This is a genomic window from Micromonospora sp. NPDC006766 (assembly GCF_040636055.1).
Classification (GTDB): domain Bacteria; phylum Actinomycetota; class Actinomycetes; order Mycobacteriales; family Micromonosporaceae; genus Micromonospora.
Genome location: NZ_JBEYIX010000001.1, coordinates 266,952 through 492,367 on the forward strand (window position 1 = coordinate 266,952; position 225,416 = coordinate 492,367).

The 225,416-nt window shown below is 71.3% G+C and carries 217 protein-coding genes, 1 tRNA gene, 4 pseudogenes and 1 riboswitch (2 of these 223 cut by a window edge); of the genes and pseudogenes, 79 read left to right on the top strand and 143 right to left on the bottom strand.

The features are described from left to right. The 10 genes from eccB to ABZ671_RS01930 form a co-directional block, all read left to right on the top strand. A protein-coding gene (gene eccB / locus ABZ671_RS01885) for a type VII secretion protein EccB (protein WP_357849596.1) crosses the window boundary here: on the top strand, positions 1 to 1,150 show its 3' portion. Its footprint begins 317 nt before the window's first position; 1,150 of the gene's 1,467 nt are visible here — the last part of the coding sequence; its start codon lies beyond the left edge, outside the window; its stop codon occupies positions 1,148 to 1,150. A 110-nt stretch (positions 1,151 to 1,260) separates the two neighbouring features. Further along, a complete protein-coding gene (locus tag ABZ671_RS01890; protein WP_357849599.1) occupies positions 1,261 to 1,635 on the top strand; it encodes a hypothetical protein in 375 nt (124 codons plus the stop codon). Next, positions 1,619 to 2,899 (top strand): WXG100 family type VII secretion target, encoded by a 1,281-nt coding sequence (locus tag ABZ671_RS01895; RefSeq protein WP_357849602.1) that lies wholly within the window; start codon positions 1,619 to 1,621, stop codon positions 2,897 to 2,899. Before ABZ671_RS01890 ends, ABZ671_RS01895 begins: the two co-directional genes overlap by 17 nt. 111 nt (positions 2,900 to 3,010) lie before the next feature. Then, positions 3,011 to 3,535, top strand: coding sequence for a PadR family transcriptional regulator (locus ABZ671_RS01900; RefSeq protein WP_357849605.1), 525 nt, complete (start codon positions 3,011 to 3,013; stop codon positions 3,533 to 3,535). Then, positions 3,532 to 4,215, top strand: coding sequence for an ABC transporter ATP-binding protein (locus ABZ671_RS01905; protein WP_357849608.1), 684 nt, complete (start codon positions 3,532 to 3,534; stop codon positions 4,213 to 4,215). Before ABZ671_RS01900 ends, ABZ671_RS01905 begins: the two co-directional genes overlap by 4 nt. Continuing rightward, on the top strand, positions 4,212 to 6,542 hold the full coding sequence (locus tag ABZ671_RS01910) for an FtsX-like permease family protein (protein WP_357849610.1): 2,331 nt from the start codon (positions 4,212 to 4,214) through the stop codon (positions 6,540 to 6,542). Before ABZ671_RS01905 ends, ABZ671_RS01910 begins: the two co-directional genes overlap by 4 nt. 149 nt (positions 6,543 to 6,691) lie before the next feature. After that, a complete protein-coding gene (locus ABZ671_RS01915; RefSeq protein ID WP_357849613.1) occupies positions 6,692 to 7,081 on the top strand; it encodes a hypothetical protein in 390 nt (129 codons plus the stop codon). A 149-nt stretch (positions 7,082 to 7,230) separates the two neighbouring features. Further along, positions 7,231 to 8,055, top strand: a complete 825-nt coding sequence (locus ABZ671_RS01920) for a hypothetical protein (protein WP_357849615.1) — start codon at positions 7,231 to 7,233, stop codon at positions 8,053 to 8,055. A gap of 299 nt (positions 8,056 to 8,354) precedes the next feature. Beyond that, on the top strand, positions 8,355 to 8,993 hold the full coding sequence (locus ABZ671_RS01925) for a C39 family peptidase (RefSeq protein WP_357849618.1): 639 nt from the start codon (positions 8,355 to 8,357) through the stop codon (positions 8,991 to 8,993). Between the two features lie 76 nt (positions 8,994 to 9,069). After that, entirely contained in the window at positions 9,070 to 9,732 is a 663-nt protein-coding gene (locus ABZ671_RS01930; protein WP_357849621.1) for an HAD family hydrolase, read from the top strand. A 28-nt stretch (positions 9,733 to 9,760) separates the two neighbouring features. Here ABZ671_RS01930 and ABZ671_RS01935 read toward each other — a convergent pair whose 3' ends face one another. Further along, complete coding sequence (locus ABZ671_RS01935) at positions 9,761 to 10,018, bottom strand: Lrp/AsnC ligand binding domain-containing protein (protein WP_357849624.1); 258 nt, start codon at positions 10,016 to 10,018, stop codon at positions 9,761 to 9,763. On the opposite strand from ABZ671_RS01935, the pseudogene ABZ671_RS01940 reads away from it, so the two are divergent. After that, positions 9,996 to 10,097, top strand: a pseudogene (locus ABZ671_RS01940) (SMP-30/gluconolactonase/LRE family protein); the annotation flags it as partial. The gene ABZ671_RS01935 and the pseudogene ABZ671_RS01940 overlap by 23 nt on opposite strands. 94 nt (positions 10,098 to 10,191) lie before the next feature. On the opposite strand, the gene ABZ671_RS01945 reads toward ABZ671_RS01940, so the two are convergent. Both ABZ671_RS01945 and ABZ671_RS01950 read right to left on the bottom strand, forming a co-directional pair. Continuing rightward, positions 10,192 to 10,374, bottom strand: coding sequence for an antitoxin (locus ABZ671_RS01945; protein WP_357849627.1), 183 nt, complete (start codon positions 10,372 to 10,374; stop codon positions 10,192 to 10,194). 75 nt (positions 10,375 to 10,449) lie between these two features. Continuing rightward, entirely contained in the window at positions 10,450 to 11,109 is a 660-nt protein-coding gene (locus tag ABZ671_RS01950; RefSeq protein ID WP_357849630.1) for a dienelactone hydrolase family protein, read from the bottom strand. Between the two features lie 118 nt (positions 11,110 to 11,227). On the opposite strand from ABZ671_RS01950, the gene ABZ671_RS01955 reads away from it, so the two are divergent. Further along, on the top strand, positions 11,228 to 11,407 hold the full coding sequence (locus ABZ671_RS01955) for a hypothetical protein (RefSeq protein ID WP_357849633.1): 180 nt from the start codon (positions 11,228 to 11,230) through the stop codon (positions 11,405 to 11,407). Between the two features lie 89 nt (positions 11,408 to 11,496). On the opposite strand, the gene ABZ671_RS01960 is transcribed toward ABZ671_RS01955, so the two are convergent. The 9 genes from ABZ671_RS01960 to ABZ671_RS02000 form a co-directional block, all read right to left on the bottom strand. Continuing rightward, positions 11,497 to 13,869 (bottom strand): glycosyl hydrolase family 65 protein, encoded by a 2,373-nt coding sequence (locus ABZ671_RS01960; RefSeq protein WP_357849634.1) that lies wholly within the window; start codon positions 13,867 to 13,869, stop codon positions 11,497 to 11,499. Continuing rightward, positions 13,866 to 14,615 carry a beta-phosphoglucomutase family hydrolase gene (locus ABZ671_RS01965; RefSeq protein WP_357849637.1) on the bottom strand — a complete coding sequence of 250 codons (750 nt, stop codon included), beginning with the start codon at positions 14,613 to 14,615 and terminating at the stop codon, positions 13,866 to 13,868. The genes ABZ671_RS01960 and ABZ671_RS01965 overlap by 4 nt, the downstream gene beginning before the upstream one ends. Positions 14,616 to 14,663: 48 nt before the next feature. Beyond that, positions 14,664 to 15,002 carry a DUF4442 domain-containing protein gene (locus ABZ671_RS01970; RefSeq protein ID WP_357849640.1) on the bottom strand — a complete coding sequence of 113 codons (339 nt, stop codon included), beginning with the start codon at positions 15,000 to 15,002 and terminating at the stop codon, positions 14,664 to 14,666. Positions 15,003 to 15,111: 109 nt separating this feature from the next. Further along, a complete protein-coding gene (locus ABZ671_RS01975; RefSeq protein WP_357849643.1) occupies positions 15,112 to 16,422 on the bottom strand; it encodes an ABC transporter ATP-binding protein in 1,311 nt (436 codons plus the stop codon). A gap of 84 nt (positions 16,423 to 16,506) precedes the next feature. After that, positions 16,507 to 18,696 carry a bifunctional glycosyltransferase family 2 protein/CDP-glycerol:glycerophosphate glycerophosphotransferase gene (locus tag ABZ671_RS01980; RefSeq protein WP_357849646.1) on the bottom strand — a complete coding sequence of 730 codons (2,190 nt, stop codon included), beginning with the start codon at positions 18,694 to 18,696 and terminating at the stop codon, positions 16,507 to 16,509. Between the two features lie 16 nt (positions 18,697 to 18,712). Beyond that, positions 18,713 to 20,734, bottom strand: coding sequence for a DUF5941 domain-containing protein (locus tag ABZ671_RS01985; protein ID WP_357849648.1), 2,022 nt, complete (start codon positions 20,732 to 20,734; stop codon positions 18,713 to 18,715). After that, a complete protein-coding gene (locus tag ABZ671_RS01990; RefSeq protein WP_357849650.1) occupies positions 20,731 to 21,471 on the bottom strand; it encodes an ABC transporter ATP-binding protein in 741 nt (246 codons plus the stop codon). Before ABZ671_RS01990 ends, ABZ671_RS01985 begins: the two co-directional genes overlap by 4 nt. Continuing rightward, positions 21,472 to 22,299 (bottom strand): ABC transporter permease, encoded by an 828-nt coding sequence (locus ABZ671_RS01995; RefSeq protein WP_357849653.1) that lies wholly within the window; start codon positions 22,297 to 22,299, stop codon positions 21,472 to 21,474. A gap of 64 nt (positions 22,300 to 22,363) precedes the next feature. Continuing rightward, entirely contained in the window at positions 22,364 to 23,734 is a 1,371-nt protein-coding gene (locus ABZ671_RS02000) for an L-serine ammonia-lyase (RefSeq protein WP_357849656.1), read from the bottom strand. Between the two features lie 331 nt (positions 23,735 to 24,065). Here ABZ671_RS02000 and ABZ671_RS02005 point away from each other — a divergent pair, with 331 nt between their 5' ends. Next, positions 24,066 to 24,260 carry a PspC domain-containing protein gene (locus ABZ671_RS02005; protein WP_357849659.1) on the top strand — a complete coding sequence of 65 codons (195 nt, stop codon included), beginning with the start codon at positions 24,066 to 24,068 and terminating at the stop codon, positions 24,258 to 24,260. A gap of 104 nt (positions 24,261 to 24,364) precedes the next feature. Here ABZ671_RS02005 and ABZ671_RS02010 read toward each other — a convergent pair whose 3' ends face one another. From ABZ671_RS02010 to pdxH, 7 genes are all read right to left on the bottom strand, one after another. After that, positions 24,365 to 25,066: a DUF4230 domain-containing protein gene (locus ABZ671_RS02010; RefSeq protein WP_357849663.1), complete on the bottom strand. Its 702-nt coding sequence runs from the start codon at positions 25,064 to 25,066 to the stop codon at positions 24,365 to 24,367. Positions 25,067 to 25,167: 101 nt separating this feature from the next. Next, positions 25,168 to 26,328, bottom strand: coding sequence for an acyl-CoA dehydrogenase family protein (locus ABZ671_RS02015; protein WP_357849666.1), 1,161 nt, complete (start codon positions 26,326 to 26,328; stop codon positions 25,168 to 25,170). Positions 26,329 to 26,361: 33 nt separating this feature from the next. Further along, complete coding sequence (locus tag ABZ671_RS02020) at positions 26,362 to 26,667, bottom strand: type II toxin-antitoxin system VapB family antitoxin (protein ID WP_109965561.1); 306 nt, start codon at positions 26,665 to 26,667, stop codon at positions 26,362 to 26,364. A 180-nt stretch (positions 26,668 to 26,847) separates the two neighbouring features. Continuing rightward, on the bottom strand, positions 26,848 to 27,450 hold the full coding sequence (locus ABZ671_RS02025) for a nitroreductase family protein (protein ID WP_357849671.1): 603 nt from the start codon (positions 27,448 to 27,450) through the stop codon (positions 26,848 to 26,850). A 2-nt stretch (positions 27,451 to 27,452) separates the two neighbouring features. Continuing rightward, on the bottom strand, positions 27,453 to 28,373 hold the full coding sequence (locus ABZ671_RS02030) for an aldose 1-epimerase family protein (protein ID WP_357849674.1): 921 nt from the start codon (positions 28,371 to 28,373) through the stop codon (positions 27,453 to 27,455). An 87-nt stretch (positions 28,374 to 28,460) separates the two neighbouring features. Further along, positions 28,461 to 29,762 (bottom strand): MFS transporter, encoded by a 1,302-nt coding sequence (locus tag ABZ671_RS02035; protein WP_357849677.1) that lies wholly within the window; start codon positions 29,760 to 29,762, stop codon positions 28,461 to 28,463. Then, positions 29,759 to 30,448 carry a pyridoxamine 5'-phosphate oxidase gene (gene pdxH, locus ABZ671_RS02040; protein WP_357849680.1) on the bottom strand — a complete coding sequence of 230 codons (690 nt, stop codon included), beginning with the start codon at positions 30,446 to 30,448 and terminating at the stop codon, positions 29,759 to 29,761. Before pdxH ends, ABZ671_RS02035 begins: the two co-directional genes overlap by 4 nt. 211 nt (positions 30,449 to 30,659) lie before the next feature. Here pdxH and ABZ671_RS02045 point away from each other — a divergent pair, with 211 nt between their 5' ends. The 4 genes from ABZ671_RS02045 to ABZ671_RS02060 all read left to right on the top strand — a co-directional run bounded on the left by ABZ671_RS02045 (position 30,660) and on the right by ABZ671_RS02060 (position 35,532). After that, on the top strand, positions 30,660 to 31,766 hold the full coding sequence (locus tag ABZ671_RS02045) for a citrate synthase 2 (protein WP_357849683.1): 1,107 nt from the start codon (positions 30,660 to 30,662) through the stop codon (positions 31,764 to 31,766). 325 nt (positions 31,767 to 32,091) lie between these two features. Continuing rightward, on the top strand, positions 32,092 to 33,219 hold the full coding sequence (serC, locus tag ABZ671_RS02050) for a phosphoserine transaminase (protein WP_357849686.1): 1,128 nt from the start codon (positions 32,092 to 32,094) through the stop codon (positions 33,217 to 33,219). A gap of 188 nt (positions 33,220 to 33,407) precedes the next feature. Next, positions 33,408 to 34,493 carry a septation protein SepH gene (sepH, locus tag ABZ671_RS02055; RefSeq protein WP_357849689.1) on the top strand — a complete coding sequence of 362 codons (1,086 nt, stop codon included), beginning with the start codon at positions 33,408 to 33,410 and terminating at the stop codon, positions 34,491 to 34,493. Positions 34,494 to 34,545: 52 nt separating this feature from the next. Beyond that, a complete protein-coding gene (locus ABZ671_RS02060; RefSeq protein WP_357849693.1) occupies positions 34,546 to 35,532 on the top strand; it encodes an aldo/keto reductase in 987 nt (328 codons plus the stop codon). Between the two features lie 11 nt (positions 35,533 to 35,543). Here ABZ671_RS02060 and thpR read toward each other — a convergent pair whose 3' ends face one another. The 4 genes from thpR to ABZ671_RS02080 all read right to left on the bottom strand — a co-directional run bounded on the left by thpR (position 35,544) and on the right by ABZ671_RS02080 (position 38,579). After that, positions 35,544 to 36,122 (bottom strand): RNA 2',3'-cyclic phosphodiesterase, encoded by a 579-nt coding sequence (thpR, locus tag ABZ671_RS02065; protein ID WP_357849696.1) that lies wholly within the window; start codon positions 36,120 to 36,122, stop codon positions 35,544 to 35,546. A 13-nt stretch (positions 36,123 to 36,135) separates the two neighbouring features. Continuing rightward, entirely contained in the window at positions 36,136 to 36,645 is a 510-nt protein-coding gene (locus ABZ671_RS02070; RefSeq protein WP_357849699.1) for a hypothetical protein, read from the bottom strand. A 124-nt stretch (positions 36,646 to 36,769) separates the two neighbouring features. Then, positions 36,770 to 38,056, bottom strand: coding sequence for an MFS transporter (locus tag ABZ671_RS02075; RefSeq protein ID WP_357849702.1), 1,287 nt, complete (start codon positions 38,054 to 38,056; stop codon positions 36,770 to 36,772). Positions 38,057 to 38,129: 73 nt separating this feature from the next. Beyond that, positions 38,130 to 38,579 carry a MarR family transcriptional regulator gene (locus tag ABZ671_RS02080; RefSeq protein WP_357849705.1) on the bottom strand — a complete coding sequence of 150 codons (450 nt, stop codon included), beginning with the start codon at positions 38,577 to 38,579 and terminating at the stop codon, positions 38,130 to 38,132. Positions 38,580 to 38,731: 152 nt separating this feature from the next. On the opposite strand from ABZ671_RS02080, the gene ABZ671_RS02085 reads away from it, so the two are divergent. After that, positions 38,732 to 38,992: a DUF2530 domain-containing protein gene (locus ABZ671_RS02085; protein ID WP_357849708.1), complete on the top strand. Its 261-nt coding sequence runs from the start codon at positions 38,732 to 38,734 to the stop codon at positions 38,990 to 38,992. 3 nt (positions 38,993 to 38,995) lie between these two features. Here ABZ671_RS02085 and ABZ671_RS02090 read toward each other — a convergent pair whose 3' ends face one another. Further along, positions 38,996 to 39,835: a DUF3027 domain-containing protein gene (locus ABZ671_RS02090; protein WP_357849711.1), complete on the bottom strand. Its 840-nt coding sequence runs from the start codon at positions 39,833 to 39,835 to the stop codon at positions 38,996 to 38,998. Between the two features lie 86 nt (positions 39,836 to 39,921). Between ABZ671_RS02090 and ABZ671_RS02095 the strand changes: the two genes are divergently transcribed. Both ABZ671_RS02095 and ABZ671_RS02100 read left to right on the top strand, forming a co-directional pair. After that, entirely contained in the window at positions 39,922 to 41,523 is a 1,602-nt protein-coding gene (locus ABZ671_RS02095) for an MFS transporter (RefSeq protein WP_357849714.1), read from the top strand. Beyond that, positions 41,520 to 42,170 (top strand): futalosine hydrolase, encoded by a 651-nt coding sequence (locus ABZ671_RS02100; protein ID WP_357849717.1) that lies wholly within the window; start codon positions 41,520 to 41,522, stop codon positions 42,168 to 42,170. Before ABZ671_RS02095 ends, ABZ671_RS02100 begins: the two co-directional genes overlap by 4 nt. On the opposite strand, the gene ABZ671_RS02105 is transcribed toward ABZ671_RS02100, so the two are convergent. Beyond that, positions 42,142 to 43,032 (bottom strand): GNAT family N-acetyltransferase, encoded by an 891-nt coding sequence (locus ABZ671_RS02105; RefSeq protein ID WP_357849720.1) that lies wholly within the window; start codon positions 43,030 to 43,032, stop codon positions 42,142 to 42,144. The two genes, ABZ671_RS02100 and ABZ671_RS02105, sit on opposite strands and share 29 nt — an antisense overlap. Before the next feature lie 306 nt (positions 43,033 to 43,338). Between ABZ671_RS02105 and ABZ671_RS02110 the strand changes: the two genes are divergently transcribed. Continuing rightward, positions 43,339 to 44,169, top strand: a complete 831-nt coding sequence (locus ABZ671_RS02110) for a 1,4-dihydroxy-6-naphthoate synthase (protein WP_357849723.1) — start codon at positions 43,339 to 43,341, stop codon at positions 44,167 to 44,169. Here the strand turns inward: ABZ671_RS02110 and ABZ671_RS02115 are convergent. Both ABZ671_RS02115 and ABZ671_RS02120 read right to left on the bottom strand, forming a co-directional pair. Beyond that, complete coding sequence (locus tag ABZ671_RS02115; protein WP_357849726.1) at positions 44,130 to 44,516, bottom strand: cold shock domain-containing protein; 387 nt, start codon at positions 44,514 to 44,516, stop codon at positions 44,130 to 44,132. The two genes, ABZ671_RS02110 and ABZ671_RS02115, sit on opposite strands and share 40 nt — an antisense overlap. 27 nt (positions 44,517 to 44,543) lie before the next feature. Next, positions 44,544 to 45,167 (bottom strand): HAD hydrolase-like protein, encoded by a 624-nt coding sequence (locus ABZ671_RS02120; protein ID WP_357849729.1) that lies wholly within the window; start codon positions 45,165 to 45,167, stop codon positions 44,544 to 44,546. A 76-nt stretch (positions 45,168 to 45,243) separates the two neighbouring features. Between ABZ671_RS02120 and ABZ671_RS02125 the strand changes: the two genes are divergently transcribed. Beyond that, on the top strand, positions 45,244 to 47,712 hold the full coding sequence (locus ABZ671_RS02125) for a helicase-associated domain-containing protein (protein ID WP_357849732.1): 2,469 nt from the start codon (positions 45,244 to 45,246) through the stop codon (positions 47,710 to 47,712). A 48-nt stretch (positions 47,713 to 47,760) separates the two neighbouring features. On the opposite strand, the gene ABZ671_RS02130 is transcribed toward ABZ671_RS02125, so the two are convergent. Next, positions 47,761 to 48,576 carry a L,D-transpeptidase family protein gene (locus tag ABZ671_RS02130; protein WP_357849735.1) on the bottom strand — a complete coding sequence of 272 codons (816 nt, stop codon included), beginning with the start codon at positions 48,574 to 48,576 and terminating at the stop codon, positions 47,761 to 47,763. Between the two features lie 174 nt (positions 48,577 to 48,750). Here ABZ671_RS02130 and ABZ671_RS02135 point away from each other — a divergent pair, with 174 nt between their 5' ends. Further along, positions 48,751 to 50,430 (top strand): DNA repair helicase XPB, encoded by a 1,680-nt coding sequence (locus ABZ671_RS02135; RefSeq protein WP_357849738.1) that lies wholly within the window; start codon positions 48,751 to 48,753, stop codon positions 50,428 to 50,430. Between the two features lie 340 nt (positions 50,431 to 50,770). Then, positions 50,771 to 50,920, top strand: a complete 150-nt coding sequence (locus ABZ671_RS02140) for a hypothetical protein (protein ID WP_357849741.1) — start codon at positions 50,771 to 50,773, stop codon at positions 50,918 to 50,920. Positions 50,921 to 50,947: 27 nt separating this feature from the next. Here the strand turns inward: ABZ671_RS02140 and ABZ671_RS02145 are convergent, their stop codons facing one another. Together ABZ671_RS02145 and ABZ671_RS02150 are read right to left on the bottom strand one after the other, a co-directional pair. After that, positions 50,948 to 51,346 (bottom strand): pyridoxamine 5'-phosphate oxidase family protein, encoded by a 399-nt coding sequence (locus tag ABZ671_RS02145; RefSeq protein ID WP_357849744.1) that lies wholly within the window; start codon positions 51,344 to 51,346, stop codon positions 50,948 to 50,950. A 23-nt stretch (positions 51,347 to 51,369) separates the two neighbouring features. Continuing rightward, positions 51,370 to 52,260 carry an RNA polymerase sigma-70 factor gene (locus ABZ671_RS02150; RefSeq protein ID WP_357849747.1) on the bottom strand — a complete coding sequence of 297 codons (891 nt, stop codon included), beginning with the start codon at positions 52,258 to 52,260 and terminating at the stop codon, positions 51,370 to 51,372. Between the two features lie 180 nt (positions 52,261 to 52,440). On the opposite strand from ABZ671_RS02150, the gene ABZ671_RS02155 reads away from it, so the two are divergent. Continuing rightward, positions 52,441 to 52,929 carry a carboxymuconolactone decarboxylase family protein gene (locus ABZ671_RS02155; protein ID WP_357849750.1) on the top strand — a complete coding sequence of 163 codons (489 nt, stop codon included), beginning with the start codon at positions 52,441 to 52,443 and terminating at the stop codon, positions 52,927 to 52,929. A gap of 119 nt (positions 52,930 to 53,048) precedes the next feature. Here ABZ671_RS02155 and ABZ671_RS02160 read toward each other — a convergent pair whose 3' ends face one another. The 4 genes from ABZ671_RS02160 to ABZ671_RS02175 form a co-directional block, all read right to left on the bottom strand. Next, entirely contained in the window at positions 53,049 to 53,396 is a 348-nt protein-coding gene (locus tag ABZ671_RS02160) for a PaeR7I family type II restriction endonuclease (protein WP_357849753.1), read from the bottom strand. Positions 53,397 to 53,410: 14 nt separating this feature from the next. Beyond that, complete coding sequence (locus ABZ671_RS02165; RefSeq protein ID WP_357849756.1) at positions 53,411 to 53,632, bottom strand: hypothetical protein; 222 nt, start codon at positions 53,630 to 53,632, stop codon at positions 53,411 to 53,413. Beyond that, complete coding sequence (locus ABZ671_RS02170) at positions 53,598 to 55,277, bottom strand: Eco57I restriction-modification methylase domain-containing protein (RefSeq protein WP_357849759.1); 1,680 nt, start codon at positions 55,275 to 55,277, stop codon at positions 53,598 to 53,600. Before ABZ671_RS02170 ends, ABZ671_RS02165 begins: the two co-directional genes overlap by 35 nt. A 198-nt stretch (positions 55,278 to 55,475) precedes the next feature. Beyond that, complete coding sequence (locus tag ABZ671_RS02175; protein WP_357850584.1) at positions 55,476 to 55,676, bottom strand: winged helix-turn-helix domain-containing protein; 201 nt, start codon at positions 55,674 to 55,676, stop codon at positions 55,476 to 55,478. 387 nt (positions 55,677 to 56,063) lie between these two features. On the opposite strand from ABZ671_RS02175, the gene ABZ671_RS02180 reads away from it, so the two are divergent. Together ABZ671_RS02180 and ABZ671_RS02185 are read left to right on the top strand one after the other, a co-directional pair. Beyond that, positions 56,064 to 56,330 (top strand): DivIVA domain-containing protein, encoded by a 267-nt coding sequence (locus ABZ671_RS02180; protein ID WP_357850587.1) that lies wholly within the window; start codon positions 56,064 to 56,066, stop codon positions 56,328 to 56,330. Continuing rightward, complete coding sequence (locus ABZ671_RS02185; RefSeq protein ID WP_357849762.1) at positions 56,327 to 56,599, top strand: hypothetical protein; 273 nt, start codon at positions 56,327 to 56,329, stop codon at positions 56,597 to 56,599. Before ABZ671_RS02180 ends, ABZ671_RS02185 begins: the two co-directional genes overlap by 4 nt. Before the next feature lie 178 nt (positions 56,600 to 56,777). On the opposite strand, the gene ABZ671_RS02190 is transcribed toward ABZ671_RS02185, so the two are convergent. From ABZ671_RS02190 to ABZ671_RS02210, 5 genes are read right to left on the bottom strand one after another with little or no spacing between them, the layout of a single operon-like run. After that, positions 56,778 to 57,629 carry a GNAT family N-acetyltransferase gene (locus ABZ671_RS02190; protein WP_357849765.1) on the bottom strand — a complete coding sequence of 284 codons (852 nt, stop codon included), beginning with the start codon at positions 57,627 to 57,629 and terminating at the stop codon, positions 56,778 to 56,780. Positions 57,630 to 57,642: 13 nt separating this feature from the next. Then, positions 57,643 to 58,296 carry a hypothetical protein gene (locus ABZ671_RS02195; protein ID WP_357849768.1) on the bottom strand — a complete coding sequence of 218 codons (654 nt, stop codon included), beginning with the start codon at positions 58,294 to 58,296 and terminating at the stop codon, positions 57,643 to 57,645. Between the two features lie 2 nt (positions 58,297 to 58,298). Continuing rightward, positions 58,299 to 58,697 (bottom strand): YbaB/EbfC family nucleoid-associated protein, encoded by a 399-nt coding sequence (locus ABZ671_RS02200; protein WP_357849771.1) that lies wholly within the window; start codon positions 58,695 to 58,697, stop codon positions 58,299 to 58,301. Between the two features lie 20 nt (positions 58,698 to 58,717). Then, positions 58,718 to 59,761: a hypothetical protein gene (locus ABZ671_RS02205; protein WP_357849774.1), complete on the bottom strand. Its 1,044-nt coding sequence runs from the start codon at positions 59,759 to 59,761 to the stop codon at positions 58,718 to 58,720. A 19-nt stretch (positions 59,762 to 59,780) separates the two neighbouring features. Further along, positions 59,781 to 60,536, bottom strand: a complete 756-nt coding sequence (locus tag ABZ671_RS02210) for a TIGR03089 family protein (protein ID WP_357849777.1) — start codon at positions 60,534 to 60,536, stop codon at positions 59,781 to 59,783. 107 nt (positions 60,537 to 60,643) lie between these two features. Between ABZ671_RS02210 and ABZ671_RS02215 the strand changes: the two genes are divergently transcribed. Further along, a complete protein-coding gene (locus ABZ671_RS02215) occupies positions 60,644 to 60,853 on the top strand; it encodes a hypothetical protein (RefSeq protein WP_357849780.1) in 210 nt (69 codons plus the stop codon). A gap of 4 nt (positions 60,854 to 60,857) precedes the next feature. On the opposite strand, the gene ABZ671_RS02220 is transcribed toward ABZ671_RS02215, so the two are convergent. After that, positions 60,858 to 61,571 (bottom strand): ATP-binding cassette domain-containing protein, encoded by a 714-nt coding sequence (locus ABZ671_RS02220; RefSeq protein ID WP_357849783.1) that lies wholly within the window; start codon positions 61,569 to 61,571, stop codon positions 60,858 to 60,860. 40 nt (positions 61,572 to 61,611) lie between these two features. Beyond that, complete coding sequence (locus ABZ671_RS02225) at positions 61,612 to 63,558, bottom strand: hypothetical protein (RefSeq protein ID WP_357849786.1); 1,947 nt, start codon at positions 63,556 to 63,558, stop codon at positions 61,612 to 61,614. Between the two features lie 217 nt (positions 63,559 to 63,775). On the opposite strand from ABZ671_RS02225, the gene ABZ671_RS02230 reads away from it, so the two are divergent. Both ABZ671_RS02230 and ABZ671_RS02235 read left to right on the top strand, forming a co-directional pair. Then, positions 63,776 to 64,633, top strand: a complete 858-nt coding sequence (locus ABZ671_RS02230; protein WP_357849789.1) for a histidine kinase — start codon at positions 63,776 to 63,778, stop codon at positions 64,631 to 64,633. Then, a complete protein-coding gene (locus ABZ671_RS02235) occupies positions 64,633 to 65,343 on the top strand; it encodes a response regulator transcription factor (protein WP_357850589.1) in 711 nt (236 codons plus the stop codon). Before ABZ671_RS02230 ends, ABZ671_RS02235 begins: the two co-directional genes overlap by 1 nt. 190 nt (positions 65,344 to 65,533) lie before the next feature. Here ABZ671_RS02235 and ABZ671_RS02240 read toward each other — a convergent pair whose 3' ends face one another. The 3 genes from ABZ671_RS02240 to ligD (ABZ671_RS02250) all read right to left on the bottom strand — a co-directional run bounded on the left by ABZ671_RS02240 (position 65,534) and on the right by ligD (ABZ671_RS02250) (position 69,846). Further along, complete coding sequence (locus tag ABZ671_RS02240) at positions 65,534 to 67,861, bottom strand: hypothetical protein (protein WP_357849792.1); 2,328 nt, start codon at positions 67,859 to 67,861, stop codon at positions 65,534 to 65,536. Between the two features lie 142 nt (positions 67,862 to 68,003). Beyond that, positions 68,004 to 68,915: a non-homologous end-joining DNA ligase gene (ligD, locus tag ABZ671_RS02245; RefSeq protein WP_357849795.1), complete on the bottom strand. Its 912-nt coding sequence runs from the start codon at positions 68,913 to 68,915 to the stop codon at positions 68,004 to 68,006. Beyond that, positions 68,905 to 69,846 (bottom strand): non-homologous end-joining DNA ligase, encoded by a 942-nt coding sequence (gene ligD / locus ABZ671_RS02250; protein ID WP_357849798.1) that lies wholly within the window; start codon positions 69,844 to 69,846, stop codon positions 68,905 to 68,907. Before ligD (ABZ671_RS02250) ends, ligD (ABZ671_RS02245) begins: the two co-directional genes overlap by 11 nt. An 85-nt stretch (positions 69,847 to 69,931) precedes the next feature. Here ligD (ABZ671_RS02250) and ABZ671_RS02255 point away from each other — a divergent pair, with 85 nt between their 5' ends. From ABZ671_RS02255 to ABZ671_RS02285, 7 genes and pseudogenes are all read left to right on the top strand, one after another. Further along, on the top strand, positions 69,932 to 70,966 hold the full coding sequence (locus ABZ671_RS02255) for a Ku protein (protein WP_357849801.1): 1,035 nt from the start codon (positions 69,932 to 69,934) through the stop codon (positions 70,964 to 70,966). A gap of 145 nt (positions 70,967 to 71,111) precedes the next feature. Further along, positions 71,112 to 71,759: an FKBP-type peptidyl-prolyl cis-trans isomerase gene (locus ABZ671_RS02260; RefSeq protein ID WP_357849804.1), complete on the top strand. Its 648-nt coding sequence runs from the start codon at positions 71,112 to 71,114 to the stop codon at positions 71,757 to 71,759. A gap of 139 nt (positions 71,760 to 71,898) precedes the next feature. Further along, positions 71,899 to 72,756 carry a hypothetical protein gene (locus ABZ671_RS02265; protein WP_357850593.1) on the top strand — a complete coding sequence of 286 codons (858 nt, stop codon included), beginning with the start codon at positions 71,899 to 71,901 and terminating at the stop codon, positions 72,754 to 72,756. Between the two features lie 32 nt (positions 72,757 to 72,788). Continuing rightward, positions 72,789 to 73,441: pseudogene (locus tag ABZ671_RS02270) on the top strand (HAD family phosphatase). Positions 73,442 to 73,531: 90 nt separating this feature from the next. Further along, positions 73,532 to 74,284, top strand: a complete 753-nt coding sequence (locus tag ABZ671_RS02275) for a MerR family transcriptional regulator (RefSeq protein ID WP_357849807.1) — start codon at positions 73,532 to 73,534, stop codon at positions 74,282 to 74,284. Positions 74,285 to 74,485: 201 nt separating this feature from the next. After that, on the top strand, positions 74,486 to 75,499 hold the full coding sequence (locus ABZ671_RS02280; RefSeq protein ID WP_357849810.1) for an NADPH:quinone reductase: 1,014 nt from the start codon (positions 74,486 to 74,488) through the stop codon (positions 75,497 to 75,499). 213 nt (positions 75,500 to 75,712) lie between these two features. After that, positions 75,713 to 76,204, top strand: a complete 492-nt coding sequence (locus tag ABZ671_RS02285) for an NUDIX domain-containing protein (protein ID WP_357849812.1) — start codon at positions 75,713 to 75,715, stop codon at positions 76,202 to 76,204. Between the two features lie 6 nt (positions 76,205 to 76,210). Here ABZ671_RS02285 and ABZ671_RS02290 read toward each other — a convergent pair whose 3' ends face one another. Beyond that, positions 76,211 to 77,860 (bottom strand): MDR family MFS transporter, encoded by a 1,650-nt coding sequence (locus ABZ671_RS02290; RefSeq protein WP_357849815.1) that lies wholly within the window; start codon positions 77,858 to 77,860, stop codon positions 76,211 to 76,213. A 110-nt stretch (positions 77,861 to 77,970) separates the two neighbouring features. Here ABZ671_RS02290 and rfaE2 point away from each other — a divergent pair, with 110 nt between their 5' ends. After that, entirely contained in the window at positions 77,971 to 79,779 is a 1,809-nt protein-coding gene (gene rfaE2, locus ABZ671_RS02295; protein WP_357849817.1) for a D-glycero-beta-D-manno-heptose 1-phosphate adenylyltransferase, read from the top strand. Beyond that, the gene (locus ABZ671_RS02300; RefSeq protein ID WP_357849820.1) at positions 79,776 to 80,630 is read left to right on the top strand and encodes a glycosyltransferase family A protein; all 855 of its coding nucleotides are present in this window, start codon (positions 79,776 to 79,778) and stop codon (positions 80,628 to 80,630) included. The genes rfaE2 and ABZ671_RS02300 overlap by 4 nt, the downstream gene beginning before the upstream one ends. On the opposite strand, the gene ABZ671_RS02305 is transcribed toward ABZ671_RS02300, so the two are convergent. Genes ABZ671_RS02305 through ABZ671_RS02315 form a run of 3 tightly spaced genes read right to left on the bottom strand, consistent with a single transcriptional unit; the run spans position 80,623 to position 82,763 of the window. Then, positions 80,623 to 81,726 (bottom strand): glycosyltransferase family 9 protein, encoded by a 1,104-nt coding sequence (locus ABZ671_RS02305; protein ID WP_357849823.1) that lies wholly within the window; start codon positions 81,724 to 81,726, stop codon positions 80,623 to 80,625. The genes ABZ671_RS02300 and ABZ671_RS02305 overlap by 8 nt on opposite strands. A gap of 6 nt (positions 81,727 to 81,732) precedes the next feature. Then, positions 81,733 to 82,260, bottom strand: coding sequence for an Hsp20/alpha crystallin family protein (locus ABZ671_RS02310; RefSeq protein ID WP_357849825.1), 528 nt, complete (start codon positions 82,258 to 82,260; stop codon positions 81,733 to 81,735). Then, positions 82,257 to 82,763: a DUF2231 domain-containing protein gene (locus ABZ671_RS02315; RefSeq protein WP_357849828.1), complete on the bottom strand. Its 507-nt coding sequence runs from the start codon at positions 82,761 to 82,763 to the stop codon at positions 82,257 to 82,259. The genes ABZ671_RS02310 and ABZ671_RS02315 overlap by 4 nt, the downstream gene beginning before the upstream one ends. A 164-nt stretch (positions 82,764 to 82,927) precedes the next feature. Here ABZ671_RS02315 and ABZ671_RS02320 point away from each other — a divergent pair, with 164 nt between their 5' ends. Next, positions 82,928 to 83,545 (top strand): pyridoxamine 5'-phosphate oxidase family protein, encoded by a 618-nt coding sequence (locus tag ABZ671_RS02320; RefSeq protein ID WP_357850596.1) that lies wholly within the window; start codon positions 82,928 to 82,930, stop codon positions 83,543 to 83,545. Here ABZ671_RS02320 and ABZ671_RS02325 read toward each other — a convergent pair. Together ABZ671_RS02325 and ABZ671_RS02330 are read right to left on the bottom strand one after the other, a co-directional pair. Then, the gene (locus tag ABZ671_RS02325) at positions 83,536 to 83,793 is read right to left on the bottom strand and encodes a hypothetical protein (RefSeq protein ID WP_357849831.1); all 258 of its coding nucleotides are present in this window, start codon (positions 83,791 to 83,793) and stop codon (positions 83,536 to 83,538) included. The two genes, ABZ671_RS02320 and ABZ671_RS02325, sit on opposite strands and share 10 nt — an antisense overlap. Before the next feature lie 117 nt (positions 83,794 to 83,910). Next, positions 83,911 to 87,783, bottom strand: a complete 3,873-nt coding sequence (locus ABZ671_RS02330; RefSeq protein WP_357849834.1) for a S8 family serine peptidase — start codon at positions 87,781 to 87,783, stop codon at positions 83,911 to 83,913. 87 nt (positions 87,784 to 87,870) lie between these two features. Here ABZ671_RS02330 and ABZ671_RS02335 point away from each other — a divergent pair, with 87 nt between their 5' ends. Together ABZ671_RS02335 and ABZ671_RS02340 are read left to right on the top strand one after the other, a co-directional pair. Continuing rightward, positions 87,871 to 89,076: an acyltransferase gene (locus ABZ671_RS02335; RefSeq protein WP_357849837.1), complete on the top strand. Its 1,206-nt coding sequence runs from the start codon at positions 87,871 to 87,873 to the stop codon at positions 89,074 to 89,076. A gap of 759 nt (positions 89,077 to 89,835) precedes the next feature. Beyond that, positions 89,836 to 90,432: a DUF6346 domain-containing protein gene (locus ABZ671_RS02340; RefSeq protein WP_357849840.1), complete on the top strand. Its 597-nt coding sequence runs from the start codon at positions 89,836 to 89,838 to the stop codon at positions 90,430 to 90,432. A gap of 452 nt (positions 90,433 to 90,884) precedes the next feature. Here ABZ671_RS02340 and ABZ671_RS02345 read toward each other — a convergent pair whose 3' ends face one another. Further along, positions 90,885 to 91,334: a hypothetical protein gene (locus ABZ671_RS02345; RefSeq protein ID WP_357849843.1), complete on the bottom strand. Its 450-nt coding sequence runs from the start codon at positions 91,332 to 91,334 to the stop codon at positions 90,885 to 90,887. A gap of 27 nt (positions 91,335 to 91,361) precedes the next feature. On the opposite strand from ABZ671_RS02345, the gene ABZ671_RS02350 reads away from it, so the two are divergent. The 3 genes from ABZ671_RS02350 to ABZ671_RS02360 are packed head-to-tail and all read left to right on the top strand — an operon-like array spanning position 91,362 to position 92,655. Continuing rightward, entirely contained in the window at positions 91,362 to 91,523 is a 162-nt protein-coding gene (locus ABZ671_RS02350) for a helix-turn-helix domain-containing protein (protein ID WP_357850599.1), read from the top strand. Positions 91,524 to 91,568: 45 nt separating this feature from the next. Further along, positions 91,569 to 92,333: a hypothetical protein gene (locus tag ABZ671_RS02355; protein ID WP_357849845.1), complete on the top strand. Its 765-nt coding sequence runs from the start codon at positions 91,569 to 91,571 to the stop codon at positions 92,331 to 92,333. After that, positions 92,299 to 92,655, top strand: coding sequence for a tyrosine-type recombinase/integrase (locus ABZ671_RS02360; RefSeq protein WP_357849848.1), 357 nt, complete (start codon positions 92,299 to 92,301; stop codon positions 92,653 to 92,655). The genes ABZ671_RS02355 and ABZ671_RS02360 overlap by 35 nt, the downstream gene beginning before the upstream one ends. A 17-nt stretch (positions 92,656 to 92,672) precedes the next feature. Here ABZ671_RS02360 and ABZ671_RS02365 read toward each other — a convergent pair. Further along, positions 92,673 to 92,746, bottom strand: a tRNA-Thr gene (locus ABZ671_RS02365). 167 nt (positions 92,747 to 92,913) lie between these two features. Between ABZ671_RS02365 and ABZ671_RS02370 the strand changes: the two genes are divergently transcribed. Then, positions 92,914 to 94,617, top strand: coding sequence for a metallophosphoesterase (locus ABZ671_RS02370; protein ID WP_357850602.1), 1,704 nt, complete (start codon positions 92,914 to 92,916; stop codon positions 94,615 to 94,617). 120 nt (positions 94,618 to 94,737) lie between these two features. On the opposite strand, the gene ricT is transcribed toward ABZ671_RS02370, so the two are convergent. The 6 genes from ricT to tmk all read right to left on the bottom strand — a co-directional run bounded on the left by ricT (position 94,738) and on the right by tmk (position 100,729). Then, positions 94,738 to 95,577, bottom strand: coding sequence for a regulatory iron-sulfur-containing complex subunit RicT (ricT, locus tag ABZ671_RS02375; RefSeq protein WP_357849851.1), 840 nt, complete (start codon positions 95,575 to 95,577; stop codon positions 94,738 to 94,740). A 276-nt stretch (positions 95,578 to 95,853) separates the two neighbouring features. Continuing rightward, positions 95,854 to 96,516, bottom strand: a complete 663-nt coding sequence (locus tag ABZ671_RS02380; RefSeq protein WP_357849854.1) for a hypothetical protein — start codon at positions 96,514 to 96,516, stop codon at positions 95,854 to 95,856. Further along, positions 96,516 to 96,821 carry a hypothetical protein gene (locus tag ABZ671_RS02385; RefSeq protein WP_357849857.1) on the bottom strand — a complete coding sequence of 102 codons (306 nt, stop codon included), beginning with the start codon at positions 96,819 to 96,821 and terminating at the stop codon, positions 96,516 to 96,518. The genes ABZ671_RS02380 and ABZ671_RS02385 overlap by 1 nt, the downstream gene beginning before the upstream one ends. A gap of 1 nt (position 96,822) precedes the next feature. Continuing rightward, positions 96,823 to 97,152, bottom strand: coding sequence for a YbaB/EbfC family nucleoid-associated protein (locus ABZ671_RS02390; protein WP_357849860.1), 330 nt, complete (start codon positions 97,150 to 97,152; stop codon positions 96,823 to 96,825). 122 nt (positions 97,153 to 97,274) lie between these two features. After that, a complete protein-coding gene (locus tag ABZ671_RS02395) occupies positions 97,275 to 98,510 on the bottom strand; it encodes a DNA polymerase III subunit delta' (RefSeq protein ID WP_357849863.1) in 1,236 nt (411 codons plus the stop codon). Continuing rightward, a complete protein-coding gene (gene tmk / locus ABZ671_RS02400) occupies positions 98,510 to 100,729 on the bottom strand; it encodes a dTMP kinase (RefSeq protein WP_357849866.1) in 2,220 nt (739 codons plus the stop codon). The genes ABZ671_RS02395 and tmk overlap by 1 nt, the downstream gene beginning before the upstream one ends. 148 nt (positions 100,730 to 100,877) lie before the next feature. On the opposite strand from tmk, the gene ABZ671_RS02405 reads away from it, so the two are divergent. Continuing rightward, positions 100,878 to 102,080 (top strand): amino acid deaminase/aldolase, encoded by a 1,203-nt coding sequence (locus ABZ671_RS02405; protein WP_357849869.1) that lies wholly within the window; start codon positions 100,878 to 100,880, stop codon positions 102,078 to 102,080. Between the two features lie 55 nt (positions 102,081 to 102,135). Here ABZ671_RS02405 and ABZ671_RS02410 read toward each other — a convergent pair whose 3' ends face one another. Further along, a complete protein-coding gene (locus tag ABZ671_RS02410; protein ID WP_357850605.1) occupies positions 102,136 to 102,708 on the bottom strand; it encodes a TetR family transcriptional regulator in 573 nt (190 codons plus the stop codon). 224 nt (positions 102,709 to 102,932) lie between these two features. Here ABZ671_RS02410 and ABZ671_RS02415 point away from each other — a divergent pair, with 224 nt between their 5' ends. Next, positions 102,933 to 104,240 (top strand): D-arabinono-1,4-lactone oxidase, encoded by a 1,308-nt coding sequence (locus ABZ671_RS02415; protein WP_357849872.1) that lies wholly within the window; start codon positions 102,933 to 102,935, stop codon positions 104,238 to 104,240. A 78-nt stretch (positions 104,241 to 104,318) separates the two neighbouring features. Here ABZ671_RS02415 and ABZ671_RS02420 read toward each other — a convergent pair whose 3' ends face one another. From ABZ671_RS02420 to ABZ671_RS02450, 7 genes are all read right to left on the bottom strand, one after another. After that, positions 104,319 to 105,038: a DUF559 domain-containing protein gene (locus tag ABZ671_RS02420; RefSeq protein ID WP_357849875.1), complete on the bottom strand. Its 720-nt coding sequence runs from the start codon at positions 105,036 to 105,038 to the stop codon at positions 104,319 to 104,321. Positions 105,039 to 105,094: 56 nt separating this feature from the next. Next, positions 105,095 to 107,872, bottom strand: a complete 2,778-nt coding sequence (gene topA, locus ABZ671_RS02425) for a type I DNA topoisomerase (protein WP_357849878.1) — start codon at positions 107,870 to 107,872, stop codon at positions 105,095 to 105,097. A gap of 367 nt (positions 107,873 to 108,239) precedes the next feature. Beyond that, entirely contained in the window at positions 108,240 to 108,845 is a 606-nt protein-coding gene (locus tag ABZ671_RS02430) for a hypothetical protein (RefSeq protein ID WP_357849881.1), read from the bottom strand. Continuing rightward, a complete protein-coding gene (locus ABZ671_RS02435; RefSeq protein ID WP_357849884.1) occupies positions 108,836 to 109,375 on the bottom strand; it encodes a hypothetical protein in 540 nt (179 codons plus the stop codon). The genes ABZ671_RS02430 and ABZ671_RS02435 overlap by 10 nt, the downstream gene beginning before the upstream one ends. A 100-nt stretch (positions 109,376 to 109,475) precedes the next feature. Further along, positions 109,476 to 111,863: a sodium-translocating pyrophosphatase gene (locus ABZ671_RS02440; RefSeq protein WP_357849886.1), complete on the bottom strand. Its 2,388-nt coding sequence runs from the start codon at positions 111,861 to 111,863 to the stop codon at positions 109,476 to 109,478. A gap of 320 nt (positions 111,864 to 112,183) precedes the next feature. Then, on the bottom strand, positions 112,184 to 112,618 hold the full coding sequence (locus ABZ671_RS02445; protein ID WP_357849889.1) for an ATP-binding protein: 435 nt from the start codon (positions 112,616 to 112,618) through the stop codon (positions 112,184 to 112,186). Beyond that, the gene (locus ABZ671_RS02450) at positions 112,618 to 112,974 is read right to left on the bottom strand and encodes an STAS domain-containing protein (RefSeq protein WP_357849892.1); all 357 of its coding nucleotides are present in this window, start codon (positions 112,972 to 112,974) and stop codon (positions 112,618 to 112,620) included. The genes ABZ671_RS02445 and ABZ671_RS02450 overlap by 1 nt, the downstream gene beginning before the upstream one ends. 135 nt (positions 112,975 to 113,109) lie before the next feature. Here ABZ671_RS02450 and ABZ671_RS02455 point away from each other — a divergent pair, with 135 nt between their 5' ends. From ABZ671_RS02455 to ABZ671_RS02470, 4 genes are all read left to right on the top strand, one after another. Then, complete coding sequence (locus tag ABZ671_RS02455) at positions 113,110 to 115,563, top strand: DEAD/DEAH box helicase (protein ID WP_357849895.1); 2,454 nt, start codon at positions 113,110 to 113,112, stop codon at positions 115,561 to 115,563. Continuing rightward, entirely contained in the window at positions 115,547 to 116,002 is a 456-nt protein-coding gene (locus ABZ671_RS02460) for a nitroreductase family deazaflavin-dependent oxidoreductase (protein WP_357849898.1), read from the top strand. Before ABZ671_RS02455 ends, ABZ671_RS02460 begins: the two co-directional genes overlap by 17 nt. Before the next feature lie 106 nt (positions 116,003 to 116,108). Further along, positions 116,109 to 116,687: a hypothetical protein gene (locus ABZ671_RS02465; protein ID WP_357849901.1), complete on the top strand. Its 579-nt coding sequence runs from the start codon at positions 116,109 to 116,111 to the stop codon at positions 116,685 to 116,687. An 806-nt stretch (positions 116,688 to 117,493) separates the two neighbouring features. After that, positions 117,494 to 117,907 (top strand): GntR family transcriptional regulator, encoded by a 414-nt coding sequence (locus ABZ671_RS02470; RefSeq protein WP_357849904.1) that lies wholly within the window; start codon positions 117,494 to 117,496, stop codon positions 117,905 to 117,907. Positions 117,908 to 118,001: 94 nt separating this feature from the next. Here ABZ671_RS02470 and ABZ671_RS02475 read toward each other — a convergent pair whose 3' ends face one another. From ABZ671_RS02475 to ssd, 7 genes are all read right to left on the bottom strand, one after another. Next, positions 118,002 to 118,376 carry an Rv3654c family TadE-like protein gene (locus ABZ671_RS02475; RefSeq protein ID WP_357849907.1) on the bottom strand — a complete coding sequence of 125 codons (375 nt, stop codon included), beginning with the start codon at positions 118,374 to 118,376 and terminating at the stop codon, positions 118,002 to 118,004. Continuing rightward, positions 118,367 to 118,684, bottom strand: a complete 318-nt coding sequence (locus tag ABZ671_RS02480; protein ID WP_357850608.1) for a TadE family type IV pilus minor pilin — start codon at positions 118,682 to 118,684, stop codon at positions 118,367 to 118,369. The genes ABZ671_RS02475 and ABZ671_RS02480 overlap by 10 nt, the downstream gene beginning before the upstream one ends. 110 nt (positions 118,685 to 118,794) lie before the next feature. Beyond that, a complete protein-coding gene (locus tag ABZ671_RS02485; RefSeq protein WP_076470820.1) occupies positions 118,795 to 118,962 on the bottom strand; it encodes a DUF4244 domain-containing protein in 168 nt (55 codons plus the stop codon). A 22-nt stretch (positions 118,963 to 118,984) separates the two neighbouring features. Then, a complete protein-coding gene (locus ABZ671_RS02490) occupies positions 118,985 to 119,722 on the bottom strand; it encodes a type II secretion system F family protein (protein ID WP_357849910.1) in 738 nt (245 codons plus the stop codon). Next, entirely contained in the window at positions 119,722 to 120,744 is a 1,023-nt protein-coding gene (locus tag ABZ671_RS02495) for a hypothetical protein (protein WP_357849913.1), read from the bottom strand. Before ABZ671_RS02495 ends, ABZ671_RS02490 begins: the two co-directional genes overlap by 1 nt. Beyond that, positions 120,741 to 121,949 (bottom strand): TadA family conjugal transfer-associated ATPase, encoded by a 1,209-nt coding sequence (locus tag ABZ671_RS02500; RefSeq protein ID WP_357849916.1) that lies wholly within the window; start codon positions 121,947 to 121,949, stop codon positions 120,741 to 120,743. The genes ABZ671_RS02495 and ABZ671_RS02500 overlap by 4 nt, the downstream gene beginning before the upstream one ends. Then, a complete protein-coding gene (ssd, locus tag ABZ671_RS02505) occupies positions 121,946 to 123,049 on the bottom strand; it encodes a septum site-determining protein Ssd (RefSeq protein ID WP_357849919.1) in 1,104 nt (367 codons plus the stop codon). The genes ABZ671_RS02500 and ssd overlap by 4 nt, the downstream gene beginning before the upstream one ends. Before the next feature lie 153 nt (positions 123,050 to 123,202). On the opposite strand from ssd, the gene ABZ671_RS02510 reads away from it, so the two are divergent. After that, positions 123,203 to 123,643: a VOC family protein gene (locus tag ABZ671_RS02510; RefSeq protein WP_357849922.1), complete on the top strand. Its 441-nt coding sequence runs from the start codon at positions 123,203 to 123,205 to the stop codon at positions 123,641 to 123,643. A gap of 406 nt (positions 123,644 to 124,049) precedes the next feature. Further along, on the top strand, positions 124,050 to 124,859 hold the full coding sequence (locus ABZ671_RS02515; protein WP_357849925.1) for an HAD-IB family hydrolase: 810 nt from the start codon (positions 124,050 to 124,052) through the stop codon (positions 124,857 to 124,859). A gap of 28 nt (positions 124,860 to 124,887) precedes the next feature. Here ABZ671_RS02515 and ABZ671_RS02520 read toward each other — a convergent pair whose 3' ends face one another. After that, positions 124,888 to 125,634, bottom strand: coding sequence for an oxidoreductase (locus ABZ671_RS02520; protein WP_357849928.1), 747 nt, complete (start codon positions 125,632 to 125,634; stop codon positions 124,888 to 124,890). A 217-nt stretch (positions 125,635 to 125,851) separates the two neighbouring features. Between ABZ671_RS02520 and acs the strand changes: the two genes are divergently transcribed. Together acs and ABZ671_RS02530 are read left to right on the top strand one after the other, a co-directional pair. After that, entirely contained in the window at positions 125,852 to 127,840 is a 1,989-nt protein-coding gene (gene acs / locus ABZ671_RS02525; protein ID WP_357849931.1) for an acetate--CoA ligase, read from the top strand. Positions 127,841 to 127,973: 133 nt separating this feature from the next. Continuing rightward, on the top strand, positions 127,974 to 128,906 hold the full coding sequence (locus ABZ671_RS02530) for an alpha/beta hydrolase (protein ID WP_357849934.1): 933 nt from the start codon (positions 127,974 to 127,976) through the stop codon (positions 128,904 to 128,906). 2 nt (positions 128,907 to 128,908) lie between these two features. On the opposite strand, the gene ABZ671_RS02535 is transcribed toward ABZ671_RS02530, so the two are convergent. Both ABZ671_RS02535 and ABZ671_RS02540 read right to left on the bottom strand, forming a co-directional pair. Next, positions 128,909 to 129,274: a hypothetical protein gene (locus ABZ671_RS02535; RefSeq protein ID WP_357849937.1), complete on the bottom strand. Its 366-nt coding sequence runs from the start codon at positions 129,272 to 129,274 to the stop codon at positions 128,909 to 128,911. After that, entirely contained in the window at positions 129,271 to 131,703 is a 2,433-nt protein-coding gene (locus tag ABZ671_RS02540; protein ID WP_357849940.1) for an SseB family protein, read from the bottom strand. Before ABZ671_RS02540 ends, ABZ671_RS02535 begins: the two co-directional genes overlap by 4 nt. 153 nt (positions 131,704 to 131,856) lie before the next feature. Between ABZ671_RS02540 and mycP the strand changes: the two genes are divergently transcribed. Next, complete coding sequence (gene mycP / locus ABZ671_RS02545) at positions 131,857 to 133,065, top strand: type VII secretion-associated serine protease mycosin (RefSeq protein WP_357849942.1); 1,209 nt, start codon at positions 131,857 to 131,859, stop codon at positions 133,063 to 133,065. 70 nt (positions 133,066 to 133,135) lie between these two features. Here the strand turns inward: mycP and ABZ671_RS02550 are convergent, their stop codons facing one another. Together ABZ671_RS02550 and ABZ671_RS02555 are read right to left on the bottom strand one after the other, a co-directional pair. Beyond that, positions 133,136 to 133,429: a WXG100 family type VII secretion target gene (locus ABZ671_RS02550; protein ID WP_357849945.1), complete on the bottom strand. Its 294-nt coding sequence runs from the start codon at positions 133,427 to 133,429 to the stop codon at positions 133,136 to 133,138. 22 nt (positions 133,430 to 133,451) lie between these two features. After that, the gene (locus tag ABZ671_RS02555; RefSeq protein WP_357849948.1) at positions 133,452 to 133,769 is read right to left on the bottom strand and encodes a WXG100 family type VII secretion target; all 318 of its coding nucleotides are present in this window, start codon (positions 133,767 to 133,769) and stop codon (positions 133,452 to 133,454) included. Between the two features lie 231 nt (positions 133,770 to 134,000). Here ABZ671_RS02555 and eccE point away from each other — a divergent pair, with 231 nt between their 5' ends. The 4 genes and pseudogenes from eccE to rarD all read left to right on the top strand — a co-directional run bounded on the left by eccE (position 134,001) and on the right by rarD (position 137,747). Beyond that, positions 134,001 to 135,797: a type VII secretion protein EccE gene (eccE, locus tag ABZ671_RS02560; RefSeq protein ID WP_357849951.1), complete on the top strand. Its 1,797-nt coding sequence runs from the start codon at positions 134,001 to 134,003 to the stop codon at positions 135,795 to 135,797. A 65-nt stretch (positions 135,798 to 135,862) separates the two neighbouring features. Then, entirely contained in the window at positions 135,863 to 136,249 is a 387-nt protein-coding gene (locus tag ABZ671_RS02565; RefSeq protein WP_357849954.1) for a phage holin family protein, read from the top strand. Between the two features lie 90 nt (positions 136,250 to 136,339). Then, positions 136,340 to 136,827: pseudogene (locus ABZ671_RS02570) on the top strand (GNAT family N-acetyltransferase). After that, positions 136,824 to 137,747, top strand: coding sequence for an EamA family transporter RarD (gene rarD / locus ABZ671_RS02575; protein ID WP_357849958.1), 924 nt, complete (start codon positions 136,824 to 136,826; stop codon positions 137,745 to 137,747). Before ABZ671_RS02570 ends, rarD begins: the two are co-directional and overlap by 4 nt. Before the next feature lie 14 nt (positions 137,748 to 137,761). On the opposite strand, the gene ABZ671_RS02580 is transcribed toward rarD, so the two are convergent. Continuing rightward, positions 137,762 to 138,544: a helix-turn-helix domain-containing protein gene (locus ABZ671_RS02580; protein ID WP_357849961.1), complete on the bottom strand. Its 783-nt coding sequence runs from the start codon at positions 138,542 to 138,544 to the stop codon at positions 137,762 to 137,764. A 154-nt stretch (positions 138,545 to 138,698) separates the two neighbouring features. Between ABZ671_RS02580 and ABZ671_RS02585 the strand changes: the two genes are divergently transcribed. Then, a complete protein-coding gene (locus ABZ671_RS02585) occupies positions 138,699 to 139,889 on the top strand; it encodes an MFS transporter (RefSeq protein WP_357849965.1) in 1,191 nt (396 codons plus the stop codon). An 88-nt stretch (positions 139,890 to 139,977) separates the two neighbouring features. On the opposite strand, the gene ABZ671_RS02590 is transcribed toward ABZ671_RS02585, so the two are convergent. The 25 genes and pseudogenes from ABZ671_RS02590 to paaA all read right to left on the bottom strand — a co-directional run bounded on the left by ABZ671_RS02590 (position 139,978) and on the right by paaA (position 166,700). After that, positions 139,978 to 141,060: a polyprenyl synthetase family protein gene (locus ABZ671_RS02590; RefSeq protein ID WP_357849968.1), complete on the bottom strand. Its 1,083-nt coding sequence runs from the start codon at positions 141,058 to 141,060 to the stop codon at positions 139,978 to 139,980. 88 nt (positions 141,061 to 141,148) lie between these two features. After that, a complete protein-coding gene (gene nuoN / locus ABZ671_RS02595; protein WP_357849971.1) occupies positions 141,149 to 142,702 on the bottom strand; it encodes an NADH-quinone oxidoreductase subunit NuoN in 1,554 nt (517 codons plus the stop codon). Beyond that, the gene (locus tag ABZ671_RS02600; RefSeq protein WP_357849974.1) at positions 142,699 to 144,231 is read right to left on the bottom strand and encodes an NADH-quinone oxidoreductase subunit M; all 1,533 of its coding nucleotides are present in this window, start codon (positions 144,229 to 144,231) and stop codon (positions 142,699 to 142,701) included. The genes nuoN and ABZ671_RS02600 overlap by 4 nt, the downstream gene beginning before the upstream one ends. Positions 144,232 to 144,295: 64 nt before the next feature. After that, entirely contained in the window at positions 144,296 to 146,239 is a 1,944-nt protein-coding gene (nuoL, locus tag ABZ671_RS02605; protein ID WP_357850611.1) for an NADH-quinone oxidoreductase subunit L, read from the bottom strand. 26 nt (positions 146,240 to 146,265) lie between these two features. Continuing rightward, entirely contained in the window at positions 146,266 to 146,565 is a 300-nt protein-coding gene (gene nuoK / locus ABZ671_RS02610) for an NADH-quinone oxidoreductase subunit NuoK (RefSeq protein ID WP_073834091.1), read from the bottom strand. Continuing rightward, positions 146,562 to 147,332 carry an NADH-quinone oxidoreductase subunit J gene (locus ABZ671_RS02615; protein ID WP_357849976.1) on the bottom strand — a complete coding sequence of 257 codons (771 nt, stop codon included), beginning with the start codon at positions 147,330 to 147,332 and terminating at the stop codon, positions 146,562 to 146,564. Before ABZ671_RS02615 ends, nuoK begins: the two co-directional genes overlap by 4 nt. After that, a complete protein-coding gene (gene nuoI / locus ABZ671_RS02620; protein ID WP_357849979.1) occupies positions 147,329 to 147,904 on the bottom strand; it encodes an NADH-quinone oxidoreductase subunit NuoI in 576 nt (191 codons plus the stop codon). The genes ABZ671_RS02615 and nuoI overlap by 4 nt, the downstream gene beginning before the upstream one ends. A 1-nt stretch (position 147,905) precedes the next feature. Beyond that, on the bottom strand, positions 147,906 to 149,264 hold the full coding sequence (gene nuoH, locus ABZ671_RS02625) for an NADH-quinone oxidoreductase subunit NuoH (RefSeq protein ID WP_357849982.1): 1,359 nt from the start codon (positions 149,262 to 149,264) through the stop codon (positions 147,906 to 147,908). Further along, the gene (locus ABZ671_RS02630; protein WP_357849985.1) at positions 149,261 to 151,738 is read right to left on the bottom strand and encodes an NADH-quinone oxidoreductase subunit G; all 2,478 of its coding nucleotides are present in this window, start codon (positions 151,736 to 151,738) and stop codon (positions 149,261 to 149,263) included. The genes nuoH and ABZ671_RS02630 overlap by 4 nt, the downstream gene beginning before the upstream one ends. After that, positions 151,738 to 153,054: an NADH-quinone oxidoreductase subunit NuoF gene (gene nuoF, locus ABZ671_RS02635; protein ID WP_357849988.1), complete on the bottom strand. Its 1,317-nt coding sequence runs from the start codon at positions 153,052 to 153,054 to the stop codon at positions 151,738 to 151,740. Before nuoF ends, ABZ671_RS02630 begins: the two co-directional genes overlap by 1 nt. 8 nt (positions 153,055 to 153,062) lie before the next feature. Next, a pseudogene (nuoE, locus tag ABZ671_RS02640) lies at positions 153,063 to 153,752 on the bottom strand (NADH-quinone oxidoreductase subunit NuoE); the annotation flags it as partial. Then, positions 153,749 to 155,077 carry an NADH-quinone oxidoreductase subunit D gene (locus tag ABZ671_RS02645; protein WP_357849991.1) on the bottom strand — a complete coding sequence of 443 codons (1,329 nt, stop codon included), beginning with the start codon at positions 155,075 to 155,077 and terminating at the stop codon, positions 153,749 to 153,751. The gene ABZ671_RS02645 and the pseudogene nuoE, both read right to left, overlap by 4 nt. Continuing rightward, positions 155,074 to 155,811, bottom strand: a complete 738-nt coding sequence (locus ABZ671_RS02650; protein ID WP_357849994.1) for an NADH-quinone oxidoreductase subunit C — start codon at positions 155,809 to 155,811, stop codon at positions 155,074 to 155,076. The genes ABZ671_RS02645 and ABZ671_RS02650 overlap by 4 nt, the downstream gene beginning before the upstream one ends. Next, positions 155,808 to 156,485, bottom strand: coding sequence for an NADH-quinone oxidoreductase subunit B family protein (locus tag ABZ671_RS02655; protein WP_357849997.1), 678 nt, complete (start codon positions 156,483 to 156,485; stop codon positions 155,808 to 155,810). Before ABZ671_RS02655 ends, ABZ671_RS02650 begins: the two co-directional genes overlap by 4 nt. 14 nt (positions 156,486 to 156,499) lie before the next feature. After that, positions 156,500 to 156,868: an NADH-quinone oxidoreductase subunit A gene (locus ABZ671_RS02660; protein WP_357850000.1), complete on the bottom strand. Its 369-nt coding sequence runs from the start codon at positions 156,866 to 156,868 to the stop codon at positions 156,500 to 156,502. 133 nt (positions 156,869 to 157,001) lie between these two features. Further along, positions 157,002 to 158,276: a geranylgeranyl reductase family protein gene (locus ABZ671_RS02665; protein ID WP_357850003.1), complete on the bottom strand. Its 1,275-nt coding sequence runs from the start codon at positions 158,274 to 158,276 to the stop codon at positions 157,002 to 157,004. 134 nt (positions 158,277 to 158,410) lie between these two features. Next, complete coding sequence (locus ABZ671_RS02670; protein ID WP_357850006.1) at positions 158,411 to 158,629, bottom strand: hypothetical protein; 219 nt, start codon at positions 158,627 to 158,629, stop codon at positions 158,411 to 158,413. A 90-nt stretch (positions 158,630 to 158,719) separates the two neighbouring features. Continuing rightward, positions 158,720 to 159,430 (bottom strand): demethylmenaquinone methyltransferase, encoded by a 711-nt coding sequence (locus ABZ671_RS02675; RefSeq protein WP_357850009.1) that lies wholly within the window; start codon positions 159,428 to 159,430, stop codon positions 158,720 to 158,722. Between the two features lie 156 nt (positions 159,431 to 159,586). Further along, complete coding sequence (locus tag ABZ671_RS02680) at positions 159,587 to 160,807, bottom strand: hypothetical protein (protein ID WP_357850012.1); 1,221 nt, start codon at positions 160,805 to 160,807, stop codon at positions 159,587 to 159,589. Positions 160,808 to 161,042: 235 nt separating this feature from the next. Continuing rightward, positions 161,043 to 162,233 (bottom strand): cyclic dehypoxanthinyl futalosine synthase, encoded by a 1,191-nt coding sequence (gene mqnC, locus ABZ671_RS02685; protein WP_357850015.1) that lies wholly within the window; start codon positions 162,231 to 162,233, stop codon positions 161,043 to 161,045. A gap of 811 nt (positions 162,234 to 163,044) precedes the next feature. Further along, complete coding sequence (gene paaE, locus ABZ671_RS02690; protein ID WP_357850018.1) at positions 163,045 to 164,154, bottom strand: 1,2-phenylacetyl-CoA epoxidase subunit PaaE; 1,110 nt, start codon at positions 164,152 to 164,154, stop codon at positions 163,045 to 163,047. After that, on the bottom strand, positions 164,151 to 164,627 hold the full coding sequence (gene paaD / locus ABZ671_RS02695) for a 1,2-phenylacetyl-CoA epoxidase subunit PaaD (RefSeq protein ID WP_357850021.1): 477 nt from the start codon (positions 164,625 to 164,627) through the stop codon (positions 164,151 to 164,153). Before paaD ends, paaE begins: the two co-directional genes overlap by 4 nt. Continuing rightward, complete coding sequence (paaC, locus tag ABZ671_RS02700; protein ID WP_357850024.1) at positions 164,624 to 165,349, bottom strand: 1,2-phenylacetyl-CoA epoxidase subunit PaaC; 726 nt, start codon at positions 165,347 to 165,349, stop codon at positions 164,624 to 164,626. Before paaC ends, paaD begins: the two co-directional genes overlap by 4 nt. Then, entirely contained in the window at positions 165,346 to 165,633 is a 288-nt protein-coding gene (paaB, locus tag ABZ671_RS02705; RefSeq protein WP_357850027.1) for a 1,2-phenylacetyl-CoA epoxidase subunit PaaB, read from the bottom strand. Before paaB ends, paaC begins: the two co-directional genes overlap by 4 nt. Then, positions 165,630 to 166,700, bottom strand: a complete 1,071-nt coding sequence (paaA, locus tag ABZ671_RS02710) for a 1,2-phenylacetyl-CoA epoxidase subunit PaaA (RefSeq protein ID WP_357850030.1) — start codon at positions 166,698 to 166,700, stop codon at positions 165,630 to 165,632. Before paaA ends, paaB begins: the two co-directional genes overlap by 4 nt. 365 nt (positions 166,701 to 167,065) lie before the next feature. On the opposite strand from paaA, the gene ABZ671_RS02715 reads away from it, so the two are divergent. Both ABZ671_RS02715 and ABZ671_RS02720 read left to right on the top strand, forming a co-directional pair. After that, positions 167,066 to 168,031: a hypothetical protein gene (locus tag ABZ671_RS02715; RefSeq protein ID WP_357850033.1), complete on the top strand. Its 966-nt coding sequence runs from the start codon at positions 167,066 to 167,068 to the stop codon at positions 168,029 to 168,031. Beyond that, entirely contained in the window at positions 168,031 to 168,960 is a 930-nt protein-coding gene (locus tag ABZ671_RS02720) for a hypothetical protein (protein ID WP_357850036.1), read from the top strand. The genes ABZ671_RS02715 and ABZ671_RS02720 overlap by 1 nt, the downstream gene beginning before the upstream one ends. 8 nt (positions 168,961 to 168,968) lie before the next feature. Here the strand turns inward: ABZ671_RS02720 and ABZ671_RS02725 are convergent, their stop codons facing one another. From ABZ671_RS02725 to ABZ671_RS02735, 3 genes are read right to left on the bottom strand one after another with little or no spacing between them, the layout of a single operon-like run. Further along, positions 168,969 to 169,820 carry a menaquinone biosynthesis protein gene (locus ABZ671_RS02725; protein WP_357850039.1) on the bottom strand — a complete coding sequence of 284 codons (852 nt, stop codon included), beginning with the start codon at positions 169,818 to 169,820 and terminating at the stop codon, positions 168,969 to 168,971. Between the two features lie 33 nt (positions 169,821 to 169,853). After that, positions 169,854 to 171,146, bottom strand: coding sequence for an MFS transporter (locus ABZ671_RS02730; protein ID WP_357850042.1), 1,293 nt, complete (start codon positions 171,144 to 171,146; stop codon positions 169,854 to 169,856). 45 nt (positions 171,147 to 171,191) lie between these two features. After that, on the bottom strand, positions 171,192 to 171,773 hold the full coding sequence (locus ABZ671_RS02735; protein ID WP_357850045.1) for a winged helix-turn-helix domain-containing protein: 582 nt from the start codon (positions 171,771 to 171,773) through the stop codon (positions 171,192 to 171,194). A 182-nt stretch (positions 171,774 to 171,955) separates the two neighbouring features. On the opposite strand from ABZ671_RS02735, the gene ABZ671_RS02740 reads away from it, so the two are divergent. The 3 genes from ABZ671_RS02740 (at position 171,956) to ABZ671_RS02750 (ending at position 175,272) form a co-directional block, all read left to right on the top strand. Continuing rightward, entirely contained in the window at positions 171,956 to 173,995 is a 2,040-nt protein-coding gene (locus ABZ671_RS02740; RefSeq protein ID WP_357850048.1) for an AAA family ATPase, read from the top strand. Positions 173,996 to 174,170: 175 nt separating this feature from the next. After that, positions 174,171 to 174,398: a hypothetical protein gene (locus ABZ671_RS02745; protein ID WP_357850051.1), complete on the top strand. Its 228-nt coding sequence runs from the start codon at positions 174,171 to 174,173 to the stop codon at positions 174,396 to 174,398. Positions 174,399 to 174,492: 94 nt separating this feature from the next. Continuing rightward, positions 174,493 to 175,272 carry a VOC family protein gene (locus ABZ671_RS02750; RefSeq protein ID WP_357850054.1) on the top strand — a complete coding sequence of 260 codons (780 nt, stop codon included), beginning with the start codon at positions 174,493 to 174,495 and terminating at the stop codon, positions 175,270 to 175,272. A gap of 37 nt (positions 175,273 to 175,309) precedes the next feature. Here the strand turns inward: ABZ671_RS02750 and ABZ671_RS02755 are convergent, their stop codons facing one another. The 3 genes from ABZ671_RS02755 to ABZ671_RS02765 form a co-directional block, all read right to left on the bottom strand. Further along, positions 175,310 to 176,098 (bottom strand): ABC transporter ATP-binding protein, encoded by a 789-nt coding sequence (locus ABZ671_RS02755; RefSeq protein ID WP_357850057.1) that lies wholly within the window; start codon positions 176,096 to 176,098, stop codon positions 175,310 to 175,312. Further along, positions 176,095 to 177,126, bottom strand: coding sequence for an iron ABC transporter permease (locus ABZ671_RS02760; protein ID WP_357850614.1), 1,032 nt, complete (start codon positions 177,124 to 177,126; stop codon positions 176,095 to 176,097). The genes ABZ671_RS02755 and ABZ671_RS02760 overlap by 4 nt, the downstream gene beginning before the upstream one ends. 109 nt (positions 177,127 to 177,235) lie before the next feature. Next, on the bottom strand, positions 177,236 to 178,171 hold the full coding sequence (locus tag ABZ671_RS02765; protein ID WP_357850060.1) for an ABC transporter substrate-binding protein: 936 nt from the start codon (positions 178,169 to 178,171) through the stop codon (positions 177,236 to 177,238). 113 nt (positions 178,172 to 178,284) lie between these two features. After that, positions 178,285 to 178,378, bottom strand: a riboswitch (cobalamin riboswitch). A 147-nt stretch (positions 178,379 to 178,525) separates the two neighbouring features. Between ABZ671_RS02765 and ABZ671_RS02770 the strand changes: the two genes are divergently transcribed. Continuing rightward, positions 178,526 to 178,834 (top strand): hypothetical protein, encoded by a 309-nt coding sequence (locus ABZ671_RS02770; protein WP_357850063.1) that lies wholly within the window; start codon positions 178,526 to 178,528, stop codon positions 178,832 to 178,834. Between the two features lie 175 nt (positions 178,835 to 179,009). Next, positions 179,010 to 180,350: a peptidase C39 family protein gene (locus tag ABZ671_RS02775; RefSeq protein ID WP_357850066.1), complete on the top strand. Its 1,341-nt coding sequence runs from the start codon at positions 179,010 to 179,012 to the stop codon at positions 180,348 to 180,350. 58 nt (positions 180,351 to 180,408) lie between these two features. Here ABZ671_RS02775 and ABZ671_RS02780 read toward each other — a convergent pair whose 3' ends face one another. From ABZ671_RS02780 to mqnE, 17 genes are all read right to left on the bottom strand, one after another. Then, positions 180,409 to 180,897, bottom strand: a complete 489-nt coding sequence (locus ABZ671_RS02780; protein ID WP_357850069.1) for a hypothetical protein — start codon at positions 180,895 to 180,897, stop codon at positions 180,409 to 180,411. 75 nt (positions 180,898 to 180,972) lie between these two features. Beyond that, a complete protein-coding gene (locus tag ABZ671_RS02785) occupies positions 180,973 to 181,251 on the bottom strand; it encodes a DUF4229 domain-containing protein (protein WP_357850072.1) in 279 nt (92 codons plus the stop codon). 39 nt (positions 181,252 to 181,290) lie between these two features. Next, a complete protein-coding gene (locus ABZ671_RS02790) occupies positions 181,291 to 181,713 on the bottom strand; it encodes a hypothetical protein (RefSeq protein ID WP_357850075.1) in 423 nt (140 codons plus the stop codon). Between the two features lie 102 nt (positions 181,714 to 181,815). Next, complete coding sequence (locus tag ABZ671_RS02795; RefSeq protein ID WP_357850078.1) at positions 181,816 to 182,193, bottom strand: hypothetical protein; 378 nt, start codon at positions 182,191 to 182,193, stop codon at positions 181,816 to 181,818. A 53-nt stretch (positions 182,194 to 182,246) separates the two neighbouring features. Beyond that, positions 182,247 to 183,347 carry a DUF916 domain-containing protein gene (locus tag ABZ671_RS02800; protein WP_357850081.1) on the bottom strand — a complete coding sequence of 367 codons (1,101 nt, stop codon included), beginning with the start codon at positions 183,345 to 183,347 and terminating at the stop codon, positions 182,247 to 182,249. Between the two features lie 115 nt (positions 183,348 to 183,462). Next, positions 183,463 to 184,659, bottom strand: a complete 1,197-nt coding sequence (locus ABZ671_RS02805) for an Ig-like domain repeat protein (RefSeq protein ID WP_357850084.1) — start codon at positions 184,657 to 184,659, stop codon at positions 183,463 to 183,465. A gap of 142 nt (positions 184,660 to 184,801) precedes the next feature. Continuing rightward, positions 184,802 to 185,569 carry a phosphate ABC transporter ATP-binding protein PstB gene (gene pstB / locus ABZ671_RS02810; RefSeq protein ID WP_357850617.1) on the bottom strand — a complete coding sequence of 256 codons (768 nt, stop codon included), beginning with the start codon at positions 185,567 to 185,569 and terminating at the stop codon, positions 184,802 to 184,804. Positions 185,570 to 185,738: 169 nt separating this feature from the next. Continuing rightward, a complete protein-coding gene (locus ABZ671_RS02815) occupies positions 185,739 to 186,626 on the bottom strand; it encodes a class E sortase (protein ID WP_357850087.1) in 888 nt (295 codons plus the stop codon). Between the two features lie 139 nt (positions 186,627 to 186,765). Then, positions 186,766 to 188,622 (bottom strand): Ig-like domain-containing protein, encoded by a 1,857-nt coding sequence (locus ABZ671_RS02820; protein ID WP_357850090.1) that lies wholly within the window; start codon positions 188,620 to 188,622, stop codon positions 186,766 to 186,768. Between the two features lie 3 nt (positions 188,623 to 188,625). Next, positions 188,626 to 189,468: a hypothetical protein gene (locus tag ABZ671_RS02825; protein ID WP_357850093.1), complete on the bottom strand. Its 843-nt coding sequence runs from the start codon at positions 189,466 to 189,468 to the stop codon at positions 188,626 to 188,628. Positions 189,469 to 189,583: 115 nt separating this feature from the next. Next, a complete protein-coding gene (locus ABZ671_RS02830; protein ID WP_357850096.1) occupies positions 189,584 to 190,720 on the bottom strand; it encodes a substrate-binding domain-containing protein in 1,137 nt (378 codons plus the stop codon). A 198-nt stretch (positions 190,721 to 190,918) separates the two neighbouring features. Further along, a complete protein-coding gene (locus ABZ671_RS02835) occupies positions 190,919 to 193,507 on the bottom strand; it encodes a hypothetical protein (protein ID WP_357850099.1) in 2,589 nt (862 codons plus the stop codon). Then, the gene (pstS, locus tag ABZ671_RS02840) at positions 193,504 to 195,168 is read right to left on the bottom strand and encodes a phosphate ABC transporter substrate-binding protein PstS (protein WP_357850102.1); all 1,665 of its coding nucleotides are present in this window, start codon (positions 195,166 to 195,168) and stop codon (positions 193,504 to 193,506) included. The genes ABZ671_RS02835 and pstS overlap by 4 nt, the downstream gene beginning before the upstream one ends. Positions 195,169 to 195,217: 49 nt before the next feature. Then, positions 195,218 to 196,540 carry a phosphate ABC transporter permease PstA gene (gene pstA / locus ABZ671_RS02845; protein ID WP_357850105.1) on the bottom strand — a complete coding sequence of 441 codons (1,323 nt, stop codon included), beginning with the start codon at positions 196,538 to 196,540 and terminating at the stop codon, positions 195,218 to 195,220. A 4-nt stretch (positions 196,541 to 196,544) separates the two neighbouring features. Next, entirely contained in the window at positions 196,545 to 197,576 is a 1,032-nt protein-coding gene (pstC, locus tag ABZ671_RS02850; RefSeq protein WP_357850108.1) for a phosphate ABC transporter permease subunit PstC, read from the bottom strand. A 321-nt stretch (positions 197,577 to 197,897) separates the two neighbouring features. Continuing rightward, the gene (locus ABZ671_RS02855; protein WP_357850111.1) at positions 197,898 to 198,458 is read right to left on the bottom strand and encodes a hypothetical protein; all 561 of its coding nucleotides are present in this window, start codon (positions 198,456 to 198,458) and stop codon (positions 197,898 to 197,900) included. Between the two features lie 310 nt (positions 198,459 to 198,768). Then, positions 198,769 to 199,938, bottom strand: coding sequence for an aminofutalosine synthase MqnE (gene mqnE, locus ABZ671_RS02860; protein ID WP_357850114.1), 1,170 nt, complete (start codon positions 199,936 to 199,938; stop codon positions 198,769 to 198,771). Positions 199,939 to 200,181: 243 nt separating this feature from the next. Between mqnE and ABZ671_RS02865 the strand changes: the two genes are divergently transcribed. The 4 genes from ABZ671_RS02865 (at position 200,182) to ABZ671_RS02880 (ending at position 205,772) form a co-directional block, all read left to right on the top strand. Further along, positions 200,182 to 201,714: an NlpC/P60 family protein gene (locus ABZ671_RS02865; RefSeq protein ID WP_357850117.1), complete on the top strand. Its 1,533-nt coding sequence runs from the start codon at positions 200,182 to 200,184 to the stop codon at positions 201,712 to 201,714. Positions 201,715 to 201,826: 112 nt separating this feature from the next. Continuing rightward, entirely contained in the window at positions 201,827 to 203,224 is a 1,398-nt protein-coding gene (locus ABZ671_RS02870; protein ID WP_357850120.1) for a hypothetical protein, read from the top strand. Positions 203,225 to 203,417: 193 nt separating this feature from the next. Beyond that, positions 203,418 to 205,019 (top strand): DEAD/DEAH box helicase, encoded by a 1,602-nt coding sequence (locus tag ABZ671_RS02875; RefSeq protein ID WP_357850123.1) that lies wholly within the window; start codon positions 203,418 to 203,420, stop codon positions 205,017 to 205,019. A 132-nt stretch (positions 205,020 to 205,151) separates the two neighbouring features. Then, a complete protein-coding gene (locus ABZ671_RS02880; RefSeq protein ID WP_357850620.1) occupies positions 205,152 to 205,772 on the top strand; it encodes a putative glycolipid-binding domain-containing protein in 621 nt (206 codons plus the stop codon). A gap of 93 nt (positions 205,773 to 205,865) precedes the next feature. Here the strand turns inward: ABZ671_RS02880 and ABZ671_RS02885 are convergent, their stop codons facing one another. Beyond that, positions 205,866 to 206,957 (bottom strand): PLP-dependent cysteine synthase family protein, encoded by a 1,092-nt coding sequence (locus ABZ671_RS02885; protein WP_357850126.1) that lies wholly within the window; start codon positions 206,955 to 206,957, stop codon positions 205,866 to 205,868. 51 nt (positions 206,958 to 207,008) lie between these two features. Further along, positions 207,009 to 207,467, bottom strand: coding sequence for an Lrp/AsnC family transcriptional regulator (locus tag ABZ671_RS02890; RefSeq protein WP_357850129.1), 459 nt, complete (start codon positions 207,465 to 207,467; stop codon positions 207,009 to 207,011). 267 nt (positions 207,468 to 207,734) lie between these two features. Here ABZ671_RS02890 and ABZ671_RS02895 point away from each other — a divergent pair, with 267 nt between their 5' ends. Further along, positions 207,735 to 208,001, top strand: coding sequence for a BldC family transcriptional regulator (locus tag ABZ671_RS02895; protein ID WP_357850132.1), 267 nt, complete (start codon positions 207,735 to 207,737; stop codon positions 207,999 to 208,001). 24 nt (positions 208,002 to 208,025) lie between these two features. Here the strand turns inward: ABZ671_RS02895 and ABZ671_RS02900 are convergent, their stop codons facing one another. From ABZ671_RS02900 to ABZ671_RS02910, 3 genes are all read right to left on the bottom strand, one after another. After that, a complete protein-coding gene (locus ABZ671_RS02900) occupies positions 208,026 to 208,670 on the bottom strand; it encodes a UbiX family flavin prenyltransferase (RefSeq protein WP_357850135.1) in 645 nt (214 codons plus the stop codon). A gap of 122 nt (positions 208,671 to 208,792) precedes the next feature. Continuing rightward, positions 208,793 to 209,707: a menaquinone biosynthesis prenyltransferase MqnP gene (gene mqnP, locus ABZ671_RS02905; protein ID WP_357850138.1), complete on the bottom strand. Its 915-nt coding sequence runs from the start codon at positions 209,705 to 209,707 to the stop codon at positions 208,793 to 208,795. Then, complete coding sequence (locus ABZ671_RS02910) at positions 209,707 to 211,167, bottom strand: menaquinone biosynthesis decarboxylase (RefSeq protein ID WP_357850141.1); 1,461 nt, start codon at positions 211,165 to 211,167, stop codon at positions 209,707 to 209,709. The genes mqnP and ABZ671_RS02910 overlap by 1 nt, the downstream gene beginning before the upstream one ends. A gap of 157 nt (positions 211,168 to 211,324) precedes the next feature. Between ABZ671_RS02910 and ABZ671_RS02915 the strand changes: the two genes are divergently transcribed. Then, complete coding sequence (locus tag ABZ671_RS02915; protein ID WP_357850144.1) at positions 211,325 to 212,140, top strand: alpha/beta hydrolase; 816 nt, start codon at positions 211,325 to 211,327, stop codon at positions 212,138 to 212,140. Positions 212,141 to 212,240: 100 nt separating this feature from the next. Next, entirely contained in the window at positions 212,241 to 213,113 is an 873-nt protein-coding gene (locus ABZ671_RS02920; RefSeq protein WP_357850148.1) for an alpha/beta hydrolase, read from the top strand. An 82-nt stretch (positions 213,114 to 213,195) separates the two neighbouring features. On the opposite strand, the gene ABZ671_RS02925 is transcribed toward ABZ671_RS02920, so the two are convergent. Beyond that, on the bottom strand, positions 213,196 to 213,756 hold the full coding sequence (locus ABZ671_RS02925; protein WP_357850151.1) for a carboxymuconolactone decarboxylase family protein: 561 nt from the start codon (positions 213,754 to 213,756) through the stop codon (positions 213,196 to 213,198). A gap of 63 nt (positions 213,757 to 213,819) precedes the next feature. On the opposite strand from ABZ671_RS02925, the gene ABZ671_RS02930 reads away from it, so the two are divergent. Then, positions 213,820 to 214,290: a MarR family transcriptional regulator gene (locus tag ABZ671_RS02930; RefSeq protein ID WP_357850154.1), complete on the top strand. Its 471-nt coding sequence runs from the start codon at positions 213,820 to 213,822 to the stop codon at positions 214,288 to 214,290. Positions 214,291 to 214,568: 278 nt separating this feature from the next. Here the strand turns inward: ABZ671_RS02930 and ccsB are convergent, their stop codons facing one another. From ccsB to hemL, 6 genes are read right to left on the bottom strand one after another with little or no spacing between them, the layout of a single operon-like run. Beyond that, positions 214,569 to 215,567 carry a c-type cytochrome biogenesis protein CcsB gene (ccsB, locus tag ABZ671_RS02935; RefSeq protein WP_357850157.1) on the bottom strand — a complete coding sequence of 333 codons (999 nt, stop codon included), beginning with the start codon at positions 215,565 to 215,567 and terminating at the stop codon, positions 214,569 to 214,571. Beyond that, a complete protein-coding gene (locus tag ABZ671_RS02940; RefSeq protein ID WP_357850160.1) occupies positions 215,567 to 217,189 on the bottom strand; it encodes a cytochrome c biogenesis protein ResB in 1,623 nt (540 codons plus the stop codon). The genes ccsB and ABZ671_RS02940 overlap by 1 nt, the downstream gene beginning before the upstream one ends. After that, on the bottom strand, positions 217,189 to 218,046 hold the full coding sequence (locus ABZ671_RS02945) for a cytochrome c biogenesis protein CcdA (RefSeq protein WP_357850163.1): 858 nt from the start codon (positions 218,044 to 218,046) through the stop codon (positions 217,189 to 217,191). The genes ABZ671_RS02940 and ABZ671_RS02945 overlap by 1 nt, the downstream gene beginning before the upstream one ends. Further along, positions 218,046 to 218,621 carry a TlpA disulfide reductase family protein gene (locus tag ABZ671_RS02950; RefSeq protein ID WP_357850166.1) on the bottom strand — a complete coding sequence of 192 codons (576 nt, stop codon included), beginning with the start codon at positions 218,619 to 218,621 and terminating at the stop codon, positions 218,046 to 218,048. The genes ABZ671_RS02945 and ABZ671_RS02950 overlap by 1 nt, the downstream gene beginning before the upstream one ends. Beyond that, complete coding sequence (locus tag ABZ671_RS02955; protein ID WP_357850169.1) at positions 218,621 to 219,268, bottom strand: histidine phosphatase family protein; 648 nt, start codon at positions 219,266 to 219,268, stop codon at positions 218,621 to 218,623. The genes ABZ671_RS02950 and ABZ671_RS02955 overlap by 1 nt, the downstream gene beginning before the upstream one ends. 2 nt (positions 219,269 to 219,270) lie before the next feature. After that, positions 219,271 to 220,608, bottom strand: a complete 1,338-nt coding sequence (gene hemL / locus ABZ671_RS02960; RefSeq protein ID WP_357850173.1) for a glutamate-1-semialdehyde 2,1-aminomutase — start codon at positions 220,606 to 220,608, stop codon at positions 219,271 to 219,273. Between the two features lie 158 nt (positions 220,609 to 220,766). Between hemL and ABZ671_RS02965 the strand changes: the two genes are divergently transcribed. Then, complete coding sequence (locus ABZ671_RS02965) at positions 220,767 to 221,099, top strand: STAS domain-containing protein (protein ID WP_357850176.1); 333 nt, start codon at positions 220,767 to 220,769, stop codon at positions 221,097 to 221,099. A gap of 68 nt (positions 221,100 to 221,167) precedes the next feature. On the opposite strand, the gene ABZ671_RS02970 is transcribed toward ABZ671_RS02965, so the two are convergent. Beyond that, complete coding sequence (locus tag ABZ671_RS02970; RefSeq protein WP_357850179.1) at positions 221,168 to 222,760, bottom strand: ABC transporter permease; 1,593 nt, start codon at positions 222,758 to 222,760, stop codon at positions 221,168 to 221,170. Continuing rightward, the gene (locus ABZ671_RS02975; RefSeq protein WP_357850182.1) at positions 222,757 to 223,659 is read right to left on the bottom strand and encodes an ABC transporter ATP-binding protein; all 903 of its coding nucleotides are present in this window, start codon (positions 223,657 to 223,659) and stop codon (positions 222,757 to 222,759) included. The genes ABZ671_RS02970 and ABZ671_RS02975 overlap by 4 nt, the downstream gene beginning before the upstream one ends. Positions 223,660 to 223,753: 94 nt before the next feature. On the opposite strand from ABZ671_RS02975, the gene ABZ671_RS02980 reads away from it, so the two are divergent. After that, positions 223,754 to 224,260, top strand: a complete 507-nt coding sequence (locus ABZ671_RS02980; protein WP_357850185.1) for a MarR family transcriptional regulator — start codon at positions 223,754 to 223,756, stop codon at positions 224,258 to 224,260. A 4-nt stretch (positions 224,261 to 224,264) separates the two neighbouring features. On the opposite strand, the gene ABZ671_RS02985 is transcribed toward ABZ671_RS02980, so the two are convergent. Together ABZ671_RS02985 and ABZ671_RS02990 are read right to left on the bottom strand one after the other, a co-directional pair. Continuing rightward, complete coding sequence (locus ABZ671_RS02985) at positions 224,265 to 224,822, bottom strand: response regulator (protein ID WP_357850188.1); 558 nt, start codon at positions 224,820 to 224,822, stop codon at positions 224,265 to 224,267. After that, positions 224,819 to 225,416 carry part of the coding region annotated (locus tag ABZ671_RS02990; protein ID WP_357850191.1) for an ATP-binding protein on the bottom strand (this coding region is incomplete at its 5' end). 1,950 nt of the annotated region lie beyond the right edge of the window, so 598 of the 2,548 annotated nt are shown. The genes ABZ671_RS02990 and ABZ671_RS02985, both read right to left, overlap by 4 nt.

The following is a 225,416-nucleotide window of genomic DNA, read 5'->3' on the forward strand; positions in this document are numbered from 1 at the left end:
CGCGCCGACCGTCCGGACCGTGTCGCAGGCGTCCATCAAGGAGCGTCCGCGAGGCCGGGCGGTGGGCATCGTCGGCGCTCCCGACGACCTGCCGGACAGCAGGTCGCTGGTCGGGTTGCCCTGGTCGGTCTGCGACGTGCCCGACCCGGCCGACCCGCGGCGATCCACCACCCGGCTGGTGATCGACCGGCCGTTGCCGGGCGGCACCCCCCTCACCGACCAGGCGGTCCTGGTGCGGACGAACGACGCGCGATACCTGCTCACGGGCGGTGCCCGGCTGCAGGTGGTCGGCGACGAGCAGGCGCTGGTGGCATTGAAGATGGCCGGAGCGACCACCCTCACCGTGGGGCAACAGCTGCTCAACGCGGTGCCGGTCGGGCCACCGCTGCGCAGGCCGACCATCGACGGCGACGGTGAATCCCGCGATGTGGCGGTGGGGGGCCGCCCCGCGAAGGTCGGCCAGGTCTACCGGGCCGTCGGCACCTACTACGTGCTGACCAGGAAGGGGCTGGTGCCGGTCAAGGAGATGACCGCGTTGCTGTTGCTCGGCAGCGGCGGCCAGGTCACCGACATCACGCCGGACCAGGCCGGCCAGCTCTACGTCGACCAGCGGCTGGATGCCGAGGGGCTGCCGGACAAGCTGCCCGCCCTGCACGAGGTGCGACCGGGCCGGACGGTGCTCTGCGTCACGTACCGGTCGGGCGGGCCGGGTCAGCCGCTGATCACCACGCTGGAGGTCTTCGACCAGCCGCCGGCTGAGCTGACCGTCTCGCCCGGCGTGGCCGCTCGGCAGGGCCCAAGGGACGCCGTACGCACCACCGAGAGCGTGTTGCTGCCCGGCGGCAAGGGCGTGCTGGTGCAGGCGACAGCCGGTGAGAGCGGCACCGCGGCGGCTGGCAGCACGGTCTACCTGATCACCGCACAGGGGGTCCGCTACCCGCTCGGCACCGCCACCGGCGACGCGAAGACCGCGCTCGGGTACGGCGACGTGGAGCCACTGGCGGTGCCCGCCTCGTTGCTGGCGCTGGTGCCGACCGGACCGACGCTGGAGCGGCGGGACGCGATGACCCAGTTCGATCCGGGTGCCGAGTCGCCTGGGGCGACACCCGCACGGGACGACACGCTGGCGACGCAAGCTCAGGACGATTGACCCGCTGCTGTCCGATGTGGGGCTCGGCGTCTGGCGGGTCGCCCTGGGCTGCCCGGGTCGACTAACCTGGGTGTGGCCATCGGTTGTCGACAATGACCACGGGGATCTCCATGACCGGGCGCACGACAGTAGACGTACTCTCCCTGAAGGACTTCCACCAGCGGCTCAAGCTCCGGCTGGGCGAGGCCGAGTCGGTGTTGAAGAAGCTCAACACCGAGATGCAGCACCATCCGCCCGCGCTGGGCACCTTCACCGACGCGACCGGCAACATCCGTCGCTACTCGGAGACGTACACGAGCTACGTCAACCACGCGGAGCGGCTACGCCGGGCGATCGCGGCCGTCGAGGAGGCCACTCGCAAGATCATGACCAACTACCGGACCGCCGAGGCGCGCAACGCCGCCGCCGCGGCCGACATCATCGCCGCGCTCTCCGGGCTGACCAAGGTGATGAAGCCGGCGAAGGGAGATGATCCGCGTGTCTGAGTACACCCGGCGCTACGAACATGTCAGCCACAGGGAGTTGTACCAGGGTGTCACCGCGGGCGACCCGACGCAGATCGATGGGCTCGCCGCGCAGTGGAGCTCGCTGAAGGACACCCTCGAGAGCCTCGGCCGGGACCTGGCCGACGACCTGGACGCGTTGGCCAAGACCTGGACGGGCGACGCCGCGCGGAAGTTCCACCAGCGGGTGAGTCTGGCGGTCGAATATTCCGGCAACCTCGCCCACGGTGTGGCCGGCCTCCGGCAGGCGCTCGACATGATGGCCACCGAGCTGCGCACCGCCCAGTCGAAGGCGGAGAGCCCGGAGGAGACCGACGACAACGACAAGCTGGTCTCCGGTGCCACCAAGGGCTTCCTGATCGGTGGGGTTGCCGGCGCGGTGATCGGCGGGATCGTCGGTCACGAGCAGGACAAGGCCGAGCAGGACAAGGCGCACCAGCGGATGGTGCGGGTCGTCGCCGACCTGGCCGAGGGTTACGACCTGTCCGCCTACGGGCGGGTCGTCGTCCCCGAGCCGCCCGACGACGACCTGCCGGGCCACACCGACCCGTCCAGCCCGATACTGCGCCACGGCCCAACGGTGGATACGCCCTCGTCCGGGCCGACCTCCAACACCTTTGTGCAGCCCCTGGGGCACACCGCGACCACCTCGGTCGTGCAGCACACCGCCCCGAACGGCGGCACGGTGGACGGCGGCGCTCCGGGAAGCCCGGGCACGGGCAACCCCGGCGCCATCGGCACCATCGGCAGCCCGGGCACCATCGGTGTCGGCGGCCTGGTCGACCCGGCCGGCACCTCCCTCGCCGGCGCCGGCCCGGTGACGGTCGGCGGGCCGGCGACCACCGGCCTCGCCGGCACCGGCGGCGGCGCCACCTCGACCGCGCCGACCGGCGGCGGGGGCCTCTACGGAGCACCGGGGGTGGTCGGCACCGGGTCGCTGGCCGGTGCGGGCACGGCGGCCGGCGGCCCGGCGGGCAGGGCGGCCGGCTTGGAAAACCGTTCGGCGGCCGGCACCGGGCGACTCGCCGCCGGGCGGGGTGCCGTGGTGGAGTCGGAAGGCCGGTCCAACAACGGCGGCCGCGGCACGACCGGGCGCTCCGCGATGGCCGGGCGCAACGGCGTGCTGGGCGGGCGCCGCGAGCACGGCGAGGACGAGTCGGAGGAGCGGCTCACCTGGCTGACCGAGGACGAGATGGTCTGGGGCGACGGCCGGTCGGCGCCGCCGCCGGTGCTCGGCACCGACTGACCGCACGCTGACCGACGGCGCGGCGACCCCTCACCGAAGGGGTGCCGCGCCGTTCGCATTCGCACAGCCAGGTATACCTAGTGCGTATACCTGATGTGTATAGTCACGCCCATGTCGATCGGACACACCTTCCTCGGGCTGCTGGAATCCAGCCCCCGACACGGATACGACCTGAAACGGGCGTACGACGAACGCTTCGGGCACACCCGGCCGCTGCACTTCGGCCAGGTCTACTCGACCCTGTCCCGGCTGCTCCGCAACGGCCTGGTCGAGGTGGACTCGGTCGAGCCCGGCGAAGGACCCGAGCGCAAGCGGTACGCGATCACCGAGGCGGGGGTGACCGACGTCCAGCACTGGCTGTCCCAGCCCGAGAAGCCGGAGCCCTACCTGCAGAGCATCCTCTACACCAAGGTGGTGCTCGCGCTGCTCACCGACCGCCCCGCCGCCGACCTGCTGGACACCCAACGGGCCGAGCACCTGCGGCTGATGCGCGAGCTGACCCGGCGCAAAACCCACGGTGACCTCGCCGACCAGCTCATCTGCGACCACGCGCTCTTCCACCTCGAGGCGGACCTGCGCTGGCTGGAGCTGACCACGGCACGCCTCGACGAGCTGGCCAAGGAGGTCCGGGGATGACCGGCGACGCCCTCCTGATCGCGGAGGACCTGCACAAGTCCTTCGGCCCGACCCCGGCCCTCGCCGGCGCCTCGGTCTCCGTACGCGCCGGTGAGGTGGTGGCGCTGATGGGCCCGTCCGGGTCGGGCAAGTCCACCCTGCTGCACTGCCTGGCCGGCATCCTCCGCCCCGACCAGGGCCGGGTGCACTACCGGGGCACCGAGCTGACCTCGCTCTCCGATGCGGCCCGCAGCGCCCTGCGCCGCCGGGAGTTCGGCTTCGTGTTCCAGTTCGGGCAGCTCGTACCGGAGCTGACCTGCCTGGAGAACGTCGCGCTGCCGCTGCGGCTGGAGCGGGTCCCCCGCCGCGAGGCGGAACGGCGGGCCACCGAGTGGCTGGACCGGCTGGAGGTGACCGACGTCGCCGGCAAGCGGCCGGGCGAGATCTCCGGCGGCCAGGGCCAGCGGGCCGCAGTGGCCCGCGCACTGGTCACCGGCCCCCGGGTGGTGTTCGCCGACGAACCCACCGGCGCCCTGGACTCGCTCAACGGCGAGCGGGTGATGCGCCTGCTCGCCGCCGCGGCCCGGGAGGCCGGGGCGGCCGTCCTGCTGGTGACCCACGAGGCGCGGGTGGCGGCGTACTCCGATCGGGAGGTGGTGGTCCGCGACGGCCGGGCCCGCAGCCTGGAGCAGGTGGCGTGACCACCGTGGAGATGCGACGGCCCGGCGGCCGGCTGCGGGCCGGGCTGGGCGACCTGCTGATGGGTGCCCGGATGGCCTTCACCGGCGGGCGGGAGGGCTGGACCCGGACGGTGCTGACCGCGCTCGGCGTGGGCGTCGGCGTCGCGATGCTGCTGCTCGCCGCAGCGGTGCCCAGCGCGATCGACGCTCGGTCCGGCCGGACCGCGGCCCGGTCTGACACGGGTAACCGGCAAGAGCTGTCGGCGGCGCCGAACACGCTGTTGATCACCTCGGTCGACACCGTCTTCCGGGGGCGCTTCGTGCGGGGGCGCATCGTCCACCCGGAGGGCCCTGACGCTCCGATGCCACCCGGGCTTGCCGCCTTTCCCCGTGACGGCGAGACGGTCGTCTCACCGGCGCTGCGCGCGCTGCTCGACTCGCCGGACGGGCCGCTGCTCGCACCCCGCCTGGGCGGAGCCCGGGTCACCGGCACGATCGACCCCGAGGGCCTGTCCGGCCCCCACGAGCTGGCCTTCTTTCTGGGTCGCGACACCATGCCAACCGAGGACGTGACCCGCCTGGACCGCTTCGGCAACCCCGACGCCGGCGAGGCACTCAGCCCGCTGCTGTTGGTGCTCATCGTGGTGGTCTTCGTGGTGCTGCTGCTGCCGATCGTGGTGTTCCTCGGGGCGGCCGTCCGCTTCGGCGGCGAGCAGCGCGACCGTCGGCTCGCCGCGCTCCGGCTGCTCGGTGCCGACACCGGCATGGTCCGCCGAATCGCCGCCGGGGAAGCGGGCACCGCCGCCCTGATCGGGCTCGCCGTCGGTGCGCTGCTCTTCCTCGCCGGTCGCCAACTGGCGACGCTGATCTCGCTCTACGACATCAGCGTGTTCCCTGGCGACCTGCGCCCGGTGCCGTGGCTGGCGGCGCTGGTGGCGCTGGCCGTGCCGCTGCTCGCTACAGGGGTGGCGCTGCTGGCCCTGCGCGGGGTGCTCGTCACACCGCTGGGCGTCAGCCGCCGGGCCACCCCGGTACGGCGTCGGCTCTGGTGGCGGATCCTGCTGCCCGCCGCCGGGCTCGCGCTGCTGCAGCCGCTCACCGACGTGCGGGCCGTCCGTTCCGACCTCGCCCAGGCCCAGGTCGCGGCCGGCGCGGTGCTGCTGCTCGTCGGCGCGGTCACCCTGCTGCCCTGGCTGGTCGACCTGCTGGTACGCCCGCTGCGCGGCGGCCCGCCACCCTGGCAGCTCGCGATCCGGCGCCTTCAGCTCGACAGCGCCGCCTCGACCCGGCTGGTCAGCGGGGTGGCCGTCGCCGTGGCCGGCACCATCGGGCTGCAGATGCTGGTGGCCGGGGTGCAGGACGAGTTCCGGGAGAGTACCGGCCAGGACCCAACCCGGGCCCAGGCTTCCGCCTGGCTGCCCAACCCGCCGGAGCCCGGAAAGGCCCTGGCGCAGCTCGCGGCGATCCCCGGAGTGACGCGCAGCATCAGCACCTTGAATCTGACCGCGGACTTCCCCACCAAACCCGCTGGCGCGGGTCGGGCGGATGCCAGCGGCATCGAGATGCTGGTCGGTGACTGCGCGACGCTGGCCGAGTACGGCGACCTCGGTTCCTGCACCGACGGCGATGTCTTTCTGCTCTGGCCGGACGACCCCATCTCCGGCACCGCTCCCGGCGCGCTGCTGAGCCTCGGCGACAGCACCATGACCTGGCGGGTGCCGGCGAACACCCGGACCGTGCCGGCACGCGACGACCCGATGGGGGGCCGCCACAGCGCACTGTTGGTCACCCCCGGGGCGATGCCGTCCCTGCCCCGATCCGGGGTCTCGGCCCACGCGCTGCTCAGCCTGGACCCGCAGGACCCGGACGCGGTGGAACGGGTCGCCGCCTACGTCGCTGGGCTGGACCTGTTCGCTTCGGTGAACGCACTGACCGGAGTCCGGGAAAACAAGCAATTCGCCAACGTCCGACGCGGGCTGGTCGCCGGCGCGGTGGGCACCCTGCTGCTGATCGGGGTGAGCATGCTGGTCGGCGTCCTGGAGCAGCTCCGGGAACGCCGCCGGCTGCTCGCCGCGCTGGTCGCCGTCGGTACGCCCCGCAGCGCGCTCGGCTGGTCGGTGCTGGGGCAGACCGGGGTGCCGGTGCTGGCCGGGCTGGTGCTCGCCACCGGCATCGGGGTGGCGATGGGCGTGGCCCTGCTCAAGATGGTGGGCGCGCCGGTGGTGGTGAGCTGGCCGGTGGTGGCGCTCGGCGTCGGGCTCGGCGCCGCGGTGGTGCTGCTGGTGACGCTGGCGAGCCTGCCGGTCCTCTGGCGGCTGACCCGTCCGGACGGGTTGCGATTCGAGTGACCTCGACGGTCCACCCGGTGGTTCGGGGCACCGGGTGGACCATCGACTCGCGTCGGCAGTGGTCTGTCCACAGCGCAGGGTGTGGCGGGTCACGCCCCCGACACGCCGGTCGAGCTGCGCGAGACGGATCCGCCGGATAGGTTGGAGCGGTGCTGCCCGTAGCGTTCACCCCGCCCCTCTGGGCGACGACGCTGCGCACTGTGCGGGACCTGATGCGGGTGGCGGTGGCCGCCCTGGTGCTCGTCGTCGGGCTCAACGGGCTGGCCACCGCACCGGCCACCGCACCCGCTCCCGTCGAGGCGACCGTCTTCAGTGCGAGCACGGCAACCGGCGCATCGGCCGTCGAGGTCCGGGTGGCCGCGCCAGACGGGCAGGCCACGGCCGGGCAGTCGCGCCGGGTGCCCGCAGTGCCGGCTCCCGGCGTACCGTCGCGGCACCTCGACCACGACGTGGCGCCGCCGCCCGCGGGCGCCGTCGTCGTGCCGGCCGCCGATCCCGACCGCGAGTCGATCGCCCGCCGCGGCCCGCCGCGCGCCTGAGCGTGCCGGCCGCCCACGCGGCCTTCGCTGCATCCATCGCCGTCCCATCGGGTACTACCCCCACGGCACTGTCGCGTCGACGGCGATCCGCCGCCCGTCCACCGGGCCCAGAGCTTGAGTTCCGACCGTTCCACCACGAGGTGTTGGTGATGCAGACCGTTTTCTCCACCGTCCTGCCCGACGTTCCGCAGGCCGCCGGGATCTGGCTGACCCTGCTCGCCGTGGCGGCGATCGTCATCGCCGCCCTGATCGTCCGCCCGGCTCTGTTCCGCTCGGTGTTCGGCGATCGGATCAGCGAGGCGGCCATGCCAACCAGCCTCGAGCTGGCCGAGGAGGCCCGCGAGCGGGCCCGGTACGCGCAGGAGGTCGACGTGGCGGCGACCCGCGCGGCAGCCACCGCCGATCGGCGGCGCACCGAGTGGCTGGCGGCCCAGGAGGAGGTCGAGGAGGCGTGGCGGGCGTACGAGGCGGCCGAGGAGGACGTCCGCCGGCTGGCTGTCGCCGCCGCGCTGCCCCTGCCGCGTACCGCCCAGACCCCCGCCGAGTATGCGGACCGGGAGCGTTGGCTGCACCGGGCGGCGCTGGACGCGCAGCGGCGCAAGGAGATCACGGTGGAGCAGCTCAACGACATTCTCGGCCACCGGGGCTGGGACCCGCGCCGGCACCCGGTGGAGCAGGAGCTGCTGCTGCGCCGGCTGGTCCGGGACAACCTGCGCGCCCGGCAGCGAGCCGCCCAGGACCGGGAGCAGGCCGCCTGGCAGGCCGCCGAGCTGGCCGCCGCCGCCGCGCGGAGCCTGCGCGACGAGGCGTACGCGGCGACCTGTCCCGCGCCCGAGTCGCAGTCGTCGCTGTCCATCGTGGGTCTCACCGCGCCGGAGGCAACTCGGGAGCTGCCGACCACGGGCCGGCCTGCCGAGATCACCCGCGAACTTCCGCCAGCCGGCCGGGGCCGGGCTGCCGTGCCGGTCTACTGACCCGCCGGCCCGGTTCGCGGAACCGGGTCGGCGTTGGGCGGATCAGCCAGCCCGGCCGCTGGCTGATCCGTTCACGTCATCAAGTTCGTAGCGCCCCAGTCACAAACGTCTTGCGCCGGCACGTTGCCCACAGCTCGCGCGGGCCGGGCGGTATGTCCGGTTCGGCGGTGAGCAGGGCCACCGGGACGGCGGAAATCGGGGCCCATCGCCGCTCGTTGCACTTCCGGTACGAGAACAGCGAGCGCCACTTTTGGTGCTGCGTCTCCCCGGAGGCGTCAACCCCCGAATGGAGCCTCGACATGAACTCGATTTTCCGTAAGAGCATGCTGTCCGCCGCCGGTCTCGTCATGTCCGGTGGCGTCATCGCCGGTCCCGTCGTGGCCGCGCACGCCGACTCGGCGGACGCCCCGTCGGCCACCACAGCGGCCGCTGGCAACGGCGACCAGAGCGCCGACTACCAGTACCAGGCTCAGCCCAACGCCTACTACTGCGGCCCGGCCTCGACCCGGATCGCGCTGTCGGCCGAGGGTAAGCAGGTCAGCCAGGACCAGCTGGCCAGCGAGCTGGGCACCACGGTGAACGGCACCGACTCCGCCTTCGACATCACCCGGGTGCTCAACGATCACACCGGTGGCCGGTACAAGACCACCGAGCTCTCGGACGACGTGGCCAACCAGGCCCAGATCGATCAGCTGCGGAACGACGTCAAGACTGCGGTCGACCAGGGTCGCCCGGTCGTGGCCAACGTCCTGGGCACCGCGCTGGATGTGGACGGGGTCGCGCACAGCTACACGGGTCACTACCTGACGGTGGTCGAGTACAAGGACGGCGGCAACACCGTGCTGATCGCCGACCCGGCCAGCCCCGGCGAGCCGACGTACTGGATGAACGTGACCGAGCTGGCCAACTGGATCGCCAGCCGCGGTTACAGCTCCTGACCCAGCGATAATCGAGGGCCGGTCTCCCCGAACGGGAGGCCGGCCCTCGCCGTGTTCGACGCGTAGCATGGCCGCCGTGCCGCGACCGGTGATCTTCGACCTCTTCCACACGCTCATCGACGGGGCGGACTCCGAACGGGACCGGGTGGTCGGGGAGATGGCCCTGATGGTGGGGGTGGAGCCGGCGGCGCTGGTCGACGCGTACCACGCCACCTGGCGGGACCGGATGCTGCGCTGGGACGTCGCGGAGACCGTACTCGTCCTCGCCGGACGGCTCGGCGGGACACCGACCGAGGAGCAGGTGGCCCGGGCTGCCGCGCACCGCCGGGAGCTGGCCACCCGACTACTGGGCCGTGTCGCGCCGGAAACCCTCGCGGTGCTCGACGCGCTGCGCGCCGACGGCCACCCGCTCGGCCTGATCAGCAACGCCACCGCCGAGACCGCCGAGGCGTGGCCGGCCGGCCCGCTGGCCCGCCGCTTCGACGCCGCCGTGTTCTCCTGCGAGGTCGGCGTGGCCAAGCCCGACCCGGCGATCTACCGGGCGGCGGCCGAGCGGCTGGGTGTTGACGCGAGCGACTGCGTCTTCGTCGGGGACGGCGCGGACGGCGAGCTGGCTGGCGCGCGGGCGGCCGGCCTGACGGTGATCCGGACCACCGAGCACCGCGACAGCGATCCCGACTGGACCGGGCCGGCGCTCGCCTCCCTCGGCGAGCTGCCCGCCCTGCTCGGCAGGGCGTAGCCGCCCAGTGAATCAGGCGGCCGGCGGATCAGGCGGCCGGCGGGTGCGGATCGAGCGGGCGCTCGAAGAAGCTCTCCAGCACCACCACGGTCTGCGTGCCCGTGACGCCCTCGACCTCGAACAGCCGGCGCAGGCTGGCCTGCAACTGCTCGGGCGTACCGACCCGGATCTTGACCAGCAGCGATGCGGGGCCGGCGATCACGTGCGCCTCCTCCACCTCGGGCAGGGCGCGAGTCCCAGCCTGCGCCGGTTTCAGGTACTTCACCTTCGGCGGCCCGAAGCGCAACCACCTCTACATCTGCGCCTCCAGCTCGCTGTACAGCCTGCGGGTGAACGTCAACGGGGTCCGCTACCCGGGTTGGTGATCAATCCCCGGGGTGATCCGCCGGGCCAGCGACCGGAGACCCGAACACGCCACCCCGGGCCGTCCGCACGGGACGACCCGGGGTGGCGGCGCGGTCAGCGGTTGCGGTTGCCCTGGTCGATCCGCTGCTGCGCCACCTGCTCGCCCTTCTGGACCTGCTTGTCGTAGCGGTCGCCGGTGCGTTGGTCGACCTCCTGGCCGGCCTTCTGGACACCCTGGTCGGCCTGCTTGGGATGCTGTTCGGCGAACTGCTCGGCCTTCTTCATGTAGTCACTCATGCCCGATCTCCCTTCCTCACGCCTTCGCCTTCCCCGTCAGGCCGAGCACAAACGACTCCATGATCGACACGAGGGTCAGGCCGGGTGGGGAATGCAGAGGTGGGTGACGAACCAGGTGCCGGCCTGGTCGGCCACCTGGTCGAGCGTGCCGGGCTCCTCGAAAAGGTGGGTGGCGCCGGGGACGATCCGCAGCTCGGCAACCTCGCCCAGCTCGGCCCGCGCCTGCTCGTTGAGCACGATCACCTCCTCGTCGAGGCCGCCGACCAGCAGCAACGTCGGCGCGCGCACCTTCGACAGGGCATTGCCGGCCAGGTCCGGCCGCCCGCCCCGGGAAACCACCGCGGCCACCCGGTCCGGCCTGGTGGCCGCCGCCACCAGGGCCGCTGCGGCACCGGTGCTGGCGCCGAAGAGGCCGATCGGCAGTCGGCCCAGCGTCGGCTCGTCGCCCATCCAGTCGACGATGCCGGCCAGCCGCTCGGCGAGCAGCCCGATGTCGAAGCGCAGCTCGGCGGTCTGAGCGTCGAGCACGTCCTCGTCGGGAGTGAGCAGGTCGACCAGCACGGTCGCCAGCGACCGGGCGTTGAGCTGGCTCGCGACGGCCACGTTGCGCGGGCTGTGCCGCGAGCTGCCGCTGCCGTGCGCGAAGAGCACCACGCCGGTCGGACCGGACGGCATGAACACGTCGGCGGCCAGCCCACCCTCGGCCACCGGAATCGTCACCTCGCGCGTATCCATGCCCCCGCTTACCCCACCCCACCTCCCCCAACCGCCGTTTGCCACCGGGACGATCGGGAAGGCGCGGGGTGACCCACGGACCGGCGCAGCCGCGCCCCGACGGATCGCGAGGATCGTCATGGCCCAGCAGCAGAACAGATCCCGCCAGCAGGACGCCCAGCAAAAACGCCGCGAACAGGACGCCGAGCGCTCCCGGAACTGGGCCGACGAAGCGGCGCAGGCACGGACCGCCGACGACCCGCGGGCGATGGCGCCCCGGGACGCCGAGGGCCGGCCGTCCAACGGCCGCCAGTTCTGACGTACGCACCTGCGGCCCGGCCCTGTCCACCGGGGCCGGGCCTGCCCAGCAGGGCCGGGGCCGACTGAGCCCGGTGTGGGGCAGCCGGCTTATTTGGTGTTGTCCGGCAGGTGCATGAGGGGTGCCCGGCCCGGCGGCTGCTCCGGCTGCGGCCCGCACGGTTCGGCCGGCGGCACCGGCATGGTGACCGGCTGATCGCAGGTGATCCGGATCGGCTCGCCATGATGGCGCAGCTCCAGCACGGTGTCCGGCCCGCCGTGCCGCAACGAGTACGTGGTCTGGTGCGGCCGGACGTCGACCCGCAGGTGCAGGGAACGCCACTGGAGCGAAAACTCCAGGCGGCTCAGCCGGCTGGACAGGCGCGGCGAGAAGGAGAGGATGCCCTCGTGGTCGCGCAGGCCGCCGAAGCCGGCGACCAGGGCGATCCAGGCTCCCGCCAGCGAGGCCATGTGTACGCCGTCGCGGGTGTTCTCGTTCAGGTCGTGCAGGTCCATCAGCGCGGCCTCGCGCAGATAGCGGTGCGCCAGCTCGGGGTGTCCGACCTCGGCCGCCATCACCGCCTGGGTGCACGCGGAGAGCGAGGAGTCCCGGACGGTCCGCCGCTCGTAGTAGAGGAAGTTCCGCATCTTCTGCGGGCCGGCGAACGCGTCTCCCCGCCAGTGCATCGCCAGCACCAGGTCGGCCTGCTTGACGACCTGCTTCCGATAGAGGTCGAAGTACGGGTAGTGCAACAGCAGCGGGTACTTCTCGGGCGGGGTGTGCTCGAAGTCCCACTCCTGCAACCGGGTGAACCCCTCCACCTGCTGGTGCACGCCGATTTCGTCGTCGTACGGGATATGCATGGCACGCGCGGCGTCCCGCCAGGCGGCCGCCTCCTCCTCGGTCACCCCGAGTTCGTACGCCTGGTCCCGCAGGCGCATCGCGCACTCGGCGGCGGTCAGCAGGTTCCGCTGTGCCATCAGGTTGGTGTATATGTTGTCGTTCTTGACCGCGGTGTACTCGTCGGGGCCGGTCACCCCGTCGATGTGGAACTGCCCGTTCCGGTCGTGGTGGCCCAGGGAGTGCCAGAGCCGGGCGGTCTCCACCAGCAGCTCCAGGCCGATCTCCCGCTCCAGCGTCTCGTCCTCGGTGGCGAGCAGATAGCGCCGCAGCGCGTCGGCGATGTCGGCGGCGATGTGGAACGCGGCGGTGCCCGCCGGCCAGTACGCCGACGACTCCGGGCCCTCAATGGTCCGCCAGGGAAAGGCGGCACCCCGCAGGTTCAACGTCCGGGCCCGTTCGTGTGCCTGCGGCAGGGTCGAGTGACGCCAGTAGAGCGCGTCGCGTACCGCGCCGGGCTGGGTGTAGGTGAGCACGGGCAGCACGAACATCTCGGTGTCCCAGAACGCGTGCCCGTCGTACCCCGGGCCGGTGAGCCCCTTCGCGGAGATCGGCCGGCGTTCGGCCCGGGCGCCGGCCTGGAGCACGTGGAACAGCCCGAAGCGGACAGCCTGCTGCACCTCCGGATCGCCCTCCACCCGGACGTCGGAGGCGTCCCAGAAGTCGTCCAGGTATTCCCGCTGTGCCCGGCGCAGGCCGTCCCAGCCGTCCAGGCGGGCGGCGGCGAGGGCCGCGCCGACCTGGTCGCGCAGCGCCGGCAGCGACCGCCGGCTGGACCAGCCGTACGTCAGGTACTTGATCACCCGCAGCGTCTGGCCCGGCTTGAGCACGCCGCCGATCGTGGTCCGGACCCAGTCCTCGTACCCCTCGGAGGAGATCGTGGTGCGCTCCGGGCCGTGTATCTCGTGCGCCATCGCGGCGGCGACCCGCAGCCCGCTCACCTTGGTCCGGTGGATCAGCAGGCCGCCGTCGGTGGTGGTCAGTTCCTCCTCAGCCTGCAGGGGCGACTCCAGAACGGCCGCGACCCGTGGGTCGCGGCTCTGCGGCGGCAGGGTCTCGTTGGCCACCAACTCGGACTGGAGGATCAACCGCATCGGCCCGCCGACCGGCTCGACCTCGTAGTTGATCACGGCGACCGTACGCTGGGTGAATGACACCAGCCGGGTGCTGCGGACCTTGACCTCCCGCCCGGCCGGCGAACGCCAGTGCAGCTCCCGGTGCAGGGTGCCGGCCCGCAGGTCGAGAATCCGCTCGTGGAACAGGAGCTCGCCGTACCGGACGTCGAGCGGTTCGTCGTCGACGAGCAGCCGGATCAGCTTGCCGTTGGTGACGTTGACGATGGTCTGGCCGGACTCGGGGAAGCCGAAGCCGGCCTCCGCGTACGGCAGGGGCCGCAGCTCGTAGAAGGAGTTGAGGTAGGTGCCGGGCAGTCCGTGCGGCTCCCCCTCGTCCAGGTTGCCGCGCAGCCCGACGTGGCCGTTGGACAGGGCGAAGACCGACTCGGACTGGGCCAGCACGTCCATGTCGAGCCGGGTCTCGCGGATATGCCAGGGTTCGACGGGGTACGCCCGTTCCCGGATCATCGGACCGGCTCCGTCATCAGCTCGGCCAGGTCGGTCACGACCACGTCGGCACCGTTCGCGCGCAGGTCGTCGGCCTGGCCGACCCGGTCGACGCCCACCACGTACCCGAAGCCGCCGGCCTTCCCGGCGGCAACGCCGGAGAGCGCGTCCTCGAAGACAGCGGCCTGCTCCGGCGCCACCCCGAGCAGTTGCGCGCCGGCGAGGAAGGTGTCCGGCTGCGGCTTGCCCCGCAGCCCCCGCTCGCGGGCGAACAGCCCGTCCACCCGGGCCTCCAGCAGCCGGTCCAGCCCGGCCGCCTCGACCACGGCCTGGCAGTTGGCGCTGGCCGAGACGACCGCTCGGCGGAGCCCGGCGCGGGCCGTCGCCTCCAGGTAGCGCACCGAGCCCTCGTACACCTCGACCCCGTCCTCGCGTAGCCGCTTGAGCAGGACCACGTTCTTGCGGTTGCCCACTCCGTTGATCGTGTCCGCCTCCGGCGGATCGTCCGGCGTGCCCTCGGGCAGGCTGATCCCACGGGAGGCCAGGAAGGAGCGCACCCCGTCGGCGCGCGGTTTTCCGTCCACGTACCGGTTGTAGTCCGGGCCGGGGTCGAACGGGCGGAACGGCTCGCCGGTGGCCGCCGCACGATCTTTCAGGAACGCGTTGAACGTCTCGGTCCAGGCGGCGTTGTGCACCTTGGCGGTCTGCGTCAGCACACCGTCCAGATCGAAGAGACAGGCGGTCACGTGATCAGGTAGACCCAGCACCGTATGAATCTATCCACCGGATCGTCCGGGGAAACCCGATTCTGCGCGTCAACGGTTCGGCCGGAGCGTCCAGGTCACCGTCATGACCGAGGTGGTGGTGCCGTCCTCCGTGCCGATCTCCACCTCGACCGGGAACTCCGGGCGCTGCCCGGCGTCCAGCTCGGCGAGCACCACCGCCCCGGAGGCGGTCTCCCCGAGGGTGAACATGGCCCCGGCGTGCGGCCCACCGACGTGGTTGCGGTGCTCCGGGTTGTCGGGGAGCCGGACGACGGCCCGCACCCCGCCCTCGGCCTCGGGCGCGACCTCGACGAATTCGATATCGAGCGTACGGGCGAACGGCACGGCCGCCAGCAGACCGACCGCCACCTGGCGAGAGTCGACGGACACACCCGCACGCTACTCGTCGGTAACTACCCGGGCAAGGGCGCGGCCGTAGCGTGTTAATAAGGGGCCCCTCCTCTACCGGAGACGTCAGTAGGGGGCCCCTCCTTATATCTCAGCGCCAGCCGACGTCGATGCGGTCGCCGCGCTCGTCGAAGAAGTGCAGGGCCTCCATGCGTACCTGGACGGCCAGCGGGTGCCCCGCCGTGACCGCCGGGTACGGGGCGAGCCGGACGGCCAGCTCCGCCGGGCGGCGGTGGTGCCGGCCGGGGTCGGGAAGCACGCTGGTCCGGTTTCCGCCACCGCTGGGGACCGCCGCGGCGGCCGGGGCGTCCCCGGCCCGCCCGGTGAGCCGCTGCATGACCTGACCGAACCGGCGCAGCCCGCGCTGGCCGGGCATAGCGTTCTCCACCGGGCTGCTCATCTCGTCGACCACGATCGCGGTGGCGCCGATGTCCAGGAAGGCCAGCGACTCGTGGCCGTGGTGCTCCAGGTAGCGGATCCGCCCGTGGAGCAGGTGACCGGGGCTCTCCGGGGCGACCGGGGTAAGCGCCTCGGCCCGCATCCCGACCACGATCCGCTCGCCGTGATAGTGCGAGACGGCCCGGGCACGAATGTCGCTCCAGGGCAGGTAGAGCGTCTGCTCGCCGAGGTTGAGCGCGACGTACCGGTCGAGGTGAACAAAGACCGACGCCTCCAGCAGGTTCATCCGGGGGCTGCCGAGGAACGCGGCGACGTAGAGGGTGGCCGGCCGGCCGTACACCTGGGTGGGGGTGCCGACGTCCTGCAGGACGCCCTTGCGCATGATGGCGACCCGGTCCGCCATGGTCAGCGCCTCGGCCTGGTCATGCGTGACGTAGATGGTGGTGACGCCCAGCTCGCGGGTCAACCCGGAGATCTCGGCCCGCAGCTCGGCGCGGAGGCCGCTGTCCAGGTTGGAGAGGGGCTCGTCCATCAGGAACAGCCCCGGTCGGCGTACGATCGCCCGGCCCATCGCGACCCGCTGCCGCTGCCCGCCGGAGAGCTGACTGGGCTTGCGGCCGAGCACGTCGCCGATGCCGAGCGCGCCCGCCACATCCTGGATCCGCTCCCCGCGCGCGTCCGGCTCGATCCCGGCCAGCCGCAGCGGAAAGCCGATGTTGTCGCCGACGGACATGTGCGGATAGAGGGCGAAGTCCTGGAAGACCATGGCGATCCGCCGGTCCCGGGGTGGCAGGTCGTTGGCGACCTCGCCGTCGAGCATGACCGCACCCGTGGTCGGGTCCTCCAGCCCGGCGACCATCCGCAACACGGTGGACTTGCCGCAGCCCGAGGGGCCGAGCAACACCATGAATTCGCCGTCATTGACGTCCAGATTGATGGTGTCGACCGCGATTGTTCCGTCCTGGAACACCTTGGTGACATCCTTGAGCGCGACGGTGGCCACCGTCACCTCCCCTGATTGGCCGAAACCCGGAGATGACTGTGACGAGTGTCATCGAATTAGCACATCGGGTAAACGTGCCATGTTTCAGACCGGCTCGTCGATGAAGATCCGGCGTACCACCCGCTCGGCGGCGTGACCGTCGTCGAGCGCGCAGAACCGGGCCCGGAATCGCTGCCGGGCCTGCTCGGCCGGCTCGGCCCCGAATGCGCCGGACCGGAACACGTCGAGCAGGGCGGAGAAGTCGAGGGCCACCGCGCCCGGCGGCTCCGCCAGCAGGTCGAAGTAGACGCCGCGGGTGACCCGGTACGCGTCCCAGTCCGGGGCGTAGACGACGATCGGCCGGTCCAGGACGGCATAGTCGAACATGGTCGAGGAATAGTCGGTGACCAGCACGTCCGCGGCGAGGTAGAGCTTCTCCACCGACTCGTGGGCGCTCACGTCCAGCACCCCGTCGCTGGTCGCGCCGCGGGGCCGCCGGTCCCGGTCGTGGAAGTAGTGGCTGCGCACCAGCACCCGCCCGGACGGGCCGAGCACCTCGCGCATCCGGTCCGGGTCGAACGGCGGCCGCCAGCCGGGCAGGTGCTCCCGATGCGTCGGCGCGTACAACACGACCGTCGCATCGGGGTCGATGCCCAACTCCGCCCGAGCCTGGCGACATTGCGCCGGGGTGGCCAGCGCCAGCCGGTCGTTGCGCGGGTAGCCGACCTCCAGACTGGTGAACCCGGCCGGGTACGCCCGCTCCCACATCTGCGTCGAGAAGCTGTTCGAGGTGACGCTGTAGTCCCACCGGTCCATCCGGCGCAGCAGCGCGGCGAAATCCATCCCCACCGCGCCGAGCGGGTACCGCTGCTGGTCCAGCCCCATCACCTTGACCGGGGTGCCGTGGTGGGTCTGGATGTGCACCGACCCCGCGCGCTTGCGGACGTGGTCCGGGAAGTTGACGTTGTTGATCAGCCAGCGGGCCCGGGCCAGCACCCGGTAGTAGTCCCGGGTGCCGGCGATCACGTACTCGACGCCGGGCGGCAGGCTGGCGACCCGGTCACGCCGGACGATCCACACACCGCGTACCTGAGGCGCCAGCCGCCGGGCGGCGGCGTAGATCGCGGCCGGGTTGCAGGCGTACCCCCGGTACCAGTACGCGGCGTAGACGGCGAGGTTCTCATCGAGCGGCCGGCGCAGCTCGGCCCGGTAGTACTCGCCCAGCACGCCGTCCCGCGCCCCCCGGGCGGCCCGTCGGGCCACCGGCAGCACCCGCCGCCGGACCCGGCGGACCGAGCGCCGGGCGTGCTCCTCGGCTCGGTGGGCCGCGCGGAGCGCGCTGAACGTCCGCCAGCGCCCGGCGGCCACCAGCCGGTGCTTCACGCCGTCCAGCCCGGGTGGCACCGGGTAATCCTCGGGCGGTAGGAGGCGAACGTAGTCCTCGTGCACCCGGGCGAAGAACGCGGGCCGCAGTTCGGGGGCGATCCGTGCGCCGTTGCCGAGCACGGTCAGGTAGTGCCAGATCATCCGCTCGAAGATCGCGGGGCGGAGCGCGGCCACCTCCGGTCCCCACCGGTCCATCAGCTCGAAGACCCGGTGCCACTGGGCGAACACCTCGAAGTGCCGGTCCCCCTGGGTACGGGTGATCGCCCCGGTCCGGCGTTGCCGGTAGTTCAGGCAGATCCGGTCCAGTACGCCGATCCGCTCGGCGGCCAGCAGCACCGGGTAGCTGAACGAGACGTCCTCGTACCAGCCGGGCGCGAAACGCAGCTCCCGCTCGGCCAGGAACTCTCGCCGGACCACCCGGTTCCAGGCGGTGTGCAGCAGCCGGACGGTCTCCGGCCGGTCCCGCAGCTGGAACGTCACCGCGCCGGGTGGCGCCGGGAACACCTCGGACATGGCGCTGCGAACGCCCACGTTGTCCCAGTACGCCCGGATATGGTCGACGATCAGCGCGTCCGGCCGGGTGGCCCGGAGCCGGTCCGCCACGTGCGGCAGGCAGCCGGGGACCAGCCAGTCGTCGCCGTCGACGAACCAGACGTACTCGCCGACGGCCCGGTCCAGCCCGACGTTGCGGGCCGGACCGAGCCCGACGTTCTCGGCGAGCCGGACCGGGCGGACCCGGGGGTCGCGGTCCGCGTACTCGGTCAGGATCTCGCCGCTGCCGTCCGGGGAGGCGTCGTCGACCCCGATCACCTCCAGGTCGCCGTACGGCTGGCCGAGGATCGAGTCGAGACATTCCCGCAGGTAGCCCTGCACCCGGAAGGCCGGTACGACGAAGCTGATCAGGGTCATCCCGGCCGGCCCTCCGTCAGCCCGGCGAGCGGCCACCCCCATCCACCGGGACCGGCGCCCGTCGGGCGCGGGCCGGCAGGACCACCCAGGCGAGGACCACGCTCGCGACAAAAACCACGAGAAGGTACGCGCCGATTGTAATCAGCCCAATACTCGTGATTCCGGTTTTCGATGCTGCGGCCAGCACGATCGAGCGCACATCCCAGCCAGCCGTCGCCACGTGCAGCGGCGGGGCCGCCTGCCGCTTCTCCAGCCGGGCGGTCAGGTCGTAGTGGTGCAGGGTGAGCACGAAGACGTACCCGAAGATCAGCCAGGCCGGCGCGCGGCCCGCCACCCCGACGGCGATGGCGAAGAGGTACTCTCCGGCCCGCAGCGCGGCCGGCACCAGCCAGTCCAGCGGCCCGGTGTGCGGTGCCCGCGCGCCGAGCGCGCCGACCAGCAGCACCAACGCACCCAGCGGCACCGCCCAGCCCGGCAGCCGCTGGCCGGCGTGCACGGTGGCCAGCGCCCAGATCAGCAGCGTCGCCGCGCTGACCGCGCCGAACACCGCGAGCGCCAGCGGGCCGGGCCGGCGGACCGCCGGCACCGCCCGGGCCCACGGCCCGTCGTCGCGGTGCAGCGTGACGTCGACCGTGGCCATCACCGGCACCCGCATCCAGCGCGCCCGAAGCGTCCGCAGCGCCCCGGTGTACGCGAACGCCAACGTGCCCCAGGCCAGCACCGCGCAGAGCGCGACCAACGGACCGAAGAGCGCGGCGGTCAGCGCGATCAGCGCCCACCGCTCGCCGATCGGGAAGACCACCGTCCGCTTCAGCCAGTACGACACCGAGCCGGTGTCCGCCTGCACCTTGGTCGAGGCGGCGTTCAGCTTCCCGCCGATGCCCCCGGCCTGCTCGGTCGCCCGGCCGGGCCGGCGGGCCGCCTCGTCGTGCAGCGCGCCGTACCAGGTGTCGGTCATGTGCCGCACGGTCTGCAGGGTCATCGCGGCGATGGCCAGGGCCCAGCCGTAACGGAAGCCGGCGTGCGTGGCGCCGTAGCCGAGGCCGGCGTAGACGACGTATTCCTTGGCCCGGTCGGCCATGGTGTCCAGCCAGCCGCCCCAGGCACTGAATTGCCGGGTGTAGCGGGCCAGCTGCCCGTCCACGCAGTCGAGCACGAAGCCCAGGTAGAGCAGGATCGCCCCGGCGACCAGCGCGGGCCGCCCGCCGACGCCGAAGAGCAGCGCGGCGGCCACCGCGAAGGCCACCGAGATCATGGTCACCGCGGTCGGGCTGAGCCGCAGCCGGGCGGCGGCCTTCGTCACGTACGGGGACCAGGTGCTGACGAAGAACGTGGTGAAGAAGTCGTCCCGCTCCTTCACCGACAGCCGCAGCTCGGCCCGGTCCTCGTCGACCGCGGCCACCGCCGCCTCGGCCCGGTCCGCCTCGGCGGGCGTGTTGACCCGATGCGCCACGAGCAGGCGTACCCGGTGGGCGAAGCACCGCGTGCCGCCCGCCGCGAGCTCGGCGAAGAGCTGATCCACCGCGCCCGCTGCCCGGGCCTGCCCAGTGGGCATCGGCTCGCCCGGCACGGCGGCCTGCCCGCCCGGCGCGATGGCCGGCGTGGCGGCCCTGGCCGCCGCCTCGGCCGCGACGGCGAGGGCCGGCAGGTCGGCCGAGCCGACCCGCAGCACGCCGCCGAACACCCCGGTCGCACCCTCGGCAGCGCCGACGGCCACCACCTGGCCGCGCTCCTCGCGGACCGGCACCTGCCCGGGCGCCGGCGGGTCGGTGAGCACCAGGGCCACCGTCGGCCCCACCGGGCTGGTTGCCAGGTGCCGGAGTACGGCGGTGTGCGCCACCAGATCGGCCCCGCTGACCAGCACCGGGCCGGTGGCGCCGGCCACCAGGGCGGCCAGGTCGGGCAGGTCGACGGCCACCCGCACGTCGCTCGCCCCGGCCCGCTGCCACTGCCCGACGAGCCGGTCGACCAGGCTTTTCCCGGCACCGGTGGTCAGGCCCGCGGCCGCATCGGCGGCGAGCACGATCGCGAGCGTCACCGCGGCGCGGCGCTGGCGTACGCCTGCAGCGCCTCGTCGATCGTGCCGTCCACGGTCAGCCGCCCGGCGTCGAGGTAGAGCCCCCGACGGCAGAACCGGGCGAGGTCCTTTTCGTTGTGTGAAACCAGCACGAGTGTGCGCCCTTCCGCGAGAAGTCGCTCGATGGTCGCATAGCACTTCGCACGGAACTCCGCGTCCCCGACGGCGGTCACCTCGTCCACCAGGAGCAGGGGGTGCGGCAGGTGAGCGATGACCGCGAAGCCGAGCCGCACCTTCATCCCCGAGGAGTAGTGCCGGACCGAGGTGTCGATGGAGCGTTCGACCTGTTCACCGGCGAAGGAGACGATCTCGTCGAAGTGCCGCCGCAGGTACGCCGTCGACAGCCCGTGCAGCCCGCCCACCAGGTAGAGGTTCTCCCGGCCGGTCAGGTCGTTGGAGAAGCCGGCGGAGAGTTCCAGCAGCGGGGCCACTGCCCCGCGTACCCGGATCCGGCCCTCGTCGGGGATCAACACCCCGGCGATCAGCCGCAGCAGGGTGCTCTTGCCGGTGCCGTTGCGGCCGATCACCCCGACCGTCTCCCCCGGCTCGATCCGGAAGGACACGTCCCGCAGCGGCCAGAACTGCCCGGCGGGGTTGTTCCGCCCGCCCCGGTGGATCAGCAGCTCCCGCAGCCGGAGCTGGCGGCGCCGGTTGCGGACGAACCGGATGCCGAGCCGATCCGCCTCGACGATCGCCATTCAGAGTTCCTTGAGCACGGCCGGTTCGAGCCGGCGGAACGACCACCAGCCGGCCGCCAGCACCAGCAGACTGCCCAGCAGGGTGATGGTGAGCAGCCGGGCGTCGGGGAACTCGTCCGGGTACCAGATCGAATGTTGCAGCTGGAAGATGCCGACCAGGGGATTGAACTCGTAGCCGAGCTTGACCCAGGCCGGCATGCCGGAGTCCCGTACCAGACTGAGCGGATAGATGATCGGGGTGGCATAGAAGAGCAACCGGATGATCAGCCGCATGAAGCGCTCGATGTCCCGCATCAGCACGTTGAACGCCGACAGCAGCAGCGCGGCCCCGATCAGCAGGATGAACTGCACCGCCACGGCCAGCGGCAGGGCGAGCAACGTCCAGCCGAGGTGGATCTTGCCGTGCGCCGCGTAGATCGCCGCCACGCCGGCCAGCACGGGCAGGCCGGCGGCGTACTCGGCGAAGCGGCCGGTGACCCGGCCGATCGGAAAGACCTGCCGGGGCACGTTCATCGTGGTGATCAGCCGGGCCTGCCCGGTCAGCGCGTTCGTCGCCTCGTTGAGGGCGGAGCTGGCCCACATCCAGGCGAAGATCCCGGTGATCAGGAACAGCGGGTACGACCCGGCCGCCTCGCCCAGGTGCCGGCGGGTGGCCCCGGAATAGAGCACCCCGAACACGAACCAGTAGATCAGGCCCATGCCGAGCGGCTCGATGAGCGACCAGAGGTATCCCAGCACCGACTGCTGGTACTTCACCGCGAGGTCCCGCTTGACCAGGATGCGCAGCGAGTTGCGGGCCGACCAGAGCGCGGCGACTCCTGTCGTCACCGTCCCATCCTCGCCCGGGCCACCCGCCCTCGACGCCGGTGCGCCCCAGGTCACCCCATCGGGGTCAGCACTCGATGACGTTCACCGCGAGGCCGCCCCGCGCCGTCTCCTTGTACTTCACCTTCATGTCGGCGCCGGTCTCCCGCATGGTCTTGATGACCTTGTCCAGCGACACCGCGTGCACCCCGTCGCCGCGCAGCGCCAGCCGGGCGGCCGTGATCGCCTTAATGCTGGCCACCGCGTTGCGCTCGATGCACGGAATCTGCACCAGGCCACCCACCGGGTCGCAGGTGAGGCCGAGGTTGTGCTCCATGCCGATCTCGGCCGCGTTCTCCACCTGGGCCGGAGTGCCGCCCAGCGCCTCGGCGAGCCCGGCGGCGGCCATCGAGCAGGCCGAACCGACCTCGCCCTGGCAGCCGACCTCGGCCCCGGAGATCGAGGCGTTCTCCTTGAACAGCACCCCGATCGCGCCGGCCGCGAGCAGGAAACGGACCACGCCCTCGTCCGACGCGCCGGGCACGAACCGGGTGTAGTAGTGCAGCACGGCCGGAATGATCCCGGCGGCCCCGTTGGTCGGGGCGGTGACCACCCGGCCGCCGGCCGCGTTCTCCTCGTTGACCGCGAGGGCGAACAGGGTGACCCAGTCCATGGCGCGCAACGGGTCGGTGGAGTCGGTCTCCGCCTCCAGGCTGCGGCGCAGCTCGGCCGCCCGGCGGCGCACCTTCAACCCGCCGGGGAGTACGCCGTCGCGCTCGCAGCCGCGCTCCACGCATTCCCGCATCACCCGCCAGATCTCCAACAACCCGGCCCGGACGTCCGCCTCGCTGCGCCAGGACCGCTCGTTGGCGAGCATCACCTCGCTGATCGAGAGGCCGTTGCCGGCGGTGACCGCCAGCAGCTCCGCGCCGGTCAGGAACGGATACCGAACCCGGGTGCTGTCCGGCTTGATCCGGTCCGCCCCGGCCGCCGCCTCGTCGACCACGAACCCTCCGCCCACGGAGTAGTACGTGCGGGCCCTGAGCTGATTCCCGCCCTCGTCGAAGGCCGAGAACAGCATCCCGTTCGGGTGGTACGGCAGCGAGCGGCGCCGGTGCAGCACCAGGTCCCGGTCCGGGTCGAAGTCGATCTCCTGCGTGCCGAGCAGGCTGAGCCGTCGCTCGGCCCGGATCCGCGCCACCCGCGGCCCGACGGTGTCCGTGTCGACCGTCTCCGGCGCCTCGCCCTCCAGCCCGAGCAGCACCGCGCGGTCGCTGCCGTGCCCGTGACCCGTCGCGCCGAGCGAGCCGAACAGCTCGGCCTGCACCCGGGCGATGTCGGCGAGCAGCCCGTCCGCCTTGAGCCCGGCCACGTAGGTGCGAGCAGCCCGCATCGGCCCCACCGTGTGTGAGCTGGACGGCCCGATGCCGACGCTGAAAAGGTCGAAAACACTGATCATGGCTGCACTTTCCTCGCCGTCGGTCCCGTTGTGCGGGTCCGGCCCGGGATGTGCCGCTCCCGGTCCGGGGCGGCGGGCGGCACCCGGGGTGCGGGCGCCCGATCGGCGAGCCTACCCGCCCAGGTCAGCCCCCGTCCGCACCCCCGCGCCCCGCACCGGGATGGCACTCGATCCCGGATCGAGCACGATCTTGCCGGGGTGGAGCCCGGCGGGGGTATGCACCTACGGGGGAGGCGAGGGTGACTTTCCGCCTTTGGGTTGAGGGCGCGGCACGCAGCCGTTCCTATCGTGGAGTCAGCGCGGCGGATCGCCGCAGAGTGGGAGTACGACGATGAATCGCAAGCTGGTCCGGCCCCGCCAGGGGCGCATGGTCGCCGGTGTCTGCGCCGGCCTGGGGCAGCGGTTCGGCATGTCGGCCAACCTGATCCGGCTGCTGTTCCTGCTGTCCCTGCTGCTGCCCGGCACCCAGGTGATCTTCTATCTGATCCTCTGGATCCTGATCCCCAACGAGGATCGCGTCTACTGACCCCCACCTGACCCGCGCCGGCGTCCGCCGGCAGCAACTTCGGGGAAAGCGCTGCCTCCACGACGGCTGAGGCAGCAACTTCCCCGAACCTGCCGTCTCGCCCGTCAGGGGGCGGTGTAGGTGACGGTCACCTTCTCGTAGCCTAGGGAGCGGAGTAGACCCGCCAGCATTTTTCGGGTGTTCTCCTCGGCCCGGGCGGTGAGCCCGCTGTCCCGGGCGGCGGCGGTGATCCGGTCCTCAGCCAGCCGGTAGACCTGCTGCTGCCGGTTCGGGTCGCCGGCCACCAGGTCGTTGAGCCGGTTGAACAGGCCGCGCTCCTGGGCGAAGACGTAGCTCTTCTCCAGGTCGAGGCTGGTCTCGCCGAGCTGCGGGGCGGGCAGCTTGATCTCCACCGACTTCTTGTCGGCCGACTCCACCACCGCCCCGTCGGCGATCTTCGAGAAGTCGACGTACGCCTCGACCCGGCCGGCTCCGACGAAGAGCGTCCGCTCGTTGAGCAGGAAGTCCGGCACGTACCGCCGATCGTTCTGCAGGTCGACCACCACCTGGAAGTCGCCCTCGGCCGCGACGTAGCGGCTGAGGTCGCGGACCGACTTGAGCAGCGGCGGCTGGCTTCGGTCGGTCTGTTGCTCGGCGAACGGGTTGTGAAAGCTCGGCAGGATCCCGCTCGCCTGCACACCGAGCAGCACCACCACAACCAGCGCGGCCGCGCCGAGCACCCAGAGCAGCCCACGGACCGGGCCGCTCGTCGGCGCTGGGGCAACCGGCTCTCCGGCGGGCTCGTTGATGTGACCCTCGTCGATCATCGCCCTCACCGTCCTCGTCAGACACGTGCGCCTGAGAACGACGGTAAGGCCCGCGTACGACAACCGCTCGGCGAGCCGCTGAGACTGAGAGAAACCGCAGGTCAGGCGAAGGCGGAGAGCCCGGTGAGGCGCTGCCCGATGACCAACTGGTGAATCTCCGAAGTGCCCTCGTAGGTCAGCACGCTCTCCAAGTTGTTGGCGTGCCGCATGATCGGATATTCGCCGGAGACGCCGTTGGCGCCGAGGATCGTCCGGCACTGCCGGGCGATCGCCAACGCCTCGCGTACGTTGTTCAGCTTGCCCACGCTGACCTGCTCGGGCCGCAGCCTGCCGGCCTCGGCGAGCCGGCCCAGCTGCAGCGCCAGCAGCAGCCCCTTGTTCCACTCGACGGCCATGTCGGCGAGCTTGGCCTGGGTGAGCTGGAAGCCCGCGAGCGGCCGGCCGAACTGGGTCCGGGTGGTCGCGTAGGACAGGGCGGTCTCGAGGCAGTCCCGGGCGGCGCCGAGCGCACCCCAGACGATGCCGTGCCGGGCCTCGGTGAGGCAGCTCAGCGGTGCCTTCAGCCCGACCGCCTCGGGCAGCCGGGCCGCCGCCGGCAGCCGGACGTCGTCGAGGGTGATCTCCCCGGTGAGGGAGGCACGGAGGGACATCTTCCGGCGGATTTCCCGCGCGCCCACCCCAGGGGTGTCCATGGGCACGAGAAAACCTCGCACCCCTTCGTCGGTGCGGGCCCAGATCACCCCGGCGTCGGCGATCGGCGCGTTGGTGATCCACATCTTGCTGCCGTTGAGCACCCAGTCGTCGCCGTCGCGGCGGGCCCGGGTGGCCATCGAGGCCGGGTCGGAGCCGTGGTCCGGCTCGGTCAGCCCGAAGCAGCCGATCGCCTCGCCGGCCGCCATCGCGGGCAGCCAGCGCTGCTTCTGCTCCTCGCTGCCGTAGCGCCAGATGGCGTACATGGCCAGCGAACCCTGCACCGACACCAGCGAGCGGATGCCCGAGTCGCCGGCCTCCAACTCCAGGCAGGCCAACCCGTACGCGACCGCCGACGCGCCGGCGCAGCCGTATCCGGTCAGGTGCATGCCGAGCAGGCCGAGCTTGCCGAACTCGCGGGCCAGCTCGCGGGCCGGCACCTGGCCGTCCTCGTACCAGCCGGCGACGTGCGGGCGTACCCGGTCGTCGACGAGCTGGCGCACGACGGCGCGGATCTGCCGCTCCTCCTCGCTCAGCGACGCGTCGATGTCCAGCAGGTCGAGAGGACTCATGCGGCCAACCTTAATGATCCCTCAGGCCGGACGTCACTCGGCCGGGCCGCTGAGCACCAGCACCCGGGCGTGGATCTGATTGCGCTGCTGGAGCGCCGCACGCAGCGCCCGGTGCAGGCCGTCCTCCAGATAGAGGCCGCCGTTCCACTGCACCACGTGCGGGAACAGGTCGCCGTAGAAGGTCGAGTCCTCGGCGAGGAGCTTGTCCAGCGCCAACTCCCGCTTGGTGGTGATGAGCTGGTCCAGCCGCAGCGGGCGCGGCGGGATCTCGGCCCACTGCTTGAGTGTGAGGTTGTGCTCCGGGTAGGGACGCCCGTCCCGGACCGCTCTGAAGATCACGGCGCGCTCCCCTCCCCCTGGCCCCGTCCTCCTCGACGCCCGGCCAGGTCACGGCGGGGCGCCACGCGGAACGGCTGATGATGTCCGTGCCAGCCTATCCACACCCGCCACATTGCGTTTTACTCCCACATGTCGCTTTCGTCACTACCGATAGCCGCACTCGCCGGGACAAATCCGCCCTCAGCTCCAACTGCCGCGCCGGACCACCTCGTCGATCGACCGCCGCCCGCGGCGCAACGAGGGTGACCGGTGATCGGGCGCCCGGTAGCCGACGGTGACGGCGCCGATCGGGTGATAATCCTCGGGCACGTTGAACGCCTCCCGGTACGCCCCGATCCGCTGCGGCGGAATGCCGAAGAAGCACGCGCCCAGCCCCTCGTCCACGGCGGTGAGCAGCATCAGCAGGGCGGCGAAGCCGGTGTCCACGTACCAGTAGGGCACCGGCCAGCGGTCCTCGGAACGATCCGCCCAGCCCTTGTCCGGCTCCGCGTACCGGTCGAGATACGCGGCACGGTTGGCGTGCGGCACCACGATCAGCGGGGCGCGCCGCATCCCGGCCAGCCAGCGGTCCCGGCCGCCCTCGCCCGGGGTGGCCGCGGCCCAGAACCGCTCCCGGTCCGCCGGCTCCTCCAGCACCAGGAAACCCCAGCCCTGGGCGAAACCCGCCGAGGGTGCCCGGATCGCGTGCTCCAACAGCCGGTCCACCACCTCCGGCGGCACCGGCCGGCCCGGGTCGTAGTTGCGTACCATCCGGCGGCGCCGGACAACCTCGGCGAACTCCATGCTCACCCTCCAGGTCGGATGCCCCAGGCGCCCCGCCAGGTCTCGCCGGGGGCCAGCACGATCAAGTCCTTGCGGGAGCGGAACGCGTCCGCCGGGCAGGTCATCGGCTCGACCGCGACCGAACGGCGGTGACGCTCGCCGGTGAGGGTGTCCCCGGTGTAGACCTGCCACCAGCCGAACTCGCCGTCCGCCCAGACGTGTACCGCGGCCGAACCGTCCAGCGCGGCGAGGGTCACCGTCGACCGGCCGTCGGCGTCCCGTTCGACGTCACCGAAGGCCAGGTCGAGCACCGCGTCGCCGATCGGGCGGGGCTCGGTGTAGTCGTACTCGGTGCCGGCGACCTTGGTCACAGCCACCGGGAGCAGCCGGCCGTCCAGCAACATCCGGGTCCGCCCCGGCACCCGCAGCGTCAACTCGCCCACGCCGGCCTTCGGCAGCCGCAGATAGGGGTGGACCGAGAAGCCGAACGGCACCGCCTCATCGGCCAGGTTGGTCGCCTCGTGCTCGGCGCGCAGCCCGTCCGCACCCACGCTCCACCGGGTACGCAGCCGCAGCGCCCACGGATAACCCGGACTCGGCGGCAGGTCGTACCCGATCGTGACGCTCTCGGCCGAGCGCTCGATCAGGTGCCAGGACACCCAGTTGACCAGGCCGTGGAGGGCGTTGTGCCGGGCCGGCTCGCTCAGGTCGAGCTGCAGCGACCGGTCGCCGAAGGTGTACGCGCCGTCCCGGATCCGGTTCGGCCACGGGGCCAGCACCTGCCCGGCCGAGCCGGGGCAGAGCTCGTCCACCTCGTACCCGTCGAGATAGTCCACCGCGTCGTGCCGGTACGTCCGCAGCCCGCCACCCACCTCGACGACGACCGCCTCGTGTCCGTCGGCGGCGATGCTCCACTGTGCTCCCGACGGCGACCCATTCCCCATGCCCAAGAACCCTAGTCGATGCAAGGAAGGGCACCCTGTTAACGCCTGCGGTAGAGGAAGGGCCCCCGGTTAACCGTCAGAGTCGGCTCAACCCCCGGAGTCGGTGTGCGGCGTGACAACGCGATAGCGCAGCAGCGCCGGGAAGGCCACCACCAGCAGCACGGCGAGAACGGCCGCGACGAGGCCACCGCTCACCCAGGCGACGCCGGCGCCGAAGCCGGCGGCCATCGTGCCGGCCCGCAGGTCGCCCAGGCGCGGGCCACCGGCGACCACCACCGTGTTGACCCCCTGGAGTCGGCCGCGCATCCGATCCGGCGCGTAGACCAGCAGCATCGACTGCCGCAGCACCGAGCTGACCAGGTCGGCCGCGCCGGCCAGGCCGAGCAGCAGCACCACCAGCCAGAGCTGGCGCGCCAGCCCGGCCAACGCGATCGCGACGCCCCAGCCCACCACGGCCAGCACCAGCGCCAACCCCTGCCGCCGCAGCCGGCCGATCCAGCCGGAGGTCAGGCCACCCACCATCGCGCCGATGGCGATGGCGCTGTAGAGCCAGCCGACCGCCGAGCCGCCGCCGAGCCGGCCCTGGGCCAGCTCGGGGAAGAGCGCCCGGGGCATCGCCAGGATCATCGCGATCAGGTCGATGGCGAACGACAGCAGCAGCACCGGCGTGGTGGCCAGGTAGCGGAAGCCGTCCACGATGCTGGCCAGCCCCGCCTTGCGCGCGGCACCGTCGCTGTCCGGATCCGGCTCGGGCGGCATCGCCGGCAGGCGCAGCGTGGCCCAGAGCGACACGGCGAACAGCAGCGCGTCCACGGCGTACGCGATCGGCAGCCCGACCTCGGGCCGCCAGCCGGCGAAGATCAGACCGGCCGTGAGGGGCCCGAAGACCGCGGTCGCGGTGAACGTGGTGAAGTTCAGCGTGCTGGCCGCCGGCACCAGTTCGTCCGGCACCAACCGCGGCAGGATCGCGCTGCGGGCCGGCGAGGTGACCGCGAACGCGGTCGACTGCACCGCCACCAGGGCGAGCAGCAGCACCGGGCTGTCCACCTTGAGCAACGCCTGGACCAGCAGCGCCAGGGTCGACACCCAGAGCAGGCCACCCCCGCCGAGCAGCACCAGGCGGCGATCCCGGGCGTCGGCCACCGCGCCGCCCCAGAGCCCGAACAGCAGCAGCGGCAGGAATCCGGCCACGCCGAGCAGCCCGACCCAGAACGAGCCGCCGGTCAGGGCGAACATCTGCACCGGTACGGCGACCGCGGTGAACTGGAATCCGAACATCGCCACGCCGTTGCCGAGCCACACCCGCCGGTACGCGGGCACGGCCAGCGGGCGCAGGTCGATCGCCCAGCGGCGCGATCCGCGCGACCGGGCCTCCTGCACCCCGGTCACGGGGCCAGCCGCTCGGTGACCCAGGCGCCGCCGTCGGTGCGCCGGAACCGCAGCCGGTCGTGCAGCCGGCTGGCCCGGCCCTGCCAGAACTCCACCGTCTCGGGGAGCACCCGGAACCCACCCCAGTGCGGAGGCGCGGGGACCGGCTCGACGGCGGCGAAGCGCTCGGCCGCCGCCCGGTACGCCGCGTCCAGCGCGGCCCGGTCCGGAACGACCCGGGACTGGGTGCTGGCCCAGGCGCCGAGCTGGGAGCCGCGCGGCCGGGTGGCGAAGTACGCCTCGGTCTCAGCCCGGCCGACCTCCGCCACCCGGCCGGTGACCACCACCTGACGTTGCATCGGGAACCAGGGGAAGACCAGGCTGGCCCACGGGTTGGACCTCAGCTCGGCGCCCTTACGCGAGTCGTGGTTGGTGTAGAAGACGAAGCCCTCCGGGTCGTACCCCTTGAGCAGCACCGTCCGGCCGCTCGGGCGGCCGTCGGCGTCGGCCGTGCCCACCACCATCGCGTTCGGCTCCGGAAGCGGGTACGCCACCGCGTCGGCGAACCAGCGGGCGAACTGGGTGTGCCAGTCCGGCGCGAGCTCCGACTCGGAAAGCCCCTGGTCGGCTGCGTACTCGTTACGCATTGCGGCCGGCGCTGGTGTGTCGCCCGTCACTCTTTTGTCCCTTTCCTCGCACGACCGCATCCCCCCGATGCTGGCCAGGCCCTACCGCCCAGTCTGGCCGAGGCGGTGGGCTTGCCCATCGGCGGGGATGAGGCGCGTAGCACAGTCGCAGTGGGTCGCGCACTCCGTTACTCAGCAGGCAAGATGGCACGAACACATCCCTGAGGGTCGCCTGGGAAGCGGGGCCGGATGAGCCCGCGCGGGCGCACCGAGCCGGAAGCCAGGAGACGAGATGGCCGACTTCAAACCGGGCCTGGAAGGCGTCGTAGCCTTCGAGACCGAGATCGCCGAACCGGACCGCGAGGGTGGCTCGCTGCGCTATCGCGGCGTGGACATCGAGGATCTGATCGGCCAGGTCTCCTTTGGCAACGTCTGGGCGCTGCTGGTCGACGGACGTTTCGGCCCCGGCCTGCCGCCGGCCGAGCCGTTCCCGGTGCCGGTGCACTCCGGCGACATCCGCGTCGACGTGCAGTCCGCGGTCGCCATGCTCGCCCCGTACTGGGGGCTCGACCAGCTGCTCGACATCTCCGACGAGCAGGCCCGTGAGGACCTCGCCCGGGTGTCGGTCACCGCGCTCTCCTTCGTCGCCCAGTCGGCCCGGGGCCTGGGCCTGCCGGCCGTGCCGCAGAAGGAGATCGACAAGGCGGAGACGGTCGTCGAGCGGTTCATGAAGCGCTGGCGGGGCGAGCCCGACCCCCGGCACGTCAAGGCCGTCGACGCCTACTTCATCTCGGCCGCCGAGCACGGCCTGAACGCCTCCACCTTCACCGCGCGGATCGTCGCCTCCACCGGCGCCGACGCCGCCGCCTGCATCTCCTCCGGCATCGGCGCGCTCTCCGGCCCGCTGCACGGCGGCGCGCCGTCGCGGGTGCTCAGCATGCTGGAGGCCGTCGAGCGCAGCGGCGACGCCGAGGGGTACGTCAAGGGCGTGCTCGACCGGGGCGAGCGGCTGATGGGCTTCGGCCACCGGGTCTACCGGGCCGAGGACCCGCGCGCCCGGGTGCTCCGGCGCACCGCCAAGGAGTTGGGCGCGCCGCGCTTCGAGGTCGCCGAGGCGCTGGAGAAGGCTGCCCTGGCCGAGCTGCAGGCCCGCCGCCCGGACCGGGTGCTCGCCACCAACGTCGAGTTCTGGTCGGCCGTGGTGCTGGACTTCGCCGAGGTGCCGGCGCACATGTTCACCTCGATGTTCACCTGCGCCCGGATGGGTGGTTGGTCCGCGCACATCCTGGAGCAGAAGAAGCTGAACCGGCTGGTCCGCCCGTCGGCTCGCTACGTGGGCCACCGCCCGCGCAAGCCGCAGGAGGTCGAGGGCTGGGACGCCATCCCGCACGGCGTCTGACCCACACCGTCCCGAGGCGTCCTCGTGTTCACCGATATGCCGCTGAGTCACTTTCCTGCCTCAGCGGCATATTTCTTTTGCGGGCACCGTCACCCGGATGGCGGCACGCCGGGGCAGCACACCGGCACCGGCAATTGTGGCCGACGCCTCACCCCACAGGCCGGGACCAGCCGCCGGGGCAGGTGGCCCGGGTGCGAGGATGAAGGCCGGCAGAGCCGCCGGACCGGGCTTCGGATCCCGGCTTTCCGCGCCCGTGCGCGGCCGCCGTCGATCCGTGCCCGTCAAGAGGGCCCGTCCTCGCCCACTCGGAAGGATCGAGACAACCGTGGCTGACGCACCGACCATCCGGATTCCCGACGACATCAAGCCCGCCGACGGGCGCTTCGGCTGCGGGCCGTCCAAGGTCCGTCCGGCGGCGGTCTCCGCCCTCGCCGACGTCGCCACGAGCTACCTGGGCACCTCGCACCGGCAGAAGACCGTCCGCGACCAGGTGGCCCGGCTGCGCCGCGGCATCGCCGAGTTTTATTCCCTCCCCGAGGGCTACGAAGTGGTCCTCGGCAACGGCGGCACCACCGCCTTCTGGGAGGTCGCCACCTTCGGCCTGATCCGCGACCGGGCCCAGTTCGCCAGCTTCGGCGAGTTCGGTGCGAAGTTCGCCAAGTCGGTCAAGGACGCGCCGTTCCTCGGCGAGCCGACCATCCGCAAGTCCGAGCCGGGGAGCGCGCCGACGCTGGTCGCCGAGGCCGGCGTGGACGTTTACGCCACCCCGCACAACGAGACCTCCACCGGCGTGGCCGTGCCGGTCGGCCGGGTGCCGGGCGCCGATGAGGGCTCCTTGCTGCTGGTCGACGCCACCTCCGGCGCCGGCGGCCTGGAGGTGAACGTCGGCGAGACCGACGTCTACTACTTCGCCCCGCAGAAGTGCTTCGGCTCCGACGGTGGCCTCTGGCTGGCCCTGATGTCGCCGGCCGCGCTCGCCCGGGCCACCGAGATCAAGGAGTCCGGTCGCTACGTTCCGGCCTTCCTCGACCTGGTCACCGCGATCGACAACTCGCGGCTGGAGCAGACGTACAACACCCCCGCGCTGGCCACCATCTTCCTGGCCGCCGAGCAGACCGACTGGATGAACGCCCAGGGCGGCCTGGCCTGGGCGGCCAAGCGCACCGCCGAGAGCGCCGGCATCGTGTACGGCTGGGCCGAGCGGGCCGAGTTCGCTACCCCGTTCGTGACCGACACGACGCTCCGTTCCAACGTGGTCGCGACGATCGACTTCGCCGACGGGGTGGACGGTTCGGCGATCGCGAAGGCGCTACGCGCCAACGGCATCGTGGACACCGAGCCCTATCGGAAGCTGGGCCGCAACCAGCTGCGCATCGCGCTGTTCCCGGCGGTCGAGCCGGCCGACGTGGAGGCGCTCACCGCGTCCATCGACTACGTGGTCGAGCGACTCTGATCGCTCGGTGACGGTGGGTGGTCGTCGGGCCCCCGACAACCACCCACCGTGATCATCGTCGCAGCTCAGTCGCGACATGCCGGGTGTCGCATCCCCCACCTTGGGGTAGATGGGCGTACGGTGGTGCGAGACGCCCGGGTGGCCGGCTCGTGGCGTGACGGCCAGCGAAGCGGGACGGAGGCAAGCCCATGCGCCCAGTACGCTTCGTCGCCCTCTCCGAGGACGGCCAGGCTCTGGTGCTCACAGACGAGGTCGGGCGCCTGCTCGCGCTGCCGATCGACGAACGCGTCGCCACGGCGTTGCACCCCGAGCCCGGCGCGGCCCCTCTCGCGGTGGTGCCATCCACCCCTGACCTGGCAGCGTCCCTGTCGCCTCGGGACATTCAGGCCCGGATCCGGGCCGGCGAGTCCGCTGAGGACGTCGCTCGGATCGCCGGCGTTCCGGTCGACCGCGTCCTGCGCTACGCGGGTCCGGTGCTTCAGGAGCGGGCCATGCTCGCGCAGCACGCCCGGCGGAGCCGGCTCAAAGGCGCCGAGAAGCCGACACCGCTGGCCGAGGTGGTCAACGGCCGGCTGGCCCAGCACGGGATCGACACCGAAAAGATCTCCTGGGACGCATACCGGCGGGAGGACGGCACCTGGCGGATCATCGCCACTTGGCCGTCGGGCAAGGCCACCGCGCAGGCGGTGTGGGACCTCGACAAGACCCGGCAGCATGTCGTCCCCCACGACGACATGGCGCAATACCTTTGCGCCGAGCGGCCCACGCCCATCCTCGGTCAGGAGCCCGCGCCGGAGCGGGGCGGGCACGCGCTGCCCGGCCCGTCGCGCGGCGAGCCGAATCGGGGCGGGCACGGCCTGCCGACGCCCGCCGAGCACCCCCGCCCGGGGCGGGATCCGATTCGCGCCGGCCGCGACGCGCTGCTCGCCTCGCTGGACCGGCCGCTCGGCTCGACGGGCTCGGGCCGCGGGCTCGACACCCGTTCCCCGGCCGCCCTGGCCGGGCCGGAGGCACCACGCCAGCGCCCGGTCGCCGGTGGCGCGGCGGCGCTGCTCGGCGGCGGCCCGGGTTCGGCGTTCGACGACGACTCGGACGCGCCGAAGGAGGTCCCGGCCGTACCATCGCTGGCCGTGCTCCGGCCGCGTCGCACCGGCGCGGCGGCGGCCGCGGGTGGCACGGAGTCCGCGGAGGCCGGCGGCAAGCCACGTAAGCGGCTGCCGAGCTGGGACGATGTCCTTTTCGGCAGCGGCCCGGCGGTCCGGGAGTCGTCCTGATCCACCCTCGTATTGCACGGCACTCCAGGGCCGCGCGTGCCAGAGTGGACCCATGGAGTACACGAATCTCGGGCGCACCGGTCTCTCGGTGAGCCGCTTCTGCCTCGGCACGATGAACTTCGGCCCGCAAACCGACGAGCCGGGCAGCTTCGCCATCATGGACCGAGCCCTCGAGCACGGCATCAACTTCTTCGACACCGCGAACGTCTACGGCTGGAAGCTGGGTGAGGGCGTCACCGAGCAGATCGTCGGTCGCTGGTTCGCCCAGGGCGGTGGACGCCGCGACAAGGTCGTCCTGGCCACCAAGGTGTACGGCAAGATGGGCGAGTGGCCCAACGAGCAGGGCCTGAGCGCCCGGCACATCATCCGGGCCTGCGAGGACTCGCTGCGCCGGCTCCAGACCGACACCATCGACCTGTACCAGATGCACCACATCTCGCGGACCACACCGTGGGAGGAGATCTGGCAGGCCATGGAGACCCTGGTCGCCCAGGGAAAGGTCATCTACGTCGGATCGTCCAACTTCGCCGGTTGGCACATCGCGCAGGCGCAGGCCGCAGCGGGCCGCCGCAACTTCCTCGGCCTCGTCTCCGAACAGTGCATCTACAACTTGATGACCCGGTACGTCGAGTTGGAGGTGGTTCCGGCCGCGCAGCACTACGGGCTGGGCATCATCCCGTGGTCGCCGTTGCACGGCGGGCTGCTCTCCGGAGTGCTACGCAAGATGGCCGAGGGCGGCGCGGCGCGCGGTGCCAGTGGCCGGTCGGCCGACGCGCTCGCCGCGCACCGGCCCACCATCGAAGCGTACGAGAAGCTCTGCGCCGACCTGGGTCATGACCCGGCCTCGGTGGCGCTGGCCTGGCTGCTCTCCCGGCCCGGCGTGACCGCCCCGATCGTCGGCCCGCGCACCGTCGATCAACTCGACCACAGCCTCGACGCGCTGCAGGTGGACCTCGACGAGGCCACCCTCGCCCGGCTCGACGAGTTGTTCCCACCCCTCGGCAACGGCGGCCCCGGCCCCGAAGCCTGGGCCTGGTAACGCGGGCTGGGTCAGATCGGCCAGGCGGCGAGGCGGTCGTAGGTGGGACGGGGGCCGGGGTGGCTGCGGACCAGCACCAGCTCCTCCGCCGGCCACTCCGGGCCGCGATAGTCGTGCAGGGTCTCGCGGTCGGCGATCACGTCGGCGCGGTCGATCCGATCACCGGGGCGGGCGATGGTCAGATGAGCCCGGAACGGTTTCTCATCGTGTGGCAGCCGGGCCCGCCGCAGCGCGAACCGGATCAGTCGGGCCAGCGTGGCCAGCCCGTGGAGGTCGCCCTGGACGTCCACCCAGAGCACGGTGAACCGGCCGCGTCCGAAACTGCCCCCACCCCCGAGACGGAGGCAGAGCGAGCTGTCCCGGCCGCCCCGGAACGTCTCGGCGGCCAGGCCGAGCGCGCTCTCCACGTCAACCAGCTGGGTTTCCTCCACGTCGCCGAGGAAGGCCAGGGTGAGGTGGGCGTTGCCCGGGTCGGCCAGCCGGACATTGGTGCCGGCGGCGGTAGCGGCGCCGACCCGTAGCCGGGCCACCTGGGCGGTGAGGTCGTCGACCGCCGGCCGGGGTGGGTAGACCGCGACGAAGAGCCGCACCGGTGCCGCCGGGTCAGCGGTGCCGCTGGTGGTGACCGGGGCGGGCCGCGGGCAGGGCGAGCCCGGCGGCGTGCACCAGACCCTCCACCCGGACCCGCTCGATCTCCCGGTCCACGCCGTCCAGCTCGGTCAGGTGCTCGGTGATCCCCAGTGCCCGGCAGGCGGCGCGCAGCCGCTCGTCGTACGCGTCGATGACCGCGCCATGCCACACCACCGAGCGGTCGACGGCGGCGAGCCGATGGCCGCCGAGCCGCCGCAGATCGATGGCGAGCTGTTCGAGTGGTCGCCGATCGGCCCGGTCCAGCTCGGTCAGATCGATGTCGCGGGTGAGCGCGTCGGCCTCGATGGCTCGGTCCAGCCAGGCGATGGTTCCCCGTTCCCGGCGTTGCTCGCGCCACTCGGCCCATCCGCAGGCCACCCGGTCGAGGATCTCGTCGGCGCAGAAGAGCAGCGCGAAGAGGGCCGGCAGGCAGCAGACGGCGAGGATCGCCAGCACCAGCATCAGCCCCCGCCCCACCTCCACGCATCGACGCTAAGCCCCGTCGTCACGGCCCGCCACCGGAATGCCGATATCCGGCTTGAATGAATACGCGTTAAAAGGGGGCCCTGCCATGCACCAGGCGTTAACAGGGGCCCCTCCTTGCACTTCACTCGCTGGGGAGCGACACCACGTAGAAGCGGGGCATGGGCAGCATCCGCAGCCGCAGCCGGGCGCCCGAGCGACGCAGCTGCCAGGTGAGCGCGAGGAGCGCGGCGGCCAGCGAGATCAGGCCACCGACCCAGATGCTCGCTCCGGCGCCGAAGGTTTCGGCCACCCAGCCGATGATCGGCGCGCCGACCGGGTTGGTGCCGAGGAAGACCAGCACCCAGAGCGCCATCACCCGGCCCCGGAACGCGGCGTCCACGCTGAGCTGGACCCGCTGGTTGGCGGCCTGGGCGAAGAAGACCATGAAGAACCCGGTCGGCAGCAGCAGCGCCACCACCAGCCAGTACGCCGGGGCGAGCCCGACCAGGGTGCCGAAGCTGGCGCAACCGACCGCCGCGCCGAGCACCAGCCAGACCGACGGGCGGCTGCGCCGCCCAGTGCCGGCCAGGGCGCCGACCAGCGCGCCGACCGCGAGGGCGGTGCTGAACAGGCCAAATGAGGCGGCCCCGGTGTGGAACACCGTCTTGGCCAGCGCCGCGAGGGTGAGCTGGAAGTTGAACAGGCTCATCCCGATCACCGACATCAGCGCCATCGGCAGCAGGAGATCGGGGCGGCGCCAGACGTACCGCAGGCCGTCCACCACCCGGGCCTGGTCGCGCTCGCCGGCCGGCGGCAGGTCCTTGCGGTGCAGCTCCGAGGTACGCATCCGGACCACGTTGACCAGCGGGGCGATCGAGCTGAGCGCGCTGAACACGAAGACCGGCCCGACGTCGAAGGCGGCGATGGCGAGGCCTGCGGCGGCGGGGCCGATTATCCGGGCCGAGTTGAAGGTGGCCGCGTTGAGCGAGAGCGCGTTCGGCAGCAACGGCACGCCGACCAGTTCGGAGACGAACGCCTGCCGGACCGGAGTCTCCACCGCGTTGGCGACGCCGAGCAGGGCGGCGAACGCGAAGACATGCCAGAGCTGCACCAGCCCGGTGATCACGAGCATGCTCATCACCAGCGCCAACACGGTCCAGAACGCGTTGGCGATGAAGAGCAGCATGCGCTTGTCGTACCGGTCGGCGAGGCGGCCGGAGAGCAGGGTCAGCAGCAGGACGGGAGTGAACTGCAACGCGGTGACCACGCCGAGCGCGGTGGCGGAGTTGTCGCTGAGCTGGAGGACGAGCCAGTCCTGGGCGATGAACATCATCCAGACGCCGACCAACTTGATCAGCTGTCCGGTGGCGAAGAGCCGGTAGTTACGAACTTGTAGGGACTGGAACATCGTGCTCAGCTTTGCCTGCACTCTCTATGCGCCTCCTCGCGTCGTACACGTTTCATCCACGCCGGACGGGGCGGACTGCACGACGCGTCGTGGCTCAGGCGCGGGCGATCCCCTGGAGGATGTCGGCGGCCCGCTGCAGCGTGTCGCGTTCCTCCGCGGTGAGCGCGGTCAGTCTGTTGGCCAGCCACTCGTTGCGGGCCCGCTCGAACTGCTCGAGCACGGCTCGCCCACCCTCGGTCGCCGCCAGGATGACCTGGCGACCGTCGGTCGGGTGAGGGGTGCGCTGCACGAGGCCGCGCTCCTCCAACTTCGCGACGATCTTGGTCATCGTCGGCGGCTGCACCCGCTCGACGTCGGCCAGTTCCCGGGGCGTCAGCGCGCCGGCCAGATTGAGACTGGTCAGCGCCGAGACCTGGGTGACCGTCAGATCGCCCACCGGGCGGGCCTGCCGGACCCGCCGGTTGAGCCGGGTGATCGCATCACGCAACTGGGGGGCCAGTTGCGCCGGTGGCACGCGTTTCGCCGTCACCGTCCGCTCCGTCACACTCGTTAGCTTAACTAATGAGCCTGGCTAACGACGTGCGATATGACCAGACTCACCAGAAGATCGACTTCCCCGCCGCGCGGGAAGTACAGGATGAATGCCGTCCTCGATCACCGGCAAGCCGGGCACAAGAGGTCGCGTACGCTGTGCCCGTGCCTCAGGAGCAACCGCCGCGGCCCGAGCCGCTCGACCCGCCGATGGTGCCGTTCGCCGTTGCCGGGCTGATCGCCTGGGCGGTGGCCGGTCTGGTGCTGCTGATCTTCTTTCGCGGTTGGCTCACCGAACACGGGCACCAGAACTGGCTCTGGACCTGCCTGGCCGGTTTCCTGTGGGGCTTTCCCGGTCTCGCGGTGATGATGCGGCACGACGCCAACCGGCGTCGCCGGCGAGCGGCCGCCGCCCGCCGGGGCTGACCGTCAGGGGTGGCCGTACGGCTCCGCCGGCTCGGCCGCCTCGACCGAGCCCGGGGCACGGCTCACCGACATCGTCTCGACCGCGCTGTCGTCGTAGACCGCGGGCAGCTCGTCGGTCGGGGTCTCGGCCGTCTCGGCGAGGGTCTCCGAGTGCGCGCCGCAGCCATGGTCGGCACTCACCACCCGGCCGTCGTCGGGCGCATAGAAGTTGCCGCAGGCGCCGAAGGCCTGCCGCAGCGCCCCGGCGAGGGGCAGGTAGAAGCCGCAGGTGCCGCAGCGGGCGGCGGCCGGCGCGGCCACCGAGATCGGGGCCTCCGGCCCGTGATCGCCGTCGTACCAGCGCTGGGCGGCTTCCGTGCGACCCTCCCGGGACAGCACCCGGGGCCGGCCCAGGCCCAGCTCCCACGCGGTCTCCTCGACCGCCGGGTCATCGGAGAGCAGATAGCCCGGGGCGAGCCGCTCGTCGTCCGCCGGGGTGGGTAGCAGATCGCCCGGGCCCAGGTCACCCGGCTTGAGCCGCTCCTGCCAGGGCAGCCAGCCGGGGGCGAGCAGCGCGTCCGCGCCGGGCAGCAGGACCGTCTCGCAGATCGTGACCTTCCGGCTGCGCGGCACCCGGGTCACCGTGACGGCCCAGCGCCAACCCCGGTAGCCGGCCAGCTGACACTCAAAGTAGTGGGTGACGAGGCGGTCACCCTCGACGACGGCCTGGAGGTGCTCGCCGACATCGGCGGGGTCCACCTCGGTGATGGCGGCGCGGGCCACCTCGACGGCGGCAGCACACACCTGGTCGAGCCGGGGAGCGCGGGCGGAGGCGGGCCTGGTCACGTACCCATTGTTCCCCATGCCCATGCTCACCTGTCAGGCACTCCCCGGAGTCGTTCTCCCGAGTGGTGCGGCACTTCTGGATCAGATGGGCGAGGATGGACCTCATGCCGCCGTCCTCCCGCTCCGGCCGGTCCGCCCTCGGGCGGGCAGTCGGCACGGGCATCCGTGCCACCCGCCTGCTACTACGCGGCACGCTGCGCGGCGGCCGGTGGATGACCCGACGGGCCGGATCGGCTCGGGCGCAGAGCGCCGGCAACGAGGTGGGCATGGTCCGCCTCTTCGACCTGCACGCCCTCTCCTGCGCCGGGGACACCCTCATCGCCATCGGCCTGGCCGGGACGATCTTCTTCGACGTACCGCTGGGTGAGGCCCGGAACAAGGTCGCGCTCTACCTACTGGTGACCATGGTGCCCTTCGCCATGCTCGCCCCGGTGGTCGGGCCGCTGCTGGACCATTTCCGGCACGGCCGCCGATACGCGCTGGCGACCACCATGCTCGGCCGGGCTTTCCTCGCCTGGCTGATCTCCGACTACATCGGCAGCTTCGGGCTCTATCCGGCGGCGTTCGGCGTGCTCGCTCTCTCCCGGGCCTACGGGGTGGCCCGTTCGGCGGCGGTGCCCCGGCTGCTGCCGGAGGGCCTGGGCCTGTCCCAGGTCGGCGCGCGGGCGAGTGTCTACGGCACGGTCGCCGGTGGGCTGGTCGCCCCGCTCGGGTTGGCCGCTTTCTGGTTCGGGCCGCAGTGGCCGCTCCGGGTGGCGTCGCTGATCTTCCTGATCGGCATGGTGATCTCGTTGCGCCTGCCGCCGAAGGCGGATTCCGAGCCGCCGGAACGGGTGCCGCGCCCGCTGCAGGCGCTGCGCCGCCGGGCGGGAGAACGACCGCTGGGCCGGGGCCGTCCCGCCGGCCGACTGGTGATCGCCACCCTGATCGGCGCGGCGGCGCTGCGCGGGGTGTACGGCTTCCTGCTGCTCTTCCTGGCCTTCGCGATCAAGGCCGGTGGCCTGACCACCGACGTCTTCGGCCGGGACCTGGGTGCTCAGGGCGCGCTGGGCCTGGTCGGCGGCGCGCTGGCGGTGGGCAGCTTCCTGGCCACCGCGGTTGGCACCCGGCTGCGGATCCACCGGCCGGCCGCGATCCAGTCCAGCGGCATGATCGTCGTGGCCGGGGTGGCGGTACTGGCCGCGTGGAAGTTCTCGCTGCCCATGGTGGCGTTGTTCTGCCTGGTCGCGGCCCTGTTCAGCGGGATCGCCAAGCTCGCGGTCGACGCGTCGATCCAGGAGCGGATCCCGGAGCGACTCCGCGCCAGCTCCTTCGCCCACTCGGAGACCGCGCTCATGCTCGCCTTCGTGGCCGGCGGCGCGCTCGGGCTCGTCCCCTTCACCGGCCGGATCGGAGTCGCCGTCGCCGCCGGCGTCACGGTGCTGGTCGCCGCACGCGGCCTGCTGGTGGCCGGCCGGCTGCGCGGCGAACGCCTGATCGGCCGCCCCCTCGGCGACGACGAGCTTGCCGGCGAGCAGCCGGAGGCGTTCGCCGAGCCGACTCCCACCTCGCCGGCACCGTCGTCGGAGGGTACGCCCAGCGTCGAGCCCGACGACGACATGTTCCCGCCGCCGGGCTTCCACATCTACCGTCCCTCCTCCTCACCGGTCGGTGGGCCCGGCGGGGCCGACGAGGAGAACCGGCAGCCACGGGGGCCAGTCGCGTGAGTGGGCTGCTGGTGGTGACCGCCGTACCGGCCGAGGCGGACGCGATCCGGGCCGGTCTGACCGACCCCACGGTCGCCGTCACCCCGGTCGGGGTCGGCCCCGCCGCCGCCGGAGCCGCCACCGCCCGGCTGCTGGCGCTCGCCGAGGCGGCCGGTCGGCCGTACCGGAGGGTGGTCAGCGCGGGCATCGCCGGCGGTTTCGTCGGTCGAGTGGCGGTCGGCGGCACCGTGCTGGCAACCCGCAGCGTGGCGGCAGACCTGGGCGCCGAGTCGCCGGAGGGATTCCTTCCGGTGGAGGAGCTGGGCATGCCGGCGGAACTGCTGGGCCTCGGCAGCGTCGTACCCGCCGACCCGGGGCTGCTGCACACCCTGCGTACCGCCCTGCCGGAGGCCACCGTCGGCGCGGTGCTCACGGTCAACACGGTGACCGGCACCGCCGCGAGCACCACAGCCCTCGCCGAACGGCACCCGGACGCGGTGGCCGAGGCCATGGAGGGGTACGGCGTGGCCGTGGCCGCCGCGCAGGCCGGCCTGCCCTTCGCCGAGCTGCGCACGGTGTCCAACCCGATCGGGCCCCGGAACCGGGAGTCCTGGCGGATGCGGGAGGCGTTCGCCGCCCTCACCGTGGCGGCGGCCGCCCTGCGCTGACCGAGCGCCACCGCGTCGCGCTGGCCGTGAGGTTTAACTTGAGCGCGGCAGGCCGGCTCGCCTCCAGCTGGAACCCGCAGGCGAGCAGAAAGCTGGTGCCGGGCTCCTGAGTCAGGGCCTGGACGACTCCGAGACCGGCCACCCGCAGCTCGTTGACGAGTGCCTCCACCAGCCGGCGGCCGATGCCCAGCCCTCGGTACCAGGCGGCGACGAGCACGCCGTCGATCACGATCTCCCGCTTCTCTGGGCACTCCTCCCCGCCCCAGAGGAGATGCGGGCTCTGTTCGTGGGCGCGGAGTTCCCCGACCAGGTCGCCATCCGGTAGTTCCGCGACGAACCGCCATGACGTCGCGGCCAACGCCCCGGTCACCCGCCGGACAGTCACCGAGGCACGCACCCATTCCGCCTCGCGCCGCCGATCCCGATACTCGCGATTCACCTCATACGTCGCGGGTGGCAGCGGCAGCGGCCACTTCTCCGGCGGCAGGTTGTACCACTCCGCCCACCACGCTCCGGGCCAGTCCTTCGGCTCGCGCACCTCCCACACATCGAGGTGGGCCGGATACCGGCGCCCGGCCTGGTCACGCAGCTCATCGTGCGGGACCGGCGCCGGCAGCCGGTGCGCTTCGTCGGCCGGCCCGGCGTCGAACCGCACCTGGCCGCCGGCGGCCCGGACCAGCCGCTCCACGGTCCGGTACCGAGGGTCGACGGCCCGTCCGGACTCGATCCGCGCGACCGTGGCCTGCGGAACTCCCGCCCGGGCCGCCAGCTCGCGCTGGCTCAGGTCGGCTTGCCGCCGCAGCCGCCTAAGCAGGTCGCCCAGGTCCGCCCACCGCTCAGTTGAAGAGTTCGGCTCACCCACAGCTGGGATGCTCTCCAGCTTCCCACCGCCTTTTCAACACGACGGGCCCACCTGTGGATAACCCTGTGGACATCGACTCCACGGCCGGAAAAGGTGTGGACAGCGAGGCGCTTTGGAGCTGAGTCGCTGGTGATATCGCGCCCCCGGCCCGGCCTCTGCCCCGGCGAGTCGTCTGCGCTATCAGCTCCAAAGGCAACAGCGAGTCTTGTTCCCGGCGGTACGAGCCCACGCAGCACGAGCCTGCGCCAACCCAGCGGCGGGACCGGGGTGTCGGGTGGTCCGCGACCCGGGGTTACCGTGGGGGACGTGGCGCTCTCCCTGGCGATCTCCCCCTGTCCCAACGACACCTTCGTCTTCGACGCCCTGGTGCACGGCCGGGTGCCGGGCGCGCCGCCGGTCGAGGTGACCTACGCCGACGTGGACGTCACCAACACGGCTGCCGAGCGCGGGGCGTTCGACCTGGTGAAGGTGAGCTACGCGGCGCTGCCCTGGCTGCTCGACGACTACCACCTGCTGCCCTGCGGCGGCGCGCTGGGCCGGGGCTGCGGTCCGCTGGTGCTCACCCGCGGCGACCGGGCCGACCTGTCCGGCGCGACCGTGGCGGTGCCGGGCGAGCGGACCACGGCGTACCTGCTCTTCCGGCTCTGGTCGGCGGAACGGCCGCCGGCGCGGATCGAGGTGGTGCCGTTCCACGAGATCATGCCGGGCGTCGCCGCCGGGCGGTACGACGCCGGGCTGGTGATCCACGAGGCCCGGTTCACCTACCCCCGGCACGGGCTGACCGCGCTGGTCGACCTCGGCGAGTGGTGGGAGGGCGACACCGGCCTGCCGATCCCGCTCGGCGCGATCCTGGCCCGCAAGGGCTCCGTCGACCCGGTCGAGGCCGCCGCGTGGGTCCGCGAGTCGGTCCGCCAGGCGTGGGCCGACCCGGAGGCCAGCCGGGAGTACGTCCTGGCCCACGCGCAAGAGATGGAGCCCGACGTGGTGGACCGGCACATCGCCCTCTACGTCAACGATTTCACCGCCGACCTTGGTGAGGCCGGCTTCGCCGCCGTCGAGGTGCTGCTGGGCCGGGCCGCCGACGCCGGGCTCGTCCCTCAGACCTCCAGCTCGCTCGCCACCGCGTGGACCAGCTGAGCGATCTTCTGCGCGGTCTTGCGATCGGGGAAGCGGCCCCCGCGCAGGGCCGGCTGGACCTTCGCCTCCAGCACCTTGATCATGTCTTCGACCATGCCGTGCAGCTCCTCGGCCGGTCGGCGGCGCAGCTCCGCCACGGACGGCGGCGCCTCCAGCAACTTCACGCCCATCGCCTGAGCGCCGCGCCGGCTGTCGACCACACTGAAATCGACCCGCTGGCCGCCCTTCAGGTCGGTGACACCCGCCGGCAGCGCGCCCTTGGGCAGGAACACGTCGCCACCCTCGTCGCTGGTGACGAATCCGTATCCCTTGGCCGCGTCATACCACTTCACTCGACCCGTCGGCACTTGAAACCCCTGCTTCGCTCGATACCGCTACCCCCTCAAGGCTAGCCGGATGATCCGGTCCAGCGCCGCTGGGAATCGGGTGAGATCATCCAACACCGTGTGCGCCCCGGCGTCCCGCAGTTCGTCCGGCGGGCAGGGCCCGGTCGCCACTCCCACGCCCGGGATTCCCGCCGCTTTCGCGGCCACCATGTCCGCGAGGTGATCCCCCACATAGAGGGTGGCGCCGTGCTCCCGCAGCGCGGTCGCCTTCTGCTCGGCGAAGAGGTCCCCGGCCAGCTCGTCAACGGCCAGCCCGAGATGGTCCAGGTGCAGCTTCGCCAGCCGGCCGAGCTTCGAGGTCACCACCATGACCCGGCCGCCACGCGCGTGCACCGCCTCGATCGCGGCCTCCGCGCCGGGCATCGGCAGGCTCGGGGTGATCGCGTACGCCGGGTAGAGCTCGCGGTAGGTGACCACCGCCTCCTCCACCTGCTCGGGCGGGAACCAGTGGGCGATTTCCGTGCGCAGCGGCGGGCCGAGCCGCGACACCGCCGCGTCCGCGTCGACGGGCACGCCGGTCAGCGCGGTCAGCGCCCGGTACGCGGCGGCGATGCCGGGACGCGAGTCGACCAGAGTCATGTCGAGGTCGAAGCCGACCATCAGTGAAGGCATGCCGAGAACGTACCCAGAACCGAGCCGGACGTCCGAGGGGCGCGACCACCCCTGACCGGGCTAGCGTGGTACGACGATGACCACCTCACTCGCCGACCACCTGCGGACCCTTCCCGACGAGTCCCTGGCCGCCCTCCTGCGGCTGCGGCCGGACCTCGTCGTGCCGGTGCCGGCCGACATCTCCGCCCTGGCCATCCGGGCCCAGTCGCGGGTCTCCGTGGCCCGGGCGCTCGACGGACTGGACCAGTTCACCCTGCAAGTCCTGGACGCCGCCCGGCTCACCCGGGACCCGGAGGGCGGCGGCACCGCCACCGAGGCGATCCTGGCGCTGGCCACCGCCGGCCCGCACCCGCCCGCCCCGACCGCCATCCGGCGCGCCGTGGACAAGCTCCGCGCGCTCTTCCTGCTCTACGGCCCCGAACACGACCTGCACGTGGTGGACGGGGTCGACGAGGTCTCCCCGTACCCGGCGGGGCTGGGCCGACCGGCGGCGGAGCTGGACCCACGGACGGCGGCGCTCTGCGCGGACCCGGCGAAGCTGCGGCGGACGCTGCTGGCCGCACCCCCCTCGGCCCGGGCGATCCTGGACCGGCTCGCCGCCGGGCCGCCCGTCGGCACGGTGCCCCCGGGCGCGCTCGACGCCCCCGCCACCGGCGCGGAGGACGAACTGCCCCCGGACCTGACCAACGGCGGCGCACCGACCGGCTCGCCGATCCGCTGGCTGGTGGATCACCGGCTGCTCGTGCCGATCTCCAGCGGCCGGGGCGGCGCCGTCGAACTGCCCCGCGAGGTGGCGCTGCTGCTACGCCGGGACAGCGGGCCGCTCGGCCCGCTGCGGACCGACCCGCCCGTGGTGGCGAGCCTGCCCCGGGAGCCGAAGGCCGTCGACTCCGCCGGGGCCGGACAGACCATGGAGGTGGTACGCCACACCGAAGCGCTGCTGGAGAGCCTCGCCACCGAGCCGGCCCCGGTGCTGCGATCCGGCGGCGTCGGCGTCCGCGACCTGCGCCGGCTCGCCCGCGGGATCGGGCTGGACGAGCCGACCACCGCGCTGCTGTTCGAGGTGGCGTACGCGGCCGGGCTGCTCGGCGAGCTGGAGCTGACCGGTGTGGCCACCACCCGGTACGGCGGCGACCAACAGATCCTGCCCACCGGCGGGTACGAGGTGTGGCGGGCCAGCTCGCTCGCCCAGCGCTGGGAGCAGCTGGCCCGGGCCTGGCTGGCCATGACCCGACAGGTGGGCCTGGTCGGCCAGCGCGACGACCGGGACCGGCCGATCTCGGTGCTGTCCGCCGAGGCGGAACGGGCCGGCGCCCCGACCGCCCGACGCGGTGTGCTCGCCGTCTTGGCCGACCTGGCCCCGGCGACCGCCCCGACCCCGGACGAGGTGCTGGCGCTGCTGGACTGGCGGGCGCCCCGACGGGCCCGGGGCCGGGAGGCCGCGCACCGCGAGGTGCTGGCCGAGGCGGCCCAGCTCGGGGTGACCGGGCTCGGCGCGCTCACCTCGTACGGGCGGCTGCTGCTGGTCGACGTGACCGAGGCCGACGAGCGGGCCGACGACCCGCTCGGGCTGCTCTCCGACGCCGAGTCGGGCGAGCCGTCGACCGCCGTACGCGCGTTGGACGCGCTGCTGCCCGCCCCGGTCGACCATTTCCTGCTGCAGGCCGACCTGACCGTGGTGGTGCCCGGCCCGCCCGACCCGGCGCTCGCCGGCGAGCTGGAGGTGGTGGCCGAACACGAGTCGGCGGGCGGGGCGAGCGTGCACCGGGTCACCACGGCCAGCGTCCGGCGGGCCCTGGACGCCGGCTACTCGGCCGACGACCTGCACGCGCTGTTCCGCCGCCGCTCGCGTACGCCGGTGCCGCAGGGGTTGGCCTACCTGGTGGACGACGTGGCCCGCAAGCACGGCGGGCTGCGGGTCGGCGGGGCCGGCGGGTACGTGCGCAGCGACGACGAGGCGCTGCTCAGCGAGGTGCTGGCCGACAAGCGACTGGAGTCGATGGCGTTCCGCCGGCTGGCTCCGACGGTGCTGGTCACCCCGTACCAGGTGGGGCGGATGCTGTCCGCGCTGCGCGACGCCGGGTACGCGCCGGTGCCGGAGGACGCCAGCGGCTCGGCGGTGCTGTCCCGGCCGAAGACCCGACGGGCCCCGGTCCGGGTGCCGGTCACCTCCCGCGGCCTGGACCCGCTCGCCACACCCAGGCTGCCCATGCCCCGGCTGCTCGGGGTGGTGGAGCAGATCCGACGCGGAGACGCGGCGGCGCGGGCGGCCCGGCGCGCCCCGGCGGTGGTCCGGGGTGGCGTGGCGCGCACGGGTCCGGTGCCCGCGCACACGCACAGCGACGCGCTCGCCGTGCTCCAGCAGGCGGTCCGCGACAAGGCGCTGGTCTGGGTGGGCTACGTCGACGCGCACGGGGCGACCGCGTCCCGGCTGGTCCGCCCGGTGTCGATCGGGGCGGGCTACCTGCGTGCCGAGGACGAACGGACGGAGATGCTGCACACCTTCGCGCTGGCCCGGATCACCGCTGCAGTGTTGGAGGACTGACTCGGCCCCGGGCCGCAGGCCCGGGGCCGAGTCAGTCGCCGGGGCGACTCAGGTGCCGGCGCGGTGACCGAAGACGACCACCCGGGTGCCGACCTTGCCCAGCTTCCAGAGCTGAACCGCGTCCTGGTGCAGCAGGTTGATGCAGCCGTGCGAGCCGATCGACTTGTTGTGCAGGTAGGTGGTGGTCTCGTGGAAGCCGATCCCACCGTTGAACTGCTGCCAGTACGGCAGCCACACCTTGTACGGGGTGGACCAGGCCTTCTTGTTCCGCCAGCCGACCCGGTAGGTGCCGGTCGGGGTGGCGTACCCGGCCATGCCGGTGCGGGTGACCGTCGGGCGCATGACGACCTTGCCGCCCTTCATCGCCCAGACCGTCTGCCGGGTCAGGTCGATGCAGAAGGTCAGCGCGGAGCCGGCCTTGCAGCGGCGTACATCGGTGGTGGCCAGCCGCTTGGCCACGTCGTACGTGGTGGGGCCGGCGCGGCCATTGGTGGGGCTGATCCCGTACCGGCGCTGGAACTTCTTGATCGCGGCGCAGTCGGCGGCGGACTGCTTACCGTCCTCGGTCAGCTTGCCGAACCCGCCCAACTTGTTCAAATACTTCTCCACGGCCCGCTGGTGCTCGCCCAGCGGGCAGCCGGTGGCGCTTGACTTCGACACGGCGGCGGTCGTCGTGGACTGGGTCGACTGACGCGGTGTGAGTGCGTGCGCGTTCGCCCCCGATGCTGTCTCCGTCATGGCGACGGGCATCGGGGCGGCCGCCCCGGCGCTGTCACCCTGCGGATCGAGCGCACACGCACCCACGCCGACCAGCACGACCGCCGCTAACGCGACGACCCGAGCCGTGACCCGGACATGCTTCATGGACCCTCCCCCTGGAAAGGTGTTCCCTTTCTAGACGTGTGAGGCGGATGTCTCGTTGCCTGTCCGGCGTGACATTTTTCGGACACCTTTCCGCGTGCAAGACTGGATGGTCCGCCTTCGGCAGGTCAGCCGGCATGCGGGCGAGGAGAATCCGGCAAGGGAGAGGGCGCTGGCATGGGCGGTGGACCACTGATCGTGCAGTCGGACAAAACCCTGCTGCTGGAGATCGACCACCCCGACGCGCAAGCATGCCGGATGGCCATCGCGCCCTTCGCCGAGCTGGAGCGCTCCCCCGAGCACGTGCACACCTACCGGCTCACCCCGCTGGGTTTGTGGAACGCCCGGGCGGCCGGCCACGACGCCGAGGGCGTGGTGGACTCGCTGATCAAATACTCGCGCTACCCGGTGCCGCACGCGCTGCTGGTCGACGTGGCCGAGACCATGGACCGGTACGGCCGGCTCCAGCTCGCCAACGACCCGGCGCACGGCCTGGTGCTGCGCGCCCTGGACCGGGTTGTGCTGATCGAGGTCGCCAAGAGCAAGAAGCTCGCCGGGATGCTCGGCGCGAAGCTCGACGACGACACCATCGCGGTGCACCCGTCCGAGCGGGGCCGGCTCAAGCAGGCGCTGCTCAAGCTGGGCTGGCCGGCCGAGGACCTGGCCGGTTACGTCGACGGCGAGGCGCACCCGATCGAGCTGGCCGAGGCCGGCAAGGACGGCGTGAAGCCGTGGACGCTCCGGTCGTACCAGCGGGAGGCCGTGGAGGCGTTCTGGGCCGGCGGGTCGGGCGTGGTGGTGCTCCCCTGCGGTGCCGGCAAGACCCTCGTCGGCGCGGCGGCCATGGCCGAGGCGAAGGCGACCACGCTGATCCTGGTGACGAACACGGTCGCCGGCCGGCAGTGGAAACGGGAGCTGATCGCCCGCACCTCGCTGACCGAGGAGGAGATCGGCGAATACTCGGGTGAGCGCAAGGAGATCCGGCCGGTCACCATCGCCACGTACCAGGTGCTCACCTCGCGGCGCGCCGGCGCGTTCACCCACCTGGATCTGTTCAACGCCCGCGACTGGGGCCTGGTCGTCTACGACGAGGTGCACCTGCTGCCCGCGCCGATCTTCCGGTTCACCGCGGACCTCCAGGCCCGCCGCCGGCTGGGGCTGACCGCGACCCTGGTACGCGAGGACGGCCGCGAGGGAGACGTGTTCAGCCTGATCGGCCCGAAGCGGTACGACGCGCCCTGGAAGGACATCGAGTCGCAGGGCTGGATCGCCCCGGCTCAGTGCACCGAGGTACGGGTCACCCTCACCGACGCCGAGCGGATGACGTACGCGACGGCCGAGGCCGAGGAGCGCTACCGGATGGCCGCGACCGCCCGCACCAAGCTGCCCGTGGTGCGCGCCCTGGTCGAGCGGCACCCGAACGAGCAGGTGCTGGTCATCGGCGGCTACATCGACCAACTCCACCAGCTCGGCGAGTATCTGGACGCGCCGATCGTGCAGGGCTCGACCACCAACAAGGAGCGCGAGCGCCTCTTCGACGCGTTCCGTTCCGGCTCGCTGCGGACGCTGGTGATCTCGAAGGTCGGCAACTTCTCCATCGACCTGCCCGAGGCGGCCGTGGCGATCCAGGTCTCCGGCACGTTCGGCTCCCGCCAGGAGGAGGCCCAGCGCCTCGGCCGGGTGCTGCGCCCGAAGTCCGACGGCCGGCAGGCGCACTTCTACACGGTCGTCTCCCGGGACACCATCGACACCGAGTACGCCGCCCACCGGCAGCGCTTCCTCGCCGAACAGGGGTACGCGTACACCATCGTGGACGCCGACGACGTCCTCGGCCCGACGCTGCCCTCCTTCGACTGACCCCTTCGAGCTTGATCAACTCCGTGTGCGGCATGTCGTGGTCTCCGGGCCACCCCGACACCCCACGTGCCGCACACGGAGTCGATCGTGAGGCGCGCGCGCCTCGGGGCGACGGCGGTCGAAGGGGCGAACTGGCCCCGCGGCGGCACCTGCTCGCCCTGCTCCGCCATGTCCGCGATCACTTCACGCACAAGCTCATGGAGCCCCTGCAGAGCCGCAATCTGCGAGGAGGCCAGCCACGAGAGGGATGGAAACTCGGCGCAGGCGGCGACGAACTGGGGCGTCGCTGATGAGGTACACCGCCAGATGCGTACGCTCGGGCGCTTGGTGGGCGATCAGCGTGCCGGAGATCAAGGGCGTCTTCTCTCAGGCTCGCCGTCTCGACCAGGTCGAAGGGATGGCACGTGAAGCCATCGCCCTCATGCTCGACGTCGACCCGCACAGCTTCGATGTCGACGTGCAGCCCGACCTGCCGCAAGAGCGTGACTGACCGGCGCCGGTCAGGCGGCTCGTGCACTTACTGTGCTCGCCCGGCGAGAAGCCATCGTGCGACGGGGACCTGGATCAGGACGCGGGCGCCCTCGGCCGTGACCAGCGCGGTGATGTCCCACCCGTCGTACTTGCCCTTGAACATCTCCACGATGTCGGCCGGGAAATCGTCGCGGTGGATCGTGGCCGAGCCCTCGGCCACGACCGGAGCGACGCCACCCTCCAGGGCAAGCGACACCCGGGGGTCTCGCGCCAGGTTGCGTACCTTCTTGTTCCGGGCAGAACTGCCCACCCACCAGGCCATCTCGTGGAACACGAACCAGACCGGGGTGACGTGCGGGCTGCCGTCCGGCCGTAGCGTGCAGAGCCACACGTGCCACTCGTGACGTAACCGCTGGAGAACCTCCTGGTCGAGCTTTTCCGGCACGACGCCCTCCTTTCTTCCGGCCCTCAGCGGCGCAGGACGGTTTCCCGCTCCATGTGCGACAGCTTCTCGGGATTGCGTACGGCGTAGATCCCGGTGATCAGGCCGTCGTCGATACGCAGGGCCAGGACGCTGTCGAGCTCGCCGTCGAGGTGGACAATCAGCGCCGGGTGACCGTTGACCTGCGCCGGCCGCAGCGACGAGATGCCGGCGACCCTGCCCCACCCGCCGGCCAGCAAGCGTGCCACCTTGTCGGCCCCCACGATGGGGCGCGGGACGGCCTGCTTGACTCCGCCGCCGTCGCCGAGCAGGACCACATCCGGCGCGAGAATGTCGAGCAGGCTCTGCAGCTCGCCCGTCTCGACCGCCCGCTGGAACGCGTCGAGCGCACCCCGGGTCTCGGCCGCTGAGACGACCTGCCGGGGTCGCCGCGCTGCGACGTGGGCCCGTGCCCGGTGCGCGATCTGGCGTACGGCGGCTTCGCTCTTGTCGACGGCTTCGGCGATCTCGTCGTACCCGAGGTCGAACACCTCGCGCAGCACGAACACCGCCCGCTCGGTCGGCGCGAGCGTCTCCAGCACCAGCAGCATCGCCATCGAGACGCTGTCGGCCAACGCGACGTCCTCCGCCACGTCGGGCGTAGTCAGCAGCGGCTCGGGCAACCACGGGCCGACGTACGACTCCTTGCGCCGGCCGAGGGTACGCAGCCGGGCGAGTGCCTGGCGGGTGGTGATCCGGACCAGGTAGGCGCGCTGATCCCGTACCGTGCCGAGGTCGACCCCGGCCCACCGCAGCCAGGTCTCCTGCAGGACGTCCTCCGCATCGGCGGCCGAGCCGAGCATCTCGTAGGCGACCGTGAACAGCAGGTTGCGGTGGGCGACGAACGTCTCGGTGGCCTGGTCCGGCGTACCCATCATGGGTGGCTCCTGTTCGCTCGACTGCGTCACCCACCAGATGCCGGGCACCGCTGCTCTGTGACACCGGGACGTCGCCTTGGCCGCTGACTGTGTCGGGCGTCACCTGGCCGTGCTGTCACAGGGGCCTGATCGCCGGCATCTCTTGTTCGTCAACGCCACACCACGAGTGAGGACGAAACGATGGACACCCGGTTCAACATGTTCGACAACGAGATCGCCGTCAAGTTCTTCAAGCGGTTCGCCAACGCCGGCATGGTGATCCAGCAGTCGCCGCTGCCGAAGTCCACCCAGGAGCTGGTGTCGCTGCGGGCCAGCCAGGTCAACGGTTGCGGTTGGTGCATCGACATGCACACCAAGGAGGCCGAGGCGGCTGGCGAAACCTCCGTCCGGCTCCACCTGGTCGCCGCCTGGCGCGAGTCCACCGTCTTCACCGAGGCCGAGCAGGCCGCGCTGGCGCTCGCCGAGGAGGGCACCCGGCTCGCCGACGCCCACCAGGGCGTGTCCGACGAGACCTGGGCCCAGGTACGCAAGCACTACGACGACGACCAGATCGCCGCGTTGATCTCCCTGGTCGCCCTGATCAACGCCGCTAACCGGCTCGCCGTGATCGTGCACCAGCGGGGAGGTTCCTACCAGCCCGGCATGTTCGCCGCCGCGTTCGACCACTGACTCACCGACAAAGCCGGCCCGGCCCAGGATCAGCCGATCCCGGGCCGGGTCCAGGCGCGGCCCGGGTGTCCCTCGCGCTTCCTACAGACTTGATGTCGTAAACGATTCGGCCGTCGGACTCAGTTGAGCCCTGGGCGTAGGACACCGACCTGCTCGATGTGGGCGGCGATGGCGCCGACGAAGGCGGCGAACCCGATCTCGGGGTCGGGCTGCCGAATCGGCGCTTCAGGCTCCCGGGACGAAGTGACAAGGCAGGTGGCGTCGTACAGGCCCGCGCTCATCAGGCGCTTGCAGAGGATCGCGTACCGGTCGAGGTATGACGTGTCGACGAAGACCGGGTCGACCGGCAACGTGCCGCTCCGGGTCCTGCCCTTGCGGGTCGAGCCGGCCGCCTCTTCCAGCAGAAGCACGTAGCCGAGCCACGGTCGAAGCGGGCCGAGCAGACCATGCTCGTACGCCCGCCGCACGTCGACGGCGCTCCCTATCGCCTCTTCGTGGATTTGCAACGCACGGCGTCGGGCGGAAAGCCGGCGTCGCGGAAAACGTTTGCCAGCAACTCGGTCAGCGCGTCGAGATGCGCCCCGCCCGTGACCGCGCCTCGGCCACCGGTGTCCGCCTTGCCGGACAGCAGCTTCTTCGCGGCCTGCGACTCTCGAACCGCCCAGGAGTTACGAACCGCCTCCTCGAACGCCCACTGATCCATCGAGCACATCCCCCGAGTCCTCAATCCCGTACACGCGCAGCGCAACCTCCGTCGCCGCGCGCGTATCCCGCTTGGCGAACGCGGCGGCGAGCGCAGCACGGTCGGCGGCCGAGATGGTCTCGGGCCTTGGGACACGGATCCGACGCAGATACTGGGCTTGGAACCGAAGGGTGCCGCCACGCATCCTAACCGCGTAAGCCTCCACAAAGGCCTGTGCGACACGGGAGAGCAACAGTCCGCCCAGGACTCGCAAATCCCAGGCGTCGGAGACGATGTAGTACAGGTTGTGATGCGGGTAGAAGCCACCCTCGTCCAGGACGGGATGAATGGTGGTCTTCATGTCCGGGAGGAGCAGCTTCGGGCGGGCAATCAGGGAGTGGTCGACCTTGTCGATCGTCTTGTACCAGTGCGCGGGCCGTTTGCCGGCGACGTGCCGGCGCTTCAGGGTGGCGGCGTGCCGCTGGTAATACGCCCGCAGGCGCGGCAGGGCGTCCAGGTCCACGAGTTGCCCGTCGGCATCCCAGGGGTTGACAAGATAGTGGCCGGACCACGACAGCGTGCCCGACGTCGTGTCGCGGACCATCGACAGCGGCAGCAGCCGTCGCGGCTCGACGTCCGCGTCCGTGGTGATGAAGACGCCGTCGGCACCCGTCGCCACACCGATGCCGACCCGGGTGCCGGTCGCCGGGTCCTCCAGGGGGGAGAAGCGGTCGTTCAACGCCTCGATCAGGGCGAGCCGGGCCGGGGAGCCGGACGGCCAGGAGTCCCCGCCGTCGAACCAGTGGGGTAGGCGGGCGATCTCGTAGCGGTCGTCCGCCCGGGGTGAGGACTCCGGGTTGGCGATCCATTCCACCAACTCGAGAGCGTCCGCAGGTCCGAAAGACCGTCGGGTGTCCGCTACGGCGACGGCCGCCTGCGGGGCGCGGCGCAGCACGGTGACCGCCGGGTAGGCCGCGACCTGCTCCTCGAACGCGTCCACGTCGTGCATGGTGACGGCGACGTCAACGCTGTAACCAGTGGCGATGAGTTCCCGCAGATGCCGGCCGTACTGGTTGCGCATCCAGCGGTCGGCACAGATGTACGCGAGTACGCCGCCCGGTTTCAGCGAGCGCAAACCACGCTCATAGAAGCCGACGTAGAGATCGGAACGGCCGGTCATGGTGGGACACGCGGCGCGGTAGGCGAGCATGCGATCCGCCGGCACATCTTCCAGCCGTACGTATGGCGGGTTGCCCACGACGAAGTCCACGCCCCCGGCGACCTGCATCTCGAGGAGGTAGTCGCCCTGCCGCACCCACGCCGCCGCCACCTCGCCCGCCTCTGCGAGCGACCAGCCTTCATCGACCAGCACCTGCCGTATCAGCCGGCGGCTGGCCGCCACGTTGGGTGCCAGCAGGTCGAAGGCGCGCAGTGCGCGCTTCGCGTCCAGCAGGGGGCGGTCGTGCTTCCGGCACGAGGCGCTGACGCGGGCCGCCATCGAGGCCAGGAAGGCACCGCCGCCACAGGCCGGTTCGACCGCCACCAACGCGGCGAGATCTCGGTCGGGGGTGTAGCCAGCCAGGTCAAGGATCAGATCGACGACCCAACGGCGAGTGAAGACCTCGCCGTGCATGAGCTGTCGCGCCTGACCTGCCACCGCGTCCATCCGACGAGCATAGGACAGACGGCTGGTCGCCAAGCCGGCCAGGAAAGCGCGACACGGCGCCGGAGCGGCGTCAGCGCATCCTCGTCAGGCGCGGATATGCAGACACCATCGCCGGGAGCGATCGAGCCGGGAGTGACTGTCCCTCGCACTCGCTACAGACCTGATGTCGTAAACGACTCAGCCCAGCCGTCACCGCCCTCAGGACTCGGCGACGAAGACGCCGCGGCCTGGGCGGCCGACCAGCACGCCCTGCTCCCGCAGCTTCGCCACCGCCCGGCTGATCGTGGACTGCGAGACGTCATACGCGTCTGCCAGCGCCCGCCCGGAGGGCAGCTGCGAGCCGGGCGGGTACGTCCCGTCTTTGATCTTGCTCATCAGATCGTCGAGCAGCTCGTCCATTGTGGGTGGAATAGGCACGTCAGGCCCCTTGCAGTCGGTTGGCCCGCCCAGTATCGATCAACCGCTCCGGCACAGGCAACGCACGTAGCACGGGTGACACAGGTGAATCACTGACTCAGAGACATGCTTGACATAGGTGACTCGGTGGCAATACCGTCACTCCTGGTGATGCGGTGCTGCTGCGGTCGGTTGGCGCCTCTCGTACCGGTCTCGCATCGCCGTCGAGACCTCACCCTCCGCGCTCCCCCGGCGCGGGCCCTGCTGCCGTACCCGAGCCAAGGCCGCAGGGCGGGGCGGTCTCCGTCGACCGCAACCGGCGGAGGCCGCCCCTTCCAGCACGATGCGATCCGACGAAGGGCGGTCCCCGTGCGCAACCTGATCCGTCGGCTGGCGGGCCGACGCGAGGAACAACGTCCGCCGGAAGCAGGCCAGCACAAACTCCCTCTGCGGCCCTGGCAGATCCGCGAGCGGCATTTCAACGTACGCCGGAAGGGCCTCGACCCGGTCGAGATCCGCGCCTTCCTGCACCGGGTGGCCGACGAGCTCACCGTCGCGCAGACCGCCCTGGTCGCAGTGCGGGAGGAGAACGTACGCATCAAGGATGCCCTGCGCACGTGGCAGAGCGCCCAGGCGGCGAAACGGCACTACCGATGACCGAACGTTGGGTGATCCACCTGCCGGTCAGCGTGCCCGACCTGCACCGCGCCCGGATCTTCGCCCGTACCGCCGCCCGGTTGTTGGCCCAGCTCAGCGCCCGGATCGAGCCGGGCGGGGTGACCGTGTCGACCGAGGACCAGCAGTGCGTACGCCATTGGGTTTTCTGTGATCGGCCGTTGCCCGACGGCGGCGGGCGGTGTGCGCTGCCGGTCGACCACAGCTCGCCCTGCGCGCGGCGCGCACCGTGGCTCAACCGCCGCCGGTGACGACGACCCGTCGCAGGCGCCCGGGAAGCCTGAGTCGTTTACGTCATCAGGTCCAAAGGCAGAGTGGAGCGGACCTCGGCCCGCTCCCGGCACCCGCGGCGGCGATGTGCGCGGTCAACGACAGCGCGCCCAGCCGGCCGGCGGTCGTCCTACGCCACGGCGCTGCCGGCGGTGGCCGTCACGGGCGGCGGCGGCGCAGATAGCGGGCGCGGCGGCCGGCGTCGCGGAACCCGAGCCGCCGGTACAGGTCGGCGGCCGGGTTGTTGTCGTTCACGCAGAGCCACGCCTCCCGCGCACCATCGTCGGCCAGCGCCCGCAGCGCGCACCCCACCAGGTACGCCCCGACCCGCCGGCCCCGCCAGTCCGGTACGACGCCCACCTGGTCGATCCAGTTGTCGATGATGTTGACGAAGCCGACCGCCGTGCCGTCGGGGCCGCGTGCGAGCAGCGACAGGTCCGGCCGGTATTCGTCGTCCTCGCGCAGGTCGCCCAGCCATTCCTCGGCGGTGGGCGCGGCGAAGCCGGGCCGGTCGGCGAAGGACGCGCTGTACGTCTCGAACAGTTCGGTATCGAGCGTCACCGGCTCGGTCTTCACCCCGTCGGGGCGGGCGACGTCCGGGAGAGCGTCGAGGTCGTGCCGCAGCACCCACTCGGTGAAGGTCCGCTCGAAGCCGCGCGCCGTGAAGAGGGCGTCCGCGCCCGCGTTCCAGGACTCGGTGGTCAGCAGCAGGTCGGCGTCGCCGGCCTGCGCCTCCGCCCAGCTCAGCAGTCGGCCGCCGAGGCCCCGCCCACGCCAGGCCGGATGCACCAGGCCGGTGCTGGTGGCCGGCACCCGCCCGGTGCCAACCCCCACGGCCGCGACCAAGCCGCCGTCGTGCCAGGCACCGAGGGTACGCGTCTGGAGCAGCCGCGCCCGCAGCAGCGGAGGACGGGCGAACAGCGGCAGCCCACCGTCCACGGCCAGGCACGCCTCGGCCAGTTCGGTCAGCTCCGCGAGGTGCTCCTCGCCGAACTCTTTCCAGATCAGCACGTCCGTTCACTCCTCAGGATCGCGGGGCACCTGCGGCGTCGAGCGCCTCCAGCAGCGTCCGCAAGCGGCGCTCACGGCGGAACCGTCCCTCGAAGAGGCCGATCTGCCAGGCGGCCGGGCTGTGTACGCGGCTGCGCCAGTGTTCGGCCAGCTTGCGGGTGTCCTCGTGCGCGGTCAGCGCCTCCGCTACCGCAGGCGGCAGTTCGAGCACGAGGATCGGGCTACCGGGCCTGTCGCGCTCCACGCGGACGCCCCTGAGCGCACCGGCCGGCAGCCGCACGTCCCACCAGTCCGGGTCCTCAGGGTCGGCGCCGGCCAGTTCGTCGGCCCACACGCCGCGCAGCCGGCCGCGGATCTCCCCGTCGGCGATGGAGAGCATCGGGTATCCGGCGCCGTAGCCGTACCAGGTGCCGGCGCCGATGCTGACCAACAGGTAGATCAGGGGGATGGCCAGCGCCACGGCAGGCGCGGCGACGACCGGTATCCACAACGTCGGCTGACCCATCGGCGCGGTCGCGAGCAGAAGCAGAGCCACGACGACGGCCAGCCCGAAAATCCCCGCAAGGGTCACCGGGCGCATTCGGTAGCCGGCTCTGATCGGCCGCAGCGTAGCGAGCACGCGCAGCATCGGCCGGCGCATGCGCAACTCCGGTGCCTGGATACTCATGGCTAGCCGAGGTTGACGCGCAGCTGTTCGAGCTTGTCCCGCTGCGCGTCGACGAGCCGCTGATACTGGGCGACCTGTTCCCGGGCCTGGCGGACGGCGTCAGTGCCGTACGCATCGGCGCCCTGGGTCAGCTGCGCGACCACATCGGCCAGGTTGGCGCTGGCCGCGTCGGCGGCCCGGCCGACGGCGGCGAGGATGGCCTCTCGCAGCTCATAGGTCTGCATCCGCCGGGTCTCCGCGGCCAACTCGATGTCGACAAGGCGGCCGCTCGCGCCGCACGTCGCCCGCACCAGGCCCGCGTCGTCGGCCCCCTCACCGGTGAGGTTCTGCATGCTGGCGGCGAACCGGTTCGCCTGCTCAGCCATGCCCTCGATGAGGCGTCGTACGTCTGGGTCGGTCACGAAGACTCCTTCCCGTGGGGTCAGGCGAAGTTCTCGCCGACATGGAACTCGGTCAGGTCGGGCGTGCCCTTGACACCGTCGTCCGGCAGCGCCATCAGCTTCAGGAAATCCTTGGCGAGCCCGTTGATGACCGCCAGGACCAGCCCGCCCAGCGAGGCCACCGCCGCAATGATGGTGGTGACGGAGCCGGCCACGACCGCCCCGGTTGCCTCGATGATCGGCTCGAGCACGACGGCGGCGCCGGGCACGAGCTCGGCGGCGCGCATGGCGATCAGCCAGATCAGGAACGGCGCGGTCATCGCACCCAGGGCCAGCCACAGGCCGCTGAGGGCGATCTCCAGGGAGTGCAGGGCCTCGCCCAGGGTGTGGATGTACGCGCCGAGTTCGTCCAGGTGGGCCTTGAGCTTGGTGGCCATGATGACGAAACTGTCCTTGCCCTGGCCCTTCCAGGTGCCGGTGGCCGCCGAGCAGATCTTGTCGAAGTTCGCGTTGAGGGCCTTCTGCAGCTGGTCGCCATGGCGGATCAGATCGGCACCGGCCTGGGCGATGCCGACCGGGTTGGCCACGAACAGCACGGCGCCGGCCACGCCGATGATGAACGTCGGGCACAGCGCCGCGCAGGCCGACATGCTGCCGAGGATCGCGCCGATCTCCACCAGTGTGATCGAGGCGGCTGCGGTGGCGAGCACCCCCGGATCCTGAGCCAGCTGGGCCACGCCCGTCCTGCCGTAGGCGTCGGCGAAGCCGCTCACCGACGCCGGCGTGCCACCGAACCCGCTGACGTGCAGGTCCTCCGCGCGCTCGTACTGATCCGCGACGACGCCGAGTTTCGCGCCGATCTGCCGGCACACGTCCGCCGCGCCTTGCACGTCCTTGACCAGAAACTCGACGCGCTGGATGTAGATTGCCTCGGCCGGCGACAGCGCGATGCCGAACCCGGGCGGCTCGACGACCGCGTCGCGGGCGATCTCGTCCGCCTTGTGCGCGTAGTCATCCGCGACAGTGGTGCCGAGGGTTCGCCCGTGCAGGCGAACGTCGTCCGGGTCCACAGCGAAGTCACCCATGCCGCCCTTCCTCTCCTTCTCAAAGCACGCGGGTGGGCTGCTCGGCGGCGATGCGGGCGTCCCGGCGGGCGGGGGCCAGGTTCGCGCAGATCACCACGGACGCGCCGGCGGCGAGCGGGGCGAGGAGCCACTTCAGCGGCTGCTCGTGCTCGGCCGCGTCGACCAGGAGCCGGTCACCGGCCCGCAGGTCGAGCTGTTCGGCGATTTCCGTCGCGAGTCGCCGCCAGGCGCCGTAGCTGGTGCCGTCGGGGCTGGCCGGGTCCCATGGGCGGACGGCGGTGTAGTCGGGCGGGGTGTCGGTGTGCCGCAGCACCTCGCTGGACCAGTCGAGCCAGCCGACGGGCACGTCGGCCAGCGGCCCGGGACCGGTGCCGACGAGATAGCGGTGCACCCCTTCGGGCACGTCCTCCAGCCAGTCGTCGAGGCGTTCCGGGGTCACGAACACCGCGTCGTACGGCCGGTCGCCGCCCGGTTCGAGGACCGGCAGCCCGGCGGTGGCCCGCGGCCGGAACGACACCGCCATGCCGACAGACCAGGCGCCGATCAACACCGCGGCGGTACGCCAGTGCGGCGGCAGCAGCACCGCGACCCGGCTGCCGGGGCCCAGCCCGCACCCGTCCCGCAGCAGGCTCGCGCTGCGCGCCGCCCAGCGGCCGAGCTCCGGCGCGGTCAGCTCGACCCGTTCGCCGGTCGCCTCGTCGTAGTAGGTGAGCAGCGGGGACCCGCCCTCGCTCAGGGCGTCGGCCGCTAGGGCGACGGGTGTGCGGTCAGCCATCGGGAAACTCCTCCCTGCCGGTCAGCCCACCCTAACGACCCGCCCGCCGCCGATCGACAGCCCGCTGACGGTGAAACAGTGGGGACCGTGCCGGACAGGTAGAGGTTGTGACGAAGTTGAAGCCGGATCGAGAGTTGCGCTTCCGGGCGCTGTACGCCGAGGCCTACCTCGACGTGCTGCGCTTCGCCCAGCGCCGCGTGCACCCCAGCCAGGCCGAGGACGTCGTCGCCGACGCCTTCCTGGTGGCGTCGCCAGCCGGGCATAGGTGTCATCGTTTGCGCTGGTGGGCCAGTATCACATTGCCTTGGCACCGGTGACTTCCTACCGCTGGCTTGAGTAGTACGCGGGCGCGAGGAGGCGCCCGATGGCTACCTCGCGCACGCCTGCCGAGGCGGACACGTTGGCCAGGTCGTGGGTCTTGTCGCAGGCGGTGGCGAGTCGTTCATCGTGAGTGGCAATGATGACCGTGGTGCCGTTATCGGCGAGCTGTCGCAACAGTGCGGTGACACTTTCTCGGTTGCCCGCGTCGAGAGAGGCTGTCGGCTCGTCGGCGTAGAGGACGTCGGCGCGCTTGTAGATCGCTCGGGCGATCGCCAGGCGTTGTTTCTCGCCCCCGGAGAGGTGGGCAGCGAGTTCCGCGCTGCGGCCGGTCAGGCCTGTGCGTTCCAAGGCAATGCCGAGGCGTCGCTGGTCGGCGGGCAGACGCCGGCCAAGAACGCTCATCTGCATGGTGACGTTGAACCCGACGGTCTCGTCGTCGATCACGCCGTAGTCCTGCTGGACGAAGGCGGCGTGGTGGCGCCAGAACTTCCGCCGTGCCGAATCCTTCCAGCCGGTGGTCTCGACACCGTCGATGCGCACCTGTCCGCAGGTGGGCTGCTGGAGCAGGCCGAGGCACTGCAACAGGGTGGTCTTCCCGCACCCGCTCGGGCCGATGAGGGCAGTCATCTGCCCGCTTTCACAGGTGACTGCGACGTTGTCGAACACGGTGTGAGAGCCGATGCAGACTCCCACTCCTCGGGTTTCGATAAGCATGTGCGTATCGCCTTTCTGTCGGTGGCTGGATGCGAGTGGGCTAGACGGTCCTGTTGATAACGACGGAGAACGTCCATCTGCGCGCAGCGAAGTGGCACATCGCGGAGATCGCCAGTCCCAGGACGCCAGCGGCGATGATCAGAGGCGTTCCGGGCAAGTCACGCCACAGCGTGAGCGTCACGATGGCTGCCACGAGCGCCAGTCCTACCGCGACTTCGGGGGCCAGCCGGTTGGCGAGGATGCGCACCGCCGAGGTGCCGGCCAGGCGCAGCTGGTAGTCCCGACGGATGTTCAATACGGCTGAGATGACGCTACCGACCGCAGCGCAGATCGTCATCGCAGCCAACAGCGCGGCCAGGGAGATGCTGTGCAGCCATGCGAAGTAGGCCAAGAATTCAGCGCGAAGCAGCCCGTCTTCGGCCAGGTACTGCACCCGCACCGCGCCGGTGAGCCCTTCATCGGCCACCAACTGCTGGGTTGGCTCGAGGCCGGTGAAGGTCAGGTTCGACGAGGTGGCGGAGGAGGCAAGGAAGTCTTCGTTGAACATCCTCAGTTCGGGCACGACCGCCAGGAAAACCCGGTCGAAGAAGATCAGCTGTCCACTGCCGCTTTCGGCCACCGGCAGCGCCAGCTCACCGTCGAAGCGGTAGTAGCTCACCGCCTCGACGAGCTCGCTGGGGTCGGCGCTGGGCTCGCGTTGCCAGATCTGAAGGCTCGGCAGAAGGAAGCTCCGCACCGCCTCGGGCAGATCACCGACGGAGATTGCGGTGAGTTCAGCGTCGTCGGTCTCGACCAGGTCCAACCACCGCTGGGTGACCAAGGCCAGGCCGCCGTAGCTCTGGCGTCCCTGCCCGCCGAGGTCGAGGTAGTCCGCTGACCACGCGTGCGACAGGCTCACCGCGCCGTCCTGCTCGGCCCGCAGCGCCACGGCGGTGACCGGGCCCTTGATCTCGTTGAACTCGCCGTCGGTGGCGCCTAGTTGGAAGGTCAAGCCGACCTGGTCTGCCAGCAGGCGCCACTGAGCCTGCTCGTCAGCGGCCGCGGTAGCCGCACGCATCGCACCGTAGGCCGGGGCCACCGTGGAGATGACCAGAACGAACGTCAGTGCCTTCAACGCGGTGGCCACAGGCCGGTAGCGACGCACGGCCGGCTCACGTCGGGCCAGCGCTGCCGTCTTCGGCCAGGAGACCACCGACAGCACCACGACCGCCGCTAGGGTGGCGAAGACCACCAGCAGCTGTAGCAGCGCCAGGGTGGTCAGGAAATACGGCAGGAACCGGGACCCGTGAGCGAACCCGACATAGGCAGCAGAAGCCGCGTGGACCGCGAGCGCCGACAGAGTGATCGGCGCCATCAGTCCGATGATGTCTTCGACCACGATCCGGCTCGGTGCCGCCCCGGCCAGTACCCGAAGCGCACGTTGACGGGCACGGGAGGCTAGCCAGTAGACCGCTACGGCCACGAGCAAGACCACCGTGGCAATGAAGCAGGCGGCGAACGCCCCTTCGATAGCGATCATCCGCACCGTCGCGCCGTACCCGTCCGAGTTCCAGAACTGGCCTACCTGCCGCTGTGTCAACCACTCCTGCAGATGGACACGCCCTGCCTCGTCACCAGTGATCAGGTAGTGGCCATCGGCGAGCGAATGCTGCAAAGCCTCCGGTCCACGCACCTGCGCGTCTGGCAGGTCCCCGAAACGCACGAGGCGCGCCGGCAGCGTTCTGTGCTCGCCCACCACGGTGAGCACCTGGCCGGACTGATCGGCCCCCAGGTCACCTGTCACCTTGACCAGCCCCAGGTTCAGGTCGTCGCTCAATCGGCTCAGCTCGGCCAAGGCCTCCTGGTCACTCAGTCCCGACTCGCTGAACTCCAGCGTCACCGCCGCCGATGCGCCCGATTCCAGCGGCAACGAGCGGTCCCGAAGGTCGGTGAACACCGCCGCGAGTACTCCCATCAGCGCGAACACGACCACAGCAACGCCGGCCACGACTCGGCTGTGTAGTGACCTCAATTTGCTCTGCCGTCCCTTCGTCCGGGTTCGTTGAGTCGGCCGGCTCCTGGCCCGTCTCAACCTCTGCGTACATTCAACGTGGCTTCGTTGTGCCCGCCATCGGACCGTGGCCCGGCATTTTCTCTGACGTAGGCCTGAGGTCTGTCAGACCTGAGACCGATGCCGTTACTGGTGGCCTGGGTATCATTGGAGGATGAATGAGCGCCGCGTGTGCCGGGCACGCATATTGCCGGTCGTGGTCGCTGTGATCCTCGTCGTGATGGCGGTGTCTTTTGTCTTCGGTCTCACCGCCCGTAATTCGGCAATGGTTGCTCTAGGTGGCGCTATCGCAGTCATCATCTGGGCTCTACTCGAACTCCGTAGGGAAAGGGCGCACCATGAAGCCGATCTCGCCAGGTGGGAGGCTTCTCAAACAGTGTTGGCCGAACGCGTGCGGATTGCCCGAGAACTGCACGACATCGTGTCCCATGGACTAGGGATGATCACGGTTAGGGCAGCAACCGCTAGGCACCTACATTCCCAACGATCGGATGAAGATCCAAGAGCGGCGGAACGGTCGCTCCTGGAAGCTCTTGACGACGTAGAGGAGGTCAGCAGGCAAGCAACTGTAGAATTGCGCCGCATGCTCCAAGCTCTACGCAATCCCGATGAAATAGCCCCGCGGCACCCCACTGAGAACTTGGAGTCCTTGCCCGCGATCATCGCTGATGCGGAATCTTCCGGACTCGATATCGACCTAGATCACCCTGACCTGGGAGTCGTATCACTTGGTACGCAGGTGGTAGCCTGCGCAGTCATACGCGAGGGCCTGTCCAACGTCATCAGGCATGCTGGCCCCACCCGCGCTCAGGTGTCCCTCTCCCGTGAGAACGATACGGTAATAGTGATAGTCGACGATGAAGGACCCGGTACGGGATGGTCCAGCCAACCCGGAGCCGGTCACGGTCTCATGGGCCTGCGCGAGCGGGTCAAGAGCGTCGGTGGAACGCTTGAAGTTAGGCCCCACGGTTCCGGCTACCGCCTCTGGGCCACGATCCCCAGTGGTGCATGATGACCCTTTCCGCTGATGTAGCCAAGGTGGTTTTGGTCGATGACCACCTCCTTCTGCGCCAAAGTCTCGCTTCCCTCGTCGACGCAGATCCACATCTCGCTGTAGTGGGCCAAGCTAGCGATGGAATCGAAGCAATCGACACCATTAGCGCCAGTCGACCTGACGTGGTCCTCATGGACGTCCGGATGCCACGACTCGATGGAATCGAGGCAACCAGGCGCCTCTGTCGAAACACAAACCTTTCCCACACCCGGGTACTTGTGCTGAGCATGTTCGAGCTCGACGAGTATGTCTACCAGGCAATACGGGCCGGAGCCAGTGGATTTCTCCTCAAAGACACGCGTCCTAACGAACTGCTCGACGCCATCAAGCGCACCCACGCCGGAGAATCCCTCTTCGCCCCCACAATTTTGACTCGACTTATTGAGCACTATATAAGCATCGCACCACAAAGTGCCGACCAGGAGGCCGCCGGTCGATTGGTGGCGAATCTGACAAGCCGCGAGACCCAGATTCTTGAACTGATAGGACGAGGGTTGTCAAATGAGGAGATATCTCAACATCTCACCATTTCGATCAAGACTGTGAAGACCCACGTCTCGCATCTACTGAGCAAACTTTCTGCACGAGACCGTACGCACCTCGTCATCGCCGCCTACAACGCCGGTCTCGTCAGGCCACTACACCGGAACCGCGAAGTCTCCGACTGAGAATGCCGGTATCGGGTAGACGGCGCGGACCTCACCCGCCGTCCGCCACAGATCCGGACGTAAGCCTTCCGACATGAACTCCCACGACAGCGGAAGTCGCGCGCTGCTCGTCTGGCTGAGCTGAGCACCTCGCCTGCGGTGTACGGCCTGGTCGCCGGCCGTTTGCCCGCCGCGCCGGCGGAGACGCGGGCTAGTTCCGGAACTTGAAGTACTCCCAGTAGCTGTAGGTGGCCAAGTTCGCGGTGCTGCCGCCGAACTTGGCCCGCACCCGGTACGGGACGCCGACCGTCCGCTTTCCGGTATAGGTGTACTTGCCCACGCTGGCGGAGTTCAGCTTCAGGCACTTGCTGGTCGACACCGTGCGCCACTTGCCGGACTTGTACGCCTGCACCGTGTAGTACATGCACGTGCCCTTGTTGTTCGGCGTGACCCAGCTCTTCGTCACCGGGTTGGCTTTCCTCTGGAAGACCCGATATTTGCCCGACCTTTTCACGGCCGGGGAGACCAGCGCCACGTCCACCTTCGCCGGCGTCGTGACCACCTGGGTGGCCGTGGCGGGTGCGTACCGGTGATCCCCGGCGAAGGTCGCGGTGAAGGTGGTCCTTTTGTGGATCAGGTGGGTGGCCGTCAGGTTGCCGGACGAATTCACCGTGCCGCACTTGAGTGTCATCCGGCCCTCGCCATAGGACTGGGCGTACAGGCAGACCTGCCGGTTGGTGTACGTGGTGCCCAGGAAGGCGGTCACGGTCACGGGTGGCGCCCAGTTCTTGGGGTCCGCCTTCGTCGTGAGGCGCAGGGTGGCGGGGTCGTGGGAAATCCGCACGGTGGCCGATCGGCTCGACCCGTCGACAAAGGTGTCGCCCGCGAAGGTCACGGTGTAGGTGTTACTGCCGCCGACCAGCGGCGTGTCGGTGAAGGAGAACTCCCCGGTTGCGGTGGTCGTGACCGCGGGCAGCGTACGGCTGCCCGTGTCGTCCTTCCGCATCACGTGGAGAGTCCACGGCGGCGATCCGGGCGCTCCGCTGAACGTCAACGTGCCGCTGATGGTGAGCTTCGCGGCACGGGCGCCCGTTGAGGGCGTGGAGAGGGTGAGCGCCGACGTGGCACCGGTCATCCAGACCGTGGCCGATCGGCTGGCGGGCGCATGCGTCCCACTGCCCGGGTAGGTGACCGTGTAGGTGTTGTTGCCGCTGTGGGTCGGCGTGTCGGTCAGGGAGTAGCGGCCGTTGGCCTCGGTGGTCACGTCCGACAGGGCATGGGTGCCCGAGGCGTCGCGCCGCGACACGTGCAGCGTCTGCGGGGACGACAACCCGTCGCTCGGGAACGTCAGCCACCCGCTCAGCGCCAGGGTCCTGCTCTGGCCGGTAGCCGGTGCGTACAGCTCGACCGAGGATTCCCTCCGGGTGAAGTCCGGCAGCAAAAGCAGGATCGGGTTCCGCCCAGAGCGGTCGGTGACGACGGCGTAGAGCATGTTGTTGCCGGCGCCGACCGCGAGACCGTGGCGGTGCAGTCGGACGGCGGACCGAAGCTCGTAGGTGCGTACCGAGGTCCCGTCCGTCCGCCTGACCCCGATCGTCGAGGCACTGTCGACCGCGCCGGCACCGAGGACGACAAAGGCGCCGTCTCGGGACGTTGTCACGGCCACCGGTGACCGGTCACTGTGGTAACGGCCTGCTGGCGAGAGATCCGCCGTCCAGTACGCCAGGTGGTAGCTCGCGAACACGTCGGAGTCGCCGGGCTGCCTGACATTGGAGCAGGCCAAGATCAGTTTGCGACCGTCGGGCGTCAGTGCCGCGTTCTGGAGGCCGAGGCACTCCTGCCACGATTCATCGGATTCCACCTTTGCCGGGGCCCCGGACGAAACATCGAACAAGGTCAACCTGGTCGGGCCGCCGGTCGACTTGATGCCGGACTGGTCGACCGCGAGCAGGAGGTCCGGGTTACCCGAAGTGCTGCGGAGTAGCGGCGGGGCGGTGTAGCCGTCGTCGAGCGGCAGGTTCAGGGCGATGACCGGCGTCGGTCCGCTCACGTCGAGCGAACCCAGCTTGAAGCCGGGGGCCGTGCACCCGTACCCGAAATAGATCTTTCCCCCGGCCCGCGCCAGTCGGGTCGGGCAGGTGCCGGCGCCGATACTGTGCCGACGCGTCTCGGTCAGCGTCTTGGTGTCGAGAGCGGCGATGGCGTCCGCGTCGGCCAGAGCCACGTAGAGCGTCGAGCCGTCCGGGCTGAGCAGCATACCGCTGGCACCCGGCAGCCCCGGAATCGTCCGCTGCGAGCCGCCGGACAGGTCCGTCAACCGCAACCCCGACCGACCCCGCCCGAGGCTGAAGAACAACCGCCCGTGGGCCGAGTCGACGACCATCTCATCGAACGCCTCGATGCCGAGTCCGACCTCGTTCTCGTAAACGGGCGGCTCGGGAGCCGGCGGTATCGCCACGCCGGCTCCCGGCGACGACACCACGACGAACGCGGCGCCGAGCACCGCGACCATGAGGCGTGCGATCAGCTTCCGCCGCACGTCCCACCTCCCACCCGTACGGTCAAGAATCGACACGCGTGCCCGATTCTGGACAAGCCTAGAGATCAGGTTGGGGCAAGCCAAGACCGTTTGTTAACAGGGGGCCTCGCCGCTACCGGAGGCGTTAATAAGGTGCCCTTCCTTACCCGGGCAACTCCGGGCCGCCGTCGAGGAGTGGGGCGAGTAGGTCACCCGACTTCTCCACCCGCTTGAGCACCTCACTCGCGGTGTACGGCTTGGTCGCCGGCCGTTTGCCCGCCGCACCGGCGGAGACCTCGTCCCAGGTCAGTGGCGTCGACACCGCCGGCACCGTCTGGGCGCGCAGGGAGTACGGCGCGACCGTGGTCTTGGCCGCGTTGTTCTGGCTCCAGTCGATGAAGACCTTGCCGGGGCGCAGGTTCTTCGCCATCTTCGACACGATCAGCTTGGGGTGCGCCTGCTCCAAGTCCTGGGCGATCCGCTTGGCGTACGCCGACACGTCATCGGAGGACTGCTTGCCGGCGATCGGGCAGCAGAGCTGCATGCCCTTCTTGCCGGACGTCTTCGGATACGAGGAGATCCCGTCGAGAGCGAGCCGGTCCCGCATCAGCAGGGCCACCTGGTGGCACTGCTTCAATCCGGCCGGGGTGCCCGGGTCCAGGTCGACCACCATCATGTCCGGATGTTCGCCGATCTTCCACTGCGGCGTGTGCAGTTCCAGGGCGGCGAGGTTGGCCAGCCATACCAGGGTGGGCAGGTCGTCGGCGACCACGTAGTCGATGGTCTCCCGCCCCTTGGTCGATCCGGGGGCGGGCAGGGTCTCGGTGCGTACCCAGTCGGGGGTGGCGGCGGGGGCGTTCTTCTCGAAGAACGAGCTGCTCTCGACGCCGTTCGGGAAGCGGATCCGGGTGAGTGCGCGACCTTGCAGGTGCGGCAGCAGCACCGGGGCGATCCGGGTGTAGTAGTCGATCACCTCGCCCTTGGTGAACCCGGCTTTCGGATAGAGGATCTTGTCCAGGTTCGACAGTTCCAGCGCACGTCCCTCGACGTCCACCTTCAACCGGTCAGCTGGCATCCTCGACCTCCTCGGGCGGCTTGTCAGGGCGCAGGCGCAGGATTCGGGGGAAGCGCAGCCGCCCGTCTGGGGTGCGCTGGCCGTACTTGATCTCCACCACGATCCGGGGGGTCACCCAGATCGCACCGCGGGCATCCTCACGCGGCACGTCCCCGGCGAACGGCGACGCGGCGGTGCGCAGCGGTTCCAGCTCGCGCAGCAGCTCGCGTTCGAGGGCCGCGCCGATGCCGCCGCCGACCCGGCCCCGGAAGGTGAGCCGCCCGTCGGGCCGGGGCACCCCGACCAGCAGGCCGCCGATCTTGCGCGCGCCGGGCCGCCAGCCGCCGACCACGAAGTCGCCGGTCACCTCCAGCTTGATCTTCAGCCAGTCCGGCGAGCGGACGCCGGGCCGGTAGGCAGAGTCGATCCGCTTGGCCATCACCCCCTCGAGGCCGTGTTCGCCGGCGGCCTCGTAGGTGGCCGGGCCGTCGGCGAAGGCGGGCGGCACCGCCCACCGGGCGGCTCCGAGCCCGAGCGATTCCAGCGCCGCGCGCCGCTCCCGGTAGGGGCGGCCGGTCAGGTCCTCGCCGCCCAACCGCAACAGGTCGAAGATCATGTACGTGACGGGGATGCTGGCCGCCAGGCGGGCCGCCTTGGTGGGGTTCCGCACGTGCATCCGCTCGGCGAGGGCGGTGAACGACGGCTGCCCGGCCTCGTTGAAGAGGACCACCTCACCGTCGAGCAGCGCGTCATCGACCTGCTCGGCCAGGGTGATCAGTTCGGGGTACGCGGTGGTGATCTCCGCGCCGGAGCGGGCGTACAGGTGCTTGTCGCCGTGGGAGATGTCGGCGAGCGCCCGAACCCCGTCCCACTTGAACTCGTACGCCCAGCCGCCATCGGCCGGGAGCTGCCCGGTCATCGCGAGCATCGGCTTCAACGGCGCGCCGGGCACATTCAGACTGTAGTTGGGCACGGAAGCGCGTGCATCCCGTTCGATCGTTTGCGATTCTGGTCAGAACCAGCGAGAGGAGCGCGGAATGCGGGCCATCTGGAAAGGAGCGGTGTCGTTCGGCCTGGTGTCGATCGGGGTGAAGGTCTACTCGGCCACCGAGGAGAAGGACATCCGCTTCCACCAGGTGCACCGCGACGACGGCGGCCGCATCCGCTACAAGCGCACCTGCTCCGTCTGCGGCGAGGAGGTCACCTACGACGACATCGCCAAGGGGTACGACATCGGCGGCGGCGAGATGGTCATCCTCACCGACGACGACTTCGCCGACCTGCCGCTGACCACCTCGAAGGCGATCGACGTGCTGGAGTTCGTCCCCGCCGAGCAGGTCGACCCGATCCTCTACAACAAGGCCTACTTCCTGGAGCCGGAGGGCACGGCCACCAAGCCGTACGTGCTGCTGCGCGACGCGCTTGCCGACTCGGAGCGGGTGGCGATCGTCAAGGTGGCCCTGCGTCAGCGGGAGCAACTGGCCACTCTGCGAGTACGCGAGGGCGTGCTGCTGCTCAACACCATGCTCTGGCCGGACGAGGTGCGTACCCCGGCCTTCGGTTTCCTGGACGAGGACCTGAAGGTCCGCCCCCCGGAGCTGGCCATGGCCAGCTCACTGATCGACTCGATGGCCGGGCAGTTCGAGCCGGACGCCTTCACCGACGATTACCGGGCGGCGTTGCAGGAGGTCATCGACGCGAAGATCGAGGGACGCGAGGTGGTCCAGCCGGAGGAGGAAGAGGCCGCGCCGGCCGCTGCGGTGGACCTCATGGCCGCGCTGAAGGCCTCGGTGGAGCGGGCCCGGGTCGCCCGGGGCGAGGCGCCGACGGCGGAGGGTGCGGCCGAGCCGACCCCGATCACCTCGGCGCGGTCGGCGCAGCAGGCGGCCAAGGCGGCGAAGACCGCGAAGGCGACCAAGGCGCCGGCGAAGAAGGCAGCCGAGAAGAAGGCCCCGGCGAAGAAGGCCGAGCCGATTAAGAAGCCGACGAAGAAGGCCGCGGAGAAGAAGGCGGCCAAGGCCCCCGCCAAGAAACCGGCCGAGAAGAAGGCCGCCCCCCGCAAGACGGCCTAACCGCCTCCGCAGGCGTTAAAAGGGGGCCCTTCCTTTCGCTTCGGCCGGCCGTAGGAGCGCTGCGGGCGTCTGGGCGGGTACCGTGTGCGCTGGTCTCGACAGCGGCCACCGAGCCGCCACCCACCCACCCAGCAGGGGAGTCGACGTGAGCGAGCGTGTGCAGGAGCAGTCGGCGGGCCAGAGCCCGGGCACCAAGGCGGAGCGGCGGCTGGCCGCCCAGCTGGCGGCGAAGAAGGCCGCCGAGGCGAGACGCCGCCGGCAGTCGATGCTGGGTGCGTTCGTCGGTGTCCTGGCGGTGGCCGCGCTGATCGGTGGCATCGTCTGGTTGAACAAGGGCGACGACACGAAGTCCACCGCCGGTTCGGCGGCGAGCCCCACCGCCCCGGCCGACTCGGGCACCGCTCCCGAAGCGCAGCTTCCCGCGGACCTCGACCCGGCGCTGAAGACGAAGCCGGAGGTCGGCGCGGGCCAGGGCGAGCTGAAGGAGCTGACCGTCACCACGCTGATCAAGGGCACCGGACCGAAGGTCCAGGCCGGCCAGGCGATCACCACCAACTACGTGGGCGTGCTCTACAAGGACGGCGAGCAGTTCGACTCCTCCTGGGACCGGGGCGAGCCGGCCACCTTCCCGATCGGCGTCGGGCAGGTCATCCAGGGCTGGGACCAGGGCCTGGTCGGCGTGTCGGTGGGTAGCCGGGTGCAGCTCGACATCCCGGCGAACCTGGCGTACGGCGACACCGGCAGGGTTTCCGGGCCGCTGCGGTTCGTTGTTGACGTGCTCGGCGCGCAGTAGGTCACAACAGGCTTCCTTCCGGTCACCCTCCGGCAGTAGGTTCGGGATCATCGCGGGCGGGTCACCCGTCCGCGATGACCTGCCGGACGACGCGGAGGTGCACGTGGCGGCGCTGGACGACCCTGGGCTGGCTCGGGCGATGTGGCGGCACTTCGAGCCGGTCCACGCGGTGACCTATTTCCACCCGCGGGCCCGGGCCGCGTACGAGGCGGTTGGGCTGCGCGGCTACTGGCGGGGCTACTTCGCCGGTCGGGCCGCCCCGCTCGGGTCGGTCGACGCGCCGACGGTGGTCGCCGCGTTCTTCGGCTTCGCGCCGAGCATGGTGGCCCGGGTCCTGCCCTCGGTGTGGCGGCTGGCCGCTCCGGAGGAGGCGCTGCGGGCCCGGCTCACCGGCGCCGTGCAGGCGCTCGCCGAGTTGACCTACGAGCTGCCCGAGGCGCACCTGGTCGAGGCGGCGGAGCTGCTGGAGGCGGCGGCCGGGCAGATCGAGACGGCCGGGCGGGTGCTCGGTGCGGCCAACGCCGCACTGTCTCGGGGGGAATACCCGCTGGCCCGGCTCTGGCAGGCCGCCACGACGCTGCGGGAGCATCGAGGCGACGGGCACGTCGCGGCGCTGGTCACCACCGGGCTGGACCCGGTCGAGGTGCTGGCCTGGCGGTGCCGGGTCGACCAGTCCCGGGAGTTTCACCGGATGGCGCGCGGCTGGACCGACGAGGAGTGGGTGGCCGCCGAGGGGCGGCTGATCGAGGGCGGCTGGCTGACCGCCGACCGGACGCCGACCGAGCAGGGCACGGCGACGTTCCGGGCGGTCGAGGAGGCCACCGACCGGGCCGCCCTCGGCCCGTGGCGGGCGCTGGGCGCGGAGCGTACGGCGCGGCTGGACGAGCTGCTTGAACCGATCTCCGGCCGATGTCGCACGATCATCCCGCCACAGGCCCCGATCGGGCTGCCCGCCCAGCGCGCCGCCTCCGAGGGCGCGCCGGCATCGGCCCGCTGACGTCCGCCCGGGCAGTCGGGCAGGATGGGTACGTGGTGGACGCGGTGCTCTTTGACCTGGACGGCGTGATCGTGGACTCCGAGCCGGTGTGGGAGGAGGTCCGGCGGGCGTACGTGGCCGCGCACGGCGGCACCTGGCAACCGGACAGCCAGCGCCGGCTGATGGGGATGAGCACCGGTGAGTGGGCCGCCTACCTGAGCGGCGAGCTGGACGTCGACCGCACCGCCGAGCAGGTCGCCACCGAGGTGGTCGCCGAGATGACCCGACGGTACGCGGCACACGTACAGCTGATCGACGACGCCGACGCGGTGGTGCGGCGGATGGCCGCGCGGTGGCCGCTGGGGCTGGCCAGTTCCTCCCCCACCCGGCTGATCGCGGCGGCGCTGGACGCGACGGGCCTGGCCGACTGCTTTGGCGCGACGCTGTCGACGGAGGAGACGGCGCGGGGCAAGCCCGCGCCGGACGTCTGGCTTCAGGTGGCGCAGCGGCTCGGCGTGGATCCGACCCGGTGTGTGGCGATCGAGGACTCCTCGAACGGGGTTCGCTCGGCGGCCGCCGCCGGGATGCGGGTGGTGGGGTGCCGCACGGGTCGTACCCGCTGGACCCCGACACCGAGGCGCTGGCGGCGGTGCTGCTGCCCTCGATCGACGCGCTCAGTCTCGAGGTGGTCGAGCGGCTCGGCTGACGCCGCCGCACGGCTTGCTCCTGACGCGGCGTCAGGTCATAGCGTCGCCTTCGTCGCCGCAGGTTGCGGCGATGCGAGAGGGAGTGGGACGTGGCGTCCACCTGGCGGATCGGCGAGCTGTGCCGGCAAACCGGGCTCACCGTGCGGACCTTGCACCACTGGGACCACGTGGGGCTGCTGCGGCCGTCCGCGCGCACGTTCGCCGGGCATCGGCTCTACGACGAGAGCGACGTGGATCGGTTGTACCGGATCGTCGCGCTGCGCGAACTGGGCCTACCGCTGGAGACCATCGGCGTGCTGCTGGACGGCCACGATGGCGGCGGCGGCCCGGAGCTGGCCGAGCTGCTCGGCGAGCACCTGGCGCACGTGGAGCGGCAGCTGGCCGCGCTGGGCGGCCTGCGTGACCGGTTGGTCGCGCTGGTGCCCGCCGTACGCGCCGCCGGGGGTGCCACGCCCGTCGACCTGCTCGCGCTGATCGAGGAGGTGACCAGGGTGGACGACACCATCCGGAACTACTTCAGCGAGGAGCAGCTCGCCGCGTTGGGCCAACGGCGGGAGCAGCTCGGTGAGGCGGCGATCCGCGACGTACAGGACGAGTGGCCCCGGCTGATCGCCCAGGTCCAGGCGGAGCTGGTGGCCGGAACCGACCCGGCGGACCCGCGGGTACGGGCCCTCGCGGCGCGCTGGATGAAGCTGCTGGAGGCGTTCCACGGCGGGGACCCGGGACTGCGGGACTCGCTCTACCGGATGCAGGCGGAGAACAGCGCGGAGATCGCCCGGGAGCACGGTGGCCCGACGCCGGAGCTGATCGAGTACGTGAAGCGGTCGGTGGCGGCGGGCTGAGCATCCCCGCAGGCGGGCCGACCGAACCGGAACCGGCCGGCCCGCCGTCCCACCCCTGCATCGCCGGCATGTCCCTGATCACACCTCTTCATCCCCCTACCGCCTCGTTATACGTTTTCTCGAACGCGCCGGATCGGCATGACCGGGGAATGGCCGGGTAGCGCAGCCGGTGGCGCACGTGTCGGCGGTGAAGGGACGGCGATGAGGGCGATCGTTTACGAACGCAACGGGGACGCCTCGGTGCTCCAGCAGGTCGAGCGTCCGATCCCGGAGCCGGGCCCGGGCGAGGTGCTGGTGCGGATGGCCGTCTCGGGAGTGAACCCCACCGACTGGAAGGCGCGGCGCCAGTGGCCGCTCCCGGTCGGCTGGCAGATCCCCGGGCAGGACGGCGCCGGGGTGATCGAGGCGGTCGGCGAGGGCGTCGACCAGATCCTGATCGGCGCGCGGGTGTGGCTCTGGGAGGCCGCCTGGCAACGCCCCTGGGGCACCGCCGCCGAGTACACGGTGGTGCCGGTCCGACATGCGGTCCGCCTCGGCTCGGCCTCCTTCGACCTGGGCGCCTGCCTGGGCATCCCGTTCCTGACGGCGCACCGCTGCCTGACCGCCGGCGAGTTCATGCCGGACAAGCTGCACGCGGGCGCGCTGAGCGACCACGTGGTGCTGGTGCAGGGCGGGGCGGGCGCGGTGGGCAACGCGGCGATCCAGCTCGCCCGTTGGGCCGACGCCTGCGTGATCGCCACGGTCAGCAGCCCGGAGAAGGCGCAGCTCGCGGCGGCGGCCGGGGCCAGCATCGTGATCAACTACCGGGAGCAGGACGTGGCCCAGGAGGTCCGCAAGATCGCGCCCGACGGGGTGCACACGATCGTCGAGGTCTCGGCGGCCCGCAACGCCGCGACCGACGTGCAGGTCCTGCGCAACGGCGGCGCGGTCTGCGTGTACGCCGACGACGGCGGCGACGAGGTCACCCTGCCGATCCGGTCGCTGATGGTGCCGAACGCCCGCTGGCAGTTCGTGCTGGTCTACACCGAGCCGAAGGCGGCCAAGGCGCAGGCGGTGACCGACGTGGCGGCGGCGGTGGCCCAGGGTGCGATCCGGGTGGGTGAGGAGGCGGGGCTGCCGCTGCACCACCATCCGTTGTCGGCGGCCCGGGCGGCGCACGAGGCGGTGGAGAACGCAGTGGTCGGCAAGGTGTTGATCACCACGAGCGAGACCTGACCCGGCGAAACGGATTTTCCCGACATCAGGACAGAGGCGAATAACTTTCGCAAGAATGATTGTGCGGGTCGCCCGCATGGACGGCGGCCCCGGCGCGGTGCGAACGCCGGGGCCGCCCTCCGGGTGTTTGAGTATCCCAGAAAGTGGTGCCGATCACACCACAGAGCTCCGGAACAGTCGACCCCGGCCAGGGAAGCTGCGTAGATTGTCCGGATGAGCATCTCATGGGCCGACTCATACGTGGGACAGCTACGCGCTCTGGCCGGTGACCGCACCCTGATGTTCGTCGGAGCCCGCGCCGTGGTCCGGGACAATGCCGCCCGGGTGCTGCTGATTCAGCGCTCCGACAACGGCCAGTGGGCGATGCCGGCCGGTGCCATGGAGCTGGGCGAGTCGATCGCCGACTGCGCCGTGCGGGAGGTACGCGAGGAGACCGGCCTGCGCGCCCTGCGGGTCAGCGCGTTCGCCCTCTACACCGGCCCCGATCGCACCAACACCAACATGTACGGCCACACCTACCAGATCTTCACCACCGCGTTCCGGGTCGACGAGTGGGACGGGGACCTGCTCCGGATGACCGACGAGACGACCGACGCCGGCTTCTTCTACCCGGAGAAACTGCCCACGCCGCTCTCCACCAGCGTCCTCGAGACCCTCGCCGACCTGGCCGTCTTCGAGCAGACCAACCGCCTCATCCTCAAGTAGCCCAGATCAGAGCATCGTCTGCGACTTCGACTCCATGTCCGCGGCGGCCTCCTCCTTCGACTCCTTCGTCAGCGGCTTGCCACCAGCAGCGGCGGCCTTCCCGCCGAGCGGGTCCGCGCCGCCGGTCGCGCCGTGCGGGCCGGCACCCCGCAGTTGGTGGTTTGGCAGGGCCAGGGTGACCAGCACCGCCAGGATCGCGATCAGCCCGGTGGTCAGGAAGACCAGGTGCAGCGACTCGACGAACGCGGCCTGGATCGCGGCCCGGACCGGGCCGGGCAGGGCGAGGATGGTCGCCGGCTCGTTGATCGAGATCTTGGTGCCGCCACGGGCCGCCACCGCCGCCTGCTCCGCCGGCGGAAGCTGCGCGATCGCGGCCGGCAACCGGCTGGCGAGCTGGCCGGTGAGCTGCGACGACAACACCGCGCCGAGGATCGCCACGCCGAACGAGCCGCCCAGCGAACGGAAGAACGTCGCCGACGAGGTGCCGGCCCCCAGGTCGCGCGGATCCACCGAGTTCTGCACCGCCAGGATCAGCGACTGCATGCACAGGCCCAGCCCGACGCCGATCACCACCATGTAGCCGAAGGCCGCCCAGATCGAGGTGGCCACCTGGAGCTGCCGGAAGAGCAGCATGCCGGCGACCAGCACCGCCGAGCCGGCCACCGGGAACCACTTGTAGCGTCCGATCCGGCTCATCGCCCGACCGGTCAACACCGAGGTGACGATGATGCCGGCCATCATCGGCAGCATCAGCAGACCGCTACGGGTCGGCGAGGCGCCCTTGACGATCTGCAGGTAGAGCGGGATGAAGATGATCGACCCGAACATCACCAGACCGAGCACGAAGCCCGCCGAGTTGGCCAACGCGAACGTGCCGCTGCGGAACAGCCGCAGCGGCAGGATCGGCTCGCTCACCCGGGCCTCCTGGAGCACGAAGAGCACGCCCAGCACCGCCCCGGCGACGAACAGGCCGATGATCACCCCGGACCCCCAGGCGTACCGGTTGCCGCCCCAGCTCAGCGCCAACAGCAGGGCGCTCACCCCGGCAACCAGCAGCGCCGCCCCCAGCCAGTCGATGGCGTGCTGCCGCCGCTGGAACGGGATCAACCGCATGACGTGGTAGCAGACCACGATGGCCAGGATCCCCAGCGGAATGTTGATGTAGAAGATCCAGCGCCAGTTGGTCTGCGCGAAGTAGCCACCGACCAGCGGTCCGGCCACCGAGGAGAGGCCGAAGACCGCGCCGAAGAGCCCCTGGTAGCGGCCCCGCTCCCGGGGGCTGACCACGTCCGAGATGATGGTGAACGCCAACGTCATCAGGCCACCGGCACCCAACCCCTGCACGCCCCGGGTGAGGATCAGCTGGGTCATGTTCTGCGACAGGCCGGCCAGCAGCGAGCCGACCAGGAACGTGCCGATGGAGAAGAGAAAGACCGGGCGACGCCCGCGCAGGTCGGCCATCTTGCCGTACAGCGGCGTCGAGGCGGTGGAGGCGAGCAGGTACGCCGTGACCACCCACGAGTAGTGGTTGATCCCGCCCAACTGGCCGACGATCGTCGGTAGCGCCGTACCGACGATGGTCTGGTCCAACGCCGCCAGCAGCATCCCGGTCATCAGACCGAACATCAGCAGGCGAATCTGACGGCGGTGCAGCACGGGACGACCGTGGGCCAGGGCAGTCATCACGCCCGCTTTCCCACCACCCGCAGAACATGCCTCACCGGTGTGCAGGTTTGGTCGGACCGGCTCCGGGGACCCGGCGGAACATGGCAGGAGCAGCAGCGGAGGAACGCCGGCTCGCCACTGTCGTGGAGAGCTGGCAGGGGCGTCCCGTGCTGGTCGTCGGCGACGCCATGCTGGACGAGTGGCGGTTCGCGGAATCCGAGCGGCTCTGTCGCGAGGCCCCCGCCCCGGTCCTCACCCTGCGCCGGCGCATCTCGGCGGCCGGGGGTGCGGCGAACACCGCGGTCAACGTGTCCGCCCTCGGCGGGCGGGCCGTGCTGGTGTCCCCGGTCGGGGCCGACGCGGCCGGTGACGAACTGCACGACTGTCTCGACCGGGCCGGCGTCTGGGACCGTACGGTCAACCAGCCCGGCCGGCCGACCCCGGTGAAGCGGCGGATGCTGGCCGGCAACCAGATCCTGCTCCGCGAGGACTCCGGCGAGCCGGACGAGGCGCTCGACGACGACGGGGTGGCCCGCCTGCTCACCGCGCTGCACTGCGCGACCGAGGAGCTGCGGGCCGCCGCCGATGGGCAGCCGCTCACCCTGGTCGTCTGCGACTACGGCCTGGGCGCGCTGCCGAGGGCGCTCCGCGCCTGGCTGGTCGCCAACCGGGACCGCTACGCCACCGTGGCCCTCGACGCGCACGACCTGGCCGACTGGCGCGGCCTCAACCCGACCGTGGTGACGCCGAGCTTTGCCGAGGCGACCCGGCTGCTGGCCCGCGCGGCGGCCGGCTTCGGCAGCGGCGGCCGTACCCCGGCAGCCGCCGGTGACGTGCACCTGGACCCGCTGGCCGAGCCGACCGACGGTCCCTCCGAACTGGTCGTCGGCGCGGCGCCCGGCGGTGCCGGGGGGCGCTCCGCCGACGGTTTCGGCGCGGTCACCGGGCCGTCCGGCGAGCCGACCCCCGGCGAGGATCGGGTCGCGCTGACCGGGGACGGGCTCAGCGTCACCGGCACCGGCGTCACCGTGAACGCGGGAGCCGGCGAGGGGGTCGACCGGGCGGTGCTGGCCGAATCGCGCCTGGCCGAACTGCACGCGCACACCGGCGCGGACGTCGTGGCGGTGACCCTGGACACCGAGGGCGCGGTGGTCGGCGGGCCCGACGGCGAGCGCCGGCGCAGCCACAGCACCCCGGTCCCGGCCAGCCACGCGGTCGGCGCGGGGGACGCCTACCTGGCGGCGATGACACTGGCGCTGGCGGCCGAGGCGAGCCTGCCGACCGCCGCCCAACTCGCCCAGCTCGCCGCCACCATCACCGTCTCCGACACCGGCACCTGCGTATGCCGACGGGAGGACCTGCTCGACGCGCTGGGCGCCGGTACCGCGGACCTCGGCCACTCGACGCTGGTCGACGCGGAGGAACTGGCCGCGCTCGTCGCCGAGCACCGCCGGACGGGCCGGTCGATCGTCTTCACCAACGGCTGCTTCGACGTGCTGCACCCGGGGCACGTCCGCTACCTGACCCAGGCCCGCGCGCTCGGCGACCTGCTGATCGTGGCGGTCAACTCCGACGACAGCGTGCGCCGGCTCAAGGGGCCGGACCGGCCGGTCAACCCGGTCGAGGACCGGATCGCCCTGCTCGCCGCCATGGCGTGCGTCGACCACGTGGTGGTCTTCGAGGCGGACTCCCCGGCGAAGCTGATCGAGGCGGTGCGCCCCGACGTGTACGTCAAGGGCGGCGACTACCCGCCGGAGATGGTGCCCGAGGCGCCGCTGGTACGCCGGCTCGGCGGGCAGGTCCGCACCCTCGGGTACGTGCCGGACCGGTCCACCTCGGCGATCATCGACCGGATCCGGGCGCAGTCGGTCACGCCCACCGTCGGCCCAGGGACGGGCCGGCCGACGTGAACCGGCCGCTCGACCTCGGCACACCGGAACGGTTCCGCCGGGCCCGGCAGCTCGACGTGCTGATCCCCACCCGCAACCGGCCCGCCGAACTGGCGGTCACCCTCTCCGGACTGGCCGCCCAGGAGGGCGTTCCCGAGTTCGGGGTGGTGGTCAGCGACCAGTCCGACGGCGAGCCGGCGTACGCGCACCCGGCGGCGGCCACCATGGTCCGGGCGCTGCGCCACCGGGGCCACCCGGTGCTGCTGACCCGGCGGCTGCCCCGGCGCGGGCTGGCCGAGCACCGGGCGTACCTGCTGGACCAGTCGACGGCCCGGTACGTGCTCTGCCTCGACGACGACGTCTGGCTGGAACCGGGCAGCCTGGCCCGGCTGGTCACCGCGATCCGGGAGCTGGGCTGCGGGTTCGTCGGCAACGCGGTGCACGGCCTCTCCTACGCCGACGACATCCGCCCGGAGACGCACGTCCACTACGAGGAGTGGCACGGCCGGCCCGTGCCCGAGCGGGTCCGCCCCGGCACCCCCGAGTGGGACCGGGCCACCATCCACCCGGCGGCGAACCTGCTGCACGTCACCGAGAAGCTGCGGCTGCCGGCGGGCGCGTGGCGGGCGTACAAGGTTTCCTGGATCGGCGGGTGCGTGCTCTACGACCGGGCCAAGCTGGTCGACTCCGGCGGCTTCGAATTCTGGCGCCAGTTGCCGGAACGGCACCAGGGCGAGGACGTCGCCGCGCAGCTCACGGTGCTGGCGCGGTACGGCGGCGCGGGGGTGCTGCCCAGCGGCGCCTACCACCTGGAGTCGCCCACCACGGTCACCGAGCGGGAGGTGGAGGCGTGGGAGGTCGTCCTCAGCTGAGCAGCTCGCGAGCGGCCTCGACGACCTCGACCACCGGCACGTCGGCAACGAACGAGTCCCGGTGCGGGCAGTCGCCGTCGCCCGGGCGGTGCGGGTAGATGCCGGGCGTGCAGTCGACGCCGCAGACCGGGCAGTGGGTGGTCCAGGAGGCGATCGGGCGGTGCCGGGCGCGCATCGGGGTCGCCCCGTTGATCAGGTTGCCGATCCAGTAGACGCCCACCGTCGGCGTACCGACCGCACCGGCCAGGTGCAGCGGACCGCTGTCGTTGGACACCACCAGCGCACAGTCGGCGTAGCAGGCGGCCAGCCCGCCGAGGCTGAGCGTGCCGACCTGCGGGCGGACCGGGACGCCGGCCGCCGCGACCACCGCGTCGACGGTCTCCCGCTCGGCGGGGGTGCCGGTGACCAGCACCTCGTACCCGTCGCCGGTCAGCGCCCGGGCGACCTCGCCGAAACGCTCCGGGGGCCAGCGCCGCCGGGTGTCGGTGGCCCCCGGGTGCAGCGCCACCCGGGGGCGCGTCGGCTCGCCCAGCACCTCCCGGGCCTCGGCCCGATCGGCCTTGGTCACCCCGAGAGCCGGGACGATCGTGGTGGCCGGCGCCCCGACCAGGGCCACCACCTCCAGGTAGCGGACCACCTCGGGCTGGTAGTAGACGTACCGGATCCAGCGGTCCAGCGGCGGCGCGTCCTCGGCCCGCAGCCCGGCGGTGACCCGGGCGCCCAGGCCGGCGACCACCGGGTTGGAGTTGGCTCCGCCGCCGTGCAGCTGCACCGCCAGGTCGAAGCGTTCCTCCCGGGCGTCGGCCAGAAATTCGTCCATCGTGGAGACCGGCTCGTCCGACCCGGCGTCGCGGATGCCGGGCGCGGGCGGCACCACCAGCACCCGATCCACCGGGCCGGGGCGGTCGCGCCAGAGCTGCGCGTGCCACGGCGCGCCGAGCAGCACGATCTCCGCCCCCGGGTACGCGGCCCGCAGCGCCTCCAGCGCGGGCAGGATGAAGATGAAGTCGCCGAGCGCGTTCGCCCGCAGCACGGCGATCCGCTCGACGTCGGGCACCTGCTCGCCGACCGGGCCGAGCACCGACGGGGTGGCCATGCGACCCTACGGCCGGTCGATCTCGTCGACCGTGATGTCCGGGTGGTGCATTTCCCGGTCGGCGGCCCGGTCGGCCAGGGGCCGCGTACCCCCGGTGCTGGTGCGGGGGCCGGTGCGGCCGACGGTGATGGTGCGCGGCGTGGGCCGGGCCGCCCGGGGCAGCCGCACCCGCAGCAGTCCGTGGTCCATCACCGCGTCTATCCGATCCGGGTCCACCCGGGACGGCAGGTCCACCCGATACTCGAAGCCGCGCGTCTCGAAGCCGCCCGGGATGCCCTGGTCGGCGTTCACCTCCGCCTCCGAGCGGGCCCGTACGCACAGCTCCCGGTCGTCCAGCTCGACGGCCACCTCCTCCGGCGCCACGCCGGGCAGCCGGACGACCACCTCCCAGCCGTCGGCGGCCTCGCCCAGTTCGACCTCCGGTGGGCCGGGCCGGCCACCGACCAGCCGTCTCAGCTCGGTCCGCAGGGAGTGGAGCTCACCCATCGGGTCCCAGCCCTGGTGCCGGCCGCGCCAGCCCCTCTGTTCCGTCATCGCGTGTCTCCGATCCGCTGGGTCGCCGAACGAGATCGCAGTGAACTGGGAGCGTTCAGGTCGGCCTCCGGGTCTACGCCCACGCCCAGCCGATCCACCAGCTCGCCGCCGAGCCAGGCGCTGATCCCGAGGATCGCCAGGGCGACCACCTCGATGGCGATCAGGGCTCCCCCGGCGGCCCGGGAGTGGGCGTTCAGCCGGACCACCCAGACCGCGGCGAAGAGCAGGATCACCGCGAGGTTGGCGGCCGCGTGGGTGAGCCCCACCCGCTTGGCCCGGGTGCCGGACGGAAGGGCGAACAGGTCGACCGACCCGGCCGCCGCGGCCAGCAGGCCGCCGATCAGACCAGCGGCGATGTTCCAGTACGCGGCCTCGGCCAGGTAGTTCGGCCCGCCCGCGGCGTCGACCACGTCGAAGATCACCGAAATGGTCAGGAGCGCCACCGGGAACATCACCAGCATCGGGTGCAAGGGGTGTCCCAGCACCTTCAGTCGGCTTTCCATCCGGCCTCCATCGGTCGCGTCCCGAGCGCGTTGCGGGTTGGCCGTACCCGCCGCCTTCGGGGGTAAACCTCGCGTTCGGCGCGCTCGCCTACGCTGACGATCGCGGAAGCCGGCCGGTTGTGGGCCGGATTCCCCAGCAACGTCAACGGATGGGGGAGGTCCACGTGACGATGGAGATCACCAGCGTGGAGGAACTGCGCGAGCTGCTCGGTACGCCGACGCAGCGGTCACTCGACAAGGAGCGCACCGTGCTGCACGCGCGGGACCGGGAGTGGCTGGCCGCGTCGCCGTTCTGCCTGGTCGCCACGGCCGGCGCGGACGGCAGCTGCGACGTGTCCCCGAAGGGCGACCCGCCCGGCTTCACGCTGGTTCTGGACGAGGCGACCATCGCCATCCCCGAGCGGCCGGGCAACCGGCGGGCCGACGGCTACCGCAACATCCTGGCCAACCCGCACGTCGGGCTGATCTATCTGATCCCCGGCCGGACCGACACGCTGCGCATCAACGGCCGGGCCCGGCTGGTCCGGGACGCCCCGTACTTCGCCGACATGGTGGTCCAGGGACACCGGCCGGTGCTGGCCGTCGAGGTGACCATCGAGCAGATCTTCTACCACTGCGCGAAGGCGTTCCTCCGCTCCGAGCTGTGGCAGCCGGAGACCTGGCAGCCGGACGTCCTGCCCAGCCGAGCCAAGCTGATCAAGGAGGTGCAGAACCCGGCGGAAAGCCTCGCCGAGCTCGAACGCCACTACGGCCCGGAGTACGCGCAGACCATCTACTCCTGACCGCGACTGCGGGCGAAGGGGTTCCGCCCGGAGGCGGCCAGGTAGAGCGGGAAGAACACCACCCAGAGGATCAGGCAGCCGAGGAACCACGCCTGCGGCGTCTCGATTCGGAGCGACCCGACCGAGACGGAGACGGGGCTCCCGCGCCTCATCCGCTCCCTGGCGTCGGTGTAGACCCACGCGTCGAGGGCGATCACGACGAGCAGGACGAAGATCGGCACCAGCGCGCCGGGCGGTATCGCGGTCATGTGTTGCGGCCCCTCCGATCGGCTCGGTCACCGAATGACGCGGCCATCCTAGCCCCGGAGACGACGGTTCCCCCGTCGCGGCCGCGACGGGGGAACCGATCGGAGGTGCCGACGGAATCAGGTAACTTTGAACTTCTGCTTCGGGCTGTACCCGGCGGCGTGGTCGGTGTCGGCCGGCTTGTAGACCCGGTAGGTGAAGGTGCCCTTGCTGGTCGGCTTGATGGAGAACGAGTAGGTGCTCGACGAGGTGAGCTTCTTACTCGTGATGTTCTTCCACGAACCGTTGACCAGGCGCTGGAGGTAGACCGTCTGCCCCGCATGCTTGGGCGAGACCGAGCCGGAGAGGGTCACGGTGCCGCCGAGGCGGAACGAGGTCTTCGAAAGTTTCCCGGCCACCAGGGTCGCCACGGTCACAGTCCGCAGACTGCTGGTGCTCCCCAGATAGGTGGTGGAGCCCGCGTACCGCCACTCGTAGCTGACGCCCTTGGCGGGCTTGTGGGGGTAGCTGAGCGCTCCACCGGCGCCGCTGGTCACGGTGGCGATCAACGTGTACGACGAGCTGCCCTTGTACTTGCCGTACAGCTGGACCGACTGGCCGGTCAGGCCGGCCCCGGTGTCCTTGCGGGTCAGCTTGCCGGTCACCGTCACCGTGCCGCCGTGGGTCAGCGCGGTGACGTTGCTGCTGATGGTCGCCCCGCTGCCGAGCAACTGGACCGGCGAGCCCGAGCTGTACTTACCGGACCGGTCCCGCACCCACGCCTGGAAGGTGTAGGTGGTGCCGGCGACCAGGCCGGTCGCCGTGGCCGAGCTGCCGGTGCCCGCGTACACCCCGATCCCGCTGCTCGGCGAGGACGGCGCGGTGGTGCCGGCGGCGGCCCGGACGATGACCTGATCCAGGTCGGTGATGTTCGGCAGGGTCCAGCTCAGCGTGGCCCCCTGGAGCGCGCCCACCGCCTTGAGGTCGCCGACCGCCGGCGGCGGAAGGTCCTCCGTACGGAAGGTGAAGCTGAACTTCTCCGCCTGGACGGCGCCCGAGCTGTCCTTGAGCCCGCCCACGGTGATCCGGTACGGGGTGTTGTCCTGCAGCGGCGCGGTCGGAGTCAGGGTCACCTTGTTGCCGCTGACCGAGGCGGTGGCGGCCACAGCCGCCCCGGTGCGGCCGTTGATCAGGCGAACAGTGGACGAGTTCACCGAGGCCGGGTTCACGTCCCGTGCGAAGGTCGCGGTCGGCTTCGCCGCGACCGGCACGTTGGTGGAGAAGTCGGCCGGCGACACGTCCCGCACCCAGTACTGCTCGCCCCCACGGCTCGCGCCGTTATACAGCACGACCAGGCCTCGGCTGGGGTCGGCGGCGATGACCGCGTCGACCTTGTTGTCGCCGTTGATGTCGCCCAGGGCAAGGCCCTGAGGGTGATAGTGCGAGGGGGACGGGATCCCCGAGACCCGGGGCGCACCGAGCGAGCCGTCCGCCTGCTGCGGCAGCACACTGAGCGTGCCCCAGCCGCCGTGCGCCGTCACCACGTCGGTCCTGCCGTCGCCGTCGACGTCAGTGGCCCGGATCGGCTCCGGGAAATCGACGACGGGCACCAACCGCGGGGCGTCCAGCTCGCCGCTGGCGTTCTGCGTGAAGACGGCGACCTGAGAGTTCGGTTGGTTGCCGCCGATGCTGGCGATCACGTCGTCCTTGCCGTCGCCGTTGACGTCGGCGACCTCGATGCTGTTGACGCCGTGAGTGGAGCCGGTGGGGTGGTCAATGTGGTCCCAGCCGGAGTCGGTGCGGTGCCAGACCCGGACCGACGAGCCGGACACGCCCACCACCTCGGGCCAGCCGTCACCGTCGACGTCACCGACCGCGAGCACGCCGCCGTCACTGATCACCGACGAGACGGTGAAGGTGTGGTCCGCCTCCTGGGTCAGCACCTTGATCCCCTCGGTGGTCGCGACCACCAGGTCGGTGCGGCCGTCGACGTCCATGTCGGCTGCGGTGACAAACCAACTGCCGGCCGTGCTCGGGAGCGGGCCGGTGGACTCCAGCAGGCCCGCCGCGGTCTGTCGGAAGACCTCCACCCCGGCCGAGGTGGCGAGGGCGACGTCCAGCCTTTCGTCGCCGTTGGCGTCGAGCAGGGTCAGGCCGGCTCTGTCTCCGTACCGGAGCCTGGTGGCGTACTTGACCGGGGTGCCGAGGGTGCCGTCAGGCTGCTGCGGGAAGACGACGAGCGTGTAGTCGTTGGCCGGGTCGAAGTAGAAACTGGTCGTCAGGAGCACGTCGTTGCGGCCGTCACCCGTCACGTCGCCGATGGCCACGGCCTCCGGCCACGAGCCGACCTTTCTCGTCTGGAACGGCGCGAACAGCGGCGCCGGGGCAGCCGGAGCACCGGTCATTGACAGGGTGTAGGGGCGGGTGTCGGCGGAACCGTTGTGGTTGCGCACCGAGACGTAGTACGTGCCGGCATCGATCTTGGCGGAGACCACTTCGGCCTCGCCCACGTCGGCGACGTCGGACTCGCCGACCAGGCGCAGGTCGCCGTCGTAGACGGCGAGGACCGGGTCGAGGTTCTGGTACCGGTCGGGGTCGAACCGGGCCGGCGTCACCCGTACGTCGACGGCCTTGCGGCCGTCGGTGCTGAACTTGTACCAGTCGACGTCGCCCTCGGCACCGATGGTGCCGGTGATCGACGTGCTGAACGCGGTGGCCCGGGCCGGCACGTCGTTCGGCTCGTTCGCGCCCAACGAGGGAGCCGGGAACTCCGCCCCCCAGGTGCCGCCCACCGAGGCGTACGCGTCGAGGACCCCGTAGCCGTAGTACGGGTCGATGCCGCGTGGCCCGGCATCCCGGGCGTTCTGACGGATCCTGGAGACGACCTGCGCCGGAGTCAGCGACGGGTACATCGTCCGGACCAGCGCGGCCGTACCGGAGACGATCGGGGCGGCGAAGGAGGTGCCGTCGCCGACGTAGTAGTCCGAGCCGGGCCAGGTGGAGACGATGTCGGTGCCGGGGGCGGCGACGTCGACCCAGTCGCCGTACGAGCTGAAGTCGGCGAGCCGGCCGGCGGCGTCGGTCGCGGCGACCGCCATGACCTCGGAGTACGCCGCCGGATACTGCGCCTGGCCGTCGCCTTCGTTGCCGGCGGCGGCCACCACCACCGCGCCCTTGCCGGTGGCATAGGAGACCGCGTCGTGCAGGGCCCTGTTGTCGGCCGGACCGCCGAGCGACATGTTGATGATCGTGGCACCGTGGTCAGCGGCCCAGATGACGCCCCTGGCGACGTCCGAGTCGTACCCCGAACCGTTGGCACCGAGCACCTTGACCGGCATGACACGAGCGGTCCAGGCGGCACCCGCCACGCCGATGCCGTTGTTGGTGTTGGCCGCCGCGATGCCCGCCACCATCGTGCCGTGGCCGTTGTCGTCCGCCGGCGCGGCACCCGGCTTGATCGCGTTGTACCCAGCCACGGTCCGGCCCTTGAGATCCGGGTGATTGACGTCCACACCGGAGTCGACCACCGCGATGATCTGGCTGGTGGAGCCCTTGGTGCGATCCCACGCCTGGGGCAGCCGGACAGTGCTCAGGTAGGACTGGTAGGCGTACAGCGGGTCGATCGGCGTGACGCTGGCCGTGCGCTTGTAGTCGAGGCTGACCCCGGCGACCGCCGGATCGTCGCGCAGGCTGCGCATCAGGTCGCTGGCCGAGGCGTCGCCGTGCAGCTTGACCCAGCGGGTCCCGCTGACGGCGGAGGTGGCGCGAACGCCACGCCGGGACAGGACCTGGTCCTTTGCCGACTTCGAGGCGTCGGGCTTGAAGCGGACCAGGACGGCGTGCGGGTCGAAGTCGCGTTCCTGCAGGTCACGCGGGCGTTCTGGCCGCGGCAACCGCTTGGCGCTGAACTCATGGTCGGACGGCTGGGCGGCCTGGGCCGGGTGCACGCTGGGAACCAGCGCCCCGGCGACGGCAAGGACGAGCGCAGCCACCGCCGAGCGGCGGAGTGACACGGAATCTCCCCGTTGGGTCGAGCCGATGAGAGCACCGCAGCCAGGAGAAGGGATTGCGGGCGAACGAAGTGTGCCGGAGGAGAGCCGGTGACGCCACCGCCGAACGGTCGAAGCCCGTCGAGCCCCCTGGCCACGCCCCGATGGTGGATCGCAGCCCTGATGATCTTCTGCCTGCACATCCAGAGCGAAAGCAACTTCTTCATCGCCGACAGCCGCGCACAGCAGGCGTTGAACTCGCTCCTGGCCGCCGGTCGGTCCGGGGTGTCGTTCTTCTACATCCTGTCGGGCTTCGTTCTGGCCTGGTCCGTGCGACCGACGGACACCGCCAGCCGATTCTGGTGGCGCCGCTTCTCCAAGATCTACCCGAACCACTTCGCCACATTCCTGATCGCCTGCCTCCTCCTGTCCTGGCGGGGCATGGAGGTCATCGACTTCGAGCGGATGTTCTACAACCTGACGCTGCTGCACTCCTGGCCACCCGAGCAGGGCGACATCTGGTACTCGTTCAACGCTCCGTCGTGGTCGCTGAGCTGCGAGGCGTTCTTCTACCTGTGCTTCCCGCTCCTCTACGCGGGGCTGCGGCGACTGCGACCGGCCGCCTGGTGGGCCATCACGGGAGCGTCAATCCTGTTCGTCGCAGTTCTGCCCTTCGGCATCAAGGTGTTCGACGAGCCGTTCGGCTGGTCCGAGCATTTCGTCGTGTACCACCTGCCGCCGGTGCGGATGGTCGAGTTCCTGCTCGGCATGTGCCTTGCGCTGCTGGTGCGGAGCGGCTGGTGGCGTGGTCCTGGCATGACGGTCAGCATCGTGGTGATTCTCGGCGGGATGGCCGTGGCGGCGTTCCTGACGGAGGAGTACGGGCTGGCCCGGGACGCGGCTTGCACGGTGGTGGGTTACTCGCTTCTGCTGCCGGCGTGTGCTCTGGCGGATGTGCGGGGGTCACGGTCGATTTGGCGAGCGCGGCGGCTGGTGTACCTGGGTGAGGTGTCGTTCGCGTTCTACATGGTTCACGAGATCTGCCTGTACGCGGTGCGGCACACGTTCGGCGATGATCACCCTCATCGGCCGTCGGTGGCCGCCGGGGTGCTGGTTCTGGCTACGTTCTGCTTCGCGCTGGTCGCGGCGATGGTGCTGCATCACGTTGTGGAGTTGCCAATGATGCGGCTGCTGACCGGCCGCCGCCGCAGGGCTTCCGATGGTGGTGCATCAACGGGCGGCGACGGGGCGGGGCAGTCGGGCGGGGGCCGGGTGGTTCCGGCGGCGCCTGAGCCGGTGACGGCCGCGGCGATTTAAGGGCGCGCCACCTGTTCCGCCCCAGCGCTGATCTTCGCGGCAACGAGAAGGGCCCAGTGATCTTGACGTTTCGCCTGCTCACAGGGCCTTTATCGTGCTGGAGCCGCCTGACGGAATCGAACCGTCGACCTACGCATTGCGAGATCAAGTTGGCCACCTGCGCCTACCTCGCGACTTGGCCGATGACCTGCGGAAAAGACTCTCGGCATCTCTCACCAACCGTGGTCAGGGGTCGACCTCTTGAGGACTGAATGAGGACTGAGGCGGGGAGGGCTGACTCATGCACGGAACGGCGGGAGCGCCGGGCTCCCCGTGCTCGATCTCGTACTGGCACTCACTGCAGGGCGCAGGCGGGATGTGCTCGCGCCAGTCATGGCCGCAGTCCGGGCAGTCGCCGTGTCCCCGGAGGCGCGATCGCTTCCACATGCGGTCATTGTCGGCCAACGCGGTCTGCCTGGCCCACTGCGGCCCCGTTTGGCCTCCCGTGACACCACCTTGTGGCCCACGGATGGCCCGGCGGCAGACGTCAGGCGAGAGCAGTGACCGACGGGTTATGAGATCAAGTTGTCCACCCCCCAATCCCCTAGGCAGACACGGTTCTAGCAGCGGAGAGGCCTCCCGGCACTTCACAGCACCCCCGCCGTCCGTCGCCTTCTTGCGGACTGGATGCGCACCGCTGGGATTCATTGACAGCCCTTCTACGATGACGGCCCGACGATCGAGCCCGAACACTTGACGGGCCCGCTACGGGGAGTGCATGTGAGCGACGCCAAGCAGTACTTCCACGAGAAATTGCAGCGGGAACAGAGCGCCGCCTATCTACGACGTGGGCCGATCTGGGGGCGGCTGCGCGAGCTGTTGACGGGGATCGCCGTGCTTGCCGCGATGATCGTGGTCAACCTGCTCCTCACCACCCTCGCAGCGTTCTATCCGGGAACCGGCGTCGTGAAGCCTTCTCCCCGGGAGCAGCCGGCAACAGCGACGGTGCGGCAGTGCGAACAGGCTGGGCCAGTCAGCAGTAATGGCTTCGGCTACTGGTGGGAGTGCGACGTAACGGTCCGGATGAGAGACGGCCGCGCCGTCGAAACGGCGGTAGGTCACTCAGTCGTCACGCCCGATGACCGGGGAAGGCCGGTCGAGTTCCGTGAAGCATGCTTCGGTGCCAATAATACCGAGTGCCACTACGGTCGACCCACCTGGCTGCTGTGGGGCATCGCCGTGTCAGTGGTCGGCATGGTGAGAGTTACGGCCACAATCCTTGCATTGATGGCTGCCGGCGTTTCCCTGCTCCGGGCGATCCTCGGAGTTCCCCGGTATTTCGCCTGGATCAACCGGCGGAAGTCAAATTCCGGGTAGAGCGGATCTCCTCGTCGGGCAGTCGCCAGACCGTCCAGCCTCCCCGGACGGGGACAAGATGGAGCGCCCTACCGGACGACCTTGGCCCCGTCCGGGGAGGCTGGTAGCCCTTGTGGTGTCCGGCGAGGTGATCCGCGGCGGCATCTCTGAGGAGGGCCGGGGTTCGGGGCAGCGCCCCGAGGTCTTCAAAGTCCTGGTCGTCCCCAAGCGTGGCCGGCCGGCCCGGCCGATGCCGGCCGGAGGTCGCCAGCAGGCCGGGGCCGGGCCGGCGCGGCCCGCTTGCGGGCCGCCTTGATCTGATAGAGCGCAATTCGGCAACGTTATCCGGTGACCTGCTGTCCTCCGTCGACTGATGCGCGACCGTCGCCCGCCAACTGATCTGCGACACCTCAGCGCGCTGGTCGCGGCCAGACGAGCGCGACCAACGCCACTTGCGACGCGCCAATGAGCGGTCAGCCCAAACAGCGGACTTGGACCGCGACATGCACCCACTGGGCGCCACCAGTGTCCCAGTCAATGACGGTCAACTCGGCACGGTGATGGTCCATGGAAACCGCGTCGCCGCTCTCCCCACCTAGACAGGTCGGATAGGTGCTATCTGAGCGAATCGTCCCTGCGGCGTCCTGCCAATGGTCTGTAAGCACGGAGTAGATCGTGTCCCCGTCGTTCGACTTGCGCACGACGCCATCCGTCTCGAACGCGATCAGTCGCGTCTCCTTGTTCGACCACGTGACCGTCCCCGTCAACACCACTGCGGTCGCCGAATGCCGCTCACGCGACAACCCGATCCAATAGCCACCGAGCCCGGCGATGACTGCGGCGATGACTGCGAGCGCTATCGACACCCGCGCACGCCGAGTCTTGGCCACCCCGGCAAGACGTTCTTGTCCCATGATCGACATAGAAGCAGGGTGGCAGCAAGGAGTGCCCTGCGCCATCACCCAACGGGGCATCCTCGTCTCTCGCTACCAGCACTCTACCGGTGGCGATACCGCCGAATCGGGCCGCGTGCGTCTCGGGTCGGTCGGCATCTGCGTTACGACCCGGCGGACGTGCGGTCCTGGTTCGCGAAGCAGGCGGGTAGCCGGTGAGCGTCGAGAAGCGACCCAATCGGAAGTGGCGGGCTCGGGTCCGGGATGCGTCCGGGAAGGAGATCGCTCGGCACTTCGACCGGAAGTCGGGCGGAGCGGTGGGAGGCGTCGGCCAAGGCGGCAATCTCTCGGGGCGACTGGATCGACCCGGCTCGGGCGCGGGTGACCGTTGGTGCCTGGGCGGCGCAGTGGATGAGGGCTCAGGTGCAGCTCAAGCCGTCGACTCGGGCACGGTATGAGCTGGCGCTACGGCGGCAGATTCTCCCGACCTGGGAGGACATCCCGCTTTCGGCAGTCTCGTACGCGGAGGTAGCGGCCTGGGTGCAGCGGCTCACTGCGTCCGGCCTCGCCCCGGCAACTGTCCGATACGCGCACCGGGTGCTGTCGCTGGTCCTGGCCCATGCCGTGCGGGATGGCCGCATGTCCCGGAACCCGGCAGTTGGCATCCGGCTGCCTCGCGTGGTCAAGGAAGAGCCGGTGTTCCTCGACCACGACCAGGTGGCGAGGCTTGCGGATGCCTGCGGGCGCTACGGACTGCTGGTGCGGTTCCTGGCCTACACGGGTCTGCGGTGGGGTGAGGCGTCGGCGCTGCGGGTGTCGCGGCTGGATCTGCTGCGGCGTCGGGTGACAGTGGCGGTCGCGTTCGCGGAGGTCGGCGGGGAGCTGGTCGAGGGGACGCCGAAGAATCACCAGCGCCGCCGGTCGGTGCCGATCCCGCGTTTCCTCGTCGACGAGATGGCCGCGCACGTCGCGGGAGAAGGGCCGGGACGAGCTGGTGTTCACCGCGCCGAACGGTGGGCCGCTGCGTAACACCAACTTCCGGTCGCGGATCTTCGCGCCGGCGGCGGCGTCGGTCGGGCTGGCCGGGCTGACTCCGCACGACCTGCGGCACACTGCGGCGAGCCTGGCCGTGGCCGCTGGTGCCAACGTCAAGGCGGTGCAGCGGATGCTCGGGCACGCCACGGCATCGATGACGCTGGACGTGTACGCGGGCCTGTTCGGTGACGACCTGGACGCCGTTGCCAACCGGCTGGACGAGGCGGTCGCCGCGCGGCATGCGGACTATTTGCGGACCGGCACGGTCGGCGGCAGCGTGGTCGACCTCGGAAAACGGCGAAGCCCAGGCCGTTGACCTGGGCTTCTTCACCGAGCCGCCTGACGGAATCGAACCGTCGACCTACGCATTACGAGTGCGTCGCTCTAGCCGACTGAGCTAAGGCGGCAACGATCGCCAAGTGTACGCCACACCCCGCCTGGAGCCGAACGGGATCCCCCGCCTCACCAGACCGGACATCGAGGCCGAGTTCGGTCGTTTGCCGGACAGCGCTCACATTCGGGCCCGGCTACCGTGCGAGGGGTGAGCGACGAGCACGCACCGCCACCGCAGCCGATCCCCGAGGCGCACCCCGGCGAGCGGGCCGGCCGCCGGCCGCGCAGCCTGGACCCGTTGGAGCTGGGTTTCACCCCGCGCAAGCCGGTGCCCTGGCTGGCGCCGCTGCTGCTGATCAGCACCGGCCTGCGTACCCTGCTGGCGATGCTGTTCGGGGCGTACCTGGACAAGCGGGAGTTGCAGAACGCGTTCGGCGACGGGACGTTCCGGCAGGTCGGGCCGGACGGCGGCCTCTGGCTGGATTACGTGGCCGACCTGGGCGACGGCTTCGACGCGACGTACTCGGTGGCCTACCTGCTCGCCCAGCCGGAGCTGACGGTCGACGGGCACCGGCTGCCCCGGGCGCAGACCCTGGTGATGGGGGGCGACGAGGTCTATCCGTCGGCGGCCTTCGAGGCGTACGAGGACCGGTGCAAAGGGCCGTACCAGGCCGCGCTGCCGGTGGCGCCGCCTGAGCGGCCGACGATCTTCGCGGTGCCCGGCAACCACGACTGGTACGACGGCCTGACCGCCTTCCTGCGGCTGTTCGTCCGCTCCCGGGACCGGAACTTCGCCGGCTGGAGCACCGGCCAGTCCCGGTCGTACTTCGCGGTGGAGCTGCCCGCCGGCTGGTGGCTGCTCGCCCTCGACGACCAGTCCGGGTCGTACGTGGACGACCCGCAGCTCGCCTACTTCGACGAGGTTGCCCGGAAACTCACCCCACGGTCGAAGGTGATCCTGGCGGTGCCGGAGCCGACCTGGGTCAAGGCCGCCGACCATCCGACGGCGTACGACTCGCTCGACTACTTCATCCGTACGATCATCGCCCCCACGGGGGCGCAGGTGCGGCTGCTGCTCTCCGGCGACCTGCACCACTACGCCCGCTACGCCGGCCCGGAGCGGCAGCTCATCACCTGCGGGGGCGGCGGGGCCTACCTCTACCCCACGCACACCCTCCCGGAGCGATTGGAGGTGCCGCCACGCGACACGCTGTCCCGCCGGGCCAGTCGCACCCGCGAGTACGACCTAACGGCCCGTTTCCCGGACAAGGCCCGCTCGCGGCGCTACGGCTGGGGGATCTTCGCCCGGTTGCCGTTCCGCAACCCGGGGTTCACCACTCTGCTGGGCATCCTGCACACGCTGCTGATGCTGGCCATGGCCGGGGTGACGGCGGGCCGGGTGGGTGCCACCGAACAACGGCTGTTGAGCGTGCCACTGGTGATCATGTTCCTGGTGACCATGCTGAGCGCGGTGTTCTTCGCGAACCCGCCCAGCGCCGGCGGGAAGCGGCACACCCGGCACTGGATCCTCGGCGTATCGCACGGGCTGGCCCATGTCGCACTGGCCGCCGCGGGCACCTGGCTCTGGCTGAAGCTGCCCTTCTACGACTGGCCGTGGCCGTTGCCACTGGCCGTGGCCGCCGTGGTGTACGGGCCGGTGATCGGCCTGGTCTCCAGCCAACTGGTGGCGCTCTACCTGCTGGTGGCCGGGACGTTCGGGGTGAACGTCAACGAACTCTTCGCCGCCCAGGGAATCGAGGACTCGAAGTCCTTCCTGAGGATGCGCATCGACCCCGACGGCACCCTGACGATCTACCCGATCGCCCTGAACAAGGTCTCCCACACCTGGCAGCTCAACCCCGACGAGTCCCCCACCGCCTCCTGGCTAACCCCGCAGACTCCCCTACACCCCCACCTAGCCGAGCCCCCCATCACCCTCCACTGACCACTCACCCCCACCCCCCGGGCGTCGTTGGTCATGAGGTTGGCTGCGCCCGAAGAGATTCACTTCGCGGCTAACGTCATGATCGACGGGAGCAGTGCGGGCGGGGGTGGGAGGGCGGGGTCAGGGGGTGTAGTGCTGGTCGTGGGCTTGGCGAGGGGCGCAGACGGAGGCGCGGCTGCACGAGCAGCGGGAGCCGTCGGCGTCCAGGCGGACGGTGACCGAATCCCGGGGAACGCTGTGGCCGACGACCTTGCCCTCTCCCTCTGCGGTGGAGACTCGGGTGCCGATCGCCGGGGCGGACTCCTGGAACCGCTGGTACAGCGGATGTTCAAACTTCAGGCAGCACATCAGCCGGCCACACGCGCCGGAGATGCGCAGCGGGTTGAGCGGCAGGTCCTGGTCCTTGGCCATCCGGATGGTCACCGGCTCGAAGTCGGTCAGGAAGGTGGCGCAGCACAGGTCCCGGCCGCAGGAGCCGATCCCACCCTGCACCCGCGCCGAGTCGCGGGCGGAAAGCTGCCGCAGCTCGACCCGGCAGTGCAGGGTGGCCCCCAGGTCGCGCACGAGCGAGCGGAAGTCGACCCGGTGCGGCGCGGTGAAGTAGATCGTGGTGCGGTCGCTGCCGGACTCCGGCGTGCCGAAGACGTGATCAACGGCCACCACCTTCATCGGCAGCCCGTGCTCACGGATGAGCCGCTTGGCGGCGACCTTCGCGTCGGCCTTGCGCCGGCGTAGCTGCTCGTCGCGGCGCAGGTCGTCCTCCTGAGCCAGCCCGGCCAGCCGGGGAAAACCCGCCGTGTCCTCCGTCACCCACTGTGCGGCCCAGACGCACTCGGCCACCTCGGGTCCTTCGTCGGTGGGCACCAGCACCTTGTCGCCCACCTGCGGGCGCAGCTCGCCCGGGTCGAGGTAGTAGAGGCGCCCATACCGGTTGAAACTGACCGCACAGAGCATGCCCATGCCACCACACTACGACCCCGGGGCGGTTCCGGCCGGGCCACCCGTCGCCGTCCGGCCACCCGGCGCAGTGATCCATGGTTGTCGACTCGACCGAGTCGCCCCCATCCCCTGGTGTCGATGGTCCTCGCCCGGACGGTTGAATCATGCGCCAGCCGGACGACAAACGACGCCGGACCGCGTTGAGTGGAGGCAGACCTGCGGGGGGTGCAGGGGATGACCACGGCGTCGCCGGCTGAGCAGTTGCCGGCGACGCCGTGGCGTACGCGCCGGCGAAGCTCAGCCGATGCGCATGGTCGAGTTGGCGGTCCGGACGCCGGTCGTCCGCTCCCGCCACGCCGTCTCCGCCAGGCTCGGTGCCCACTGGCGCAGCAGCGTCTCCGCGCCGTCGTACGCCACGCCGAGCACGCTGAGCACCCGGGTGCCGATCTCCGCCGCCGCGAGCGCCCCGGCCCGCCCGTCACCGGACGCAGCGGTGGTGGTGTGCACGGTGACCGCCTCGGCCGAGCGCAGCACGTCGGCCAGCGCTCGGGCCAGGGCGAGCCGGCTCCCCTCCACCCAGTCGGCCAGCGCGTCGGCGTAACCGGCGGTCGACTCCAGGCGCCCGACCAGGCTCTCCGGCCCCTCGTCGAGGTGGCGGAGCAGAGCGGTGCGGGCCTCGTCGTACGCCGACGCGGCCGGCCCGGACCAGGCGACCGGATCGGCGAGCACGGCGCAGGCGTCGTCGTATCCCCGGACCAGCCGACGCACGGCGTGGCCGGCATCGACCAGGGGCGCCGGGTGCAGGTCGAGGAACTCCCGCACGGCCGCGCCGGGCAGCACCTGCATGCGGCGCAGCAGCGGCCAGAGCCGGTGCCCCTCGGGCGCGCCGGCGGCGAGCAGGGTGTCGACCCGGGCGAGCAGGTCGAGGCCGGGCTCGGCGAGGCGGTCCAGGGCGTCCATCAGGCCTCCCTGGCGAACCGGTGGCGGGCGGCGTCGTCGGTGGCTGCGTACCGGTCGGCGGCGTCGCGCAGGGCGGATGCTGCGGCGGCCAGCCGGGTGGCCGCGGCGTGGGCCTCCCGTGCCCGGTCGCCGGTGGCGCTGGTCCACTGCCGGTGCAGGGCGCGGCCGATCTCGCCGGGGCGGCCGTCGGCTTGCGCGCCGAAGGCCGGGTGCGGCGGATCGGTGGCGGTCACCGTGCGGGAGAGGGTGGCGAGGGTGGCGCTGGCCTCGTCGAGGCGGGTGGCCAGGGCGCGCAGCGTCTCCATGTCAGGCTCCCGCCAGCGGCCGGTAGGCCGCGAAGGTCTCGTTGTGCAGCTTCTCGCGGGCCCACTGTGCGGCGTCGGCGGCGGCGGTGACCGCGGCCTGCACCGAACTGGCGACGTCCCGGGGGTTGCGCTGGTGCAGGGGGGCGAGGAAGCGGACGTCGGTGATCCGCCCACCGGCGGTCACCACCACCTCGACGAGCCCGTCGGGCGAGCGGACGGTGACCTCGACCGTCGCGACCGCCTCGTCGAACTCGGCCTGCAGGGTCTCGATGCGCCGGTAGCGCCGCACCGCCTCCTCGATCCAGGCCTCGTCGATCTCCCCGCGCGGCATCGGCGAACTCCTCCCCGGCTGATCATCACTGAGCGTGCCGCCACCGTCACCGCGGCACCCCGGACCGTACCGCACGTCAATCGGACCTGTCGATGCCCTGTGGACAACGCCGAACGGGGCGCTTAGCCCTTCCAGAGGGCCAGCATCATCGCCTCCACCGCGATCCGGGGTTTGACGTTCGCCTCGATCGCCACCCGGCACTCCAGCACGGCCTCCAGCCGGCGCAGCGCCCCCTCGGCGGACCACCGCTGCCCGCCGGCCTCGGCCAGGGCCGCGGTGTCGGTGTGCACCGGGGCGACCGGTGCCCGCAGCGCGCTGGTCAGCGCGTCCCGATAGAAGCCGGCGAGGTCGACCAGTGCCCGGTCGAGGGCGTCGCGCTGGGCCCGGGTGGCCCGCGATTTCTGCCGCTTCTCCAGGTCCTTGAGCTGGCCGGCGGCGCCGCGCATCGCCGCGGCCGCGCCCCTGCCGGTGCCGCCCGCGCCGAGCGCCGTCTGCAGCGCCGCCCGTTCCGCCTCGTCCAGTTCGGCGACCGACGCTGCGGCCTCCGCCTCGGCCGCCTCGATCAGCGCGGCGGCGGCGTCGAACGCCGCGCCCACCCCGGTCAGCCGACGCGGCACGGCGAGCACCGCGTCGCGGCGCTGCCGGGCCTCCGGGTCGCGGGCCAGCCGCCGCGCCCGGCCCACATGCCCCTGAGCGGCCGCCGCGGCCCACCCGGCCACGTCGGGCGCGATGCCGTCCCGGTGTACGAGCACCTCGGCGACGGCCTCGGCCGACGGCTGCCGCAGCGGCACGATCCGGCACCGCGACCGGATGGTCACTGAGATGTCGTCCGGGTGGGTGGACGGGGCGCAGAGCAGGAAGACCGTACGCGGCGACGGCTCCTCGATCGCCTTGAGCAGCGCGTTTCCGGCCCTTTCGCCGAGCCGGTCGGCATCCTCGATGATGACGACCTGCCAACGCCCGCCGGACGGGGTGCTCGCCGCCCGGAGCACCAGGGCGCGCATCTCCTTGACGGGAATGGAAAGCCCCTCGGGCACCACCAGCCGGACGTCGGCGTGGGTGCCGGCCATCGTGGTGTGACAGCCGGGGCACGCGCCGCAGCCGGTGCCGTGCCCGCACTGCAACGCGGCGGCGAAGGCCCGCGCGGCCACGGACCGGCCGGAGCCCGGCGGCCCGGTGAAGATCCAGGCGTGGGTCATCCCCGCCCCAGGGCCGCCCGCCGCCTCCGGCCCATCCGGCTCGACGGTCACCCCGGGCGTCGACTCGACACGAAGCAGAGCGGCCGCCGAGGCTGCGGCGCGGCGCAGCGTCACGACGGCCTCGTCCTGCCCGACCAGGTCGGCGAAGACGTCCGCCATCAGGTGGGGCGCTCCATGGCCACCAGCTCCGCCTCGGATAACTCGGGCTGGACCGTGGTGTCCGGGCCGTGGGCCGGGCGTGGGTGCACGATGCCGGCCGGGTTGACCAGGAACTCGTCCACCCGCCGGGCGACCGCCGCGGCGATCTCCTCGGCCGGCCGGGAGGCGTCGAGCACCAGGTAGCGCTTGGGGTCGGCAGCGGCCAGGTCAAGGAAGGCGTAGCGGACCCGCTCATGGAACGTGATCGACTCGGCCTCCAGCCGGTCGGCGCCCCGGCTGCGGGACTCGACCCGGGACAGGCCGGTGCGCGGGTCGACGTCGAGGAGCACCACCAGGTCGGGCTTGAGCCCACCGGTGGCCCACGAGGAGAGCCAGGAGACCTCCTCCGCCGGCAGCGTACGACCGGCCCCCTGGTAGGCCAGGGACGAGTCGACGTACCGGTCGCTGATCACCACCGCGCCCCGGGCCAGTGCCGGCCGGACGACGGTGGCCACGTGGTGCGCCCGGTCGGCGGCGTAGAGCAGCGCCTCGGCGCGCGGCGACGGGGCCTCGGCGCCCTTGGTCTCCAGCACCAGCGCGCGGATCCGCTCGCCGACGGCGGTGGCTCCGGGCTCGCGGGTGACCACGACGTCGCGCCCCTGGCCGCGCAGCCGGTCGGCGAGCGCGGCAAGTTGGGTGGACTTGCCGGCGCCCTCGCCGCCCTCGAAGACCACGAAGAGGCCGTTGGAGACGAACGGCTCGGCCGGCATCAGCGGGCGGCCCCGGATCGAGCCCCACAGGTCGGCGAGGACCGGCACACCCTTCTTGTCGTCCATCTGGCGGAACGCGCTGATCCCGGCGAAGATGCCGGCGACGCCCGCGGCGAGCAGCAGCAGCCGGGTCGACGAGACCGAGATGCCCAGGTCGGCGATGGGCAGCTGGCGAGAGCCGCCGACCCCGACCAGGATGCTGCTCAGCGCGATGGCCAGGATCAGCACCAGCCGGGTGCCGATCTGCACGACCGCGAAGACCCGGCCGCGTACCTCGTCGGCGACCTCGCCGCCGAGCAGGGTGGTGCCCGCCAGGAAGGCCATGCCGGCGCCCGCGCCGACCAGGACCGCGCCGACAATCGCCATGGACAGGTGGATCGCGAAGGCGAGCACCAGCACCGAGGCGCTGGCCAGCACGATGCTCATGCCGAACCAGCGCCGCCGGGACATGTCCCGCACGATCATCGGGCCGGCCCCGATGCCGATCGCCAGCCCGATGAAGATCGCGCCGAAGAGCAGGAAGAAGGCGGCGTCACCGGCGCCGAGCGAGGCGGCGAAGAACTTGGCCGTGCCGACCACGATGCCGCCGCCGGCGAACGCGCCGAAGATGCCGAGCACCAGACCGCGGACCAGCGGAGTCTGGCCGATGAACCGCCAGCCGTCGACGAACTGGCGCATCATGCTCTGCTCGGTGGGCTCGCGCTCGCCGGTCCGGGCCTGGCTGATCTCCCTGATCCCGAAGACGACGACCAGGGCGGTGGCAAGCCGGGAGAACGAGTTGAGCCAGAGGGCGAGCTGCGCCGGCTCGGCCCACGACAGGTTGCCCCCGACCAGCCCGCGCACGCCGCGGTCGAGCACCGCGGCGACGATCGCGGCGGCGATCGGGGTGATGCCGTACGTGGTGATGAGGGTGAGCTGGTTGGCGGTCTCGAGCCGGGCGCGCGGGATCAGATTGGGGACCGCGGCCTCCTTGGCCGGGATCCACATCAGGGTGACCGTCTCGATCAGGAAGGTCGCGACCGCCGCCCAGGCGACCACCAGCCCGCCGCTGGCGCCGGTGAGCGCGTACAGCGGGATGGAGGCGAAGAGGCCGAAGCGCAGGATGTCGCAGATGACCATCGTCCAGCGCCGGTCGAAGCGGTCGGCGAAGACGCCGGCCACCGGGCCGAGCACAAGCGCCGGAAGCAGCCGGATCGCGATCACCGTGCCGAAGGCCGCGCCCTTGGCGGTGTCGCCCTCGACCTGGGCGGCGGCGAAGACGGAGGTGGCGAGCAGGCCGAGCCAGTCACCGAAGGAGGCGACGCCGAGCACGATCCACAGCCGGCGGAACGGCCGGATGCGCAGCACCGAGCGGATGGCGGCGGCTCCGGACCGGTCGGCCTGAGCCGCCGACGACGACACGCCGGACGACTCGCCGTTGTTCTGGCTTTCGATGGCCGTACCTCCACGTGCCGGCCCAGAGCTGGGCATCCCCGGTGGAACACTCTAGTCGCGGCGAGAACCGCCTCCGGAGCGACATTCGCCTGCTCGCCGAGCCTAGGCCGCCGGCGCCACCGGCCGCAGCCCGGACAGACGCGAGGGTATTTCGCATCGACGCCCAGACAGTTAGCGTGCAGACGTGGACCGTGACAAACTTCGCGATCGCCTCGATCGGGCAACCATCCACCTGGACCCGCCGTACGCCGTGGTCGATCTCACCGCCTTGGACGCCAACGCGGACGCGCTGGTCAGCCGCGCCGCCGGCAAGCCGCTCCGGGTCGCCAGCAAGTCGGTCCGCGCCCGAGACCTGCTCCGCCGGGTGCTGGCCCGCCCCGGCTGGCGCGGCGTGATGGCGTTCACCCTGCCCGAGGCGATTTGGCTGGCCCGTACCGGCGTCAGCGACGACGTGCTGGTCGCGTATCCCACCGCCGACCGGGGGGCGCTCGCCGAGCTGGCCACCGACCCGACGCTCGCCGCCGCGGTGACGCTGATGGTCGACGACCCCGGCCAACTCGACCTGGTCGACGAGGTGTGCCCGCCCGGGCGCCGGCCGCCGCTCCGGGTCTGCCTCGACCTGGACGCCTCCTGGCGACCGCTGGGCGGACGGGTGCACATGGGCGTCCGCCGCTCCCCGGTGCACAGCGCTCGGGCGGCCGGCGCGTTCGCCGCCACCGTCGCCGGCCGGCCGGGCTTCCGGCTGGTCGGCCTGATGTCGTACGAGGCGCAGATCGCCGGGCTCGGCGACGCGCCGCCCGGGCAGGCGGTGCGCGGCGCGGCGATCCGGGTCGTCCAGCGCGGGTCGTACCGGGAACTGCTTACTCGGCGGGCGGCGGCGGTCGCCGCAGTACGCGAGCACGCCGACCTGGAGATCGTCAACGGCGGCGGCACCGGCAGCGTGGCCGCCACCAGCGCCGATCCCACGGTCACCGAGATCACCGCGGGTTCGGGCCTGTACGGGCCGACGCTGTTCGACGCGTACCGGGCCTGGCACCCCACCCCGGCGGCGTTCTTCGCCTGCGCGGTGGTCCGCCGGCCGGCACCCGGGCTGGCCACCGTACTCGGGGGCGGTTGGATCGCCTCGGGCGCGGCCGGCGAGAGCCGGCTACCGCGGCCGTGGCTGCCGGCGGGCCTCAAGCTGGTCGGGTCCGAGGGCGCCGGCGAGGTGCAGACCCCGGTCGCGGGGGCGGTCGCGACGACCCTGCGAGTGGGTGACCGCGTCTGGTTTCGCCACGCCAAGGCCGGCGAACTCTGCGAACGGGTCAACGAACTGCACCTGATCGACGGCGACGAGGTGGTCGCGACCGTGCCCACCTATCGGGGCGAGGGCCGTGCGTTCCTCTAGAGAAGGATGACGGCGGGCCCCGGCGTACCTCGGAAACCCGCCGCGGCTCGTCGGCTCAGGCCTGCTGGGGCTCGGTCCGGGCGTCGACCTGCCGGTGCAGATATTCCCGGATCAGCGCCTTCGCCTCCGCCAACACCCGCTCGTCGCCCTCCGGCCGACGCCGGAACGCCAGCTTGATCAGGGCGTCGGCGGACTCCACCGCGATCTCCAGATGGAACCGGAGGTCGGGTACGTCGGCCAGGCCGAACCGTTCGGTGAGCACCCGGGCGAGCTGATCGGCGATCACACCGTTGTTGTCGCGCTGCTCGTCGAGCAGGTGCAGGTCGACCACGTCGCCGAAGTGGAGGGTACGGAACCCCGGGACATTACGGTGCATCGTGATGTACTCGTCGATCGCCGCGTCGACGCCGTCCCACCAGTGGGTCAGGTCGTCGGAGCCGAACCGCTCGTCGAGTCGCTGGAGGTAGGACTCCATGGTGCGCAGGGTCAGCGCCTGCACGATCGCCCGCTTGTCCGGAAAGAACTGGTAGACCGACCCGATCGCCACCTCGGCACGCTCGGCGAGCAGAGTCGTGGTCAGCCCCTCGTACCCCACCTCGTCGACGAGCTCGGCGCAGGCGTCCAACATCCGCTGGACCCGTGCGACACTTCGACCCTGCACCGGAACCCGGCGCAGCGGCCCGGTCGTGGCGGCTGGTGTGGACACTCGGCGCCACCCCCCTTCGACGAAGAACCTACTTGCACGTCACCATGCGGTGACTACAGATACAACGAGCGGACCCCGATTGCGGTATTTACCAGCCACAACGTTCCTGATATGAAGTCAGTTCATATTCATGTCGAGGAGCATAAATGGCCGGCACGCTAGCCGCCTGGTGCAACTGGGCCGGCAACCAGCGCAGCACCGCCCTGCTCGTGGCGCGCCCCCGGACCGTCGACGACATCGTCGAAGCGGTCCGGGCCGCCGCCAACGCCGGCACGACGATCCGGGCGGTCGGCAGCGGACACTCGTTCACCGGGGCGGCCCTCACCGACGGGCACCGGCTCGACCTGTCCGGCCTGGCCACCGGCGTCACCGTGGACACCGTCCGCCGACTGGTCACCGTGCCGGCCGGAATGACCCTGCACACCCTCAACCAACTGCTCGCCACCCACGGACTGGCCCTGCCCAACCTCGGCGACATCGACGCTCAGACCGTGGCCGGGGCGCTCTCCACCGGCACCCACGGCACCGGCGCGAAACTCGGCTGCCTGTCCACCTTCGTGACCGCGCTGACCCTGGTCACCGGCGCCGGAGACGTGCTGCACTGCTCCGCCGACGCGCACCGCGACGTCTTCGCCGCGGCCCGGGTCGGGATCGGGGCGGTCGGGGTGCTGGTCGAGGTCACCCTGCGCTGCGTCGACGCCTTCGTGCTCCGCGCGCACGAGCGGCCGGCGGCGCTCTCCGCCGTGCTGTCCGACCTGCCCGGGCTCGTCGAGCGGCACGACCACGTCGAGTTCTACTGGTTCCCGTACACCGCCCGGGTGCAGGTCAAGACCAACGACCGGGTGCCCGCCGACGATCGGCCGCTGCCCCGCTGGCGTGGCTGGCTGGACGACGAGTTCCTGGCCAACACCGTCTTCGCCGGGGCCTGCCGGCTGGGCCGGGCCGTGCCGGCGCTCGTACCGGGGATCAGCGCGGTCTCCGCCCGGGCACTCACCGAACGTATCTACACCGGCCGCTCCGACCGGGTCTTCTGCACCCCGCGCCGGGTCCGCTTCGTGGAAATGGAGTACGCCCTTCCCCGGGCCGCGCTGGCGGAGGCGCTGGCCGCGCTGCGCCGCATCGTCGACCGGCTACCGGTCAAGGTGCTCTTCCCGGTCGAGGTGCGGTTCAGCGCCGCCGACGACATCTGGCTCTCCCACGGATACGGGCGGGACTCGGCCTACCTCGCCATCCACCAGTACGTCGGCATGCCCTTCGAGCCCTACTTCCGAGCCTTCGAGAAGGTGGCCACGGAGCTGGGCGGTCGGCCGCACTGGGGCAAACTGCACTACCGGGACGCGGCGTCACTCGCCCCCGCGTACCCGAAGTTCAGCGACTTCCTCACCATCCGCAACCGCCTAGACCCCACTCGGGTCTTCACCAACCCCTACCTCCGCCAGGTCCTCGGCGACTGACCGCAACCGCTGCTGGATCTTGGAAGGAAACGGCCCCTGTGGGGGCGCAATGCTTCCAAGATCTCGGCCGGTCATCGGTCAGCCGGGCCAGCCAGCTGCGCGGAGCGCGGCGCGTAGTTGGGCGAGGACCTCGTCCGGGTGGGCGCGCAGCGCCCAGGTCGGGAAGCGTAGGACTCGATCGCCCTCGACCCAGAGGTCGTTCTGTCGCTTCATGTCCGCCCAGGCATGGGCCGGGTCCAGGTGCTGGCCGCCGTCGATCTCCACGTGCACCTGCCACTCCTCGAAGTAGGCGTCGAGATAGCGGTGCCGCCCGGCCGAATCCTGGCGGACTTTCTGCCGAATTGGTTCGGGCAGTCCGGCACGACGGACCAGGCGCATGAAGTCGAGCTCACCACAGGAGTGTGCGCCGCCGGCCGCGTCCGTGGCGGTGGCCAGGATCAACCTGCGCCGCCGGAGGCGTGGCATCCGGTCGACAACCTCGTGCAGGTCGTGGCCACCGACCAACCGCTGCTGAAATGCCGCTGCGACGATGGCTCGCGCCTGCTCGTCGCTGGACGCCCACTGCGCGGCGTCGACGATCGAACGGGCGGCCACCGTCCGCGGTGGTTGCGCCACGGCGACCACGTCCCGATCCGACAGTTGAGTGGTCCGGTGGGCCAGCACGCCCTGCGGCAGCGGGGCGCGCCGGCAGGAAGCCGGCAGCAGCAGATGCACGACGCGATCGGAGAACCCGCGCAGCCCACCCGACTGCGCGGCGGTCAGTCCACCGAGGATCGCGGCCGGTCCTGCGGCGAGCACGAAGGTTTCGACCCCTCTAGGGGCCCTTTCCTTCCAAGATCTTCCAGAATCCGCCGCTACTCGGGGGAGGTGGGGGCCTTCTTGGGGGTGGTCTTTTTGGCGGGGGTTTTCTTTGCCGCTGTTTTCTTGGCGGTTGCTGCCTTTTTGGCGGGGGTGGCCTTTTTGGCGGCTGCCTTCTTCTTCGGGGCGGGGCCCTTCGCTCGCTTCTCGGCGAGCATCTCGGACGCTTCCTCCAGGGTCAGCGCCTCCGGCGTCTGCCCGCGCCGCAGCGACGCGTTGGTCTCCCCGTCGGTGACGTACGGCCCGAACCGGCCGTCCTTGATGACCAGCGGCTTCTCGGTCAACGGGTCGGCACCCATCTCCCGCAGCGGCGGCGCGGCGGCCCGGCGTTGGCGGGTCTTCGGGGCGGCCAGCAGCGCGAGCGCCTCGTCCAGGGTGACGTTGAACATCTTCTCTTCCGAGTCCAGCGAACGGAACTCGTCACCGCGCTTGACGTACGGACCGTAGCGGCCGTTGTTGGCGAACACCTCGGCGCCGTCCGGCGCCACGCCCACCAGCCGGGGCAGGCTGAGCAGCTTCAACGCGTCATCGAAGGTCAGCGAGTCCGGTGACTGCGAGCGCAACAGCGAGGACTTGCGCTCCCCGCTGGCCACGTACGGGCCGAACCGGCCCGACTTGAGCACGATCGGCTCGCCGGTGGCCGGGTCGTCACCGAGCTTCCGCTCGCCCCCGCCGCCGAGGAACAACTCGTGCACCTTGTCCGGCGTCAGCTCGTCCGGCGCCAGCCCCTCGGGGATCGGCGCCCGGTCGCCCTGGGTGCCGCCCTCCTCGCCCTCCGCGGCGGGAACCGGCTGCTCGCCCGGCAGCGCCCGCTGCAGGTACGGCCCGTACCGGCCGACCCGCACCACGATCTCGCGCCCCTCGTCGTCGGTGAAGAGCGGGATCGAGTTGATACTGCGCGCGTCGATGTCGCTGAGGTTCTCAGTGACCAGCTTCTTGAGCCCGCCGGCGTGCGCGATCGCCTGGTCGCCGGTGCCGTTGGCGCTGCCGAAGTAGAACGAGGTGAGGAAGTCCACCGCCGCGTGGTCGCCGCCGGCGATCTCGTCCAGCTCGTTCTCCATGCTGGCGGTGAAGTCGTAGTCGATCAGGCGCGGGTAGTGCCGTTCCATCAGCCCGATCACCGCGAACGCCAGGAACGACGGGATCATCGCCTGGCCGCGCTTGACGACGTAGCCACGATCTTGAATGGTCTGCATGATCGACGCGTACGTCGACGGGCGGCCGATGCCCAGTTCCTCAAGGGCCTTGACCAGCGACGCCTCGGTGTAGCGGGCGGGCGGCTGGGTGTGGTGGCCCTGCGCGGCCAACTCCTCGGCGGTCAGCGGCTGGTCCTTGACCAGGGTGGGCAGCCGCCGCTCGGCGTCCTCGGCCTCGGCGTTCTCGTCGTCGCTCGACTCGACGTACGCGCGCAGGAAGCCCGGGTCGGTGATGGTCTTGCCGGTCGCGCCGAAGTCGGCCTCCTCCTGGGCGGAGGAGACCGCCCGGATGCGCACCGAGACGCTGGAGCCGACCGCGTCGGTCATCTGCGAGGCGATGGTGCGCCGCCAGATCAGCTCGTAGAGCTTGAACTCCTCGGCCGGCAACTCCTTGGCCACGTCGCCCGGGGTGCGGAAATTGTCCCCCGCCGGGCGGATCGCCTCGTGTGCCTCCTGCGCGTTCTTCACCTTGCCGGTGTAGCGGCGCGGCTCCGGCGGCACGCTGCGCTCGCCGTACAGCTCGACGATCTGCCGGCGGGCCGCCGCGATGGCGGTCTCCGACAGGTTCACCGAGTCGGTACGCATATAGGTGATGTAGCCGTTCTCGTACAGCCGCTGCGCGGTGCGCATCGTCTGCTGCGACGAGAACCGCAGCTTGCGGGCCGCCTCCTGCTGGAGCGTGGAGGTGATGAACGGCGCGTACGGGCGGCGGCGGTAGGGCTTCTCCTCGACCCGGGTGACCGTGAACGGGCGGCCCTCCAGCCGGGCGGCCAAGCCTCTGGCCCCGCCCTCATCGAGGTGCACCACCCCCGCGCCGGGCTTCACCCGGCCGGTGGTCGGCTCGAAGTCCTTGCCGGTGGCGATCCGGTCGCCGTTCAGCGCGATCAGCGTGGCGTTGAAGCCGCGCGGCCCCTCGCCCGCGTTCGCCACCGCGAGGGTGGCCAGGATGTCCCAGTATTCAGCGGTGCGGAAGGCCATTCGCTGCCGCTCACGCTCGACCACGATCCGGGTCGCCACGGACTGCACCCGGCCCGCCGAGAGCTTCGGCATGACCTTCTTCCACAGCACCGGGGAGACCTCGTAGCCGTAGAGCCGGTCGAGGATGCGCCGGGCCTCCTGGGCATCGACCAGGTCCCGGTCGATCTCCCGGGGGTTGGCCACCGCGGCCTGGATGGCGGGCTTGGTGATCTCGTGGAAAACCATCCGCTTGACTGGCACCTTGGGCTTGAGCGTCTCCACCAGGTGCCAGGCGATCGCCTCGCCCTCGCGGTCCTCGTCCGTCGCCAGGAGGATCTCGTCGACCTCCTTGGCCAGCTTGGTCAGCTTGCTGATCTGCTGCTTGCGGTCCGGCGAGACCACGTAGAGCGCGTGGAAGCCGTTGTCGACGTCGACGCCGAGCCGCGCCCACGGCTCGCCCTTGTACTTGGCCGGCACGTCGGCCGCGTTGCGGGGCAGGTCTCGGACGTGACCGAAGCTGGCTTCCACGACGTATCCCGGGCCCAGATAGCCCGAGATCGTCTTGGCCTTCGCCGGTGACTCGACGATGACCAGACGGGTGGTTCCAGCGTTGCTCGGCACGGTTCTCTCCGACCTCACTCCTGCGTCCGGCCCGTGCCCGGGCCGTCTCACCTACTGCCCGTTTCGGGCAGTGTTGCACCAGCCGGACCACCGGCGGTCCGGACGTCCAACGTAACGCGCCGTCCACGCTCCGGGTTCCGCGGGCGGCAAACGGTCCGGTTCGGCGGACCGTCGTCCGGCCGGCGGCGGCACCCGCCGGACGGCGTCACCGTACACCGTGGGTAGGGCGTCGGGCGGGTCACTGTGACGATCACGCACGCTCGGGCGGGCTGACAGCGCTCCGTTCCTGGGCAAACCGGCGGTAAGGTGTCTGAGATCGGACAGCCGTCGAGGTTGCGACGTCATCCGGCCCCCGGCCACCGCGCCGTCATCCGGCCCCCGGCCACTCGGCCGTCGGTGCGGCCCTGGGGCGATCACCCACCAGCTCGGCCAGCCGGGCCACCCGCCGCCCGGTGATCCGGTACGCGGGCCCGCCCGCGTCCGGCTCCACGAACGCCGCCGGCAGCCCCACCGCGGCGAGCGCGGCCCGTACCCGCGACCTGCACTCCTCGTCGGCGGGGCCGAGGCCGAGCTGGACGCCGGCCGGATCGACCACCCCGGCGGCGGCCAGCCAGAGCCGCAGCCGGCGCCCGTCGAGGTGGAAGCCGACCGGGGCTCGTTTCGCCGTGCCGCTCAGCCAGGCGGTGGCGAGCGGCGCCAGCGTGGCGGCGTACGCGGTACGGACCAGGTGCCGGCCGTCCCCGGTCGGCTCCCAGGTCGCCGCCATCCCCCGCGCGCCCAGCTCGGCCACCAGCACATGCACCCGCCAGGCGGCCCCCACCACCACGGCGAGTCGGGCCGTGCCACCCATCCGGACCACCTCCGCCGGCCCGGCGAGCAGGCCGGCCAGGTCCGCCAGCGACGGGTCCGCCGCCTCGGTGGAGAACAGCGAGGGCTGGCGAACCGGGTACGAAGATGGCGGCGTCAGCGACACTCCGGGACCTCGTCGAAGGCCTCTTTGAGCTCTGGCGAGTTGAGCTTGCTGGTGTCCAGCGCGCTCGCGTCGTAGTCCTTGTTGAGGATGTCCACCGCGACCCGCACCCCGTCGTAGAAGGGGTCGGCCTGTGCGGTGTCCAGCCCGCCGATGGCCTCCCGGGCTCGCCCGTACGCGTCCCGCATCTTGCTCAGCGAGGCGTGGAACCCGGCGGAGATCTCCGCGCCGTGCTCGGTCTCCGGCACGCCGGCCTGCTCGACCTTGCGCCGGGCGGTCTCGCTGGCTTCCTCGGCACCGGCGAAGAGCCGGACCAGGTTCTCCTTGGCCTGCGCCGGGGTGGTCTGCGCGGTCATCTGCTGCTGGGTGCTGCTGGTCAGCTTGTTGATCTCGGCGCGCCACGGGGTGAGCGCCTGGCAGACCGACGCGGCCCAGGCCCGGGGGCTGGGCCCGCCGCACCCGGCGACGACGAGGCTGAGCGTGGCCAGGACCACCGTGAGCTTTCCGGCGAGGGCCGCCCGGCGGGTACGCATGCGTTGCAGCGTACGACCTTCCGGTTTCGGGTCGGGACCACCGGACGGCCCGGTTCCCGGCCGGCAGGTGCACCGACCGGGAACCGTCACCCGCCTCAGCTCAGGCGCCGACCGGTGCCACCCGCTCCTCCGGGCTGCCGGCACCGGTGTCGTCGCCGTCGCCGGAGTCGCCCATGGCGATGCCCTTGCGCTTGCTGAACACCACGGCCGCCACGATCACCAGCGCGGCCACCACGGCGACCGTGATCCGCAGGGCGTTGTTCTTGTCCTCGCCCACGCTCCAGGCCACCACGGCCGGCGCGATCAGCAGCGAGACCAGGTTCATCACCTTGAGCAGCGGGTTGATCGCCGGGCCGGCGGTGTCCTTGAACGGGTCGCCGACGGTGTCACCGATGACGGTCGCGGAGTGCGACTCGGAGCCCTTGCCCCCGTACGCGCCGTCCTCCACCAGCTTCTTGGCGTTGTCCCAGGCGCCGCCGGAGTTGGCCAGGAAGACCGCCATCAGCGTGCCCGCCCCGATCGCACCGGCCAGGTACGACGCCAGCGCGCCCGGGCCGAGGCCGAACCCGACGGCGATCGGCGCCATGATGGCCAGCAGGCCGGGGGTCATCAGCTCGCGCTGGGCGTCCCGGGTGCAGATGTCGACGACCTTGCCGTACTCGGGGCGCTGGGTGCGGTCCATGATGCCGGGCAGCTCACGGAACTGCCGGCGTACCTCCATCACCACCGCACCGGCCGAGCGGGAGACCGCGTTGATGGCCAGGCCGGAGAAGAGGAAGACCACCGCCGCGCCGACGATCAGGCCGACCAGGTTGCGCGGGTTGGAGACGTTGAGCAGGTCGGTGATCGCCGCCTCGACGTTCTCCACCTTCGCGTCGCCGAACGCGGTCTTCAGCGTGTCGGTGTACGAGCCGAACAGCGCGGTCGCGGCCAGCACGGCGGTGGCGATCGCGATGCCCTTGGTGATCGCCTTGGTGGTGTTACCGACCGCGTCCAGCTCGGTCAGCGTCCGCGCGCCGTGCTCGTCGATGTCGCCGGACATCTCGGCCACGCCCTGGGCGTTGTCGGAGATCGGGCCGAAGGTGTCCATCGCGACGATCACGCCGACGGTGGTGAGCAGGCCGGTGCCGGCCAGCGCGACCGCGAACAGCGACAGGGTGATGGAGCTGCCGCCGAGCAGGAACGCGCCGAAGACGCCGGCGCCGATCAGCAGCGCCGAGTAGACCGCCGACTCCAGGCCGACGCCGATGCCGGCGAGAACGACGGTGGCCGGGCCGGTCTGCGAGCTCTTGCCGATGTCCTGCACCGGGCGCCGGTCGGTCTCGGTGAAGTAGCCGGTGAGCGCCTGGATCGCGGCGGCCAGCACGATGCCGATCACCACCGCGCCGATGGCCAGCCCACGGGGGCCGAACGGCGGCTCGCCGTCGGTGACGCTGAGCGTCTCGCGCCAGTTGTCGCCGAGCAGGTCCGCCCAGGTCGGCTTCAGGTAGACGAACGCGGCGATCGCCACCAGCACCGCGGAGACCAGGGCGGACAGGTAGAACGCCCGGTTGATCGCGGTCAGCCCGTTGCGGTCGGAGGCGCGCAGCCGGGTGATGAAGACGCCGACGATCGCCACCAGCACGCCGATCGTGGAGATGATCAGCGGCAGGACCAGACCGTCGTTGCCGAACGCGGCGCGGCCGAGGATCAACGCGGCGACCAGGGTGACCGCGTACGACTCGAAGAGGTCGGCGGCCATGCCGGCGCAGTCACCGACGTTGTCGCCCACGTTGTCGGCGATGGTGGCCGCGTTGCGCGGGTCGTCCTCCGGGATGCCCTGCTCGACCTTGCCGACCAGGTCGGCACCGACGTCGGCCGCCTTGGTGAAGATGCCGCCGCCGACCCGCATGAACATGGCCAGCAGCGCGGCGCCGAAGCCGAAGCCCTCCAGCACGGTCGGGGCGTCACCCTTGTAGAGGATGACGACCAGCGCGGCGCCGAAGAGACCGAGGCCGACGGTGAGGAAGCCGACCACGCCACCGGTCCGGAAGGCGATCTTCATGGCGCCCTCGCGCCCGCCTTCCCGCTCTCGGGCCGCCGCGGCGACCCGCAGGTTGGCGCGGGTGGCCAGCCACATGCCGGCGCCGCCGATGAACGCGCTGAACCCGGCGCCCACCACGAAGAACGCCGAGCGGCCGATCTTCACCAGGGTCTGGTTGCCGTCGGTGTCGTGCACCGGCAGCAGGAACAGCAGCACGACGGCGATGACCACGAAGATCGCCAGGGTGCGGAACTGCCGGAGCAGGTACGCCGAGGCGCCCTCCTGCACGGCCCCGGAGATCTCCTGCATGTTCTTGGTGCCCGTACCGGCTGCCAGCACCGCCTTGGTCAAGGTGGCGGCGAAGACGAGCGCCACCAGCGCGATGACCGCGGCGATGACGACGTACGTCAGGTTGGCTCCGGTAAGGGACAGCGTGCCGCCGTCGGCGGCCAAGGTCCCGGACATCTATGTCCTCCTGTACCGAACACTCGCGTCAAATCCGTGGAGACGCACGGACCGACGCCTGGATGCGGACTCGCAAGCGCGCGCCAACCCACCCCGGCGGACCAGCGATGAACACCCATTCCCGCTGGCTGCGGGACGGATCACTTGCTGACAACCCGGGTACTGTAGCCCTACAGCGTGTTGCGGGTCACACCCAGGGGGCACCCTCATTCGATGATCTTCGTCGCTGTGTTATGCGAAAATTTTTGATATATGGCCCGGGCAGCACGACGAGGCCGCGCCCCCTGATCGGGAACGCGGCCTCGCGACGAAAATTCAGGTCAGCGGCCTACCGGCCACACCATCCGCACCTCGGTGCCGAAGCCCTCCTCGACCGGGCGCACCTGCAGGTCCTCGACGAATCCGGCGAGCAGGGCGAAGCCGACGCCGGTGGTCAGCGCGTCCTCGCTGAGCGACTCCTTGGCCAGCTCGTCGGGAGGCAGGGCGGCGAGACCGATGCCCGCCTCGATCGGAGCGCGGTCCACCACCCGCACCGCGTACGCCCCGTTGTCGGACATCTCCACCAAAACTGGGTCGGGCAACCCGTACTGCCGGTGCAGGGCGACCGCCCGGGTGCACGCCTCACCGATCGCCAGGCGCACCTCGTCGAGCAGGTCCTCGCGTACGCCGGCCCGCCGGGCCACCGCGACGCCGACCAGGCGGGCGGTGCGGACGTGCACCGGCGCCGGCGAGAAAGAGAGCTTGACCGTCGCCATCAGGCGCCGGCGCCGGTCGGGTCGGCGCTGACCGCCGCGTCGACCGTGGGAAGCAGCGGAAAGACCTGATCCAGGGCGGTGATCCGGAAGATCTTGAGCAGCGGCTCCTTGTCGCAGACCAGGGCGAAGGAGCCACCGAGCGAGCGGAGCCGCTTCAAAGCGCCCACCAGCACGCCGAGACCGGTCGAGTCGAGGAAATCCACCCGACCCAGGTCGACCACGACCCGACGGGCACCAGCGTCGATCAGTTCGAGGAGCCGTTCCCGCAGGCGTGGCGCGGTGTACACGTCCACCTCACCGCCGACCTCAAGCACCGTGTGCTCCCCCACGGCGCGGGTCGCCAGCGACAGCTCCATCGTCCCTCCTCGGTAAACTCCCCTGGGCATCTAACCATCTTTGCCGGAACACCCCATCGTCACCGGCCGACGCTTCTCCTTACCCAGGTCCCCCGCGTTTCATCTCCCCGATCGCTATTCCCGAAGGTGCAGGACGTGACCTCCAACGGCTTCAGCTCGGCGCATCTGCCGCCGGCCGAGCTGCTGCGTCGGCTGCGCGCCCGGCACGCGGGTGACCCGGTCACCCACGTCGAGCGGGTGCCGGCCCGCGCCGGCGAGCCGGCACCGTGGCCGACCTGGGCACCGGAGGAACTACGGGCCGCGTTCGCCCGGCGCGGGGTGGTCGCCCCGTGGCGGCACCAGGCCGAGGCCGCCGAGCTGGCGTACGCCGGGCAGCACGTGGTGGTGGCCACCGGGACGGCGTCCGGCAAGTCCCTGGCGTACCAGCTGCCGGCGCTGGCCACGCTGCTCGCCGACCCGCGCGCCACCGTGCTCTACCTGGCCCCGACCAAGGCGCTCGCCGCCGACCAGTTGCGCGCCGTCGCCGACCTGGATCTCGACGGGGTACGCCCGGCCTGCTACGACGGCGACACCCCGCGCACCGAGCGGGAGTGGATCCGCCGACACTCCCGGTTCGTGCTGACCAACCCGGACATGCTGCACCACGGCATCCTGCCCGGGCACGCCCACTGGTCCGGGTTCCTGCGCCGACTCGCGTACGTGGTGATCGACGAATGTCACACCTACCGGGGGGTGTTCGGCTCGCACGTGGCGCACGTGCTGCGCCGGCTGCGCCGGCAGTGCGCCCGCTTCGGTCGTACCCCGGTGTTCCTGCTGGCGTCGGCCACGTCGGGCGACCCGGCGACGGCGGCGGGGCGGCTCACCGGCCTGCCGGTCGCGGCCGTCACCGAGGACACCTCGCCGCGCGGTGGGGTGACCTTCGCGCTCTGGGAGCCACCGCTACTGCCCCCCTCCTCGGCGGCCGAGGAGGCTGACCTCGCGCCGGTCCGCCGGTCGGCGCTGCGGGAGACCGCCGACCTGCTCGCCGACAGCGTCGTCGCGGGCGTCCGCACGCTCGCCTTCGTCCGGTCCCGGCGCGGCGCCGAGGTGGTTGCCGCGAACGCCCGACGCGCGCTGGACGAGGCGGTGCCCGGGCTGGGTGACCGGGTGGCCGCCTATCGGGCCGGCTACCTGCGGGAAGAGCGGCGCGAGCTGGAACGCGCGCTGCTGCACGGCGACCTGCTCGGGCTCGCCTCCACCAACGCGCTCGAACTCGGCGTCGACCTGGTCGGGCTGGACGCCGTGCTGATCTGCGGCTGGCCCGGCACCCGGGCGTCGCTCTGGCAGCAGGCGGGCCGCGCCGGCCGCTCCGGCGACGAGGCCCTCGCCGTGCTGGTGGCCCGGGACGACCCGCTCGACACCTACCTGGTGCACCACCCCGAGGCGCTGTTCGGGCGGCCCGTCGAAGCGACCGTGCTCGACCCGGCCAACCCGTACGTGCTCGCCCCGCAGCTCGCCTGCGCCGCGTACGAGGCCCCGCTCACCCCGGCCGACCTGGAACTCTTCGGGGAAGGGGCGAAGGAGGCGGTCGACTCCCTCGTCGAGGCCGGCGCCCTGCGGCAGCGGCCCACCGGCTGGTACTGGCGGCACCGCGAACGCCCCGAGGTCGACCTGCGCGGGCAGGACGGGGCACCGGTCTGCGTGGTCGAGGCCGCCACCGGCCGGCTGCTCGGCACCGTCGACGGCGGGTCCTCGCACTTCCTCCTCCACACCGGCGCGGTCTACCTGCACCAGGGCGTCTCGTACGTGGTCGACTCACTCGACCTGGCCGACGGGTGCGCGCTGGTGCACGCCGAGGAGCCGGACTGGTCCACCCACGCCCGGGACGTCACCTCACTGTCCGTGGTGTCGGTCCGGTCGTACGTGGACGCCGGGCCGGTCGGGCTTTTCCTCGGCGAAGTGGACGTGACCAGCCAGGTGGTGTCGTACCAGCGGCGGCGGATCGCCACCAGCGAGGTGATCGACACCCGGCCGCTGGACCTGCCGGTCCGCGAACTGCGTACCGTCGCCGTCTGGTTCACCCTCTCGCCGGAGTCCCTGGCGCTTGCCGGGGTGGAGCCCGCCGACGTGCCGGGCGCGCTGCACGCCGCCGAGCACGCCGCGATCGGTCTGCTGCCGCTGATGGCGACCTGCGACCGCTGGGACATCGGCGGGCTGTCGACGGCCGTGCACCCGGACACCGAGGCACCCACCGTCTTCGTGTACGACGGCCACCCCGGCGGCGCCGGCTTCGCCGAGCGGGCGTACGGGACGGCGGCGGCCTGGCTGCGCGCCACCCGCGACGCGATCGCCGAGTGCGGCTGCGAGTCGGGCTGCCCGTCCTGCGTCCAGTCCCCCAAGTGCGGCAACGGCAACAACCCGCTCTCCAAGCTGGACGCTGTCCGGGTCCTCGACGTGGTCCTCGCCAACCTGGCGACGGCCGCCGTGGTGCCGCCAGCGCAGGGTGAGGTCGGCGCGGCCGTGCCCCGGCAGGACGAGCGGTCGCCGGCGCGGCCTGGTCGCGGAGGCGCCACGGGCCGGGCAGGATCAGGGCATGGCATTGACTGGTGAATACGAACCGAGTGCGTCGGGGTGGGTCCGCGAGCACGTCGACAAGATCTCGCAAACCGGCACGACCGACGGCATCACGATCGGTGGCCGACCCATCGTGCTGATGACCTACCGGGGTGCCCGGACCGGCAAGGTTCGCAAGACTCCGGTGATGCGGGTCGAACACGAAGGGCACTACGCGGCTGTCGCATCCATGGGTGGTGCCCCCACCAACCCGCAGTGGTACGCCAGCCTCGTCGCCGAGCCGGTCATCGAGCTTCAGGACGGCGCGGTGACCCGGGAGTACCGGGCGCGCGAGGTCTTCGGGGACGAGAAGGCCATCTGGTGGCGCCGGGCGGTTGACGCGTTCCCCGACTATGCCAGCTACCAGGGCAAGACCGACCGCCAGATCCCGGTCGTCGTGCTCGAACCGACCAGCGGGGACACGCCGGCCGGCTGAGGAGCGGTCTGGCCCGAGGGTGACGGCCGGTCTCCGGTGGGACCGGCGGGCGGACGCCGGGGCCGCGCTGTGCGAGACTCCGGCGTCCGTTCGTCGAAGGAGAGCGATGCACCCCGCCAGCTTGCAGACCCAGCAACAGTTCCTCATCCGTCAGCGGATCCGAATGGTCGTCAACCAGTACGAGGTCCACGCGGTGGCACCGGACGGGTCCGAGGGCGCGCTGCTCGCGTTCGCGCAGCAGAAGCGGCTCGCGTTCAAGGAGCAGGTGACGATCTACACCGACGACTCGAAGCAGACCCCGCTGCTCGGCTTCAAGGCCCGTCAGGTGATCGACCTCGGCGCCACGTACGACGTGACCGACCATGCCGGCACCCCGATCGGCCTGTTCCGCAAGGACTTCGCCCAGTCATTGCTGCGTTCCACCTGGCACGTCGAACAGGCCGGCCTGCCGCAGATCACCGGGCAGGAACGCAGCATGCCGGTGGCGCTGCTACGCCGGTTCGTCGACTCGCTCTCCTGGCTGCCCTACCACTTCGATTTCGTGGCCGACGGTCAGCCGGTGTTCACCGTCGTCAAGAAGTGGGGCCTGCGCGACCGGTACCTCGTCGAGATCCAGCACCCGCAGATCGACCGTCGGCTGGTCATCGCCATGGCGGTTGCCCTCGACGCGCTGCAGGGCCGCTGAGGCGTCCACCTCGCCTGTCTCGCTGCGGCCCGGGCCGGCCCGGGACCTGGCGCGGCTCTGACGCCCCGGTTGTCCGATGGTGGACGCCGGGGCGACGCGCAGCCCGGCCTTCATCACGAACACCTCGCGTTTGTCGGTCGCCTCGCCGCGCTTGTTGAGGACATAACCGGCCAGCCAGACCCACCCGTCATACGTCAGCCTCGGGTCGATGGATACCAGGCGCAGGGTGAGCGCTCGATCCCCCGCGAACTGCACCGAGCACTCCCGTCCGATCAGCACCACGTCACCGGGGCGCGGTGTGGTCATCGCACCCACCCCAGGAACCTCCGGTGGAGGTCACCGGCAGGTGCCCAGCTCATGTCCTGCCAAGCGGACACCAGGCACAGGCTCATGTAGTACGCCAGATTGACCCGCGCCCCGGCGTACTCCTTCAGCAGCTCATCGCGCCGCGTGGCGCAGGGCCAGGGCCGACCACACCCGCTGCATGTCCAGATCGGCGGCACCGGTCCGTGGGTAGTCATCACGCCTCACCTGGCCAGTGCCTCCGGTTGATCGGGACGCGATGTCTCGCCCGACAGGACAAGTCCCGACCGCACCGGCAGGTCACCCGCTTGAGGATGTAGTTCCACGTTGGTCGGTGCCTGCGAGCCAGGGTCAGAGCTACCGCGATCATGTACTGGTCGTAGGTGACGTGCCGGGGCATGTCGCGCTCCTTGAAGCGGATCAACACGAGACGCCATTACTCTAAGTGCTGTATTGACGTAAACACAACGCTACGGCAGCATGAGATCACCTAACGTGCGCTCGTGAGCAGTGAGAGCGGCTTCGATCCCGATGTCGCCACGTGGAAGCAACTCGCGGACCGGCTGCGGCAAGCCATCCGCTCCGGCCAGCTTGCCCCTGGCCAGCGAGTTCCGACCGAACTAAGCCTCACCCAGGAATACCAGCTCAGCCGACTCACGGTCCGCCGCGCACTTCAGCAGCTACGGAGCGAGGGATTGATCGTGGTCGTGCAAAGCCGCGGAACCTTTGTCAGGGGCGAGCAAGAGCGGACAGTAGTAACCCTGAGCAAGGGCGACCAGATGCAGGCTCGAATGCCGGATCCCGAGGAGCGGCGGAAGTACGCCCTCCACGAAGGCGAGCCCGTCATCCTGGTGACGAGGACAGACGGCACGGCAGAGGGGTACGGCGCGCACAGCGTGACCATCGTTGGCGGATAGCCGGACGGCCAACGCCCGGCGGCAATGCCAGGGCGCCAGGCTGCCCCGCATCGACGGTACGAGACCCTGCAGGCGGTCGCCTGGCTGATGCCGGTCAGCCGCGAACCGGGCCGGCCCGGGACGTCACGGTCGCGGTGCGCACCAGACCGGGTAGCGGCGAAACCCCGACCTCGGCCGTGACCACGGCGTCGAGCCCGTCGAGCCGGCAGGCCACCAACCGGCCGCCGTTGGCCCGTACCAGCTCGTCGGCCCGTCCGCAGGCGGCACCGTCGCCTTCGAGCGCCCGGCCGGCGCCCGCCAGAGCCCCGAAGTCCGCCGCGTTTCGGGCCTGCTGCCGCGCCACCCGAGCCGAGCCGAGCGCCGCGCCGAAGAGCCCGACCAGCACGAAGACGAGCCCCACCGCGAGCAGAAGAACCGTCGCTCCGCCCCGGTCCGCCGCCCGACGGCCGGCACCGTTGCTCACGGCCATGGTCCCGGCGTACCGCGCTCGACAGCTGCGACGGCGGTGGCCGACACGGTGATCCGGGGCAGCCGCGCGCCGAGCGTGCGAACCGGTGCGCGGACGGTCGCGGTGACCCGGTCGCCCGAGATGGTGACCGTGACGTCGGCACCGGCCGGGGCGTGCTGGGCGCCGGCCGCCGAGCCCGGCTCGCCCCGGGACGCGGCGAGCGCCGCCTCCCGAGCCGCGTCCAGGCATCCGGCCCGGGTGGTCACCGCCTCGACGGCGGTGAGGCCGACGAGCAGCAGCAGGATGAGCGCCGGCAGGCCGGCCGCCAGCTCGGCGGTGAACGAGCCCCGCTCCCCAGCGCCCCACGCGGGCGTACCGGCCCGGTGCGGTGCCCCCGAGCCCGGACCGCACCGGCGACGGTCGGCCCGCCGGCGCCCGATCACTTGAGCGCCCGGTCGATCACGGCGGTGAGCGCGGACTGCACGTTGCCGGAGGTGAGCACCTTCAGCAGGATGCCGGCGAAGGCCACTGCGGCGAGGGTGCCGACGGCGTACTCGGCCGTGTTCATCCCGGCGTCACCTCGCAGTCGGGCGAGAAGTTTGCGCATCTCGTACTCCTTTCTTGTGGGTTCACAGCAGGTCGCCGAGGACGGCGACGATCACCGGCACCAGGCCGGCGAGAATGAAGGCGGGCAGGAAACAGAGCCCGAGTGGCAGCACGATCAGAACCCCCGCTCGTCGGGCCGCCGCCTCGGCCGCGATGCCCCGGTCGGACCGCAGGTCGTCGGCCAGGCGGGTGAGCGCGCCGGCCAGCGCCGTACCGCTGTTCGACGAGCGGATCGCGGCGGTGACCAGGCGGTCGGCCCCGCTCACCGGATTCAGGTGGGCCCACGCCTCCGCCGCCGTGCCGCCCAGCTCCAGCGTCCGCCCTGCCCGTCCGAGCCGGTCGGCGAGCGGTCCACCGAGCGCCTCGGCGACCGCCAGCACAGAACGGTCGACCGGCGCACCCGCCCGGAGCGCTGCTGCCAGCAGATCGGCGGCGAGGGGCAGCTCGGCGATCTCCCGGAGCCGCCGGTCGCGGGCGGCGCGCGGCTCGATCCGCCGCAGCAGGCGGTCCGCGGCCAGACCGGCCACCACCCCGACGGTGAGGCCAGCCCAGCCGCCCACCACGACCAGCACCGCCACCCCGGCCAGACCAGCGCCGAGCCGAATCCGATCCGGCCACCACGGTGGCCTGGCCCGCTTCGCCAACGTCGGCCGGATGAGCAGGCGAAGGCGTTGCCCAGTGCGGCCGGCCGGCCCACCGGCGGCGGCCAGCAGCAGCGCCGCCCCGGCGAGACAGCCTGCGGCCAGCACCTGCCGGGACATCAGCTGTCCCGCCCCGGTGCCGCGCCGAGCCGCTCGGCCCAGAGCAGCCCACCGATCTGTAGTGCGACGGCCGCCAGCGCGCTGCCGCCGCCGATGGTCGTGTGCAGCAGCACGGCGACCGGGTCAACCCCGATCGTGTAACCGAGACCGATGCCGCCGAGCGGCAGCGCGGCGAGCAGCCACGCCGTCGCCCGCGACCCGGCGGCCTGCGCATCAGCCGCGGCGAGACCACGGTCGGCGGCACGAGCGTCCGCCTCCACCCGTTCGAGCAGCTCGGCCAGGGGTGCCCCGGTACGGTCCGCCAGCCGCACGGCAGCCCGGGCCAGCCGGGCCGTCCGGTGTGGCCCGTCGACGACCGCATCCCCGACCGGCAGCCCGGCCCGCAGGTCGGCGGCGAGGTCGCTGAGCTGATCCAGCCCATGGCGGCGCGCCCGGTCCGCCAGTTGACGGGCCCGGCGACGCCGGATTCCCCGGGCCGCGAGCACGCCGTAGGCGGCCAGCACCGTCGCCGCCACCGGCCCGCCCAGCACGGCACCCGTCCCGCCGAGCACCAACACCAGCAGACCGCGCCGGGCCGCCAGGGCCTCGACCCACTCCGGCAACTGCCCTGGAACGGCGATGCGGCCCGTCGGGAGAGTCGCCAGGGCACCGGCCGAGGTCGGGGCGATCGACAGGGCCGCGCGGGGACGCCGCCCGCCGACCGGTGCCCGCGCGGCAGCCGGGTGGCTGCCATCGTGCCGCCCCGGTGGGCGGGTCGGCAGCGGCCGGTCCGCCACGGCAGGTGCCACACGGCATCCGCCACGAGCCGTCGTCCCGGCTTCGCCACCGATGCCGCTGCCCTGCCGGAGCTGCGCGACCTCGTCGGCCAGACGCCCGTGGGCGGGGCGTCCCGAGGGCAACGGGGCCCGGTGCGCCGTCTGGAGGACGGCACGCTGCCGGGCCCGGCCGGCTCGTACCGGCCAGGCCACCGCCGTCGCGGCGGCGACCAGGAGCACTGTCACCAGCCAGCCCTGGACGGTCACGACGGGCCCGCCGACCCCGGCCAGGCCGCGCAGAGGATCGGCGGCACCGTCACGTCCCGCTGCCGCAGCAGCGCGCCCAACGGCCGGGCGGCGAGGCAGAGTCCGCGCCCGCGCATCCAGGCGGGTACCACGGTGGCCAGGCGGTCCGGCCCCTCGGGGAGCAGCAGGCTTACCGACTCCAACACCCGCCCCTCGGCGGTGCGCCGCATTTGCAGCAGCACCTGGAGCGCCGCGACGACCTGGGCGTGCAGGGCGGCCCGGGGCAGGCCGCCGAGCAGCCCGAGCGCCTCCAACCGGGCTGGTACGTCCGTCGCGGCGTTGGCGTGCAGCGTCCCGGCACCGCCGTCGTGGCCGGTGTTGAGTGCGGCGAGCAGGTCGACCACCTCCGCGCCCCGGCATTCGCCCACCACCAGCCGGTCCGGTCGCATCCGCAGCGCCTGCCGGACCAGCTCGCTCAGCCCGACGGCCCCCGCCCCCTCCACGTTGGAGGTACGCGCCTGCAGGCCGATCACGTGCGGGTGCACCGGACGGAGTTCGGAGGCGTCCTCGACGAGCACGATCCGTTCGGTCCCGGGCACCAGCCCGAGCAGCGTGTTGAGCAGGGTGGTCTTTCCGGAGCCGGTGCCGCCGGTCACCAGATACGCCAGCCGCGCCGCCACGACGGCGGCCAGCAGCGGCGCCACCGGCCGGGGCACCGTGCCCCTATGCACCAGCTCATCGAGGGTGAACGGCCGCTGCCGGAAGGTGCGTAGGGAGAGGTAGGGCCCGTCGATCGCCACCGGCGGCAGCACAGCGTGCAGCCGGGTGCCGTCGGGCAGCCGGGCATCGGCGTACGGGGAGGCGTCGTCGAGCCGCCGTCCGGCGGCCGCGGTGAGCCGCTGCGCCAGCCGGCGTACGTCGTCGACGGTGCCGAGCGGCACCGCCACCTGGTGCAGCCCCCGCCCCCGATCGACCCACACCCGGGTGCCGTTCACCAACACGTCGGTGACCTGCGGATCCGCCAGCAGTGGAGCGAGCGGGCCGGCGCCGACGAGGTCGTCGTGCACCCGGTCGGCGATTCGTAGCAGGGCGGTGTCCCCGAGCACGGGGCCCGGCTCGGCGCGTACGGCGGAGACGATGGCGGCGGGGGTTACCGGGGTGGCCGCTGCCGCGAAGCGCTGCCGGACCCGGACGGCCAGCTCCTTCGAGTCGGCCGGGCCGGTCACGCCGCACCCCGCGTCTCCGCGCCCGTCAGCTCGTCGAGGATCCGCTGGCAGAGCACGGCGAGCGGACCCTTTCCGGCGGCGGCGGGTGCCTCGCCCCGCTCCAGGCCCCGGCCGATTTCCGGTTCGGGGCGCAATGTGCCGGCAAGCGGCAGCCCGAGCGCTCGGGCCACCTCGCCGGCCTTGAGCCGACCCGGGGCCGGCCCGCGCACGATCACCGCCAGGTCGACGCAGTGCGGGGCGGCGACCGCCACCACCCGGGCGGCGGCCGCAGTGGCCCGCAACTCGGCCGGTACGACCAGCAGCGCCCGGTCGGCGGCCTGCAACGCGACGACGGCCGCGTCGTCCAGGTAGCGAGGCAGGTCGAGGACCACGATGTCGCGACCCCGGCGGGCGGCGTCGACGGTGGCGGCCATCGCCTCGGCGGGCAGGTGCAGCAGGTCACCCCGGTCCCAGGAGAGCACGACCAGGTCGCCCCGGCTGGGCAGGGCTCGGACGAGCGACGGCGGGTCGATCCGCCCGTCGGTGTCGGTCAGGCTTGGCCAGCGCAGCCCTTCCAGCTGCTCCCAGCCGAGCACGAGGTCGAGGCCGCCGCCGAGCGGGTCGGCGTCGACCAGCAGCGTACGCATTCGGGCCCGGGCCGCGGTGACGGCGAGCCCGCCAGCCAGCACGCTGGCCCCGGCGCCGCCACGACCGCCGAGCACCGCCACGACCCGCGCCGCGCCGGAGCCCGACCGATCACCCGCGCATTCGGCGAACCGGTCGACCAGCCACGGCTCCGCGGCGGGCAGCGTCGCGACGTGCTCGGCGCCGATCAGCTCGGCGACCTGCGTACCCGGGTCGAGGTGTCCGGAGCGGCCGACCAGCACCGTCCGGGGCCGGCGCGGCAGCCGGGCCCGCAGGCAGGACTGCGCCTGGTCGGCACCGACGAGCACCAGCGGGGCCGGTGCCCACCGAGCCCGGGCCGCGGCCGGATCGGCGGCCAGTTCGACCTCGGTGCCGCCCGCCGCGGCGAGCCGGAGCAGCTCGTCGAGGAGGTCACCGTCGGCGGTGACCAGCAGGGGAAGGCGGGGGCGCGGCGGAAGCGGGGTACGGGACGGCATGGCGGCCTCCAGCGGTCGGACTCGGACGTACCGCCGGGAAGCTTGCCGACACGAACCCTCGCCGGATGCTCGCCTGTGGACAACGGCGGGTGCTGTGGACAGGCCACGGCGAGCGGGATGATCTGCTATGGACGGGATGACATAGTCAGCGGCATGAGTGGAGTCCCCTCCCGGCTGTCGGCCGTCACCCTCGGTGCACGTGACCTGGGCGCTCTGCGCTCGTTCTACCGCGCACTGGGCTGGCCCGAACTGCGTGGCAGCGATGACCGCTGGGCGGCCTTCCTGCTTGGCGGGGTCCTGCTCGCGCTCTATCCGCTCCACGACCTGGCCGCCGAAGCCGCACCGAATGTGCCCGAGCCGTCCGGCGGGTGGTCCGGCATCACGCTGGCCTGCAACGTCGACACCCGCGAAGCGGTGGATGCGGCTTTCGCTACGGCGGTTGCCGCCGGCGCGGCGGTAGTGGCCGAGCCAACCGACCGGCCCTGGGGTGGGCGCTCCGCCTACATCGCCGATCCCGAAGGCACCCGGTGGGAGATCGCGTGGGCCCGCACGGCGGTCTTCGACGAGCGCGGCGCCCTCGTCTCCTTCGGCTGAGCGGCGGGGCTTCGGGGGCCTGATCTGATCTCAAGCATCCGGGATGACGAGCGGCCGCAGCGCGTACGCGGCCGGGTAGCGCTCCCACATAGGGACGACCCCCGTCGGGGGGTGACGGGGGTCGTCGGGGAGGTTCGGCTCCGGGGGGGTCGAGCCGAACCCGCTCAGCGGTCACGGGGGGTGCGACCGCCGAGGGCCTTTTGGCAGACGGGGGGTGAACTTTCGTCGCGAGCACTAGCATGCCGCAGCGGACCCTTATACGTCGAGTGGTGTCCGCTCCACCCACCGCTAAATCGCACCCTCATAATGTGATCGGCATCACGTGCGGCCGACCATGTCGTGCATACGTCGGCCGCGCCACCCCGGGCACCCGCTCGCCGTTCCCGGTCGGGCTAGACTTCGCGCCGTGGGCCGAGGTGCCGCTTTTTTCGATCTCGACAAGACCGTCATCGCCAAGTCGAGCGCACTGGCGTTCGGTCGGCCGTTCTACCGGGACGGGCTGATTACTCGGCGTGACGTGGTCAAGTCGGCGTACGCGCAGCTGATGTTCCGGCTGGGCGGGACCGACGAGCAGACCATGGCCCGGACCCGGGACTACCTCGCCACGCTCTGCAAGGGCTGGCAGGTGGAGCAGGTCCGTCAGATCGTCGCGGAGACGCTGCACGAGCTGATCAACCCCTATGTGTACGCCGAGGCCGCCGCCCTGATCGAGGAGCACCGGGCCGCAGGCCGGGACGTCGTGCTCGTCTCCGCCTCCGGCGAGGAGATGGTCCGGCCGATCGGCGAGTTGCTCGGCATCACCGATGTGATCGCCACCCGGATGGCGGTGGTGGATGGCCGCTACAGCGGCGAGGTCGAGTTCTACGCGGCCGGCCCGAGCAAGGTCGACGCCGTCGGCGAGCTGGCCACCGAGCGCGGATACGACCTAACCGACTCGTACGCCTATTCCGACTCGTACAGTGACCGACCGCTGCTGGAGTGCGTGGGCCACCCGACCGCGGTTAACCCGGACCGGGCGCTGCGCAAGCTGGCCGTGGAGAACTCCTGGCCGGTGCTGGAGTTCCGGCACCCGATACCGCTCGGCCGGCGGCTGCGCGAGCGCCCCGCCGTGCCGGTCGCCGCGGCGGCCCTCGGCGTCGGTGTCGGTGTCGCCATCGGCATCGCCTGGTACGGCCGGCACCGCCGCACCCGCGCCACCGCCGCACCCACCGCCTGATTCCTGCGCCATTCCCCGGCGGAACAGGTCAGGAGGCGGCGAGGACCTCGTCGCCGATCGAGGTGATCTGGTCCGCGCCGACCTCGACCGCCGTCATGTAGTGGCGCAGCCACGAGCGCAGCCCGTCGGGCGTCCCGGTGGCGAAGGCGCCGGCCGCGCCGACGTACTCCGGCTCCCGCTCCCGGTGACCGACGTCGACGGCGACCAGACCGCGCGGGTCGAAACCGGTGGTGATCAGCACCAACCGGGCGGCGGCTCGCGCGACCACCCCGGACGGGCCGGCGAACGGGCGCAGGTTCAGCAGCTCACCGTGCACCACCGCGGCCAGCACCAGCGGCGGTGCCTTCGTGCCACCGGCGACCAGCCCGGCCAGCCCGTCGAGACGCGCCGCGACCACCGGGTCGACCACCGGGCGGCCCAGCTCCGCCTCGGCGACGACGTCCCGGGCGGCGAGGACGTGCAGCCGCGCGAGGACCTGGCGGGGGGCCTTCGGCCAGAGTTCGCTCAGCCCGGGCAGCGCCCCGGCCACCCGCAACGCCCCCTGCAGCACCGGGTCGGTGACCGTACCGGCGCGTACCTCCTCACGGTCGTGCACCCGGCCCTCCAGGGCGGCGCTGGCCACCGCGCTGCGGAGGCTGACCTCGGCGGCGACCTGGCCGCCGTGTCGGCGCAACGCGCGGTGCCGGTGGGCCTGGTCGACCCGGTCGCGGGCCCGCTCGGCGGCGGGGGCGACGTCGGCGAGCGCGAGCAGTGGGGCGAGCGGGTCGTTGGTCACCCCGCCACGCTAGCGGCCCACCCATCCCACCGGGACATCCGCGGTGAGAAGGGAACCCTTCTCTACCGCAGGCGTTAACAGGGGGCCCTTCCTTGCATCTCGGCGCGTTGCGCGGGCCGCTGGGCGCGCGGCGGCTCACCGGCGTCGCGGTGACCGGTACGCCGGGTCTAACCTCATGCCGTTAGGAGACGCAGGTCACGCGACAAAGGAGCACCGCATGAGCGAGGCACTGGCCAACTTGCTGAACGAGACGCGGCAGTTCCCGCCGCCGGCCGAACTCGCCGCGAACGCCAACGTGACCGCGGACGCGTACGCCGAGGCCGCCGAGGACCGCCTGGCCTTCTGGGAGCGTCAGGCGGGCCGGCTGGACTGGGCCCGGCCGTGGGACCAGGTCCTCGACTGGTCGAACGCGCCGTTTGCGAAGTGGTTCGTGGGCGGCCAGCTCAACGTGGCGTACAACTGCCTGGACCGGCATGTGGCGGCCGGCCGGGGCGACAAGGTGGCGATCCACTGGGAGGGCGAGCCCGGCGACACCCGCACCCTGACCTACGCCGACCTGCACAAGCTCACCTGTCAGGCGGCGAACGCGCTGACCGACCTGGGCGTGGTCGCGGGTGACCGGGTGGCCATCTACCTGCCGATGATTCCCGAGGCGGCCGTGGCGATGCTGGCCTGCGCCCGGATCGGCGCGACGCACAGCGTGGTCTTCGGCGGCTTCTCCGCCGACGCGCTGACCAACCGGATCCAGGACGCCACCGCCAAGGTGGTGATCACCGCGGATGGCGGTTTCCGCCGGGGCAAGCCGTCGGCGCTGAAGCCGACCGTCGACGAGGCGGTGGCGAACTGCCCGTCGGTGGAGCACGTGCTGGTCGTGCGCCGCACGGGCGAGCAGGTCGCCTGGTCGGCGAAGGACCACTGGTGGCACGAGACGGTGGAGACCGCCTCCCCGGCGCACACCGCCCAGCCGTTCGATGCCGAGCACCCGCTGTTCATTCTCTACACCAGCGGCACCACCGCCCGACCGAAGGGCATTCTGCACACCACAGGCGGCTACCTGACCCAGGCGTCGTACACCGCGCACGCGGTGTTCGACCTGAAGCCGGAGACCGACGTCTACTGGTGCACCGCCGACATCGGCTGGGTCACCGGGCACTCCTACATCGTGTACGGCCCGCTCTCCAACGGTGCCACCCAGGTCATGTACGAGGGCACCCCGGACACCCCGCACAAGGGCCGGTTCTGGGAGATCGTCGACAAGTACGGTGTCACGATCCTGTACACCGCGCCGACCCTGATCCGCACGATGATGAAGTGGGGCGAGGACATCCCGGCCGGGTACGACCTGTCCTCGCTGCGGCTGCTCGGCAGCGTCGGCGAGCCGATCAACCCGGAGGCGTGGATCTGGTACCGCCAGCACGTCGGCCGGGGTGAGCTGCCGGTCGTGGACACCTGGTGGCAGACCGAGACCGGCGCGATCATGATCTCTCCGCTGCCGGGGGCCACCGAGGCCAAGCCGGGCTCGGCGATGACCGCGCTGCCCGGCGTCGTCGCCGACGTGGTGGACGACCAGGGCCAGTCGGTGCCGAACGGCGGCGGTGGCTACCTGGTGCTCAAGGAGCCGTGGCCGTCGATGCTGCGCACGATCTGGGGCGACGACAACCGGTTCATCGAGACGTACTGGTCGCGGTTCGGTGCGGGCGCCAACGCCGGCGACGAGTGGGTCTACTTCGCCGGCGACGGGGCAAAGAAGGACGACGACGGGCACATCTGGCTGCTCGGCCGGGTCGACGACGTGATGCTGGTGTCCGGCCACAACATCTCCACCACGGAGGTGGAATCGGCGCTGGTCAGCCACCCTTCGGTGGCCGAGGCGGCGGTGGTCGGCGCGACCGACCCGACCACCGGCCAGGCGATCGTGGCGTTCGCCATCCCGCGCGGCAGCGCCGAGATCTCCGGCGAGGCCGGCGAGCGGCTCATCACCGAGCTGCGCAACCACGTGGCGAAGACGCTCGGCCCGATCGCCAAGCCACGGCAGATCATGCTGGTGCCCGAGCTGCCGAAGACCCGCTCCGGCAAGATCATGCGCCGGCTGCTCCGGGACGTCGCGGAGCACCGCTCGCTCGGCGACGTCACCACCCTGCAGGATTCCTCGGTGATGGACCTGATCTCCGCCGGAATCGGTGGCGGCAAGTCCGACGAGGATTGACGGCAGGCCGATGCCCGGGCAGGTCAGCTGCCCGGGCATCGCCCGTATCGGTCCTCCGGTGATCTCCCGGAGAATCCCCTGATCCGCGGCACCTGCGCGGCCACCGGGGAGATGCCCGCCCTAGGCTTGCCACATGACCGACCAGCGCCGCGGGCCCGTTGACGAGTCCTGCGTCCTCCCCGACGGGCCCTGGACGCACCGGTTCGTCGGCGCCAACGGCAGCCGGTTCCACGTCGTCGAGGCCGGCACCGGCCCGATGGTGCTCTTCCTGCACGGTTTTCCCGAATACTGGCTGGCCTGGCAGGAGATCCTGCCGGCGGTCGCCGACGCGGGATTCCGGGCGGTCGCGGTCGACCTGCGCGGATACGGCGCGAGCGACAAACCACCCCGGGGGTACGACGGCTACACCCTCGCCGCCGACGTGGCCGGGCTGATCCGGGCGCTCGGCGAACGGTCGGCGACCCTCGTCGGCTCCGGGGCGGGCGGTCTGATCGCGTGGACCGCCGCCTCGTTCCACCCCAGCCTGGTTCGGCGGCTGGTGGTGCTCGGAGCGCCACACCCGCTCCGGCTGCGGGCCGCCATCTTCGCCGACCCGCGCGGCCAGTTCGCCGCCTCCACCCCGACCTTGAAATTCCAGCTGCCCCGATACGAGCACGTGCTGACCCGCGACAACGCCGCCGAGGTGGAGGCGATCCTGCGCCGCTGGGGCGGGCCGCGCTGGGTGAACGGCTCCGGCTTCCCGGCGTACGCCCGGTCCTGTCGGGAGGCGATGCAGATCCCGCAGGCAGCCTTCTGTGCCATGGAGGGCTACCGCTGGGCGTTCCGGTCGGTGCTGCGTCTGCACGGCTACCGGTTCGTCAAGCTGATGCAGCGGCCGCTGGTCACGCCGACCCTTCAACTACACGGCGCGCTGGACCAGGCGTCCCTGCCACGTACCGCGCAGGGTTCGGGGCGCTACGTGACCGCCCCGTACGAGTGGCGGCTGCTTGACGAGGTCGGCCACTTCCCCCACGTGGAGGCCCCGGACGTGGTGCTCGGCGAGATCCTGCGCTGGGCGAAGGCCTGACTCTACAGCCGCCGCTCCCGCAGGTCGACGACCTCGTTCGCGGGTGCCCAGCCCTGGTAGACCCCGAAGTCGAACGCCTCGAGACCCAGCGCGCGGGCCACCGGCCACCGGCCACCGGTGTACTCCACCCGCAGCCAGCCGTCCTGCTCGGCCAGCACGATGAACGGCTGCCCCTGCCAGGTGCAGGTGGTCCGGACGTATGCCAGCTCGTCGACCTCGACGGCCGGGACCACCCGGACGTGACGGCCGGGGCGTACCTCCGCGAAGCCCTCGCCTGGCTCGGGCTGGTAGAGGCGGACATCGTCGCCGTCCGGGCTGGCCTGATACTCCCGGCCCCGCCAGCGGGCCACGTAGCCGTCCCGGGTCACGGCGCACCGATCCGTTGCCAGAGCAGCGCATCGGTGTCCAGGACCGCCACCAACCGTTCGCTGCCGTCCGCGCCGATCCGGCACAGTTGCGCACCGTGCGGCAGCCGAGCACTGTCCACCTTGAACTCGGCGATCACATCGGTGCTCTCCCCTGGCGCGAAGCCGTTGCCGCGGAACGGGGGACGCTCGATCACCCAGCCCTCCATCGCCCGCATCGCAGTCTCGTTCTGCCCGCCGTACGGAATGCGGTAGAGGCTCGGCCGGTGCGCCGGCCAACGCAGCACGTAGATCTCGTCGGCTTCCCGAGAAAACGGGGAGTCGGGGTGACCGAGGCCGAGCGCGTCGTAGAGCTGCGCCGGGGTGCTCAGGTGGGCCAGCTCGCTGGACCGGTGCACGAAGCCGGACACCCGGTCGTAGCCGCGCTCCAGATAGTAGGCGAGTTGACTCGGGGCGATCGCCTTCTGCATGGTCACCGGTCGGCTCGGGTCGACCGGTGGCGCGGCGGGCCGGGTCTCGGCCACCGGTTCGGCCTCGGCTACGGGCGGCTCCGGCTCGCTCTCCGGGTCGTCCCCGAGCCCCACCTCGGCGGCCCAGTTGGCCAGCGCGAGGACCTGCTCGCCGGGGTACTTCGCCCCGACCGGGGTGCCCGGATTCACCGCGAACGACCAGCTCTCGTCCGGCCAGCGGCGGATGAGCTGGACGAACCTCACGCGTACGGTGTCGACGGGCGGGTCGACCCGGTTGGTCAGCCGCTCCGGCGAGGTGTAGACCACCACGTACGTCTCGCCGTCGAGCTGCTCCGTCCGCCAGACGAAGCCGGGGTCGCCGGGGCGGCTCCCGGGCGCGGAGTCGACTGTGACGGGCAGCAGCACCCGGGCCAGCAGCAGAGTGGAGAGGAAGCTGTCGGTGCTGCCACTGCTGGCCGCCGCGAGCAGTTCCTCCTCGACGTCGTTGGCCGGCGCGAAGTCGGCCGGCACCGACTCCGGCGCGGGCGGCACCGACTCCGGCGCGGGCGCGGCGAACAGCGACCCGGACGGTACGTCGGCGGGCGCGGCCGGCGGATCGAGGGTGAGCGGCACGGTGTCGTCGGTCAGGTGCGGTGAACCGGTCGCGGTCGCCATCGCCGAGGTAGCGGCGGAAGCGGTGGTCACACCGTACGGCTCGGGCGCCTCGAACGCCGGATCAGCGGCCAGGCGGTTCGGCGGCTCTGCGGGCCTGGTGAGGTCCCGGGCCTCGATCACGGTGCCCTCGATGACGATCGGCTTGAAGGCCCGCTGCGGCGCGGGGGGACCGGACACGGGCTCGGCGATCGACGAGGGCAGTTCCTCCGCCTCGTCCGGCGGGAGAGCCCCACCCCCCGGGCTTTTGAAGGTCGGGTGGGTCCGCTCGTCCGCACCCGGTCCGTCGCCGGTGGAGGGGCGACGACGGGGCAGCGCCTGGGTCGCCTCCTCGGTCGAGGCCGCCGGGGCGGGCTGGAACGGCCGGGTCGGCGCGTCAGGGCGGAGTGCCTGCGTGGTCTCCCCGGCGTCCATCGCCGACGGCCCGGTGGGTTGCTCCGGCACCGGCTCGTTCAACGGGCGGCGACGCGGGAATGGCTGGCCGCCGCGGGCCATCCGGGACGGCGGTACCGCGCGCTCACCGGCCCGGTGTGCCGGATCCAGGGACGACAGCCGGCGGGACGAGGCGGGCTCGAAGAACGACCGGGCCGGCGGCGGGGGCTCGCCGGAACGGCCGTTCGCCGCACCGGTGCGCCCGTTGTCGGCGAACGGGTCCGGCTCGTCCGGACGACGACGCAGGCCGTCGAGCCAACCCGAGAGGTGGTCGGCAGCCGGGGCCGGTGGTGGGCCGGCCGGCCCGGTCGCGCCGGAAACGGCGGGCCGGGCTGCCGAAATGGAGATCGGAACGGTTGACAGCTCGTCCGCGGACGCGGCCGACGGTGGCGAGGCCGTGCCGCCCTGGTCGGCGGCACCGGCGCTGCCACGGGGCCAGGCTGCGGTCCCTACCCGCTCCAGGCGGGCACGGGCGCCCATGGTCCGGCCCGGCAGCCGGACGTCCCCCCGGGAGAGCTGCGCCACGAACCAGGCCGGCAGATAGCCCTCGATCGGCAGCCCGGGATTGACCGCCAGCCACCACTCTTGGTTCGGCCACCCGGCGGCCAGGTCGGCGTACGGGACGCGGCGGGTGGGACCCGCGTGGTCACCCAGGCAGGCCCGCAACGCGGTGACGGAGCTGAACGCGAGGATGTGCGTGCGGCCGCCGGTGGTCCAGGTGCCCCAGCCGACCGGGGCCCGCCCGGCCGGCGACTCCGCGGCGACCGGCAGCAGCAGATCAACGCGGGTTAGCACCCGGAAGTAGAGCTGTTGATCCTGCGCGCGCAGCGCGTCCCGCATCGCCACCTCGGCCTCGGTGGCCGGCTCCCATCCGGTCACGGCCACCTCTCCCTCCGTGTACAGGCCATAGGCATCGCCTAACAACCTACAAGGTGGCGGCCACATCACAATGGCTGGCCGCCGGCGGTACGTCGGGGCGTCAACGAGCCGTTAACATCCCGTTTCGGAGCCGACACGTTACGGAGGCGGTCGATGTCCCGGCCCATCGCGCGCCCGGCCCTGGCCGTTGTGGCAGCCGTCCTCGCCACTCTGCCAGCGGCTGGCCCGGCGGCGGCCCGCACGCCGTCCCCGGCGTGCGCCGCGCCCCCCGCCCCGGCCCGGCCCGTAGCCGAACAGCCGTGGCCGCAGCAACGGTACGCGCCGGACCGCCTCGCCCCGCTCGCGACCGGCGCCGGGGTGACCGTCGCGGTCGTCGACTCCGGCGTCGACCGCCGTCATCCGCAGTTGGCCGGGCGGGTGCTCACCGGCACCGACTTTCTCGATCCGGGCGGCGACGGCACCCGGGACTGTGCCGGGCACGGCACCGGGGTGGCGAGCATCATCGCGGCGACGCCTCGGCCGGGGGTGGCGTTCCAAGGGCTCGCCCCGGATGCCCGCATCCTCCCGGTACGGGTCAGCGAACAGCAGGTGGTCGAGGGGCGGGAGTCGGGGCGTACGGTCGACGCGGCCGACTTCGCCCGGGCCATCCGGTGGGCGGTGGACCACGGTGCCGACGTGCTCAACCTCTCCGTCGTGCTGTACGCGGACAACCCCGCCGTCCGCCTCTCGATCGCGTACGCGCTGCACCGTGACGTCGTCGTGGTGGCCGCCGCCGGCAACCTGCACGACAGCGGGAATCCCCGGCCGTACCCGGCCGCGTACGACGGGGTGCTCGGGGTCGGCGCGATCGGGGCGGACGGCACCCGCGCCGGTTTCTCCCAGACCGGCCCGTACGTCGACCTCGTCGCACCGGGCAGCGACGTGCTGCTGGCCGCGCCGGAGCAGGGGCACCGGCGGGCGGAGGGGACCAGCTACGCGGCGCCCTTCGTGGCGGCCACCGCGGCGCTGCTGCGCCAGTACCGCCCCGAGCTGACCGCGGCCGAGGTGGCCCGGCGGATCGTGGACAGCGCCGACCCGGCCCCGGGGGGTGGGGGCGAGACCGGGGCCGGGGTGTTGAACCCGTACCGGGCGGTCACGGAGTCACCCGGGCCGGCGGTAACACACCCGCGCCGGAGCGAGACCCTGGCTGCGGACCGGCCGGACCCGGCCGCGCTGGCGCAGCGGGCGCGACGGGCGGCGGCCCGGGACCGGGCGCTGCTGGTGGCCGGCGCGACCGGCACGGCGACGCTGGTGGTGCTGCTGCTCGCCGTGGTGCTGCCTCGGGGGGCCCGCCGCCGCTGGCGCTCGGCCGGCCCGGCCTGACCCGGCACCAGGACCCGCACCACCCGGGGGCGGGAGGTTGCGCGGGTCCTGGCCGGGCCGGCGGCGGCGACTACTGAAAGAGGTTGGCGTTCCGCTTCTCGGTGTCGAGGTAGTCGGCGGCGGAGTCCTCCACTGCCAACTTGATGTCACGCAGCATGGCCTGCAGGTCCTGCGAGGCGGACCGCCACCGCGCCTGCCGCTGCTCGTACGCCTCGCGAGCCTCGCCGGACCAGCTCGCGACCAGCGGCGCGGCATCCCGCTCGAGCTGGCCGAGCTGGCTGTCGAGGGTGTTCAGGGCCTTCTGAATGTCCGCGCCGGCCTGCTGCAGCGCGGCGAAGTTGACGACCAGCACACCGTGGTCCATCACATCCATCCTTCCGTCGTCGTCAGAGCGGCAGCTGGATGCCGCGGTGGGTGCCGGCGACCCGGCTGGCGGCCTCGGTGTCCGAGACGTCGTACTGCGCGCCGGCGGTGCGGATCGCGGTGGCGGTCTCCCGCAGGGCCCGCTGCAGCGCCGCCTGGTCCTGCGCCCACTGCTGCTTGACCTGCTCGAACGAGCGCCCGCCAGCGCCCCGCCAGGCCTGCTGCAACACCTCCAGCTCGGCCATCAGGCCGCTCAGCATGCTCTGCAACGACTGGTCTACCTGCTCGAACTTCGCAGCGGTCTGCTGCATCACCGCCGCTTCCGCCTGGGTCTGAGACACCCGGACGTCACCTCGTCTCATCGGTCGTGGCTGGTCGTGGGAACGACCACCGTGGACTCGCCGGGCGCAGATCCTGATTCGGGGGGGGTGGGGACGACCGCACTCGGCGCAACTCGTCGCTGACGGTAGCCGCCCGATTCCGGATATGCCACCCCCTCGGCTCCCCTGTGGACAACGAGGCCTTACCATGAGCCACGGCGACGTCACGCGGCGAACAGGCGAGGGGGTGCGGTGACCACGACCGCCAGCGGCGGGCCGGCACCCGCAACCGCTCGACCGCCACAAAGGACGACGACCGGGGTACGGGCCGGGCAGGTGGTGGCGGCACAGGTCGCGGTGGCGATGCTGGTCGCCGCCGCCGGCCGGGGCGTGGTGGTGACCGCGGCCGCCCTGTTGTCGGCGATGCTGCTACTGCCGGCTGCCTGGATACGCCTGCGCGGCCGGTGGCTCTACGAGTGGCTGCTGGTGGGGCTGGGGCATCTGACCCGCCGGCGGGCCCTGCCGGCGACGTCCGGGGCCGCTGCCGTACTGGAGTTGGTGGTCCCTGGCGCGGCGGTGCGCCCGGCCGAGCTGGCCGGCGGCCCGGCCGCCTTGATCGAGGACGCCGACGGGATGACCGCGCTGCTGGAGATCGGCGACCCCGACGACCTGCTCGGCACCGGCCCACAGCCCCTTCCCACGCCGTTGTCCCTGCTACCGCCACCGGGGCCGGAGAGCCCACCGGTCCGGCTTCAGCTGCTGCTCTCCGCCTCCCCCGCCCCGGCACCGGCCGCCGCCGCCGGCGCGGCCGGGACGTCATACCGGCAGCTCACTGACGGGCGGCTGGCGGGCCGGGCCCGGGCGGTGCTCGCCGTCCGGATGCTGCGGGGCGACGGCTGGTCGGACGAGGAGTTGCGCCGGGCGCTCTCCGGCACCGTGCGGCGCATCGTGCGCCGGCTCGGCCCGCTGACCGGCCGGCCGCTGGGCGGAGCGGCGGCACTTCGGGTGGTCGCCGAACTGGCCCATCACGACGCCGGCGCGCCGGTCCGCGAGAGCTGGCCGGCGGTGACGGTGGGCGGGCTCCCGCAGACCACCTGGCGGCTGCGGCGCTGGCCGGATCCGGGCACGGCCCACCGGTTGGTTCCCCGGTTGCTCGCCCTGCCGGCTACCGCCACCACCGTCTCGTTCTGCGTCGGCCCGCGCATCGGCACCGACGCCGCGCCGGCGCCCATCGAGCTGACCGTACGCGTGGCCGCCCGAAGCACGACGGAGCTGTCCACCGCCGAGCGGGCACTGCACCGGCTCGCCGGTGACCTCGGGGCGGAGTTTCGGCGACTCGACGGCGAGCACCTGGCCGGTCTGGCCGCGACCCTGCCGCTGGCGGTGGCCGGGGGCGCGAGCACCGCGGCCCCGGCCGATCTGGGGTCCCTGGAACTCTGCCTCGGCGAGTCCGGGGTGATGGTGGGCACCAACCGGCATGGCGGCGCGGTGACCATACGCCTGTTCCGCCCGGGGGCGACCCGGCTGCTGCTGGTCGGCGGGGTACGCGCCGCGCAGCTCGTCGCGCTGCGGGCACTGGCGCTGGGTGCCCGGGTGGCGGTGCAGACCACCCGGCCGCGGGCGTGGGAGCCGTTCGTTCGCGCGGTGGGCACCCCCGGCGACGCGGTGCCGCTGATCCCGCCCGGCCGACCGGTTGGCGGCGCGCCCGGCTCGCCGCTGCACCCGTTGCTGCTGGTGGTCGACGCCGGACCGGCGCCGTCGGAGGTGGGGCCGGAGGCGGCCTGGCAGTCCGTCCTGGTGGTGCGGGACGAGCTCACCCCGGCGGACACTGCGGCGCTGGCCCGGGCGGACCTGGCCATCTTGCCGCCGCTCACTTCCGACGAGGCGGCGCTGGCCGGTGCGGCGTTGGGCCTCGGCGGTTCGGCGGAATGGCTGACCCGGATCCGGGACGACATGGTCGCGGTGGTGAACCGCCGGGCGCTCCGCTGGGCGCTGCTGTCACCGACGCCGATCGAGTCGCAACTGGTCGGTCGGCCGGGCCGCCGCTGAGCCGGCCACGATTCGTCGATCTTCCCGGGTTTCGCTGGTGGACGGGGCGTGGCACGATCCGGGCCATGGAATTCCTGAAGGGTCTTCTGATCCGGGTGGCCTCGACGGCGGTGGCCTTCTGGCTGGCCACCCTGATCATCCCGGGCATCACCCTGAGCGCCGCGACGACCACCGAGAAGGTGACCACGCTGTTGCTGGTCGCCGTGATCTTCGGGGTGGTCAACGCGGTGCTCCAGCCGATCATCAAGACCGTCGGCTGCGCGTTCTACCTGCTCACCCTCGGCCTGATCGCGCTGGTGGTCAACGGCCTGCTCTTCCTGCTGACGAGTTGGATCGCCGGTCAGGCCGGGCTGCCGTTCCACGTGGACGGCTTCTGGCCGGCCGCGATGCTGGGCGCGCTCCTCGTCGGCATCGTGACCTGGCTGCTCGGCAGCATCTTCGACCGCGACTGAACCGCACCGCCGGTTCCCGCCCGCGCCGACCAGGCCAGTGGGCGGGAATTGGCTGGTGAGCGGCGGGTTCACCGGCAGTAGCGTGACGGGGTGTTCACCCTGACCCGCCCCGATGGCTACCGGCTCAGCACCGATCCGGCTCGGCTCGACCTCGACCGGGTGCACCGGTGGCTCGCCACCGACGCGTACTGGGCGATCGGGCGGGATCGGGACACGGTCGAGCGGGCCTTCGCCGGCTCGATCGGCTTCGGCGTCTACCGGCCCGGCGACGGGCAGCAGGTGGCGGTGGCCCGGGTAGTCACCGACCGGGCCACCTTCGCCTGGCTCTGTGACGTCTACGTGGACCGGGCCGAGCGGGGCCGCGGGCTGGGCACCTGGCTGGCTGGCGCGGTCCGTGACCACCTGGCCGAGCTGGGCGTACGCCGGATCGTGCTGACCACCGCCGACGCGCACGGGGTCTACGCCAAGGTCGGCTTCGCCACGGTCGAGCCGGACAGGTGGATGAAGCTCGACCAGCGGTGACCCAAGTCACCGGAAAGGACCAAGGCCCGCCTTCACCACTTACGGTGGAGGCGTGAGCCAGACCCGTCTCGGTTACCTCTACGGCTTCGGCGCGTACCTGATCTGGGGCTTCTTTCCGATCTACCTGAAGCTGCTCCGCCCGGCCGGGCCGGTGGAGATCCTCGCGCACCGGATCGTCTGGTCGGTGGTCTTCGTGGCGCTGGTGCTGGCCACGATACGCAACATCGGCTTCCTCCGGGCGCTGGCCCGGCGGCCCCGGGCCCTGGCCGGCATCGGCGCGGCCGCCGCGCTGATCGCCGTGAACTGGGGCACCTACATCTACGGAGTGAACTCCGACCGGGTGATCGAGACCGCCCTGGGCTACTTCATCAACCCGCTGGTCATCGTGCTGATCGGGGTCTTCCTCCTGCGCGAGCGGCTGCGCCCGGCGCAGTGGGTGGCGCTCGGCGTGGGCGGCCTCGCCGTCGCGGTGCTGACCGTCGACTACGGCCGCCCGCCCTACCTGGCGCTGGTGCTGGCCTTCAGCTTCGCCGGGTACGGCCTGGTCAAGAAGCGACTGGCGCTGCCCGCCGCGGAAGGGCTCTTCGTCGAGTCGGCGGTCCTGGCGCTACCGGCGCTGGCCTACCTGGGTTGGCTGACCCGGGGTGGCACGGCGACCTTCGGGCACGTCTCCGTCGGGCACACCGTGCTGCTGGTGCTGGCCGGCGCGGCCACCGCGATTCCGCTGCTGCTCTTTGCCGGGGCGGCCAACCGGCTGCCGCTGTCCGCCCTCGGCATGCTGCAGTACGTCGGCCCGATCCTCCAGCTCGGCTGCGGGGTGCTGATCTACCACGAGCCGATGCCCCCGGCCCGGCTGGCCGGTTTCGCCCTGGTCTGGCTCGCCCTGGTGATCTTCACCCTGGACGCCCTCCGCAACGCCCACCGCACCCGGGCGGCGGCGCGGGCCGCCGCCCCGGTCCCCGCTCCGACCCACTGACCGGCCCGACCGGGTCAGTGCTCGGCGGCGAGGCCGTCTGCGATGGCGCGGGCCGCGCTGAGCAGCTTGGCCCGCACCACCCGGGCGGAGGTCATCATCTCGCTGGCCGGCAACGCACAGGCCAGCACCACCCGGCGCTCGATGTCCTTGTCCGGGGCGATCAGCACCGCCGCGCAGGCCACCCCCTGGCGGAACTGCCCCAGCTCCAACTGCATGCCGCGTCGGTCACCGGCGGCCAGGTCGGCCTCGAACGCCTCGGCGGTGGTCAGGGTGGCGCTGGTGAACGGGCGCATGCCGTACTCGCGCAGGTAGCGGACGCGCTGCTCGGGGGTGAGCGTGGCGAGCAGGCCCTTGCCGAGGGCGGTGGCGTGCGCCCCCTCGTCAAAGCCGGGCACCAGATCCTCCAGGTACGGCGAGCGGGGCCCCTCGGCGACCGCCGTGACCGCCACCTGGCCGCCCACGAAGCGCCCTAGGTAATGGCTCCAGCCGGTGTCCACCGCGGCCCGCCGCAGCGACTCGCCGACCGCCGGCGGCCCCCGGAACGCGGTCACCAGCTCCCGGTAGCGGTCGGCCACCTCCAACCCGACGATGTACGTGCCGTCCTCCCGCCGGATCACATAGCCCTCATACGCGAGGGTGCGCACCAGGTGGTAGGTGGTGGCAACGGTCAGCTCGCACCGACGGGCGATCTGCTTGACGGTGAGTCCCTTCGGCGCACGGCCGACCGACTCGAGCACTCGAAGCGCGCGGGAGACACTTCGGATCAGGTCCGAAGGTTCCGCCAAGGGGTCACGCACAACCACCTCCGCCGCCGGGGACTTACACCATATGAAAAACAGGCCGCGTGCGAAATGCCTGTTCGGATCGAGGATGCCAGATCGGCGGGCACAGCCTGTGCACCGACAGACACGATCGGCGGTCAAAACGTGACCGGCGTAGGTTTGCCAAACCATGACCGACACCGCCCTGCGCCCCGCACCCGCCACGTCCCGGCCCACCGTCCGCGCCAGCGCGGGTGCGGTCGCCACCACGATCGCCTGCGTCCTGCCCGTCTTCCTGGTCGGCGGCCTCGCCGTGCAGATGGGCCACGACCTGCGGTTCTCCCCCGCCGGGCTGGGCCTGGCAGTGTCGGTCTACTTCGGGGTCAGCGCGCTCGCGTCGGTGCCCGCCGGGGTGCTCGTGGAGCGGTACGACGCGGCCAGGGTGGCCCGCGCCGGCATCCTGCTCTCGGCCGGCTCGCTGCTGGCCGTGGCGGGGCTGGCCCGGTCGTACCCGGTGCTGGTCGGCCTGCTCGGGCTCAGCGCGGCCGCGAACGCCCTCGGCCAGCTCGCCAGCAACGCGGCGCTGGCCCGGCACGTGCCCGCCCACCGACAGGGGCTCTCCTTCGGGGTGAAGCAGGCGGCCATCCCGATCTCCACCCTGCTGGCCGGCGCGGCGGTGCCGACCATCGCGCTGACCGCCGGCTGGCGCTGGGCGTTCGTGGCCGCCGCCGGGATCGCACTGGCCGCGCTGCCTGCCGTACCCGAGGCAGCGAAGGACCCGGCCCGGCGGTCGACCGCCGGACGGTCGGGCGGGGCCACCGGGGCCCTGGTGGTGGTCGGCGTGGCCGCCACCCTGGCGGCAGGCGCAGCCAACGCGCTGGGCACCTTCGTGGTGGACTCGTCGGTCGGCCGGGGGCTGTCCCCGGCCCTGGCCGGCCTCACCCTGACCCTGGGCAGCCTGGTCTGCGTGGTGGCCCGGGTCGGCGCCGGTTGGCTCGCCGACCGCCGGGAGACCGGGCACATCGCGCTGATCGCCGGGATGCTGGTGGTTGGCGCGGTCGGGCTGGCGCTGCTGGCCCTGGCCGGCGCCGTGTCGCTGGTCGCCGGCGTGGTGCTCGGTTTCGGGCTCGGCTGGGCCTGGCCCGGGCTGATGAACTTCGCGGTGGTCCGGCTCCACCCGCAGGCCCCGGCCGCCGCCACCTCGATCACCCAGACCGGCGTGTACGCGGGCGGCTGCCTAGGTCCCCTAACCCTAGGGCCCCTGGCCAGCGAGCTCGGCTACCCCACCATGTGGGCAAGCGCCGCCGCCGCCATGCTCCTAGCCGCCGCCCTCATGCTCCTAGCCAGCCGCCACCTCTCCCACCCCCACCCATCCCGTTGATCATGAGGTTGGCGGCACTCGGAGAGATCCACATCGCCGCCAACCTCATGATCAACACGAAGGGAGGGGAGATGGTCCGGGGGGGGTGTTAGCTGGTGCGGTCGGCTATGTGGTCGCAGAGGGATTCGAGGGCTTGGCGGGCGGGAGTGTTGGGGAGGGGGGCTAGGCGGGCCCTCGCGTCTTCGGCGTAGCTGCGGACCGTTTCCCGGGCGCGCTTGAGCGCCGGGGACTCGCGGAGCAGGCCGAGCGCCTCGGCGTGCAGGGCGTCGTCGACCAGCGGGCCGGTGGACAGGATCTCCCGCAGCCGCACCGAGGCGGCGTCGGAGTCGTCCGAGGCGAGCGCGTAGAGCACCGGCAGGGTCGGCACGCCCTCGCGCAGGTCGGTGCCGGGCGTCTTGCCGGACTGCACCGACTCGGCGGCGATGTCCAGCAGGTCGTCGGAGAGCTGGAAGGCCAACCCGATGGTCTCGCCGTATCCGGCCAGAGCGTCGATGTGCCGGGCGGAGGCACCGCCGAACATGCCGCCGAAGCGGGCCGAGGTGGCGATCAACGACCCGGTCTTCTCGGCGATGACGTGCAGGTAGTGCGCGACCGGGTCGCCGCCGCGCGGGCCGACGGTCTCCGCGATCTGCCCGTGCACCAGCCGGGCGAAGGTGCGCGCCTGCAGGCGTACGGCCTCGGGGCCGAGGTCGGCCGCGATGTCCGCGGCGCGGGCGAAGAGATAGTCGCCGACCAGGATGGCGACCGAGTTGGTCCAGCGCGAGTTCGCGCTCGGAGCGCCCCGTCGCACCGCCGCCTCGTCCATCACGTCGTCGTGGTAGAGCGTCGCCAGGTGAGTGAGCTCCATCACCACGGCGGCCGGTACGACCTGCACGGCGGTCGGGTCGCCGAATTGGGCACCCAGCGCCACCAGCAGCGGTCGGAACCGTTTGCCGCCGGCCTCGACCAGGTGCCGAGCCGCCTCGGTGACCAACGGGTCGGCGCTGGCCACGCTGGAAAGCAGCTCACTCTCGACCCGCTCCAACAGGCCCAGCACGGACGCCTCGACGCGCGGATCGGCGAGGTGCAGGCCGAGCGCGCCGAACTGACCCGTGTCCCCCGGCCCGCGACGACCGCCGGGGCCGGTGACACCTGAACGCTCGCCAGCCGGAATCACCACGCCTCCCACCATGCCACACCCGTTCGACCTGCCCAGAAAGGGGATACGGGCCGGGGGCCGGTACGCCACGGCGTACCGGCCCCCGGCGGGAGAACCAATCTCATCGCACGAATTCGGCGGCACCGTTGGCCAGGTCGAGCAGCGGTGCCGGGGCGACACCGAGCGCCAGCGTGGCCAGCACCCCGATGGCCAGGGCCGCCGAGGTGAGCGCACCCGGGACCGCGACGGTCGGGGTGGCCTCGCCCGGCTCGGAGAGCCACATCATCACCACGACCCGCAGGTACGGGAAGGCCAGCACCATGCTGGTCAGCACACCGGCGATCACCAGCCAGGCCTGGTTCGCCTCCAGCGCCGGCGCGAAGATCGCGAACTTGCTGGTGAACCCGCTGGTCAGCGGGATACCGGCGAAGGCCAGCAGGATGAAGGTGAAGACCGCGGCGAAGAACGGCGACCGGCGGCCCAACCCGGCCCAGCGGGACAGGTGGGTGGCCTCCCCGTCGGCGTCCCGGACCAGGGTCACCACGGCGAACGCGGCGAGCACCGAGAAGCCGTACGCGACCAGGTAGAACATCGTGCCGGAGAGCCCGTTCTTGCCCGGCGACAGCACGCCCACCAGCAGGTAACCGGCGTTCGCGATCGACGAGTACGCCAGCAGCCGCTTGATGTCGGTCTGGGTGACCGCCAACACCGCGCCGACCAGCATGGTCAGCACCGCCACCGCGCCGAGCACCGGGGTGAAGTCCCAGGCGGCGCCGGCGAAGGCGACGTGGAAGACCCGCAGCAGGGCGCCGAAGGCGGCGACCTTGGTGCAGGCGGCCATGAAGCCGGTCACCGGGGTCGGGGCGCCCTGGTAGACGTCCGGGGTCCAGACGTGGAACGGCGCGGCGGCGGCCTTGAAGAGCAGCCCGATGGCGAGCAGCGCCATGCCGGCGAAGAGCAGCACCGAGCTGGACGAGGACGCGCCGACCGCGGCGTGCACGGTGGCGAAGTCGACGCCGGCCGCCCGGCCCTCGACGCCCCCGGTGAAGCCGTAGATCAGCGCCACCCCGAACAGGAAGAACGCCGATGCGTACGCGCCGAGCATGAAGTACTTCAGCGCGGCCTCCTGACTCAGCAGCCGCCGGCGGCGAGCCAGCGCGCAGAGCAGGTAGAGCGGCAGCGAGAAGACCTCGAGCGCGATGAACATGGTCAGCAGGTCGTTCGCCGCCACGAAGATCAGCATGCCGCCGATCGCGAACGTGGCCAGCGGGTACACCTCGGTGGCACCGCCGGCCAGCTCGGCCTGCCGCCGGTCGTCGGCCGAGTCGGCGGTGACCGCGGCGTGGGCCACGAAGGCCCCACCCCGCTCCACCGCGCGCTCACCGATCAGCAGCAGCGCCATCGCGGCCAGGACGAGGATCGCACCCTGGAGGAAGAGCGTCGGCCCGTCCACCGCGATGGCCGAGCCGGCGGTGATCAGTCGACTGCCGGCGCCCCGGACCACCATGGTCAGCGCGGCGAACACGGCCGCCAGCGCGAGCAGCAGCTGCACCGTGTTGCGCAGTCGCCGCGGCACGAACGCCTCGACCAGGACGCCGACCAGGGCCGCGCCCAGCATGATCAGGATCGGAGCGAGCGCCGCGTAATCGAGCGGCGGCAACTTCAACTCGGTCATTTTGCGGCCTCCTGGACGCTACCGACCGTCGGGGCGGGGTCGGTCCGACCGACGTCCTGCATGGTCGCCTTGACGGCGGGGTTGATGACATCGGTGACCGGCTTGGGATAGAAGCCGAGCAGCACGATCAGCGCGATCAGCGGGGCGACTACGACCTTCTCGCGCAGGCTGAGGTCACGGCGCATGCCGTCCACCTCGGTCAGGGCCGGGTTGAGGGTGCCCTGGGTGGTGCGCTGCACCATCCACAGCACGTACGCCGCGGCCAGGATGATGCCGAGAGTGGCGATCACCGCGACCGGCTTGTTGGTGGTGAACGTGCCGATCAGCACCAGGAATTCGGAGATGAACGGCGCGGTGCCGGGCAGCGCCAGCGAGGCGAGACCGGCGAAGAAGAACACCCCGGCCAGCACCGGCACCAGCTTGCCCGCGCCGCCGAAGTCGCTGATCAGCGCCGAGCCCCGGCGGGCGATCAGCATGCCCACCACCAGGAAGAGCAGGCCGGTGGCCAGACCGTGGTTGAGCATGTAGAGCACCGCGCCGGTGCCGGCCTGAGTGGTGAAGGCGAAGATGCCGACCCCGATGAAGCCGAAGTGCGCGATCGAGGTGTACGACACCAGCCGCTTGAGATCGTTCTGCCCGACCGCCAGGAGCGCGGCGTAGATGATGCCGATCAGGCCCAGCGCCAGCGCCCACGGGGCGAACCACTTCGACGCCTCGGGGAAGAGCGGCAGGCAGTACCGCAGGATCCCGAAGGTGCCGACCTTGTCCAGCACGCCGACCAGCAGCGCCGCCGCGCCGGCCGGGGCCGCGCCACCGGCGTCCGGCAGCCAGGTGTGGAACGGGAAGAACGGCGCCTTGATCGCGAACGCGACGAAGAACCCGAGGAAGAGCCAGCGGGCCGTGTTGGTGGTGATCTCGGCCTGGGTCAGCGCCTGCCAGTCGAAGGTCTTCCCGCCGACCACCCAGAGACCGATCACCGCGGCCAGCATGAACAGACCGCCGACCAGGGAGTAGAGGAAGAACTTGACCGCCGCGTACTGCCGCTGGTGGCCGCCGTAGCTGCCGATCAGGAAGTACATCGGCACCAGCATGACCTCGAAGAACACGTAGAAGAGAAAGACGTCGGCGGCGGCGAAGACGCCGATCATCGTGCACTCGAGGATGAGCAGCAGTGCGAAGTAGACCGGCACCGAGCGCTTCGACGACTCGGCGTCGTGCCAGGAGGCCAGGATCACCAGCGGCACCAGGATCGCGATCAGCATCAGCATGACCAGCGCGATGCCGTCCGCCGCGAAGGTGAAGTTGACCCCCCAGTTCGGGATCCACGCGTACGACTCGTGGAACTGGAACCGCTTACCGTCGGCCTGGAAGGTGATCCACATGACCACCGACAGCGCCAGGACCAGCAGCGACCAACCGAACGCCACCAGTTTGACCAGGTCCGGCCGGCGCCGTGGCAGCAGGGCCACGACCAGGGCACCGACCAGCGGTGCCACGGTCAGCACCGAGAGGAACGGGAAGTTGGACATTATTCGGCCTTACCTCCGTCGTGACTGCGTGGCCCGCCGGCGGGGGCGGCCGCGTTGAGGTCGATCACGCCAACCACCCCGCCTGCACCGCCAGGAACGCCGCCACCACGAGCAGCGCGCCGGTGAGGATCGAGGTCGCGTACGACCGCACGAAACCGGTCTGCAGCCGCCGGAGCCGGCCCGAGCCCCCGCCCACCGCGGCGGCCAGGCCGTTGACCAGCCCGTCGACGCCCCGGTTGTCGAGGAAGACCAGCGCCCGGGTGAGGAAGATGCCCGGCTTCTCGAAGACCGCCTCGTTGAAGGCGTCGGTGTAGAGGTTCCGGCGGGCGGCGGTGACCAGCACGCCGGCCGGCTGCGGCGCGGTGGCCGTGCCGTTGCGGAACAGGAACCAGGCCAGCCCGGCGCCGAGCACGGTGATCAGGATCGACAGCGCGGTGATCAGCCAGTGCGCGAGGACGGGGTCGTGCTCCACGTGCTCGCTGCCCAGGCCGGCGGTGGCGGTCAGCCAGTCCGGCACGGTGGTGGCCATCAGACCACCGGCGGCCACTGAGCCGATCGCCAGCAGGATCAGCGGGACGGTCATCAACTTCGGCGACTCGTGCGGGTGCTCGATGTCCTCGGTCCACCGCTTCGGGCCGTGGAAGGTGAGCACGAAGAGCCGAGTCATGTAGAAGGCGGTCAGCCCGGCGCCGAGCAGCGCGGCGCCACCGAAGAGCCAGGACGTCCAGTCCCCCCGCTCGAACGCGGCCGCGATGATCGGCTCCTTGGAGAAGTAGCCGGAGAGCGGCGGGATGCCGATGATGGCCAGCCAGCCCATCATGAAAGTCAGCCAGGTGACCTTCATGTGCTTCGACAGCGCGCCGAAGCGGCGGATGTCCACCTGGTCGTTCATGCCGTGCATGACCGAGCCGGCACCGAGGAACATGTTGGCCTTGAAGAAGCCGTGCGCCAGCAGGTGCACGATGGCCAGCGCGTACGCCGCGCCGCCCAGGCCGACGCCGAGGAACATGTAACCGATCTGGCTCACCGTGGACCAGGCCAGCACCCGCTTGATGTCATCCTTGGCCGCGCCGATGAGGCAGCCCATCAGCAGGGTGACCGCACCGACGCTGACCACCACCAGCTGAAGCGTGCCGTTGGCCGAGAAGATCGGGTTGGACCGGGCGATCAGGTAGACGCCCGCGGTGACCATGGTGGCCGCGTGGATGAGCGCGGAGACCGGGGTCGGGCCCTCCATCGCGTCCGGCAGCCATGCCTGGAGGGGGAACTGGCCGGACTTGCCGGTCGCCCCGAGCAGCAGCAGCAGGCCCAGCACCAGCACGGTGGTCGCGGAGAGACCGCCGACGTGGTTGAAGACGCCGTCGTACTGGGTGGTGCCCAGGGTGGCGAACATGACGAAGATGCCGATGGCCAGGCCGGCGTCGCCGACCCGGTTCATCAGGAAGGCCTTCTTGCCGGCGGTGGCCGCGCTCGGCCGGCCGTACCAGAAGGAGATCAGCAGGTACGACGCCAGACCGACGCCCTCCCAGCCGAAGTAGAGCATCACGTAGTTGTTGCCGAGCACCAGCAGCAGCATCGCGGCGACGAACAGGTTGAAGTACCCGAAGAACCGTCGCCGGCCCTCGTCGTGCGCCATGTACTCGACCGCGTAGAGGTGGATCAGGAAGCCCACCCCGGTGATCAACAGAACGAAGACCGCAGCCAGCGGGTCGAAGAGCAGACCGAAGTCCACCTTGAAGTCGCCGACCGCGATGAACTGCCAGAGGCTCAGCTGGACCTGCTTGTTCTCCACGCCGCGAAGCTGAAGGAAATAGGTCAGGCCGAGCCCGAAGGTGGCGGCGATCGCGCCCACTCCCAGCCAGTGGCCCCACCGGTCCGCCCGCCGGCCCAGCAGCAGCAGGATTGCCGCGCTGACCAGCGGTACGGCCACCAGCAGCCAGACGCTGCCGAGCAGGCCGTCGGCCGGGGCGAAGGTGATGGCACCTTCCGGAGCAGCCGAAGCATGCATCAGAATCTCATCCACCGGTGGACCCCTCAGTACTTCAGCAGGTTGGCGTCGTCGACGCTCGCCGAGCGCCGAGTCCGGAAGATCGACATGATGATCGCGAGCCCGACCACGACCTCGGCCGCCGCCACCACCATCACGAAGAACGCCATGATCTGGCCGTTCAGGTCGCCGTTGATCCGGCTGAAGGTGACCAGCGTCAGGTTGGCCGCGTTGAGCATCAGCTCGACGCACATGAACAGCACGATCGCGTTACGCCGGATCAGCACACCGACGGCACCGATGGTGAACAGCACCGCGGCGAGGATCAGGTAGTAGTCCGGGGTCACTTCTCCGTCCCCTTCAAAGAGGTCTCCTCGGCGGACAGCTCACGGACCGGCAGGATCTCGGGGATGCTGCGGTCGCTCAGCCGGCCGTCGGGCAGCCGGGCCGGGGTGGCCACCGAGGACGAGGTGGCGAAGACACCCGGTCCGGGCTTCGGGCCCGGGTAGTTGCCGGGGCGGAACCTGGCCTTCATCGTGGCGACCTGGTCCATCCGGTCCTCCTTGCGCCGCTCCAGGTGCGCCAGCACCATCGCGCCGACGGCCGCCGTGATCAGCAACGCGGAGGTCAGCTCGAAGCCGAAGACGTACTTGGTGAAGAGCAGCCGCGCGATGCCCTGCACGTTGCCGTCGGCGTTGGCCTTGTCCAGACCGACGGCCTGGACCCCTTCCAGGGCTCGGTAGAGCCCGCTGCCGACCAGACCGGCGAAGCCGAGGCCGAGCAGCACCGCGACGACCCGCTGCCCGCGCAGCGTCTCGATCAGCGAGTCCGAGGAGTCCCGCCCGACCAGCATCAGCACGAACAGGAAGAGCATCATGATCGCGCCGGTGTAGACGATGATCTGCGCCATGCCGATGAACGGCCCGGCCTGCAGGACGTAGAACACGCCCAGGCAGAGCATCGTCAGCACCAGCCAGAGCGCCGAGTGCACCGCGTTGCGGGCCCACACCATGCCGATCGCGCCGATCAGCGCCAGCGGGGCGAGGATCCAGAAGGTCACCGCCTCGCCGGTGGGCACCGAGGCCGCCTCGGCGAGCACCATCTGCGTGGTCATGCCGTATCTCCCTTGCCAGCCGCGGCCGGGCTCATCGGCGAGCGCTCGGCACCGGCCGAGGTGCCCGGGTTGGTCAACGCGCCGACGTAGTAGTCCTTCTCGCTGTCGCCCAACCGCATCGGGTGCGGCGGCTGCTCCATGCCCGGCAGCAGCGGCGCGAGCAGCTGCTCCTTCGTGAAGATCAGGTCCTGCCGACTGTCCCGGGCCAGCTCGTACTCGTTGCTCATGGTGAGCGAACGGGTCGGGCAGGCCTCGATGCAGAGCCCGCAGAAGATGCACCGGGCGTAGTTGATCTGGTAGGTGCTGGCGTAGCGCTCACCCGGGGAGAAGCGCTGCTCCTCGGTGTTGTCGCCGCCCTCCACGAAGATCGCGTCCGCCGGGCAGGCCCACGCGCACAGCTCGCAGCCGATGCACTTCTCCAGGCCGTCCGGGTGCCGGTTGAGGATGTGCCGCCCGTGGTAGCGCGGCGCCGAGACCGGCGGCTTGAACGGGTAGTCGGTGGTGACGACCTTCCTGAACATGTGCGAGAAGGTGACCCCGAAGCCCTTGAACGTTCCGGTGACCGTGCCCACGTCACACCTCCCTGGAGTCCGAGCCGGCGACGACATTGGCCGGCTCCCGCTCGGCGACCACGCGCGTGATGCGCGGGCTCGGTGGTACCTGAAGATCCATCGGTGGCAGCGGGAAGCTGCCGTGCGGACGACTGTTGACCTGCTCCTGGAGCGTCGGCTGCGGCTCCTTCTTCTTGGTCGGCCAGAAGAGCGTGATCAGCAGCAGCACACCGGCGCTGATGCCGGTGGCGAGCAGCCGGTCCCTGGTCTCCCAGCCCTCGATCGAGCGCAGCCCGCTCAGCACCAGGATCCAGACCAGGTTGATCGGCAGCAGGACCTTCCAGCCGAAGCGCATGAACTGGTCGTACCGGAGCCGGGGCAGGGTGCCCCGCAGCCAGACGAAGACGAAGACCAGGAGGACCACCTTCGCGAAGAACCAGAGCATCGGCCACCAACCGGAGTTGGCGCCGGCCCAGAAGGTGGTGATCGGGGCCGGGGCCCGCCAGCCGCCGAGGAAGAGCGTCGTGGTGACCGCGGACATGGTCACCATCGAGACGTACTCGGCGAGCATGAAGAGCGCGAACTTCAGCGAGCTGTACTCGGTCATGAAGCCGGCGACCAGCTCCGACTCCGCCTCGGGCAGGTCGAACGGCGCCCGGTTGGTCTCGCCGACGGTGGCGATGAAGAAGATGACGAAGCTCGGCAGCAGAAGAATGGCGTACCAGCCCGGCGCCGGGACCTCGGCCCCCAGGATGTTCAGCCGCGTCCCGTCCGCCTGGGCGGCGACGATCCCACTGGTGGACATCGTGCCGGCGGTCATGAACACGGCCACGATGCTCAGCCCCATCGCGACCTCGTACGAGATCATCTGGGCGGTGGACCGGAGGCCGCCGAGCAGCGGGTAGGTCGAGCCGGAGGCCCAACCGCCGAGCACGATGCCGTAGATGCCCATCGAGGAACAGGCCAGCAGCACCAGCACCGCCACCGGCACGTCGGTGACCTGCAGCGGCGTGTGGTGTCCGGCGATGCTGACCATCGGGCCGAACGGCACCACCGACAGCGCGGTGACCGCGCAGATCACCGAGATGGTCGGGGCGAAGAAGTAGACGACCTTGTCCGCGGCCCGCGGCAGGATGTCCTCCTTGAAGGCCATCTTCAGACCGTCGGCGAGCGTCTGCAGCAGGCCGAACGGGCCGACCTGGTTGGGCCCGGGCCGGACCTGCATGTAACCGACGACCCGCCGCTCGAACCAGACGCCGAGCAGCGTGGCGAGCAGGCCGAAGACGAACGCGAAAACGATCTTCCCGAGGACCAGCCACCACGGGTCCTTGCCGAAGTCGGCCAGCGTCGGGTCCTGCGCGGCCAGGATGACCGGGCTCATTGAACACCCCCTGCGTTGAGGAGCGAACCCGGGCGACCGGCCGCATCGCCGACCGCGCCGGCGGAGATCTGTACGATCCCGCCGGCCGCCGCGCCGAGGCTGCGCCGGACGGTCGAGCCGGGTGAGTTGGTCGGCAGCCAGACGACGCCGTCCGGCATCTCGGTGATCGCCGCCGGCAGGGTGATCGCGCCGCGGGCGGTACCCACGGTCACCGGGTCGCCGTCGGCCACGCCGATCGCCTCGGCGGTGCCCTTGCCCAGCCGGACCACCGGCGGGCGGGCGGTGCCGGCGAGGTGCTCGTCACCATCGGTGAGGGTGCCCAGGTCGACCAGCTGGTGCCAGGTGGCCAGCACGGCCTCGCCCGGCCCAGGCTGCCGGACGGCGGCCGGCTCGACGCTGGGGACGGCCGGGGAATCCGCCCGGGTCGCCGGCAGCCCGCCCAGCTCCCGGCGGACGCCCAACACGTCGCCGGTGCCGAGCCGGACGTCGAGCTGCGCGGCCAGCGCGTCGAGCACCCGGCCGTCGCTCATCGCCGCGGTGTCCAGCACCTTCTCGAAGGTGCGCAGCCGGCCCTCCCAGTCCAGGAAGCTGCCGGCCTTCTCGACCACCGGGGCGACCGGGAGGACCACGTCCGCCCGGCGGGCCACCGCGCTCATCCGCAGCTCGAGGCTGACCAGGAACGGCACCGCGTCCAGGGCCTGCTCGGCCAGGCGCGGGTCGGCCAGGTCGGCCGGGTCCACACCGGCCACCACGAGGGCGCCGAGTTGACCGTTGGCCGCCGCGGCGAGGATGCCGTCGGTGTCCCGGCCGGTCTGGCTCGGAATCACCCCGGCGGCGAGGTCCCACGCCTCGCCCAGCTCGGCGCGGGCGGCCGGCTCGGTGACCGGGCGGCCACCGGGGAGCAGGTTGGGCAGGCAGCCCGCGTCGACCGCGCCGCGGTCGCCCGCGCGCCGCGGCACCCAGGCCAGCTTCGCGCCGGTACGCCGGGCCACGTCCGCCGCGGCGGACAGCCCGCCGGGCACTGCACCCAGCCGCTCGCCGACGATCAGGATCGCCCCCGGCCGGCTCAGCGCCTCGGTCACCGTGGCGTGCTCGGCCAGCACGCTGGCCTCCTCGCCCGGCACCACCCGGGCCAGCTTGGCCCCGAGCTTCTCCAGGCCCCGAGTGGCGAACGGCGCGATCGCGTACACGGCGAGCTTGTTCTTCAGGTACGCCTTGCGCAGCCGCAGGAAGAGGATCGGGCACTCCTCCTCCGGCTCCAGGCCGACCAGCACCACCGCGGGCGCGTTCTCGACGTCCGAGTAGGTCACGTCGGTGACCCCGGCGACGCTGCTGGCCAGGAAGTCGGCCTCCTCGCGGGAGACCGGGCGGGCCCGGAAGTCGATGTCGTTGGTGTGCAGTGCCACCCGGGCGAACTTCGCGTACGCGTAGGCGTCCTCGACGGTCAGCCGGCCGCCGGTCAGCACCGCCGTGCCCGACCCGCCGTCGCGGGCCGCGCGCAGCCCCTCGGCGGCCCGCGTCAGCGCCTCACTCCAGGACGCCTCGCGCAGCTCACCGGTGTGCTCGTCGCGCACCAGCGGCGTGGTGAGCCGGTCGAACGCGCGGGCGTACTGGAAGCCCCAGCGGCCCTTGTCGCAGTTCCACTCCTCGTTCACCGCCGGGTCGTCGCCAGCCAGCCGGCGCATCACCTTGCCGCGCCGCCAGTCGGTGCGCTGGGCGCAGCCGGCCGAGCAGTGCTCGCAGACGCTCGGGGTGGAGACCAGGTCAAACGGGCGGGCCCGGAACCGGTACTGCGCGCCGGTCAGCGCGCCCACCGGGCAGATCTGCACGGTGTTGCCGGAGAAGTACGAGTTGAACGGGACATCACCCGCGTCGCCCTCCTCGCCGTACGCGTCGTCCCGGTAAATGTTGATCTCCTCGTGCGAGGAGCGTCCCATCAGGTCGATGAACTTGTCGCCGGCGATCTCCTCAGAGAACCGGGTGCAGCGCTGGCAGAGCACGCAGCGCTCGCGGTCGAGCAGCACCTGGGTGCTGATCGGCAGCGGCTTCGGGTATTCCCGCTTGTGCTCGTGGAAGCGGGAGTCCGTGCGACCGGTGGACATCGCCTGGTTCTGCAGCGGGCACTCGCCGCCCTTGTCACACATCGGGCAGTCCAGGGGGTGGTTGAGGAGCAGCAGCTCCATCACCCCCTCCTGTGCCTTCTTGGCGACCGGCGAGGTGAGCTGGGTGCGGACCACCATGCCCTCGGCGACGGTCTGGGTGCAGGAGGCGACCGGCTTGCGCTGGCCCTCCACCTCCACCAGGCACTGCCGGCAGGCGCCGGCCGGGGCCAGCAGCGGGTGGTCGCAGAAACGGGGGATCTCGGTACCCAACTGCTCGGCGACCCGGATCAGCAGCGCCCCCTTGGGCGCGGTGACCTGAACGCCGTCGATGGTCAGGGTGACCGTCTCGGTCTGCTTGGCTACGTCGGTCATCAGTGCGCTCCCACCAGCTGCTTGTCCGACAGCTTCGGCGCGGTACGTCCCTCGATGTAGTCGAGGTAGTCCTGCTTGAAGTAGTTCAGCGACGAGGTCACCGAGCTGGTCGCACCGTCACCCAGACCGCAGAACGAGCGGCCGAGGATGTTGTCGCAGGTGTCGAGCAGGGTGTCCAGGTCCTCGTGGGTGCCCTGGCCGGCGAGGATCCGCCGATAGACCCGGACCATCCAGTAGTTGCCCTCCCGGCACGGGGTGCACTTGCCGCACGACTCGTGGTGGTAGAACTCCAGCCACCGGTAGGTCGCGTACACCGGGCAGTCCTGGTCGGAGAAGATCTGCGTGGCCGTGGTGCCCAGGATCGAGCCGGCCGCCGCCACCCCCTCGAAGTCCAACGGCACGTCCAGGTGGTCGGCCGTGAGCAGCGGGGTGGACGAGCCACCCGGGGTCCAGAACCTCAGGTTGTGCCCGGGCTGCATCCCCCCGGCCAGCTCGATCAGCTCGCGCAGCGTGATCCCCATCGAGCACTCGTACTGGCCCGGGTTGGCGATCCGGCCGGAGAGCGAATAGATCATCGGGCCGGAGGACTTCTCCGTGCCCATGGTCTTCCACCAGTCGGCGCCGCCGAGCACGATGTACGGCACGCTGGCGATGGTGCCGACGTTGTTGACCACGGTCGGGCTGGCGTACAGGCCGTGGGTCGCCGGGAACGGCGGGCGCAGCCGGGGCTGACCCCGGAAGCCCTCCAGCGAGTCCAGCAGCGCGGTCTCCTCGCCGCAGATGTACGCCCCGGCGCCGGAGTGCACCACCAGCTCCAGGTCGAACCCGCTGCCGAGGACGTTCCGGCCCAGGTAGCCCTTGGCGTACGCCTCCTGCACGGCGTTGCGCAGCCGGCGGGCGGCGTGCACCGCCTCACCGCGGATGTAGATGTAGGCCCGGCTGGCCCGGATCGCGTACGAGGCGATGATCACGCCCTCGACCAGCGAGTGCGGGTCGTGGGCCATCAGCGGCAGGTCCTTGCAGGTGCCCGGCTCGCCCTCGTCGGCGTTCACCACCAGGTAGTGCGGCTTGCCGTCGCCCTGCGGGATGAACCCCCATTTGAGACCGGTCGGGAAGCCCGCGCCGCCGCGCCCGCGCAGGCCGGAGTCCTTGATCAGCTGGATCAGGTCGTCCGGGTGCGCCTTGAGCGCCTTGCGCAGGGCGGCGTAGCCGTCCAGCTTCTCGTAGGTGCCGATCCGCCAGGCGTCCGGCGACAGCCAGCGCTTGGTCAGTACCGGCGTGAGCTTGGCCAGCGTCTCCGGCCGAGGCGTCGTCACTTCTGGGCCTCCGCTTCCTTGCTGCGGATCGGGGTGTTCGGGTCGAACCCCGGCACCGAGATGCCGTGCCGCTCGGCTAGCCGCACGCCGCGCAGGGTCGGCTCGCCCGGCCCGCCGTCGGCGACCGCGCCCTCCCGCTCGTCGGCGAAGCCGGCGAGCTGCACGGCCATCTCCTTCAGCGTGCAGAGCCGCGCGCCCCGGGTCGGCATCGGCCGGCCCCCGGCCCGCAGCTCCTCGACGACGCCGAGCGCGGCCTGCGCGTCAACGTTGTCGAAGAAGTCGTAGTTGACCGTCATCACCGGTCCGTAGTCGCACGCCGCCAGGCACTCGGCGTGCTCCAGGGTGATCTTGCCGTCCTCGGTGGTCTCGTCATGCCCGACGCCCAGGTGCTCGGCCAGGGTGTCGTAGACCTCCTGGCCGCCCAGCACGTTGCACATCGTGTTGGTGCAGACGCTGACCAGGTAGTCGCCGGTCGGCTTGCGCTTGTACATGGTGTAGAAGGTGGCCACCGCGCCGACCTGGGCCTTGTTCAGGCCGAGCACCTCGGCGCAGAACTCGACGCCGGCCGGGGAGACGTACCCCTCCTCCGCCTGGACCAGGTGCAGCAGCGGCAGCAGCGCCGAGCGGGACCGGTCCGCCGGGTACCGGGCGATGATCTCCCGCGCCCGGGCCCGGGTCTCTTCCGTAAACACACTCATCGGTCACAACCACCCATCACGGGGTCCAGCGAGGCGCCACCGGCGATCACGTCGGCGATCAGGCCACCCTCGGCCATCGCCGGGAGCGCCTGGAGGTTGACGAAGCTCGGCTCCCGGTAGTGCACCCGGTACGGCCGGGTGCCACCGTCGGAGACGGCGTGCACGCCCAACTCGCCGCGGGGCGACTCGATGCCGACGTACACCTGGCCCGGCGGGACCCGGAAGCCCTCGGTGACGAGCTTGAAGTGATGGATCAACGATTCCATCGACTGACCCATGATCTTGGCGACGTGCTCCAGCGAGTTGCCCATCCCGTCGACGCCGATGGCCAGCTGCGCCGGCCAGGCGATCTTCTTGTCGGACACCATCACCGGGCCCGGCTTGGCCAGCCGGTCCACCGCCTGCTCGACCAGCTTCAGCGACTCGCGGATCTCGGCGAGCCGAACCAGGTAGCGGCCCCAGACGTCGCCGCCGGTGTGGGTCGGGACGTCGAACTCGTACGTCTCGTAGCCGCAGTACGGCATCGTCTTGCGCAGGTCCCAGGCGAGACCTGCGGAGCGCAGCACCGGGCCGGTGACGCCCAGCGCGAGGCAGGCGGTCACGTCCAGCACGGCCACGTTCTTGGTGCGCTCGGTCCAGATCGGCTGGCCGGAGAGGAGGTCCTCGTACTCCTTGAGCTTCTTCGGCATCATCTTGAGGAAGTTCCGGATCTTGACGATCGCGTCGTCCGGCACGTCCTGCGCCACCCCGCCCGGCCGCACGTACGCGTGGTTCATGCGCAGGCCGGTGATGGTCTCGAAGATGTCGAGGATGTACTCCCGCTCGCGGAAGCCGTACAGCATGATCGAAATCGCGCCCAGCTCCATGCCGGTGGTGGCCAGCCAGACCAGGTGCGAGGAGATCCGGTTGAGCTCCATCATGAGCACCCGGATGGTGGTGGCCCGCTCGGTCACGTCGTCGGTGATGCCGAGCAGCTTCTCCACCGCCAGCGCGTACGCCGTCTCGTTGAACAGCGGGGAGAGGTAGTCCATCCGGGTCACGAAGGTCGAGCCCTGGACCCAGTTGCGGTATTCGAGGTTTTTCTCGATGCCGGTGTGCAGGTAGCCGATGACCGAGCGGGCCTCGCGGACCGTCTCGCCCTCCAACTCCAGAACCAGCCGGAGCACGCCGTGCGTCGACGGGTGCTGCGGGCCCATGTTGACGACGATCCGCTCGTCGTTGATCGGGTCGGTGCCGGAGACGACCGTGTCCCAGTCTCCACCGGTGACGGTGAAGACCTTGCCCTCGGTGGTCTCGCGCTCGGCCGCGTAGTTCGACGTCGTCACTGGTACGACCTCCGCTTGTCCGGCGGCGGGATCTCCGCGCCCTTGTACTCGACGGGCACGCCGCCGAGGGGGTAGTCCTTGCGCTGCGGGTGCCCCTCCCAGTCGTCCGGCATGAGGATCCGGGTCAGGGCGGGGTGGCCGTCGAAGACGACGCCGAACATGTCGTACGTCTCCCGCTCCTGCCAGTCGGCGGTCGGGTAGACGCTGGTGACGCTCGGCAGGTGCGGGTCCTCGGCGGAGACCGCGGCCTCCAGCCGGACCCGGCGCCGGTAGGTCATCGAGGTGAGCTGGTAGACGACGTGCAGCCGGCGCTCGTCCGCGCCCAGGTAGTCCACCCCGGACACCGAGGAGCAGAGCTCGAAGCGCAGCGCCAGATCGTCGCGCATCACCTGGCAGACCTCGGCGATCCGCTCCGGGCGGACGTGCAGGGTCAGCTCGCCCCGGTCGACCACGATCTTTTCGATCGCGTCGCCGAACTCGGGGTACGCCTCCTCCAGCGCGTCCCGGACCTCGTCGAAGTAGCCGCCGTACGGCCGGGGGCTCTCCTCGATCGGCTGGCGCGGGCGGACCAGGCCGCCGTAGCCGGAGACGTCGCCGCTGCCGCGTACGCCGAACATGCCACGGCCGGCGGGGCTGGCCGGCGGGTACTCGGCCGGGGCGCCGCCGGTGGCCCCGGCCGGGGTGGCCGGCGCCGGCACGCCACCGTTGGTGGTCCTGTCGTCAGTTGCGCTCACTTCGGGCCCCCATGCGGGTGGAGGTGGTTCTGGGCCTTCATCCAGTTCTCAACTCGCAGTTGCTCCTCGCGCCCCTCGCGGACCGCCCTGGTCCACTCGGCACGCCGGGCCTTGTCGTTGCGGTACGACGACGGCATCGAGCCGTACGGCACCACGGGCACGTCACCGCGCTCCTGGCGAGCCTGGAGCATCTTGCGGCCGTTCGGACCGAGCGGCTCGTGGCCGATCTTCTCGCGGAGCTTGAGGACCGCGTCGATGAGCATCTCGGGCCGGGGCGGGCAGCCCGGGAGGTACATGTCGACCGGGACAACGTGGTCGACGCCCTGCACGATGGCGTAGTTGTTGAACATGCCGCCGCTGCTGGCGCAGACGCCCATCGAGAGCACCCAGCGGGGCTCGGCCATCTGGTCGTAGATCTGGCGCAGGACCGGGGCCATCTTCTGACTCACCCGGCCGGCCACGATCATCAGGTCCGCCTGCCGGGGCGAGGCCCGGAAGACCTCCATGCCCCAGCGGCCCATGTCGTAGTGCGGACCACCGGCCGCCATCATCTCGATGGCGCAGCAGGCCAGGCCGAAAGTGGCGCCCCAGACGGACGACTTCCGCGACCAGTTGACCAGCTTCTCGACGGTGGTGAGCAGGACGCCGGAGGGAAGTTTCTCCTCGATACCCATCTGCCGTACCTCCCTCAGTCCCAGTCCAGGCCGCCGCGCCGCCAGACGTAGGCGTAGGCGACGAAGACCGCGACGATGAACAGGACCATCTCCACGAAGCCGAAGATCGGCAGAGCGTCGAAAGAGACCGCCCAGGGGTAGAGGAAGATGATCTCGATGTCGAAGACGATGAAAAGCATCGCCGTCAGGAAGAACTTGATCGGGAACCGGCCGCCGCCGCCGACCGGCTGCGGGCTCGGCTCGATGCCGCACTCGTACGCCTCGAGCTTGGCCTTGTTCAGCCGCCGGGGGCCGGCGAGTCGGGCGGAGGCCACGGAGAACAGCGCGAATCCCGCGGCGAGGGCGAGAAGCCCGATGATGGGTGCGTAAGGAGAGAGCGTCATCGTTGTCTCCTGCTCATCCTTCCGTGACCTCGGTCGTTAGCGAAAATCACACTATTCACGTCCCTCATGACCTCGGCCGGCGGGGTCGATCTCTGGCCGTTCCGTGGGGCGACGGCGCCCCTCGGGACGGGGTCTACACGGCTGGCGCCACCTTCGTCATCGCGTTGATGACCCGGTCCATCGCGTCCCCGCCGCGCGGGTCGGTCAGGTTCGCCAGGAGCTTGAGCACGAAGCGCATCAACATCGGATGCGGCATGCCGTGCTTGGTGGCCAGCCGCATGACCTCCGGGCGGCCGATCAGCTTCACGAAGACCCCGCCGAGCCGGTAGTAGCCGCCGAAACGGGCCTTCAGCTCCTGCGGGTACGCCTGCAGCGCCCGCTCCCGCTCGGTGCCGGCGGGCCGAGCCAGCGCCTGCACCGCCACCTCGGCGGCCAACTCGCCGGACTCCATCGCGTACGCGATGCCCTCGCCGTTGAACGGGTTGACCATGCCGCCGGAGTCGCCGACCAGCAGCACGCCCCGGGTGTAGTGCGGCACCCGGTTGAAGCCCATCGGCAACGCGGCGCCGCCGATCGGGCCCTCCGCGTTCGCCTCGTCGGTCATCCCCCACTCCTCGGGGGTGTTGGCCAGCCAGTCGGTGAGCAGCCGCCGGTAGTTGGTCTTGCCGAAGGCGGCGGAGGAGTTGAGCACGCCCAGGCCGACGTTGACCCGACCGTCGCCGAGACCGAAGATCCAGCCGTAGCCGGGCAGCAGCGCGTCGCTGCCCTTGGCCCGCAGCTCCAGCCAGGACTCGAGGTAGTTGTCGTCGTGCTTCGCGGGCGAGCGGTAGTAGCGGCGGACCGCCACCCCGATCGGTCGGTCCTCCCGCTTGGGCAGACCGAGGGCGAGCGGGAACCGGCCGGAGACGCCGTCCGCGGCGACCACCAGCGGGGCGTGGAAGGTGGCCGGCTCCTTGTCCGGGCCCACCTCGGCCGTCACCCCGATCACCCGGTCGTCGGCGCCGAGCACCGGACCGGTCACGTTCACGCCGGTCCGCAGCTTCGCCCCGGCGGCGACGGCCCGCTGGGCGAGCAGGTCGTCGAAGTCGAGCCGGGTCCGGACCAGGCCGTAGTTGGGGAAGCTGGCCAGGTCGGGCCAGTCCAGTTCGAGGCGTACCCCGCCACCGATCACCCGGAGGCCCTTGTTGTGCAGCCAGCCGGCCTCGGGCGAGGTGTCCACACCCATCCGGACGAGCTGCCGCACGGCCCGGGGAGTGAGCCCGTCACCGCAGACCTTCTCCCGGGGGAACTCGGTCTTTTCCAGGAGCAACACGCGTACGCCGTGTCGAGCCAGGTGGTAAGCGGTTGCCGATCCTCCGGGACCGGCGCCCACGACGATCACGTCGGCGTCGTTCTCCACCGCGGTCATCTGCGCCTCCTCCCGCACGCTCGTGAAATGCTTCACAAGCCGATCGGGTTGGAGTCTATGGCGGGGATTACACCGACACCGGGTAAGGCATACCTAACTTTGTGGAAACGCGCCGGTCGGAGTCCACTTTGGCGTCACGGACGGGCCGATGCGGCAGGTCCGAGGCCGGCGTCGAGACGGATGGTCTCCGGCAGGTGCTCGCGCAACGCGCCGCCGGCCGCCCGGTCGAGCGCGGCCAGCACCTCGGCGACCACCTGGCGCACATCCGCGGGATCCGCGCCGGCCAACTCCTTGAGCTGCGCGATGAGTTCCGCGGCGTCGTCTTCCGTAGCCGCCTGCTCTGGTCCCATCATGGAGGCGAGCCTACGGGACTAAGTAGACCAAAAACGGAAATTCACGTAATTGGGTATTTTGCCCTCGGCGACGGCCCGTCGAGGTCGCCGTCAGTCCCGGACCGCCCGGTGCAGCGCGACGACGCCGCCGGTGAGGTTGCGCCAGGCCACCCGGCCCCACCCGGCCGCACCGATCCGCCCGGCGAGCGCCGCCTGGTCCGGCCAGGCCCGGATCGACTCGGCCAGGTAGACGTACGCGTCGGGGTTGCTGGAGACCGTCCGTGCCACCGCCGGCAGCGACCGCATCAGGTACGACAGGTAGATCGTGCGGAAGGCGGCGTTGACCGGGGTGCTGAACTCGCACACCACCAGCCGGCCGCCCGGCCTCGTCACCCGGGCCAGCTCGCGCAACGCCGCATCGGTGTCGCTCACGTTGCGCAGGGCGAAGGAGATGGTGACCGCGTCGAAGCTGCCGTCGGCGAAGGGCAGCCGCAGGGCATCCCCGGCCAGCAGCGGCACCCCCGGACGGGTCCGTTTGCCGGCGTGCAGCATGCCCAGCGACAGGTCGGCGCCCACCGCGTACGCCCCGGAGTGAGCCAGTTCCTCGGTCGACACGCCGGTGCCCGCGCCCACGTCCAGCACCCGCTCGCCGGGGCGCAGCCCGAGCGCCTCCCGGGTGGCCCGCCGCCAGAACCGGTCCTGCCCGAAGGAGAGCACGGTGTTGGTCAGGTCGTAGCGGGCCGCCACGCCGTCGAACATCGCGGCGACCTCGTGCGGCTGCTTGTCCAGGCTGGCGCGCTGGCCCTGCGGGGTACGGCTCACCCCTCCACTCTGCCAGCCGGTCGCCGACCCGCGTCCGACGGGTGCCCGGACCATTCCGTCGGAGAGCGCAAACAGCAGGGGCGGGATGGTGACCCATCCCGCCCCTACTGCCGTGCGTTATGTGAACGGCCCTCGCGGACCGATAAAGAATGACCGTCAGTCGGTCGACTTCTCGTCGGCCGGGGTCACCAGAACCACCCGACGCCGACGGGCGACCAGGAACAGCGCCCCACCCACGACGAGCACCGCCACGCCGATGCCACCGATCAGGCCGGCCTTGGCGCCGGTCACCGGCAGGCCGCCGCCGGCACCGCCCTCGGCCACGACGATGACCGCGAAGCCGTCGGTGTTGTCGCTCGCGTCGAGGTCGCCGTCGAGGTCCGCCTTCTTCAGCGGAGTCATGTTCGCCGGCTTGTGCTTGATCTTGAACGATTTCAGGGCGACATCCCTGGGCGGCAGGATCGGCTCGACCGAGACGGTGCCGCCGGTCAGCGCGCCGGCCTTGACGTCCTCGCTCACCGAGAGCAGGTGGTAGAAGATGCCGCCGGGGACGCCGTCATCACCGTCATCGCCTTCATCCGACGGGAGCAGCGGGACGTACGGCAAGTCAGGGTAGGTGCAGACGAGGGAGACGTGGTCCGCGGCCTCCTCGCACTGGGGCTCGGTGTCGGTGAAGGTCACGCCCTTGGGCAGCTTGACTGTCACCTTGAGGCCGGCGGTGGGCCGGTCGCCCTGGTTCCACACGGTGTAGATGAGCGGCGCAGTGTCGCCCGCGTGCAGATCACCGGCGAACTCGATTGCGCCGTTCTTGACCCTGACGGCGTTCTTCACATCGTCGGCCAGCACGAACAGATCCGCGCCGTTCTCCTTGGTGAACTCGACGTTCACCGACTTGGTGTTGTTGTCCTTGTTGGTGTCGTCCTTGGAGATGATCGTGAACTTCACCGGCGCGCTGTACGCCTTCTTCAGCGAATCCAGCGCCTTGATGAGCACGATCGGCAGGTCGATGGTCTCACCCGGACCCGGCAGACTGTCCTTGGCGGCGAAGCAGGTCCAGGCAGTCGGCTTCGCCTCGGTGCCCTCAAGCTCGCAGTCGCCGGTAATCAGAACCGGGACCACGGCCACCTTGGTCCAGTCGAGCTTCGAGACGTCGAGCCGGACGCCCAGCTCGGACGGGGTGTTCTCGCCCTTGTTGGTCACCTTGGCGAACGCCAGCTTGCCGACGGCGCCGTCGGCGACCCGGGTGCCCACCACGTCGAGCGCGAGGTCGGTCTCGGTGCCGGCGGCGTGTGCGGGTGCGCCGAAGGCCGCGAACGCCCCGGAGGCGAGCAGCGCGGCGGCGCCGAGCCGCACCAGCGGCCGGTTGCGGAAAATCATGGGTTCAATCCCCCTGCGGGATCGAAGAAAGTAGCGGGGACGATCGGGGACGTTAGCGGCCCACGATCACCCACGCCACCCCACACGCCGAGGCTTAACGGCCTGCTCACTTAAGAGTCAGCTAAGGATTGCCCGGATTGACGGGTCTTGCTATGACGCGGGCCCGCTGACACTCGGATGAACGGGCATCGGAAACTATCCGCGAAGACCGTCTGATGGCCTTTCGGCCAAGGCATCAGTTGACGTCCACGAGCGGGAGCGACTTGCCGACCCCGCCACCGGGCAGGGCGATCGAAGAGAAGTGCGAGACCACCCGGTCGTCGCTCGGGTCGTCGGCCGGCGTCCAGTGCACGGCGAGCCGGTGGTAGAGGGTGTCCCGCTGGGCGGGGATGCGGCCGGCGGTGCGGATCATGCCGATCAGCTCGTGCAGGTTGGAGCGGTGCCGGGCGCCGGCCGAGGAGATGACGTTCTCCTCCAGCATGATCGAGCCGAGGTCGTCCACGCCCATGTGCAGGGCGAGTTGGCCGACGTCCTTGCCGGTGGTCAGCCAGGATGCCTGCAGGTGCGGCACCGTCTCGAAGAAGATCCGGGCCACCGCGATCAGCCGCAGGTATTCCAGGGTGGTCGCCTGGGTGCGGCCCTTGAGGTGGTTGTTCTCCGGCTGGTACGTCCACGGGATGAACGCCCGGAAGCCCCCGGTACGGTCCTGCACGTCACGGATCATCCGCAGGTGCTCGATCCGCTCGGCGTTCGTCTCGCCGGTGCCCATCATCATCGTCGCGGTCGACTCGAGGCCCTGCCGGTGCGCCAACTCCATGACCTCCAGCCAGCGCGCACCCGACTCCTTGAGCGGGGCGATGGCCTGGCGCGGCCGGTCCGGCAGCATCTCGGCGCCGGCGCCGGCGATCGAATCCAGCCCGGCCACCTTGATCCGGGCGATCGCCTCGTCCAGGCTCACGCCGGAGACCTTGGCCATGTGCAGGATCTCGCTCGGGCCGATCGAGTGGATGGCCAGCTGCGGGTACGCCCGCTTGACCGAGGAGAACAACTCCTCGTAGTACTCCACGCCGTAGTCCGGGTGGTGGCCGCCCTGGAGCATCACCTGGGTGGCGCCCAACTCGACCGCCTCGCCGCAGCGGCGCAGGATCTCCTCGGTGGGGTGGGTCCACCCCTCCTTGTGCTTGGGCGCGCGGTAGAAGGCACAGAACTTGCACGCCGTCACGCAGACGTTCGTGTAGTTGATGTTGCGGTCGATCAGGTACGTGACGATGTTGTCCGGGTAGCGCCGCCGACGCACCGCGTCCGCCGCCTCGCCGAGTGCGTGGAAGGGCGCCTCGGTGTAGAGCAGCAGGGCCTCCTCGGGCGTGATCCGCCCGCCGTCCGCGCCGCGCTGCAGGATGTCGTCGATCTCCCGGCTCACCGTCACGCCCCCGAGCCTACGTCCCGAGCTTCACCGGCCGCCCGCGCCCCGTCCGGACGTGACACACACAGCGCTGGCAAACGACCAAGCCGTCCGCGAGCTTCGCGCCCTCGTTCAGCCACGGCTATCTTAGGCGGTCGGTGGAACGCCAGGGAGGTGTCCGGGCCGCGTTGACCTACATAGCGTTCCTTCGAGACGCGATTGGAGTGCGGAGCACCCGGAGGACGAACGGTCTTACGAACGCCCTTCCTGTCGAGCGCCGCTCAGATTCGCGGCCGCCCCCACCGCAGGGTCGCCGACGACCGGTGGCGCGAGCCGCCGATGTCACCGCCGGCCCTTCGGCCACCAGCCGGGCTGGCGGCTTCGCATTTCTAACTCGGCGCGGGCCGGCACGCCGCTGACGAAGGCGGACCAGGCCGCGCGATCGAAGGCCAGCACCGGCCGGCCGGGTCCTTGGAATCGCGTACGGCTATCGCGGCCGTACGACCCGGCCGACGCACCGGGGCCGATTCCGTCGGTCATCGAACGGTTCCGGCGGCGGGGGCGCACGGAGCAACCGCAGCCGTCCGAGGCGGCGCGCTACACCATGGTGCTTGTGCCGCCGGAAGCAACGGAGACACTCAGCGACGACCGGGCGAGGCCGGCCGACACCTATTCCGCGACACCGACTAACTAAGACCACGACCCCGCCCGCCTCCGCCACGCCAGTCAGCGTGGATCAAGGAGTTGTGGCGCTTCACAAATGCCGTGAATACGTCAACTCCAGGCGCCACAAGTCCATGATCGACGCCGAGGGGGTGGGGGGAGGGAGGGGAGGTTAGGCGTCGTAGTCGACTGTTAGGTGATCGGTTAGGGGGGTTGCTTGGCAGGTTAGGACGTAGCCGGCGGCTACCTCGTCGGGCTCCAGGGCGTAGTTGCGGGCCATGGTCACCTCGCCGGAGACCACCTTGGCCTTGCAGGTCGAGCAGACCCCGCCCTTGCAGGCGTACGGCAGCTCGCCGCGGACCTTCAGCGCGGCGTCCAGCACCCGCTCGTCGCGGCCCATGGTGAAGCTGGACGAGCGCCCGTCGAGCATGATCGTCACCTCGGCGCCGCTGCCCGGCTCGTCGTCGGGGCGGCGGACCGGCTCCGGCGGCGCGTCCACGTGGAACAGCTCGGTGCGCACCGCCGACTCCGGCAGGCCCCGGCCGGTGAGCACCGCCTTGGCGTCCACCACCATCCCGTACGGGCCGCAGAGGAACCATTCCTCGATGGCGTCACCGGGGACGACGGTGTCCAGCAGCCGGGCCAGCCGCTCGGCGTCGATCCGGCCGGACAGCAGCGGCGACTCGCCCTGCTCCCGGGAGAGCACATGCACCAGGTGCAATCGGGTGGGATACCGGTCCTTCAGGTCGGCCAGTTCCTCGGCGAACATGACCGAGTTGGCGGTGCGGTTGCCGTACACCAGGGTGAAGGTGCTGGCCGGCTCGACGGCCAGCGCGGTCGCGACCAGCGCGAGCACCGGGGTGATCCCGGAACCGGCGACCACCGCGCCATAGTGGCGGACCCGGTCCGGCGCGAACGCCGTGGTGAAGTTGCCGAGCGGAGGCAGCACGTCGATGGTGTCGCCGTCGCGCAGGGCGCCGCAGGCGTACGCGGAGAAGGCACCGCCGGGGATCTCCCGCACCCCGATCCGCAGCCGGCCGTGCCGCGCCAGCTCCTGCGGTGTCGAGCAGATCGAGTACGACCGCCGCACGTCCTCTCCACCCTCGCTGGCGCGACGGACAGTGAGGTGCTGGCCGGCGGAGAACGCGAAGGTTTCCCGCAGCTCCTCGGGTACGGCGAAGGTGATCGCCACGGCGTCGTCGGTGAGCCGATCGACAGCGATGACCGGCAGCGGGTGGAAGGCCGGCCGGCGACGGACCGGTCGGGTGATGGTGACAGTCACAGCGCCTTCACATGGTCGAAGGGTTCGAGGCAGGAGCGGCAGCGCCAGAGCGCCTTGCAGGCGGTGGAGCCGAAGCGGCTGACCTGTTCGGTATCCACGGATCCGCAGCGCGGGCAGCGGACGGCGAGGGTCAGCGGCACGACGTTGCCCGCCCGGGTCGGCGCGGGTGGGGCGATCCCGGCGGCGGCGAGCTTGGCCCGGCCGCGCTCCGAGATCCAGTCCGTGCTCCACGCCGGGGAGTGCACCGTGCGGATCTCGGCGTCGGGGTGACCGGCGGCGGCCAGCGCCCGGCGGATGTCGGCGCGGATCACGTCCATCGCCGGGCAGCCGGTGTAGGTGGGGGTGATGGTGACGACCACCCGGCCGGTGGCCGGGTCCTCGTCAACCGACCGGAGGATGCCCAGCTCGTCGATGGTGATGACCCGGATCTCCGGGTCCACCACCGCCGCCACGGCCGCCTTCGGGTCACTCACCACTGCGCCCCGGGGTGGGCGCGGTGCAGCACCTGCATCTCGGCCAGCAGGTAAGAAAGGTGTTCGGTGTGGATGCCGTTCCGGCCGCCGCCGGGCGCCCAGCCGGCCGCCAGACGGGTCAGCGTCGCCTCGGCCAGCACGGCGTCGACGCAGGTGTCGAAGTCGGCCCGCAGGGTGGCCGGGTCGACCGGGGCCGCCGGGGCGGCCGCGAACAGCTCGTGGGTGTACGGCCACACCTGGTCCACCGCCGCCTGCATCCGGCGGTGCGACTCCTCGGTGCCGTCGCCGAGCCGCCTCACCCAGAGCGCGGCGTGATCCAGGTGGTACGCGGACTCCTTGCGGGCCTTCGCGCCGATCGCGGCGAGCCGCTCGTCGGCGCACCCGGCCAGCGCGGTGTAGAGCGGAAGCTGGTACGCGGCCAGGAAGAACAGCTTCGCCATGGTGACCGCGAAGTCGCCGTTGGGCAGCTCGACCAGGAGGCAGTTGCGAAACTCCCGGTCGTCGCGGAGGTACGCCAGCGCGTCCTCGTCCCGGCCGGCGCCCTCCAACTCGCCCGCGTACGTGAGCAGGAGTCGGGCCGCGCCGAGCTGGTCGAGGGCGATGTTCGCCAGCGCGATGTCCTCCTCCATCTCCGGCGCATGGGAGGTCCACTCGCCGAGCCGCTGCGCGGCGATCAGCGCGTCGTCGCCGAGGGCGAGGGTGAAGTCAAACGGGCCGTTCACAGGTGAGCCACCCCGTCCGGCACCTGGTAGAAGGTGGGGTGGCGGTAGACCTTGTCGGCGGCCGGGTCGAAGAAGGCGTCCTTCTCGTCGGGGCTGGACGCGGTGATCGCGCTGGCCGGCACCACCCAGATGGAGACGCCCTCCTGCCGGCGGGTGTAGAGGTCTCGGGCGTTACGCAGGGCCAGCTCGGCGTCGGGCGCGTGCAGGCTGCCGACGTGGGTGTGTGACAACCCGCGCCGGGCCCGCACAAAAACCTCCCACAGCGGGGTCTGTTCCTTGGTCACGCCGCCACCTTCTCCTTGTTCTTCTCCGCCCGCTTCGCGGCGTACGCCGCGGCGGCCTCACGCACCCAGGCACCCTCCTCGTGGGCGCGGCACCGGTGCGCCATGCGCTCCCGGTTGCACGGCCCGTTGCCCTTGATCACCTGCATGAGCTCGTCGTAGTCGGGCTGGGTGTAGTCGTACGACTGCCGCTCGGGATTCCAGCGCAGCTCCGGGTCGGGCAGGGTCAGCCCGAGGATCTCGGCCTGCTGCACGCACATGTCGACGAAGCGCTGGCGCAGCTCGTCGTTGGAGAACCGCTTGATCTTCCAGGCCATCGACTGGGCGGAGTGGGTCGAGTCGGTGTCCGGCGGGCCGAACATCGCCAGCGACGGGTACCACCACCGGTTCAACGCGTCCTGGGCCATGGCCTTCTGCGCCGGGGTGCCGTGGGCGAGGGTGTGCAGGATCTCGTAGCCCTGGCGCTGGTGGAACGACTCTTCCTTGCAGACCCGGATCATCGCCCGGGCGTACGGGCCGTAGGAGCAGCGACACAGCGGCACCTGGTTGACGATCGCCGCGCCGTCGACAAGCCAGCCGATCGCGCCCACGTCCGCCCAGGTCAGCGTCGGGTAGTTGAAGATCGAGCTGTACTTCTGCCGCCCGTTCAGCAGCAGCTCCACCAGCTCGTCCCGGCTGATCCCCAGCGTCTCGGCTGCGGCGTAGAGGTAGAGGCCGTGGCCGGCCTCGTCCTGCACCTTGGCCAACAGGATCGCCTTGCGCTTGAGTGAGGGGGCGCGGCTGATCCAGTTCCCCTCCGGCTGCATGCCGATGATCTCGGAGTGCGCGTGCTGGGCGATCTGCCGGATCAGCGTCTTCCGGTACGCCTCCGGCATCCAGTCGCGCGGCTCGATCTTCTGGTCGGCGGCGATCACGTCCGCGAAGTAAGCCTCGAGGTCGTCGTCGGGGGCGGGACCGCCACGTCGGCCCCGGGCCGCCGCCTCCCGCAGGGCTGCCTCCGCCGCCTCCACCTCGCCGAGCAGACCGCCGCCCGGACCGTCCTCGGGCGGAGCGAAGTCATTGCCATACATGAGGCCAGTGTTACAGCTTTCGGTCGCCGACACCAGAGGCTGTAACAGGTTTCGCCGGTCACCTCTCGCCGCCGGACGGTTGCTTGTGGTGACGGATGCGAACCACGTGTTCCTGTGACATCTGCCACGCATCGGCCACGAATCCTCGCAAGGGCAACGCAACGGTCGATTGCCCCGCCTTCAGAGCGAGTTCCGAGGTGCCGATCCCTGGCAACCGGCCTGCCCGGAAGTAGACTTCCCCCGGCACACCGATCGGCTATCGACGATCGCCACCAGTTCCAGGTCATCCCCCCGGGGCCCGGCGATCAGGCCGAACATCTCGGAAAAGCCGGTCCCCCGGCCAGACATCTGGAGTTCACCCACTGATGCGCCCTCGCGTGACCCTGATGCTCGCCACCGTGGCGGTCCTCGTCGGTGTCGTCACGCTGGCGCCCGCCGCCGTCCGCCTCGTCACCGACGACAGCGGGGGCACTGGCGCTGGTGCCGGTGCTGAACCGTCCCCCCTGTCCCCGCCCACCCTGGCCGCCGGGCCGGTCTCGGTGGACTTCCAGGGTGACTTCTTCGGCTGGGCCCTGCTGGACCGCTCGACCGGCAAGATCGACGGCTCGAACAACATGAGCGAGACCAACTCGGCCGAGTCGGTGCTCAAGGCCTGGATCGTCTCCGACTATCTGCGCCAACTCGGCAGCAAGAATCCGCCGACGGTGTTGCAAACGGCGGCGAGCCTGGCCATCCGGGACAGCAATGACGAGGCGGCAGACGAGGTCTACTTCGCCGCTGGCGGCTCGTACCGGACGCAGCCGGACGGCAAGCCGGACCCGGTGATCCAGCGGGCCATCAAGATCTGCGGTCTCACCGACACCAGGCGCAGCAGTGTGGCCGGGAAGGCGGGCTGGTGGAGCTTCACCGAGATGTCACCTCGCGACGGCGTTCGGCTCGGTGACTGCATCGCCTCCGGCAAGGCCGCCGGCCCGAAGTGGACCACGTGGGTCCTGCACGAGATGAGCAATGTCCGGGGCAGTGTCAAGGACCAGCAGGCCCAATCGGGCGGCGGCAGGTGGGGCATCATCGACGGCCTGCCCGCCGAGATCAGGTCACCGGGCCCGGTGAGCATCAAGAACGGCTGGACCTTGCTCGCCTACGACGACAACTGGCACGTCAATTGCCTGGCCGTCACCAACAAGTGGAGCCTCGCCGTAATGATGCGTTACCCGGCCAGCCACGGCCTCGAATACGGCGCGCAGGTCTGCGCCAGCGTCGCCACGCAACTGGTGACCCCGCAGTCCGGCGCCGCCCTCCAGGTGCCGCAGTCGCCGGCCGGGAAGCTCTGATGGCCGGCAAGCGGCGCCGACCGGGCAGCCACCACCGGCCGCTGGCGTTCAGCGCGATCGCGGTGACCCTGGTCGGCCTGCTGCTCATTTCGCTTCGGCTGGTGCCCGGCTCCCCGCTGGGTCCCGCCGCCGACACGGGTCAGGCCATCGCGAGCGGCCGGTCCGCGGATACGGCCAACCGCAGCACCCGCCCCCAGTCGAGCCCTTCGCCGTCGCTGGAGCCGCTGCCGTTCACCCCCCAGAGCCTCGACGACCTCGACATCGAGGGCTGGTACGGCTGGAGCGTGCTGGACAAGCGCACGGGGAAGATCATCGGCTCGAAGAACATGACAGAAACCAGCACCACCGCTTCGATGGTCAAATCCTGGATCGTCGCCGACTACCTTCGGCGTACGGCCGAGGCCGGGCAGACCCCGAGCAGCGCGAAACTGGCCGACGCCACGAAGATCATCCGAGACAGCGACAACGTCCTCGCCCAGCGGTTCTACAACGACGTTGGCCGATCCGCCTCGATCAAGCGGCTCATCAAGACGTGCGGGCTGACCGACAGCAAGGTCTCCAGCGACGGCGGCTGGAGCGAGACCAATCTCTCCCCTCGGGACACCGCCCGACTCGGGCTCTGCATCGATGATGGCCGTGCCGCTGGGCCGAAGTGGACCGATTGGCTGCTCAACGAGATGCGGCTGGTCCGCGGCGCCGGTGACTTCGGCATCCGCAAGGTGTTCCCCGCCAAGGTGCAGAAGACCATCGCCATCAAGAACGGCTGGATCGACCGGCCCGAGAAGCAGGAGATGCACGTCAGCTGCATGGCCATCGGCGACACCTGGACGATGGGCGTGATGGTCCGCGCCCCGCTGAACCTGGGCTGGGACTACGCCATAGACAACTGCCAGAAGATCACCGAGGCGCTGCTCCGCCCCGCCACGTAGCCGAAGACTCAGCCGGCGAAGAACCGTGGCCCGTCCGCCGGCAGGGCGGGGGCCTCGCCGATCGCGGCGGCCCGCCGGGCGAACTCCCGCAGCCCGGCCACCTGCCGCTCGCCCAGCGAAAAGTCGAGGGTACGGAAGTAGGTCGCCAGCGTCGCCGCGTCGAACGGCTCCCAGCGGGCCCCCGCCTCGGCCACCTGGTCCAGCTCGGCGAGGCAGAGGTCACGCGAGCGCAGGAACGCCTCGTGCACCTCTTTGACCAGGCCGGGATGGGCGGCGGCGAAGTCCCTGCGTACCGCCCAGACGGCGAAGACCATCGGCAGGCCGGTCCAGTCCCGCCAGGCCTGCCCGAGGTCGGTCACCTGCAGGCCCTTGCGGGGCGCCTCGTAGAGGGCCCGCAGCGCCACGTCGCCGATCAGCACGCCGGCGTCGGCCTCCAGCAGCATCTGGGTCAGGTCGGGCGGGCAGCGGAAGTACTCCGGCCGCACCCCGTACCGCTCACCGAGCAGCAGCTGGGCCAGAAGCACCCCGGTGCGTGAGGTCGAGCCGAGCGCGACCCGAGCCCCGTCCAGCTCGGCGAGGGGTTTGGTGGAGACCACGTTGACCGAGAGCACCGGGCCGTCGCTGCCGACCGCCAGGCCCGGCAGGAGCAGCAGCTCGTCGGCGTGCCGCAGGTATTCCACGTGCGAGATCGGCCCGATGTCCAGGTCACCGGCGACCAGCGCGGCGTTCAACCGGTCCGGCGAGTCCTTGTGCAGGTCGACGTCGATCAGCGCGCCGGACCGCATCAGCCCCCAGTAGATCGGAAGGCAGTTCAGGAACTGAATGTGCCCGACCCGGGGGCGGGCGATGCGGTCAGCCATGACCTGACCGTATCCCCGCCCGGGGGTGCCGGTTCAGCGGGTGGGGACCGGAGTGGCCAACTCCGCATCCTTGGTCGAGGTCACCGGCGCGGTGGGGCGGCCCTCGGCGACCGCCTGCTCGGTCCGGATGGCCCGGATGACCGGCGGTACGACCAGCGCGACCACCAGCAGCCCGGCGGCCCCGCAGGCGGCGACCAGGGAGCGCGGGGTGGCCACCGCCAGCAGCAGGCCACCGAGCAGGAAGCCGACCATCGAGGCGCCCTGCACGGACCCACTGAGTGCCGCGTACGCCCGACCGCGCACCGCCTCGGGCACCCGCCGCGCCAGCAGCACGTTGTCGAAGACGTTCGCACCGCCGTTGGCCACGCCGCCGAGCAGCCAGAAGGGCACCAGCAGCAGCGCGGTGGGCACCGCGGCGGAGAGCAGGATCATCAGGCAGCAGCCGGCGATCAGGGCCAGGTAGCCGCCGAGCATCCGACCGTCGTCGGTCAGCCGCCGGGCGAGGCGGGCGAACAGCCACGCCCCGATCAGGATGCCGAGCGTCCACGCGCCGGTGACCAGCCCGTACATGGTGGTGGAGCTGCCCAGGGTCTCCCGGATGAAGAAGACCTCGACCACGTTGATCGCCGCGACCGCGGCGATCACCCCGGCGATGGTGACGATCATGGCAACCAGCAGCGGGTCCTGCCGCACCCGCCAACCGACGGCCGGTGCGGCCGTACCCGGGGTCGCCGCCGCGGTCGGGTGACGGCGGCCACCCCGGCGGGTCCGGATCAGCAGCCCGGCAACGACCAGCGCGAGGTAGCTGGCGGCGTCCAGCAGCAGCGGCACCCGGGTGCCGAACCCGCCGACCAGCACCCCGGCCAGCGCCGGGCCGGCGAGCGCGCCGAGCGTCCCGGCGGTCTGGTTGAGCGCGGCGGCCCGCGGCAGGTCCTCGGCCCGGACCATGTTAGGCACCAGCGCGGAGAGCACCGGCTGGGTGACCGCCAGGCCGGACGCGAGCAGCGCCACCAGCGCGATGACCACGGCCGGGTGCCCGGCGTACGCGAGGGCGAGGCAGACGGCCGCCTGGGCGAGACCGGCCCCGACCAGCAGGAGCCGGCTGTCGAACCGGTCGGCGAGGCGGCCGGTCAGTGGGGCGAGCACCGCCAGCGGCAGGGTGGCGGCAAGCATCAGCCCGGACACGGCGAGGCCGCCCGCCCCGGCGGATTGGAGGGCCAGCGTGAGGGCGGCCGCGGCGAGGAAGTCCCCGCAGGTGGAGGTGCCCCGGGCGGCGGTGACCAGCCAGACGTCGGACCAGCGCGACGGACCAGATGCGAAGGACATATTTCGAAAATAATCCTTCACACCTGATTGACACAACCCCGAATGTCAGTCGATGGGCAACGCCCGGTACTGCACGGCCACGTTTCGGGCCCCTTCCGGGGGGTTGGTCCGCAACCGCCGCCGGTACGGGTCGAGCAGCTCGTGGATCGCGTTGTTGAGCCCGGTCAGTTCCTCTGCGGTGAGCAGCAGCAGGCTGTCGGCGAACCAGGCGGCCTCGTACCACTCGCCGGGCTCGTCCGGGGCCCGCCGGATCCAGTCCCGGACCCGCTGGCTGTCCCGGGCCAGGTGCGCCTCGACCAGGGCCAGCTCGGCGGCGCGGGCCTCGGAGTCGGCATCCGGACCCGACTCGACGTAGTACGACGGGCTGAACGCCTGCCAGACCCGCTCCCGGGCATCGCCCCGGCTCGGGGCTTCCTCGATCAGGCCGAACTTCGCCAGCTCCCGCAGGTGATAGCTGGTCGCGCTCGGCGAGAGGCCGGCGATCTCGGCGCACTCGGTGGCCGTCGCACCGCCCTCCACCGTGCTGAGGTGTTCCATGATCGCCATGCGGGCCGGATGGGCGAGGGCCCGCATCACCTGCGGGTCGCTGATCGTCACCCGGCGCTGCTCGGGGCGTGCCTCGGTCATGCCCAACATGATCCCGCCCGCCCGACGGCTCGGCGAAATTCGGTCGCGCGGCTCGCCGAGCGGAGTAAAATACTCTGTCCCGCCCGACGGCCGTGGTGAGTAGCACCGCACAGGACGTCCCCGCGCCGACCGACGTCGGAAACGCGAGCGGCAGCGTTTTTCCCGTCACTAGGAGCACGCGGATGACCCTGCACGCCCAAGAACAGACCCTGGACCGCGAACTCGCCGCCGAACGCGCCCACCTGGACACCTCCCGCGCGGCGCTGCGCCGGATGCGCGAGCGCGCCGAGGCGCTCTTCGCCACCGGCGACAAAGTCGCCGGTGACGCGTACACCGCCGAGCAGCTGGGCCGGCACATGGCCCGGCGGGTCAAGGAACTGGCCGACGACCCCACCACACCGCTCTTCTTCGGCCGGCTCGACTTCGGCGACCATGACCCGGACCACGCTGGGCGCGACTACCACGTCGGGCGGCGGCACGTCACCGACGACCTCGGCGAGCCGCTGGTGCTGGACTGGCGGGCCCCGGTCTCCCGCTCGTTCTACCGGGCCAGCGCCCGCGACCCGCAGGGGGTCGCCGTCCGACGCCGGTTCGGCTTCAACGCCGGCCTGCTGACCAGCTTCGAGGACGAGCGCCTCGACCGGGGCGAGGAGCTGGGCACGGCCAGCCGGATCCTCACCGCCGAGATCGAGCGCCCCCGCGTCGGCCCGATGCGGGACATCGTCGCCACCATCCAGCCCGAGCAGGACGAGCTGGTCCGGGCCGACCTGACCGACTCGATCTGCGTGCAGGGCGCGCCGGGCACCGGCAAAACCGCGGTCGGGCTGCACCGCGCCGCGTACCTGCTCTACCTGCACCGGGAACGGCTGCGCCGGTCCGGCGTGCTGATCGTCGGGCCGAACCGGGCGTTCCTGTCGTACATCGCCGCGGTGCTGCCGGCGCTCGGCGAGGTCGAAGTCGAACAGGCCACGGTGGAGGACCTGGTCGCCCGGGTGCCGGTCCGCGCGGTCGACGACCCGGCCGTCGCCACGCTGAAGCACGACGTCCGGCTGGCCGAGGTGCTGCGCCGCGCCGTCGACGCCCGCATCGGTACGCCCACCGAGCCGATCATGGTGTCGGACGGCTCGTTCCGCTGGCGGATCGGCCTGGATCCGCTGCACCGCGTAGTCGAGGAGACCCGCCGGGAAGGGCTGCCGTACGCCACCGGCCGGGAGCGCGTCCGGGCCCGGGTGGTGGGGCTGCTGCAACGGCAGTCCGAGGCCCGCCGGGCGGAGTCGCCCAGCGACGCCTGGCTGCGCCGGACGGGCCGGGCCAAGCCGGTCACCGACTTCCTCGACGCGGTCTGGCCGGCGCTCACCCCGGACGGGCTGCTGCACACGCTGCTCGCCGACGCCGACGCGCTCGCCACCGCCGCCGACGGCCTGCTCACCGCCGAGGAGCAGCAGCTGCTGCGGTCGGGAAAGCTCGGGCGTACCCCGAAGGCGACGAAGTGGACCGCCGCGGACGCGGTGCTGATCGACGAGGCGGCCGGGTTGATCGAGCGGTCCGGCGGTTTCGGGCATGTGGTGGCCGACGAGGCGCAGGACCTCTCCCCGATGCAATGCCGGGCCATCGCCCGCCGCAGCGAGCACGGCTCGATCACCCTGCTCGGCGACCTGGCCCAGGGCACCGCGCCGTGGGCGGCCACCGACTGGCGCGAATCCCTGGCTCACCTGGGCAAGCCGGACGCGGCCGTGGTGCCGCTGAGCATCGGCTTCCGGGTGCCCGCCGCGGTGGTCGCGTTCGCGAACCGGCTGCTGCCCGCGCTCGCGGTCGACGTACCCCCGGCCGAGTCGCTGCGCCGGGACGGGACACTGGACGTGCGTACGGCCGACGACCTGGTGGCGGCGACGGTGGCCGAGGTGCGCGCGGCGTTCGCGCACGACGGCTCGGTCGGCGTGATCGCCGCCGACGACACGGTGGAACCGCTGCGCGCGGCGCTCGCCGAGGCGGGCATCGAGACCGCGACCGCCGACGACGTCGAGGCCGCAGCGCGGGTCACCGTCGTCCCGGCGACCCTGGTCAAGGGCCTGGAGTACGACCACGTCGTGGTCGTCGAGCCGGCCGCGATCGTGGCCGCCGAGCCGCGCGGCCTGCACCGCCTCTACGTGGTGCTGACCCGGGCGGTCTCCCGGCTCGCGGTGCTGCACCGCGAACCGCTGCCCGCGCCGTTGGCGAGCTGAACTCGCCGCACACTGAGTTGATCAAGCGGCGGCGCAGGTAGCGGAACTTGCGCGGGGAGGATACACAGGCGACGACACCGGGACCACGACGCGAAGGAGACCCGATGATCCTGGCCAGTACGGGATCGGTGTCGCCGAGGATCGCGACAAGCCGTGGGACCCGTACACGCGAACCTTGCCCGCCGGGCCGGTCCCCCGGCTCGCCGGCCGGATTCTGGCCGGACTGGTGCTCACCTACCTGCCCCCTACCTGCCCACCCGGGGCGGTGGAGGTCGTGTGGTCGGCCACCACCGACTTCCAGCCGAACACGATCTCCCTGCTCATGCTCGGCGGCTGGATCGTCCTGCTGGCGGGGGTCGCCGGATGGGCGTACCGGCGGGACGAAGGACGCCGGTTCACCTGACGTTCTGCCCGATTTCGGCCCGTCGGGACGTGGGGCGGTGCCACGATGCCGGCAGGGCGTGCCAGCGGGGCCGCCCCCGGCGAGAGGGGCCACCGTGAGCGGCGTGGAACCCGGCACGCCCTGCTGGACCGACCTGGCGACCCCGGGCCTGGCGGACGCCAAGCGGTTCTACGCGGAGCTGTTCGGCTGGACCGGCCGGGTCTCCCCGGAGCCCGCGGCCGGCGGTTACACCGTGTTCCTCAAGGACGGCCGGGCCGTGGCCGGGGTGGGCCCGCCGGCCGACCCGGACCAGGTGCCGATCTGGTCGACGTACGTGGCGACCGACGACGCAGACCTGGTGGCCACCCGGGTGGAGGCGGCCGGGGGCCAGGTGGTGGTGGCCCCCTTCGACGTCCTCGACCAGGGCCGGATGGCGGTCCTGTCCGATCCGGCCGGGGCGGTGTTCAGCGTCTGGCAGCCGATGGCGATGCGCGGCGCGGAGCTGTTCAACGCGCCCGGGGCGATGTGCTGGAACGAGCTGGTAACCCCGGACCCGGAGGGGGCCCGGGACTTCTACGCGCTGGTCTTCGGCTGGCACGCGGAGGAACAGCCGGACGAGCCGTACCCGTACACCGGGTGGCGATGCGGCGCGCTGATCGTCGGCGGGATGACGCGGCCACTGGTGGAGCTGGCGGCCGATCTGCCGGCGTACTGGTCGGTGTGGTTCGCGGTGGCCGACGCCGACGCGACCGCAGCCCGCGCCACCGAGCTGGGCGGGACCGTCCTGGTACCGCCCCGGGACACCCCGAGGGGTCAGCTCACCGCCCTCCGCGACCCGCAGGGTGCCATCTTCTCCGCCCTCGCTCCCCGCCCCGTACGCCGCGCCACGGCGTAGCCGCTTGTTAACAGGGGCCCTTCCTCTACCGAAGGCGTTAAGAGGGGGCCCCTCCTTTCCAGCGGACGGGGACGACGAGGGGGCCGTGGTCGCCCTGGACGACCCGGACGTGGGCGCGGTAGTGAGTGGCGAGCAGGTCCTCGGTGAGCACCTCGTGCGGGGGGCCGGCGGCCGCCACCCGGCCGGCGGCGAGCAGCACCAGGCGGTCGGCGTACTCGCCGGCGATCGAGAGGTCGTGCATGGTGGCGAGCACGGTCAGGCCGTGCTCCCGGCGAAGCTGATCCACCAGCTCCAGCACCTCCTGCTGGTGGCCGATGTCCAGCGCGCTGGTCGGCTCGTCGAGCAGCAGCAGGGTGGCGCCCTGGGCCAGGGCGCGGGCCAGGAACACCCGCTGCCGCTCCCCGCCGGAGAGGGTGGCCAGCTCCCGGTGCGCGAACGCGCCCAGGTCGAGCCGGTCCAGCACCTCGTGCACGGCGGCCAGGTCGGCGGCCGACTCCCGGCCCAGCGCCGGAATGTACGGCGTACGCCCGAGTAGCACGTAGTCGAACACCGACATGCCGGCCGGGATCACCGGGGACTGCGCGACGGTGGCGACGACCCGGGCCCGGTCGCGGCGGCGGAGCGCCTGGATCGGCGTACCGAAGAGGGAGACCGCGCCCGGTACGGGCAGCAGGCCGCCGACGGCGCGCAGCAGGGTCGACTTGCCGGCGCCGTTCGGGCCGATCACGGTGACCCATTCGCCCACGGCGACGGTCAGGTCCACGCCGGCCAGGATCGACGCGCCGCCCAGCTCGACGCGCAGGCCGCGAACCTCGACGGCGCTCACGTGAACACCCGGCGGGCGGTCCGCAGCACCAGGACGAAGAACGGGCCGCCGAGCAGCGCGGTGACCACGCCGATCGGGATCTCGGCGGGGGCGGCGGCGGTCCGCGCGACCACGTCCGTCAGCGCCAGGAACGCCCCGCCGAAGAGCAGCGACAGCGGCAGGATCACCCGGTAGCTGGATCCGGCGAGCAGCCGTACGGTGTGCGGCACGATGATGCCGACGAAGCCGATCAGCCCCGAGGCGGAGACCGCGGCGGCGGTGCCCAGCGAGGCGGCGGCGACCAGCAGGTAGCGGGAGCGCTGCGGGTGCAGCCCGAGGCTGGTGGCCTCGTCGTCGCCGACGGAGAGCACGTCCAGCTCGCGCCGGTGCAGCAGCACCACGACCGTGGTGAGCAGGAAGTACGGCAGGACCAGCCGGACGTCGTGCCAGCCGGCGGTGGCCAGCCGGCCGAGCAGCCAGGAGTAGACCTGTTGGAGGCTCTCGGCATGCTGTTGCAGCAGGAAGGTCTGCCCGGCGGCGAGGAACGCCGAGACCGCCACCCCGGCCAGGATCAGCGCGGCGGGTGATCGGTCGCGCCCGCCGGCCGCGCCGAGCAGGTACGTCAGGGCGACGGCGCCGAGCGATCCGACGAACGCGGCGAGCGGGATGGTCAGCGGCATGCCGCTCAACGCGCCGCCCGCCCCGATGCCGAGCGCGATCACCGCGGTCACCGCGAGCCCGGCCCCGGCCGCCACGCCCAGCAGGTACGGGTCGGCCAGCGGGTTGCGGAAGACGCCCTGGTAGCAGCCGCCGGCCAGGGCAAGCAGCCCGCCGACGAGCAGGCCGAGCACGACCCGGGGCAGCCGCAGCTCGGTGACGATGGCGATCTCGCGCTCGCTGAGCCCGCTGTGCAGGTGCACCCCGGGCAGCAGGTTGAGCAGTTCGGCGGCGACGCTGCCGGGCGGCAGGCTGACCGGGCCGAGGGACACCCCGGCGACCAGCGCGACCAGCACCGCGCCGATCCCGGCTGCCAGCCAGCGTTTGCGCAGCCTGGCCGGCCGGGCCGGGGCAGCCGGGCGTACGCCGGTGGGCCGGGACGCTCGGGGCGTCCCGGCCGACGGGCCGGCGGTGTCCGCTGGTCGCACGCTCACCGACAGGTCACGCCGGAACCTTGGCGGTGGCGTCGACGATCACCCGGAGCAGGTCGACCACGCGCGGGCCCCAGCGCGAGGCGATGTCGTCGTCGAGCTCGATCACCCGGCCTTCCTTGACGGCGGTCAACCCGGCCCAGCCGCTACGCGCCTTGACGGTGGCTGCGTCCTGGTTCGCCTGCTGCACGTCGGCGAGGAAAATGAAGTCCGGGTCGGCCTTGAGGATGACCTCCTGGGACATCTGGGGGTAGCCGCCGTTCGTCCCGTTGGCGTCCGACGGGTCAGCGATGTTCACCAGCCCGACTAGGGTGTAGACCGAGCCGACGAAGGTCTTGCTGGTCGCGGTGTACAGCTCCGGGCCCAGCTCGTAGAAGTAGGTCAGCTTCTTCGGCCGTTGCGGCAGATCCTTGGTCAACGCTGCGATGTCGTCCTTCATCTTCCGGGTGAGGTCGGACGCCTCGCTCGGGTGGCCGGTCAGCGCGCCCAGGTCGGTGATCTGCTGGTACGTGTCGTCGAGCGTGGCCGCGGCCGGGGCGAGCAGCACCGGGATCTTCAGCGTGGTGAGCTGGTCGACGATCTTGTTCATGTCGTCGGAGAGCACCACCAGGTCGGGGCTCTTGCCGGCGATCGCCTCGGCGTTCGGCTGGAAGCCGGAGAGATCGCTCTTCGGCGCCTCCGGCGGGTAGTTCGACTGGTCGTCGACGGCGGTGACCTGGCTGCCGGCGCCGATCGCGAAAAGCATCTCGGTCGCGGTCGGCGACAGCGAGACGATCTTCTCCGGGCGCTTGTTCAGGGTCAGCTGGCCGACGGTGACCGGGAAGGACGCGGCGGAGCTGCCGCTGGCGGCGGGGGTGTCGGTCGAGGTCTTCTCGGCGCAGCCGCCGAGCAGGAGAGCGCCGACCGCGAGGGCGGCGGTGAAGAGCCGGGGGGTACGTCTGGACATCGGTCCTCCTGTCGGTCGAGGAGCGTGGTGCTTCGCCGACAGGGAGCGCCTGAGCGTGCCCGTCCGCGAGGCGCCCTTCCTCGAAGGCGCGTGTCGCGACCAGCCGCAGGCGACCTGGCTCGTCCCCGCAGTCGTCGGCGTCGGCCGGTGGGTCGACGCCGCATGCGGGGCATCACAGTTGCGGGACAGCGCCGGTTTCGCACCGGCTTCGCTACGGATTGGTCGGTGCCACGGTATCCCACGCCCGACCCACGTCCTCGTTGGGTGGCCCCGGACAGGCGACCACCGAGCCGCGACCGGAGGGACATAACGGACGGGGCAACCCAGGAATGATCTTCCTGCTACCGTCCGGACATGGTCAACAAGAACGAAAAGTCACAACGGGCGACGCCGCCGGCTCGGGCGCGACGGATCGGTACCGCACTCGCCGCCGCCGTCCTGGCCACGAGCGGAACGCTGGCCGTCGCCTCGCCGGCTGCCGCGGGACCCGCGCCGATCGGCAACTGCCCGACCAACTTCTTCTACAACCAGTCCATGTACTGGCTGACCGACATCTGGCGGGGTCGGCCGCCGCTCGAGAACGACCGCTACCTGTACGGAATGTACTGGCGGGCGTATGACGGCGAACCGGCGTCGATCAAGCGGGTGTGCGGCCCGATCTGACCCGTCCTCGCCCCGCCCGCCTCGCCGCATCGGGCGGCAGTGGCGGGCGGGTTCCCGCGGGGGTGGATCGGGACCCCAGGATTTGGCAACGATTTTCTTCGCTTTGACATCTGGCGAAAGTTCCCGTCAGGCGTGACAGTGAACGGCAACGATGCGTTCTCAGCTGGGAGCTGCCATGATCACGAAGCCGTTGCGCGCGGCCGCCCTCGCCGGCGTCACCGCGCTCGCCCTCCTCGCCACCACCGCGCCCGCCCTGGCCGGCAACAATCTCCCGGGCGGTCCGCACGACGAGCAGATCACCTTCCAGGAGTGGTCGAAGCACCCGGACTGGCGTACCGGCACCCACCAGGGGACGCGCGCCATCCCCGGGCACCGCACCGGAATCACCATCGACCGGCCGGCCGGCACCACCCGGTTCACCGACCCGCACGGCGGCACCACCCGCACCTGGGAGTACGCCACCTGGACCTCGCCGGTGCGGAAGATCGGCTTCGACGCCACCGAACTGGTCGCCTCCTGGAACGCGGAGACCCCGCCCGGCACCTGGATCCAGGTCGAGCTGCACGGCACGTACAACACCGGGCAGCAGACCCCCTGGTACGTGATGGGCCGCTGGGCCTCCGGGGACCAGGACATCAAGCGGGCCACCCTGGACGGTCAGGGCGACCCCTGGTCGACCATCTGGACCGACACCTTCTCCATCGACGACGCCACGAAGGGCGTGCTGCTGCGGTCGTACCAGCTCCGGCTGACCCTCTACCGGGCGCCGGGGCAGACCGCCTCGCCGCAGGTCCGGATGCTCGGCGCGATGAGCTCGAACGTGCCGGACCGGTTCAACGTCACGCCGAGCAAGGGCGGAATCGCCTGGGGCATCGAGCTGCCCGTGCCGGCCCGCTCCCAGATGATCCACCGCGGCAACTACCCCGAGTGGGGCGGTGGTGGGCAGGTCTGGTGCAGCCCCACCTCGACCACGATGGTGCTGGAGTACTACGGCAAGCTGCCCTCGACCGAGGCCATGTCCTGGATCAGGCCCGGCTACGTCGACCCGCAGGTCGCCCACGCCGCGCGGATGACCTGGGACAACGAGTACGAGGGTGCGGGCAACTGGCCGTTCAACACCGCGTACGCGGCCAGCTTCCCGGGCATCGACGCCAAGGTGACCCGGATGCACTCGCTGGACGAGGTGGAACGCTTCATCAAGGCCGGCATCCCGGTCGTCACCTCGCAGTCGTTCCTCGACACCGAGTTGGACGGGTCGAACTACGGCACCTCCGGGCACCTCTTCGTGGTCGTCGGGTTCACCGCCGACGGTGACGTGATCGTCAACGACCCCGCCTCGTCCTCGAACGCGGCGGTGCGCAACGTGTACAAGCGGGCGCAGTTCGAGCAGATCTGGCTGCGGACCAAGCGGTACCGGGCGAACGGCACGGTGGCCGGCGGCTCGGGCGGCATCGCGTACCTGATCAAGCCGGCGAACCGGCCCTGGCCGGTCGTGCCGGGCTCGACCAACTGGTGACGGACCGGGCCCGGCACAGCCACTGTGCCGGGCCCGGCAACATTGTTGTCGGCCGGTGTTACGTCGACGGGGCGAACGAGGTAGGCGGGCTCGACGGCTCGGCGGCCGCCGCACGGCGACGCCGAATCGCCCGCACAATGATCGTCACCCAGGCCACCAGGGCCACCGCGCCCGCCAGGGTGATCCCGGTGACCAGCAGATACGTCGATCCGCCCGTGGTGGAGAAGACGCCCGAGCGGGCACCGGTGTCGCGGGCCGGGGCGGTGGCGCCCACGGCCAGCCCGTCGGGCGCGTCGTAGAGGATCACGTCGGTACGCCGGGCGTCACCCTCGGTGGCGATGAAGGTCCCGCGCCAGTCGCAGCTGCGCCGGCCGCACTTCTGGTACTCCACGGTGAAGGTGCCCTCGGTTCCGCCACCGTTCTTTGCCTGCCAGGCGGGGGCGAGGTCGTAGGTGCCGAAGATCAGCGCGGCGGCGGCGATGACCGGCAGACCGATCCAGACGAAGATCTTCGTCCGCCACCCACTGATCGTGTTCAGAAAACCCATAGCGGCGGACCATAGCGGTCCCGGCCCGGTCGCGCTGCCCGCTTTCGGGCGGTGGCCCCCGGGCCCGCCGGCTGACTACTCCTCGCGGCGCTGCTCCGCCGGCTCGCGCTGGTCGTCCCCGGCCAGCGCGGAGCGCAGCCGCTCCTTCTCGGCTCGACGCCGCTCCGACGCCTCGCCCATCTCCCCGGCCATCTCGTCCCGCCAGCCGCGGAGCAGGAAGAACGAGAGCCCGGCGGAGGCGGCCAACGCCAGCATCAGCCGCAGGAACATGTTCATCTCGACGAACCAGAGGGCCGCCAGCACGCCGACGAACAGCCCGATCCGGCCCAGCGTGTACTTGACCGCCGCGCTCACGTTCGCACTCCCTTCTGCTCCATCACCGCTGGCGCGGCCTCAACCCGTACGCCGGGTCAGCCAGTGCACGCCAGGAAACCAGATCACCGCGTAGGCCACGGTGAACACCGCCGCGGCCAGCGCGCCGGACAGCAACGGCGGCAGCCCGGCGGCCAGGCCGGCCGCCAGCAGCCCCGCGACGACGCCGACCGCGACGCCGGCCAACGCCGACACCACCCGGGCGGCACCGAACTCCCAGGCCCGGAAGTCGTCCCAGAAGAGCCAGACCGGCAGGATCACGGCCAGCCAGCCGTTGGTCCGCCCGAACGCGCCCGCGCCCATCGTGGCGAACGCCCACTCGAAGAGCACCAGTGCCAACACGCCGATCACCAGGCCGGCGAGGCTCACCCCGAGCAGGTCGCCCAGGGTGAGGATGCGGCCCTCGGCGTCCCGCCGGGGAAAGGTGCGCTGCTGCTCAGTCATGACGGTACGAGGGTACGCGAACCCCAGTGGCGACCACGACCGGCGCACGGCGAGCACCCCGGCGGCGTGTGAGAACACTCACCGGGGAGGGTGCCCGCCGGATCAGCTCAGCGGTTCCCGTCGCCGCCGCGCCAGCATCCGCAGCACAGCGCCGCCGCCGACCAGTGCCGCGCCGACGATCACCAGGGCCCCGATCGCGGCACCCGTACGCGGCAAGGTGCCCCCGGGCGACGGGGAGCCGGTTGTCGTGGGCGAGGCGGTTGCGGTGGGTGAGGCGGTCGGGCTGGTGCCGCCCGAGGGGGTCGGTTTGGGGGCAATCGAGACGACGATCTGCATGGTCCCCGTCTGCTCGTCGCCCTGACCGGTCGGTGGTGAAGCCGACTGCGCCATAGCCGTCATCGCGACCGCGGTCCCCGCCGCCGCATTCGACGGCAGATCTGCCGTGGCCTGGGCACCCGTCGCCCAGAGGGCGACCAGCACTCCAGCCACCGAAGCGATCGCTGCCGGGCGACGCCAGATCCGGGTCCTACTCATCACAACGTCTCTCGCAATCCTGGGTGACAACTGCGGGTGATCTCCGCCAGCAACCGACGCCGGTGTCGCCTCAGCACGAACACCAGGACCACGGCCGCGACCAGGGCACCAAGGAAGATCAGCAGCCCCCAGGGTGCCGCCGAGGTCGAGGCGGTCCGGCTGGCGGTGGGTACCGCCTCTTTCCTGTCCACGGTCTCCGGGTTGACCGCCAGGGAGGCGGAGATCGGACCGGCCGGGAAGACGCCGTGAATCGTACTGGTGAGCCTGATCTCGGAGTCAGGGAGCAGCTCCGGGATGTCGATCATCTCGCTGTGGCCGAGCCGGACGCCGAGCGGACCCTTGACCTGGATCCGCCCCTTGCCGGTGATCCGGACATTGCCCAGGTTCGCCACCCGATAGGTGGCGGTCAGGTCGCCACCCGGGAACGGCACGATCGGATTGTCGTACCGCAGCTCCATCCCGGTGATCTGCACCGAGGGCTCCACCGGCCCGCTGACCCGCAGGTAGACCCGGGCGCCGATGCGCCGTTCGATGGTCACCTGCTGCCCGTCCTTGCCGGTCTCCGTCACCGACATCGCGGCGACCACGGCTCCAGGATGATCTCCCGGCTCTGCGCTCGTCGGAACCTGCAGCGTGAACGGCACGTCCAGCCGTTTCCCCGGCGCGATCGTGTACGACCGCTGCGGCAGCCTGATCCAGGCACCGACGCCCCGGGGATCCTGGCCCGTAGGGAGGAGAGCATAGGCGCCGTCCTCGGTGTTGAACGCGTCGGTGGCGTAAGTGTCGAGCGTGAGCGGATCCTTGCCGAGGTTGCTGATGCCGACGTAGTCGATGATCTGCTCGCCGGGCGCGAGGTCGTACACGAAGTGGTTCTTGCCGGTCGGCCCCTTCGTGCTCGACGGCTGCACGCTCCACCGGGGTTCTTCACGCCGCGCGGTGAGCGTGGTCGCCGGCTGAAACGCGACAAGCCGCGCCGCGGCAGGGCCGGCTACGGGTGCGGCGCCCGGTCCGGCGACGGCCGGCGCGGCGGCACCGGGCAGGGTGAGGGCAACGACGGCCAGCAGCACGGCCCCGGTACGGAGAAGATCACGATGGCGCATGGGTACGGCTCCGAGAGGAGTTCCGGATAGGACACGCAGCGGATGTACCTCGGACCGGTGGTCCGAGGTACATCCGCTAGCGCTGGTTTTCACCCCTGTGGTGCAGACGCTCTGGTCAGACCAGGGTCAGGGTGAGAGTGGCGCTGTAGGCGCCCGGCGGGACGCTGTCCGGGATCGACAGGCTCAGACCGGCGTCGCAGGTGAACTTGCCGGCGCTGCTGCCCGCGGCCGAGCTGCACAGCGAGCGGGTGTCGCCCAGGTTGGCCGCGCCGCCCGCGGTGACCGAGCCGGAGCCGCTGGCCTTGGCGGCCGACGGGGTCCAGGTGAGGTTCTCGGCCGGGATGTTGCCGGCACCGGTGAAGTCGCTCAGCTGACCGGTCACGTCCCAGCCGGCGTTGGTGCCCCGGAGGTCGGTGATGGTGGCCTGCTTGAGCGCACCGGTGGCGGTGCCGCCGACCTGGCCGCCGAGCAGCGCGATCGACGGAGGCTCCGCGATGTCCAGCGTGAAGGCACCCGGGTCGACGTCGGCCGTGATGGTCTGGGCCTTGCTGGCGCCACCGGCCGGACCGTTGACGACGAACGAGTGGGCGGAGGACGTCGACGCCCCGTACGAGCTCGGGTCAGCCGGCGTGAACCGGGCGGTCAGCGACCAGGAGCCGGCGGGGATGGTGCTGGTGGTCAGGGTGGCCTTGCCACCGCTGACGGTCGCGGTGCCCAGCGAGTTGGTACCGCGGAGGAACTCGACCGTGCCGGCGGCACCGCTCGGAGCCACCGTCGCGGTGAGGGTCACCTGGGTACCGGCGGCGACCGGGCTGGCCGGGGAGACGGCGAGGTTGGCGGTGGTGGCCTCGACCACCGGCACCTTCCACTGGTTGCCGTTGACCACGATCTCCGTCACGAACCGGTCGGGGTGCCGGCCGTTGAGCAGGCTGAAGCACTCCACGACGATCCACCAACGGCCGTTGGCCGGCGCCGAGCCGAGCGCGGTCTGGAAGGACCGGTTCGGGTTGGCCGCCACCGGGGCCTGGTCGTACCCGCCCCCGCCGAGCGACGGCGTGAGGTTGGTGAACGGCCCGGTCTCCGCCGGACCGATCCGCAGCGCGGCCTCCTCGCCGTAGGTTGACGGGCACGGAGCGGAGGTGGTGGCGGTTTCGAAGATCGGGCTGTCGGTGACCAGACCGCTGGTCTTCGACAGGTTGACGGTGCCGAGCGGCGCGGCAAGCGCCGGGGAGGCGACCGCCACGAGCGCACCGGCTGCAAGGGCGGCACCCGTCGTCAGGGCGGCCGCACGAGCAAGCAGACGCTTACTCATGGATCACTTCCTCTCGTTGAGGGTGGTGACGGACCGGTTCAGGCGAGCCGGTCGACGATTAGGTTTTCGGTCTGCTGTGACATTGATGGCAGGCCAATACCTACGCCGGACATGCGAAAGGAAAACTCTGGGTGCGGTGGCATCAGCCGAACCGCCCATTCACGTAGTCGTACGTTCGGGGATCCTGCGGGTTTTCGAACATGGCGGACGTCGGTCCGTACTCGACAATCGATCCCGGGGTGCCGTGGCTGGCGAGAAAGAAAGCGCACTGGTCGGAAACGCGCGCCGCCTGCTGCATGTTGTGAGTGACGATGACAATGGTCACCTCGGTGACCAGTTCGGCAATCGTCTCCTCGATCCGCCGCGTCGAGGTGGGGTCCAACGCTGAGCAGGGTTCGTCCATGAGCAGCACCCGGGGGCGTACGGCGAGCGATCGGGCTATGCACAGGCGCTGTTGCTGCCCGCCGGAGAGCGCCCCACCCGGTTGGCGCAACCGGTCGCGGACTTCCTTCCAGAGGCCCGCCTTTATCAGGCACTCCTCGACCAGGTCGTCGAGTTCCCGGCGGCCCGTCCTGATCCCAGTCAGCCGCAGACCGGAAATTACGTTGTCGTAAATAGACATTGCTGGGAACGGGTTGGGCTTCTGGAAGACCATGCCGATCTGCCGGCGCGCGTCGGTGACCCGGCGTGACGAGTCGTAGATGTCCCGCCCGTCGAGCAACACCTCGCCGGCGAGCGCCGCACTGGACACCAACTCGTGCATCCGGTTGAGGATCCGCAGGAATGTGGATTTGCCGCAGCCGGACGGACCGATGAGCGCGGTGACCTGGCCGGCCGGCATCGTCAGGGAGACCCGGTCGAGCACCTTGCGGTCACCGAACCAGGCCGAGATGGAGCGGGCGTCCAGCATCGCCAGCGAGTCTGTCGCGGTGCCCACCCGCGCGGACGCCCGTTGCCTCACCTCGGTGGTGGCCGGGCCGTCGGCGGCTAAAAGGGGGGCGGCCAACTCGGCCTGCGGGATGTCCACCATGGTGTCGTCGATCGGGTGCGTCACCGTGTCCTCACAGCTTTCACGTTGTTCACATCAGGTTGGGCAGTAGGCGGGCGACCTGGTCGGCCAGAGTGAGTCCGAGCGCACCGCAGACCGGTAGGCCGACGATCCAGGCCGGCCAACGCCCGCGCCGGGCCCGGACCCAGGTCACCGTCGACACTGCGAGCAGCAGGGCCTGGCCCCAGAGCACGACGGACATCCAGGCGTTCTGGTCGGTCGCCATCGGTCGCTCGCTGGCCGGCAGTGACGCGGCGCCGAACGCGCGGCGCGCCGCGGGCTGCGCGTCCGAGGCCAGTTCGGCGTAGACGTAGAGCAGGTCCTCCGGCGCGTAGAACGGCCCGTCCGCGGTGATCATGACCAGTCGACCGGATGCCGTCTCCGACGGTGGCGGCGCCTCCTCGCCGGCCCGGCGCAGGGCGATGACGCGGTACCTGTGCTCGCCCTGCCCGGTGGTCGCGATGATCTCGTCACCCGGCGTCAGAATGTCGAGCGCGCCGAAGGGCCCGCCGTAGAGGGACTTGCGGCCCAGAATGATGCTCGTGCCCGCCTGGCCGGGCAGCACGGTGTCGCGTCGGTGCCCCGGGCCCGACTCCAGCACGTCGCCCCGGGTTCCCTCGAAGACGACGGTCCGCAGGTCGATGGCGGGGATCCGCAGCACGGCGACGGCGGTCCCGGGCGGCACCACCTTGCCGCTTTCGTCGGTCTGACCGACCGGCGCGGTGGCGTTGGCCAGTTCGTAGCGGAAGTCGGCGTACGCCGTCTGTTGAGACCGCGCGTAACGCAATTGGGAGACGACCGTGAGGTGGGCGACGAAGGCGAGCAGCGCGACGGCCAGGATGGTGAGCCCGGCCCCGGAGAGGTGAAACGCCAGGTGCGCGGGGCCCGGAGCGACCGACACCGAAGGGCTCGCCGTCACCGCGGGCAGTGGACGGCTCACCGTCGGTGGCGGCGGCGCGGCCGCCGCCGGGGTCGGCGGCGGCGCCGCAGGCGGACGATTTGTCGTCACCGTCATCGTCGTGCTTCTCCCTTGCCCTGGTTCCACCCCATTGCCACCACTAGCGCTGGTCGTCCGGCCAGATGACCGGCGCGAACCGGGGCCGCCGCCGGGTCATCACCAGCGCACCCGCACCGCCGCCGACCAGCATCAGGCCAGCCCCGAGCATGGTCACGACGTCGACGCCCGTCTTCGGCAGGCTGCCGCCGCCACTACCGCCGGTACCGCCGTCACCGTTGTCGTCGTCGCCGTCGGACGGGACGTCCTGGGCCTTGACGGTGAAGTCGAAGGTCACCGTGTGGGCCGTGCCGGCCATTTCGAGCCGATGCGCCCCGGTGGAGATGTCGCCGGCCAGCGTGAAGGTCATCTCGACCACGCCGTTCTCCGCCGGCAGGGTCTGCATCGTGGTGCCGTCGAGTTGCACCACAACCGGCTCGTCGCCGGTGAACCCTCGGGCCTCGATCCGGACGGTCTGCCCCGGCCGCAACATCGGGTTGGCGCCGAGCTTCTTGCCGTCCTCGTCGGTCACCGTCAGATCGCCGTCCGTGGCCGGTGCGGTGATCTCGTACTGAACGGTTAGGGAGGTCGAGCCGCCGAACTGGGTCGCGTCGCTCGGCGTGAAGACCGCGGTGAGCGTGCGAACGCCGACCGGCAGGGTCGTGACGGTCGTGGTCGCGGTGCCGTTCTGGACGGTGACCGCGTCGCCCACTGGGGTGCTCCCGTCGTTGAACTGCACCTTGCCCGCCGCCGCGGTCGGCTGAACGGTCGCGGTGAGCGTGACGGCCGTCCCCTGCGGCTTCGGACCGGCCGGCGACACCGCGAGCGTCGTGGTGGTCTGCGCGATTCCGTCCCCGGTGATCTCGTACGAGACAGGTGTGGACATCGCACCCTTGAAACCGTTCGGATCCGTCGGAACGAACTCAGCGGTGAAGGTGTGCGCCCCGACCTGCAGCGGCGCGCTCGCGGTGTTCACCGTCGCGGTGGCCGTGCCATCAGGACCAACCTCGACCGAGGCGCCGATGGGATCCGTGCCATTGCGGAACTGGACGTGCCCGGTGTTCGCCGGAGTCACCCTCGCGGTCAGCGTGACGGGGGTCTTCTGCGGCTGCGGGCTCGCCGGGGTCGCCTCGAGCACGATCGTGACGTCCTGCGCCCCGGGAGCAGTGATCTGATACGACGTCGTCGCCGAGATCGACGCGGCGAAGTTGCCGCTCGGAGTGAAAACCGCGTTCAGGGAATGCACGCCCACCGGCAGATCGCGGGTTTTGAACGTGGCGGTGCCGCCGGAGACGGTGACCGGGGAGCCGAGCGGCGTTTCCCCGTTTCGAAACTGGACCGAGCCGGTGGCCGCAAGCGGATCGATCGTTGCGGTCAGGGCCACCTCGCCGCCCTGCACCGACGAATTCGTCGGATTGACGGCGAGCGTGGTGGTGGTCGACGTGTTCGAGCTCACGACCTCCCAGTTCTCACCGGTGACCTTGATCGGCGTGACGAACCTATCGGGGTTCGGTCCGTTCAGCAGGCTGTAGCACTCGACCACCACCCAGTAGGTGCCGTCGGCCGGCTTCGCCCCGAGCGCGGTCTGCATCGACCGGTTCGGGTTGGCGGTCACCGGAGCCTGGTCGTATCCGCCGCCGCCGAGCGACGGGGTCAGGTTGGTGAACGGCCCCTTCGGTACGCCCGGGCCGATCCGGAGCGCGGCCTCTTCGCCGTACGACTTTGGACACGGCTTGGAGGTGATCGCGGTGTCGAACATCGGATTCGCGGTGACGGTGCCGCGGGGCTGCGAAAGGTTGACGGTGCCCAGGTCGGCCGCGTATGCGGGCGTGGCGACCAGCCCCACGAGCATGCCGCCGAGAAGTGCGGCCGCCGAGAGCGCAGCAGCGACCCGGCCACGCCGGGAGACAGACAGGGACATCGACTACTTCCTTTTCGCCATCGGCGTAGTGGTGCGACTGCTGGAACTTGTGGTTTTCGGCTGGTCGGAGGGCGGAGTCACCGTCTCCTCGGGCCACGCCACCTTGGGCAGCGCCGGAGCCACCCGACGGCGGCGTACGACGAGCAGGCTGACCAGGGAACCGGCGAGCAGGACCCCGCCGGTGACGCTGGCAGCGATGACGAGACCGGTTCCGCTCGCGGGCAGGCGGTGGGCGGTGGGGGCGGCCTCGGCCATCGGTGTCGATTCAGCTGAGTCGGTCGCGGTCGGGTCTCCGGTGGCCGTCGGCGACGCGGACGGAGCTGATGTCGTCGGCTCGTCCGGTAACCCGAGCTGCGCCGGCTGCCCCTGCCCCGACGCCCCGACTCGCCAGCTCCTGCCGGAGACGGTGATCGGCGTGACGAACCGCTCCGGGTGGCGACCCGCGGTGGAGCTGAAGCATTCGACGACGATCCACCAGACACCGTCGGCCGGGTTGCTTCCGAGCGCCGCCTGGTAGGAGCGGTTGGGTAAGAAGGTGACCTTGGCCGTGTCGTAGCCGCCGTCGGTGAGCGGCTTGGCGAGGTTGGTGAACGGTCCGTTCGGCGGGCCGACCCGCAGCAGCGCGTTCTCCCCGTAGCCGACGGGGCACGGGGTCGAGGTGGTGGCCTTGGTGAAGATCGGGTTGCTCGTGACGTCACCGCTGCGCGCCGAGATGGCGACCGTGCCGAGCGGCGCGGCCTGCGCCGGCGAGGCGGCGACCGCGGTGATGCCGCCGGCCAACGCCAGGCTCAGCCCGGCCGCCGCCCCGGCTCGTACGCGCCTGGCTGGCCATTCCCGCGTGCTCATCGCAACCTTCCTCTGGTGAGCGGCCCGGCCACGCCCGCGTCGTGGCGATCGCCGGCGTGCCTGCGGTGCCGGGCGCCCGCTGTGGGACGCCCAGCCGCCGCTTCGTGTTCTGCTGTTACGAGTTGGACTTCAGTGCGGTGGCACCGCACTTCTGGTGGAACAGGTCGGGGCCCGCCGAACGCTGCCCGAAGCCGAACAGCTGCACCACGTTGCGCTGCGTGCTGCCGACGGTCACCGTCTGGGTGCAGGCGAGTGCGCCGTCGCCGACGAACACCTGGTTGATCAGCGGGTTGGTGAGGTCAGCGGTCGGGACCACGTTGTAGACGTCCCGGTTGAGCGGGAAGTTGGCGTTGAGCACGCCGCCCGTGATCGGCTGCTGGACGCTCTGACCGGGCATGTTCATGCCGGTCAGCAGCGCCGGGCCACGCCGATCCTCGACCACCAGACCGGTGGCGGAGAGGATCGTCGCGTTGTTGCCCTGGGCGAGGAACTGCCCCGCCGCGAACGGCACGACCCAGTCGTTGTGCCCCTGCAGGACCGTGCCGTCGTGCTCCTGCGGGTTCGGGATGCCGGCAACAGTCAGGCAGGGCAGGTCACCCAGGGTGATCTCCTGCTCGGTGATCTCCATCTGCTGCAGCCAGAACTGCCGGGTGCCGGAGCCCGCCTGCGGGATCAGCGGCTGCACGGGCAGGCCGCTGATGTTCTTGTCGAAGCACTTGTAGACGCGCTGCACCCGGGCGAACGAGTTGTTGCGCGGCAGGTCGCTGTTGCTGTTGATGGCCAGCGCCACGGCGTCCACACCGAACGGGATGTAGGTGAGGCTGCCGCTGGTGCCCGGCGTGGTGCTGGAGTACGCCGACGAGCGGGCGAAGTCGACGCAGCCGACGACGTCGGAGCCGAGGTACTTACCCGGCCCACCGTGCGTGCCGCCGAGGTCCTCACCCTTGGCCGCGCGCAGGGCCTGGCGGCCCGCGCCGGACCCGTTGGGCCGGGTGAACTGGCAGTTGGTCGCCTTGGTCTTGATCTGCGCGGTGCCTCGGGCGTCCCAGGAGGCGATGACCTTGTTGCCGTTGACTCGGAGCGTCTCCGCCAGACCGTTCATCACGTCCTGGGTGGTGTCCGAGCCGGCGCCGGCAAGCGTCCGGTAGTCCGTCGCCGGCGCCGGGTCCGCCGACGCGGGGCTACCCCATACGGCGACGGCGGCGACGGCCACGCCCGCCACCATCACCTTGCCGAAGGTGTTGACCCTCATGCGATCTCCCTTTCCGAGAGAGAAGGAAATGCGGCTCATTTCACGATAAAAATGAGTTGGTGCTAACTTTCCCGGCCCGATAGCAAAGACCGAAACCTAGGTTGCGCAAACGTTGAGAGCAGTTCCTGTCGACAACACTTAGGCCAGATGAACGGCTCATTCGCGGAGGCCGGCCTCTTGCCGATCCTTTGTTCGCCGTCATGTCGGCCCGCCGGAGTTCGATCGAAGGCGTCGGGACACCATCAGCAGAACCGGTCCGGCCGTGCCGCCCAGCAGTCCGACCACGAGCAGGGCCACGACGACCCAGCGGACCTGGCCCAGTGGGCTGCCGGGAGCCAGTTGCGCGATCGGCTTGCCCACGGGAGGCGACTGCGCAGGGGCGGGGGGCACCGGGGTCGGAGGCGCGCCCTGATCCGGTACGACAGATGCCGTGTCGGTAGGAGCCGGCGGCTCGCTGGCCGCGGGCGCGGCTACCTCCGAAGACTGGCTCGGCGTCGGCGTCGGAGACGGCGTCGGTGCCTTGTAGCGCGCGAGCTTGTCCGCGACGGCCAACGTCTGCACCCGCATCGCCTGCGGCAGCGGGGCGTAGCCGTCGGGCAACTGCCCGAGCTGATGTCCCGGCTGCTGTCCATTGCCGGCCGCGTACCGCAGCAGCGACGCGTAGTCGCGCCGCGCCCCGGCTTCCGCACCGAGAGTGGCCGCCGCGTACGTGACCATGGTCAGCGGGTACGCCTTCGGAGTGGCGACCACCCGCAGCGGGTCGATCACGCGGACCCCGGGCACCTTGCTCGGCACCATCGCGTCGGCCCCGGCGAGCATGCCCGTCGTGTCGGCGCTGCGGCAGTCCGAGGCGGCGAGGTTGCCGTCGGCGCCGGTCACCGCCTTGCAGAGCTGCGCAGTGTAGAGACCGTAGCGAGCGGCCGACGCCGAGTCGGTGATGGAGAGTGCGAACCGCTGACCCACCTGCTTGGGTGGCTCCTTGCCGTACTTTCCGGGAATGCCCTGTTCACCGGGAAACTGCCAGGTGGAGGCCTGTTTGGTGTCCGCACGCAGTGTCTGGTATGCGGCTTCGCCGAGGCTCGGCGCGTACGGGAAGAGGTCGAGCGTGCACCGGCCCGGCGTCGGTTCCTGCTGCCAGTCCTCCAGATCCGTCCGATTCTCAGGTGGGATGCAGGAAGGGTCCGTACGCGGGAAGTAGTCCTGGGCAGCGGTGGTCACGAACCGGTAGTTCGGGTTGACCTCCATGCCCTTGCCGTGGGGACCACCACCGAGCCCGTCGGGCTTGCCGTTCAGCCAGTCACGCGCCGACGGGTCGGCGAGGATCCACCGCCACACCTCGCGGGCCGCCGCGAAGTTGCCGTACGGGGCGACGATGCCGTCGGGGGCGAACCCGTTGTCGATGTAACCGAAGTCCGGGTTCAGCGCCAAGAACTCCGGGTCCGTTCCGAGGCTGCGCGGGTTGCCCGCCACGTAGTTCTTCTGGTTCCCGTCCGGCACATCACGGACATACGACTGGGTGAGCAGCTTTGCGAGCAGCCGGGGAGTGAGCTTGAGGTTGCGCATCAGGGTGCGGCGTAGCGGCTCCAACTCCGGCGGCACGGTGCCGGCGAGGCGAAGGTCGATGTTGAACGCGATGACCACCGAGGAGACTGCGACCGGTGCCTGCACGACGGGCGACTGCCCCTCCTCGGGGACCACCGGATCGGAGGTGAAGGCCAGGCCCGACCCGTCGTTCGACGTGTCCAGCACCTGCCGCACCGCCTCGTCGTCGCCCGTCGTCGAATAGGCGAAGACCGGACCGTTGTTGGCGCAGAGCGCGGGCTGCCAGGCGAGCACCGCCTCGGCGATCATCTCCGTGCCGACCGTCCCCCGTTCCTCCCGGTCCAGGGGGCACCCGGAGTCCACCGGGGTGAAGTCCAACGGCACGGCCAGCCGGTCGGCGAAGATCGACGGCGTGAGAGCTCCCCGGTACGTCACGATTTCCTGGTGCGTCCCGTCGACCTCTCGCTCGCCGCGGGGGACGATGACCAGCCAGCACCGGCGGGGAGCGCTGCTGGCGCCGCCCGTGCGGGCACCACAGCCCAGGTGCGGGTCGCGGACGGCGTTACGAACCTCGAAGACCGCCCGACCGGTCCCGTCGCCGGTCGTCACGCCAACAGGAATCTCGTTGGTGCTGTAGAGGTCGAAGTAGTTCGAGAGCACCTCGGCCGGCTTCAACGGATGCTCCGGCGGCAGGCCTTCGGCGGGAAACGGATCCTCCGGGCTGCCATCCGGAGTTCGAGAGCCGTCCAGAGCGGACCGGAACGGGATGAGCTTCGCACCCGTCCGGAGCCGTCCCGCTTCCAACGGGTCCACCGGCACCGGGGAACGCTGCTCGGGAGGGTTGACCTCGGTCTTGTCACCGTTCTTCTTGTACCGACCGACGCCCCACTCGCAGGTTTCCCGAAAGTCCGGCGCGTCGGGATCCGGTCCCCAACACTGCATGAGCTGCAGATAATCCGCGTTGGGATCGCCGCTGAGGAACTTGGTCTTGGGGGCGCCGGTCCAGGTCACGGTGACCGACTGGTTGGTGAGGTTCTTCGTCTGGGAGACGGTGACCTTGAGGTCGCTCCAGTCGTCGCCCAGGTGGCCCTTGCTTCCGGTGACCGTGACCGCGGAGTCGGTCACCTCGTCGACCGCGCTCGCCGGGGCGTACGGAGGGACGACGGTCAGCAGTGCGGCCGCCCCGACGAGAACCGCTGCCGCGGCCACGGTCCGCCGTCGGCCGTCGCTTCCCGCCCGGCTCACGACCCGCTCCACGAGTTGCGGCCACGGCGCTGCAGCGACCGGGCGAGCAGCGGCGGTCCGATCATCAGGCCGACGAACAGCACCCCGGCGAGCAGCATCAAGGTGTGCGAGAGGTGCCACCCACCCTCGGCGTCGAGGGCAACCGGGACGCCGGCGATGAACTCTCCACCTGTGCCTGGGTCGGAGCCACCGCCAACCTGGTCGCCCGTGAGCGGGTCGACGGCCCCGGCACTCGGCGCGGCACTCGGGCCGGCGCTGGCGTTCGGGCCGGCCGTGGCGTTCGGGCCGGCCGTGGCGTTCGGCCCGGCCGTGGCGTTCGGCCCGCCTGACCCACCGGGGTTGTTCCCGCCGGTCGAGCCCCCGTTGTTGTTCGACGGGGTGTCCTGCGGCGCACCGCCGGTGCCGGTGGTGCACTGGGCGGGGCCGCCCTTGCGATCACACTCCGGCGGGTACGGCGCGTTCTTGGCCAGCGTGTTCGTGCCGTCGCTGGAAAAGGTGGGATTCTTGCAGTTCGCTATTTTGTTGTCTTCTTTTTTCATGTTGGGGATTCGCTCGACCTGCTCGAGGCCGGCCTCGACCAGGTTCTTCGGCAGCGGCGAGTAGCCGAGCGACTTGGCCTGGTTCTGCCCCTCGCAGAGCAGGTAGTAGCCGAACTTCCCGAGCGTGTATCCCTTGTCGGGTTGTTTCAGCCCGTATTCCTCCGCCACCGGCACGATCAGGTACGAGTACGAGGACAGGGGATACGCCCGCTTGTCCGGGTTGCGGTAGACGTTGTCGAGCTTCTGGGTCAGGTAGACCGCCGGGTCGTTCTTGTTCCTGTCGATCTCCGCTTTGGTCAGCGCCACGGCGACGTTCTCTGCCGTCGGAGGAACGTAGTAGCCGGCCGCGTTGAGCAACTTGACCACCGGGAAGCCGGCCTTCTCCGGGTACGAGTACTCGACGTAGGTGATCGCGCCCTCGCCCTGTGGCTGGCGTACGAAGCCGGAGACGTTCTCCGAGCCGGACTTGGCGACGAACCCTTCGCTGGGCTTGTACGGGTAGTACGACGTGAGCCCACACGGGGTGCGCTTGCCGTTGCGGGCGCAGTAGGCGTTCCAGATGTCCGGATACTGCTTGCTCAGCCAGAGCGTGAACTGCGCCGTGGTGCCCGAGCCGTCGGAGCGGACCACGGGAACGATTCGCCGCGCGGGCAGGGTCAGCGACGGGTTGTCCGCCTTGATCGCCGGGTCGTTCCAGTACTTGATGACGCCGGTGAAGACCTTCGCGACGTTCTCGCCGGAGAGCCGCAGGTTGGTGACCCGCTTCCCGCCGATGTTGAGGTTGTACATGAACGACGTCCCGCCGGCCACGATCGGCATGTAGGCGAACTTGCGCGTGGGCGGCTGGTCGGCCGCCCGGCCGAAGTTTGAGTCGTACAGCCCGTACGGGATCTCCGAGACGCCGAAGTCGACGGTGCCGTTGGCGAACTGGGTCCGTCCGTCGGTGGAGCCGGTGGCGGCATAGTTGATGGTCATGCCGTTCTTCTTGACGTTGGCCGCCCACTGGCGCAGGGCGTTCGCGCTCCAGGTGGAGCCGGCGCCGCTGACCGGGACGTACGTGTCGGCGCTGGCGGCCGTGGCCGGCAGCACGACGACGGCTCCAGCGGTCGCCAGCGCGACCACGGCGGACGCAAGTCGACGTAGCCCGCTCGGGCCACCCGACAACAATTTCCTAAACATGGCGTTCCTCACTGTCGCCCCCGGGTACGGGTGCTGAGTCGGGTACGACGGCGCGCGAGCGGCTGCGTTCGGCGAACCGCCGCGCGTCCCGGTAGGAGGCGACCATCCGTCGCCGGAGTTGACGCTTGCTGAGATTGCCGGGACCGCGACCGCCGAGCACCCGCGCCAGGACGAAGAGCAGCAGGACGAGCAGCATCAACGCCGCTCCGGCGCCGAACCCACGAGCCACCATCGACGGTTCTGGCGACTTCACCGAGTCGAAGGTGAACAGCGGCAGGGAGACCTGCGGCCCGCTGAACGGATTGAGGTTGACGCTGGTCGCGAAACCGGCGGTGAGCAGCACCGGGGACGTCTCCCCGATGCCGCGGGCGGTACCGAGGATCACCGCAGTGGCCAGGCCGGAGCGGGCCGTCGGCAGGACTACCCGCCACACCGTGCGCCAGTGCGACGCGCCGAGCGCGTAGGAGGCCTCCCGCAGGTGCCCGGGGACGAGGCGCAGCACCACGTCGGCCGCGCGCACGATGATCGGCAGGGTCATGATGCTCAGCGCGAGCGACGCGGCGAAGCCGGACTTGCCCGGCGCGAGCCACTGCCATCGCTCCGGAAGGTGCGCCTCGGCCCAGTGGCCCCAGATGAGAATGAAGGAGAGGTAGACGAAGAGTCCGGCGACGATCGACGGCAGCGCGGTCATCGCCTCGACGATGGTCCGGACGAACCGGCTGAACGTCCCGGGAAACTCGCTGAGGAAGACCGCGCAGATGATCCCGGCGGGGATGGTGATGGCCAGGCAGATCGCTATCTGTTCCAGGGTGCCGATCGCTGCGTGCACGATCCCGCCCACCGTGAGCGGGTCCAGTGGCCCGGCGAAGGACATGTCCTGGGTGACGAAGTTCACGTGCTTCAGCGACTCCCAGCCCCGGACCAGCACGTAGCCGACGACGAGGATCAGCGCGGCGAGCAGCACGAAGCCGAGGCTTGGCACGATCACCGAGGCCACCTTGGCACGCACCGCCGGGCCGGGATTCTCGTACGCGACGAGCACCGTGTAGAAGACCAGGAAGCTCAGATAGCCGACGACGACGAGCCCGAGGGCACCGCTGAGCGGCGCGAGCTGGTAGAAGAGCAGCGCCGTGAATCCCACCGCCGCGGCCGCGGCGGCGAGGACGGGAAAGGCCTCGCCCTCGCCGGTGCCGCCGATCGTCCGCGGTCGCGCGGGTACGTCCGAATCGGCGGGCGGAGCGGGGATCGTGGTGGTCGGACGCGGCACCGCCTCGTCGTCGGGTGCCGCGGTCTCGACGGGTGTCAGTCCGGCCATCGGGTCAGGCCTCACTCTCGGCACCGGATCGACTTCTGGCGATGATCGCCGATGCGATGAAGTTGACGACCAGCGTCATGAGGAACAGCGCGAGACCGGCCGCCATCAGCGCGGAGAGACCGAAGTCGCTGGACTCGCTGTAGCGCTGGGCGATGAGGGCCGAGACGGAGATCGCGCCGTTCTGGAGAACCCGCCAGTTGATCTCGAAGATCGGAGTGATGATCATGTAGACGGCGATCGTCTCCCCGAGGGCTCGGCCCAGGCCGAGCATCGTGCCGCCGATCATGCCGCCGCGCCCGAAGGGCAGCACCACGGTCCGGATCATGCCCCACTTGGTGGCGCCCAGGGCGTACGCGCCCTCGCGCTCCCCGACCGGCGCCTGGGAGAAGACCTCGCGCATCACCGAGCACATGATCGGCGTGACCATCATCGCCACGACCAATCCGGCGATGAAGGTCGACGAGCTGTAGACCGACATCGTGGCGAGCGGGTCGCGTGGGTCGACCGGCTGTCCACCTTCGACGACTCGAAAGATGGGGATCCAGCCGAGCCAGGTGGAGAGCCACTTGGACAGGTAGATGACCTTGCCCGAGAGCAGGTACGCGCCGAAGAGCCCGTACACCACGCTCGGGACGGCGGCCATCAGGTCCACCAACGAGACGAGCGTGCGCTGCAACCGGCGCGGGGCGTACTCGGAGATGTAAAGCGCGGTCCCGGTGGCGAGCGGCACCGCGAAGGCCACCGCGACGACGGCGATCAGCACCGTCCCGACGAGCAGTGCCGCCACCCCGAAGTTGTTGGAGTCCGGATCCCACGCCTCGGTCGTGAAGAACGACCAGCCGGCGACCTGAAGCGCCGCCCAACCGCGAACGAGCAGGAAGCCGCCGACCAGCAACATGATGACCAGCACGGCGGCGCCACCGGCCCGCGCGACCAGCCGAAAGGCGTGGTCGGAGGGACCGATCCGAGCCGATATCCGGCGCGGCGCGTCGGCGGATTCCCCGGCCGGAACGCCGGGAATCGTCGTGGTGAGCATCAGCGGCCCACCACGGGATGAATGGTGACCGGCACGAGACCGTGCCTTACCGTGCTGCACACCTGGAACGCCACCTTTCCTGGGCCGGCTCGACCGGTGCCGCAGCCCGGTTCGTCGCACGGCTCACGCTCGGCGGGAACGGTGACGTGGCGGACAGGCGAACCCTTACGCCAGACATGTGACCGGTGAATTCCGGATGTCCGCCCGCCCGGTGGAGCCACCGACTCATTCCGACTGCGCAATTCGCGGCGCCGTGTCCAATTCGGCACGTCCAGGCGGGTGCTACTCGGCCTGCCGATATGCATTGCCGGCCGCGGGTGGTCACTGCTCGTCCGGCAGTTGGAGCTGAGTCCGGTACGCCGGGCCGAGCGACGATTGCGCCAGGGTGGTGGCCACCGGGCGAGCTGAGCGGACCACGGTGAGATCGTCCGTTTCCGCCGGCCGTTGGCGTCCCCGCCGGGCAACTCGGACGCCGACGACGATCTCCGCCTGCGGCACCGCCTCCATGAACCGTTCCAGGTTGTACGTGCACTCCCGGGCCCGGAAGTAGGAACGGCTGGAGACGGCGACGGCTTGGCCGTCGAGTTTCAGCCGCCAGATCCGTTGGCCGGTTCTTTCGACCAGGCTTTCCAGCAAAACAACGCGATCCAGGTTCTGTCGCAGATCGAGGACCGCCTGGTGACTGTCGGCGTAGACGCCGTGATAGGAGGCGCTTCGGCCGAGTTGCCGATTATTCGGCGATACGAGCATCCAGAGGATGGATTCCCTCTCGGATGCGCCCTGCGCCTGGGTCACCGGCGCGGCAAGGAACACGAAGCGTGGACGCTGCACCTTGATCCCTCCCCCTGTCCAGGCACGAAACCGCGCCCGGACCTGGCCCACGATTGGCTGGTGGGGACAGGCTCAGCAGGGACGATGACTCAGTCAGCAGCCAGTCGCTTACGCCGGACATCCGAAAGGTGAAACAGCAGATTCATTCCCATCCACCGTTCGGATACAAAACGCTTCCAACGGGGGGAGTGGGCGGCGATTGGTAGGCGTTTGTGGCCGTATATCGCGCTAAAGGTCAGCGCGGACGAGGAGCCGGGCACTCGTTTCCGACCACCGATGTCTTGGGTCCGCCGTACACCGGCCTCTGGACACAGAGGGTAGCGACGGACCCCTGCCCGTCGGACGTGTGCTCAGGCGGCGGTCAGGCCCAGACCTGCTGCGGCTCGGACCGGCGCTCGGCCAGCGACGGGGCCGCGTCGTACTCACGGACGACCTCGTAGCGGGTGTTCCGCTCGACCGGACGGAAGCCGGCGTCCCAGATGAGGTGCAGCAGGTCGTCGCGGTGCATCGTGTTCGGCGTGCCGTACGAATCGGCGTCGTGGGTGATCTTGTATTCCACGACGGAGCCGTCCAGGTCGTCCACACCGAAGTTCAACGACAGTTGGGCCACCGAGAGACCGTGCATCACCCAGAAGCACTTGACGTGCGGGACGTTGTCGAAGAGCAGCCGGGAGACGGCGAAAGTCTTCAGCGACTCGGCCGGCGAGGCCATCGTGGTCCGGGCCTGGATCCGGTTACGGATCTTGCCGTCCGCCGAGTCGACGAAGTCGTGCTGGTAGCGCAGCGGGATGAAGACCTGAAAGCCGCCCGTCTCGTCCTGCAGCTCACGCAGCCGCAGCACGTGGTCGACCCGGTGCCGGGGCTCTTCGATGTGGCCGTAGAGCATGGTCGACGGGGTCTTCATGCCCTTCGAGTGGGCCAGCCGGTGGATTCGCGACCAGTCCTCCCAGTGGCAGGCGTGGTCGACGATGTGCTGCCGGACCTCCCAGTCGAAGATCTCCGCGCCGCCGCCGGTCAGCGACTCCAGCCCGGCGTCCATCAGCTCGTCGAGGATCTCGTCGGCACTCAGGCCGCTGATCTTCTCGAACCACTGCACCTCAGTCGCGGTGAAGCACTTGAGGCTCACGTTGGGCAGCGCGGCCTTCAGCTCGCGCAGCACCTTCGGGTAGTAGCGCCAGGGCAGGGTGGGGTGCAGGCCGTTGACGACGTGCAGCTCGGTGAGCTGCTCGTCCTCCATCTCCTTGGCCTTGCGGACCGCCTCGTCGATGCGCATCGTGTAGGCGTCTTTCTCGCCCGGCTTGCGCTGGAACGAGCAGTATGCGCACGACGCGGAGCAGACGTTGGTCAGGTTGAGGTGCCGGTTGACGTTGAACATCACCCGCTCACCATTCATCTCGGTGCGCTTGTGGTGGGCCAGCCGCCCCAGCCAGGCGAGGTCGTCGCACTCGTAGAGCGCGATCCCGTCCTCGCGGGTAAGCCGCTCCCCCGCGTAGACCTTCGCTTCGAGCTCACGCTTGAGTCCGGCGTCCATCGAAAGCCCCGTCCCTTCCGCCTGCGATCCCGGTCGAGCGTACGTCGGCCCTCCGACGAACCAGCGACCCGGTCGACCGCAGCGGCAGAATTCACCGGACGCCCGTTCGACCGTCACCGTCCGCGCATCGACATTACTGGGCCGGTGAGGTAAGACAGGGTGGGGCGGAACACGGACAACGGGACCGTCCCTGCTCAACGCGCCCACCCGGCGCGGGGAACAGCAGAGCGGACGGGGAGTGGAATGGCCGACAACAGGCAGGGCCGGCGACAACGACGTAACCCACCGCTGATCTCTCCGGTGCTACGCCCGAGGCTCTGGTCCGCCCTGCTCGGCGCGGTGGTGGCGGCGACGCTCGCCACCCCGGCCTGGGCCGACCCGCTGCCCGACACGATCCCGAACACCGGCTCCCGGCCCACCTACAGCAGCCCGCTGCAGCTGCCCGGCACGGCTCCCGCCCTGCCCGGTCAGACCCCGACCGCCACCGACGCGGCCGCCGGGCCGCTGATCGCGCAGATCAACCAGGTCGACGCCCTGGTCGCGCAACTCGGTGACCAGCTGATCCAGATCAAGGAAGAGCGGGACGCGGCGGAGGCCGACCTCACGCTCAAGGAGGCCACGCTCACGGAGGCCACGGAGGCGCTCGACCGGGCCCAGGAGAATGCCAGCACCGCCGCCGCCGACGCGGTCAAGGCCGCCGCCGCGCTCCCGCCCGGGCAGATCGGCGCCGACCTGCGCAACCTCAGCACCCTCCAGCGAGCCACCCGCGGCGACAAGGCCGAGGGAGCCACCACCGCGGTCGACGGCGAGGTCGCCCGGGCCACCGCCGCCGAGAAGATCGCCCGCGAGGCGCGCGACGCGGTGGCGCTGCGCGCCGAAGAGAAGGCCAAGGAGTACGACCGCATCGCGGCGGAGCTGCACGAGCAGGAAGACAAGCTCGTCAAGCTGCGCAAGGACAACGCCGCGCTGCTGCTCGAGATCGAGAAGCGCCAGGACGCCACCGAGCAGCAGACCGGTAGCTCCCACGTCATCAACCAGAATGTCAACGGGCTGGTCGCCGACCCGCGGGCGCTGGATGCCGTGCGATACGCCCTCGCCCACCTCGGCGCCCCATACCTGTGGGGCGCGGAGGGGCCGGATCGCTTCGACTGCTCCGGCCTGGTCCTCGCCTCGTACCGTTCGGCCGGCTACCGTGGCCTGCCCCGGGTCGCCCACGACCAGTACTACGCCACCCGTTCCCGCACCGTGGACCCGGACGCACTACTCCCGGGTGACCTGCTCTTCTTCGCCTCGGGAAGCAGTTGGACGAGCATCCATCACGTCACCATGTACATCGGCGACGGCAAGATGGTCGAGGCGCCGCGGAGCGGCGACGTCGTCAAGATTTCGGTGGTCCGCTGGTCCCAGCTTTACGCCGCCACCCGGGTGATCGGCGCGGTCCCCGCCCCGGCCACCCCGACGCCGACCCCGACCGGCACGACTCCGACGCCGAAGCCGACCCCCACGCCACTCCCCACCCAGCCGGCCACCCCGAAGCCGACCCCGACCCCCACGCCGGCACCCACCACGTCAAGCCCGAGCCCCAACCCGTCAACCTCGCCGAGCGGCTCGCCCACGGGATCGCCGACGACCCGCCCGTCCGGCTCGCCGAGCCCCACGTCGACTCCCTCCTCGAACGACTCGACGAGCCCCGAGCCGGGGGTGACCGCGAGCGCCGTCGAGCCGTCCAACAGCGTGGCGGGCGCCACCTCGTCCACTCCGAGCGTCGGTAGCTGACCCAGCCGCCCACTCCGGCTGTGTTCCCGGGCCGGAATGTGGCACGGTGAGACCCAGGCACTCTTGGCCGACGCCACGGTCCGGAGGCGAGCGCGGGCGCGGAGGGGCAAGTATGGGCGAGCAAGAGGTTCCGGCGGAGTCGGTCCACCCCGGATCCACGCCCGCATCCACCGGGCCGGGGGCCGGACCGGCCCTCGGTGAGCGCCCGGACGAGGTCGCCCCGGCTGCGACCGCCCGGGCACGGGTCAGCGTCGCCGGTGGCGCCGTACCCCCGCCGGCCGACGGGGTGCCGGGTTCACCGGCCGCCGCCACCACCTATCGGGCCGGTGCTCCGGCCCAGCCGACCTCCACGCCGCCGCCGGCCCCCACGCCGCAGCCGACGCCGCCGGCCCCGACGCCGCAGCCGATCCCGGCGCAGCGATCCGCCGAGGCGGGGCAGGCCCGGGCCAGCGCCGCTGTGCCCGGCCTGAGCCGGATATCGCCGGGCGAGATCGGCGCCGCGGCCGTGGCGCAGGCCGGCACCGCCAAGGTCTACCGCGCGGGCCCGGTCAACCCTGAACCGCCCGAACCGGCGCAGCCGCCGACACCGCCCATGCCGGAACCCGAGCCGGCGCCCACGCCCGTACCGGGTCCCACCCCGCCGTCGCCGGCACCGCCCGTGCCGGAGCCGGAGCCGCCGTTCCGGCCGACACCGCCGCTACCCGCGCCGCCGCCGCCCGCTCCGATCCCGTCGCCGCCGGAGCCGCCGCCACCCGGTCCGGTTCCGCCGCTGCCCGGGCCGCCGGGGCCATCGCCCGTTCCGCCGGTGCCACCGCCCGCTCCGCCGGTGCCCGCGCCGCCGCCGCCGCCCGGCCCGATGCCGGCGCCGCCGTTCCCGCCACCGCCCGCCACGGCCAGCCCAACGGGCGCAAACCTGACCGGCCCGGTGCCGGCCCTTTCGGCGGGCCAGCCCGTCGCCACGCCTTCGACCAGGTCGACGGCCCGGGCCAGCGTGCCAGTGGCCGCGCCGTCGGAGTCACCCGTGCCCACACCCGCGCCGACCTGGGCGCCGGCACCCCCGCCGATTCCCGCCCCGCCGGTGCCGGCTTCGCCGACGCTGGTGGTGCCGGCACCCGCGCTGCCCACCTGGCCGCCGTCAACCAACCCGACCGAACAGCGATACGACACCGCACGCCACGGCACGACGGCATACTCGGCCAGCCGGTCCCCGACGCCCCCGGAGCCGGCGTACCAGCGCCGTCCCGACCCCGCCGGTACGAGCCACGGGCGCACCGACGGGCCCGGCTTCGCCACGGTCTCGTTCCCGCAGGGCAACCCGCTGGAGAATTCCGGCTCCCTGACCGGGCACATCCTGGCTCAGGGCTGGGCGGAGGACACCCCGACCACCCGGTCCAACACCACCAAGGTCGTGATCGTGCTGGCCGCCTCGCTGGGCCTGCTGATCGCGATCAGCCTGCTGGTGGTGTTCCTGGCGAACGACGCGATGGGCGGGCTGACGGCAACACGCTGAGCAGTTGACGAGGTGAGCCCGCCCACTACGGCATCGCGGTGCGGTGGCAACCGCGCCGCGCCGCCGTACAATTGCAGAGATCATTGACCTGGCGCGCGGGCCGCGCGCCCATGGGCGATCTTGCGGGCGATTCGGCGGCGTTCAGCGCTGCGGCGGGCCATCGCGAAGATGCGCCCCGCTCGAAAGGCATTTCTTGACCATTTCCGCTGCCCCCGGCACGTCCCCGTCCGTCGACCCGACCCCGACACCGGAGCTTTCGACCACCGAGGCTCCCAACTTCGGGGCGCTGGGCCTGCCCCGGCGACTGGTCGACGCGCTCGCCCGACAGGGCATCACCACCCCGTTCGAGATCCAGCGGGCCACCCTGCCAGACGCCCTCGCCGGCCGCGACGTCCTGGGCCGGGGCCAAACCGGTTCGGGCAAGACGCTGGCCTTCGGCCTGCCGGTGATCGCCCGGCTCGCCGACCGCAACCGGGCCCGCCCGATGCACCCGCGCGCCCTGATTCTGGTTCCCACCCGCGAGCTGGCCATGCAGGTCAACGACGCCCTGATGCCGCTCGGCAAGGCCGTCGGCATCTTCCTCAAGACCGCCGTCGGCGGCGTTCCGTACGACCGGCAGATCGATGCGCTGCGCCGGGGCGTGGAGATCGTCGTCGCCACCCCGGGGCGGCTCGGCGACCTGATCGAGCGCGGCGTGTGCAAGCTGAACGACGTCGAGATCACCGTGCTCGACGAGGCCGACCAGATGGCCGACATGGGCTTCCTGCCCGAGGTCACCCAACTGCTGGCGAAGACGCCGGCCGATGCCCAGCGGCTGCTCTTCTCGGCCACCCTGGACAACGACGTGGACAGCCTGGTCAGCCGGTTCATGACCGACCCAATCACCCACTCCACCGCGCCGCCGACGGCCGCCGTGTCCACGATGGATCACCACCTGCTGCTGATCCCGCCGCACGACAAGTTCGCCGTCGCCGCGTCCATCGCGGCCCGCCACGGGCGCACCATGCTCTTCGCGCGTACCCAGCTCGGCGTCGACCGACTGGTCGAACAGCTTGCCGCAGTGGGCGTACGCGCGGGCGGTCTGCACGGCGGCAAGACCCAGCGGATGCGTACCCGGACCCTGGCCGAGTTCCGCGAGGGACGGACGAACGTGCTGGTCGCCACCGACGTGGCGGCCCGGGGCATTCACGTTGACGGGGTGTCGCTGGTGCTGCACATCGACCCGCCGAAGGACCCGAAGGACTACCTGCACCGGGCGGGGCGTACCGCCCGGGCGGGTGAGTCGGGCGCGGTGGCGACTCTGGTGCTGCCGAAGCAGCGCCGGACGACCCTCGCCATGCTGGAGAAGGCAGGCGTCGAACCGGCCGAGACTCGCGTTCGGGCAGGCGACCCGGCGCTGGCGGAGCTGACCGGTGCCCGCGAGCCCAGTGGTGTGCCGGTCCGGGACGAGCCCGAGCCGCGCCGCGACCGCTCCTCCGGACCGCGCCGCTTCGACAATCGGGAGCGCGGATCGTTCAGCCGCGGCGGCCGCGGCGAACGCCGGTACGAGGACCGACCGACCGGTGGCCGAAGCTACGCCGAACGCGGCGAACGCCGATACGAGGACCGACCGACCGGTGGCCGGAGCTTCGGTGACCAGGACAGCCGGGGTGACCGGCGCTTCGGTGACCGGGGCGGCGACCTTCGGCCCACGGATCGCCGAGGCGGGTTCCGTGCGGAGGGGCGGGGCCGGGACGACCGCCCGCGCGACGACCGGCGCAGCTTCGGCAGCCGCCCGGCGGCCCGTACCCACTGATCACTGCCCATTGCCGCCCGGAGGGCGGCGGAGCACACCCGACGGACGCCGTCGTCGAGCCACTCGGCGGCGGCGTTTCCGCATCCCGTGCCGGTGTCCGCCGGGTCGCGTAACGTCCGCTTCATGCCGACCATGCCGAAGTCGCTCTTCTGGTCCAGGACCGACACCGCCGGGTCCGAACAGGTCGTGTTCGACGATCGTCGGGGCCTCCTCGCACGGGGCGTGGTGCTGGCCATCGATCCCCTCCCGCACACCTGCCGGTATCAGCTGACGGTCGGTGCGGACTGGTCCACCAGCCGGTTCGAGGTCGAGGTCGAGGGGGCGGGCTGGGTTCGGAGCGTACGCCTGGAACGCGCCGGGGACGGATGGCGGGTGCGCACCGGCGAGGAGGGCGACCTGGACGCGGCGCTGCGGGCGGCCGGGCACCCACCGGCCGGGCTGCCGGGCACCGACGAACCGGACCGGCTGGCCGCCGCGCTCGACGTTGACCTGAGCGGATCCCCGCTGTTCAACACCCTTCCGGTACGCCGGATCGGGCTGGGCCGGATTCCGGCGGACCATGCCCGGCAGGTCAGCGTGGCCTGGGTACGACTGCCCAGCCTGTCCGTGCTCCCGGCCGATCAGGTCTACACCTCGCTCGGGCCGGGCCGGGTCCGCTTCGCCAGCGGCACCTTCACCGCCGACCTGGACATCGACCCGAACGGTTTCGTGGTGCGCTACCCCGGCCTGGCCGAGCGGATCGACCCGCGCTGACTTCGCGCGATGACGCGGGCCGGCGCGCCCTCACCTTCGGTCGTGAGAAGGGTTCCCTTCTATACCGGAGGCGTTAACAGGGGGCCCCTCCTTTCATCCGGGCCAGGCGCCGGTGGCGAGGAAGCGGTCGATGGTGGCGAGGTGGGGGGCGAGGTCGAGGCCCTGGGCGGCCACCCACTCGTCGGCGTAGTACGTGTCCGCGTAACGGTCCCCGGCGTCGCAGATCAGCGTGACCACCGACCCTGTCCGCCCGGCGGCGAGCAGTTCCGCGATCAGCCCGAACGCCCCCCACAGGTTGGTGCCGGTGGAGCCGCCCACCCGGCGGCCCAGCACCGCCGAACCGGCCCGCATGGCGGCGAGCGACGCGGCGTCCGGCACGTGGACCATCCGGTCCACCACCGACGGGAGGAAGGACGCCTCCACGCAGGGCCGGCCGATTCCCTCGATCCGCGAGCCCCGGTCGGTCCGCACCGACCAGTCGCCGGCCTGCCAGGCCGGGAAGAAGGCGGAGTTGTCCGGGTCGACCACGCAGAGCTTGGTGGGCAGCCTGCGGTAGCGGGCGTACCGGCCGATGGTGGCGCTGGTGCCGCCGGTTCCGGCGCCCACCACGATCCACGCCGGCACCGGGTGCCGCTCCAACGCGAGCTGCGCGTAGATCGACTCGGCGATGTTGTTGTTACCCCGCCAGTCGGTGGCCCGCTCGGCGTAGGTGAACTGGTCCATGTAGTGCCCGCCGGTATCCTCGGCGAGCCAGCGGGCCTCGACCACCACCTTGGCCGGATCGTCGACCAGATGGCAGCGACCGCCCTGGAACTCGATCTGCGCGATCTTCTCGGGCGAGGTGGCGGCGGGCATCACGGCGATGAACGGCAGCCCCAGCATCCGGGCGAAGTACGCCTCGGAGACGGCGGTCGAGCCGGACGAGGCCTCGATGATCGTGCTCTCCGGTCCGATCCAGCCGTTGCAGAGGCCGTACAGGAAGAGCGAGCGGGCCAGCCGGTGCTTGAGCGAACCGGTGGGGTGCACCGACTCGTCCTTCAGGTAGAGGTCGATGCCCCATTCCCGGGGGAGGGGAAAGGGCAGCAGATGGGTGTCCGCGGAGCGGTTGGCGTCCGCCTCGACCGTGGCGATCGCCTCGGTCACCCAGGCCCGGCTGGCCTCGTCACAACGGTCGAGTTGAGTCACGCCGGCAACGTTACAAGCGAAGTCAGCTCGCGTCCGCGCCCGGCCGCCGGGTCAGGCGCCGGGCGGATCGAGCGGCTGGGGGCGGTTCTCCCACTTGGTCGACAGGGCGATGCCGGTACGGGTGGAAGCCACCCCGGGCGTCCGGTTCAGCCGGACGATCAGCCGCTCCAACTCGGCGATGGTGCCGACCCGGGCCTTGAGCAGGAAGGATTCGACCCCTGCCATGAAGTAGCAGGACTCGATCTCGGGCATCTGCCGGAACGCCTCGAGCACACCGTCGGTGTCGGCGGTGGAGTCTTCCATGATGCCGATCAGCGCGGTGACCCTGAGCCCGATCGACTCCGGCTCCACCTCGGCTCGGTACGCCCGGATAACCCCGCTCGACTCCAGCTTCCCGACCCGCTCGTGCACCGCCGGGGCGGAGAGGCCAACCTGGCGGGCGAGTTCGGCGTACGACAGGCGAGCGTTGCCACGCAGCAGCTCCACGAGGCTGAGGTCGATCGCATCCACGGAGTGTGACCCTATCGGTTCGGCGGTGACGGCCGACGCTTGGCACCAATTGAACATGACGTCGGGTATGGGCGCCCAAACTCACGGTCAAGGGAGTTCCAACCCGCTACCATTTACTAACTTCTCAGTGTGTGCGTTTTTCGCGTTTGGCGGACAGGCCAGGTCGCCGGTGCTGTAATTGCCATACGTCCCTCATGACGGCTCTGGGCTCGCACCGGCCGGGGCAGTGTGTTCAGCCGGGGGCTTCGTCGACGCGAGGAGGGGGCTGTGGACACTGGAGATCGCCTGCTGACACCGGGCGAGGTCGCCGCGCTGTTTCGGGTTGACCCGAAAACCGTGACGAGATGGGCAGCGGCCGGCCGGATAGGCAGCATCCGGACTCCAGGCGGGCATCGCCGGTTTCGGGAATCCGAGGTGCGGGCCCTGCTGGAAGGGGAGGGCATGCTGGACGAGGCGGAGAACATGGGCAAGCCACGTAACATGGGCCCGGCCGCATCGACCGGCCCCGGACCGGCAAACGCCGGAATGTATTGACCTGATCGGCACGCGGGCCGGCCGTCAGGTGCGGTCCGCGTCCCGGCGGGCCGCCGCCAACTCCCCGGACCACCGTCGAAAAAGCGTGTGCGGCACACCGAGCGTGTCCAGCACCTTGCCGGCCACGAAGTCGACCAATTGCTCCGCGGAGGCCGTAGCGCCAGCACCGTAGAAGCCGGGACTGGCCGGCAGCACGACGGCGCCGGCGTCGTGCAACGCGAGGAGATGCTCCAGGTGACTACGAGTAACCGGGGTCTCCCGCGGCACCACCACCACCGGCCGCCGCTCCTTGAGGTTCACCTCGGCGGCCCGCTGCAACAGATCCTTCGACAGCCCGATCGCGATGCCGGCGCAGGCCGCCGTGCTGGCCGGGACCACCGCCATCCCGCGTACCCGGTAGGAGCCGCTGCTCGGCCCGGCGGCCAGGTCGCCGGCGGGCCAGAAGCGCACGTCGGCGTCGGCGAGGTCGCGCCCCAGCCAGGCGGCCAGGTCGTCGGCCCAGTGCGCGTCCCGGAAGGGGCGCCCGGTCTCGTCGAGGATGGTCAATCGGGCGGCTCGGGAGACGATCAGGTCCACCGCCTCGCCGGCGTCGAGCAGGCCTCGAACGACCGCGGCCGGGTACGGCGTGCCGGAGGCCCCGGAGACGCCCACCACCCATGGTTCGCGCATACCGCCAGCGTGCCTGGTCGCCCGGAGAGCCGAACAGGCACCCCGCCTTCGAGGAAGGAGGGGCCCTTGTTAACGCCTCCGGTAGAGCAGGGGCCCTTTATTAACACCCCCTCAGGCGGCACTCAGGGCCGCAGGCCGAGGCGGACCACCAGGTCAAGCAGGGCGAAGACGAACAGCGCGATGCCGACGAAGCCGTTGGCGGTGAAGAAGGCCCGGTTGACCTTGCTCAGATCGGTCGGGCTGACCACCAGGTGCTGGTAGCCGAAGGCGAGCGCGGTCAGCGCCAGCCCGATCCACCACAGCCAGCCGAAGCCGACCAGCGCGCCGAACCAGAGGAACAGCGCGAAGGTCACCACGTGCGCCACGGTGGAGGCGTGCAGCGCGAAGCGCAGCCCGTAACGCGCCGGCACGCTGCGCACCCCGATCTTCCGGTCGATGTCGGCGTCCTGGCAGGCGTAGATCAGGTCGAAACCGCCGATCCACAGGCCCACGGCGGCGCCGAGCAGCCAGGCCGGCCCGGACCCGGCGAGAGTGCCGGTGACCGCCAGCCAGGCGCCGACCGGCCCGACCGCCTGGGCGATCGCCAGGATGGCGTGCGGCCAGTTGGTGAACCGCTTGCCGTAGGGGTAAACGACCATGGGCACCACCGCGAGCGGCGCGAGGGCCAGGCAGAGCGGGTTGAGCAGGGCAGCGGCGGCCAGGAAGACCACCAGCGCGACCGCCGCGCCGGTCCAGGCCGTCCGCAGGGTCACCGCCCCGGTGACCAGCTCCCGCTTGGCGGTACGCGGGTTCCGCGCGTCGATCCGCCGGTCGAGGATCCGGTTGGCGGCCATGGCGAACGTGCGCGCCCCGACCATCGCCACGGTGATCAGCAGCAGGTCGAGCCAGCGGACGTGCCCGCCGTCGACCCGCATCGCGGTCAGCGCCGACAGGTACGCGAACGGCAGCGCGAAGACCGAGTGCTCGATCGCGACCAGCTTGAGGAAGGACTTGATCCGGCCAGGGTGCTCCACCGGGGCCTCGGTGACGGCGGCCATCAGATTCCGTACTCCTTCCAGCGTTTGTCGACCAGCGAGACCACCTCGGGCGACATGGTCATCTCCTCCGGCCAGCCCCGGCTATAGCCCTCGCTGGGCAGCTTGCGGGTGGCGTCGATGCCCGCCTTGCCGCCCCAGAACTGCTGGTACGACGCGTGGTCGAGGTGGTCGACCGGCCCCTCGGTGACCATCAGGTCGCGGGCGTAGTCGACGTTGCCGAAGGCGCGGAACGCGACCTCGTTGTAGTCGTGCACGTCGCAGTCCTCGTCGACGATCACGATCAGCTTGGTCAGCGACATCAGGTGCGCGCCCCAGATCGCGTTCATCACCTTCTGCGCGTGCTTCGGGTAGCGCTTGCGGATCGACACGATCGCGCAGTTGTGGAAAACCCCGGCGGCCGGCAGGTCGTAGTCGACGATGTCCGGGATCATCAGCTTGAGCAGCGGCTGGAAGATCCGCTCGGTGGCCTTGCCGAGGCCGAGGTCCTCCTGCGGCGGCTTGGACGTGACGATCGAGTGGTAGACCGGGTCGCGCTGCATGGTCATGGTCTCGACGTGCAGCACCGGGAACGGCTCGACCGGGGTGTAGAAGCCGGTGTGGTCGCCGAACGGCCCCTCGGGCAGCCGCTCGCCGGGCTCCAGGTAGCCCTCCAGCACCACCTGGGCGTGCGCCGGCACCTGCAGCGGCACGGTCAGGCAGTCGACCATCTCCACCCGCTCGCCGCGCAGGAACCCGGCGAACAGGTATTCGTCGATGTCGCTGGGCAGTGGCGCGGTGGCGGCGTACGAGACGACCGGGTCGCTGCCGATCGCGATGGCCACCGGGAGCCGCTGGCCGAGCCGCTCGGCGACCGCGTGGTGGGCGGTGGAGTCCTTGTGGATCTGCCAGTGCATGCCCAGCGTGTTCCGGCTGTGCTGCTGCAGGCGGTAGAGGCCGAGGTTGCGCTTGCCGGTCTCCGGGTGCTTGGTGTGGGTCAGCCCGAAGTTGTGGAAGATGCCGCCGTCGCCGGGCCAGACCTGCAGCCCGGGCAGCCGGTTGAGGTCGACGTCGTCGCCGGAGTAGACCACCTGCTGGCAGGGCGCGGTCTTGACCTTGCGGGGCGGCAACGACTTGAGCTGCATGACCTTGCCCAGGCCGTCGCGGATGCCGGACCAGCCGACCGGCAGCTCCGGCTTGATCAGCGCGCCGATCCGCTCGCCGATCTCGTCCAGCGAGTCGACGCCGAGCGCCATCGCCATCCGTTTCTCGGTGCCGAACAGGTTGATCGCCACCGGCATCTCGCCCCGGGTCGGCCGCTCGAAGAGCAGCGCCGGCCCGCCGTCGCGCACCGTCCGGGTGACAATCTCGCTCATCTCCAGCGTCGGGTCGACCGGAACGTGCACCCGCCGCAGTTCCCCGGCCCGCTCCAGCGCCGCGAGAAAATCCCTGAGATCGGTGTACGGAAAGCCACGAGCCGCCATACCGCCAGTCTCCCCCACCGCCCCCCGCCCCGCCCCAGCCGGGTCACCAGCCGGGCGGCGTGTGCACTCCATCACAGGCGCACCGATCGGGGCCGAATCTGTCGGTGCTCGGCGACAGCATGCGGGAGCCGTTGCCGTTGGAAGAAGGGGAAACCAGATGCCGCGCCGCACGTCCGTGGCCCTGAACGTCGTCGAGCGAGGCGTGGGGACGCCCGTCCTCGCACTGCACGGCTGGACGCCAGACCACCGCCTGATGCTCGGGTGCCTGGAGCCCGTCTTCGCCGGGCGCCCCGGGTACCGGCGGCTGTACCCCGATCTGCCGGCGATGGGGGCATCCCCGGCGCCGCCGTCGATCGCCAGCTCCGATGACGTGCTCGGCGCAGTACAGGACTTCGTGGACGACACTCTCGGCGATACGCCATTCCTGCTCGTCGGCGAGTCGTACGGCGGCTACCTCGCGCGCGCTCTCGTCCGGTCCCGGCCCGAACAGGTGCTCGGTTTGGCACTGATCTGCCCCGTCGGCACCGCGTTGGAGCACAGCGAGCGGCGAGTGCCGGAGCGGCAGGTGCTGCGCCCCGACCCGGAGCTGCTCGCCTCCATCGACGCCCAGACCGCCGAAGAGTTCGCGGACCTCTCGGTGGTGCAGACCCCTGAGACGCTGCGGCGGTTCCGCGAGGAGGTCCTGGCCGGCCTCGATGTCGCCGACACCGAGGCGATGGCGCGCATCCGGCAACGCTGGGCGCTCAGCGAGAACCCCGAGGGCGGTACGCCGTTCACCCGCCCGACCCTGATCCTCACCGGACGGCAGGACCACGCCACCGGCTACCTCGATCAGTTCGCGTTGCTGCCGCACTATTCGCGGGCGACGTTCGCGGTGCTCGACCTGGCCGGCCACAACCTGCAGATCGAGCAGCCAGCACTCTTCGACGCGCTGATGGGCGAGTGGGTCGACCGGGTCGCCACCGAGCTCTAAAAGGCCGGCCTGCGTGAAGCAGGGGCCCCTTGTCAACGTCTCTGTGGCATGGACGGGGACCGGCCGGGTAGTCGAGCCGCCCGGCGGCGGAAGGGGCGGCATGGGCGACGAACGGGTGCCTGCGGGGTTCACCGAACAGCGAGCCCAGGTCGGCGAGGTGACCTGGAACTACGTCCGGGGCGGCCGCGGGCCCACGGTGGTGCTGCTGCACGGCTACCCGCAGTGCTGGCGCATGTGGCGGCACCTGCTGCCCGAGCTGGCGAAGTCGTACGAGGTGATCGCCCCCGACCTGCGCGGCTTCGGCGGCAGCGACGCCCCGCCGACCGGTTACGACAAGAAGACCGTCGCCGCCGACCTGCACGGGCTGCTTACCGGGCTCGGCCTGGCAAGGCAGATCCGGCTGGTCGGCCACGACCTGGGCACCATGGTCGCGTACGCCTATGCCGCCGCACACCCCGACCAGGTCGCCCGGCTGGCGCTCACCGAGGCACCGATCCCCGACGAGAGCATCTACGCCATCCCCGCACTGACCGCCGCCGGCCCGGCCGTGTGGAACTTCGGCTTCTTCAACGTCCCCAACGGGCTGCCCGAGCAGCTCGTCGCCGGCCGGGAGGCGCTCTGGATCGACCGGTTCACCGACTCGATCATGGTCAAGAAGGGCAGTCTCGGCCCGGACGACATCGAGGAGTACGCCGGCCACCTGCGCGACGAGGCGCACCTACGAGCCAGCTTCGGCTACTTCCGAGCGTTCGGGCAGGACATCACGGACAACGCCGCCTATCGGGCCACGAAGCTGCCGATGCCGGTACTCGCCATCGGCGCACAGGCCAGCCTCGGCGGTCAAGTGGCCGAGCAGGCCCACCGGTACGCCGACACAGTCACCGGTGAGGTGGTCGAGGATTGCGGCCACTGGCTCTTCGAGGAGCGCCCGGCGGAGCTGACCGCCCTGCTCCTGCCATTCCTACATGGCTGAGCGGGCCGGCCAGCCACGCACAAGGAGACCTTGGAAGAAGTGGCCCTGAGAGGGGCCGAAAACCTCCAAGATCTCTCGGCAATCAGGCGGCGGGCTGCCAGGCGTACGCGGTCAGGGGCGCGTCGAGCGGGGCGTCGGTGAGCCGGTTCGCGAAGGTCGAGATGGTGTACGTCCCGACGCCGAGCACCACGTCGAGCGCGTGCCGCGGCCGCCAGCCGGCGGCGAGGAAGGTGTCCAGGTCGTCGTCCGGCACGGCGCCCCGGTGGTCGAGCACGGCGAGGCTGAACCGGCGCAGCGCCTCCAGCCGGGCGTCGGGCAGTTCCGTACCGGCCCGCAGGGCGTCGACCAGCTCCGGATCCGCGCCTTGACGGGCGAGCGCGGCGGTGTGCATGGCCACGCAGAGGTGGCACTCGTTGCGGGTGGCGACGGCGAACACCACCACCTCGCGGGCGACCGGGTCCAGGTCGGTGGCCTCGAAGATGGCGTTGGCGGTGAGGAAACCCTTGAGCAGTTCCGGGGATTCGGCCATCAGGCCGACGGCGGCGGGCAGGTGACCAAGCTTGCGCTCGACGCCCGCCATGGTGGCGCGGGCGGCGACGGGCGCGGTGTCGGGGGTGTGTGCGGTGAAGACGCGTCGGGACATGCCGGACCCTCCCGGGTACGATAGTCAACGTGGTTGACCAGATAGTAAACCTGGTTGTCGAATATGACAACGCCTGACCGCCCCGGCTTCGCGCTCCCCCTGCTGCTGCTCGCCGGCTTCCGTACGCTCATCGACGACCTGCACGCCGAGCTGGCCCGACAGGGCCACCCCGACATGCGCCCGGTGCACGGCTTCGCCCTCCAGGCGGTCGGCGTCCAAGGCACCACCGCCTCCGAGCTGGGCCAGCGCCTCGGCGTCTCCAAGCAGGCGGCCGGCAAGACCGTCGACCGGCTGGTGGCGCTCGGCTACCTGGAACGCGCCGACGACCCCGCCGACGCCCGGCGCAAGCTGGTCCGGCTGACCGACCGAGGGCTGGACGGACTGCGCCGCTCGGCGGTCGTGTTCGACCAACTCCGGGACCGTTGGGCGGCGACGCTCGGCGCCGACCGGGTCGCGGCGCTGGAGGACGACCTGAGCCGGATGGTCCCGGCCGACGTGTTCCGCCTCGACGTCCCCGGCTGGTTCGGCGGCTGAACACCGCTCCGGTCCCGACGTGAACCGAAAACCCCGCTCACCGAGAGACAGGGTGTCGGATCGTTCATGGACGGGAGGTTCCCGGTGAGTCAGCAACCCCAACGCACCGCACCGCCGTGCTCCACCTCACCGATCGCAAGAACGCCGAAGCGGATGCCCCACCCCCGCGCGCCGACAGCGTGTCGATCATGGACTTGTGGCTCCCGTTTCGTCCAACTCACGGCTTTTGTCAGGTGCCACAACCCCATGATCGGCAGAGGGGTGCGAGGCGCGCGGGGTCAGTTGACGCCGGCGTAGGAGTGGAGGCCGGTGAAGAAGAAGTTGACGCCGAACAGGTTCATCAGCATCGTCAGGAAGCCCACGATCGAGATCCAGGTCGCCACGTTCCGCCGGATGCTCGGGGTGGCCCGGGCGTGCAGGTAGCCGGCGTACACCACCCAGGAGATGAACGCCCAGGTCTCCTTCGGGTCCCAGCCCCAGGCCCGACCCCAGGCCGCCTCGGCCCAGATCGCCCCGGCGATCACCGCGAAGGTGAAGATCGGAAAGGCGAAGGCGTGCAGCGCGAAGGTCAGCCGCTCCAGGCCGGCCGCCGCCGGCAGCCGGCGGGCCAAGGTGTACGGGAAGCTGCGCCGTCCCTGCTCCCAACCGGCCCGCATCAGGTACGCGGCGGCCGGCACCACGCCCAGCAGGAGAATGCCGGAGGCGAAGATGATCGTCGACACGTGAATGATGAACCAGTACGACTGCAGCGCTGGCATCAGCGGCACGACCTGCACATAGAGCTTCAGCTCGGCGAAGGCCAGCAGCAGCACCATGACCAGGGTCAGGAAGAGCCCCAGCCGGCGTAGTGACGGCTGCTTCCAGAGCACCGCCAGCCAGGCCGCCGCCCCGATGAAGGTGCCGGTCAACACGAACTCGTACATGTTGCCCCAGGGCATCCGCTCGGCGGCAACGCCTCGGGTGACCACCGCCCCCAGGTGCAGCGCGACGGCGAGCACGGTGACCCAGGCGGCGAGCCGCCCGGCGAGAGCGGCCCGCGCGGCCGAGCGGCTGGGCCGGGTCTCGACCGGGCTCGGCAGCGCCGTCTCGACCAGGGACGCTTCAACGCTGCCTCCCGCGCCGCCGACCCCCGCGCCGACCAGCTCCCGGGCCGGGGCGGCCGTCCGCGCCGACACCGCGCGGGCGTTGCCCAGCGCGTACTCGACGGCGTGGCTGATCATCGCGACCAGGTACGCCAGGATCGCGTACGTAACCAGTTGGTCGGAGAGTGCGGACATCACTCTGCTCCTTCTCGCGCCCGCCGGTCGTTACGCCCGTCGTCGCTGACTGCGGCGACGAGCTGCGCGAACTCGTCGGCGAACCCCGGATGCTCGGTGCGCGGCAGCCCACCGGCCGCCACCAAGCTACTACCGCTCGTCGGAGATCCACCCTCGGGGGCCGAAACCCGGAACCAGACCCGCCGTCGCCGGGCGAAGAGCGAGCCCATCAGGCCGAGCAGCAGCGCCGCGCAGGCGCCGAGCATCAGCATCTGCCCGGGGGCGTACCGGACGGAGATAAGCATGTAGGGCTTGGTGCCGAGGAACTCCAGCGTGCTGCCGTCGTCCAGCGTCCACTTCTCGCCGAGACGCAGCACCTTGCTGTCGATCAGCTTGAGCTTGCCGTTGTCGATCTGGCGCTGGTCGAGCTGGTAGACCGAGCCGGGGATGCCGGCATCCATGCCGAGGTTGCCCCGGTAGGCCCGCAGATTCACCGCCGGATTGCGTTCCTCGGGGAACTGGGATGCGAGGAACGGGGCGCTGTCCGGGGCGGTGGGCAGGTAGAGCCCGTCGAAGGCGACCTGCTGGCCGGGGGCCCGCGTGCCGGTCTTCGGGTCGAGGTTCGCGTCCGGGAAGACGGCCACTCCCTCCTCGGTCACGTTCGGGTCACCGGTGCGCAGGAAGGGCGTGGTGCTGGTCTGGGTCCGACCGTACTTGTCGGTGTACTTCAGGATCGGCGCGTAGCCGTTGCTGAGCAGGTAGACGTTGGCCGAGCCGAGCCGCAGCGGCGAGTTGACCGAAAAGCCGGCGGTACGCGTCGGCCGGTCGTCCAGGTGGTCCACGGTTACCGTGGCCCAGTAGCGCGACGGCTGCCCGGACGGGAGGTACTCGGCCTCGAACCGGTCCAGGGTGAGGCAGAACGGCGGCAGGTCGGTGCTGTCCACCCGGGGGCCGAGCGACGCCTCGGCGTACTGCTGGCGGGTGTTGCAGAAGGCGTTCTCCGCGCCCGCCACCAGGATCCGGTTGCCGTGCCAGCCGTACCAGGAACCGAGCGCGACCCCGACCAGGACGGCGACCAGCGATACGTGGAAGAGCAGGTTGCCGGTCTCTTTGAGGTAGCCCTTCTCGGCGGAGACCTCGTTGCCGCGGACCACGACCCGCCAGCGTCGGCGGCGCAGCACCGCCGCGATCGCCTCCGGGTCGGCGGCGGCCGGCGCCGCCAGCACCGCGTGCTGCGGAAGTCGGTCGAGCCGCTTCGGCGCGGCCGGCGGCTTCAGCCGCAGCGCCCGGACGTGGTCGCGGGCCCGGGGCAGGATGCAGCCGACCAGCGAGGTGAACAGCAGCAGGTAGATCGCGGAGAACCAGACCGAGCCGAACACCTCGAACATGCCGAGTTGGTCCAGTCGCGGGGCCAGGTCGGGGTGGTCACCGAACCACTGGTTGACCTTTTCCGGGTTGACCCCGCGCTGCGGCAGCACCGAGCCGGGGATGGCGGCGACCGCGAGCAGGAAGAGCAGGATCAACGCGGTACGCATGCTGGTGAGCTGCCGCCACGAGTTGCGCAGCAGGGCGAGCACCGGGTTGGCCCGTCGCCTCGGAGCCGGGGTGGGCGCGCTCGCCGGCCGGTCGTCGACGGTCGTCATCAGATGCTCACCTCGACCACGCCCACGTGCGTCTGCAACCAGATCATGAGGTTCTGCCAGCCGCCGGTGACCAGCGCCAGACCGATCAGGATCAGCAGGGCACCGCCGACCCGGGTGACCCAGCGGCTGTTGCGCCGCACGGCGCGGAACACCCCGAGCAGGCGGTGGAAGCCCAGCCCGAACACGACGAACGGCAGCCCCAGCCCGAGGCAGTACGCCACGGCCAGCACCACCGCCCGGTCGGTCTTGCCCTCCGCCGCGGCCAGGCCGAGCACCGCGCCGAGCGTCGGGCCGGTGCAGGGCATCCAGCTCAGCGCGAAGACCACCCCGAGCACCGGGGCGCCGAGCAGCCCGGCGGCGGGCAGCCGGTGGATCCGGAACTCGCGCTGCATTCCGGGGATCAGGCCGAGGTAGCCGAGCCCGAGCAGCACGATGAGCACGCCGATGACGATCTCCAGCGGGCGTTTGTGCTGGAAGAAGAGCTTGCCGATGCCGGAGACCAGGATCGCGGTGGTGACGAAGACGACGGTGTAGCCGGCGATGAAGAGCAGCGTGCCGGCCAGCACCCGCCCCTTCACGGCGGCCGGCGGCCGGGCCGGCGGCGCGGCGACGGTCACGCCCCCGCCCTCGGTGTTAACAAGGGCCCCCTCCTCTACCGGAGGCGTTAACAGGGGGCCCCTCCTTACAGCTCGGCCTTCGAGGTCGGCGCCGGCCAGGCCGGTGACGTACGAGAGGTAGCCGGGCATCAGCGGGAGGACGCACGGGGAGAGGAAGCTGACCAGGCCGGCGAGTGCCGCCGCGCCGATGGCCAGCAGCAGCGGGCCGGACTCGGCGACCTGACGGAACGTCTCGCCCATCAGCGGGATCCGTCGGGCGCTGGCTGCTCGGCGGCGATCCGCTTGACGACGGGTTGCAGTTCGTCCTGGGTGACGGCTCTGCGGATCACCACCGCGATTCGGCCGTCCCGGTCCAGGATCACGGTCGCCGGGGTGAAGTTCGGGGGGATGTCGAAGTTGAGCGCTTGCCGGCTGGCCGGGTCGAAGAGGCTCGGGTAGGTGACCCGGCCTTCCTCGAAGGCGAGCGCCTTGTCCCTGCTGTCCTGCACGTTGATGCCGAGGAAGGTCACCCCCGAGCCCTTGGTGGCCTGATAGGTGGCCTCCAGGGCGGCGGCCTCCAGCCGGCAGGGCGAACACCAGGAGCCCCAGAAGTTGACCACGACCACCTGGCCGCGATCCTGGGCGACGTCGTAGCTACCGCCGGTGAGCAGCTCACCACTCACCTTCGGGGTCTTCGAGCGCTGGTCGGGGGCGCAGGTGACCGTCAGGCCCTCGCTGCTGCACCGGCTCTCTTCGGGGCCGGGGGTGCAGCCGGCCAGCGCCGCACCGGCGGTGGCGGCGGCGAGCAGGGCGGCGGCGAGCCTCCGGCGGAGCATCAGGCGCCCTTGGCTGTCCGGGCGCTCGCCGACATCGCGACCAGGTGGGCCGCCGGCTCGGTGTAGCTGATGCCGACGACCTTGGCGCCGTCGAAGTGGAAGGAGGTGAGGCTGGCCAGCCCGCACTGCCGCCGCCGCGGGTCGTGCCAGAGCCGCTTGCGCTCGACCCACCGGCGCAGCGTCCAGATGGGGAGCTGGTGGGAGACGAGCACGGCCTCGCGCCCCTCGGCGGCGATCCGGGCGGCGTGCAGGGCGACGAACATCCGCTCGGCGATGACCCGGTACGCCTCGCCCCAGGACGGGGTGAGCGGGTCGCGCAGCACCCACCAGTTGCGCGGGTCGCGGAACGAGCCGTCACCGACCGAGACCTTCTTGCCCTCGAACCAGTTGGCGCTCTCGATCAGCCGTTCGTCCACGCCGATCGGCAGGCCGAAGTGCCCCGCGATCGGCTCGGCGGTCTGCTGGGCGCGCTCCAGCGGGCTGGCCACCACGTGCACCACGGTCTTGTCGGCGAGCGCCTGAGCGGCGGCCTTGGCCATCTGGACGCCCAGCTCGGAGAGGCGGAAACCGGGCAACCGGCCGTAGAGGATGCCGTCCGGGTTGTGCACCTCGCCGTGCCGCAGCACGTGGACCACCGTCTCGCTCACGACTAGCCTCCGTGTCCCGCTGCTGCCGCTGCCCTCGCCGCGCCGGGCAGCGCGTCGGCGATCTGTTCCAGGGCGGCGTCGTCGATCGCCGCCGACACGAACCACGACTCGAACGCGCTCGGCGGGAGGTAGACCCCGGCGGCGAGCATCGCGTGGAAGAACGCCTTGAACGCGGGCACCTGCTGGGTGCGGGCGCTGTCGTAGTCGACCACGTCGGCGTCGGTGAAGAAGATCGAGAACATGTTGCCCGCGTACGCGAGGCGGTGCGGCACCCCGGCGGCGGTCAGCGCGTCGATGGCGAGCCTGCCCACCACGGCGGCCGTCTCGTCGAGCTTGCGGTAGAGCGCGTCGTCGGCGAGCCGGAGCGTGGCCAGGCCGGCCGCGCACGCGAGGGGGTTACCGGAGAGCGTGCCGGCCTGGTAGACCGGGCCGGCCGGGGCCAGCTTCGCCATGATCTCCGCGCGCCCGCCGAACGCCGCGGCGGGCAGGCCACCGCCCATGACCTTCCCGTACGTCCACAGGTCGGCGTCGGACGGGTCGAGGCCGTGCCAGCCGGCGCGGGAGACCCGGAACCCGGTCATGACCTCGTCGACGATGAGCAACGCACCGTACGCGTGGGCGATCCGGGCGAGCTGCTGGTTGAAGCCGTCGCGCGGGGCGATCACACCCATGTTGCCGGCGGCCGCCTCGGTGATGATCGCGGCGATGTGCGGGCCCTCGGCGGCGAAGGCCGCCTCGACGGCGGTGAGATCGTTGTAGGGCAGCACGATGGTGTCGCCGGCGGCGGCGCCGGTGACGCCGGGCGAGTCGGGCAGGCCGAAGGTGGCCACGCCGGAGCCGGCGGCGGCGAGCAGCGCGTCGGAGTGGCCGTGGTAGCAGCCGGAGAACTTGATGATCTTGGCGCGGCCGGTGAAGCCGCGGGCCAGCCGGATCGCCGACATGGTCGCCTCGGTGCCCGAGTTGACCAGCCGGACCTGCTCGGCCGGGGTACGCGCGACGATCTCGTCCGCCAGGTCGACCTCGCCCGGGGTCGGGGTGCCGAAGCTGGTGCCCAGCGCGGCGGCCTCCCGAAGCGCCTCGACCACGGCCGGGTGGGCGTGGCCGAGGATCAGCGGCCCCCAGGAGCAGACCAGGTCGACGTAACGGCGACCGTCGGCGTCGAACAGCCAGGGACCCTCCCCCCGCACCATGAAACGCGGGGTGCCCCCCACGGCACGGAACGCGCGGACAGGGGAGTTCACCCCGCCGGGCACGACGGCCTTGGCGCGGTCGAACAGGGCCTCGGAGGCCGGCGCGTCGGCCGGGTAGCGGCCGGATCCGGCGGGAATGGAAGCGTTCACGATGCCGCCATTGTGTCAGCGTCGGGGGGCTGACCGGCAGGCACCCCGCACCGATGGTTACCGGGCTCACGCACTTCGGGGTTGGCGACGCGGCGCCCCGCCGGCGACGGCGGCCGGCTCGACGGGCCGCGTGGTCGAGATCGCGATAGGCTGACCGGGTGGATCGTGCCGAACTGTCCATCACGGTGCACCGGACGGGCGACGAAGCCGTGCTTCGCCTCGCCGGTGAGATCGACATGCTCACGGCCGCCCAGCTGTCGACCGTCGTCAACGAGGTGCTGGCCGACCCCCCAGCCCGCATCGTGCTCGACCTGGCCGGGGTGACCTTCTGCGACTCACAGGGCCTCGGCACCCTCGTCGTGCTCAGCCGCAAGGCCAGCCACGCCCAGAGCCTCCTGGTCCTGAGCAACGTAGGCGATTTCCTCCTCCGCGTCCTCGACATCACCGGCCTCCGCTCCGCCCTGATGATCCGCAACGCCCACTCTTGCTGATCATGAGGTTGGCGGCGATGTGGATCTCCGCGGCTGCCGCCAACCTCATGATCAACCGGCAGCCTGGGTCAGGTGGTGGGGAGGTCGCGGTGGTGGAAGGCCTGTAGGCCGGCGGCGGCTAGGGCTAGGGCCAGGGCGGTTAGGGTCCAGAGGGGGGTGGGGCTCCAGTGGGCCCGCAGCACCTGGGGGGTGTGGGTGAACGGGGAGACGTCCAGCACCCACTGGCTCAGGTTCAGGACCGCGCCGAGCTGGCCGAGCAGCACGCAGACCGCGAGCAGAGCCCAGGACAGCGAGGCCAGCCGGGGCAGCAGGCCGTAGAGGAGCACCGCGAGCCCGGCCAGCACCCAGGCCGCAGGCACCTGGGCCAGCCCGGCGCCGACCATCCGGGGCAGCTGCCCCGACACGTCATGCACGCTCAGCCCGTAGGCCACTCCGGCGGCCAGGCCGGTCACGACCAGCACCACCACCGGCCCGAGCAGCGCGAACCCCACGTGAGACAGCAGCCAGGCCGAGCGGTGGGTCCCGGTCGCCAGCACCGGCTCGGCCCGCCCACCGGTCTCCTCCGACCGCATCCGCAGCGCGGCCTGCACGCCATACCCGGCCGCCGCCAGGCCGGCCAGGCTCAGCGTGACACCGAGGTACGCATCGGCCAGCCCGCTGGCACCCCCGACCCGGGCGAGGATCTCCTCCAGTTGCGGGTTGCCCTCGACGGACCGGCCGGCGGCCTGCGCCGCCCCGCCAAGGACCAGCCCGAGCAGGCCGAAACCGACCGACCACCAGAGGATCTGCCCACGGTGCAGCCGCCAGGCCAGCCCGAACGGCCCGGCGAGGGCCCGCCCGCCGGTGGCCGGTCCGAGGCGGGGCGGCAGCAGTCCCGCGCCCAGGTCACGGCGCACCGACAACGGGTACGCGACGACCGCGAGCAGCACCGTCGCGACCAGCGGCAGCGCCAGCACCCACCAGCGCTCCCCCTCGTACGCCCGAATGCGCGGCGCCCAGCCCAGCGGCGAGAGCCAGCTCGGCCAGTCGTGCGTGGCGGTGTCGCCGACCAGCCGGAGCCCGAAGGCGCCCCCGAGGACCGCGATCGCGATGCCTCGGGCACCGCCCGCCGTCTCGGTGAGCTGGGCGGCCAGCCCGCCGATCGTGGCGAAGACGACGCCGGTCAGCCCGGCGGCCAGGCCGTAGCCGACCGAGCCGGCCGCCGGCAGCCCGGTCGCGACCAGCCCGGCCGCGGTGAGCAGGCCGAGCAGCAGGTTGGCCGCGTACGTCACGAGCAGCGCGGCGGTCATCCCGGCGTGCCGGCCGAGCACCGTGCTGCCGAGCAGTTCCCGGCGGCCGGCTTCCTCCTCGGTCCGGGTGTGCCGGATGACGGTGAGCAGGCTGGCCAACGCGATGATCGCCAGCAGGAAGCCGCCGCGCTGGGCGGTGAGCGCGCCGACGCTGTCGCCGTAGACCGGGCCGAGCAGCGCGACGATCGACGGGTTCTCGGCGGTGCCGGTGACGTACGCGGCCCGCTGCGCGGCCGTCGGGAAGAGCTCGAAGAAGCTGGCCGCGTAGGTCATCGGCAGGACGGCGAGGACCAGCACCCAGAGGGGTAGCAGCAGGCGGTCCCGGCGCAGGATCAGCCGAACCAGATGGCGGGTGCCGGTCACTGTACTCATGCGACAACCTCGGCGGTGGCCGACTCGTAGTGGCGCAGGAAGAGCTCCTCCAACGTCGGCGGCTGGCTGACCAGGCCGCGTACGCCCAGCTCGGTGAGCCGGCGCAGCGCGGCGTCCAGCGCGGCGGTGTCCACGTCGAAGCGGACCCGGTGGCCGTCCACCCGCAGGTCGTGCACGCCGGGCAGGTCGGCCAGCCCGTCCGGCGGGGTGGCGACCTCGGCCTCGATCGAGGTGCGGTGCAGATGGCGCAGGTCGCCAAGGGTCCCCGACTCGACGGCGCGGCCGTTGCGGATGATCGTCACCCGGTCGCAGAGCGCCTCCACCTCGGCCAGGATGTGGCTGGAGAGCAGCACGGTGCGGCCGTCCTGCTTGGCCCGGCGCACCCAGTGTTGGAAGACCTCCTCCATGAGCGGGTCCAGCCCGGAGGTCGGCTCGTCGAGGATGAGCAACTCGACGTCGGAGGCGAGCGCGGCCACCAGCCCGACCTTCTGCCGGTTGCCCTTCGAGTAGGCCCGGCCCTTCTTGCGCGGGTCCAGCTCGAAGGATCCCAGCAGCTCGGCGCGGCGCTTCGGGTCGAGCCCGCCGCGCATCCGGCCGAGGAGGTCGATCACCTCGCCACCGCTGAGGTTGGGCCAGAGGGTGACGTCGCCGGGGACGTACGCGAGGCGGCGGTGCAGGGCGACGGCGTCCCGCCACGGGTCGCCGCCGAGCAGCCGGACGGCCCCGGCGTCCGCCCGCAGCAGTCCGAGCAGCACCCGGATGGTGGTCGACTTGCCGGAGCCGTTGGGGCCCAGGAAGCCGTGCACCTCCCCGGCGCGGACGGTGAGGTCGAGTCCATCGAGTGCTCGGGTCCGGCCGAAGGTCTTCACCAGGCCGGACACCTCAATCGGAGTTTCCATGTTTTGGAAGCTACGCTTGTTTCACAAACTTGTGAAGACAGTGATAGTTGAGGCACCATCACTTGACGCCTTCCGACGCGAGGAGCCACCCCCGATGCCTGACGACCACCGCCCGGTCCGGAACGAGGAGGAGATTCACCTCTTCGTCGAGCGGATGGCGATGGCCTTCGCGGACGTCGGCTTTCCCCGGATGGCCGGGCGGGTGCTCTTCACCGTGATGAGCGCGGACGAGCCGCTCACCGCCGCCGAGATCGGCGAGCGGCTCGAGGTCAGCGCAGCGGCCGTCTCCGGCGCGGTCCGCTATCTGACCCAGTTCGGCATGCTGGTCCGCGAGCCGGTCAAGGGCTCCCGCCGGGACCGCTACCGGATGCCGGGCAACCCGTGGTACGAGGCCACCATCACCAAGACCGGCCTCTACAAGAACTTCATCGACATCGCCAACGGCGGCGTTGACGCGCTGCTCGGGCAGGACACCCCGGCCGGCGAACGGGTTGCCGAGATGCGGGACTTCTTCCTCTTCGTACAGGAGGAGATCGACGCCCTCGGCGAGCGGTGGCGGGCCCGGCGCGCCGCGACCGGACACAGCGACCCGGCGGGCTGAGCGATCAGGCCGGGTGGCCCCAGCGGGCCTGCTCGAGGAGGTCCACCGCACGTTCCCGAGACGCCGAGTCGTCGTCGGCGCGCAGCAACGCCGTCGCCTCGTCCACCGCGTCGGTGAGCACCCGCCACTGGGCGTCCCGCTCCCGCACCAGGTCCGACTGGGCGGCGAGCTGGCGGGTCTTCACCCACAGCTCCACGAAGACCGACACCTTCGCCCGCAGCACCCAGGGATCAAACGGCTTGGTCAGGTAGTCCACCGCGCCGACCGCGTAGCCACGCAGGGCGAGCTGGGCGTCCCGGTCCGCCGCGGTGAGAAAGATGATCGGCACGTGCCGGGTTCGCTCCCGCCGTTTGATGTGGGTGGCCGTCTCGAAGCCGTCCATGTCCGGCATCTGCGCGTCCAACAGGATCACCGCGAAGTCGTCGACCAGGAGTTGCTTCAACGCCGCCTCGCCGCTCTCCACCGCGACCGACTGCACCGGAAGCCCCTGGAGGATCGCCTCCAGGGCCATCAGGTTCTCCCGCCGGTCGTCCACCAGCAGCGCCTTGGCCGTAGGGGTCATGACAGCTCCTTGCCTCGGCTGCGGCCGATCCAGGACGACATCATCTCGATCAGCTGGTCCAGGTCGACCGGTTTGGTGATGTAGTCGCTGCCGCCGGCCGCGATCGCCGACTCCCGGTCACCGGGCATCGCCTTCGCGGTGAGGAAAACGATCGGCAGATCCGTGAAGCGATGGTTACGACGGATCTGTCGGGTCGTCTCGTATCCGTCCTGATCCGGCATCATCGCGTCCATGAGCACGATGTCCACCTCCGGATGCTCGGCCAGCTGGCGGACGCCGTCCGCCCCGTTGTCCGAGTACAACACGGTCATCCCATGAAGTTCCAACGCTGAGGTCAGCGCGAAGACGTTCCGGACGTCGTCGTCGATGATCAGAACGGTCACGCCTTCCAGCCGTCGGGTCGCCGGAGCCTCCGGCGGCGGGGGCAGTTCCATCGGCATGAGCAACGACGCCGGCAGCCCCGCCCGGCTCGGCGACGGTGGCGCCGGGGCCACCACCGCGTCCGGCGCCAGCACGTCCGGCAGGAAGAGGGTGAAGGTCGACCCCTGCCCGGGTGCCGACGACACGGTAATCGCCCCGCCGAGCAGGCGGGCC

What these genes read in the sequence shown, in the direction of transcription:
- ABZ671_RS01890 (WP_357849599.1), top strand. Translation starts at nt 1,261, where the DNA reads ATGACCGGGCGCACGACAGTAGACGTACTCTCCCTGAAGGACTTCCAC.
- ABZ671_RS01895 (WP_357849602.1), top strand. Translation starts at nt 1,619, where the DNA reads ATGATCCGCGTGTCTGAGTACACCCGGCGCTACGAACATGTCAGCCAC.
- ABZ671_RS01900 (WP_357849605.1), top strand. Translation starts at nt 3,011, where the DNA reads ATGTCGATCGGACACACCTTCCTCGGGCTGCTGGAATCCAGCCCCCGA.
- ABZ671_RS01905 (WP_357849608.1), top strand. Translation starts at nt 3,532, where the DNA reads ATGACCGGCGACGCCCTCCTGATCGCGGAGGACCTGCACAAGTCCTTC.
- ABZ671_RS01920 (WP_357849615.1), top strand. Translation starts at nt 7,231, where the DNA reads ATGCAGACCGTTTTCTCCACCGTCCTGCCCGACGTTCCGCAGGCCGCC.
- ABZ671_RS01925 (WP_357849618.1), top strand. Translation starts at nt 8,355, where the DNA reads ATGAACTCGATTTTCCGTAAGAGCATGCTGTCCGCCGCCGGTCTCGTC.
- ABZ671_RS01945 (WP_357849627.1), bottom strand. Translation starts at nt 10,374, where the DNA reads ATGAGTGACTACATGAAGAAGGCCGAGCAGTTCGCCGAACAGCATCCC.
- ABZ671_RS01950 (WP_357849630.1), bottom strand. Translation starts at nt 11,109, where the DNA reads ATGGATACGCGCGAGGTGACGATTCCGGTGGCCGAGGGTGGGCTGGCC.
- ABZ671_RS01955 (WP_357849633.1), top strand. Translation starts at nt 11,228, where the DNA reads ATGGCCCAGCAGCAGAACAGATCCCGCCAGCAGGACGCCCAGCAAAAA.
- ABZ671_RS01960 (WP_357849634.1), bottom strand. Translation starts at nt 13,869, where the DNA reads ATGATCCGGGAACGGGCGTACCCCGTCGAACCCTGGCATATCCGCGAG.
- ABZ671_RS01980 (WP_357849646.1), bottom strand. Translation starts at nt 18,696, where the DNA reads ATGACCCTGATCAGCTTCGTCGTACCGGCCTTCCGGGTGCAGGGCTAC.
- ABZ671_RS01990 (WP_357849650.1), bottom strand. Translation starts at nt 21,471, where the DNA reads ATGGCGATCGTCGAGGCGGATCGGCTCGGCATCCGGTTCGTCCGCAAC.
- ABZ671_RS02000 (WP_357849656.1), bottom strand. Translation starts at nt 23,734, where the DNA reads ATGATCAGTGTTTTCGACCTTTTCAGCGTCGGCATCGGGCCGTCCAGC.
- ABZ671_RS02005 (WP_357849659.1), top strand. Translation starts at nt 24,066, where the DNA reads ATGAATCGCAAGCTGGTCCGGCCCCGCCAGGGGCGCATGGTCGCCGGT.
- ABZ671_RS02010 (WP_357849663.1), bottom strand. Translation starts at nt 25,066, where the DNA reads ATGATCGACGAGGGTCACATCAACGAGCCCGCCGGAGAGCCGGTTGCC.
- ABZ671_RS02015 (WP_357849666.1), bottom strand. Translation starts at nt 26,328, where the DNA reads ATGAGTCCTCTCGACCTGCTGGACATCGACGCGTCGCTGAGCGAGGAG.
- ABZ671_RS02025 (WP_357849671.1), bottom strand. Translation starts at nt 27,450, where the DNA reads ATGGAGTTCGCCGAGGTTGTCCGGCGCCGCCGGATGGTACGCAACTAC.
- ABZ671_RS02030 (WP_357849674.1), bottom strand. Translation starts at nt 28,373, where the DNA reads ATGGGGAATGGGTCGCCGTCGGGAGCACAGTGGAGCATCGCCGCCGAC.
- pdxH (WP_357849680.1), bottom strand. Translation starts at nt 30,448, where the DNA reads ATGCGGTCGTGCGAGGAAAGGGACAAAAGAGTGACGGGCGACACACCA.
- ABZ671_RS02045 (WP_357849683.1), top strand. Translation starts at nt 30,660, where the DNA reads ATGGCCGACTTCAAACCGGGCCTGGAAGGCGTCGTAGCCTTCGAGACC.
- sepH (WP_357849689.1), top strand. Translation starts at nt 33,408, where the DNA reads ATGCGCCCAGTACGCTTCGTCGCCCTCTCCGAGGACGGCCAGGCTCTG.
- ABZ671_RS02060 (WP_357849693.1), top strand. Translation starts at nt 34,546, where the DNA reads ATGGAGTACACGAATCTCGGGCGCACCGGTCTCTCGGTGAGCCGCTTC.
- ABZ671_RS02090 (WP_357849711.1), bottom strand. Translation starts at nt 39,835, where the DNA reads ATGGGGAACAATGGGTACGTGACCAGGCCCGCCTCCGCCCGCGCTCCC.
- ABZ671_RS02095 (WP_357849714.1), top strand. Translation starts at nt 39,922, where the DNA reads ATGCCGCCGTCCTCCCGCTCCGGCCGGTCCGCCCTCGGGCGGGCAGTC.
- ABZ671_RS02120 (WP_357849729.1), bottom strand. Translation starts at nt 45,167, where the DNA reads ATGCCTTCACTGATGGTCGGCTTCGACCTCGACATGACTCTGGTCGAC.
- ABZ671_RS02125 (WP_357849732.1), top strand. Translation starts at nt 45,244, where the DNA reads ATGACCACCTCACTCGCCGACCACCTGCGGACCCTTCCCGACGAGTCC.
- ABZ671_RS02130 (WP_357849735.1), bottom strand. Translation starts at nt 48,576, where the DNA reads ATGAAGCATGTCCGGGTCACGGCTCGGGTCGTCGCGTTAGCGGCGGTC.
- ABZ671_RS02135 (WP_357849738.1), top strand. Translation starts at nt 48,751, where the DNA reads ATGGGCGGTGGACCACTGATCGTGCAGTCGGACAAAACCCTGCTGCTG.
- ABZ671_RS02150 (WP_357849747.1), bottom strand. Translation starts at nt 52,260, where the DNA reads ATGATGGGTACGCCGGACCAGGCCACCGAGACGTTCGTCGCCCACCGC.
- ABZ671_RS02155 (WP_357849750.1), top strand. Translation starts at nt 52,441, where the DNA reads ATGGACACCCGGTTCAACATGTTCGACAACGAGATCGCCGTCAAGTTC.
- ABZ671_RS02165 (WP_357849756.1), bottom strand. Translation starts at nt 53,632, where the DNA reads ATGGATCAGTGGGCGTTCGAGGAGGCGGTTCGTAACTCCTGGGCGGTT.
- ABZ671_RS02170 (WP_357849759.1), bottom strand. Translation starts at nt 55,277, where the DNA reads ATGGACGCGGTGGCAGGTCAGGCGCGACAGCTCATGCACGGCGAGGTC.
- ABZ671_RS02175 (WP_357850584.1), bottom strand. Translation starts at nt 55,676, where the DNA reads ATGGACGAGCTGCTCGACGATCTGATGAGCAAGATCAAAGACGGGACG.
- ABZ671_RS02185 (WP_357849762.1), top strand. Translation starts at nt 56,327, where the DNA reads ATGACCGAACGTTGGGTGATCCACCTGCCGGTCAGCGTGCCCGACCTG.
- ABZ671_RS02195 (WP_357849768.1), bottom strand. Translation starts at nt 58,296, where the DNA reads ATGAGTATCCAGGCACCGGAGTTGCGCATGCGCCGGCCGATGCTGCGC.
- ABZ671_RS02205 (WP_357849774.1), bottom strand. Translation starts at nt 59,761, where the DNA reads ATGGGTGACTTCGCTGTGGACCCGGACGACGTTCGCCTGCACGGGCGA.
- ABZ671_RS02210 (WP_357849777.1), bottom strand. Translation starts at nt 60,536, where the DNA reads ATGGCTGACCGCACACCCGTCGCCCTAGCGGCCGACGCCCTGAGCGAG.
- ABZ671_RS02220 (WP_357849783.1), bottom strand. Translation starts at nt 61,571, where the DNA reads ATGCTTATCGAAACCCGAGGAGTGGGAGTCTGCATCGGCTCTCACACC.
- ABZ671_RS02230 (WP_357849789.1), top strand. Translation starts at nt 63,776, where the DNA reads ATGAATGAGCGCCGCGTGTGCCGGGCACGCATATTGCCGGTCGTGGTC.
- ABZ671_RS02235 (WP_357850589.1), top strand. Translation starts at nt 64,633, where the DNA reads ATGACCCTTTCCGCTGATGTAGCCAAGGTGGTTTTGGTCGATGACCAC.
- ligD (WP_357849795.1), bottom strand. Translation starts at nt 68,915, where the DNA reads ATGCCAGCTGACCGGTTGAAGGTGGACGTCGAGGGACGTGCGCTGGAA.
- ABZ671_RS02255 (WP_357849801.1), top strand. Translation starts at nt 69,932, where the DNA reads ATGCGGGCCATCTGGAAAGGAGCGGTGTCGTTCGGCCTGGTGTCGATC.
- ABZ671_RS02265 (WP_357850593.1), top strand. Translation starts at nt 71,899, where the DNA reads ATGTGGCGGCACTTCGAGCCGGTCCACGCGGTGACCTATTTCCACCCG.
- ABZ671_RS02280 (WP_357849810.1), top strand. Translation starts at nt 74,486, where the DNA reads ATGAGGGCGATCGTTTACGAACGCAACGGGGACGCCTCGGTGCTCCAG.
- ABZ671_RS02285 (WP_357849812.1), top strand. Translation starts at nt 75,713, where the DNA reads ATGAGCATCTCATGGGCCGACTCATACGTGGGACAGCTACGCGCTCTG.
- rfaE2 (WP_357849817.1), top strand. Translation starts at nt 77,971, where the DNA reads ATGGCAGGAGCAGCAGCGGAGGAACGCCGGCTCGCCACTGTCGTGGAG.
- ABZ671_RS02305 (WP_357849823.1), bottom strand. Translation starts at nt 81,726, where the DNA reads ATGGCCACCCCGTCGGTGCTCGGCCCGGTCGGCGAGCAGGTGCCCGAC.
- ABZ671_RS02310 (WP_357849825.1), bottom strand. Translation starts at nt 82,260, where the DNA reads ATGACGGAACAGAGGGGCTGGCGCGGCCGGCACCAGGGCTGGGACCCG.
- ABZ671_RS02315 (WP_357849828.1), bottom strand. Translation starts at nt 82,763, where the DNA reads ATGGAAAGCCGACTGAAGGTGCTGGGACACCCCTTGCACCCGATGCTG.
- ABZ671_RS02325 (WP_357849831.1), bottom strand. Translation starts at nt 83,793, where the DNA reads ATGACCGCGATACCGCCCGGCGCGCTGGTGCCGATCTTCGTCCTGCTC.
- ABZ671_RS02345 (WP_357849843.1), bottom strand. Translation starts at nt 91,334, where the DNA reads ATGTCGATCATGGGACAAGAACGTCTTGCCGGGGTGGCCAAGACTCGG.
- ABZ671_RS02355 (WP_357849845.1), top strand. Translation starts at nt 91,569, where the DNA reads ATGCGTCCGGGAAGGAGATCGCTCGGCACTTCGACCGGAAGTCGGGCG.
- ricT (WP_357849851.1), bottom strand. Translation starts at nt 95,577, where the DNA reads ATGGGCATGCTCTGTGCGGTCAGTTTCAACCGGTATGGGCGCCTCTAC.
- ABZ671_RS02380 (WP_357849854.1), bottom strand. Translation starts at nt 96,516, where the DNA reads ATGGACGCCCTGGACCGCCTCGCCGAGCCCGGCCTCGACCTGCTCGCC.
- ABZ671_RS02385 (WP_357849857.1), bottom strand. Translation starts at nt 96,821, where the DNA reads ATGGAGACGCTGCGCGCCCTGGCCACCCGCCTCGACGAGGCCAGCGCC.
- ABZ671_RS02390 (WP_357849860.1), bottom strand. Translation starts at nt 97,152, where the DNA reads ATGCCGCGCGGGGAGATCGACGAGGCCTGGATCGAGGAGGCGGTGCGG.
- ABZ671_RS02395 (WP_357849863.1), bottom strand. Translation starts at nt 98,510, where the DNA reads ATGGCGGACGTCTTCGCCGACCTGGTCGGGCAGGACGAGGCCGTCGTG.
- tmk (WP_357849866.1), bottom strand. Translation starts at nt 100,729, where the DNA reads ATGCCCAGCTCTGGGCCGGCACGTGGAGGTACGGCCATCGAAAGCCAG.
- ABZ671_RS02410 (WP_357850605.1), bottom strand. Translation starts at nt 102,708, where the DNA reads ATGTTGGACGCCTGCGCCGAGCTCGTCGACGAGGTGGGGTACGAGGGG.
- ABZ671_RS02415 (WP_357849872.1), top strand. Translation starts at nt 102,933, where the DNA reads ATGGCCGGCACGCTAGCCGCCTGGTGCAACTGGGCCGGCAACCAGCGC.
- ABZ671_RS02435 (WP_357849884.1), bottom strand. Translation starts at nt 109,375, where the DNA reads ATGCGTACCCGCCGGGCGGCCCTCGCCGGAAAGCTCACGGTGGTCCTG.
- ABZ671_RS02440 (WP_357849886.1), bottom strand. Translation starts at nt 111,863, where the DNA reads ATGTCCGGGACCTTGGCCGCCGACGGCGGCACGCTGTCCCTTACCGGA.
- ABZ671_RS02445 (WP_357849889.1), bottom strand. Translation starts at nt 112,618, where the DNA reads ATGGCGACGGTCAAGCTCTCTTTCTCGCCGGCGCCGGTGCACGTCCGC.
- ABZ671_RS02450 (WP_357849892.1), bottom strand. Translation starts at nt 112,974, where the DNA reads ATGGAGCTGTCGCTGGCGACCCGCGCCGTGGGGGAGCACACGGTGCTT.
- ABZ671_RS02460 (WP_357849898.1), top strand. Translation starts at nt 115,547, where the DNA reads ATGGCATTGACTGGTGAATACGAACCGAGTGCGTCGGGGTGGGTCCGC.
- ABZ671_RS02465 (WP_357849901.1), top strand. Translation starts at nt 116,109, where the DNA reads ATGCACCCCGCCAGCTTGCAGACCCAGCAACAGTTCCTCATCCGTCAG.
- ABZ671_RS02475 (WP_357849907.1), bottom strand. Translation starts at nt 118,376, where the DNA reads ATGGCCGTGAGCAACGGTGCCGGCCGTCGGGCGGCGGACCGGGGCGGA.
- ABZ671_RS02485 (WP_076470820.1), bottom strand. Translation starts at nt 118,962, where the DNA reads ATGCGCAAACTTCTCGCCCGACTGCGAGGTGACGCCGGGATGAACACG.
- ABZ671_RS02490 (WP_357849910.1), bottom strand. Translation starts at nt 119,722, where the DNA reads ATGTCCCGGCAGGTGCTGGCCGCAGGCTGTCTCGCCGGGGCGGCGCTG.
- ssd (WP_357849919.1), bottom strand. Translation starts at nt 123,049, where the DNA reads ATGCCGTCCCGTACCCCGCTTCCGCCGCGCCCCCGCCTTCCCCTGCTG.
- ABZ671_RS02510 (WP_357849922.1), top strand. Translation starts at nt 123,203, where the DNA reads ATGAGTGGAGTCCCCTCCCGGCTGTCGGCCGTCACCCTCGGTGCACGT.
- acs (WP_357849931.1), top strand. Translation starts at nt 125,852, where the DNA reads ATGAGCGAGGCACTGGCCAACTTGCTGAACGAGACGCGGCAGTTCCCG.
- ABZ671_RS02530 (WP_357849934.1), top strand. Translation starts at nt 127,974, where the DNA reads ATGACCGACCAGCGCCGCGGGCCCGTTGACGAGTCCTGCGTCCTCCCC.
- mycP (WP_357849942.1), top strand. Translation starts at nt 131,857, where the DNA reads ATGTCCCGGCCCATCGCGCGCCCGGCCCTGGCCGTTGTGGCAGCCGTC.
- ABZ671_RS02550 (WP_357849945.1), bottom strand. Translation starts at nt 133,429, where the DNA reads ATGGACCACGGTGTGCTGGTCGTCAACTTCGCCGCGCTGCAGCAGGCC.
- ABZ671_RS02565 (WP_357849954.1), top strand. Translation starts at nt 135,863, where the DNA reads ATGGAATTCCTGAAGGGTCTTCTGATCCGGGTGGCCTCGACGGCGGTG.
- ABZ671_RS02585 (WP_357849965.1), top strand. Translation starts at nt 138,699, where the DNA reads ATGACCGACACCGCCCTGCGCCCCGCACCCGCCACGTCCCGGCCCACC.
- ABZ671_RS02590 (WP_357849968.1), bottom strand. Translation starts at nt 141,060, where the DNA reads ATGGTGGGAGGCGTGGTGATTCCGGCTGGCGAGCGTTCAGGTGTCACC.
- nuoN (WP_357849971.1), bottom strand. Translation starts at nt 142,702, where the DNA reads ATGACCGAGTTGAAGTTGCCGCCGCTCGATTACGCGGCGCTCGCTCCG.
- ABZ671_RS02600 (WP_357849974.1), bottom strand. Translation starts at nt 144,231, where the DNA reads ATGTCCAACTTCCCGTTCCTCTCGGTGCTGACCGTGGCACCGCTGGTC.
- nuoL (WP_357850611.1), bottom strand. Translation starts at nt 146,239, where the DNA reads ATGCATGCTTCGGCTGCTCCGGAAGGTGCCATCACCTTCGCCCCGGCC.
- ABZ671_RS02615 (WP_357849976.1), bottom strand. Translation starts at nt 147,332, where the DNA reads ATGACCACGCAGATGGTGCTCGCCGAGGCGGCCTCGGTGCCCACCGGC.
- nuoH (WP_357849982.1), bottom strand. Translation starts at nt 149,264, where the DNA reads ATGAGCCCGGTCATCCTGGCCGCGCAGGACCCGACGCTGGCCGACTTC.
- ABZ671_RS02630 (WP_357849985.1), bottom strand. Translation starts at nt 151,738, where the DNA reads ATGACCGACGTAGCCAAGCAGACCGAGACGGTCACCCTGACCATCGAC.
- ABZ671_RS02655 (WP_357849997.1), bottom strand. Translation starts at nt 156,485, where the DNA reads ATGGGTATCGAGGAGAAACTTCCCTCCGGCGTCCTGCTCACCACCGTC.
- ABZ671_RS02660 (WP_357850000.1), bottom strand. Translation starts at nt 156,868, where the DNA reads ATGACGCTCTCTCCTTACGCACCCATCATCGGGCTTCTCGCCCTCGCC.
- ABZ671_RS02665 (WP_357850003.1), bottom strand. Translation starts at nt 158,276, where the DNA reads ATGACCGCGGTGGAGAACGACGCCGACGTGATCGTCGTGGGCGCCGGT.
- ABZ671_RS02670 (WP_357850006.1), bottom strand. Translation starts at nt 158,629, where the DNA reads ATGATGGGACCAGAGCAGGCGGCTACGGAAGACGACGCCGCGGAACTC.
- ABZ671_RS02680 (WP_357850012.1), bottom strand. Translation starts at nt 160,807, where the DNA reads ATGATTTTCCGCAACCGGCCGCTGGTGCGGCTCGGCGCCGCCGCGCTG.
- paaA (WP_357850030.1), bottom strand. Translation starts at nt 166,700, where the DNA reads ATGTATGGCAATGACTTCGCTCCGCCCGAGGACGGTCCGGGCGGCGGT.
- ABZ671_RS02715 (WP_357850033.1), top strand. Translation starts at nt 167,066, where the DNA reads ATGCGCCCTCGCGTGACCCTGATGCTCGCCACCGTGGCGGTCCTCGTC.
- ABZ671_RS02720 (WP_357850036.1), top strand. Translation starts at nt 168,031, where the DNA reads ATGGCCGGCAAGCGGCGCCGACCGGGCAGCCACCACCGGCCGCTGGCG.
- ABZ671_RS02725 (WP_357850039.1), bottom strand. Translation starts at nt 169,820, where the DNA reads ATGGCTGACCGCATCGCCCGCCCCCGGGTCGGGCACATTCAGTTCCTG.
- ABZ671_RS02730 (WP_357850042.1), bottom strand. Translation starts at nt 171,146, where the DNA reads ATGTCCTTCGCATCTGGTCCGTCGCGCTGGTCCGACGTCTGGCTGGTC.
- ABZ671_RS02735 (WP_357850045.1), bottom strand. Translation starts at nt 171,773, where the DNA reads ATGACCGAGGCACGCCCCGAGCAGCGCCGGGTGACGATCAGCGACCCG.
- ABZ671_RS02740 (WP_357850048.1), top strand. Translation starts at nt 171,956, where the DNA reads ATGACCCTGCACGCCCAAGAACAGACCCTGGACCGCGAACTCGCCGCC.
- ABZ671_RS02765 (WP_357850060.1), bottom strand. Translation starts at nt 178,171, where the DNA reads ATGTCCAGACGTACCCCCCGGCTCTTCACCGCCGCCCTCGCGGTCGGC.
- ABZ671_RS02770 (WP_357850063.1), top strand. Translation starts at nt 178,526, where the DNA reads ATGGTCAACAAGAACGAAAAGTCACAACGGGCGACGCCGCCGGCTCGG.
- ABZ671_RS02775 (WP_357850066.1), top strand. Translation starts at nt 179,010, where the DNA reads ATGATCACGAAGCCGTTGCGCGCGGCCGCCCTCGCCGGCGTCACCGCG.
- ABZ671_RS02780 (WP_357850069.1), bottom strand. Translation starts at nt 180,897, where the DNA reads ATGGGTTTTCTGAACACGATCAGTGGGTGGCGGACGAAGATCTTCGTC.
- ABZ671_RS02790 (WP_357850075.1), bottom strand. Translation starts at nt 181,713, where the DNA reads ATGACTGAGCAGCAGCGCACCTTTCCCCGGCGGGACGCCGAGGGCCGC.
- ABZ671_RS02800 (WP_357850081.1), bottom strand. Translation starts at nt 183,347, where the DNA reads ATGCGCCATCGTGATCTTCTCCGTACCGGGGCCGTGCTGCTGGCCGTC.
- ABZ671_RS02805 (WP_357850084.1), bottom strand. Translation starts at nt 184,659, where the DNA reads ATGAGTAAGCGTCTGCTTGCTCGTGCGGCCGCCCTGACGACGGGTGCC.
- pstB (WP_357850617.1), bottom strand. Translation starts at nt 185,569, where the DNA reads ATGCTGGACGCCCGCTCCATCTCGGCCTGGTTCGGTGACCGCAAGGTG.
- ABZ671_RS02820 (WP_357850090.1), bottom strand. Translation starts at nt 188,622, where the DNA reads ATGTCCCTGTCTGTCTCCCGGCGTGGCCGGGTCGCTGCTGCGCTCTCG.
- ABZ671_RS02825 (WP_357850093.1), bottom strand. Translation starts at nt 189,468, where the DNA reads ATGAGCACGCGGGAATGGCCAGCCAGGCGCGTACGAGCCGGGGCGGCG.
- ABZ671_RS02830 (WP_357850096.1), bottom strand. Translation starts at nt 190,720, where the DNA reads ATGAGGGTCAACACCTTCGGCAAGGTGATGGTGGCGGGCGTGGCCGTC.
- pstA (WP_357850105.1), bottom strand. Translation starts at nt 196,540, where the DNA reads ATGGCCGGACTGACACCCGTCGAGACCGCGGCACCCGACGACGAGGCG.
- pstC (WP_357850108.1), bottom strand. Translation starts at nt 197,576, where the DNA reads ATGCTCACCACGACGATTCCCGGCGTTCCGGCCGGGGAATCCGCCGAC.
- mqnE (WP_357850114.1), bottom strand. Translation starts at nt 199,938, where the DNA reads ATGGACGCCGGACTCAAGCGTGAGCTCGAAGCGAAGGTCTACGCGGGG.
- ABZ671_RS02865 (WP_357850117.1), top strand. Translation starts at nt 200,182, where the DNA reads ATGGCCGACAACAGGCAGGGCCGGCGACAACGACGTAACCCACCGCTG.
- ABZ671_RS02870 (WP_357850120.1), top strand. Translation starts at nt 201,827, where the DNA reads ATGGGCGAGCAAGAGGTTCCGGCGGAGTCGGTCCACCCCGGATCCACG.
- ABZ671_RS02880 (WP_357850620.1), top strand. Translation starts at nt 205,152, where the DNA reads ATGCCGAAGTCGCTCTTCTGGTCCAGGACCGACACCGCCGGGTCCGAA.
- ABZ671_RS02900 (WP_357850135.1), bottom strand. Translation starts at nt 208,670, where the DNA reads ATGCGCGAACCATGGGTGGTGGGCGTCTCCGGGGCCTCCGGCACGCCG.
- mqnP (WP_357850138.1), bottom strand. Translation starts at nt 209,707, where the DNA reads ATGGCCGCCGTCACCGAGGCCCCGGTGGAGCACCCTGGCCGGATCAAG.
- ABZ671_RS02910 (WP_357850141.1), bottom strand. Translation starts at nt 211,167, where the DNA reads ATGGCGGCTCGTGGCTTTCCGTACACCGATCTCAGGGATTTTCTCGCG.
- ABZ671_RS02915 (WP_357850144.1), top strand. Translation starts at nt 211,325, where the DNA reads ATGCCGCGCCGCACGTCCGTGGCCCTGAACGTCGTCGAGCGAGGCGTG.
- ABZ671_RS02920 (WP_357850148.1), top strand. Translation starts at nt 212,241, where the DNA reads ATGGGCGACGAACGGGTGCCTGCGGGGTTCACCGAACAGCGAGCCCAG.
- ABZ671_RS02925 (WP_357850151.1), bottom strand. Translation starts at nt 213,756, where the DNA reads ATGTCCCGACGCGTCTTCACCGCACACACCCCCGACACCGCGCCCGTC.
- ABZ671_RS02930 (WP_357850154.1), top strand. Translation starts at nt 213,820, where the DNA reads ATGACAACGCCTGACCGCCCCGGCTTCGCGCTCCCCCTGCTGCTGCTC.
- ccsB (WP_357850157.1), bottom strand. Translation starts at nt 215,567, where the DNA reads ATGTCCGCACTCTCCGACCAACTGGTTACGTACGCGATCCTGGCGTAC.
- ABZ671_RS02940 (WP_357850160.1), bottom strand. Translation starts at nt 217,189, where the DNA reads ATGACGACCGTCGACGACCGGCCGGCGAGCGCGCCCACCCCGGCTCCG.
- ABZ671_RS02945 (WP_357850163.1), bottom strand. Translation starts at nt 218,046, where the DNA reads ATGGGCGAGACGTTCCGTCAGGTCGCCGAGTCCGGCCCGCTGCTGCTG.
- ABZ671_RS02950 (WP_357850166.1), bottom strand. Translation starts at nt 218,621, where the DNA reads ATGCTCCGCCGGAGGCTCGCCGCCGCCCTGCTCGCCGCCGCCACCGCC.
- ABZ671_RS02970 (WP_357850179.1), bottom strand. Translation starts at nt 222,760, where the DNA reads ATGAGTACAGTGACCGGCACCCGCCATCTGGTTCGGCTGATCCTGCGC.
- ABZ671_RS02975 (WP_357850182.1), bottom strand. Translation starts at nt 223,659, where the DNA reads ATGGAAACTCCGATTGAGGTGTCCGGCCTGGTGAAGACCTTCGGCCGG.
- ABZ671_RS02980 (WP_357850185.1), top strand. Translation starts at nt 223,754, where the DNA reads ATGCCTGACGACCACCGCCCGGTCCGGAACGAGGAGGAGATTCACCTC.
- ABZ671_RS02985 (WP_357850188.1), bottom strand. Translation starts at nt 224,822, where the DNA reads ATGACCCCTACGGCCAAGGCGCTGCTGGTGGACGACCGGCGGGAGAAC.